193 protein-coding genes, 2 tRNA genes, 2 pseudogenes, 1 riboswitch and 1 other annotated feature (2 of these 199 running past the window's edge) are annotated in these 230,686 nt (G+C 55.3%); of the genes and pseudogenes, 79 read left to right on the top strand and 118 right to left on the bottom strand.

Translation table 11 applies throughout. The annotated features are described in order from the left end of the window. Nucleotides 1-422, top strand: partial view of an ATP-binding protein gene (locus FOV68_RS03810; protein WP_143990347.1) — the end only. Its footprint begins 2,197 nt before the window's first position; the window shows 422 of its 2,619 coding nt (coding positions 2,198-2,619); its start codon lies beyond the left edge, outside the window; its stop codon occupies nucleotides 420-422. Here FOV68_RS03810 and phnE (FOV68_RS03815) read toward each other — a convergent pair. The 15 genes from phnE (FOV68_RS03815) to fos form a co-directional block, all read right to left on the bottom strand. Then, nucleotides 376-1,260 carry a phosphonate ABC transporter, permease protein PhnE gene (gene phnE, locus FOV68_RS03815; protein WP_143789089.1) on the bottom strand — a complete coding sequence of 295 codons (885 nt, stop codon included), beginning with the start codon at nucleotides 1,258-1,260 and terminating at the stop codon, nucleotides 376-378. The genes FOV68_RS03810 and phnE (FOV68_RS03815) overlap by 47 nt on opposite strands. After that, nucleotides 1,257-2,117, bottom strand: coding sequence for a phosphonate ABC transporter, permease protein PhnE (gene phnE / locus FOV68_RS03820; protein WP_064703644.1), 861 nt, complete (start codon nucleotides 2,115-2,117; stop codon nucleotides 1,257-1,259). The genes phnE (FOV68_RS03815) and phnE (FOV68_RS03820) overlap by 4 nt, the downstream gene beginning before the upstream one ends. Before the next feature lie 93 nt (nucleotides 2,118-2,210). Beyond that, nucleotides 2,211-3,137, bottom strand: coding sequence for a phosphonate ABC transporter substrate-binding protein (gene phnD, locus FOV68_RS03825; protein WP_143789090.1), 927 nt, complete (start codon nucleotides 3,135-3,137; stop codon nucleotides 2,211-2,213). Nucleotides 3,138-3,163: 26 nt separating this feature from the next. Beyond that, complete coding sequence (phnC, locus tag FOV68_RS03830) at nucleotides 3,164-3,994, bottom strand: phosphonate ABC transporter ATP-binding protein (protein ID WP_143990348.1); 831 nt, start codon at nucleotides 3,992-3,994, stop codon at nucleotides 3,164-3,166. Between the two features lie 79 nt (nucleotides 3,995-4,073). Next, complete coding sequence (phnP, locus tag FOV68_RS03835; RefSeq protein WP_031591073.1) at nucleotides 4,074-4,844, bottom strand: phosphonate metabolism protein PhnP; 771 nt, start codon at nucleotides 4,842-4,844, stop codon at nucleotides 4,074-4,076. A gap of 65 nt (nucleotides 4,845-4,909) precedes the next feature. Next, the gene (phnN, locus tag FOV68_RS03840; protein ID WP_031591074.1) at nucleotides 4,910-5,446 is read right to left on the bottom strand and encodes a ribose 1,5-bisphosphokinase; all 537 of its coding nucleotides are present in this window, start codon (nucleotides 5,444-5,446) and stop codon (nucleotides 4,910-4,912) included. Continuing rightward, nucleotides 5,446-6,582, bottom strand: a complete 1,137-nt coding sequence (gene phnM, locus FOV68_RS03845; protein WP_010670886.1) for an alpha-D-ribose 1-methylphosphonate 5-triphosphate diphosphatase — start codon at nucleotides 6,580-6,582, stop codon at nucleotides 5,446-5,448. The genes phnN and phnM overlap by 1 nt, the downstream gene beginning before the upstream one ends. Beyond that, complete coding sequence (phnL, locus tag FOV68_RS03850; protein ID WP_022624938.1) at nucleotides 6,579-7,292, bottom strand: phosphonate C-P lyase system protein PhnL; 714 nt, start codon at nucleotides 7,290-7,292, stop codon at nucleotides 6,579-6,581. The genes phnM and phnL overlap by 4 nt, the downstream gene beginning before the upstream one ends. After that, nucleotides 7,293-8,054 (bottom strand): phosphonate C-P lyase system protein PhnK, encoded by a 762-nt coding sequence (gene phnK, locus FOV68_RS03855; RefSeq protein WP_013358336.1) that lies wholly within the window; start codon nucleotides 8,052-8,054, stop codon nucleotides 7,293-7,295. It lies immediately after the preceding gene. Beyond that, nucleotides 8,044-8,892: an alpha-D-ribose 1-methylphosphonate 5-phosphate C-P-lyase PhnJ gene (locus FOV68_RS03860; protein ID WP_031591075.1), complete on the bottom strand. Its 849-nt coding sequence runs from the start codon at nucleotides 8,890-8,892 to the stop codon at nucleotides 8,044-8,046. The genes phnK and FOV68_RS03860 overlap by 11 nt, the downstream gene beginning before the upstream one ends. Then, on the bottom strand, nucleotides 8,885-9,961 hold the full coding sequence (locus FOV68_RS03865) for a carbon-phosphorus lyase complex subunit PhnI (RefSeq protein WP_039388839.1): 1,077 nt from the start codon (nucleotides 9,959-9,961) through the stop codon (nucleotides 8,885-8,887). The genes FOV68_RS03860 and FOV68_RS03865 overlap by 8 nt, the downstream gene beginning before the upstream one ends. Continuing rightward, complete coding sequence (gene phnH / locus FOV68_RS03870; protein WP_010247799.1) at nucleotides 9,961-10,536, bottom strand: phosphonate C-P lyase system protein PhnH; 576 nt, start codon at nucleotides 10,534-10,536, stop codon at nucleotides 9,961-9,963. Before phnH ends, FOV68_RS03865 begins: the two co-directional genes overlap by 1 nt. Then, nucleotides 10,536-10,982, bottom strand: coding sequence for a phosphonate C-P lyase system protein PhnG (gene phnG / locus FOV68_RS03875; protein WP_143990349.1), 447 nt, complete (start codon nucleotides 10,980-10,982; stop codon nucleotides 10,536-10,538). The genes phnH and phnG overlap by 1 nt, the downstream gene beginning before the upstream one ends. After that, on the bottom strand, nucleotides 10,982-11,695 hold the full coding sequence (gene phnF / locus FOV68_RS03880) for a phosphonate metabolism transcriptional regulator PhnF (protein ID WP_010247805.1): 714 nt from the start codon (nucleotides 11,693-11,695) through the stop codon (nucleotides 10,982-10,984). The genes phnG and phnF overlap by 1 nt, the downstream gene beginning before the upstream one ends. Before the next feature lie 238 nt (nucleotides 11,696-11,933). Next, nucleotides 11,934-12,332 (bottom strand): fosfomycin resistance glutathione transferase, encoded by a 399-nt coding sequence (fos, locus tag FOV68_RS03885; RefSeq protein ID WP_143789093.1) that lies wholly within the window; start codon nucleotides 12,330-12,332, stop codon nucleotides 11,934-11,936. A gap of 255 nt (nucleotides 12,333-12,587) precedes the next feature. Between fos and FOV68_RS03890 the strand changes: the two genes are divergently transcribed. From FOV68_RS03890 to FOV68_RS03900, 3 genes are all read left to right on the top strand, one after another. Further along, nucleotides 12,588-13,217, top strand: coding sequence for a Vat family streptogramin A O-acetyltransferase (locus tag FOV68_RS03890; RefSeq protein WP_143990350.1), 630 nt, complete (start codon nucleotides 12,588-12,590; stop codon nucleotides 13,215-13,217). Nucleotides 13,218-13,357: 140 nt separating this feature from the next. Beyond that, nucleotides 13,358-13,855: an AAA family ATPase gene (locus tag FOV68_RS03895; protein WP_115764748.1), complete on the top strand. Its 498-nt coding sequence runs from the start codon at nucleotides 13,358-13,360 to the stop codon at nucleotides 13,853-13,855. Nucleotides 13,856-14,432: 577 nt separating this feature from the next. After that, complete coding sequence (locus FOV68_RS03900; protein WP_143990351.1) at nucleotides 14,433-16,073, top strand: methyl-accepting chemotaxis protein; 1,641 nt, start codon at nucleotides 14,433-14,435, stop codon at nucleotides 16,071-16,073. A gap of 379 nt (nucleotides 16,074-16,452) precedes the next feature. Here the strand turns inward: FOV68_RS03900 and FOV68_RS03905 are convergent, their stop codons facing one another. Together FOV68_RS03905 and FOV68_RS03910 are read right to left on the bottom strand one after the other, a co-directional pair. Further along, the gene (locus FOV68_RS03905; protein ID WP_239101922.1) at nucleotides 16,453-16,704 is read right to left on the bottom strand and encodes a universal stress protein; all 252 of its coding nucleotides are present in this window, start codon (nucleotides 16,702-16,704) and stop codon (nucleotides 16,453-16,455) included. 216 nt (nucleotides 16,705-16,920) lie between these two features. After that, nucleotides 16,921-18,399: a SulP family inorganic anion transporter gene (locus FOV68_RS03910; protein WP_143990466.1), complete on the bottom strand. Its 1,479-nt coding sequence runs from the start codon at nucleotides 18,397-18,399 to the stop codon at nucleotides 16,921-16,923. Between the two features lie 708 nt (nucleotides 18,400-19,107). On the opposite strand from FOV68_RS03910, the gene FOV68_RS03915 reads away from it, so the two are divergent. Then, nucleotides 19,108-20,382, top strand: a complete 1,275-nt coding sequence (locus tag FOV68_RS03915; RefSeq protein WP_064703653.1) for a DUF2254 domain-containing protein — start codon at nucleotides 19,108-19,110, stop codon at nucleotides 20,380-20,382. A 78-nt stretch (nucleotides 20,383-20,460) separates the two neighbouring features. After that, the gene (locus FOV68_RS03920) at nucleotides 20,461-22,455 is read left to right on the top strand and encodes a choline BCCT transporter BetT (RefSeq protein ID WP_039388859.1); all 1,995 of its coding nucleotides are present in this window, start codon (nucleotides 20,461-20,463) and stop codon (nucleotides 22,453-22,455) included. Nucleotides 22,456-22,818: 363 nt separating this feature from the next. On the opposite strand, the gene FOV68_RS03925 is transcribed toward FOV68_RS03920, so the two are convergent. Next, entirely contained in the window at nucleotides 22,819-23,910 is a 1,092-nt protein-coding gene (locus FOV68_RS03925; protein ID WP_039388861.1) for a mechanosensitive ion channel family protein, read from the bottom strand. A 416-nt stretch (nucleotides 23,911-24,326) separates the two neighbouring features. Between FOV68_RS03925 and FOV68_RS03930 the strand changes: the two genes are divergently transcribed. Next, a complete protein-coding gene (locus FOV68_RS03930; protein WP_143990352.1) occupies nucleotides 24,327-26,513 on the top strand; it encodes a bifunctional diguanylate cyclase/phosphodiesterase in 2,187 nt (728 codons plus the stop codon). A 108-nt stretch (nucleotides 26,514-26,621) separates the two neighbouring features. On the opposite strand, the gene FOV68_RS03935 is transcribed toward FOV68_RS03930, so the two are convergent. The 3 genes from FOV68_RS03935 to FOV68_RS03945 are packed head-to-tail and all read right to left on the bottom strand — an operon-like array spanning nucleotide 26,622 to nucleotide 30,038. Continuing rightward, nucleotides 26,622-27,308, bottom strand: a complete 687-nt coding sequence (locus FOV68_RS03935; RefSeq protein WP_099257505.1) for a cysteine hydrolase family protein — start codon at nucleotides 27,306-27,308, stop codon at nucleotides 26,622-26,624. Beyond that, nucleotides 27,295-28,605, bottom strand: coding sequence for a cytosine permease (locus tag FOV68_RS03940; RefSeq protein ID WP_031591085.1), 1,311 nt, complete (start codon nucleotides 28,603-28,605; stop codon nucleotides 27,295-27,297). The genes FOV68_RS03935 and FOV68_RS03940 overlap by 14 nt, the downstream gene beginning before the upstream one ends. Continuing rightward, a complete protein-coding gene (locus FOV68_RS03945) occupies nucleotides 28,602-30,038 on the bottom strand; it encodes an amidase (RefSeq protein ID WP_143789102.1) in 1,437 nt (478 codons plus the stop codon). The genes FOV68_RS03940 and FOV68_RS03945 overlap by 4 nt, the downstream gene beginning before the upstream one ends. A 367-nt stretch (nucleotides 30,039-30,405) precedes the next feature. Between FOV68_RS03945 and FOV68_RS03950 the strand changes: the two genes are divergently transcribed. Both FOV68_RS03950 and FOV68_RS03955 read left to right on the top strand, forming a co-directional pair. After that, nucleotides 30,406-30,975: a hypothetical protein gene (locus tag FOV68_RS03950; RefSeq protein WP_031591087.1), complete on the top strand. Its 570-nt coding sequence runs from the start codon at nucleotides 30,406-30,408 to the stop codon at nucleotides 30,973-30,975. Next, a complete protein-coding gene (locus FOV68_RS03955) occupies nucleotides 30,959-31,186 on the top strand; it encodes a hypothetical protein (protein ID WP_031591088.1) in 228 nt (75 codons plus the stop codon). The genes FOV68_RS03950 and FOV68_RS03955 overlap by 17 nt, the downstream gene beginning before the upstream one ends. An 89-nt stretch (nucleotides 31,187-31,275) precedes the next feature. Here the strand turns inward: FOV68_RS03955 and FOV68_RS03960 are convergent, their stop codons facing one another. From FOV68_RS03960 to FOV68_RS04045, 18 genes are all read right to left on the bottom strand, one after another. Then, nucleotides 31,276-32,118: an oxidoreductase gene (locus tag FOV68_RS03960; RefSeq protein WP_143990353.1), complete on the bottom strand. Its 843-nt coding sequence runs from the start codon at nucleotides 32,116-32,118 to the stop codon at nucleotides 31,276-31,278. Nucleotides 32,119-32,213: 95 nt separating this feature from the next. Beyond that, on the bottom strand, nucleotides 32,214-33,995 hold the full coding sequence (locus tag FOV68_RS03965; RefSeq protein WP_143990354.1) for a thiamine pyrophosphate-requiring protein: 1,782 nt from the start codon (nucleotides 33,993-33,995) through the stop codon (nucleotides 32,214-32,216). Between the two features lie 62 nt (nucleotides 33,996-34,057). Continuing rightward, nucleotides 34,058-36,016: a hydantoinase B/oxoprolinase family protein gene (locus FOV68_RS03970; protein WP_122458193.1), complete on the bottom strand. Its 1,959-nt coding sequence runs from the start codon at nucleotides 36,014-36,016 to the stop codon at nucleotides 34,058-34,060. Between the two features lies 1 nt (nucleotide 36,017). Next, nucleotides 36,018-38,063, bottom strand: coding sequence for a hydantoinase/oxoprolinase family protein (locus FOV68_RS03975; RefSeq protein ID WP_031591092.1), 2,046 nt, complete (start codon nucleotides 38,061-38,063; stop codon nucleotides 36,018-36,020). An 18-nt stretch (nucleotides 38,064-38,081) separates the two neighbouring features. After that, complete coding sequence (locus tag FOV68_RS03980; protein ID WP_010247848.1) at nucleotides 38,082-38,528, bottom strand: GNAT family N-acetyltransferase; 447 nt, start codon at nucleotides 38,526-38,528, stop codon at nucleotides 38,082-38,084. A 271-nt stretch (nucleotides 38,529-38,799) separates the two neighbouring features. Continuing rightward, entirely contained in the window at nucleotides 38,800-39,312 is a 513-nt protein-coding gene (locus FOV68_RS03985) for an Lrp/AsnC family transcriptional regulator (protein WP_010247853.1), read from the bottom strand. Nucleotides 39,313-39,602: 290 nt separating this feature from the next. Beyond that, the gene (gene gabT / locus FOV68_RS03990; RefSeq protein WP_010670905.1) at nucleotides 39,603-40,919 is read right to left on the bottom strand and encodes a 4-aminobutyrate--2-oxoglutarate transaminase; all 1,317 of its coding nucleotides are present in this window, start codon (nucleotides 40,917-40,919) and stop codon (nucleotides 39,603-39,605) included. 113 nt (nucleotides 40,920-41,032) lie between these two features. After that, entirely contained in the window at nucleotides 41,033-42,166 is a 1,134-nt protein-coding gene (locus FOV68_RS03995) for a M20 aminoacylase family protein (protein ID WP_031591093.1), read from the bottom strand. Nucleotide 42,167: 1 nt separating this feature from the next. Next, on the bottom strand, nucleotides 42,168-43,094 hold the full coding sequence (locus tag FOV68_RS04000) for a glyoxylate/hydroxypyruvate reductase A (RefSeq protein ID WP_143990355.1): 927 nt from the start codon (nucleotides 43,092-43,094) through the stop codon (nucleotides 42,168-42,170). Beyond that, nucleotides 43,094-43,936 (bottom strand): GNAT family N-acetyltransferase, encoded by an 843-nt coding sequence (locus FOV68_RS04005; RefSeq protein WP_143990356.1) that lies wholly within the window; start codon nucleotides 43,934-43,936, stop codon nucleotides 43,094-43,096. The genes FOV68_RS04000 and FOV68_RS04005 overlap by 1 nt, the downstream gene beginning before the upstream one ends. Before the next feature lie 11 nt (nucleotides 43,937-43,947). Then, the gene (locus FOV68_RS04010; RefSeq protein WP_010247869.1) at nucleotides 43,948-45,279 is read right to left on the bottom strand and encodes an FAD-binding oxidoreductase; all 1,332 of its coding nucleotides are present in this window, start codon (nucleotides 45,277-45,279) and stop codon (nucleotides 43,948-43,950) included. 134 nt (nucleotides 45,280-45,413) lie between these two features. Further along, the gene (locus FOV68_RS04015) at nucleotides 45,414-47,078 is read right to left on the bottom strand and encodes an ABC transporter ATP-binding protein (RefSeq protein ID WP_010670910.1); all 1,665 of its coding nucleotides are present in this window, start codon (nucleotides 47,076-47,078) and stop codon (nucleotides 45,414-45,416) included. Next, nucleotides 47,075-47,926, bottom strand: coding sequence for an ABC transporter permease (locus tag FOV68_RS04020; RefSeq protein ID WP_031591097.1), 852 nt, complete (start codon nucleotides 47,924-47,926; stop codon nucleotides 47,075-47,077). The genes FOV68_RS04015 and FOV68_RS04020 overlap by 4 nt, the downstream gene beginning before the upstream one ends. After that, a complete protein-coding gene (locus tag FOV68_RS04025; protein ID WP_010247875.1) occupies nucleotides 47,923-48,879 on the bottom strand; it encodes an ABC transporter permease in 957 nt (318 codons plus the stop codon). The genes FOV68_RS04020 and FOV68_RS04025 overlap by 4 nt, the downstream gene beginning before the upstream one ends. A 27-nt stretch (nucleotides 48,880-48,906) precedes the next feature. After that, nucleotides 48,907-50,514, bottom strand: coding sequence for an ABC transporter substrate-binding protein (locus FOV68_RS04030; protein WP_033778880.1), 1,608 nt, complete (start codon nucleotides 50,512-50,514; stop codon nucleotides 48,907-48,909). An 82-nt stretch (nucleotides 50,515-50,596) separates the two neighbouring features. Beyond that, complete coding sequence (locus tag FOV68_RS04035) at nucleotides 50,597-51,874, bottom strand: FAD-binding oxidoreductase (RefSeq protein ID WP_143990357.1); 1,278 nt, start codon at nucleotides 51,872-51,874, stop codon at nucleotides 50,597-50,599. Nucleotides 51,875-51,884: 10 nt separating this feature from the next. After that, nucleotides 51,885-52,553 (bottom strand): haloacid dehalogenase type II, encoded by a 669-nt coding sequence (locus FOV68_RS04040; RefSeq protein WP_031591248.1) that lies wholly within the window; start codon nucleotides 52,551-52,553, stop codon nucleotides 51,885-51,887. A gap of 28 nt (nucleotides 52,554-52,581) precedes the next feature. Continuing rightward, on the bottom strand, nucleotides 52,582-54,051 hold the full coding sequence (locus FOV68_RS04045) for an aldehyde dehydrogenase (protein WP_031591249.1): 1,470 nt from the start codon (nucleotides 54,049-54,051) through the stop codon (nucleotides 52,582-52,584). A 198-nt stretch (nucleotides 54,052-54,249) separates the two neighbouring features. Here FOV68_RS04045 and FOV68_RS04050 point away from each other — a divergent pair, with 198 nt between their 5' ends. Continuing rightward, nucleotides 54,250-54,516 carry a hypothetical protein gene (locus FOV68_RS04050; RefSeq protein WP_039389571.1) on the top strand — a complete coding sequence of 89 codons (267 nt, stop codon included), beginning with the start codon at nucleotides 54,250-54,252 and terminating at the stop codon, nucleotides 54,514-54,516. On the opposite strand, the gene FOV68_RS04055 is transcribed toward FOV68_RS04050, so the two are convergent. The 6 genes from FOV68_RS04055 to FOV68_RS04080 all read right to left on the bottom strand — a co-directional run bounded on the left by FOV68_RS04055 (nucleotide 54,498) and on the right by FOV68_RS04080 (nucleotide 63,147). Next, nucleotides 54,498-55,955 (bottom strand): NAD-dependent succinate-semialdehyde dehydrogenase, encoded by a 1,458-nt coding sequence (locus FOV68_RS04055; protein ID WP_137227949.1) that lies wholly within the window; start codon nucleotides 55,953-55,955, stop codon nucleotides 54,498-54,500. The genes FOV68_RS04050 and FOV68_RS04055 overlap by 19 nt on opposite strands. A gap of 160 nt (nucleotides 55,956-56,115) precedes the next feature. Further along, nucleotides 56,116-57,075, bottom strand: coding sequence for an HTH-type transcriptional regulator Cbl (cbl, locus tag FOV68_RS04060; protein WP_143990358.1), 960 nt, complete (start codon nucleotides 57,073-57,075; stop codon nucleotides 56,116-56,118). Nucleotides 57,076-58,285: 1,210 nt separating this feature from the next. Next, complete coding sequence (gene nac / locus FOV68_RS04065; protein WP_010247899.1) at nucleotides 58,286-59,203, bottom strand: nitrogen assimilation transcriptional regulator NAC; 918 nt, start codon at nucleotides 59,201-59,203, stop codon at nucleotides 58,286-58,288. 454 nt (nucleotides 59,204-59,657) lie between these two features. Beyond that, entirely contained in the window at nucleotides 59,658-60,683 is a 1,026-nt protein-coding gene (locus tag FOV68_RS04070) for an ABC transporter permease (protein ID WP_181016808.1), read from the bottom strand. 23 nt (nucleotides 60,684-60,706) lie between these two features. Next, the gene (locus FOV68_RS04075) at nucleotides 60,707-62,191 is read right to left on the bottom strand and encodes a sugar ABC transporter ATP-binding protein (RefSeq protein ID WP_143990359.1); all 1,485 of its coding nucleotides are present in this window, start codon (nucleotides 62,189-62,191) and stop codon (nucleotides 60,707-60,709) included. 32 nt (nucleotides 62,192-62,223) lie between these two features. Beyond that, nucleotides 62,224-63,147: a sugar ABC transporter substrate-binding protein gene (locus FOV68_RS04080; protein ID WP_031591254.1), complete on the bottom strand. Its 924-nt coding sequence runs from the start codon at nucleotides 63,145-63,147 to the stop codon at nucleotides 62,224-62,226. Between the two features lie 505 nt (nucleotides 63,148-63,652). Between FOV68_RS04080 and FOV68_RS04085 the strand changes: the two genes are divergently transcribed. Beyond that, nucleotides 63,653-63,728, top strand: a tRNA-Asn gene (locus tag FOV68_RS04085). 126 nt (nucleotides 63,729-63,854) lie between these two features. Here the strand turns inward: FOV68_RS04085 and FOV68_RS04090 are convergent. Beyond that, a complete protein-coding gene (locus FOV68_RS04090; protein ID WP_255473606.1) occupies nucleotides 63,855-64,736 on the bottom strand; it encodes an SMP-30/gluconolactonase/LRE family protein in 882 nt (293 codons plus the stop codon). Then, a complete protein-coding gene (locus FOV68_RS04095) occupies nucleotides 64,700-65,566 on the bottom strand; it encodes an SDR family NAD(P)-dependent oxidoreductase (protein ID WP_143990360.1) in 867 nt (288 codons plus the stop codon). Before FOV68_RS04095 ends, FOV68_RS04090 begins: the two co-directional genes overlap by 37 nt. A gap of 142 nt (nucleotides 65,567-65,708) precedes the next feature. Here FOV68_RS04095 and FOV68_RS04100 point away from each other — a divergent pair, with 142 nt between their 5' ends. Then, a complete protein-coding gene (locus FOV68_RS04100; RefSeq protein ID WP_143990361.1) occupies nucleotides 65,709-66,608 on the top strand; it encodes a LysR family transcriptional regulator in 900 nt (299 codons plus the stop codon). A gap of 204 nt (nucleotides 66,609-66,812) precedes the next feature. On the opposite strand, the gene FOV68_RS04105 is transcribed toward FOV68_RS04100, so the two are convergent. The 3 genes and pseudogenes from FOV68_RS04105 to FOV68_RS04115 all read right to left on the bottom strand — a co-directional run bounded on the left by FOV68_RS04105 (nucleotide 66,813) and on the right by FOV68_RS04115 (nucleotide 68,859). Further along, on the bottom strand, nucleotides 66,813-67,115 hold the full coding sequence (locus FOV68_RS04105; protein ID WP_010247918.1) for a helix-turn-helix domain-containing protein: 303 nt from the start codon (nucleotides 67,113-67,115) through the stop codon (nucleotides 66,813-66,815). A 4-nt stretch (nucleotides 67,116-67,119) separates the two neighbouring features. After that, nucleotides 67,120-67,472, bottom strand: a pseudogene (locus FOV68_RS04110) (type II toxin-antitoxin system RelE/ParE family toxin). A gap of 298 nt (nucleotides 67,473-67,770) precedes the next feature. Next, nucleotides 67,771-68,859 (bottom strand): YncE family protein, encoded by a 1,089-nt coding sequence (locus tag FOV68_RS04115; protein ID WP_039389486.1) that lies wholly within the window; start codon nucleotides 68,857-68,859, stop codon nucleotides 67,771-67,773. A gap of 394 nt (nucleotides 68,860-69,253) precedes the next feature. Here FOV68_RS04115 and fhuE point away from each other — a divergent pair, with 394 nt between their 5' ends. Further along, nucleotides 69,254-71,416, top strand: a complete 2,163-nt coding sequence (gene fhuE, locus FOV68_RS04120) for a ferric-rhodotorulic acid/ferric-coprogen receptor FhuE (protein ID WP_143990362.1) — start codon at nucleotides 69,254-69,256, stop codon at nucleotides 71,414-71,416. Between the two features lie 127 nt (nucleotides 71,417-71,543). Here the strand turns inward: fhuE and FOV68_RS04125 are convergent, their stop codons facing one another. After that, nucleotides 71,544-71,816, bottom strand: a complete 273-nt coding sequence (locus tag FOV68_RS04125; RefSeq protein WP_109650723.1) for a hypothetical protein — start codon at nucleotides 71,814-71,816, stop codon at nucleotides 71,544-71,546. Between the two features lie 655 nt (nucleotides 71,817-72,471). Between FOV68_RS04125 and FOV68_RS04130 the strand changes: the two genes are divergently transcribed. Next, nucleotides 72,472-74,394 carry a methyl-accepting chemotaxis protein gene (locus tag FOV68_RS04130; protein WP_143990363.1) on the top strand — a complete coding sequence of 641 codons (1,923 nt, stop codon included), beginning with the start codon at nucleotides 72,472-72,474 and terminating at the stop codon, nucleotides 74,392-74,394. A 429-nt stretch (nucleotides 74,395-74,823) separates the two neighbouring features. On the opposite strand, the gene FOV68_RS04135 is transcribed toward FOV68_RS04130, so the two are convergent. Beyond that, on the bottom strand, nucleotides 74,824-75,084 hold the full coding sequence (locus tag FOV68_RS04135) for a hypothetical protein (RefSeq protein WP_083068975.1): 261 nt from the start codon (nucleotides 75,082-75,084) through the stop codon (nucleotides 74,824-74,826). Nucleotides 75,085-75,284: 200 nt separating this feature from the next. Between FOV68_RS04135 and FOV68_RS24275 the strand changes: the two genes are divergently transcribed. Together FOV68_RS24275 and FOV68_RS04140 are read left to right on the top strand one after the other, a co-directional pair. Continuing rightward, a complete protein-coding gene (locus tag FOV68_RS24275; protein ID WP_255473608.1) occupies nucleotides 75,285-75,419 on the top strand; it encodes a hypothetical protein in 135 nt (44 codons plus the stop codon). Between the two features lie 72 nt (nucleotides 75,420-75,491). Continuing rightward, nucleotides 75,492-76,205, top strand: coding sequence for an RluA family pseudouridine synthase (locus FOV68_RS04140; RefSeq protein WP_143990364.1), 714 nt, complete (start codon nucleotides 75,492-75,494; stop codon nucleotides 76,203-76,205). Between the two features lie 16 nt (nucleotides 76,206-76,221). On the opposite strand, the gene FOV68_RS04145 is transcribed toward FOV68_RS04140, so the two are convergent. Continuing rightward, a complete protein-coding gene (locus FOV68_RS04145) occupies nucleotides 76,222-76,761 on the bottom strand; it encodes a DUF2058 domain-containing protein (RefSeq protein WP_031591296.1) in 540 nt (179 codons plus the stop codon). Nucleotides 76,762-76,912: 151 nt separating this feature from the next. Here FOV68_RS04145 and FOV68_RS04150 point away from each other — a divergent pair, with 151 nt between their 5' ends. From FOV68_RS04150 to FOV68_RS04160, 3 genes are all read left to right on the top strand, one after another. Next, nucleotides 76,913-77,545, top strand: a complete 633-nt coding sequence (locus tag FOV68_RS04150; protein ID WP_010247970.1) for a TetR family transcriptional regulator — start codon at nucleotides 76,913-76,915, stop codon at nucleotides 77,543-77,545. An 83-nt stretch (nucleotides 77,546-77,628) separates the two neighbouring features. After that, nucleotides 77,629-79,011, top strand: coding sequence for a D-arabinono-1,4-lactone oxidase (locus FOV68_RS04155; RefSeq protein ID WP_031591298.1), 1,383 nt, complete (start codon nucleotides 77,629-77,631; stop codon nucleotides 79,009-79,011). 12 nt (nucleotides 79,012-79,023) lie between these two features. Beyond that, nucleotides 79,024-79,854, top strand: coding sequence for a glycosyltransferase family 8 protein (locus tag FOV68_RS04160; RefSeq protein ID WP_143990365.1), 831 nt, complete (start codon nucleotides 79,024-79,026; stop codon nucleotides 79,852-79,854). A gap of 88 nt (nucleotides 79,855-79,942) precedes the next feature. On the opposite strand, the gene FOV68_RS04165 is transcribed toward FOV68_RS04160, so the two are convergent. Beyond that, on the bottom strand, nucleotides 79,943-81,064 hold the full coding sequence (locus FOV68_RS04165; protein ID WP_031591300.1) for a Gfo/Idh/MocA family protein: 1,122 nt from the start codon (nucleotides 81,062-81,064) through the stop codon (nucleotides 79,943-79,945). A gap of 333 nt (nucleotides 81,065-81,397) precedes the next feature. Between FOV68_RS04165 and FOV68_RS04170 the strand changes: the two genes are divergently transcribed. The 4 genes from FOV68_RS04170 (at nucleotide 81,398) to FOV68_RS04185 (ending at nucleotide 83,490) form a co-directional block, all read left to right on the top strand. Continuing rightward, nucleotides 81,398-81,473 (top strand) — tRNA-Asn (locus FOV68_RS04170). A gap of 366 nt (nucleotides 81,474-81,839) precedes the next feature. Then, nucleotides 81,840-82,175, top strand: a complete 336-nt coding sequence (locus FOV68_RS04175; RefSeq protein WP_143990366.1) for an XRE family transcriptional regulator — start codon at nucleotides 81,840-81,842, stop codon at nucleotides 82,173-82,175. Further along, a complete protein-coding gene (locus FOV68_RS04180) occupies nucleotides 82,160-82,471 on the top strand; it encodes a HipA N-terminal domain-containing protein (protein WP_033758331.1) in 312 nt (103 codons plus the stop codon). The genes FOV68_RS04175 and FOV68_RS04180 overlap by 16 nt, the downstream gene beginning before the upstream one ends. Beyond that, the gene (locus FOV68_RS04185; protein WP_143990367.1) at nucleotides 82,468-83,490 is read left to right on the top strand and encodes a type II toxin-antitoxin system HipA family toxin; all 1,023 of its coding nucleotides are present in this window, start codon (nucleotides 82,468-82,470) and stop codon (nucleotides 83,488-83,490) included. Before FOV68_RS04180 ends, FOV68_RS04185 begins: the two co-directional genes overlap by 4 nt. Nucleotides 83,491-83,614: 124 nt before the next feature. Here the strand turns inward: FOV68_RS04185 and katG are convergent, their stop codons facing one another. From katG to FOV68_RS04200, 3 genes and pseudogenes are all read right to left on the bottom strand, one after another. Beyond that, complete coding sequence (katG, locus tag FOV68_RS04190; protein ID WP_255473611.1) at nucleotides 83,615-85,834, bottom strand: catalase/peroxidase HPI; 2,220 nt, start codon at nucleotides 85,832-85,834, stop codon at nucleotides 83,615-83,617. A gap of 187 nt (nucleotides 85,835-86,021) precedes the next feature. Further along, nucleotides 86,022-86,204, bottom strand: a pseudogene (locus FOV68_RS24280) (hypothetical protein); the annotation flags it as partial. Between the two features lie 115 nt (nucleotides 86,205-86,319). Further along, nucleotides 86,320-87,342: an LLM class flavin-dependent oxidoreductase gene (locus tag FOV68_RS04200; RefSeq protein WP_010247994.1), complete on the bottom strand. Its 1,023-nt coding sequence runs from the start codon at nucleotides 87,340-87,342 to the stop codon at nucleotides 86,320-86,322. Nucleotides 87,343-87,550: 208 nt separating this feature from the next. Here FOV68_RS04200 and FOV68_RS04205 point away from each other — a divergent pair, with 208 nt between their 5' ends. From FOV68_RS04205 to FOV68_RS04220, 4 genes are all read left to right on the top strand, one after another. Beyond that, nucleotides 87,551-88,513: a fatty acid desaturase gene (locus FOV68_RS04205; RefSeq protein ID WP_143990368.1), complete on the top strand. Its 963-nt coding sequence runs from the start codon at nucleotides 87,551-87,553 to the stop codon at nucleotides 88,511-88,513. Next, entirely contained in the window at nucleotides 88,506-89,279 is a 774-nt protein-coding gene (locus tag FOV68_RS04210) for a phosphate/phosphite/phosphonate ABC transporter substrate-binding protein (RefSeq protein ID WP_143990369.1), read from the top strand. Before FOV68_RS04205 ends, FOV68_RS04210 begins: the two co-directional genes overlap by 8 nt. A 185-nt stretch (nucleotides 89,280-89,464) precedes the next feature. Further along, nucleotides 89,465-90,379, top strand: a complete 915-nt coding sequence (locus tag FOV68_RS04215) for a ketopantoate reductase family protein (protein WP_143990370.1) — start codon at nucleotides 89,465-89,467, stop codon at nucleotides 90,377-90,379. A 129-nt stretch (nucleotides 90,380-90,508) separates the two neighbouring features. Then, nucleotides 90,509-91,570: a LacI family DNA-binding transcriptional regulator gene (locus FOV68_RS04220; protein ID WP_143990371.1), complete on the top strand. Its 1,062-nt coding sequence runs from the start codon at nucleotides 90,509-90,511 to the stop codon at nucleotides 91,568-91,570. A 93-nt stretch (nucleotides 91,571-91,663) separates the two neighbouring features. Here FOV68_RS04220 and tmaR read toward each other — a convergent pair whose 3' ends face one another. The 4 genes from tmaR to FOV68_RS04240 form a co-directional block, all read right to left on the bottom strand. Continuing rightward, nucleotides 91,664-91,990 carry a PTS system regulator TmaR gene (gene tmaR / locus FOV68_RS04225; RefSeq protein ID WP_004571340.1) on the bottom strand — a complete coding sequence of 109 codons (327 nt, stop codon included), beginning with the start codon at nucleotides 91,988-91,990 and terminating at the stop codon, nucleotides 91,664-91,666. A 160-nt stretch (nucleotides 91,991-92,150) separates the two neighbouring features. Further along, nucleotides 92,151-93,209, bottom strand: coding sequence for an FUSC family protein (locus tag FOV68_RS04230; protein ID WP_186289714.1), 1,059 nt, complete (start codon nucleotides 93,207-93,209; stop codon nucleotides 92,151-92,153). 267 nt (nucleotides 93,210-93,476) lie between these two features. Beyond that, entirely contained in the window at nucleotides 93,477-94,640 is a 1,164-nt protein-coding gene (gene dacD, locus FOV68_RS04235) for a serine-type D-Ala-D-Ala carboxypeptidase DacD (protein ID WP_031591310.1), read from the bottom strand. A gap of 167 nt (nucleotides 94,641-94,807) precedes the next feature. Then, a complete protein-coding gene (locus FOV68_RS04240; protein ID WP_143990373.1) occupies nucleotides 94,808-94,996 on the bottom strand; it encodes a hypothetical protein in 189 nt (62 codons plus the stop codon). Nucleotides 94,997-95,594: 598 nt separating this feature from the next. On the opposite strand from FOV68_RS04240, the gene sbcB reads away from it, so the two are divergent. Continuing rightward, on the top strand, nucleotides 95,595-97,022 hold the full coding sequence (gene sbcB, locus FOV68_RS04245; RefSeq protein ID WP_143990374.1) for an exodeoxyribonuclease I: 1,428 nt from the start codon (nucleotides 95,595-95,597) through the stop codon (nucleotides 97,020-97,022). A 58-nt stretch (nucleotides 97,023-97,080) separates the two neighbouring features. On the opposite strand, the gene FOV68_RS04250 is transcribed toward sbcB, so the two are convergent. From FOV68_RS04250 to ltnD, 5 genes are all read right to left on the bottom strand, one after another. Continuing rightward, the gene (locus FOV68_RS04250; protein WP_143990375.1) at nucleotides 97,081-98,439 is read right to left on the bottom strand and encodes a GntP family transporter; all 1,359 of its coding nucleotides are present in this window, start codon (nucleotides 98,437-98,439) and stop codon (nucleotides 97,081-97,083) included. A gap of 126 nt (nucleotides 98,440-98,565) precedes the next feature. Further along, a complete protein-coding gene (locus tag FOV68_RS04255; protein WP_143990376.1) occupies nucleotides 98,566-99,351 on the bottom strand; it encodes an HPr family phosphocarrier protein in 786 nt (261 codons plus the stop codon). Further along, a complete protein-coding gene (locus FOV68_RS04260) occupies nucleotides 99,351-99,995 on the bottom strand; it encodes an aldolase (protein ID WP_022625000.1) in 645 nt (214 codons plus the stop codon). Before FOV68_RS04260 ends, FOV68_RS04255 begins: the two co-directional genes overlap by 1 nt. Then, complete coding sequence (otnK, locus tag FOV68_RS04265; protein ID WP_143990377.1) at nucleotides 99,988-101,250, bottom strand: 3-oxo-tetronate kinase; 1,263 nt, start codon at nucleotides 101,248-101,250, stop codon at nucleotides 99,988-99,990. Before otnK ends, FOV68_RS04260 begins: the two co-directional genes overlap by 8 nt. Then, nucleotides 101,250-102,155 carry an L-threonate dehydrogenase gene (ltnD, locus tag FOV68_RS04270; protein WP_143990378.1) on the bottom strand — a complete coding sequence of 302 codons (906 nt, stop codon included), beginning with the start codon at nucleotides 102,153-102,155 and terminating at the stop codon, nucleotides 101,250-101,252. Before ltnD ends, otnK begins: the two co-directional genes overlap by 1 nt. Nucleotides 102,156-102,422: 267 nt before the next feature. Here ltnD and ygbI point away from each other — a divergent pair, with 267 nt between their 5' ends. Then, entirely contained in the window at nucleotides 102,423-103,184 is a 762-nt protein-coding gene (gene ygbI / locus FOV68_RS04275) for a DNA-binding transcriptional repressor YgbI (RefSeq protein WP_064703694.1), read from the top strand. A gap of 48 nt (nucleotides 103,185-103,232) precedes the next feature. On the opposite strand, the gene FOV68_RS04280 is transcribed toward ygbI, so the two are convergent. Continuing rightward, a complete protein-coding gene (locus tag FOV68_RS04280) occupies nucleotides 103,233-104,591 on the bottom strand; it encodes an APC family permease (protein WP_031591323.1) in 1,359 nt (452 codons plus the stop codon). Between the two features lie 403 nt (nucleotides 104,592-104,994). Then, entirely contained in the window at nucleotides 104,995-106,413 is a 1,419-nt protein-coding gene (locus tag FOV68_RS04285; protein WP_182686735.1) for a glutamine synthetase family protein, read from the bottom strand. A 201-nt stretch (nucleotides 106,414-106,614) separates the two neighbouring features. On the opposite strand from FOV68_RS04285, the gene puuD reads away from it, so the two are divergent. The 7 genes from puuD (at nucleotide 106,615) to FOV68_RS04320 (ending at nucleotide 113,778) form a co-directional block, all read left to right on the top strand. Further along, nucleotides 106,615-107,382: a gamma-glutamyl-gamma-aminobutyrate hydrolase gene (gene puuD / locus FOV68_RS04290; protein WP_143990379.1), complete on the top strand. Its 768-nt coding sequence runs from the start codon at nucleotides 106,615-106,617 to the stop codon at nucleotides 107,380-107,382. Then, nucleotides 107,375-107,932 carry an HTH-type transcriptional regulator PuuR gene (gene puuR / locus FOV68_RS04295; RefSeq protein ID WP_010670955.1) on the top strand — a complete coding sequence of 186 codons (558 nt, stop codon included), beginning with the start codon at nucleotides 107,375-107,377 and terminating at the stop codon, nucleotides 107,930-107,932. The genes puuD and puuR overlap by 8 nt, the downstream gene beginning before the upstream one ends. Before the next feature lie 18 nt (nucleotides 107,933-107,950). Beyond that, on the top strand, nucleotides 107,951-109,228 hold the full coding sequence (locus tag FOV68_RS04300; RefSeq protein WP_010670956.1) for an FAD-binding oxidoreductase: 1,278 nt from the start codon (nucleotides 107,951-107,953) through the stop codon (nucleotides 109,226-109,228). A gap of 421 nt (nucleotides 109,229-109,649) precedes the next feature. Further along, nucleotides 109,650-110,009, top strand: a complete 360-nt coding sequence (locus FOV68_RS04305) for a GtrA family protein (RefSeq protein ID WP_143990380.1) — start codon at nucleotides 109,650-109,652, stop codon at nucleotides 110,007-110,009. Further along, nucleotides 110,006-110,929 carry a glycosyltransferase family 2 protein gene (locus tag FOV68_RS04310; protein ID WP_143990381.1) on the top strand — a complete coding sequence of 308 codons (924 nt, stop codon included), beginning with the start codon at nucleotides 110,006-110,008 and terminating at the stop codon, nucleotides 110,927-110,929. Before FOV68_RS04305 ends, FOV68_RS04310 begins: the two co-directional genes overlap by 4 nt. Nucleotides 110,930-110,971: 42 nt before the next feature. After that, a complete protein-coding gene (locus FOV68_RS04315) occupies nucleotides 110,972-112,222 on the top strand; it encodes a glucosyl transferase (protein ID WP_143990382.1) in 1,251 nt (416 codons plus the stop codon). A gap of 62 nt (nucleotides 112,223-112,284) precedes the next feature. Next, nucleotides 112,285-113,778 (top strand): glucosyltransferase domain-containing protein, encoded by a 1,494-nt coding sequence (locus FOV68_RS04320; protein ID WP_143990383.1) that lies wholly within the window; start codon nucleotides 112,285-112,287, stop codon nucleotides 113,776-113,778. 355 nt (nucleotides 113,779-114,133) lie between these two features. On the opposite strand, the gene FOV68_RS04325 is transcribed toward FOV68_RS04320, so the two are convergent. Then, a complete protein-coding gene (locus tag FOV68_RS04325) occupies nucleotides 114,134-114,961 on the bottom strand; it encodes an SDR family oxidoreductase (protein WP_031591327.1) in 828 nt (275 codons plus the stop codon). A gap of 179 nt (nucleotides 114,962-115,140) precedes the next feature. Here FOV68_RS04325 and hisL point away from each other — a divergent pair, with 179 nt between their 5' ends. The 12 genes from hisL to FOV68_RS04385 all read left to right on the top strand — a co-directional run bounded on the left by hisL (nucleotide 115,141) and on the right by FOV68_RS04385 (nucleotide 125,218). Beyond that, nucleotides 115,141-115,188 (top strand): his operon leader peptide, encoded by a 48-nt coding sequence (gene hisL / locus FOV68_RS04330; RefSeq protein WP_100396937.1) that lies wholly within the window; start codon nucleotides 115,141-115,143, stop codon nucleotides 115,186-115,188. After that, nucleotides 115,164-115,284: a sequence feature (His leader region), on the top strand. It overlaps the preceding gene by 25 nt. Before the next feature lie 48 nt (nucleotides 115,285-115,332). Then, nucleotides 115,333-116,232, top strand: a complete 900-nt coding sequence (hisG, locus tag FOV68_RS04335) for an ATP phosphoribosyltransferase (RefSeq protein ID WP_004571317.1) — start codon at nucleotides 115,333-115,335, stop codon at nucleotides 116,230-116,232. A 3-nt stretch (nucleotides 116,233-116,235) separates the two neighbouring features. Then, the gene (hisD, locus tag FOV68_RS04340; protein WP_143990384.1) at nucleotides 116,236-117,540 is read left to right on the top strand and encodes a histidinol dehydrogenase; all 1,305 of its coding nucleotides are present in this window, start codon (nucleotides 116,236-116,238) and stop codon (nucleotides 117,538-117,540) included. Beyond that, nucleotides 117,537-118,613: a histidinol-phosphate transaminase gene (gene hisC / locus FOV68_RS04345; protein WP_143990385.1), complete on the top strand. Its 1,077-nt coding sequence runs from the start codon at nucleotides 117,537-117,539 to the stop codon at nucleotides 118,611-118,613. Before hisD ends, hisC begins: the two co-directional genes overlap by 4 nt. Continuing rightward, nucleotides 118,610-119,677, top strand: coding sequence for a bifunctional histidinol-phosphatase/imidazoleglycerol-phosphate dehydratase HisB (gene hisB, locus FOV68_RS04350; protein ID WP_010670960.1), 1,068 nt, complete (start codon nucleotides 118,610-118,612; stop codon nucleotides 119,675-119,677). The genes hisC and hisB overlap by 4 nt, the downstream gene beginning before the upstream one ends. Beyond that, nucleotides 119,677-120,267 carry an imidazole glycerol phosphate synthase subunit HisH gene (hisH, locus tag FOV68_RS04355; protein WP_008926061.1) on the top strand — a complete coding sequence of 197 codons (591 nt, stop codon included), beginning with the start codon at nucleotides 119,677-119,679 and terminating at the stop codon, nucleotides 120,265-120,267. Before hisB ends, hisH begins: the two co-directional genes overlap by 1 nt. Beyond that, nucleotides 120,267-121,004 carry a 1-(5-phosphoribosyl)-5-[(5-phosphoribosylamino)methylideneamino]imidazole-4-carboxamide isomerase gene (gene hisA / locus FOV68_RS04360; protein WP_143990386.1) on the top strand — a complete coding sequence of 246 codons (738 nt, stop codon included), beginning with the start codon at nucleotides 120,267-120,269 and terminating at the stop codon, nucleotides 121,002-121,004. Before hisH ends, hisA begins: the two co-directional genes overlap by 1 nt. Continuing rightward, nucleotides 120,986-121,762 carry an imidazole glycerol phosphate synthase subunit HisF gene (gene hisF, locus FOV68_RS04365; protein WP_010248068.1) on the top strand — a complete coding sequence of 259 codons (777 nt, stop codon included), beginning with the start codon at nucleotides 120,986-120,988 and terminating at the stop codon, nucleotides 121,760-121,762. Before hisA ends, hisF begins: the two co-directional genes overlap by 19 nt. Beyond that, the gene (gene hisIE, locus FOV68_RS04370) at nucleotides 121,756-122,367 is read left to right on the top strand and encodes a bifunctional phosphoribosyl-AMP cyclohydrolase/phosphoribosyl-ATP diphosphatase HisIE (RefSeq protein ID WP_031591333.1); all 612 of its coding nucleotides are present in this window, start codon (nucleotides 121,756-121,758) and stop codon (nucleotides 122,365-122,367) included. Before hisF ends, hisIE begins: the two co-directional genes overlap by 7 nt. A gap of 111 nt (nucleotides 122,368-122,478) precedes the next feature. Then, the gene (locus tag FOV68_RS04375; protein ID WP_143990387.1) at nucleotides 122,479-122,955 is read left to right on the top strand and encodes a YbaK/prolyl-tRNA synthetase associated domain-containing protein; all 477 of its coding nucleotides are present in this window, start codon (nucleotides 122,479-122,481) and stop codon (nucleotides 122,953-122,955) included. 66 nt (nucleotides 122,956-123,021) lie between these two features. After that, nucleotides 123,022-123,813, top strand: a complete 792-nt coding sequence (locus FOV68_RS04380; protein WP_115758976.1) for an ABC transporter substrate-binding protein — start codon at nucleotides 123,022-123,024, stop codon at nucleotides 123,811-123,813. 106 nt (nucleotides 123,814-123,919) lie between these two features. Continuing rightward, a complete protein-coding gene (locus tag FOV68_RS04385; protein WP_143990388.1) occupies nucleotides 123,920-125,218 on the top strand; it encodes a succinylglutamate desuccinylase/aspartoacylase family protein in 1,299 nt (432 codons plus the stop codon). A 35-nt stretch (nucleotides 125,219-125,253) separates the two neighbouring features. On the opposite strand, the gene gndA is transcribed toward FOV68_RS04385, so the two are convergent. The 25 genes from gndA to wbaP form a co-directional block, all read right to left on the bottom strand. Then, a complete protein-coding gene (gene gndA / locus FOV68_RS04390; RefSeq protein WP_010248093.1) occupies nucleotides 125,254-126,663 on the bottom strand; it encodes an NADP-dependent phosphogluconate dehydrogenase in 1,410 nt (469 codons plus the stop codon). Nucleotides 126,664-126,855: 192 nt separating this feature from the next. Beyond that, entirely contained in the window at nucleotides 126,856-127,671 is an 816-nt protein-coding gene (locus FOV68_RS04395; RefSeq protein ID WP_143990389.1) for a glycosyltransferase, read from the bottom strand. Between the two features lie 13 nt (nucleotides 127,672-127,684). Further along, nucleotides 127,685-128,578 carry a glycosyltransferase family 2 protein gene (locus FOV68_RS04400; protein WP_255473614.1) on the bottom strand — a complete coding sequence of 298 codons (894 nt, stop codon included), beginning with the start codon at nucleotides 128,576-128,578 and terminating at the stop codon, nucleotides 127,685-127,687. A gap of 32 nt (nucleotides 128,579-128,610) precedes the next feature. Further along, on the bottom strand, nucleotides 128,611-130,446 hold the full coding sequence (locus FOV68_RS04405) for a haloacid dehalogenase (RefSeq protein ID WP_143990391.1): 1,836 nt from the start codon (nucleotides 130,444-130,446) through the stop codon (nucleotides 128,611-128,613). Next, nucleotides 130,443-134,369 (bottom strand): glycosyltransferase, encoded by a 3,927-nt coding sequence (locus tag FOV68_RS04410; RefSeq protein ID WP_222104187.1) that lies wholly within the window; start codon nucleotides 134,367-134,369, stop codon nucleotides 130,443-130,445. The genes FOV68_RS04405 and FOV68_RS04410 overlap by 4 nt, the downstream gene beginning before the upstream one ends. Then, nucleotides 134,362-135,753: an ABC transporter ATP-binding protein gene (locus tag FOV68_RS04415; protein ID WP_061901278.1), complete on the bottom strand. Its 1,392-nt coding sequence runs from the start codon at nucleotides 135,751-135,753 to the stop codon at nucleotides 134,362-134,364. The genes FOV68_RS04410 and FOV68_RS04415 overlap by 8 nt, the downstream gene beginning before the upstream one ends. Further along, the gene (locus FOV68_RS04420; protein ID WP_061901277.1) at nucleotides 135,743-136,579 is read right to left on the bottom strand and encodes an ABC transporter permease; all 837 of its coding nucleotides are present in this window, start codon (nucleotides 136,577-136,579) and stop codon (nucleotides 135,743-135,745) included. The genes FOV68_RS04415 and FOV68_RS04420 overlap by 11 nt, the downstream gene beginning before the upstream one ends. A gap of 291 nt (nucleotides 136,580-136,870) precedes the next feature. Next, nucleotides 136,871-137,404: a dTDP-4-dehydrorhamnose 3,5-epimerase gene (gene rfbC / locus FOV68_RS04425; protein WP_143990392.1), complete on the bottom strand. Its 534-nt coding sequence runs from the start codon at nucleotides 137,402-137,404 to the stop codon at nucleotides 136,871-136,873. Further along, nucleotides 137,404-138,285 (bottom strand): glucose-1-phosphate thymidylyltransferase RfbA, encoded by an 882-nt coding sequence (rfbA, locus tag FOV68_RS04430; protein WP_010670973.1) that lies wholly within the window; start codon nucleotides 138,283-138,285, stop codon nucleotides 137,404-137,406. The genes rfbC and rfbA overlap by 1 nt, the downstream gene beginning before the upstream one ends. Before the next feature lie 44 nt (nucleotides 138,286-138,329). Then, on the bottom strand, nucleotides 138,330-139,217 hold the full coding sequence (gene rfbD / locus FOV68_RS04435; protein WP_143990393.1) for a dTDP-4-dehydrorhamnose reductase: 888 nt from the start codon (nucleotides 139,215-139,217) through the stop codon (nucleotides 138,330-138,332). After that, nucleotides 139,217-140,296, bottom strand: coding sequence for a dTDP-glucose 4,6-dehydratase (rfbB, locus tag FOV68_RS04440; RefSeq protein ID WP_033772201.1), 1,080 nt, complete (start codon nucleotides 140,294-140,296; stop codon nucleotides 139,217-139,219). Before rfbB ends, rfbD begins: the two co-directional genes overlap by 1 nt. Before the next feature lie 433 nt (nucleotides 140,297-140,729). Next, nucleotides 140,730-141,743 (bottom strand): UDP-glucose 4-epimerase GalE, encoded by a 1,014-nt coding sequence (gene galE / locus FOV68_RS04445; protein ID WP_143990394.1) that lies wholly within the window; start codon nucleotides 141,741-141,743, stop codon nucleotides 140,730-140,732. A 42-nt stretch (nucleotides 141,744-141,785) separates the two neighbouring features. Further along, complete coding sequence (gene galF, locus FOV68_RS04450) at nucleotides 141,786-142,688, bottom strand: UTP--glucose-1-phosphate uridylyltransferase GalF (protein WP_031591353.1); 903 nt, start codon at nucleotides 142,686-142,688, stop codon at nucleotides 141,786-141,788. Nucleotides 142,689-142,966: 278 nt separating this feature from the next. Next, entirely contained in the window at nucleotides 142,967-144,307 is a 1,341-nt protein-coding gene (locus FOV68_RS04455; RefSeq protein ID WP_031591354.1) for a lipopolysaccharide biosynthesis protein, read from the bottom strand. Beyond that, nucleotides 144,304-145,527 (bottom strand): glycosyltransferase, encoded by a 1,224-nt coding sequence (locus tag FOV68_RS04460; protein WP_031591356.1) that lies wholly within the window; start codon nucleotides 145,525-145,527, stop codon nucleotides 144,304-144,306. The genes FOV68_RS04455 and FOV68_RS04460 overlap by 4 nt, the downstream gene beginning before the upstream one ends. A gap of 4 nt (nucleotides 145,528-145,531) precedes the next feature. Beyond that, entirely contained in the window at nucleotides 145,532-146,794 is a 1,263-nt protein-coding gene (gene wcaK / locus FOV68_RS04465; protein ID WP_031591357.1) for a colanic acid biosynthesis pyruvyl transferase WcaK, read from the bottom strand. A gap of 159 nt (nucleotides 146,795-146,953) precedes the next feature. Then, complete coding sequence (locus tag FOV68_RS04470; RefSeq protein ID WP_083069054.1) at nucleotides 146,954-149,170, bottom strand: phage tailspike protein; 2,217 nt, start codon at nucleotides 149,168-149,170, stop codon at nucleotides 146,954-146,956. An 82-nt stretch (nucleotides 149,171-149,252) separates the two neighbouring features. Beyond that, nucleotides 149,253-150,287, bottom strand: coding sequence for a glycosyltransferase (locus FOV68_RS04475; RefSeq protein WP_010670977.1), 1,035 nt, complete (start codon nucleotides 150,285-150,287; stop codon nucleotides 149,253-149,255). 46 nt (nucleotides 150,288-150,333) lie between these two features. After that, the gene (locus tag FOV68_RS04480; protein ID WP_010670978.1) at nucleotides 150,334-151,086 is read right to left on the bottom strand and encodes a glycosyltransferase family 2 protein; all 753 of its coding nucleotides are present in this window, start codon (nucleotides 151,084-151,086) and stop codon (nucleotides 150,334-150,336) included. A 69-nt stretch (nucleotides 151,087-151,155) separates the two neighbouring features. Further along, nucleotides 151,156-152,073, bottom strand: a complete 918-nt coding sequence (locus tag FOV68_RS04485) for a glycosyltransferase family 2 protein (RefSeq protein ID WP_143990395.1) — start codon at nucleotides 152,071-152,073, stop codon at nucleotides 151,156-151,158. Between the two features lie 128 nt (nucleotides 152,074-152,201). Continuing rightward, a complete protein-coding gene (locus FOV68_RS04490) occupies nucleotides 152,202-153,338 on the bottom strand; it encodes an EpsG family protein (protein ID WP_010248137.1) in 1,137 nt (378 codons plus the stop codon). Between the two features lie 277 nt (nucleotides 153,339-153,615). Beyond that, nucleotides 153,616-155,793, bottom strand: coding sequence for a tyrosine-protein kinase Wzc (wzc, locus tag FOV68_RS04495; RefSeq protein ID WP_010248139.1), 2,178 nt, complete (start codon nucleotides 155,791-155,793; stop codon nucleotides 153,616-153,618). Between the two features lie 12 nt (nucleotides 155,794-155,805). Further along, nucleotides 155,806-156,240, bottom strand: a complete 435-nt coding sequence (locus FOV68_RS04500; protein ID WP_010248142.1) for a protein-tyrosine-phosphatase — start codon at nucleotides 156,238-156,240, stop codon at nucleotides 155,806-155,808. Between the two features lie 9 nt (nucleotides 156,241-156,249). Then, on the bottom strand, nucleotides 156,250-157,389 hold the full coding sequence (locus tag FOV68_RS04505) for a polysaccharide export protein (protein ID WP_010248145.1): 1,140 nt from the start codon (nucleotides 157,387-157,389) through the stop codon (nucleotides 156,250-156,252). Between the two features lie 287 nt (nucleotides 157,390-157,676). After that, nucleotides 157,677-159,110 (bottom strand): undecaprenyl-phosphate galactose phosphotransferase WbaP, encoded by a 1,434-nt coding sequence (gene wbaP / locus FOV68_RS04510; protein WP_031591364.1) that lies wholly within the window; start codon nucleotides 159,108-159,110, stop codon nucleotides 157,677-157,679. Nucleotides 159,111-159,905: 795 nt separating this feature from the next. Here wbaP and FOV68_RS04515 point away from each other — a divergent pair. Further along, a complete protein-coding gene (locus tag FOV68_RS04515) occupies nucleotides 159,906-161,477 on the top strand; it encodes a TerC family protein (RefSeq protein WP_143990396.1) in 1,572 nt (523 codons plus the stop codon). A gap of 30 nt (nucleotides 161,478-161,507) precedes the next feature. Here FOV68_RS04515 and asmA read toward each other — a convergent pair whose 3' ends face one another. The 3 genes from asmA to udk all read right to left on the bottom strand — a co-directional run bounded on the left by asmA (nucleotide 161,508) and on the right by udk (nucleotide 164,648). Next, nucleotides 161,508-163,331 carry an outer membrane assembly protein AsmA gene (gene asmA, locus FOV68_RS04520; RefSeq protein ID WP_143990397.1) on the bottom strand — a complete coding sequence of 608 codons (1,824 nt, stop codon included), beginning with the start codon at nucleotides 163,329-163,331 and terminating at the stop codon, nucleotides 161,508-161,510. Nucleotides 163,332-163,343: 12 nt separating this feature from the next. Then, the gene (gene dcd, locus FOV68_RS04525) at nucleotides 163,344-163,925 is read right to left on the bottom strand and encodes a dCTP deaminase (protein ID WP_004571280.1); all 582 of its coding nucleotides are present in this window, start codon (nucleotides 163,923-163,925) and stop codon (nucleotides 163,344-163,346) included. 81 nt (nucleotides 163,926-164,006) lie between these two features. Further along, nucleotides 164,007-164,648 carry a uridine kinase gene (gene udk, locus FOV68_RS04530; protein ID WP_013358471.1) on the bottom strand — a complete coding sequence of 214 codons (642 nt, stop codon included), beginning with the start codon at nucleotides 164,646-164,648 and terminating at the stop codon, nucleotides 164,007-164,009. Nucleotides 164,649-164,931: 283 nt separating this feature from the next. Between udk and FOV68_RS04535 the strand changes: the two genes are divergently transcribed. From FOV68_RS04535 to yegD, 3 genes are all read left to right on the top strand, one after another. Beyond that, nucleotides 164,932-165,546 carry a phosphatase PAP2 family protein gene (locus tag FOV68_RS04535; protein WP_143990398.1) on the top strand — a complete coding sequence of 205 codons (615 nt, stop codon included), beginning with the start codon at nucleotides 164,932-164,934 and terminating at the stop codon, nucleotides 165,544-165,546. A gap of 163 nt (nucleotides 165,547-165,709) precedes the next feature. Then, nucleotides 165,710-169,045, top strand: coding sequence for a diguanylate cyclase (locus tag FOV68_RS04540; protein ID WP_143990399.1), 3,336 nt, complete (start codon nucleotides 165,710-165,712; stop codon nucleotides 169,043-169,045). A 75-nt stretch (nucleotides 169,046-169,120) separates the two neighbouring features. Further along, nucleotides 169,121-170,473: a molecular chaperone gene (gene yegD / locus FOV68_RS04545; protein ID WP_031591370.1), complete on the top strand. Its 1,353-nt coding sequence runs from the start codon at nucleotides 169,121-169,123 to the stop codon at nucleotides 170,471-170,473. Between the two features lie 364 nt (nucleotides 170,474-170,837). Here yegD and FOV68_RS04550 read toward each other — a convergent pair whose 3' ends face one another. Beyond that, nucleotides 170,838-172,181 carry a carbohydrate porin gene (locus tag FOV68_RS04550; RefSeq protein ID WP_186289715.1) on the bottom strand — a complete coding sequence of 448 codons (1,344 nt, stop codon included), beginning with the start codon at nucleotides 172,179-172,181 and terminating at the stop codon, nucleotides 170,838-170,840. 209 nt (nucleotides 172,182-172,390) lie between these two features. After that, nucleotides 172,391-173,350, bottom strand: a complete 960-nt coding sequence (locus FOV68_RS04555) for an aldo/keto reductase (protein ID WP_010670985.1) — start codon at nucleotides 173,348-173,350, stop codon at nucleotides 172,391-172,393. Between the two features lie 240 nt (nucleotides 173,351-173,590). Between FOV68_RS04555 and FOV68_RS04560 the strand changes: the two genes are divergently transcribed. The 13 genes from FOV68_RS04560 (at nucleotide 173,591) to FOV68_RS04625 (ending at nucleotide 193,338) form a co-directional block, all read left to right on the top strand. Then, on the top strand, nucleotides 173,591-174,829 hold the full coding sequence (locus tag FOV68_RS04560; protein WP_143990400.1) for an MdtA/MuxA family multidrug efflux RND transporter periplasmic adaptor subunit: 1,239 nt from the start codon (nucleotides 173,591-173,593) through the stop codon (nucleotides 174,827-174,829). Further along, the gene (locus FOV68_RS04565) at nucleotides 174,829-177,951 is read left to right on the top strand and encodes an MdtB/MuxB family multidrug efflux RND transporter permease subunit (protein ID WP_143990401.1); all 3,123 of its coding nucleotides are present in this window, start codon (nucleotides 174,829-174,831) and stop codon (nucleotides 177,949-177,951) included. The genes FOV68_RS04560 and FOV68_RS04565 overlap by 1 nt, the downstream gene beginning before the upstream one ends. After that, on the top strand, nucleotides 177,948-181,022 hold the full coding sequence (gene mdtC, locus FOV68_RS04570) for a multidrug efflux RND transporter permease subunit MdtC (protein ID WP_143990402.1): 3,075 nt from the start codon (nucleotides 177,948-177,950) through the stop codon (nucleotides 181,020-181,022). Before FOV68_RS04565 ends, mdtC begins: the two co-directional genes overlap by 4 nt. A gap of 51 nt (nucleotides 181,023-181,073) precedes the next feature. Continuing rightward, nucleotides 181,074-182,480: an MFS transporter gene (locus tag FOV68_RS04575; protein WP_031592103.1), complete on the top strand. Its 1,407-nt coding sequence runs from the start codon at nucleotides 181,074-181,076 to the stop codon at nucleotides 182,478-182,480. Next, nucleotides 182,477-183,865: a two-component system sensor histidine kinase BaeS gene (gene baeS / locus FOV68_RS04580; RefSeq protein ID WP_143990403.1), complete on the top strand. Its 1,389-nt coding sequence runs from the start codon at nucleotides 182,477-182,479 to the stop codon at nucleotides 183,863-183,865. The genes FOV68_RS04575 and baeS overlap by 4 nt, the downstream gene beginning before the upstream one ends. Nucleotides 183,866-183,871: 6 nt before the next feature. Beyond that, on the top strand, nucleotides 183,872-184,579 hold the full coding sequence (gene baeR / locus FOV68_RS04585; protein WP_031592098.1) for a two-component system response regulator BaeR: 708 nt from the start codon (nucleotides 183,872-183,874) through the stop codon (nucleotides 184,577-184,579). Nucleotides 184,580-184,699: 120 nt separating this feature from the next. After that, nucleotides 184,700-186,082 (top strand): tRNA 5-hydroxyuridine modification protein YegQ, encoded by a 1,383-nt coding sequence (yegQ, locus tag FOV68_RS04590; RefSeq protein WP_143990404.1) that lies wholly within the window; start codon nucleotides 184,700-184,702, stop codon nucleotides 186,080-186,082. Nucleotides 186,083-186,302: 220 nt separating this feature from the next. Beyond that, nucleotides 186,303-187,202: a lipid kinase YegS gene (gene yegS / locus FOV68_RS04600; protein WP_045140650.1), complete on the top strand. Its 900-nt coding sequence runs from the start codon at nucleotides 186,303-186,305 to the stop codon at nucleotides 187,200-187,202. 219 nt (nucleotides 187,203-187,421) lie between these two features. Next, nucleotides 187,422-188,636: a D-mannonate dehydratase ManD gene (manD, locus tag FOV68_RS04605; protein WP_010670990.1), complete on the top strand. Its 1,215-nt coding sequence runs from the start codon at nucleotides 187,422-187,424 to the stop codon at nucleotides 188,634-188,636. Nucleotides 188,637-188,646: 10 nt separating this feature from the next. Beyond that, on the top strand, nucleotides 188,647-189,657 hold the full coding sequence (locus tag FOV68_RS04610; protein ID WP_083069074.1) for a Zn-dependent oxidoreductase: 1,011 nt from the start codon (nucleotides 188,647-188,649) through the stop codon (nucleotides 189,655-189,657). Nucleotides 189,658-189,739: 82 nt separating this feature from the next. Continuing rightward, on the top strand, nucleotides 189,740-191,023 hold the full coding sequence (locus tag FOV68_RS04615; RefSeq protein WP_010248200.1) for an MFS transporter: 1,284 nt from the start codon (nucleotides 189,740-189,742) through the stop codon (nucleotides 191,021-191,023). A gap of 67 nt (nucleotides 191,024-191,090) precedes the next feature. Next, entirely contained in the window at nucleotides 191,091-192,551 is a 1,461-nt protein-coding gene (locus FOV68_RS04620; RefSeq protein ID WP_115764147.1) for a mannitol dehydrogenase family protein, read from the top strand. A 100-nt stretch (nucleotides 192,552-192,651) separates the two neighbouring features. Continuing rightward, nucleotides 192,652-193,338 (top strand): GntR family transcriptional regulator, encoded by a 687-nt coding sequence (locus FOV68_RS04625; protein WP_143990405.1) that lies wholly within the window; start codon nucleotides 192,652-192,654, stop codon nucleotides 193,336-193,338. 52 nt (nucleotides 193,339-193,390) lie between these two features. On the opposite strand, the gene thiD is transcribed toward FOV68_RS04625, so the two are convergent. Together thiD and thiM are read right to left on the bottom strand one after the other, a co-directional pair. Further along, nucleotides 193,391-194,191 carry a bifunctional hydroxymethylpyrimidine kinase/phosphomethylpyrimidine kinase gene (gene thiD, locus FOV68_RS04630; protein WP_069025191.1) on the bottom strand — a complete coding sequence of 267 codons (801 nt, stop codon included), beginning with the start codon at nucleotides 194,189-194,191 and terminating at the stop codon, nucleotides 193,391-193,393. Beyond that, nucleotides 194,178-194,975, bottom strand: coding sequence for a hydroxyethylthiazole kinase (gene thiM / locus FOV68_RS04635; RefSeq protein WP_143990406.1), 798 nt, complete (start codon nucleotides 194,973-194,975; stop codon nucleotides 194,178-194,180). Before thiM ends, thiD begins: the two co-directional genes overlap by 14 nt. A gap of 34 nt (nucleotides 194,976-195,009) precedes the next feature. Beyond that, nucleotides 195,010-195,110, bottom strand: a riboswitch (TPP riboswitch). 307 nt (nucleotides 195,111-195,417) lie between these two features. Here thiM and FOV68_RS04640 point away from each other — a divergent pair. Both FOV68_RS04640 and FOV68_RS04645 read left to right on the top strand, forming a co-directional pair. Next, on the top strand, nucleotides 195,418-195,615 hold the full coding sequence (locus FOV68_RS04640; protein WP_069025193.1) for a hypothetical protein: 198 nt from the start codon (nucleotides 195,418-195,420) through the stop codon (nucleotides 195,613-195,615). Nucleotides 195,616-195,712: 97 nt separating this feature from the next. Beyond that, nucleotides 195,713-196,672: an AEC family transporter gene (locus tag FOV68_RS04645; protein ID WP_022625034.1), complete on the top strand. Its 960-nt coding sequence runs from the start codon at nucleotides 195,713-195,715 to the stop codon at nucleotides 196,670-196,672. Nucleotides 196,673-196,725: 53 nt separating this feature from the next. Here the strand turns inward: FOV68_RS04645 and ahpF are convergent, their stop codons facing one another. Continuing rightward, nucleotides 196,726-198,294: an alkyl hydroperoxide reductase subunit F gene (gene ahpF, locus FOV68_RS04650; protein ID WP_010248223.1), complete on the bottom strand. Its 1,569-nt coding sequence runs from the start codon at nucleotides 198,292-198,294 to the stop codon at nucleotides 196,726-196,728. A gap of 71 nt (nucleotides 198,295-198,365) precedes the next feature. Beyond that, nucleotides 198,366-198,929 carry an alkyl hydroperoxide reductase subunit C gene (ahpC, locus tag FOV68_RS04655; RefSeq protein WP_010248225.1) on the bottom strand — a complete coding sequence of 188 codons (564 nt, stop codon included), beginning with the start codon at nucleotides 198,927-198,929 and terminating at the stop codon, nucleotides 198,366-198,368. A gap of 235 nt (nucleotides 198,930-199,164) precedes the next feature. Here ahpC and FOV68_RS04660 point away from each other — a divergent pair, with 235 nt between their 5' ends. After that, entirely contained in the window at nucleotides 199,165-199,620 is a 456-nt protein-coding gene (locus FOV68_RS04660) for a GNAT family N-acetyltransferase (RefSeq protein ID WP_143990407.1), read from the top strand. On the opposite strand, the gene apbC is transcribed toward FOV68_RS04660, so the two are convergent. Further along, nucleotides 199,617-200,729 (bottom strand): iron-sulfur cluster carrier protein ApbC, encoded by a 1,113-nt coding sequence (apbC, locus tag FOV68_RS04665; protein ID WP_064703737.1) that lies wholly within the window; start codon nucleotides 200,727-200,729, stop codon nucleotides 199,617-199,619. The genes FOV68_RS04660 and apbC overlap by 4 nt on opposite strands. A 176-nt stretch (nucleotides 200,730-200,905) precedes the next feature. On the opposite strand from apbC, the gene metG reads away from it, so the two are divergent. The 6 genes from metG (at nucleotide 200,906) to sanA (ending at nucleotide 208,083) form a co-directional block, all read left to right on the top strand. Next, a complete protein-coding gene (metG, locus tag FOV68_RS04670; protein ID WP_010248234.1) occupies nucleotides 200,906-202,939 on the top strand; it encodes a methionine--tRNA ligase in 2,034 nt (677 codons plus the stop codon). A 233-nt stretch (nucleotides 202,940-203,172) separates the two neighbouring features. Continuing rightward, nucleotides 203,173-203,565, top strand: a complete 393-nt coding sequence (locus FOV68_RS04675) for a CidA/LrgA family protein (RefSeq protein ID WP_010248237.1) — start codon at nucleotides 203,173-203,175, stop codon at nucleotides 203,563-203,565. Beyond that, a complete protein-coding gene (locus FOV68_RS04680; protein WP_010248240.1) occupies nucleotides 203,558-204,250 on the top strand; it encodes a CidB/LrgB family autolysis modulator in 693 nt (230 codons plus the stop codon). The genes FOV68_RS04675 and FOV68_RS04680 overlap by 8 nt, the downstream gene beginning before the upstream one ends. 120 nt (nucleotides 204,251-204,370) lie before the next feature. Continuing rightward, the gene (cdd, locus tag FOV68_RS04685; RefSeq protein WP_143990408.1) at nucleotides 204,371-205,261 is read left to right on the top strand and encodes a cytidine deaminase; all 891 of its coding nucleotides are present in this window, start codon (nucleotides 204,371-204,373) and stop codon (nucleotides 205,259-205,261) included. Between the two features lie 269 nt (nucleotides 205,262-205,530). Further along, complete coding sequence (locus FOV68_RS04690; protein WP_031592077.1) at nucleotides 205,531-207,228, top strand: NAD-dependent malic enzyme; 1,698 nt, start codon at nucleotides 205,531-205,533, stop codon at nucleotides 207,226-207,228. A gap of 135 nt (nucleotides 207,229-207,363) precedes the next feature. After that, nucleotides 207,364-208,083 (top strand): outer membrane permeability protein SanA, encoded by a 720-nt coding sequence (gene sanA / locus FOV68_RS04695; protein ID WP_010248246.1) that lies wholly within the window; start codon nucleotides 207,364-207,366, stop codon nucleotides 208,081-208,083. Nucleotides 208,084-208,794: 711 nt separating this feature from the next. On the opposite strand, the gene mglC is transcribed toward sanA, so the two are convergent. From mglC to FOV68_RS04730, 7 genes are all read right to left on the bottom strand, one after another. Further along, nucleotides 208,795-209,805 (bottom strand): galactose/methyl galactoside ABC transporter permease MglC, encoded by a 1,011-nt coding sequence (gene mglC, locus FOV68_RS04700; protein WP_010248248.1) that lies wholly within the window; start codon nucleotides 209,803-209,805, stop codon nucleotides 208,795-208,797. 19 nt (nucleotides 209,806-209,824) lie between these two features. After that, nucleotides 209,825-211,345 (bottom strand): galactose/methyl galactoside ABC transporter ATP-binding protein MglA, encoded by a 1,521-nt coding sequence (mglA, locus tag FOV68_RS04705; RefSeq protein ID WP_010248250.1) that lies wholly within the window; start codon nucleotides 211,343-211,345, stop codon nucleotides 209,825-209,827. 68 nt (nucleotides 211,346-211,413) lie between these two features. Next, the gene (gene mglB / locus FOV68_RS04710) at nucleotides 211,414-212,409 is read right to left on the bottom strand and encodes a galactose/glucose ABC transporter substrate-binding protein MglB (protein ID WP_010248252.1); all 996 of its coding nucleotides are present in this window, start codon (nucleotides 212,407-212,409) and stop codon (nucleotides 211,414-211,416) included. 311 nt (nucleotides 212,410-212,720) lie between these two features. After that, nucleotides 212,721-213,761 carry an HTH-type transcriptional regulator GalS gene (gene galS / locus FOV68_RS04715; protein ID WP_022625039.1) on the bottom strand — a complete coding sequence of 347 codons (1,041 nt, stop codon included), beginning with the start codon at nucleotides 213,759-213,761 and terminating at the stop codon, nucleotides 212,721-212,723. Nucleotides 213,762-213,908: 147 nt separating this feature from the next. Beyond that, the gene (yeiB, locus tag FOV68_RS04720; protein ID WP_010248256.1) at nucleotides 213,909-215,069 is read right to left on the bottom strand and encodes a DUF418 domain-containing protein YeiB; all 1,161 of its coding nucleotides are present in this window, start codon (nucleotides 215,067-215,069) and stop codon (nucleotides 213,909-213,911) included. A gap of 49 nt (nucleotides 215,070-215,118) precedes the next feature. After that, the gene (gene folE, locus FOV68_RS04725; protein ID WP_010248259.1) at nucleotides 215,119-215,784 is read right to left on the bottom strand and encodes a GTP cyclohydrolase I FolE; all 666 of its coding nucleotides are present in this window, start codon (nucleotides 215,782-215,784) and stop codon (nucleotides 215,119-215,121) included. Nucleotides 215,785-215,909: 125 nt separating this feature from the next. Further along, a complete protein-coding gene (locus FOV68_RS04730; RefSeq protein WP_039389265.1) occupies nucleotides 215,910-217,037 on the bottom strand; it encodes a YbfB/YjiJ family MFS transporter in 1,128 nt (375 codons plus the stop codon). Nucleotides 217,038-217,154: 117 nt separating this feature from the next. Between FOV68_RS04730 and FOV68_RS04735 the strand changes: the two genes are divergently transcribed. The 3 genes from FOV68_RS04735 (at nucleotide 217,155) to fghA (ending at nucleotide 220,146) form a co-directional block, all read left to right on the top strand. Continuing rightward, nucleotides 217,155-218,066 carry a LysR family transcriptional regulator gene (locus tag FOV68_RS04735; RefSeq protein ID WP_010248266.1) on the top strand — a complete coding sequence of 304 codons (912 nt, stop codon included), beginning with the start codon at nucleotides 217,155-217,157 and terminating at the stop codon, nucleotides 218,064-218,066. 100 nt (nucleotides 218,067-218,166) lie between these two features. Beyond that, complete coding sequence (locus tag FOV68_RS04740; RefSeq protein ID WP_143990409.1) at nucleotides 218,167-219,291, top strand: S-(hydroxymethyl)glutathione dehydrogenase/class III alcohol dehydrogenase; 1,125 nt, start codon at nucleotides 218,167-218,169, stop codon at nucleotides 219,289-219,291. Nucleotides 219,292-219,303: 12 nt separating this feature from the next. Further along, nucleotides 219,304-220,146, top strand: a complete 843-nt coding sequence (fghA, locus tag FOV68_RS04745; RefSeq protein ID WP_039389270.1) for an S-formylglutathione hydrolase — start codon at nucleotides 219,304-219,306, stop codon at nucleotides 220,144-220,146. A 150-nt stretch (nucleotides 220,147-220,296) separates the two neighbouring features. On the opposite strand, the gene FOV68_RS04750 is transcribed toward fghA, so the two are convergent. The 5 genes from FOV68_RS04750 to FOV68_RS04770 all read right to left on the bottom strand — a co-directional run bounded on the left by FOV68_RS04750 (nucleotide 220,297) and on the right by FOV68_RS04770 (nucleotide 225,203). Further along, the gene (locus FOV68_RS04750; RefSeq protein WP_039389364.1) at nucleotides 220,297-221,085 is read right to left on the bottom strand and encodes an ABC transporter ATP-binding protein; all 789 of its coding nucleotides are present in this window, start codon (nucleotides 221,083-221,085) and stop codon (nucleotides 220,297-220,299) included. After that, nucleotides 221,085-222,161: an iron ABC transporter permease gene (locus FOV68_RS04755; RefSeq protein WP_143990410.1), complete on the bottom strand. Its 1,077-nt coding sequence runs from the start codon at nucleotides 222,159-222,161 to the stop codon at nucleotides 221,085-221,087. The genes FOV68_RS04750 and FOV68_RS04755 overlap by 1 nt, the downstream gene beginning before the upstream one ends. Nucleotides 222,162-222,368: 207 nt before the next feature. Next, on the bottom strand, nucleotides 222,369-223,835 hold the full coding sequence (locus FOV68_RS04760) for an amino acid permease (protein WP_010671005.1): 1,467 nt from the start codon (nucleotides 223,833-223,835) through the stop codon (nucleotides 222,369-222,371). 117 nt (nucleotides 223,836-223,952) lie between these two features. Continuing rightward, nucleotides 223,953-224,819, bottom strand: coding sequence for a DNA-binding transcriptional regulator YeiE (gene yieE / locus FOV68_RS04765; protein ID WP_010248285.1), 867 nt, complete (start codon nucleotides 224,817-224,819; stop codon nucleotides 223,953-223,955). A gap of 9 nt (nucleotides 224,820-224,828) precedes the next feature. Further along, nucleotides 224,829-225,203 (bottom strand): YkvA family protein, encoded by a 375-nt coding sequence (locus FOV68_RS04770; RefSeq protein WP_143990411.1) that lies wholly within the window; start codon nucleotides 225,201-225,203, stop codon nucleotides 224,829-224,831. 106 nt (nucleotides 225,204-225,309) lie between these two features. Between FOV68_RS04770 and FOV68_RS04775 the strand changes: the two genes are divergently transcribed. Together FOV68_RS04775 and nfo are read left to right on the top strand one after the other, a co-directional pair. Then, nucleotides 225,310-226,365: a YeiH family protein gene (locus FOV68_RS04775; protein WP_039389366.1), complete on the top strand. Its 1,056-nt coding sequence runs from the start codon at nucleotides 225,310-225,312 to the stop codon at nucleotides 226,363-226,365. A gap of 51 nt (nucleotides 226,366-226,416) precedes the next feature. Then, complete coding sequence (gene nfo / locus FOV68_RS04780) at nucleotides 226,417-227,262, top strand: deoxyribonuclease IV (RefSeq protein WP_010671008.1); 846 nt, start codon at nucleotides 226,417-226,419, stop codon at nucleotides 227,260-227,262. Nucleotides 227,263-228,159: 897 nt separating this feature from the next. Here the strand turns inward: nfo and fruA are convergent. Both fruA and fruK read right to left on the bottom strand, forming a co-directional pair. Then, entirely contained in the window at nucleotides 228,160-229,857 is a 1,698-nt protein-coding gene (gene fruA, locus FOV68_RS04790) for a PTS fructose transporter subunit IIBC (protein WP_031593342.1), read from the bottom strand. 16 nt (nucleotides 229,858-229,873) lie between these two features. Beyond that, nucleotides 229,874-230,686, bottom strand: partial view of a 1-phosphofructokinase gene (gene fruK / locus FOV68_RS04795; protein WP_010248301.1) — the 3' portion only. 126 nt of this gene lie beyond the right edge of the window; only the last 813 of its 939 coding nucleotides appear in the window; the start codon falls outside the window, past its right edge; it ends in the stop codon at nucleotides 229,874-229,876.

A 230,686-nucleotide genomic window follows, 5' to 3' on the forward strand; every position in this document is an offset into this window, starting at 1 on the left:
AGGCGGCCAGTAACCGGCTGGTGCTGGTGCTGGATGATGAACCGGCGGTGCGCCAGACACTCTGTGAGCATCTGCATCAGCTGGGTTATCTGACGCTGGAATGCGGAGACGGTGAAGAGGCGCTGGCGCTGCTGCGCCAGACCCCCGATATCGACCTGCTGATCAGCGACCTGATGCTGCCCGGCGAGATTAACGGCGCGGAGGTGATCCGCCAGGCGCAGCAGAACTGGCCGCAGCTGGCGACGCTGCTCATCAGCGGTCAGGACCTGCGCCACCAGCCGGTGACGCTGCCGCTGTGCGAACGGCTGGCGAAGCCCTGGCAGCAGGCACAGCTGGTGCAGGCGTTACAGCGGGCCTGGCAGCGCAGCGAAAGGCTTAATCGCGCGCAGCAGGCTGCCACAACGGCACCGGCTTCCCACTGATGTAGCGCTTGCGCAGGCGGCTGGAGATCACATCCATCACCATCACTACCACCACCAGAATCAGCGTCAGGAACATCACCACATCCCAGTTCCACAGGCGCATATTCTCAGCGTAAACCAGACCGACGCCCCCGGCGCCGACAAAGCCCAGCACCGCCGCTGAGCGGGTATTGGACTCTATCTGGTAAAGGCTCAGCGCCAGAAACTGCGGGAATGACTGGGTGAAGATGCCGAAGCGGTGTTTCTGCAGGCTGTTGGCGCCAACTGCGCCCAGTCCGCGACCCGGTGAACGCTCCACTGCTTCGTGCCCTTCGGCGTAGAGTTTGCCGAGCAGACCGACATCCTGCAGGATAATCGCCAGCACCCCGGCCAGCGGCCCCATGCCGACCGCCCGGACGAAGATCAGCCCCCAGATCGCCATGTCGATGCCGCGCAACACGTCAAACAGACGGCGCATCAGAAACGCCATCGGTTTCGCGGTTCGGCTGTGCATCACGTTGCGCGCCGCCAGAAACGACAGCGGCAGCGCCAGCAGCGAGGCAGTCAGCGTGCCGGCAAAGACAATCCCTAAGGTGATACCGACCTGCGACAGATAGTAGCCAAACGGCCAGTTCACGAAATCGTGCCAGACAAACATCCGCAGGAAATAACGCCCCAGCTGCTGACAGCCCATCAGCAAACGCGACCACTCCAGACCAAATACCGAAAAGAAAAAGAGGTAATAGAGCAGCACCGCCAGTGTCATCAGCGCCAGGCGACGCAGATAGCGCGGCTGTGCGGCGAAGAGTTCACGATGCTGCTGCTTCATTAACGCGATATCGGGAACGGTGCTTATCATGTCCTGTCTCCTGTCACACGGCGACGAAGCTGGCCGGAGAGCGTATCCAGCAGCGACACCACAATCAGGATCAGCAGCAGCGTAATACTGACCTGATCGTAGCGGTCCAGTTTGATGTTGGTCATCAGCTCCTGGCCGATGCCGCCTGCGCCGACCAGCCCAAGGATGGTTGAGGAGCGGAAGTTAATTTCCAGTCGCATAAAGCTGTAGGAGAGAAAGACCGGCTTAACCTGTGGCCAGAAAGCGAAGCGCATCCGCTGCAGCTTGCTGGCTCCGCAGGCGGCCAGGCCGCGCACCGGCTTATCTGACGCCGACTCAATCGCCTCGTAAAACAGCTTGGTCAGGCTGCCCACGGTGTGCAGCGCCAGCGCCAGAAAACCGGGGATCGCCCCGATGCCAAACGCCATCACAAACATCACCGCCCACGCCAGCTCCGGCATGGTGCGCAGGAAGGCGACAAAGGCGCGAATCGTCATCCGCACGCTGACCGGCGTCTGAGTGTTGTCGGCGGCGAAAAAGGCCAGCATCGCGGCCAGTGCCACCGCCACCAGCGTCGAAGCCAGCGCCAGTTGCAGTGTTTCCCAGATCAGCGGCAGCTGGATCGGCAGACGGTAGCCCCAGTATGCCAGCGAGCCTTCGGTCTTGCCGTCGGCAAACAGCAGCGGCAGATGCAGCACTGGCAGGATTTCGTGCAGGTAGTCAAAGAAGTGCGGCAGCGACTGCCAGACGGTGAGCAGATTAAATTCTGCCACCCTGCCCGCCGCCAGGTAGAGTGCCACCAGCAGCAGTGACCAGAGCAGCGTGTCTCGTTTCTGCTGGCGACGGATGCGTTGGTAGTAGTGTTCGAATTCGGTCAAAGGGGATCTCCGGCGCTAAAGCAGCGGGACGCAGGCAAGTTTGCCGCGCCCCGCTTTCCCCGCCTGAGCGGAGAAGATAAGGAGTAGCTGGATTTAGCCGCGGCTGCCTTTCATCAGGTCGCGCTTCATATCGATGATGTTCTGATAATCGGCAACCGTCGCCTGACCGATATGCTGCTCGCCGCCCACCGCTTTCACGAAGCAGGCGTGATCTTCCTTATCCAGCTTTTTAATTGCCGACACCACTTTCGCTTTAAAGTCAGCGGGCAGCTTGTTGCTGACCAGCACCGGACCGTTGGGGATCAGCGGTGACTGCCAGATAATGCGGATCTGCTTCATCAGATCAGGATGGTCCATGCGGATCAGACGGCCAAACGCGCCAGAGGTATAGCCGCTGTTGTAGTCACCGACCAGTGAGGTCCAGGTCACTGCGCCATCAAACTGGTTGTTCAGCACGCCCAGAATGTCCTGCTCATGGCCGCCGGAGAAGGTGACGCTGGAGAAGGTGTTGTTATATTTGTTATCCACTGAGCCGCCGAACATCTTCTTAAACGCCTGGTTCGGCATCAGGAAGCCGGACGTTGAGTCGGGATCGGCCATACCGAAAGATTTCCCTTTCAGGTCTTCCAGCTTTTTGTACGGGCTGTCCGCTTTGACGATCACCACCGAGTGGTAGCCGCGTGACTGATCTTTGTCATCCACCACAATGCCAACCACATCCACCGCTTTCGGGTCCTGAATGTAGACCGACGCAAACGAGGCTGGCGACATGCTCAGCACCATATCGATCTTGCCACCCAGCAGACCCTGAATCACGCCAGAGTAGTCGGAGGCGTTGCGCATCTGGGTATCCACACCCAGCTCTTTATCAAAGAAGGTCTTCACACACTGATTATCGCCAATCTGCTGGGTGGCGTTCTGACCGCCCAGAATCCCCAGATTAAGCTGTTTCGGCGCATCCGCTGCGCTGACACCAAACGCCATTACACTGGTCAGGAGTGCTAAAGAAGTCAGTTTCATTCGGGGTTGTTCTCTTGCTGTGGAAGTTAATGGATTTGGTTAAGTTCATCGCCGTACAACTGGTGCAGCAGGCTGTCGGTCAGTCCTGAAGGATGGCCGTCAAACAGCACCACGCCGCGCTGAATGCCAATCACCCGGGTGCAGTAGCTTTTCACCAGCTCAATCGAGTGCAGGTTGACCATCACGCTGATGCCCTGCTCGCTGACCTGACGCAGCACATCCATGATGCGTTTGGTATTTTTGGGATCGAGCGACGCCACCGGCTCATCGGCCAGCAGGATTTTGGGGTTCTGCATCAGGGCGCGGCAGATCGCCACACGCTGCATCTGCCCGCCAGAGAGGTTTTCCGCCCGCTGCAGCGCCTGCGGCAGCATGTTCATCCACTGCAGCAGTTCGATGGCGTGCGCCCGGTCGTTGTCGGAGAAGATTTTAAAGAAGGATTTCAGCGTGCCGGTCTGGCTCAGGCGGCCCAGCAGCACGTTGGTCAGCACGTCGAGGCGTGGCACCAGACAGAAATCCTGAAAGATCATGCCGCACTGGCTGCGCCATTCGCGCAGCTGGCGGCTGTTGAGCGTAACCACGTTACGATCCGCTTCGCCATGATGCAGACTGATAATCGCGCCGGAAGTCGCCTCGATCGTGCCGTTGAGCATGTGCAGCAGGGTCGATTTACCCGCCCCAGAGCGGCCAATCACCGCCATCAGCTCACCGGCGTGCAGGTCGAAACTGACCTGATCCAGCACCTGAGTGTCGCCGTAGGCTTTGCTCAGTTTCTGCACCGACAACACTTTTTGTCCGCTAAGGCTGGCCGGTGGCAGGTCGTTGTCGACCACCGTTTTCAGAAGTGCCTGTGCCATGGTGTTCTCCGTCATCGCTGATTGCGTTCTGCGGGTTATTAAGGCGTGACGCGATGAACACGAGATGACAGTCAGATGATCAAACCGTGACAGGCCAGTGCGCGCCGCACAGCAATGTCTGGCCGTCACGGGCAGCCAGCACGCCGTCCGGTAACGGGTTCTCAGCTAACCAGTTATCCATCTCATGACTGAGATGGGTGAGCCAGGTCTGACGCGGCTGGAGCATCTCTGCTATCGCCAGCGCCTGGGTCACATCATTATGGTTACGCGGTTCTGCTTGCGGCGGATCGTTGCAGTCAATCACCAGTTGATCCAGTGGCTGGCCGCGCAGGAAGTCGGCGGTGTCAGGCGGCAGACCGCAGGTGTCACACAGCCAGGCGAGCCGGGTGCCGTGCCAGTCGAACAGATAGCCATGCGTCAGCTTCGAGTGTTGCAACGGCAGCGGTGTGACCTGCAGTTCTCCAAAGGCGTGCGCCACAAACGGCGTTAAGGCGGGACGGAAATCGAGCAGGCCAGGGTGTTTGTAGAGATCGTCACAGCCTCGCGGATCGGGTGGCCCCCAGACCGGAATAGGCGCGCCCATTCCCCAGCGCAGCGCAAACAGCCCCTGCACATGATCCATGTGGTAGTGGGTCAGCAGAATGCGCGTCAGCGTGCCGGGCGGGAAGCGCGACGCCAGCAGCGGCAGGCCGGCATCCAGCAGGATGCGCTCGCGGCCAAACTCAATCAACGCGCTGCAGGGCGCACGCGCGTAGCCGCTGTTAAGCTGCGCCCGCTGACAGGCGCGACAGGCGCAGCCCGGCAGCGGTGCGGCAGTGACCCCGCCAGTACCCAGAAAAGTGAGTTTCATTGATGCGCCTTCGGTGGCGGATGTCGATGCCGGACTGTCTCCGCCGGTGCCAGGATAAGAGAGTTTCATTGATGCGCCTCCAGTATCTGACGCAGCAGGCACACGGTATCCGCCAGCGCGCCGTCGTTGTTGAGGATAAGGCAGCCATCGGGCTGCGGCTGTGCGGCGCGCGCCAGCCGCCGGGCGATCTCCGCCTCATCTTCCCGTCCGCGCTGGCGCAGCCGCGTGGCCAGCACGGCGGGCGTGACCTGCAGACAGACCGGCAGCAGCTGCGAGCCGAAACGGGCCTGCGCCTGCGCCAGATGCAGCCGCGAACCATTCACCACCACATTTTGCCCGCGCAGCAGCCACTGTTCCGTCTCACAGCCAATGCCATAGCTGAAACCGTGCGCCTGCCAGCTCACCGCGAACAGTCCCAGCGCGGCGCGACGGGCAAACTCCGCCTCGGTGAGCGCCACATGGTTTTCACCGCCCGCATCGGCGGCGCGGGTAATGTAGCGATGGGCGATCAGCAGCCGTGGCGGGGGTGCTGCCCGCAGCGCGTCCAGCAGGCTGTCTTTACCCGAACCCGAAGGACCGGTGAGCCAGATCAGCCGCGCCATCAGTACACCTGCCGGCCTTTGCTCCAGACGTGCCGCACGTGCGGGTAGCCGTGTGCGGTGTGCGCCAGCACCAGATCGGCGCGGCAGCCTTCGGCGATCACCCCGCGATCTTCGAGCCCTAAGGCGCGCGCCGGGTTACAGGTGACCAGTGCAATCGCCTGCGCCATGCCGAGGCTGTTGCGCTCATCATCTGCCAGCCGGAACGCCGCATCCAGCAGGCTCGCCGGGTAGTAATCGGAAGAGAGAATATTCAGCAGGCCGTGTGACGCCAGCTCCCAGGCGGCGACGTTGCCGGAGTGCGAGCCGCCGCGCACGATGTTAGGCGCGCCCATCAGCACCTGCATATTGCGATAACGCGAGGCGCGTGCCGCCTCCAGCGTGGTCGGAAACTCCGCAATGCGGCTGCCCGCGGCGTGAGACTCTTCAACGTGCGCTGCGGTGGCATCATCGTGACTGGCAATGGCGATGCCATGTTCCCGGCAGAGTCCGGCAATCGCCTGACGATTGGGCTGTGACCACGCTGCTGCCAGGGTGAGCTGGTCATGCTCGAACTGATCCATTTCCGCGTCGTTGAGCTGATATTTGCCCTGATAATATTCGCGATACTTCGTCAGCGACGCATACTGACGCTGGCCCGGTGAATGGTCCATCAGTGACACCAGCGCCAGCTCCGGCGTGCCCATCAGCGCTTCAAACAGCGGCGCAGTGGTGGGATGCGGCAGTTCACAGCGCAGATGCAGCAGATGCTCGGCCCGGTTCAGTCCTTTGCGGTTGCTGTCGCGGATGGCGTCGATCATCTTGCTGAGGTTATCCAGCCGGTGCCCGCCGTCGCGCACATCCCCGACGCCAATCGCATCCAGCACTGTGGTAATGCCGCTGGAAACCATCAGCGCATCGTGGCTGCTCATCGCCGAGTGGGCCGGCCAGTCCACTTTCGGACGCGGCGTGAAAAACTTATCGAGATTATCGGTGTGCAGCTCCACCAGGCCCGGCATCAGCCAGGCGCCCTCGCCATCCAGCGCGCCCGGCTGCTGGCTGGTGGTTTCGCTGAAGCTGCTGATGCGCTCGTCGCGAAACTCCAGCGATCCGGTCACCACTTCGTTTTCCAGCACCAGTCTGACGTTATTGATGATCATGCCTGCGCTCCTGTCTCGATCGGGTGCATCAGGTGCAGCCGGTCAGCTACCCGCTCACGTACAGCCCGATCGTGAAAAATACCGACGATGGCGGCACCACGGGCGCGCGCCTGTTCAATTAAGCTCACTACCGCCTCGCTGTTGACACTGTCGAGCGAGGCGGTGGGTTCATCCAGCAGCAGCACAGGATAGTCGGCGATAAAGCCGCGGGCGATATTCACGCGCTGCTGCTCTCCACCAGAGAAAGTGGACGGGGCCAGCGACCAGAGACGCTGCGGCACGTTGAGCCGGGTAAGCAGTTCGGCGGCACGCGCCTCACAGAAGGCGCGCTCGACGCCGCGCTCCAGCAGCGGCTGCATCACAATCTCCAGCGTCGGCACGCGCGGGATCACCCGCAGAAACTGGCTGACCCAGCCCAGCGTGTCGCGGCGCAGGGCGATAATCTGGCGCGCCGACGCCTGCGCCATGTCGATCCACTCGCCCTGATGCGCGACCCGGATATGGCCGCTGTCGGGCTGATAGTTGCCGTAAAGCGCGCGCAGCAGTGTGGATTTACCGCTGCCGGAGTGACCGTGCAGCACGACGCATTCGCCCTCGCCTGCCGTCAGGCTGGCGTTGTGCAGCACCGGCAGCGCCGCGCCGTTCTGGTTATGCAGCACAAAGGTTTTACACAAATTCTCTACCCGCAGACGCGGAGTGATAGTTGTCATTTAATTGAGCACCGAAGAGACCAGCAGTTGAGTGTAAGGATGATGAGGATCGTCCAGCACGCGGTCAGTCAGACCGCTCTCCACCACCCGCCCCTGCTTCATCACCAGCAGGCGATGCGCCAGCAGTCGCGCCACGCCGAGATCGTGGGTGACAATCACCACCGCCAGATTCAGTTCGCGCACCAGCGTCCGCAGCAGATCCAGCAGTCGCGCCTGCACCGACACATCCAGCCCGCCGGTCGGCTCATCCATAAACATCAACTGCGGCTGCGTCACCAGGTTCCGGGCGATCTGCAGCCGCTGCTGCATACCGCCGGAAAAGGTGGTGGGCAGATCGTCGATGCGACCGGCGTCAATCTCCACCGCCTGCAGCCAGCGGCTCGCCTCGGCGCGGATGTCGCCATAGTGGCGCTGTCCGGTCGCCATCAGCCGTTCGCCGATATTGCCGCCTGCGCTGACCTGCGAACGCAGACCGTCCATGGGATGCTGATGCACCACGCCCCATTCGGTGCGCAGCAGGCGACGGCGATCGCTTTCACTCATCTGATAGAGGTCGCGATTCTGATAGAGGATGCTGCCCTGCTGCGGCGTCAGACGCGCCGACAGGCTCTGCAGCAGCGTGGTTTTACCGGAGCCGGACTCGCCGACAATGCCCAGCACTTCGCCGGGCCAGAGATCAAAACTGACCTGCTCAAACCCTTTGCCCGGCGCATAAAGGTGGGTGAGCTGGTTCACCGCAAGCAGCGGCTGTTCACTGTGCATATTGCTGTTCCTGCTGCTGATGGCAAAAGTCGGTGTCGGAGCAGACAAACATCCGCGTTCCCTGATCGTCCATCACCACCTCATCAAGATAGCTGTGGCGCGAGCCGCACAGCGCGCAGGGTTCATCCCACTGCTGCACGGTGAACGGGTGATCGTCGAAGTCCAGGCTTTCCACGCGGGTGTAAGGCGGCAAGGCGTAGATGCGCTTTTCACGCCCGGCACCAAACAGCTGCAGCGCGGGCATCATGTGCATCTTCGGGTTGTCGAATTTGGGAATGGGCGATGGATCCATCACATAGCGATCGTTGACCCGGACCGGATAGGCGTAAGTCGTCGCGATGTGGCCGTAGCGGGCGATATCTTCATACAGCTTCACCTGCATGATGCCGTACTCCTCCAGCGCATGCATGGTGCGGGTTTCGGTTTCGCGCGGCTCGATAAAGCGCAGCGGCTCCGGAATCGGCACCTGGAAAATCAGGATCTGATCCTCTTCCAGCGGCGTTTCCGGGATGCGGTGCCGGGTCTGGATCAGGGTGGCATCGGCGGTGCGCTCGGTGGTGGCAGCATTGCTGACCCGCTTAAAGAACTGGCGGATCGACACCGCATTGGTGGTGTCATCTGCGCCCTGATCGATCACCTTCAGCACATCCTGATCGCCAATCACGCTGGCGGTGATCTGGATGCCGCCGGTGCCCCAGCCGTAGGGCATCGGCATCTCACGTCCGGCGAACGGCACCTGATAGCCGGGGATCGCCACCGCTTTCAGGATGGCGCGGCGGATGGTGCGTTTGGTCTGCTCATCGAGATAGCCGTTGTTATAGCCGGTGAGTTCAGCCATGGTTGCGCTCCTGATAATCGTGCTGCAGCTGTTTCAGCAGTTCCAGTTCCGCCTGGAAATCGACGTAATGCGGCAGCTTGAGATGCGAGACAAAGCCTGCGGCTTCCACGTTGTCGGCGTGCGACAGCACAAACTCCTCATCCTGCGCCGGGCTGGTAACACGCTCATGCTGTTCGCGGCTTTGCAGCGCCCTGTCCACCAGCGCCATCGCCATCGCTTTACGTTCGGCGCGGCCAAACACCAGCCCATAACCCCGGGTAAAGTGCGGCGCCGTGTCGTCGCTGTGGGCAACGCCGTTGACCATTTCACACTCCGTCAGTAGCAGTTCACCGATCTCCAGCTCAAAACCCAGCTCTTCGGGACAGATACTGACGCTGAGAGTGCCGGTGCGGATCTCGCCGGCAAACGGATGGGTGCGGCCATAGCCGCGCTGGGTTGAGTAGCCGAGCGCCAGCAGAAAGCCTTCGTCGCCACGCACCAGCTGTTGCAGGCGCGCGGCGCGTGAGGCGGGAAAGCTCATTGGCTCGCGGGTGATATCGACAGGCTCACTGCCGTCATCCATCTCAGCGGCGGCCAGACCTTCATCGCTCATCATACTGAACATATGCGGGCACTGGTCAGGCACCGAACGATCGTCACGCGGCGCGGCGGGCGTTTCGCCATTGGCCAGCAGGGTGAAGTCGAGCAGACGGTGGCTGTAGTCGTAAGTTGGCCCCAATACCTGGCCGCCCGGCAGATCTTTATAGACCGCCGAGATGCGGCGTTCGATGCGCATCGCACCGGTCGCCAGCGGCGTGCTCTCCGCCAGGCGTGGCAGCGTGGTGCGATAGGCGCGCAGCAGAAAGATCGCCTCGACCAGATCGCCGCTGGCCTGCTTAATCGCCAGCGCCGCCAGTTCAGGATCGTAAATCCCGCCTTCGGTCATCACCCGATCCACCGCCAGTCCCAGCTGCTGCGCCACCTGATCGCAGCCGAGCTCGGCTACCGCCCGATCGCCGCGCCGCAGATCGGCCTGCAACTGATGGGCGTTCGCAATGGCTTTTTCGCCCCCTTTTACCGCGACATACATCAGCACACCTCCACAACGGTGGTGCGCGGCACGGCCATGATCGCTTCGCCACAGGTGAAGATCAGATCCACGCCCTGTGGAAACGGATGCGGACGGGTGCGCAGATATTCCAGCACGCTTTCGGGCAGCTGTGGCGCGATGGCCCGGGTTTCGCGCAGGCCAGGGCCGGAGAGGCGCAGAGTCAGGCCGCCATTCAGTGACGGCACTTCGATAATCAGCGTGGTGCTTTTTTCCGGTGACATGTTGTCACCGGCCGCGAACTGCGTCGGGTCGGGCTGCGCCGCCGCATGGCTCAGGGCAAAAGGCGCATCCTGCTGCGTGGTGATCGGCGCACCGGTATGGAAGCGCAGATTGTTGCGCAGCTGTTCGTTGTCAATTTCCGCATCCAGCCAGACCGGGCTTTCCTGATCGACCAGCGTCAGCAGCAGCGCCGTGGCCGCCGGTGACAGTGCGCCCCAGCCCTGTTGCAGCGGCAGCGAGACCATCACGCCCGGTTCGCTCATCGCTTTCAGAATGCGGCGAAACGCGCGCTGCGCATCCGCCACCGGATGGTTAAAACTTGCCAGTAAAGTCATCAGTTATCTCCGCGAACCAGCGTAAAGAAATCCACTTTGCTGCTGGCGATCTCGCGGGCGCGCAGCTGTCGCTGCTCATCGCGCCACGCCGCCAGCGGGGTAATAATCTTCTCTTCCAGCAGTTGCCGGGTTTCCGGCTGCTGTAACAGCGCATCCAGCAGGGCGCAGCGCTCGGCATGGGCTTTGTCACGCCCTAACAGGTAGCTGTAACCCAGAGTGCCGTCGCTGAGCTGCACCACCGCGCGCGTCACCGTGGCATCGCCCATCACAAAGCGTTTGCCGGTGGCCCCCATCCGCGCCTGCAACCGCGTCAGCCCGATCTCTGCCGGACGGATCAGGGTAAAGGCGGGCTGGAGGTTAAGCGCCTGCCAGTGCATCTCAAGCAAGGCGGCGCTGCTGTGCGCCAGCACCGACAGCCAGCGCTGGCGATCCGTTTGCTGTTCCATTAGTGCTCCAGAGTCAGTTCAATCATGTCGCCGCGCGTCAGGCTGACGGAGTATTCCGCCACCGCGCCATCACTGGTTTTGTTCAGGGTCCGCACACAGAGCAGCGGCGAATGCAGCGCGATGTCGAGCTGCCGACACTCTTTGGCCTGCGCCCGGCGGGTGCTGATGCGGGTCTGGGTACGCACCAGCTGCTTGCCGGTGTGCTCCACTAAGAAGTCGTGCAGCGATCCGCTGTTAAATTGCTGAAGCTGTGGCCACCAGCTGAGGTCGGCGAGGAAATGGTTAATCAGGCAGAGCGGCACGCCGTTGGCGCGACGCAGGGTACGCAGATGAATGACGTTGTCGCCCTCTTTCACGCCCAGCGCATTGGCAACGTCGTTGCTGGCCGGACGCAGCACCGCCAGCAGCCGTTCGCTGGTGGGATGACTGCCCTGCTCCAGCAGGTTCTGGCTGAATCGCGCCTGGGCATGCAGCGGGTAGTCATAAGGGCGCATCAAAACCAGGATGCCGACGCCGTGACGGCGCTGCAGCAGCCCTTTGTGCACCAGCTCATCCACCGCCCGACGCAGCGTGTGGCGATTCACCTCATAGTGATCGGCCAGCTGTTGCTCGGAAGGAAGATAGTCGCCGCAGCGGTAGCGCTCTTTCAGCGCCTGCTCCAGTTGTGCGGCAACAGCCTGATAGACAGTGGTCGGATGTCTGGATAACTCCATCACGATGAAATCCTCACGGGTTACAGAGTGGGAACGCAGTGAAAAGACGCTGCGGGATGGTGTTAGCTTGAGGGGATCAGATGACAGAACCGTGACGGGGGAGTGAAGGAGAGGTGAATGTGGTGGCTGGAAAATGAGGAGTGCTTGTCAGGGTGCGTGACTGGCAGGAAACCGCCGGGCATGGGGTGATAGCCCCGCTTAAGCGATCATTTCCTCTGCCGGGCCGGGAGTCAATCAATCAGAAGAACGTCATTCCCTGATAAGGCTGAGCAAGGCAGGCTCTGATACGGCTCTCAAGATCGCCATCGTGGATTTCAAGCCTGTGGCCATCTGGGTCCAGAAAGTAGAAGGAGTTCCCCTCGCTTTTATTGCGCTTCCACTCTGTCACACCCGCCGCTCTCAATCGCTCAACGAACGCATCAAATTCTTCACCAGCAATAGTGAATGCATAGTGTGTGTAATCATTTCCAGCAGAGACGGTATCCACAGAGAGACAGAGCCAGAGTTCACCCAGCGAAAGATAAGCGCCGTGATCCCATGCCGCTTTGGGGATGAATCCAAGGGTCTGCGTATAAAAATCCAGGCTACTGGCCAGGTTGCTAACTGCGAGGGTGAGGTGATTGAGTCCGGTCAGCATGTAAAATTCTTTATCAGAATGCAGAAGAATTTAATTTACAGGAATCAGATTTCTTTGCACACAAAGAGAATTAACAGCCGTTTGTATATCAGCTGAATCTCTGCCGGGCCCACCCCGGAAAGAGGAAACTGGAGCGGGCAATACTGCCGGGACCGGCGCGCGATGAGCAGATAATGAAGACCGGGCTTGCACGAAAGGAACGACGGGCTTGATGGTGTACACTGAAACGAACTAACGTTGCGCTTAGGAGAGAATATGTACGGACCGGATCCCGCCAATCCCCATCCAATGGAAGGTTTCCCACAGGTTTGTTTTATCAAAAATACGGTGAAAAACCCCAACATCATAATCGGGGATTTTACTTATTATGATGATCCTGAAGACTCAGAAAACTTTGAGCGCAATGTCCTTTATCACTTCCCCTTTATTGGTGACAAACTGATCATTGGTAAATTCTGCGCGATAGCCAGAGGCGTTCAGTTCATCATGAACGGGGCAAACCATAACATGGCGGGTTTCTCCACTTTTCCGTTTTATATCTTCGGAAACGGATGGGAAACAGGTCAGCCTCAGTCCGGCGATCTGCCCTATAAAGGCGATACGGTGATTGGTAATGATGTATGGATGGGTTATCAGGCGCTGATTATGCCAGGCGTTAAAATCGGTAACGGCGCCATAATCTCGTCTCGTTCTGTTGTGACGTCGGATGTCCCGGCCTATTCGATTGTGGGTGGCAACCCGGCCAGAGTGATCAGGCAGCGTTTTACCGATGAAGTCATATCAACGCTGGAAAAGCTGGCCTGGTGGGACTGGCCGGTAGAAAAGATTACTCAAAACCTACCGGCCATTATCTCCGCAGACCTTGAAGCACTGCCAGATGAATAGCCAGGCAGAAGTAGAATAAACACTGTCCGCTGCTGACATAGGGCGGCGATCGTCCGACACGGGTTCGCATAATTTCGCGCAGACTGATGTATCAATGTGTCTGCTTTGCCACCGGAGCGCAGGTTAAAACAGGAGTCGTTATGTTCTACATCTTTAGTGGCCTTCCGGGTTGCGGCAAAAGCACTATCGCTAAAATGTTATCTGAAAAATTGAAAGCGGTATATTTACGCGTCGACACGGTTGAACAGGCTCTGCGTAATAGTTCAGCAGCTTTCAGGGATATTGGTCCTGAAGGCTACTTCATCCTTTATGAGCTTGCGCGGGACAATCTCAGACTGGGGTCAACTGTTATCACTGACTCGGTGAATGACCTTAACCTGGTGCGCGATAGTTTTCGTGATATCGCACTGTCATCAGGTGTTCCCTTTCTGGAGATAGAAATCCTCTGTTCGGATCCAGAACAGCATCGTGCCCGTGTAGAGAACAGAATCTCAGATATTCCTGGTTTAAAAGTGCCTGACTGGCAGGCCGTTGTGGATCGTGTTTATGAACCGTGGAGCAGAGAGCATCTGCAATTAGATACCGCGGAATTATCGCCTGCTGAGTGTGTTGATATCATCCTCCAGACGAGCATTTAGCCCTGACCGCGTTTAGCCCGCACCCTTAACGGCAAAATGTTTTAACCTGAGACTGCATGTTGCCCTACCCTCCGGGATTAAAACCGGTAAAACAGCTGTAGCCACGCTATTCCCTCAGCTGAAGCGGCAATATCAGCAGGTTCTGGAGAGGATTAATGATGCAACCAGGGTCAGGTATTTAATGAAAGAAAACGGACGTAATTCCTGAACAGTTGATCATGCCCCAAAGGCTTTTTCAAAAACTGAAATAGAGTGGAGGTCGCAGAGAATTGAATCAAAAAGCATCCCGGCTGGCAAAATTCTGATACCCTTTTGATGGTATTCCATCATTCCCTCTCAAATTAACATTGTAATTTTCCACTATATTTTAAGTTATTCTGCATGTTCAAATCCTTAAAAAATAAATAAACCATCTGATTCAATATCATAATTTTAAAATGCCATTTTATTTTTACTGAAGTCTGCCTTCTTAAATTTGTGCACGATTTTTACACTGCCTTTGGTTAATAACGGTGAGTAATCTCTGGCTGCTCCAGGCCGATAATCGTAATACATCTTACCTGGAGGCTTTACAGCCATGCTGAAAAATACACGTCTCACCACAATCCTGACGTTATCCGGACTGTTTCTGTTTTTTGTCTTTCTTGCTTCTTCATTGCTGAGTGTGATTTATCTGAATCGCAGCGCGGAGTCTCTCAAAAATCTCAACCATGAAGTCTCTGCCACCCTTGGCGTCGCTGACACGACTAACTGGATACGTGCCGCTCGCACCACACTGCTGGCCGCTGTCCCTTATGCTGACGGTAGCAATCCAGAAGCGTTTAATGCCGCGCTGGCCCAGGCCAGATTTTACTATGATGGCGGCTTGCGCTTTATGCAGGCCTATCAGGCTGCACCAAAAATGGCCGGCGAAGCGGAACTGTCACGGGAGCTGGCCGCACGCTACAACGATTACACTGAGCAAGGCGTTGGTGCCCTTTTCACCGCGCTGCAGAAAAGGGATGTACCCGCTTTTCTGATGCTTGCCGGCACAAAAATCGTGGCACTTGATGAGGCTTACCGCGTTCCGCTGGACAAGGTTATTGCCATACATAAGCAGTCAGCCGTAAACATCACCCAACAGGCCGATACCGATACGCACATTGCTTATGTTGCTGCTGGTGTGTCGGTCATACTCTTTATCCTGGCTTCAGTCATTGTGGCGGTGGTACTGAAAAATGTGCTGATCAAGCCCCTGCGTCGTGCTGGCGAAGTAACGGCAGCCATTGGTGCCGGCGATCTGACATCGGAGTTCCACAATCTCCGCAACGATGAAATGGGCAGGCTTCTGCAGGGGCTTGAAAATATGCAGCTTGGCCTGAAAACGATGGTCAGTGAAATCGTCAATGGCGTAAGCGAAGTGGCCCGCGTTACCACGCAGATAAGCGACGGCAACCACAGTCTTTCCAGCCGCACGGAGCAACAGGCGGCAGCGCTCGAAGAGACCGCGGCGAGCATGGAGGAGCTCTCGTCTACTGTTTCACTCAATGCCGGAAATGCCTCAGTCGCCAGCGACGCGGCATCTGCGGCTTCCGGAACCGCTTCGGAATGCGGCGCGGCGATGCGGGAAGTAGTGCGCACGATGGCAGACATCAAAACCAGCGCAATGGCCATCAGTGAAATTACTTCCGTGATTAACAGCATTGCCTTTCAGACAAACATTCTGGCACTTAACGCAGCGGTGGAAGCAGCTCGTGCAGGCGACCAGGGTCGCGGTTTTGCGGTGGTTGCTAACGAAGTTCGTACACTTGCACAACGCAGCACACAATCTGCGCGGGAAATTGAAAAGTTAATTGCTGAATCCAATCTGAACGTTGGTCTGGGTGAGCAGAAAGTAGCTCAGGTTTCGCTGACGACAGAAAAAATTATCAGCGATGTGACCGGCGTGACCTCGCTGCTGGGAGAGATTGCAGCGGCGTCTTCTGAACAGAGTAAGGGAATAAATCAGATCGGCACGGCTGTAACCGAAATGGACAGTGTGACTCAACAGAACGCCACGCTGGTTCAGGCTTCTGCTGCTGCTACGGGTGTACTGGAGGAACAGGTTAAATCGTTAAGTGCGATTACCAGCCGGTTCAGGTTGCAGACTGGTGCGGTCGTGACAGACATACGCTCCCCGGCCATACCGTCTGTTCAGGTGAAAGAAAAAGTTTCAAGCGATCCGTGGGTGAGCTTTTAACTGAATCAGATTGATGTCTGCAGACCCTTCTGCAGACGTCGGACTTATTGGATAAAGCAAAGAAATTATTATCTTCTCTTGTGGCACAGATCGGACTAACTCGTACGCCAATGTCCGCTTTCAGCGAGGAGCGGACAGTTGCACGGGAACGTCCGCTAAAAGCGAGAAGTGAACGTCTGCCACATCTCAAGCCCTTAAAGCGCTATAAAACAGATCTGTCCAATGCGTGACATCAGTATTGACCCAAAACGAGATAATGGCCGTGCTGATACATCAACGCTCAGCCAGGGTGCCGCACAAATAAGCCGGCTCCGGGGCCTGCCCGCAGGCTCCGGAGCCAGCTTATAAAAAAGGACCTGCGAGCGCTGGCCCGTAAGGCTTACCGCAGCATCAGCAGCGGCTGACGGCTTTCAGCCAGCATCTCCGGGGTATGGCTGCCGATAAAGAACCGGCGTAGCCGGGAGTGCCCGTAAGCCCCCATCACCGTCAGGCCAATATCGTTCTCATCCGCATACCTGCGCAGCGCGCCGGTGACAGAGGCGCTCTTCAGCAGCCGGGCCTCCGTGACGATACTGGCCTTATGCAGAATAACCTGTGCCTCCTGCAGCGCCGCCGCCTCGCTGTTAACCATAATCAGATGGCCGTTCAGTCAGTTCAGCAACGGGCTGACTGTCACACGATTCAGATTTTCCCGGCTCGCCTCGCTGCCGTCATAGGCAAACATGACCCGTGATGGTGGTGAAAAGGTTTTCGGCACGTCCAGTTTACCGGCCGCCCAGACCGCATACTCACAGACCGGGCGCGTGGACGACGATAACAGTGTTATTCATGATAAGTCTCCTGTGAATTAATGGCCGCCCATCAGCTTTTCAACTTCTTCGGGTTTGTCATGCACCCCAAAGCGGTCAACGATTGTGCGGGTCGCGTCGTTCATCCCCCTGATTTCAACTTCGGTCCCTTCGCGGCGGAACTTAATCACGATACGATCCAGCGCGCTGACTGACGTAATGTCCCAGAAATGGGCGTGCGTCACGTCGATCTCCACGCGCTCCAGCGCCTCGCGGAAGTCAAAGTGGCTGGTAAACCGGTCAGCCGAGGCAAAGAAGACCTGGCCGGTTACGGTATAGGTGCGTGTATCGCCCTTCAGCTCAGAGGAGACCGCCATAAAGCGGGCCACCTTCGTGGCAAAGTTCAGTGACGCAATCAGCACCCCGGTCAATACGCCAAATGCCAGGTTGTGGGTTGCCACCACTATGGCGACAGTCGCCAGCATCACGACGCTGGTTGAAACCGGATGGGTGCGCAGGTTAGCAATCGAGCGCCATGAGAAGGTGCCGATGGAAACCATAATCATCACCGCCACCAGCGCCGCCATGGGTATCTGCGACACCCAGTCGCGAAGGAATACCACCATTAACAACAGCACCACGCCCGCCGTAAGTGTGGAAAGCCGCCCCCGCCCGCCGGACTTCACGTTAATTACCGACTGGCCAATCATTGCACAGCCCGCCATCCCGCCAATGAACGAAGTGCAGATATTAGCAATGCCCTGTGCCTTACACTCGCGATTCTTGTCGCTCGACGTATCGGTCATGTCGTCCACGATAGTGGCGGTCATCATTGACTCCAGCAACCCTACTACGGCAAGCCCCGCCGAGTACGGCAAAATGGTCAGCAGAGTTTCAAAGTTAAGCGGGATGTCCGGAATCAGGAACACTGGCAGGCTGTCCGGCAGCTTGCCCATGTCACCCACGGTGCGCACGTCCAGATGCAGCCACATCGAAATGGCGGTCAGCACGATAATGCAGACCAGGGGAGAGGGAATGGTTTTATTCAGGTACGGGAAGAGATAAATGATCCCGAGACCGGCAGCGGTGAGCGCATAGACATGCCAGGTGACGTTTGTAAGCTCCGGCAGCTGAGCCATAAAAATCAGGATCGCCAGCGCATTCACGAAGCCGGTAACCACCGACCGGGACACGTAGCGCATCAGGCTGCCAAGCTTCAGGTATCCGGCGAGCAGCTGTAACACGCCGGTCAGCACGGAGGCGGCGAGCAGGTACTGCAGGCCGTGATCCTTAACCAGCGTGACCATCAGCAGCGCCATCGCGCCGGTTGAGGAGGAGATCATCGCCGGGCGGCCGCCAAAGAAGGCCATGACGATGGGGATACAAAATGCGGAATAGAGTCCGACCTGCGGATCTACGCCAGCGATAATGGAAAAGGCGATCGCTTCAGGAATCAGTGCGAGCGCGACAACAATACCGGCAAGGACGTCACCACGGACGTTACCCAGCCAGTCCTTACGCGTCGAGGACAGCAGCATAGTCATTTCTCAGATTTTGAATACAGTCAGCCCGTGAGGGCAAAAAATTTCAAGGTCGAAAAAGCACATCCGCAGACGGGATGTTTAAGGATTCGCGACTGAAGTCACTCAGTGCGACAGAGGAGGGTGACGACTCAGGGTGGCGTAAGACGCATGATTTTTTGATTTCTCCTTTACGGCAACAGGATGCCTTCAGGACTGAAATTAACCAACGGATTGCGATGATAAACGCTGGCAGCGAAGTCTGATCTCAGCGGAAAACTGACCAGAACAGGCAGATAACTATAAACGAAAGAGGAATGAGGTCAATCTTTGCCCGGACGGGTCAGCGCGTTGAAGGGCAAAAGAAAGCCCTATGAGGCAGCACTGGATACGTGAGAGGAGCGTTGAATCTGTCCAGTCCGGCAGGATTTTTGTAAGGGCGTGCAGATGTAAATGCTGAATCATGGGGCTATTCTTATTCTGGAGCCAAATAGACCAGGTCAGTCTGAAAACGTGATCGGCCGCTACCCCGCGCCAGGTCGATGACTGGAAGCAATCCGTATGACGATGTTCTGCCGTTATGTGCTGCTATTCTTCACATCACTGATAACATTTTTTCAGCGCATTAAGCTCTGTATGGACGACGTGCTGGCGCTCTGCTTTGCGCCAGGTGATGCAGGACAATGTTGAGCGGCAAATGAAAAGCTCATAACAACAGGTGACATGATGTCTAAAACGCAATGGCTTATTCACCGACTGACCCGACAACTCTGGTTTCGCAGTTCACTATTCGCTGTACTGGCAATTATTACTGCACTGGTAGCTATTGCGATTAAACCCTTCATACCGGTCTCTGTATCAGGCATCGTGGGCAGTGACGCGGTGGATAAAATACTGGCCATCCTCGCCTCAAGTATGCTGGCTGTTACCACCTTTTCGCTCAATATTATGGTCTCTGCTTATAACTCTGCCAGCAGCAGCGTTACGCCTCGCGCTACTGTGTTGTTACTTGAGGATGGGACGACGCAGAATGTTCTGGCAACCTTTATCGGCTCTTTTCTATACAGTCTGGTGGGCATTATCGCACTCGGCATGGGCGCTTATGGCTCACAGGGCCGCGTTGTTCTGTTTTTTGTAACCCTTGCGGTCATTGCGATGATTGTTATTACTCTGCTGCGCTGGATACAGCATCTGGCGCAGTTTGGTCGTATGTCTGACACATCGCGTCGCGTTGAGGAAGCCACGACGGTTGCGCTTCATAATCGCCTCCAGCAACCCTGTATGGGCTGCGCTTACTGGAACGGTATCCTGCCAGAAACGGCCTTCAGCCAAAGCGTCTACCCGCTGAAGACGGGCTATCTGCAGCATCTGGACCTGCAACATCTCTACGACTTCGCAAAAGAGAGTGGCTGTAATCTTTATCTTGCTGCCCAACCGGGCAGTTTTGTTCACTGTGGTGCCCCGCTGCTCTGGTGTAGCCAGCCGCTTTCCGCTGACGAGCAACAGATACTGCGTAACGCCTTTACGCTGGGTGAGCAGCGTTCATTTGAGCAGGATCCCCGCTTTGGGCTGTGTGTCCTGTCTGAAATTGCTTCTCGTGCTTTATCTCCGGCCGTTAACGATCCCGGCACTGCAATCGACATTATCGGGCGGGCAGTCAGGTTGTTCAGCCTTCCCGCTCCAGCTGACTCTGCCACAGCGCATTATTCTCAGCTCTTTATGCGACCCACTCAGATTAGCGATATGTTCGACGATATGTTCACCGGGATTGCGCGCGATGGTGCCGCTCTGGTTGAAGTGCAACTTCGCCTGCAGAAAGCGCTGCATGCGTTAGCGATGATTGCTCCTCATCGTTATGCCACTGATGCAAAGCGCCATGCGCAGCTTGCTCTGACGCGCGCAAATGTTGCGATGACTTGTGAAGCAGACAAAGATGCTGTTGAACGTGTCTCCCGCTGGCAGATTGACGCAGGTAATGCAGACGGCCTGCTTAATAGTTAGCCACCTGATGCCGCATCGCTTTTACTCTTCCACACTGATTGTTACATTTGGTCTTCATTCACATTGAGCAGGATACTTATGTCTTCATCAGAAACTGAAACGCCACACAAAAGAAGCCAGATTAATCCGCCGGTATTTTTCACCTCTGCCGCCCTTATTTTTATTCTGGTGGCCTTTGCTGCACTTTTTCCTGAACAGGCTGATGTGCAGTTCGGAGCCCTGCAAAGCTCGCTGTTTGCGAACGCCAGCTGGTTTTATATTCTCGCAGTGGCATTAATCCTGCTGACGGTAGCCTATTTAGGCTTCTCTCGTTATGGCGATATCAAACTCGGCCCCGACCACGCAGAACCCGATTTCAGCTATCACTCCTGGTTTGCCATGTTATTTTCGGCTGGCATGGGTATTGGTCTGATGTTCTTCGGCGTCGCAGAACCCGTGATGCACTACATGGCCCCTCCTACAGGCCAGCCGGAGACCGTGGAGGCCGCACGGGAAGCGCTACGTATCACCTTCTTCCACTGGGGCCTGCATGCCTGGGCAATTTATGCCATTGTGGCGCTGATTCTGGCGTTCTTCAGCTACCGTCACGGATTACCCCTGACGCTGAGATCGGCGCTGTATCCTATTATCGGTAACCGCATCTACGGCTGGATGGGGCATGCCGTAGATATTTTTGCCGTGATCGGTACGGTACTGGGCGTGGCGACCTCGCTGGGTTATGGCGTATTGCAGGTTAATGCCGGACTGAATCACCTGTTTGGCCTGCCGGTCAATCAGACCATGCAGGTGATTCTGATTGTCGTCATCACCGCGCTGGCTACACTCTCAGTGGTCTCCGGACTGGATAAAGGCATCCGTATTCTTTCGGAAATTAACCTGGGTCTGGCAGTACTGCTGCTGATTATGGTGGGCGCACTCGGTCCAACTGTACTGCTGCTGAAATCCTTTGTGGAAAATACCGGCGGCTATCTCTCCGAACTGGTCACCAAAACCTTCAACCTCTACGCTTATGAACCTAAATCAAGTAAGTGGCTCGGCGGCTGGACACTGTTCTATTGGGGCTGGTGGCTGGCCTGGTCGCCATTTGTGGGTATGTTTATCGCCCGCGTCTCGCGCGGGCGTACCATCCGTGAGTTCGTCACTGGCGTACTGTTTGTGCCCGCAGGTTTTACGCTGCTCTGGATGACCTTTTTCGGTAATAGCGCAATATGGCTGATTATGCAGAAGGGTGCCACTGACCTGGCGCAGACAGTTATGAGCGATCAGACGCTGGCACTGTTCAACTTTCTTGAGCACTTCCCGTTCAGCTCGGTGCTCTCCTTTATTGCCATGGCAATGGTCGTGGTGTTCTTTGTCACCTCAGCGGACTCAGGCGCTATGGTGGTCGATACGCTGGCATCGGGTGGCACCGACAAGACCCCGGTCTGGCAGCGCATATTCTGGGCTGCCATGATGGGGGTGGTGGCCGTCACGCTGCTGCTGGCGGGCGGTATGAAGGCGCTGCAAACCGTAACTATTGCCAGCGCGCTGCCCTTCGCGGTTATTCTGTTAATGTCGATATATGGCCTGCTCAAGGCGTTACGCGTTGACGCCTGGAAGCGCGACAGTAAGCAGATTGCGACCATTGCACCCACGGCTGCACGTAACCCGATTCCGTGGCAGCGACGGTTGCGTAACATTGCCTACTTCCCGAAACGCTCACAGGTTAAACGCTTCATGACGGAGGTCATCTACCCGGCGATGGAGATGGTGGAGCAGGAACTGGCGAAACAGAATACCGTGTCTCATACCCGGGATGATGTTGAAGACCGCGTTCGCTTTGAGGTGGACTTGGGTAATGAACTCAACTTTGTTTATGAAGTTCGTGCTCGCGCCTATCTGCAGCCCACCTTTGCACTGGCAGGGATGTCTGACGGCGAGAAAGCAGAAGAGCAGAAATATTACCGTGCTGTTGTCTACCTCAAGGAAGGTGGTCAGGATTATGATGTGATGGGCTGGAATCAGGAGCAGATTATCAACGATATTCTCGACCAGTATGAGAAGCATCTGCACTTCCTGCATATCGTGCGTTAATACACTTATGCATTACCAAAGAGGAGCCTGGCTCCTCTTTTTTTGTCCTGGTATCGCTCCTTTACAGCTGTCTGTAACGGTAAACAGCTCAGCTGAGGCGGGGACGGCTGACAGTGTTTTGACGGCAGTTTAAGGAATAGCCAGCAGAAAGCATCCGCAAGCGGCGCCAGTTACGATGAATCGAGTGAGCCAGACAGGAGGTAAGTGCGCAGCGTGTCGCTGCATTCTGCCTGAGCGACATGAAAGCGCCAGAGCAGGTTGCATTTATCTTTGGCGCCCCTTTCCTCTGAATGAAGAACGGAGCAATAATTTTGCAGGGGCTTTAACCCCCGCTCAAACTACCGCTCCCTCCCCCAACACCCTCTATTCAGCCATTGCCCTTCCTGACTTCTCACCCCCGCTATCCGTCAGTGACGCTCTCACCTGTGGCAGGCTTTCCGGGTAATTCTGCTGAATAAACTCAATCATCTTCTCGCGCACATAGCAGCGTAAATCAAAGGCGATCGGAGAGTTCTGTGCGGTCATCAGCATCCTGATGGTCATGGTTTTCTCGGTGGTGTCGGTCACCTGAAGCACAGAGGTTTCCTGATCCCAGAGTTTGGTTTCGCTCAGCACCTTTTCAAAATGCTTGCGCAGCGGCTCCAGCGGCATGGAGTAATCCACGTAAAGAAACACCGAGCCTAAGATCTGGGCGTTATTGCGCGTCCAGTTCTGAAACGGATTTTCGGTAAAGTAGGTAATCGGCAACACCAGCCGACGCAAATCCCAGATGCGCACCACCACATAGGTCAGGTTGATCTCCTCAATCCAGCCCCACTCTTTTTCTACCACTACCGCATCATCAATTTTAATAGGCTGGGTAAAGGCGATCTGAATACCGGCAAACAGATTAACCAGCGACTTCTGCAGCGCAAAACCAATAATGATACCGGCGACACCCGCACCCGCCAGAATGGTGGTGCCGAATTTCCGGACGCCAGGGAAGCTGAGCAGAATCAGCGAAACACAGAACAGAACCAGGATAACAATAACTACTTTTTTGACATAGATAATCTGCGTGCGAATTTTGCGCGCACGAAGGTTATTGGAAATATTAATGTCATAGCGGATATAAAGCATATCCTGCGCCACGTTGGTCAGCCGGATTAAGACCGAGCAAAATGACATAATAATAAAGACATTGATGATATTGGTGATTAAAGAGAGAGATTCCGGATGGAAGTCGATGTAATTAACGCCGACATTAATCATTAATAACGGAATAAAAAAGAACATCGAGCCGCTAAGATGCTTCTCAAGGGATTTGAAGAGCTTTCTGTCACGAATCTGCCAGTAGCGGATGAACCGGAGCAGGATAAGGCGGGCCAGAAATCCCAGCACAAAAGAGAGCGAGACGAGTAATACAACAGGCACCCATGACGGGAAACCAGATAACTCACCGAATAACAATGGCATTATTTTCCCTTATAGTAAGCTGACAACCTCAGGCTGTCAGATAAGTGACAAACTCAGTAACCGTTGTCTTCACGGTTATCCGTTCGTAACACAATCAGCGCACATGAGTATGAACCATAGCGGCGAAGTTAACAGGAAATGCGCGGTGATGCGGCCAGAGAGGCTTTCGCGCGCCAGCCTTACGGCTACTGATACGGAAGCAGAATGCGGCCTTTATGTCACTGTCCGGCCTGCCCAACATCATTAAAATATCTGATACAACACAGCCACTTTTCCGCTCTCCATTTTTTAGCCTGCCCTGGCCATCTGGCAGCAAAAACATGGCTACAACCTCCAGGCGCAACGCTTTGCGTGGACGTTTTTTTGCAATCTGCTAATTTTTAAGCTGTTCCCCTGCTGCTGAGAAAAACAACAATATGATTAACACCCTTAAACTTTCCTCTGATTTTCGTCGCAGTTTCCTGCGTGAAGTCCTGGTGCCGCTGGTGGCTATCTTACTGCTGACGTTTGTGGGTGCAGGGGCTGCGCTGTTTATCGGCACCTCACTCACCAATACTGAGGCCCGGCATCAGCAGCAACGGATGATTGAAGCCTCATTTTCACAGAGTCTGAATGAGCATCTGCGCCAGCTGCATAGCCTGTCGCGCTGGGGACCCTTTGAGCAGCATCTGGCGGAGGGCAACAGCAGCAGGTGGCTGGATGAGAACATTGGGCTGTGGCTGTATGAGATGTTCGGCCATCAGCTGATTCTGGTGCTGGACCAGCAAAATCAGATCGTCAGAGTCTGGCGCGAAGGCCAGCCGGTCTCCGCGCCTGCAGATGACCCGCTGATTGGTGAGGTGCTGCAAAGCCCGCTGGTCAACGATCCGGCGCGCCAGGATAACGCCGATTATGCCCGTATAACAAACCGTGCCGCCGCGCTGGCTGTAGGTAACATCCAGCGGGATGATACTGCCCTGCCGCGTTTCCGGCTGGTGAGCCTGAAATTTCTGGATGACGGCTATCTGGCGGGCCTGGCAGAACGCAATCAGCTGCAGGGGCTGCACTTCTCCGATGGCACGCCACAGCCGGGAACCGGCGCGCGCTATCTGCTGATCGCGCAGGCAGGCGAGGCGGTTGGCTATCTGAACTGGATCCCCTCCCGTCCCGGTGCGCAGATGCTGCGCACCATCGGGCCATCTACCGGGCTGGCGGTACTGGCGATCTCCCTGCTCTGCCTTTATATGGTGCGGCGACTCTGGAACTCGTCGGTGAACCTCTCGCAGTCCATGCTCAGGCTCGGCGCGTCAGAGGCTCAGGCCCAGCATCTGGCGTTTCATGATGTGCTGACCGGCCTGCCGAACCGCGCACTGGTCGAAGACCGCTTAACCCAGGCGCTGGCGCTGGCGACGCGCCACGATCAGCGGGTGGCGCTGCTGCTCATCGACCTCGACCGCTTTAAAACCATCAACGATACCCACGGCCATCACGCCGGAGATGAACTGATCATCGCGGTCGCACAGCGACTGAGCAATATCGTGCGGGCCAGCGATACGGTAGGACGCATCGGCGGCGATGAATTTATTGTGGTAATGCCGGACGTCGATAATATCGGCCAGGTGCAGAGCCTGGCGCAGCGCATTATCGATGAACTGAGTGAGCCTTTTACACTGTTTGGCAGCGATGTCTGGAGTGGCGCCAGCATCGGACTGGCGCTGGCACCCAAAGATGGGGTCGATCGGCTGGAGTTGATGCGCAAAGCGGATATTGCGCTGTATGAAGCCAAAAGCGGCGGACGCGGCACGTATCGTCAGTTTGAACGGGCGATGGATGAGTCGGTGCGGACCCGACAGACCATCGCTGCCGACCTGCGTACGGCGCTGCATACCCATCAGGGGCTGGAGGTGTGGTATCAGCCGCTGATGGATATTGGCGGTCAGCAGATGGTGGGCATCGAAGCGCTGCTGCGCTGGCACCATCCGACGCGCGGCCTGATCGCGCCCGCTGAATTTATCGCGATTGCCGAAGAGACCGGCCTGATTATTCCGCTGGGCGAATGGGTGCTGGCTGAAGCCTGCGTCACTCAGCAGCGTTTTCCCGAGCTGCTGGTGGCGGTCAACGTCTCGCCGGTTCAGTTCCGCTCTACCGGCTTTGTTGAGCGGGTGATGGCGATTGTCAGCCAGAGCGGCGGCGATCCGAAGCGCCTGGAACTGGAGATCACCGAAGGGGTGTTAATCGAAGATGAACGTGAAGCACGCGCCATTATTGTGGCGCTGCGTGAAGCGGGCTTCCGGATTGCGCTGGATGACTTTGGCACCGGTTATTCAAGCCTTAACTATCTCAGCAACTTTCCGGTGGATAAAATCAAAATCGATCGCTCATTCACCCAGTCGCTGGGCGTGGCGGAAAATTCAGTGGCAATTGTTGAATCGGTGGTGAAACTGGGTCATGCCATGGGTCTGATGGTGACAGCAGAAGGCGTCGAGACGCCAGGGCAGATGTCTGCGCTGGCAGATGCGGGCTGTAATCAGTTGCAGGGCTATCTGTTCAGTCAGGCGGTGCCCGCCGATCAGCTCGCAGCACTGATGACCTTATCCGCGCCAGACGAAGTACAACAGGGGTAATCCCCTGAGTGGATGGCCGGAGCGCGGCTTTGTGCACTCAGGCTGTCTGACAGCGCGATGCGCCAGACAGCCTGAGTCGGCCATCGCCTTTTTTCCCGGCCAGAGACGTTAAACCCCCAGGCTATCCAGCAGCGCGGCAGAATGGGCGACCGCACCAAAGATGCCGCCCTGCATATGGATCATGCTCAGCGCCGCTTCATGATGGCGCTGCTCGGTCGCAGCACAGCAATCGGACAGCACCAGGCACTCAAAGCCGCGATCGTTAGCTTCGCGCAGCGTGGTGTGGACGCAGACGTCCGTGGTAATGCCGGTGAGGATCAGATTACGGATGCCGCGACTGCGCAATATCAGCTCCAGATCGGTGGCATAAAACGATCCCTTACCCGGCTTATCGATCACCACTTCACCCGGCAGCGGTGCCAGCTCCGGGATTATCTCCCAGCCCGGTTCACCGCGCACCAGAATACGGCCGCACGGTCCCTCATCCCCGATCCCGGCGTTCATCCGTCGCGAGCGCCAGCGTTTGTTGGCGGGCAAATCACTGAGATCGGGCCGGTGCCCTTCGCGGGTATGAATAACCGGAAACTGCCGGGCGCGCATCGCTGCCAGCACCTGCTGCAACGGCACGATGGGCGCCCGGGTCAGACTCACGTCATAGCCCATGCTGTCGACATAGCCGCCCACGCCACAGAAGTCGGTCTGCATATCAATCACGATCAGCGCGGTATCAGCCGGCGTAAAAGTGCCGTCAAACGGCCAGGCGTAGGGGGTTGAATTAACGCTATAGTCGGACATTGCTGTTCTCCATTACCGGGCGCGGCATGCGCATTCTGCTGATCAGGCTGTAGCTGATGGCGGCGGTTACCAGACCAATAACCGCTTCACCGAACTCGGGGAAAGCGACGTGGGCGATCACCGCACACAGGCTGCCAATCGCCCAGGCGGCAAACGCAGTACCACGAAAACGCTGTGCCGGACGCTGCTCGCTGATACGCGCCATAAAAATTAAATCCACGATCATCACGGCACCAAACGGCGGCACCACAATGCCGAGCAGGCTGAGCCACTCCAGGAAGTAAGACCAGACGCCCGCCAGCGCCAGCACGCCGCCAATGGCACCCAGGATCAGCGTCCAGAGCCGCATTTTGCTGCTGAACAGATGACTGAAGCCCACCGCTCCGTTGTAGAGGCAGTGCGTGCAGACCGATCCGAGATTGATAAAGACAAACAGGCAGGCCACTACCGACAAAAAGGCGCTGTGCCCCATCAGCATCGGCAGGAAGTTACCGCCATTGGTCAGCGGATCAACCGCTGCGCCTACGGCCACAATCACCACACCGAACAGGTAGGAGATGACGTTAGCGACCGGGAAGGCAGAGAACGCGGCGATCACCGCCGAACGGCCATTCTTCGACCAGCGGGTAAAGTCAGCGGTCATGGTGCCGGAGTCAGCAAAACCGGCTACCACCATGGTGACGGCGGTGCCCATACTCATTGCACCGGCTGCGCTGGCGCTGCCCTTCCACTGCGTCACCACGGAGAAGTCGTGCTGTTTGCTAATCAGCCACAGCGCCACCATTCCCAGCACCACAAACAGCGGCGCGGCGATCATCCCCAGCACCGACAACGCCCGCACGCCCAGGAACGTAATCCCGGTATAGAGGATCATGGCAAAGGCCGTCACCGCCAGCGCATTCCAGCCAAAGGTCTGATTAATGACCGTGCCGGTAAGGCCGGTCTGGAAGGCATACCAGCCGATCACCACCGTCGAGAGAAAACCCGAGACCAGGATGTAGCCTTTGCTGCCAAAGGTGCGTCTGGCCTGCAGGGCGAAATTCATTCCGCTGTTACCGGCGTACCAGCTCAGCGCGCCGACATAGGCGAACAGCACCAGGTTTCCCAGCAGAATGGCGATCAGCGCAGGCCAGAATCCCAGATGCCAGGTAATGATGCCGCCAAATAGCGCATTGGTGAGGATCATCGGAAAGCCAAACCAGACGGCCGAGACGGAGCGGGTAGAATGACGGTGCGACAGCGGTACCGGCTCATGTTCAAACTCCTGCTCCAGCGCAGGCGTAGTAGACGTTTTCATTGGGCGATTCCGGGTTGAAGGTGATTCCACGGCTGAATGCGCTCGAAAGCGGCACTGGCAGCCAGCACTAAGGCATCATCAAGATGACGTCCGACAATCTGCAGACCGACGGGCAAGCCGCTAGCGGTAAAGCCAGCGGGTACGGACGCGGCAGGCTGACCGGTGAAGTTGAAGGGGTAGCAGAACGAGAGCCAGTGATCGCTGCGGACCATGCGGCCATCAATGATCTCCGGTCCCTGCATCCCCAGTGGAAACGGCGGCACCGCCAGCGTCGGGGTAATCAGCAGGTCAAAGCGCTGCATAAAGCGCCACAGGCTGTTGCTGACCGCTTTGCGGGTGGTGATAGCATCGGTAAAGTTTTCCGCCCGCCAGTCGCGCTGCAGCATGGCGACCAGATGCGGCGACATCTCGCTGCCCTGCTCCGCCATCATCTGGCGCATGCCGGTAAGATCGCTCTCCATCGCCACCAGCGCGCCAAAAGCCGCCGATGGATCAGGGAAGCCCGGATCGGCCAGTTCCAGTTCAGCACCGATTTCAGCGGCAAAACGCTGCACCGCCGCGCTGACCACTGCCCGCACTTCCGGATCAACGGCCACATAGCCAAAATCCACGCTGAAGGCGATGCGCAGTTTGCCTGGCAGATGATGTGGCGCGCCCAGCCAGTCCACATCGCTGCAGGGAATTGAGTGGCGATCGCGCATATCCGGTCCGGCCATCAGCGACATCATCAGCGCGGCATCGCGCACGCTGCGCGTCATCGGACCGATGTGCTCCAGGGACTCCCAGCTCGACACGCCGGGGTAACGTTCATCACGACAGCCGGGCCAGAGCGGCACCCGGCCCATCGACGCCTTGAAGCCGAAAATACCGCAGTGCGCCGCCGGAATGCGTACCGACCCGCCGCCGTCGCTGCCCAGTGCAATCGGGCAGAGCCGCGCCGCCACCGCCGCACCCGAACCAGCGCTGGACCCTCCTGGCGTCATGCTCAAATCCCAGGGATTCCGTGGCGACGGAAACAGCGGATTGTGCCCGACCCCGCTGTAACCAAACTCCGGTGCGGTGGTTTTGCCAAGCAGAATGGCCTCGGCGGCCAGCAACCGTTCCACCGTGATGTCGTCATCTTCCGGCACGAAATCCTTGTACGCCGCCGAACCGGAGGTGGTTCTGACGTTTGCGGTGCAGATTAAATCCTTCACCGCCAGCGGTACCCCCGCCAGCGCGCCCAGTGTTTCTCCGCGTGCCCGTCGGGCATCCACGGCTCTGGCCTGTGCCATCGCCAGTTCAGGCGTCGGGGTACAAAAAGCCTGTATCGCCGGTTCCCGCTGTTCCATCCGCGCCAGCGCCGCCACGGTCAGCTCGCACGCCGACACGTCCCCGCTGCGAATCAGAGCGGCCATCGTGGTGGCATCTTCGTCTAATAAGGAGTCAAACATGGGTTACCTCGCCAAAAGTGTACCTGTCAGCTAGTGCATGAAGCGTGCCAGTTAGCGGTGAATCATCCGGTCTGACATGGGGATGCCAGATGGAATACGGGCTGGGATACAAGATCGAATTCTTATGATGCCAGGTGGAGGCGACTGTTTATTTTTCCAGCACGATGATGGCGCAGGGCTGCGCGATAAGGGGGCGTAATAGCTGAATAGTTTGCGGGCTGATTTACAAAACGATGTCGGTTATCAGCAACAGCGGCCGATATGCTGGAATGAATAACCATATTTTTACCAGGGACTTTTGACCGGTCTGAGCAGGCACTGAAAAATCACGGCTTAAAGATTCACATGCAGCCTGCAGGGATGATAAGTGCGCATTGAAGAAGATATTTATCTTGAAAACTACGAAATCAGGCGAAAAAAATTCATTTACGATCGTCAGGTTTATCACAGCTACGTGTTTGTTGTCGGTAATGAGACTTACACCGTCATCGTTGGCGACCGGATAGATGAACAAACCTTTAACCGCATCGGATACCGGATGCCACCCGGTATCGCCTTTCCGGTTAACGGGCTGGCTGAAGTCTGTTTTGACGTGTTCGATGGTCTGGAGTGCCTGGGCGATTTCCGCCATATCAGCTTTGCAGGATTAGGCAGTGCTGTCGTTTTCAAAAGCGTACTCCTGGCGTTAATGGCACACCATGAAAGCTTCTTTATAGGCGGTTTTGTTTTCCAGGCTGCATCAGGAGAGATCGTTGACCGCAATCGCCCGACACCCCTTGAGGAGATCTACGATGCTTTGCTTGGGTTAAAAAATGAACTACGCTACAATCGCCGGACAGGGTTGCCAAAGAAAGCGCCGCAACCTTTAATCCCGGACTGTTTCCGGGCTTATAAAGTAGTGACTACAGGGAGAGCTTGCTATGTCGTTATACAATAAACACGATGAAACAACCCCTTTGGCTCCGGTCGAAACCAGGTATAAAGAGTTAAGGGCACTATTGATTGCTGAATGGCTGGCCAGACCCGATCTGCCCGCCATTAAAGCCCAGTTAGCTCAGAGGAAAAAACGCTCGTCGTCTGCCCTGTTACGCCGCAAGTTGAAAGAGCTGAATGCGCGCGAAATGCAGAAAGCTAAGATCAGCGCTTAACGCTTAAAGGCCCGATAAACGGGCCTTTCGCGTTTTTATCGACCTCAGTCTCACTCGCAGACGGCTTTCCACCACCCGCAACTCACCTGTTACTCCGGAAAATCTGTCTCCACTGACGTCTGTTTCCACGCTTCGATCTCAGCCAGCCGCTCTTTAAGCTTACTGGTCACGGCCTCATGGCCCCAGGCACCCATCACCAGATGGCGTGGCGGGTTGTCATGCTCAGTGATGGCAATCATTGCCGTGGCGGCTCGCGCCGGATCGCCCTTCTGAGTGCCGCTGTATTCGGCGGTGGCTTTCATCCGTGCGGCTGCAGTCTCTGCATAGTCCGGCAGCGTGCTCGGCGTCTGATGCAGGGAGCGTCCTGCCCAGTCGGTGCGGAACGGACCTGGCTCGACACAGGTAACGCGAATGCCCAGCGGTCCCGCTTCCAGCGCCAGCGAATCTGACCAGCCTTCCACCGCATGTTTGCTGGCAGAGTAGTAGCCTGAGCTGGCAAAACCAATTAAGCCTGCCACCGAGGTAATGTTGATGACGTGGCCGCTACGCGCCTTTCTCATCGCGGGCAGCACGGCGCGGGTCAGGGCAAACAGGCCAAAAACGTTGGCATCAAACTGCGCGCGGATTTCGCTTTCCACACCCTCTTCCACCGAGCTCTGATAGCCGTAACCGGCGTTGTTTACCAGCACATCAATGGTGCCGAACGTGTCGAGTGCCGCTTCGACGGCCTGGTCGATGCTCGCCTGGTGGGTGACATCCAGCGCTACTGCCAGCGCGTTGTCGTGCCCCTCAACCAGATCGGCAATGGAAGAGGTATCACGTGCCGTCACGACGACCTTAAAACCACGCGCGATGGTCTGCTGCGCCAGTTCACGACCAAATCCGGTCGAACATCCCGATATTAACCAGACAGGGCTGGAGTGAGCAGTCATGGTAAGACTCCCGTTGATGATGAAGTGACTGGAGACCCGGACGCGAGTGCATCCGGGATTTAAGGTTAGCGAGGCGCGGCTGACCCACTTAGCCCTTAATGCTTTTTATTGAACAGCTGGCTGGCGGTGTCGCTGATGATCTGTGCCGCGCCGCGATCGCCTTTCACCATCGACGCCATAAGGGCTTTCGCCTGTTTAAAGGTGATGTGAGGCGGTAACGGGGCAACTTCCGGATCGGTTTTCACCTCCAGCAATACCGGGCGATCGGCGCTGAGCGCACGCTGCCAGGCCGCCGCCAGATCGTCAGGATTATCGACAAAAATACCGACCATCCCCAGCGACTGCGCAAACTCAGCATACTTCACATCCGGCAGTTGCTGCGAGGCGTCAAAGCGGGGATTCCCTTCCATGACCCGCTGCTCCCATGTGACCTGATTGAGATCCTGGTTGTTGAACACGCAGACGATCAGGCGTGGATCGGCCCACTGCTGCCAGTATTTCTGGATGGTGATCAGCTCTGCCATATTGTTCATCTGCATCGCACCGTCACCCACCAGCGCCACCACCGGTTTGTCGGGATGGGCAAATTTTGCGGCAATCGCATAAGGCACCGCCGCGCCCATACAGGCCAGACCGCCGGAGAGCGAGGCGCGCTGACCCTGTTTTACCCGATAGTCGCGGGCGAACCAGTTAGCACAGGAACCGGAGTCCGAGGTGACAATGGCGTTATCCGGCAGTTGTGGCGACATCTCCCACACCACCCGCTGCGGGTTGACCGGATTAGCGGGTGCCATGGCGCGCTCTTCCATCAGCGTCCACCAGTCGCGCACCTGAAGCGCGATATCTTCCTGCCAGCTGCGATCCTCTTTGTGCTCCAGCAGCGGCAGCAAAGCGCGCAGGGTTTCAGCCGCATCGCCATGCAGATTCACTTCGCTGGGATAGCGCAGGCCGAGCATGGCGGGATCGATGTCGATCTGCACCGCACGCGCCTTGCCCTCTTCCGGCAGGAATTCCGTCCACGGGAAGCCGCTGCCGATCATCAACAGGGTGTCGCAGTTCTGCATTAAATCGGATGAGGGCTTCGTGCCCAGCAGGCCAATCGAACCGGTCACAAACGGCGCATCGTCCGGCAGCACATCTTTGCCCAGCAGCGCTTTTGCCACGCCCGCACCCAGCACGTTCGCGACCTGTACCACCTCGACGGCGGCGTTACGTGCGCCTGCGCCAATCAGAATCGCCACTTTTTTACCGGCGTTAAGCACCTCAGCGGCGCGTTGCAGATCCGCTTCATAAGGGATCACTTTAGGACGCTGATAGCCGCTGCCGGAATGGGTAAAACCGTGCAGATGCTGCGGCGGCTGCCACTCTTCATCCTGAATATCTTTGGGGATGATGATCACCGCCACGCCGTTTTGCGCTTTGGCGATGCGCACGCCCCGGTCGAGCAGATGGCGAACCTGGGTTGAACTCGAAGCTTCCTGAACGAAGTTGGCAACGTCCGAGAAGATGCGATCCAGGTTCATCTCCTGCTGATAACTGGAGCCGCGCGCGGTCGCTTCCGCCTGTCCGGCAATCGCCAGCACCGGAGCATGATCCATTTTGGCATCATAGAGTCCGGTCAGCAGATGGGTCGCGCCGGGCCCGCCGGTAGAGAGGCAGACGCCCAGCTCACCGGTGAATTTGGCGTGTCCTGCCGCCATAAAGGCCGCCATCTCTTCGTGGCGGACCTGAATAAATTCGATGCCGTCGCCTTTGGCGTTAGCACGCTGAATGGCGCCCAGCACCCCATTGATGCCATCTCCCGGATAGCCATAGATGCGTGTGACGCCCCACTCTTTCAGGCGCTGGACAAAAAAATCACTGGTTTTCATGCTCATCGTCGCGTTTCCCCTTGTAGTCCATGCAGACTTAAAGCGTAGTAGACGATGAGCAATCGCCGTTAATTGTTCGCCATTGCCGGGTATCGCTGACGCAAATCACTGAATATTTGTGCCATATCCGCCGTTTCGCCTATCTCTGCCACCGCCCGGAATACCTGGGTTTTCAGGAAGTGACGCCAGCTCACCGGCGCGCTTGCCAGAAAGGCGGTAAGTAACTGATAACGCTGTGGCGTCCAGAGCATTTCGAAGCGACTCCGTGCTTCGCCGTGCTCAAAATGGTGCGCAGCCTGCTGCGGCATCGTGGCGCGCAGGTGCTCCGTTGCTGCCCGATCCACGTGGTGATCAACCACTACCACGCCATACTGCGTCCTGGCTGCCGCGACGCTGAGATAACCGCAGCGCACATCCTGCATCACCGCATCGGCATCGCGCTGTGTCGGCAGGCCATAACCGCCCGCGCCGGGTCCGCGCACTTCGACCACGTCACCCGGCAGGCAGTGGATCACATCAGTGTTACCGTGATTGATGACCTCACCGTCGCGCCGGGTACGGAAGTAAGAGAGCGCCCCACTCTGGCCGCCGACGACACCCGCCGAGGCAAACACCGATCGGTTACGGTTGCGCGCGGTAATGGTGGTATTGGGCGAGAAAATCTCAAATGCCATTTCGGTGGCTAAACCGCCGCGATAGCGACCGGCTCCGGCGCTGTCCTGGGCCAGTCCGTAGCGATGAAAGCGGATTGGCACTTCCGCTTCGTTGATCTCAATCGGGGTGTTTTTCAGAAAGGCTGAAAGACCGCCGGAGCCGTCAGGCCCATCGTGACGCGGCGTGCCGCCCGCGCCGCCGCCCACCGGACCCAGCGAGGCGACCACACTGCGATTCTGCGTCTGGGTACGGATGTTCATGATTGAGTTGCCGCCCGGTGAATTCGCGGGCAAACGCTCCGGCATCGCCAGCGAGAAGACGCCGATAGTGGCAATCTGCGACAGTGCACAGGTCAGGGAGCGCATCCCCACCGCTGCGGGTGCTTCACAGTTCATGACCGTGCCAGGCGGCAGGATTGCCCGGGTGGGTCGCAGCGTACCGGCGTTAAGCAGCAGTGAACGGTCCAGCGTAGAGAGCACATAGGTAACACCCACCAGCGCCAGCGGATGTCGCTCACGTCCGCCAGTCGGCATGTTCAGCGACGAGGCCAGTTGCGGGTCGCTGCCGGTGTAGTCCAGCTCCAGCTGATCGCCCTGCACCCGCAGAGTAATGGCGATCCGGCAGGGATAACCGCCCTCGCCATCTTCATCGGCGTAGTCGGCATAGAAGTATTCCCCGTCGGGAATGGTTTTGATAATGCTGCGCGCCTGCGCTTCGGCGTAATCAAGTATGCCCTCAATGCCCTGCAAAAAATCGGCAATGCCAAAGCGGGCAATAATGTCGTGGATTTTACGCTCGCCGACGTTCACCGACGCCAGCTGGGCTTTGAAATCGCCCCAGTTCTGATCCGGCACCCGCACATTGAGCCGCATGATGCTGGCGACCTCTTCGTTGAGCTGACCCTGCCGCATGATCTTCAGCGGCGGGATGCGAATCCCCTCCTGCACGATATCGGTCAGCGAGCGCGACAGCGAGGCAGGCACCGCGCCGCCGACGTCGGTGTTATGAATGTGGCCCACAACGAAGCAGACAATTTCACCCTGGTGGAACACCGGTTTCCAGATGTGGATATCGGGCGAGTGGGTCGCCACGTTGCCGGCGTAGGCGTCGTTGGTAATGCAGATGTCGCCGTCAGCGTACTCTTCAATCAGCGCCAGCACCGGCGCATAGTCGATGCCGCTGTACCACGGCGCGCCGAAGCTGCGCGGCGAGGCAAACGCCAGGCCGCTGCGGCTGACAATCTGACAGGAGAAATCTTCCGTCTCTTTCACAAAGGTGGAGTGCGCCGTGCGCATCAGGGTAAAGGCCATCGCATCGGCAGCGGCGGCGCAGTAGTTCGCCAGGATCTGTAAGTTACGTCCATCAATCGCCATGTTATGCCTCGTTCGCCGTGATCAGCAGATTACCGAATGAATCGACCGTGACACCCATGCCGGGCGGCACGCAGGTGGTGCAGTCATCCTGGGCGATGATGACCGGGCCACTGAGCTGATGGCCGGCGCGCAGCGCCGAACGCAGCACTAAATCAACCTGATGCCAGCCGCCGTCGATCCACGCGCTGGTCTGTTTCAGTACCGGCACCGGTTCCGTGGCCGGAGCCAGGGGGTTAATTACCGGTTTCGGCGTCGGTGAGGCAATCACCAGCCGCAGGTTGATCAACTGCACCGGAGCCTGCGGGTCACAGTGACCAAACAGCTGCTGGTGCTGACGATCAAAGGCGTCATGCAGGGCAGTGAAATCCGCCTGCGCCAGCCAGTTCGCCTCCAGCGGCACATCGATCTCAAACGACTGCCCGCGATAGCGCATATCCGCGCTGAACTGCAGGCTGTAAGGCATGTCGCTGCCGTGCTCCTGTGCCAGCCAGCCACAGGCGCGCTGCTGTAATGCTTCGGCTTCACTGGCCAGGGTGTCGGCCAGGGCGGGCGTCAGATCGCCGTAGAGCGTGCGGATAAAGTCGTTACGAATGTCCGCCACCAGCCCGCCCAGTGCGGACAGCACGCCCGGCGTCGGCGGCACAATCACCCCTTTCATATTCAGTTCGCGGGCCAGAAAACAGCCCATCATCGGCCCGGCACCGCCAAAGGCCAGGAACCAGAATTCTCGCGGATCGAGACCAAAGCGCGACAGCAGGCCGCTGGTGTCGCTGTACATACTGGAGATCGCCAGCTGGATGGCGGTTTCCGCCGTTTCCTGCACCGTGACGCCAAGCGCATCGGCCAGCGGCTGCCAGGCCGCACAGGCGGCGTCCACATCCACAGTGACGGCGTTATAACCCAGCGCGCCATGGCCCATCATGCCGCAGGCGGCAAACGCATCGGTGGCGGTGGGCTGCGTGCCGCCGCGCCGGAAGCAGACCGGGCCAGGCAGCGATCCCGCACTGTCCGGGCCCATCTGCAGCACGCCCTGACCATCGATCCACGCCAGCGAGCCGCCGCCCTGACCCACCGAGGTGACGGCGACAGAAGGAATAAAGATCGGGAAATCCCCGATGATTTCACCATTGCCCTGCGCCACTTTGCCGTCGATGATCACCGCCACGTCGGCGCTGGTGCCACCGATATCCAGGCTGAGGATTTTGTCAAAACCGCAGGCGCTGGCGAGATAGCTGGCGCCAATCACTCCGGATGCGGTGCCGGACAGCACCATCTGCACGCATTCGCGTTTCGCCTGATCGACGCCCATTACCCCGCCGTTGGATTTGGTGATGCGCGGCGGCGGCTTGACGCCCAGCCGGTGCAGCGCCTGCTCAAAGGATTCCAGGTAGTGGATCACCATCGGCTGCACGTAGGCATTAATGGTGGCGGTAATGGTGCGTTCATATTCACGGATGATCGGCCAGATGTCAGCGGAACAGGAGGTCAGCAGCTCGGGTGCCACCTCGTCGATAATCGCCTTCACCGCCGCTTCATTGTGCCGGTTGCGATAGCTGTGCAGCAGCGACACCACAATGCCCTGACAGCCTGCGGCGCGTGCCTGAGCGATTGCGTCGAGCACACTCTGACGATCAGGCGGTTGCAGCACGTTGCCGTGCGCGTCGCTGCGTTCACGGATGGCAAACACCCGATCGCGGGTGATCAGCGGAGCAGGACGCCGGGAGAAAAGATCGTGGATATGCGGAATTTTAAGCCGGGCCAGCTCCAAAACATCGCAGAAGCCCTCCGTGGCGAACAGCGCCAGCCGCACGCCGCGTCGCTGGATCACCGCGTTAATACCTACCGTGGTGCCGTGGGTGAAGTAGCCAATCTCAGCGGGGTCAATACCCTGATGCTGCTGAAACTGCGCCAGCCCGGTAACGATTTCGCTGCCTGGCTGATCCGGTCGTGACAGGACTTTCAGGGTGTGAATCTGGTTCGTTTGCTGATCGAGCACGGCGAAATCGGTAAAGGATCCGCCAATATCCACGCCAACGCGGTATCGCATATCGGGGTAACTCCAGTGTCAGGAAGGGGGAAATTCCATCAGTGCCTCGGGATGCTGCACCACACGCCAGCCGAGCCGCTGATAGACCTGATGGGCATCCTGGGTTGAGAGCATCCAGCGATGCACCGTTTGCAGCTCCGGGTGTTCACGGACGCAGGTTGCCAGCCAACTGCCCAGCCCGTGACCGCGCCAGTTTTCATCAATCATTACGTCACACAGCCAGCCAAACCGGGTGTAGTCGGTGATGAGGCGGGCAAAACCAATCTGTCTCTGCTGGTGATAGAGGCCAAACGGCAGCGAACCGGCAATCGCCCGCACGGTTTTGGCCAGCGGCTGGCCTTTGGCCCAGTAGGACTTCTCCGCCAGCTGGATGTGGATCCACGCCAGGTCGAGCTGCTGGCGGCTGGTGGAGACAGTGAACGCCTCGCGCTGCCACTGCTGGTCAGCAATCTGTAATGAGTCCATGACAACTCCTTGTATCGGTTGAAAACAGTGTAAAAGGGTTTGCCCAACGGTTGAGGCTGTAGCGCGCTACAGAACCGGCTGTTGCGACTGAATTTTGCGTCATGAAGAAATTTTATGCTGAGGGGGCATCTTGCAGATTAACGGGAGAAGTGAAGCGGATGGGCGAACATAAGTGCGGCTGGTGTGAATCGCGAAAGAGCAGACAGATACAAGGCAGGTGACGGCCCTCTCTCCACCGGTAAACATGGCGAGGGCGACGCCTGACCGCCCGCTACACGCCGAACTCCACCGAATTGTGCTTGCCGATCAGCGATCGCAACGGCACGCTGCTTTTCATGATCGGGGATTTGATCACGATATAGCTGAAGTACTTATCGATGCCGATCTGAGCGTCGAGCATCTTCTCAATCACTTCCTGGTAATGTTCAATGCTGCGGGTAATAAAGCGCAGCAAATAGTCATAGCCGCCGGTAATCAGATGGCACTCCATCAGCTCATCGACGTCGCGCATCGCACTTTCAAATTTCATAAAGTCTTCGCGGCGATGGCCTGACAGGGTGACTTCGGTAAAGACGGTCACCGAATCGGTAATGCGGGTGAGATTAATGTGCGCTTCATAACCGGTGATAAAACCGGCCTGTTCCAGACGTTTGACCCGTTGCAGACAGGGACTGGGCGAAAGGCCTACGGCGTCGGCGAGGTTAACGTTGCTGATACGGCCATCTTTCTGGAGTTGCACCAGGATGTTGATGTCGATGCGGTCGAGTTTCATTAAGCCGTTCATAGCCCCCCCCTCATTGTCAGAGCCTGTCCCGCCAGGCGTCATTGTTGCAGGCAGTCTGGAGACGGACAGCGCGCAACAACCGGCGCGTACATGGCGTACGTGAGGATTGTAAGCACTGACCAGGTTCAGACTGACAAATGAAATAGCCTGATGGGATAGACGCTTAATTAAATGTGCAGAACCTCCCGAAGGTATATCACGCTTTACCGTAAACGCACCAGCGCTTCGCAGTGGTTATACCAGCGGGAGATTTTCAAATTACTTTAACAATATCAATGAGGAATCGCACTTTATCCCAACCGGCCTGTGGCGCGGGCCAGCGCAATATCGAAGATATGCAGCGCCTCTTCCAGCTGTGAGTCGGTAGTGACCAGCGGCGCCAGGAAACGGATAGTGTTGCGATGCAGGCCGCATTTAATCAGCAGCAATCCTTCCTGGCAGGCGCTGTCGAGGATCTTCTGGGTTAAGGCCGCATCCGGGCGACCGGTTTCGAAATCGAGGATCTCCACCGCCTGCATAAAACCCACGCCACGAACGTCACCGATGCAGGCATATTTATCCGCCAGCTGCCGCAGTCGTGCATTGAGTTGCTCGCCAAGCTGGCAGGAGCGCTGCAACAGGTTTTCCTGCTCAAACAGATCCAGCACCGCCAGCGCCGCAGCACAGGCCAGTGCGTTGCCGCCATAAGTACCGCCTAACCCGCCGGGTGTGGGTGCATCCATGATCTCTGCACGCCCCACCACGCCGGAAATCGGCAGACCGCCGCCAAGGCTTTTCGCCAGCGTGACTAAATCGGGTTTAATACCCAGTTGCTGGAAGGCGAACATCGTGCCGGTACGCCCGAAGCCGGACTGGATTTCATCGCAAATCAGCAGAATACCGTGCTGGCTGGTGATGCGACGCAGCGCCTGCATAAATGCCGGGCCAGCGGGCAGGAAGCCGCCGTCGCCCTGAACCGGCTCAATGATAATTGCCGCGACCCGCTCTGGCAGGATCTGCACCGCAAACAGCTGATCCAGCGCTTTCAGGCAGTCTGCTTCAGTAATACCGTGCAGCGGATTCGGGAAGGGAAGACGGTAAATATCGCCGGGGAACGGGCCAAAATTCTGTTTGTAAGGCGCGGACATGCCGGTCAGGGTGATACCCAGCAGGGTGCGGCCATGAAACGCACCATCAAAAGCGATGATGCCAGAGCGCTGGGTGTGTGAGCGGGCAATCTTCACCGCATTTTCCACCGCTTCCGCGCCGCTGGTAAAGAAGACGCTTTTGTACGCCTCATCGCCGCCCACCAGTTTGTTCAGCCGCTGCGCCAGCTCGATGTAGCCCGGATAGGCCACCACCTGAAAACAGGCGTGAGACACCAGACCGAGCTGGCGGGTCACCGCATTGACCACTGCCGGGTGATTGTGGCCGACATTCAGCACCCCGATGCCGCCGACAAAGTCGAGATAGCGATTGCCCTCCACGTCCCACACTTCACTGCCTCTGGCGCGTTCGATCACCAGCGGATGGGCGGTAACTACGCCGCGCGGCACATTCTGCTCGCGTGCATCCAGTAACAGGCTGTTATCGGAGTATGCTTGCTGCTCTGCCATGACATTCTGCATTTTAAACCCTCATCCACGTAACGTTCGGTTGGCTCAAGTATCGCAACCCGCTGGTTTGTCACGCTGCCGTAATTCCTCAGACAGCGGCATTTCCTGTCAAAATCCTGCGGCATTCAGCAGGGAAATTTCTCTGCCAGCGCCTGACGAATAAGCGTGACAAAAACGTTAACGCCATGCGGGATCAGCGCATCGTTGAAGTCGTAAGCGGCATGATGCAGCGGCTTGCAGGGTGCCGATCCCAGCCACAGATAGGCACCGGGCCGCGCCTGCAGCATAAAAGCGAAATCTTCTGAGGTAAGTGCGGGCTGGGGCGCGGCCTCAGCCGTAATGCCCGCCTGCGTCAGCGCCTGCAGGCAAAACTGCGCTTCAGCAGCGCTGTTCAGGGTCGCCGGGTAGTAGCGCAGATAGCTGACCTCTGCGTGCAGGCCGTGGGCGGCGGTGATGTGCTCCGCCATCTGACGCAGCCGCGCTTCAATCGTCGCCTGCGCTGCCGGGCTGAAAGTGCGCACCGTGCCGGTGATGTTCGCCTCCGCCGGGATCATGTTGTGCGAAAAGCCGCCCTGCATCCGGGTGACGGTGAGCAGCGCCGTTTCGCACGGATCCAGCGCGCGTGACACCAGGGTATTCAGCTGCACCACCAGTTCGCTGGTCGCCAGCAGAGTATCGCGCGTCAGATGTGGCTGTGCGGCATGACCACCTCCGCCCAGTACCCGGATATCAAAGCGGTCAGCCGCCGCCATGATCGCGCCAGGACGGGTCTGTACCTGGCCGAGCGGCAGTTCCGGCCAGTTGTGAATGGCGTAGACCGCCTCGCAGGGAAAGCGGCTGAACAGGCCATCGTCAATCATCGCCTTTGCACCCGCCAGCCCCTCTTCGGCGGGCTGGAAGATAAAGCAGACGCTGCCATCAAAGCTGACGTCGCGCGCCAGTTTTTCTGCGGCTCCCAGCAGCATCACGGTGTGACCGTCGTGGCCGCAGGCGTGGCTCACCTGCTCCGCGCGGCTTTGCCAGTCGGTGCCGCTCTGATCCTGCATCGGCAGCGCATCCATATCAGCCCGCAGGCCAATCATACGTTCACTGCTACCCTTTTTCAGTATCCCGACCACGCCGGTTTTACCGATGCCGCGATGCACCTCTATGCCAAGCTGTTGCAGAAAGTTCGCCACGATGTCGCTGGTGCGCTGCTCCTGAAAGCCCAGTTCCGGATGCGCATGCAGGTCGCGGCGCAGTGCCACCAGATGTTCCATTTTAATATCCTCGCGAACGGTCAATCTCACCGTGCAGCGGCTCGCCACGCTGATAGCGCCGCAGGTTTTCCAGCAGTGCCGCAATGGCACTCTCGTTCTGCGTCTGGCTGGCAATGTGGGGTGTGAGCCAGATGGCGGGATGGTGCCAGAAGGGATGGCCCGACGGTAACGGCTCCGGGTCGGTCACATCGATCACGGCGGCACGGAGCTGCCCGCTCTCCAGCGCCTGCAGCAGATCGTCCTGATTCAGCTGGGGGCCGCGCCCGGCCTGCACCAGCGCCGCGCCCTGTGGTAATTGATTAAACAGGGTGCGGTTAAGCAGACCCTGTGTGGTGTCAGTCAGCGGCAGCAGGCAGACCAGAATATCGCTGTGCGCCAGAAACGCCCCGAGCTGATCGTCACCGTGCCAGCAGCGGACGCCGGGAATCTGGCGCGGTGTGCGGCTCCAGCCGGCGCAGTCAAAGCCCAGCGCCACCAGCTGTTGCAGTGCGGCCTGGCCCAGTTCGCCCAGCCCCATTACGCCCACCCGACGCTGCGCGGCAGGTAATGCCGCGTGTGCCAGCCACTGCTGCTGGCGTTGCTGATGAAAATAGCGCGGCATGTCGCGATGCAGGCCGAGCACCGCGAAGGTGACATACTCCACCATGCCCTGGGTCAGGCCTGGTTCGATCATTCTTATCACCGGCAGCTCGGGCGGTAGCGCGCCAAGGTCAAACTGATCGGCCCCCGCACCAACGGAGAACAGCAGTTTCAGCCGGGGGAAAAGCGCAGTGATGTCAGCCGGTGGCTGCCAGGCAACCAGCGCCTCAGCCTGCTCTGGATCGCCGGTCTCAGGCCAGATATGCAGCTGAATGTCAGGCGCATGCGCTGCCAGCCAGCGCTGCCAGATGCGGCCACGTTCCGGCTCCGATTTATAGACGATATGCATCAGGCCATCGCCTGAGTCATCAGTCCAAACGCCTGCATACCCTGCGGCGTCCAGGGCGTGCCGCGCACCATAGTCGCAGGCGCATCGACCTGAGGGATGCCGAGGCTCTGTAGCCAGCCGGCCATCGGCAGCGCGGCATCGGTGTCGATGCGCAGAAATTCCCCCTGCAGCGACTGCATCAGCGAGGCGACCAGCGCCTTCGCTACCGCGAAGTCTCCGGCGATGATCGGGCCAATCGCCCAGCCGTGACCAAAGCGGCGCAGGCTGGCGAAGCCCTGAATTTGCTGTTGGTCATCCTGCAACAGCACCGTCTGGCAGTCGCGCAGCAGGTGGTCGAACAGTGCCGGACGATGCATACCGTGCGCCTGCTGATCCAGCGTCACCAGTGTGGCGTGGTCGGCCAGTGTTGCCGGACGCAGCTGCAGCCCAGCCGGGATCACGGGTTCTGGCAGCGTGGTCACGGCGCGGGTCTGGTGCTGTCGAATCTCACCGCAACTGACAAACCCGAGCTTCTCATACAAACCTTTGCCCATTTCGGTGGCGTGCAGACGCACGTTACAATCAGGCAATTTTTCCAGTTGCGCCAGCATCAGCTGTTTGCCCAGGCCGCGCCCCTGCTGCTGGTTATCGACAATGATCAGTCCCAGCGTGGCGGCACTGTCGCCCCAGCGCCAGAGCACGGCGCTGCCAATCAGCTTGCCCTGCTCTTCAATCACTGTGCCCTCGCCCAGCTGCAGCGCCAGCGCCCAGTCTTCGCGTCGGTGGGGCCATTTCAGTGCCTGAGTTAAGGTGAAACAGTGGTCGAGATCGTCCGGCGTCATTGCGCGTATTTTCAGGCTCATTGCAGGTCTCCTTACATCATGCCTGGCGTTTCAAGTCCGCTGCCGTCAACCAGACGGCTGTAGCGATAAGGGGTGGGATCAACAACTGGCGTGGCTTCGGTCGCCAGATCGGCAGCCAGTCGTCCGGCACCCGGTCCGATACCAAAGCCGTGGGCGCTGTAGCCCGCCGAGAGCACCAGCCCCGGCAGTTTCGCCACGGTGGAGATCACCGGAATCGCGTCCGGGGTGCTGTCAATCATGCCGCCCCACGACTGCGCCAGCCGCAGGTTCGCCAGCGCCGGATATTCACGCCGCATCGCCGCCAGTCCCTCTTCTACGATCGTTGCATCGGCTGCCGGATCGAGAATGCGCATGCGCTCAAACGGCGACTCGCGGTCAAATGCCCAGCCACCCATCGCTTCCGGGCCATTGAAGAACGGCGACAGGCCAAGATTCAGGGTGAGATTCTTGCGGCGACTTTTAAAGGTCGGATAGAACTGGCGGGCATAGCGCAGCCCCTGCGCCCCCGGCTCCAGCCGACCGCGACCCGAGACGGATACGGTGTAGCTGCCGTCCATCTGTGGCCGACAGGCAAAGCCTGGCGTGTAAAGCGGCATGGCGATCGCCTGCTCAATGGGCTGCGTGCGGAAGGCGGTGCCAATCACGTTGCCCAGCGGCAGATCAATACCGTGACGACGGCAGAACATGGAGGTCCAGGCCCCGGCGGCACAGATTACCCGGCTGGTTTTGATCAGGCCACGCTCGGTCCAGACGCCGCTGACCCGTCCGGCGGCGATATCCAGCCCGCGCACCGCGCACTGCTGAAACAGCAGCGCCCCTTTTTTCAGCGCGCCCGCCACCAGCCCGGGCGCAGCCAGACGAGGTTCGGCGTGACCGTCGGTAGGTGCTGAGAGACCGCCCCGCCAGCTTGTGGTGCTGCCGGGCGTCATCGCTTTGGCCTGCTCCGCTGTGAGAATCGAACTGCGCACGCCATAGCCTTTTGCCATCTGGATCCACTTATCCCAGGCCGCGATGTCCGACTCTTCCTGCGTGGCGTAGACCAGGCCGCTGCGGCGGAAACCCAGCTCTTCGCCGGTTTCATCGTTAAGCTCACCCCAGCGTTGCAGCGCATAAATAATCAGCGGCAATTCACGTTCATCGCGGTTCTGCTGGCGACACCAGCCCCAGTTACGGCTCGACTGCTCCGCTCCTACCAGGCCTTTTTCGATTAGCACGACCTTCAGTCCCTGCTTCGCCAGCTCCCAGGTGGCGGCGGCTCCGGCGATACCGGCGCCAATCACCACTACATCGGCGGAATCGGGAAAATTCGCACTGTCCTGTACATAACGAATCGGTGCAGGCATAACAAGACTACCTCTGTTGTCAGTATCTGATCAGCGCAGAGCGATATCACCGCTGTGTGCTGACCCGTGCCGCCCGCGCATTACATTAGTGCTGTGCAGGCGGGTTAATCAGGGTGCCAGTTGCTTCAGACAACTCACTCTGCTTTTAAAATCTCTTCATGCTCATCCAGCCAGCCCTGACGCAGCTCCGGCACCGCGCGTTTCAGCCGCTCGAAATACAACTCACTGGTCGGCTTGTCGTAGTCGCTGCGCGCCAGCTGGGTGACGATACGACCGCTCTTCATCACCACGATTTCATCACACACCGCGCGTACCGCATGCATGTCATGGCTGATGAAGATCACCGAGAGTCCCAGTTCGCGGCGCAGTTCGCTGATTAAGTCGAGGACTGCGGCGGCAACCACCGTATCCAGCGCCGAGGTCACTTCATCACACAGAATCAGATCCGGCTCAGCCGCCAGCGCGCGCGCCAGATTGACGCGTTGCTTCTGCCCGCCGGAGAGCGCCCAGGGACGCCGCCACAGCACGCTGCGCGGAAGCTGCACCAGATCCAGCAGCTGATAAAGCCGCTGCTGTCGGGCCGCACCGCTCAGACCGTGAAACAGCGTCAGCGGACGCGACAGTATGCGTTCAACGCTGTGGGCCGGGTTCAGCGCGGTGTCTGCCATCTGGAACACATACTGAATGCGGCGCAGCTCATTGTCAGGCCGTTTTTGCATATCGCCCGAGATGTAGTGGCCGTTAAACAGAATATGGCCGTGGCTTGGAGCGTTGAGTCCGGCAATGGCGTGCGCCAGAGTGGTTTTACCTGAGCCTGACTCACCGATAATGCCAATCGCCTGCCCTTTCCACAGCCTGAGATTGATATCCTCCAGAATGCGTATTTTCGGATAGCCGTCGCTGCCGCGCGGGCCATAACCTGCGCTGAGGTCGCGCACCTCTAGCAGCGGCTGAATATCGGCGGCAACCGGGCACCAGTTGCTGGGCCGCTCTTTCTGCCGCGCCGCCTCCATCAGTAAACGGGTGTACTCCGCCTGCGGTGCGCCGATCAGATGCGCGGTGCTGCCATACTCCGCCATCCTGCCGCGCAGCAGCACCAGTATCCGGTCTGCCATCTGCGCCACCACGGCTAAATCGTGACTGACATAGATGGCGGTGACGCCGCGCTGCACCACCACGCGGCGAAATGCCTTCAGCACTTCCACCTGCGTGGTCACATCCAGCGCGGTAGTTGGTTCATCAAGGATGACCACGTCAGGATCGCCAATCAGCGCCATCGCCGTCATCAGACGCTGCAACTGACCGCCCGACACCTGGTGCGGGAAGCGGTCGCCAATGGTCTCGGGGTTGGGCAGCGCCAGTTCGCGGAACAGCTCAATCGCTTTGGCTTTTGCCGCTTTGCGGGTCAGGGTGCCGTGGATAACCACCGGCTCAATCACCTGGTCGAGGATCTTCATGCCCGGATTAAACGACGCTGCCGCGCTCTGGGCGATATAGGCGACTTTGTTGCCGCGAAAGGCGCGCAGCTGCCCCGGCGTCAGGCTGTTAACGTCGGTGCCGGCAACGTGAATGTTGCCGTCGGCGATGCGGCAGCCGCTGCGGGCGTAACCCATCAGCGCCATCGCGATAGTGGTTTTACCTGAGCCGGATTCGCCAATCAGCGCCAGCACCTCGCCCTTCTGCACGGTAAAGTGAATGTCGGAAACCAGGTCGATCTCTTCGCCGCGATCGGTCTGCGCAGTGACGCGCAGTTTATCCACCGAAATCACCGGCATGGCGGTATGTGGTGTCACGTTCATGCTCCCTCCTTCGCCAGCGTCATCGGACGCATCGCCTGCAGGCTGTCAATAAACAGGTTGGCGCCAATTGTCAGGCTGGCAATCGCCAGCGCGGGCATCAGCACCGCAGGCGAGCCGTCAAACAGCCCCTGCATATTTTCACGCACCAGCGTGCCCCAGTCGGCGTAGGGCGGCTGAACACCCAGACCGAGGAAGCTCAGGCCGCTCAGCAGCAGAACGATGTAGACAAAGCGCAGACCAAAGTCAGTCAGCATCGGGTGCACCATGTTGGGCAGGATATCGTGAATGGCGATATACCAGCGGCTTTCGCCCCGCAGCCGTGACGCCCGGACGTAGTCCATGCTGCGCAGCGAGCTGGCCATGGCAAACGCGATACGGAATGCGCCCGGCCAGTAGGTGAAGACCGCCGTGAGGATCAGCATTGGCAGTGAGGAGCCAAATACCGCGACTATCATCAGGGACAGCACTTTACCCGGCAGTACCAGCAGCGCGTCGTTGACGCGGCCCAGTAACTCCTCCAGCCAGCGCCCCGCCACCGCTGCCAGCAGCGCCAGCAGCGTGCCGATCAGGCTGGCCAGCAGCGCCGCACTCAGCGCCAGACCGATAGAGAACTTCGCGCCGTAGAGAATGCGGCTCAGCATGTCGCGCCCAAGGTAGTCGGTGCCCAGCAGGTTATCAGACGTCAGGCCGCCCATCAGCGGACCGCCGCCGATGTCATCAATGCTGTGCGGGGCCAGCGGGGTGCCGAATACCGCCATCAGCAGCCAGAACAGCGACATTATCAGACCCAGCCGTCCTGACCAGGAGAGCGACTGTAAGAAACGCCAGGGCAACGAGAGAATATTCATGCGCTTCTCCATTTCGGGTTAAAGGCGATAGTCAGAATGTCTGCCGCCAGCAGCAGGACCAGGTAGCAGGCGGCGAACAGCATCACGCAGAGCTGCACCACCGGCAGGTCGCGGTTACTGACCGCATCCACCAGCTGGCTGGCCAGACCGGGATAGCTGAAGATAGTTTCGATGATGATCACCCCGCCAAACAGATAGGAGAGGCTGAGTGAAATGGCATTGGCGATGGGGCCGACCGCGTTAGGCAGTGCGTGACGCAGTACCGCTCTCAGCGGTGAAACCCCTTTCAGCAGCGCCATCTCCAGATAAGGGCTGTCGAGCTGGTTGATAATGGCTGCCCGCGTCATACGCGCCATCTGCGCCACCAGCACGCAGCAGAGGGTCAGCACCGGCAGCGCGTAGGCTTTGAGGTAACTCAGCAGGTCGCTATCCGGGCTGCCGAACGACATCGCTGACACCCAGTGCAGCTTGACGGCAAAAATCAGCACCGCCACCGTCGCCACCAGAAACTCCGGCACGGCAACCGTCGCCATGGTGCCGATGACCAGCGCCCGATCGAGTCGGGAACCGCGATTCATCGCCGCAATAATGCCGATAATCAGCGCCAGCGGCACGCAGATCAGCGTGGTGATACCCGCCAGTTCAAAGGTGGCGGGAATGCGCTGCGCCACCAGCTGCGAGACCGGCAAATGGCTGGCAAACGAGGTGCCAAAGTCGCCCTGCACCATGCCTGTCAGCCAGTGGAAGTAGCGCATCAGCAAAGGCTGATCGAGACCCAGTTGCTGCCGTAACGCCGCCACCGTTTCCGGCGTGGCGTTCTGGCCGAGGATCATCTGCGCTGCGTCGCCCGGCAGCAGGCTGGTGATGAAAAACACCACCGCCGAGACGATAAGCAAAGTCAGGATGCCGGCGCCAATTCGCCGGGCAATCAGGAACAGCATGTATCGGTTCATCGGCGCACTCCTTCCTCAAATAACGTATCAGGCACTCAGCCACGCAAACTCATGGAAGCGATAGCCCATCATCATGCCTGACGGCCAGGCCTCCACCCCTTTGACCTTTTTGTTGTAGCCATCTGTGGAGCTGATAAAGGTCGGGATAAGGGTGCCGCAGTGGTCATAAATCAACTTCTGCATGTCACCATACATCTGCTTGCGTTTCGCCTGATCGCGCTCACCGCGTGCCGCGACCACCAGCTGATCAAACTGAGGATTTTTCCAGCCCGATTCGTTATTCGGTGCGGTAGAGAGATAAAACTGTGAGAAGAGCATGTCGAGCGTCGGACGCGGGTTTATCGAGCCATATCCCACCGGATCTTTCATCCAGTGCGAAGACCAGTAACCGTCATACGGCACACGTCGCACTTTGATGTTCAGCCCTGCCCCGCGCGCCATCTGCTGAATCATCTGACCGCCTTCATTTGCCCCTTCGATATTCGGCGTGGTGATAATCTCCACCGTGGAGCCGGCCATGCCCGCTTTTTTGATGTGGAACTTCGCTTTTTCAATGTCCAGCGCACGCGGTTTGAGATCGGCGTTATAGAGCGGATGCCACGGCGGCACCGGGGTGTCATTACTGACGTCGCCGTAACCCTGCAGCACCGTTTTCACCAGCATTTCACGTGGCTGCAGATATTTCATCGCCAGCACGAAATCTTCGTTGTTACCCGGCTTCACATCGGTGCGGATAATCAGGTTGGTGTACATGCCCGATTTACTCTCAAGCACGCCAAATTCGCTGCTGGCTTTGATGCGCTTGCAGTCGGCAGCGGTCAGCGTGGAGACCATCTGCAGATCGCCCGACATCAGGGCATTAACGCGCGCTGCGCCGTCGGTGACGCCAATCAGCTCTACCTCATCCAGATGCGGCAGACCAGGCTTGTAGTAGTTGGGATTTTTGGTGCCGATGGTGCGCACACCCGGCATAAAGGCTTTGCAGACAAACGGACCGGTGCCGATGCCTTTGCTGAAATCTTTGGTGCCGTCCGGCACGATCAGAAACGGCGGTGTCGCCAGCATATAAGGGACGTCGAAGTTAGCGCTGCTCAGCTCCAGCTGCACCTCATTATCATTGACCGCGCTGAAGGTTTTGAACTGATCGGCCAGCTTAAAGGCGATAGAGGCGATGGCCGGATCTTTGTGACGGCTGAGCGAGTAGATGACATCTTTGGCAGTCAGCGGTTTGCCATCATGGAAAGTGACCCCCTTACGCAGTTTGATATGCCAGGTAATGCCGTCGCTGGATTCCAGCGATTCGGCCAGCGCTGGCTGCGCCATCAGGTTTTTATCCAGCTCGGTCAGGCCGCTGTAGAACATAAACTGGCGGGTGTAATCCGCACTGTTGTTACTTTTGGCCGGATCAAGTGTATCGGTGGCCGAGGCATTCGACATCGCCGCCCGCAGTTTACCGCCCCTGACCGGCTTGTCGTCCGCCAGTGCCGCCCCTGAAAAAGTGATCAGGCCGCTGCTCATCACCGCACCGGCTGAGAGCATTTTCATCAGGCTGCGACGTGAAAGTGAGCCTTCGGTGATCATGCGCGTCAGTGCCGGATTTACCGCATCAGCGTCGTTATTATCAAATTTACTCATCTCTGTACCCTCAATAGTCAGGCGAACCGGGGATCATGTTCTGGCGGTGCTGATAACCTGGCGGTCAGCACCCGACGGGACGTTATGAAAGGCGATCCTTTGCTTTGTAATAGAGTCCTGCGAGCGGTAAAAACCATGGCTTGCCGTGATAACCGGGCAGCGCAGGCCATGTGTCGCGCTGCCAGGGATTTTCAGTGCGCTTTTCCGCCAGCAGACTGGCCATGACGCGTCCCATCCACACAGACATCTGGGTGCCGTGACCGCTGTAGCCCAGCGAATAGAAGAGGCCATCCTGTTCACCCGCGTGCGGCAGACGGTCGGCGGTCATGTCGACCATACCGCCCCAGCAGTAATCCACCTGCGACTGGCCAAGCTGTGGCAGCATCTGCGTCATCGCCCGGCGCAGGATTTCGCCGCTACGCGAATCCGACGTCGGGTTGCTGACGGCAAACCGCGCCCGCCCGCCAAACACCAAACGGCGATCGGCCGTAGTACGGAAGTAGTTGCCGATATTCAGTGAGGTGACATAGGTGCGATCGTTTGGCAGCACCTGGCGCAGCAGCGCCGGGTCGAGCGCCTCAGTCACCACGATAAAGCTGCCGACCGGCACAATGCGGCGCTGAAACCAGGGAAAAGGGCCGACGTTGGAGCAGCCGGTCGCCATCAGCACTTTGTCCGCCAGAATAGTGCCCTGCGCGGTCTCTACCCGATGCTGATAACCCTTCAGGCGTTCTAACTTCGTCACGGCGTGGTGCGGGAAAATCTTCGCGCCGCTGCGGGCGGCGGCCTCAGCCAGCCCGACGCCGAACTTGCCCATGTGCATCTGACCGCCTCGCTTCTGCAGCAGGCCGCCGTGGAAGTCATCGCTGGCGATCTCGTTGCGTACCGCCGTTTTGTCGAGCAGTTCGATCTCCGGGTCAACGGTGCGGCGCATCAGTTCATACGCTTCCTGCAGCCCGGCCACATGCGACGCTTTGCTGGCGAGCTTGAGTTTGCCGCACAGCCGGAAATCGCAGTCGATCGCTTCATCCTGGATCAGTTGCTGGACATAGCTCACCGCCTCATCAAATGCCCGGTAGAAGCGGCTGGCCTGCTCCAGACCCTGGCTCGCCACCAGCGAGGCGAAGTTCTGCGCCACACCGGTGTTGCAGTGACCGCCGTTGCGCGCCGAGGCCTGGCTCATCACATCGCCACTCTCCAGCAGCACCACGCTGATGCCGCTGCGCGCCAGGTTCAGGGCCGCCGAGATGCCGGTGAAGCCACCGCCAATCACCACCACGTCCGCCTGTGCCGGCAGCGGTTCACATGCGGCACCGGTAAAGGCCGGAGCGGTAGCCTGCCAGAACGATTCCAGTTTCATGGGGTGTTCCTCAGAGTCCGACGACGCCAGGCAGGCCGCCAATATCGTTGATTTCGGTGTACTGGTAGTACGGATTTGCCGGTTCATGACCGCGATTGACCCAGACTTTGTTTTTGATGCCGAGATCGTGGGCAGTCATCAGGTCATAGCGGAAGCTGGAGGAGACGTGCAGGATCTCCTCCGGGCCGCAGCCGAGCTTATCCAGCATGTACTCGAAGCCCTTCATCTGTGGTTTGTAGGCTCCCGTCTCTTCTGCCGTGATAGCCATATAGATTGGTGCGCCCAGACGCGGTTCGTGATGCGGGATCAGGTCTTTCATCGAGTTGGTCAGCAGCACCAGCGGAAACTCCTTAGCAACCTTTGCCAGCCCGGCGGGCACGTCGGGATGCGGACCCCAGCTGGCGCAGTCGGTGTAGATAAAGTCGCTGTCGGCTTTGTCCCAGCGGACGCCCCACTTTTTGCAGGTGCGCTGCAGGGCATTACTCACCACGTCGTAATAGGGTTTCCACGCGCCGAGCACCTCATCCAGCCGGTAGCTGGAAAAGTCGGTGGTAAAGGCGAGCATTGCGTCAGGGTCGACGCGGTCGCTGAAACAGCGCTGCGCGGCACCCGCCATATCGAAGCGAATCAGCGTGCCGTAACAGTCAAACGTGATGAATTTCGGTTTAAACAGTGCCATGTAACACCCTCGTCATTGTCAGTTGCGCTTAGAAATCGATAAGTACACTCTTCTGGCGCTGGCAGGCCTGAAACGCCTGGCGGCCTAAATCTTTACCAATGCCGGAGCCAAGAAAGCCGCCGGTCGGAATGATGAAGTCGCCGGAGCGGCCATAGCGGTTGATCCAGACGGTGCCCGCGTCAATGGCGCGCATTGCCCTCAGCGCGCGCGGCAGACTCAGTGTGTGAACACCGGCGCAGAGGCCATAGGTGTCATGGGCGGCCATCGCCAGTCCCTGCTCTTCATCATCAAACGTCTGCACCGTCAGCACCGGACCAAAAATCTCCTGCTGGACCGCCGGGTTATCCTGCGCCACGTGACTCAGCAGCGTGGGCTGCCAGAACCAGCCGTCGTCGGTGTCGGCAAAACGCTCACCGCCCACCAGCACTTCTGCGCCCTGCGCTTTTGCCGCTTCAATAACCGAGCAGACTTTGTTGCCCTGTCGTTCGTCGATCAGCGGTGCGTAGCGGCTGTCCTCCTGCCAGGTGACGCCCGGTTTAACCTCCCGGCAGAGTTGAGCCAGCCGCTCAACCAGCGGATCGGCAATGTTGCGCTGCACAATAAGACGGGTGCCCGCCACGCAGGCCTGACCGCCGTTGGCGGTGAAGCCGCGCAGAATACGCTGGGCCAGCACCTCAAGGTCACCCGCGTCATCAAACACCAGTTGTGGACTTTTGCCGCCCAGTTCCAGCGTCACCGGTTTCATGCCGTGCTGGGCGGCATCGCTCATGATGCGTTGACCGGTCAGCGTCGAGCCGGTAAACGAGACTTTGCGCACCAGCGGATGTTTTACCAGCGCGCTGCCGGTCACCGCGCCACTGCCCTGGACAATGTTCAGCACGCCGGCCGGTAAGCCTGCCTGAATGGCCAGTTCGGCCATGCGCACGGTTGAAAACGGGGTCAGTTCAGAGGGTTTAAGCACCACCGCATTACCCGCCGCCAGCGCCGGTCCGCATTTCCACGACGCCATCGACAATGGGAAATTCCACGGGGTAATCGCGGCGATAACGCCATAAGGTTCGGCAATCAGCATACCGAGGCTGCTGTCGCGGGTAGGAAAGAGATCCCCGCTGTATTTATCAGCGCATTCGGCATAGAAGCGAATCGCTTCGGCGGTAAAAGGAATTTCGTGCAACACCACGTCATTGATCGGCCGGGTCGAGCCCAGCGCTTCCAGCTGTGCCAGCAGCGCGTCCTGCTCAATCAGATCGGCCCAGCGGCGCAGTACCCGTCCGCGTTCGCGCGGCGGACAACCGGACCAGCCGCTGCTTTTCAGCGCCTGATGCGCCACGGTCACGGCACGATCGACATCCTGCGGCGTGGCGTCCTGCAGCGTGGCATAGACCCTGCCATCCGAGGGACGTTTAACCTCAAAGGATGCGCCCTGGCTCTGGCAGTGCTGGCCGCCAATATAATGGCCAGCTGGAAGAGAAACTTTTTCCGGGTCGAAACTTAACATGGAAGAATTCCTTATTTGTTACACCCATCAGTTGCTGGTTTATTAGCATTTAAAACTGCCGGTTTCTGCGCTGTTAATAAGCTAATGCAGAAAGTATGCCAGCCGGGCAAAAAATAAAAATGCGTTTAAAACAGCGCAAAAAAATTTTCTGCCGTATTGCCGGGGGATTTTTTGCGGAATTGCCGAACAATTAAACAGATGATTTACTTCACAAAATTTATGCGCCCTGCTGGTGCAACCTGCACGGAAATTGCACCAAAGCGGATATTGCTGATAAGGCTGCTCATTCCGGTACGCATGACCCGCCGATTTAACGACCCGCTTCACATCCCTGATAAATTTTTTAATTTTTCAGAACAATTATTTGACGCCGGTAAGTTTTTACTGAGCCTCAGGCAAAAAAAAGGCCAGCCGGATTACCCGGCTGGCCTTTTTTCAATTTTTAGTTACAGACTGCCAATGTGAAATGTTTTTTGTTCCAGATATTCATCAATTCCGTAGCGGGATCCTTCCCGGCCAATACCGGAGAGTTTCACGCCGCCAAACGGCGCGACCTCCAGGGAAATGGCGCCGGTGTTAAAGCCGACCATGCCAAACTCCAGTGCCTCCGCTACCCGCCATGCGCGCCGGATGTTCTCGGTAAAGAAATAGGCACCCAGGCCGTAAGGCGTGTCATTCGCCATCGCGATCGCCTCCTCTTCATCATCAAAGATAAACAGCGGCGCGACCGGACCAAACGTCTCTTCATGGGCGATGCGCATGGCGGCGGTGACCTCACCGAGCACCGTCGGCTGCACAAAAGTGCCGTTGCCCTGGCTGATGCCGCCGGTCAGCAGCGTTGCACCCTGACTGAGCGCATCATCGATATGACCGTTCACTTTCTCCACCGCGCGGCTGTTGATCAAAGGGCCAATAGTGCTGTCGGGCGCAAAACCATCCCCCACTTTCAGGGTGGCGACCGCCTCCAGCAACCGGGCGGTGAAACGCGGATAGATACTTCGCTGCACCAGGATGCGGTTAGCGCAGACGCAGGTCTGCCCGGCGTTGCGGAACTTGCTGAGCATGACCCCCGCGACGGCAATCTCAATATCCGCATCATCAAACACGATCAGCGGCGCGTTGCCACCCAACTCCAGACTCAGGCGCTTGATGCTGTCGGCGCTCTGTTGCATCAGCAACTGTCCGATGCGGGTTGAACCGGTAAAGGAGATTTTACGTACCGTGCGGCTTTCGGTCAGCGCCGCGCCAATCTCCGTGGGCAGGCCGGTCAGCACCTGCAACACGCCGGACGGGAAGCCGGCGCGCTCTGCCAGCACCGCCAGTGCCAGCGCCGACAGCGGCGTCAACTCAGAAGGTTTAACAATAATCGGGCATCCGGCGGCCAGAGCGGGCGCCACCTTGCGGGTGATCATCGCAATCGGGAAGTTCCACGGCGTGATTGCGGCGGCAACGCCTACCGGCTGTTTCAGCACCAGGATGCGCCGGTCCTCGCTGGGCGCGGGAATGGTGTCGCCATAGATGCGGCGTGCCTCTTCCGCGAACCATTTCACAAAGCTGGCTCCATAGAGTACTTCGCCTCTGGCTTCCGCCAGCGGTTTGCCCTGCTCGGCGGTCATGATAATCGCCAGGTCGTCTGCGTGTTCAATAATCAGTTGATGCCACTTTTCCAGCAGCGCGGCGCGGCTGGCATTGGTGGTTTTGCCCCAGCTGATGCGCACCGTTTCCGCATAAGCTATCGCCTGCTCGGTTTCTGCCCGACCCAGTGCCGGAATGGTCGCCAGGGTTTCGCCCGTGGCGGGATCGGTAACCGGCAGCGTGGCGCCCTGATGCGCATCCTGCCAGCGTCCATTAAACAGCGCCTGCTGGCGCAGCAGATCGCTATCGTTAAGTTGTAGTCGCGACATATCATCCCCTTGTGGTCAGCTGATTCCACTTTATCGCGCCGGGTCAGCGCAGGATGTTGTTGTGCGGGGTGAGAAAGGTCGATGAGAGAAATTTTCGCGGTGATTTGAAATTTTATGCCGTGCGTAAACAGGCGCGCATCCGGGTGGATGCGCCGTGTACTTAAATCTGGTAGTCGATAACCGGTTCGTCGTCATTGCTGTAAGAGAGCGCCTGACGCTTGATCTCTTCCAGCGACAGGTTGGCGTTGCAAAGTTCCAGGAACTGCCAGACGTAGTTGCGTTGCAGCTGGCCGCGCTTGAGGCCGAGCCATACGGTGCTGGCCTCGAACAGATGCGTGGCATCGAGGCGCACCAGCTCTTCACTCTCTTCAGTTTCACACGCCTGATCGGCCAGTATCCCCACGCCTAAACCGAGTTTGACGTAGGTTTTCACCACATCGGAGTCCTGAGCACTGAGTACGATATCTGGTTTTAAACCGGCCGTCTGGAACGCACGGTCAACCCGCGAACGTCCGGTGATACCCTGCCGGTAGGTGATCAGCGGATAGCGGCTGAGCGTGCTCAGTGAAACCGGCTGGTTCTGCACCAATTCATGCCCTTTCGGCACCAGTAAGGCGTGATGCCAGCTGAACCAGGGGAACGCCGCCAGACTGCTGTTGTTGACCAGTAATTCACTGGCGATGCCAATGTCCGCCTCACCCGCCAGCAGCATGGTGACAATTTCCTGCGGCGACCCCTGATTGAGTTCAAGCCGGACGTTGGGATAGAGCTGACGAAACGCTTTGATGACTTTCGGCAGGCTGTAGCGCGCCTGAGTATGGGTAGTGGCTATGGTCAGGATGCCGCTGGTTTCATTGGTAAAGACATCGGCCAGACGTCGCACTTTGCCCGCTTCATCCAGGATACGCTCAGCGATGGTCAGCAGCGCTTTGCCCGGCTCGGTCATCCCCAGCAGGCGCTTGCCGCGACGGATAAAGATCTCAACCCCGAGTTCATCTTCCAGGTCACGGATGTGCCGACTTACTCCCGACTGGGACGTAAATAGCGTATTAGCGACTTCCGTTAAGTTAAACTCACAGCGGGCCGCCTCGCGGATGATTTTAAGCTGCTGGAAATTCACGGTATTTACCTCCCTTTACATAATCTGATTATCTGATGGTAAGAACTATTATTGATAACCGGAAATACTAAAAAATTCAGATTTATGACTTTAGGGAATAACGGGGTGGGTTTTGGGGGGGCGGGCTGGCGCTGAGGAGGTTTTGTTCGGTGCGCGAACTGGCGCTGAGGAGGTTTTGTTCGCCTGATTAGTCGGGCAGTTTCAGATTCGCCGCTGCAGGCGACCGACAAGGGGGCGCCAGTCGCCGCGCCCCCTTGACCCCGGGCTCCGGCCTGCTTCACCGCCGCTTCGCGGTTCCTTCGCTACTTCAGGATTTCTCACGGACCAGCGGGACGCGCCATCCCTGGCGCGAACCCGCCTCTTCGCGACATCCCTGTCGCTCGTCCTGAAATCCCTCATCCGCTCAGCGGTTCTGACGGCCTCCCCACCCCCTCGCTGTTATCTTTTCTTTTTATGTTGGGCTCGCTGTCGCTATGAGTTTGGGAATTGCCTCTGACTTTCGGCTCAGCAGACAGAATGTTATTCAACCCACTCGCTGTTATCTCTGCTTTTTATGTCGGGTACTTTATCGCTGTAGTTTTTTGGGATTGCCTTTGACTTTCGGCTCAGCACACAGAATGGCATTCAACTCTACCCGCTGTTATCTCGTTTTCAGGTCACTAAGATTGTTGCGGTGAACTTCAGGAATAGAGACTGGCTTTCAGACCATCAGACAACTCAGCACCAAAGAAAACATAAAGAAATCACAGCCGGGGGGTTCCCAGAGGCGTCCGGAGCGCTGAGGAACAACCGCAGGCAAGGATGAGCCGACAGGACGTCGGCGAAAGGACGGCACGAGCCAGGGATGGCGAGTCCGGACGGTCCGTCGGCCGCAGGGCGTGACGAAGGCACCCCGCACAGCGGGGCGCGCAGGCAGCCGGACGCCGGGATTGTTAAGGGGCGGGCGTCCGCCCCTTGACGCGTCCGCCTGCACAGGCAACCTGAAACTCCCCATCGCCTGGCGGGCGAAACTTCCTCAGTGCATACCCGCTGCTAAAGGCTCACAGCCTCCACCGCATGGCGGGCGTAAACCGCTCAGTACTAACGCGCGGCTAAGTGACCTGAAACTCCCATCGCCTGGCGGGCGAAACCCGCGCAGTGCAGCCCGCTGCAAAGCGAAACTCACTGCAAAGCGAAACCGGCTGGTTGCCAGCCCGCTACAAGCCCCCTCTTAACTCACTAACATCAACTCCCGCTCCTCACTCAGCGGCTTATTCAGCAGCGACAGCAGAATGTTCTTCACTGCCTGCGCTGAAGGCGACAGCGGCAACCGGGCGGAGACGTTCAGTGACAGCGGCAGACTCAATGACGGACTGTTGATGCGTGACATCCAGGCATCGGTGGAACCCACCAGCGAACGGGCGGCGGACTCAGGTAATACGGTCACGCCCATGCCGCTGGAAATGGCTGCGGTCAGGGTTGAAATCGATTCGATCTCACCGATGATGCGTGCACTCAGCCGACGCAGCGAAAAGGCCTCATCGACCCGCTTGCGCACTGCGCTGTAATCGCGCGGTAAGAACAGACTCATCTGCGCCACATCGGCCAGATCGACGCTGGCACCCGGGTAATCGGTGGCGCCTACCAGAAAGAGATCCTCTTTCATCAGCGGCATGCTGGTGATCCCGGCAGTGGGGGCGCGATCGTACAGCACCGCCATATCCAGCTGACCGTTCATCACTTTCTCATTCAGCACGCTGCCGCTATTTTCGTGCAGGTAAACCAGCACTTCCGGAAATTGATCGCGAACGGTCTGCAACAGCGGCATGGTCAGCGATGAAGCCGCGGTGCCTGGGGCAAGCCCAATCGATACCTGCCCACTCAGCACCTGACCGGCATTGATCACCGCAGTCTGGGCCTGCTCACACTGGCGCAGAATAGTACGCGCATGACCATAGAGAATCTTACCAGCCTCAGTTGGCGTAACGCCGCGCTTGGTGCGAATCAGCAACTGCTGATCCAGTTCATTTTCCAGCGTCGCGACCTGCTGACTGAGTGCAGGCTGGGCGATGTGCAACACTTCTGCTGCCTGCGTCAGACTGCCGATATCGACGATTTTCACAAAGTACTTCAGTCGTCTTAAATTCATCTTGCCTCCGTCACTCACCCCGAATAGCGAAATGGGTCTGATCCCATCGCCCTGATAACAGAGATTTTGCAAGATGCAGGCCAGGTTTAAAAAATTCAGGCCAACAAGCAGCCAGATTTTTCCTAACGGCCCGGAAAATAAGCGTTTCTGATTACCTCTTATGGGTTAATAAGGATCAGGAATAGCTGAGAAGAGAGAGTAAAGCAGTCAGGCGCACTGTGACAGTGCAGACGCTGCGAGTCAGACGTGCAGAAAAGTGATGACAGGCTGTACAGTTTGAGTGCAGTGGAAACGCATTGCACCTGATGAAGGCTTGCAGCGCCTGAACAGAGGCGTGAAAAACAGGGAGTTAATGTAACCGCTATCAGCGGGATTTCTTATCACTGGCGGATGCCGGATGATAAAAAGCAACCGTTGCCCTCTCCCGCATCCGGAAGAAAGCAACGGCTACCAGTTAGCGTTTTTTGCGGTTACGGTGCATGTCGATAGAGACCGCAGCCACAATAATCATCCCTTTGATGATGTCCTGAATGTACGCATCGACACCAACGAAGGTGAATCCGCTTTTAATCAGGCCAAGGATCACTGCGCCAATTAAGGTGCCGGTGATACGGCCTACACCCCCCATCAGGCTGCTGCCACCGATAACGGCTGCGGCAATCGCATCCAGCTCGTACGACATCCCCATGCTCGACTGACCACTGCTGACGCGTGCCGCCAGTACCACGCCCGCCAGACCAGAGAGTCCGCCGGCGATGGAATAAACAATGATCAGGTACTTATTAACGTTGATACCGGAGACTTTCGCCGAGGTCATGTTACCGCCGATGGCATAAACATATTTACCGTAGCGGGTATGTTTCAGGGCGATGTGGAACAGAAATGCCACCACCAGGAAAATGACCACCGGCATGGCACCCTGCCCGATTGAGGTAAAGCCGTCGGACAGGAAGCTGATTGGATTGCCCTGCGTGTAATACTGCGCCAGACCGCGTGCCGACACCATCATGCCCAGCGTGGCAATGAAGGGTGGAATACCGGTGCGGGTAATCAGTACACCATTGACCACGCCGGCCAGCAAACCGACGCCGATACCGGCCGCGATAGGGATTGCCGCAGGCATATTGACCAGCGACGGATACATTGGCGACAGACTGTCAGAGGTCTGCGCCAGGCTCGCGGCCACCACCGCCGCCAGGGCGATAACGGACCCGGAGGAGAGATCGATACCGGTGGTGATGATGACCTGGGTCACGCCGACGGCGATAATCCCGATAATCGCCACCTGCAATACAATCAGGATCAGACGGTTGGTGTTAAGCAGGAAAGACTGGTCACGCACATACCAGCCAAACATTTCAAAAATCAACGCAATCCCCACCATCACCACGAAAATGCCGGTATCTTTCGGCAATTTATGACGCAGGCTGGCAAAAAAAGAGGGTTGCTGCGGGGCTGCCGGGGTGGCAGTAGCTTTCATATTGCTCATAGTGGTCTCGCGCCTCACTCGGATGCCAACGACAGAATGGTTTCCTGATCGGCTTCTTCTTTATCGAGGATGCCGGTTATACGCCCGCCGTGCATAACCATCACCCGGTCGCTCATGCCAAGAATTTCCGGCAGTTCAGAGGAGACCATGATGATAGCCACGCCACGGTTGGCAAGTTCACTGATTAAGCGGTAAATCTCCGCTTTTGCGCCGACGTCAATGCCGCGCGTCGGTTCGTCCAGAATCAGAATCTTCGGTTGCGCCAGCAGCCAGCGGGCAATCAGGACTTTCTGCTGATTACCGCCGCTGAGGTTATTGATGATTTGATCCATGGTCGGCGTTTTAATGTTGAGACGACGGATTTGATCCATGCAGTCCTGCGCCATCTTCACATGGCTGACAAATCCGCTTTTACCGCTGTACTCCGGCATGTTAACGATGCTCATGTTCTCCATCACCGATAGCACCAGAAACAGGCCGGACTTTTTACGGTCTTCGGTGAGGAACGCCATGCCCTTTTCAATCGCGGTTGAGGGTGAGTCGATCGTCACCGGCACGCCATCAATTAAGATCTCGCCGCTGTCGAAGCTCTCCATGCCGAACAGGCTCTCCATCACCTCGCTCCGGCCCGCACCCACCAGTCCGGCGACGCCGAGGATTTCACCCCGCCGCACACTGAAACTGACGTCGGTAAAACGATCTTTGCAGGTGAGATTGCGCACCGTCAGCACCTCTTCCCCGATGGCGCTGTTAAATTTCGGGAAAAGCTGGGTCAGTTCGCGTCCCACCATCTGAGTAATCAGCGACTGGCGGGTATATTTCGACGTCTGATCGCTGGCGATCCAGGTGCCGTCGCGGAAAATACTGATTTCATCGGTAATGTTGAAGATTTCATCCATCTTGTGGCTGATGTAGATGATCGCTTTACCCTGCTCCCGCAGGTCACGAATGATGGTAAACAGATGCGCCACTTCGGTTTCTGTCAGCGCGGAGGTGGGCTCATCCATAATCACGATGTCTGAATCCCATGACACTGCTTTGGCAATCTCAACCATCTGCTGTGACGCGATGCTCAGCTCACCCACCATCCGATCGGCTTTCAGGCGGATATTCAGGCGGTTCAGCAATTCCTGTGTCTTCTGATTAAGTCGGGCGTGCTCGACAAAGCCAAATCTCATCGGTTCGCGACCCAGCCAGATATTCTCGGCAACGGTCATGTAAGGCACCAGGTTGAGTTCCTGGTGGATCATGGAAATACCGGAACGCAATGCGTCCATGGTGTCCTGAAACTGCACCGGCTCCCCTTTAATTTTGATGGTGCCCTGATCGGGACGATACATCCCGATCAGGCACTTCATTAAAGTGGATTTGCCCGCGCCATTTTCGCCCATCAAGGCATGTACCGTTCCCGGACGCACCCGCAACGAAACGTTGTCGAGGGCTTTTACGCCGGGGAAGAACTTGCTGATGCCTTCGGCTTCAAGCGCAAACGCGTTCATACATCACCTCCGTACTGCTGGGTCGGGAACGACTATTTCAGGTTACGCTTGGTAAACTGTTCCATGTTGTCTTTGGTAATCAGCTGGTAAGGGATGTTGATGACTTTCTGGACTTTTTCGCCATTTACCAGTTTGACCGCGGTCTGCACCGCACCTTCACCCTGGCCCTGCGCATCCTGGAATACGGTCGCGACCATCTTGCCCTGCTTCAGCATCTGCAGCGCATCGGGTGTGCCATCGACGCCAGCGATCAGGATTTTGTCCGGGTTTTTACCCAGCGCCTGCAGCGCACCGATTGCCATTTCATCGTTGTTTGAAGCGATGGCATTGATCTCATCACCGGCGGTCATCCAGTTACTGACTACGTCTACCGCATCGTTACGGGTAAATTTGGCGGTCTGTTTCTGAACAATTTTGATGCCAGGGAATTTAGCCGCAACCTCTTCCACACCTTTGGTACGGTCACGGGTCGCTTCATTCGCCAGGTCACCCATCAGGATGGCAACGTTGCCTTTGCCGTTCATCGCTTTAGCCAGCGCTTCCATCTGTAAGCGTCCGGCCAGTTCCGAATCGGACCCGACGTAGGCCATTTTGCCGGTCAGTTCAGCCTGTGGACGGCGGTTGACAAAGATCAGCGGGATACCCGCTTTGCTCGCCTGGTCCATAATCGGTTTCACCGCATTGGTATCGACCGGGTTGACGATCAGCGCATCAACACCCTGACCGATAAAGTTCTGAACCTGCTGCAGCTGCTGTGAAACGTCGCCTTTTGCATCCTCAACCTGCCCTTTAACGCCATCTTTCTGCATCTCTTTCTGCATTGAAGTACGCAGAATGGTGAGGAAGTTGTCATCAAACAGCGCCATGGAGACGCCAACCGAGATATCTTTTGCCATAACCGCGGCAGGTAACATGCAGGCTAACAGTGAGGCGACAATCGTTTTTTTAATGTTCATAGGGACCCTTCTTATTTGTTAACTTGCTCAGCGGCTGTGACCGCGAATGAAAAATATCTTTTACATTCACCCAGCCTGTCTGGCGTCTGTTTCGGGAAATTTGAGGTAAGACTTCAGGTTCTGACTATTTTTGTGATCGACCACTCCTTTTCACAATCACTTGATCTGCAAACAGTTAACTTCAAAATGGCGTTTCACTTTCAGACGATAATGACGACCGTGATGATAAGCAGTTTATTTATTCCATATAATCACGTTTTGAAATTTTTATCATAAAAGCACTGAAACGGTTGTTTTAACATCGGCAAACAACAAAACTTTGACATGCCTCTAACATCTGCGGAGAAATGCCCGCAAAGTGAGATCCTGTTGGCAGTTTGAAAATCCAGCAGAATCGGGTAAAAATCGCCAATCCGCTGCTTTTACGAGCATCTGAACGCAATTCAGTAAACAGGGCTTTGACAAGCGGGATCTGCGCCGCTAATATTCGCCCCGTTCAAGCGATTCCTCTGTAGTTCAGTCGGTAGAACGGCGGACTGTTAATCCGTATGTCACTGGTTCGAGTCCAGTCAGAGGAGCCAGAATTAGAAAAGCCCGCTCAGGGAAACCTGAGCGGGCTTTTTGCTTTTGATATGAGTTCAGGGACAGAACACTAATGCCAGGGACAAGATGATTAGCTCATTGCATGCTATTTTCCGAACAGGCGCTCATTGCTTAAGTGCGCGCTTATAGTCGATCATCAGCAGAGCCCCTGAAAATGACATCTTCTTTAAATGCTTTTCCGATAGCCCAAGTCGCGCTGACGTGACATACAGATAACAATTATCACCGGCAAAGGCACAACTTGTAGGGCGCTGGACGGGGAGATTAATGTATCGCTCAATGACGCCTTCTGGCGATATCCGCGCGATGGCAGCTCCATCAAAGAGTACACTCAGTAGAAATCCATCCTGATCAACGATCAGTCCGTCGGGCTTACCCTTTTTGGGATCAATCGTGACAACCTCCCTTCGATTACTGACTTCACCTGAGCGGGGATCGTTGTCATAGCCGTAAATAATTCCACGCCGGGAATCAGTGACGTAGAGTATTTTCCAGTCTGGACTCCAGCACATTCCATTGATAAGCGTGAAACCCGAATCGACAGTGTGCCATTTGCAGTCTGGATCGAGACGATAAAGATAGCCTGACCCCTTTTTCAGCTCTTCATCTATCAGGCCTACCCACAGGCGGCCGGATGAGTCCAGGCGCGCATCATTAAGACGAAAGCCCTCTTGTGCGTGTGGCGCAGTGGCGATCCTTTGTCTCTTACCTGCTCTGTCAATTAATTCGATATGGCAGCCAATGCCAACGAGTAACTCACCCGTATTTTTCTCCACAACAAAGCCCAGCGGGCCAGGCATAGAATATTCAACATTCCGCCCCGTTGCGGGATCAAAAAAATTAAGAGAAGCACCAGAGGTATCAACCCATAAAAGTCTGGCTCTTGACCGGCTCCAGAGGGGAGACTCTCCCAGTAGAGCCTTGCCTGAAAATACCACCGATATGCCATTCACTTTCGTGGTTCCACATTCGGAATAGCGATCCACGGCCAGTTCTCCGCAACCTCCTGAGCAGTTGATGCCCGGACAGCGTGAAGATTTCGCGGATAGTCCACATTTGTAGCCTCAATCATTTTGGTCGCATGGAACTGCCCGTTCGCGGCACGAAGTATCCATCCCCCTTCTGTGCATGCTGCAGAGGCAAGATAGGCTAAACCCGGAGCCACCTCTGAGGGGTGCAGCTCGGCAGGTTCTCCCTCGATACCCCACATACGTGTCTGAGCGACGGGGGATATCGCATTGACGATAATGCCATCGTTTTTGCCTTCAGAAGCCAGGACATTCGTGAGCCCTATTACCGCCATCTTAGCTGCGGCATAAGAGGCAAGACCCTTTTGAACATATTGCGGATAGAGCGCCCGGCAAGAGGTCGTCATTATGATGCGGCCATAACCCGCAGCTTTCATCGCAGGCCAGGCGGCCTGCGCGAGCCAAAGAGGTGCTTTGGCAGCAATGGCCATCATATGGTCAAAAGCACTTTCCTCAATCGACTCGATATTCTGGTAAGAGACCCAACCCGCATTGTGGATTAGGGCATCCAGTCGACCAGCGACTTTAAGGGCGTCAGTGCAAAGTTTGTGGCAGCCCTCGCGTGAGGCCAGTTCTCCCGGGATCGCATGTACATTCAGCCCTTCCAGACGAAGTCTCTCTGCCGCCCGTTCTGCAATCTGAAGATCGACACCATCGCCCTCAGCGTTGGCACCACTATCGTGAATCAAAACCATTGCGCCGAGCTGACCAATACACCGGGCATACGCGAAGCCCAGTCCGCGTCCCGCACCGGTAATAAGTATTACCTGACCTTTAAAATCCACCATTTCGCCCTCGTCGTTTCCAGTAACTTATTGAGAAAACAACGTAGATCGATGCCTTTGATATATAAAATACTATTTATAGTGTCTGATAATACTTTAATTGTATCGTAAGCAGATTGACCCATTAACAAGCGGGAAGGCGTATATGACGACAGATAGTCGGGCACGGATCACTTTACGAAGAATGGAGCAATTCATTGCTGTCGCAGAGGAATTGCATTTCCATCGGGCCGCAGAACGACTGAACATGTCGCAGCCTCCACTGACCAGTGCCATACAAAAGCTGGAGGAGGATCTTGGCGTTACGCTTATCGAGCGGGGTAATCGTGTACTTGGCCTGACTCTCGCGGGAGAAACATTTGTTAGTGAGGCACGTGAAACCCTTCGGCAGGCTGAAAAAGCCATCATTTCTACCGTTGATGTGGCTGAAGGACGAACCGGTGTTTTACGCCTGGGTTATGTGGGAAGCGCACTTTATGGTCGGTTGCCTGACGTTATTCGTAAATTCCGGGCAAGCCATCCGAAGGTACGACTTGAACTGCGAGAAGCAACAACCACGGCACAGATTACTGCTCTGCGTGATGGGATGTTAGATATAGGCATTCTGATCCCCCCTCTTGAGCAGGCTGAGGATGTCGAACAGGCACTTTTCGACAGAGATCGTTTGTGTATGGCGATCCCCAAAGATCATCCTTTGAGTAAGCGGTCAGAACTGACACTTGCCGATCTAGCCAATGAACCCTTTATTTTGTGGCCAATGGTTGAGGGGCGCAGCTTTCATCTGCAAGTTATACGCCTGTGTGCTAAAGCAGGCTTTGTGCCTACGATTACTCAGGAAGCACATGGGATGCATGCAGTGCTGTCATTGGTTTCTGTTGGGGGAGGCGTATCTGTCATTCCTCAAAGTATGAGTGGCTTTCGTGGAGACCAGATTAGCTATCATCCTTTATCAGGCCCTGAAACTGAATTCGATCTCGTCATGGGCTATCGACAGTTATCTCCATCTGCACGTGCCTTCGTTCTCTCTACCGTAAAAAAGGGATAATACTTTTCGCATTCATAATGAATTTTTTCATACCATCACAACATTAAGAGATTGGGGGAAATATGAATGCAGGAATGTTCGCTTCGGAAAAAGAGCAGCGTGTCAGAGGAGCCAGAATCAGAAAAGCCCGCTCAGGGAAACCTGAGCGGGCTTTTTGCTTTTATGTTTTCGGTCACGGCGGCATGACATCCCCGCCTGAATGGCTTACACCTCAAACCCGTAGTGCGAGCCGTCCGGCAGTTCCACCACCAGCCGCAGCTTACCCCCTGCCGCATCGATATAGCGCTTGAGGGTGGAGAGCTTCAGGTCGCGGCCCGGCTTCTCCATGCCTGCCACGGTAGGCTGTGTAATGCCCAGCGCCTTTGCCATTTCGACCTGTGTTTTCTGCACTTTCTCACGCAGCTCGGCAAGGTGAATGTTGAGCAGGATATCCGTCGCCATCGCCTGTGCGTCGGCAACGACTTCCGGTTTTTCATCCGCAATAAGCTGTTCAAGCGTTCTGCCCATCTGGTTACTCCTCATCTTTAAAACTATTCAGCCAGTGTGTAAATTCCCGATCGGCAACCGGAAGCATCTCCTGATAAAACGCTTTTCATTGCCCACCTTATTGCCGGCACAAAGCACAATCGCCGTTCGGTTTGGTTCAAAAGAAAAGAAAGCCCTTATCGGATCGCCGCGACTCTAAATACGCAGCTCTTTCATGTTGATATAAACAGAGCCTTTTAGCGTATCCGCGTATGGCCTGGACAACCCCGGCCCTTTTTCGCGCAACACCATTAATGCTGCCAGTACGCAGGCGCGATCGCTCTCATTAAGCAAGGTAAACCAGCGATCAAACCTCTCCGTCGTTTTAATCATCCACACGGGATCTCCTTATTAATATAGGTCGAATGCTATATAGGTGTAAAGCGATAATCGAATGTGATGCAGGGGGATTTCAGATGCCTGTGACTTTAGTGCAAAGTGAGAGAGGCGTTCAGTCGGGTCAGTGATGAATCCACACAACCTTCATCGTTTTGCGAGCTGTACCGGATTGGTTATGGGGTGAGATAATGTGAGGCGTTGTTATCAATAAGAAAGCCCGCTCAGGCTTCCCGGAGCGGGCTTTAATTTTGTTCGCATCGCTTCCCTGCCAATGCAGAGTGACGCTATTAGCGCGTGATTACGGCAGCGCGATACGGGCAATCTCGTCAGTGCCTTTGGTGGAGGAGTCTTTGTTAAATTCCGCCTTCAGGGTGACATAGAGCGTGTTGTTGTCCGGGCCAATCAACAGGCTGTTTGGATTCTTGTCAAACGACCAGCTGTTTTTCACCGCATAGGTGGTGGCATCCAGTTGCAGCACTTTCTTCGATTCGCGCTGGCTGATGTAAAGCTCATTGCGTTTAGCGTTGAACTTGATGCCCATCGCATCGCCTTCGATGCGCTTGATCACTTTGCCGGTGCGCTCATCAAAGATCAGCGTCGCTTTGCCTTTGGAGTCGTCAGTAACAAACAGGCGACCGGTAGCAGGATCTTCCGCCATGTTCAGGAACAGATACTCTTTGCCATCGCCTGCGGTCCAGCGCTTCTCAATTTTATGGCTGCGTGGATTGATCACCAGAATTTCACCCGAGCCATTGGCCGCATAAATGCGCTCAGTCAGCGGGGAATAGATGATACCGGTGACCCATTTCCCGGCGTTTTTAATCTCGGTTTTCAGCTTAAAGGTTCGGGTATCCACGACGGAGATATAGCCCGGTTCGGCTACGCGACCGACATAAAGCTCGTTGCCGTGCCACAGGACTTCACGTGCACCAGCCGGATAGCCCTCTTTACTGATCTTGCCCGGGAACACCAGACGCTGCAGCACTTTGCCACTCTGGGCGTCCACTTTGGAGATCGCGCCATCCAGTGAGTTGGTGGTGTAGAACACCTGACCGTTTTCATCGATAGCGGTACCGAAGTTTTTCATGTCGGTATGCGTTTCGCCTTTAGTCGTCAGCGTGGCCGGATCGAGACGATAGATCATGCCGCCGTTCACATCCTTAAACGCCTGCGCGCTGGCGACAAACAACGCTTTTGACGCAGAGGAGTAAGCCATTTCGTACAGACCATCACCCAGAGCGCGTTGTGTCACTGCGGTATTAACCGGTTTTGGGGCTTCAGCGGCAGGCGCATCGGCTTTTTTAGCTGGTGCCTGGCACGCTGTCAGGCTAAAGGCAGCGGCAACTGCCATGGCAACAGCGGCTTTGCGCGGGCTTAACGATTTCATGCTGAACTCCGTCAGGGAATAAAGAATGAGAATCATACGCATTAACAGCCACTAATCAAATGACGACGCTGCTATCCATGCCTGTCCGGTCATTTAACCCGCGTTAAACCGCTTAACTGCCCCGTTTTTTACCGCCTGAACGCCCTTTTTCTGCTTTCAAATCACGTAAACATCAGCAACTAAAAGGCTTTATATCTGCCTATCACACTGAATTATAAATAATTAACATAAGGTTACACTTTCGATTGAATCCTTTGCGGAATATATAAAGCAAATGATTATCATTGGCGTTCTCATAACTGGCTGAGCGTCTTTATCCAGAAGATGGGTAGATAAAAAAAACAACCAGAGACACAACGGTTTAACTTAATACCAATTTTTAATGGAAAATTTTATGGCTCGTAGTGGCAGGGAATCAGGTTTCAGAAACAGTTTTAGCGTCTCATTACTGACACTGGCGATACACGCCCTCTTCCACCCCGCCATGGCGGCAGAGGAGACATCGCAGGATATGGTGGTCAGCGCCACGACTGACGAAACCAGTGACAGCGGTGAGCAGAATTACGCGGTGCAGACCACCCGCGCGGGCACCAAATTAATGCTGACACCGCGAGATGTGCCTCAGTCACTCAGCGTGGTGACGCAGCAGCGAATGCAGGATCAGGATCTGCAATCGGTTAATGATGTGCTGACCAACGCCACCGGTATCTCCACCAATCTTATCGACAGTGAACGCTCCGAGTACTATTCACGCGGCTTCAAAGTCAGCAACTTCACTTTCGATGGCATCCCGACCTCGGTTAACGATAGTTGGAATTACGGCGATGCGGCGTCAGACACGGCAATCTATGACCGTATTGAAATCGTGCGCGGTGCGACCGGCCTGATGACCGGAGCGGGCAGCCCTTCGGCCTCGATCAATATGGTACGTAAACATGCTGACAGCAAAACCGCGACCGGCACGCTGAGTGCCAGTTATGGCAGCTGGAACAAGCAGCGCTACGTGGCGGATCTTTCTGCCCCGCTTAACAGCGATGGCAGCCTGCGCGGCCGCGTGGTGACCGGTTATACCGATCAGGAGAGCTGGCTGGATCGCTATCAAAAAACCAAAAAATTCATCTACGGCGTGATTGATGCGGACCTTACCGACAAGACGACGCTGTCACTGGGCTACGACTATGAAGATGACAACACCGGCAATCCAACCTGGGGTGGCCTGCCGATGTTTTACAGTAATAACGCCACGACACATTACGACCGCAGCCTGAATTCGTCAGCTAACTGGGCGCGTTACAACACTAATTCGCGCAAAGTCTTTGCGGATATCGACCATAACTTCGATAACGGCTGGAATATTCATATTAACGGCACGCATGCCGAGAATACCTTCAGCGATAAGCTGCTCTATGTGATGGGCAATCCCGATCAGGAGAGCGGTGAAGGCACTACCGGTTACGGCAGTATGGATCGCGGCAAGCGTAAAATGGATTCAATCGATGGCTTTGCCAGCGGCCCGTTTGAACTACTGGGTCGTCAGCACCTGTTGATGGCCGGAGCAAGCTACAGCCGCCAGCATAATGCCGCCTATAGTCAGGATGGATTCAGCGATGCGGAGGCGGGTGAAATCACTGCCGCCGATATGGGAATTTTCAATAATAGCTGGACCGGTAACGTTGCGGAGCCTGAATGGCAGGGCTGGTATCTCAACGATGATGACACTGTTCGTCAGAAATCGGTCTATAGCGCTGCACGCTTGTCGCTGGCCGATCCGCTGTCGCTGATTATTGGCGCTCGCTATACCCAGTGGAGCACCCATGGCAGCAGCGGAGAGATGACTAAAAATAACACCACACCTTATGCAGGGCTGGTGTATGACATTAATGACACCTGGTCCGCCTATGGCAGCTACACCGCCATTTTCCTGCCGCAGACTTATCGCGACACCCACGGCAGTTACCTCTCACCAGTGACCGGTAAAAGTTACGAGACCGGTCTGAAATCCGCCTGGAACGATGGCCTGCTGACCGCCAGCGTGGCGATTTTCCGCATCGAGCAGGATAACGTCGGACAGGCAATTGATGGTGTTTATCTGAGCGGCAATGAGCAGGCCTATGACGCCGCCAAAGGTGCAGTCAGTAAAGGTGCCGAGTTCGAGCTGAATGGCGCGCTGACCGATAATCTGCAGCTGACCTTTGGTGCAACCCGCTATGTGGCACGCGATAAAAGTGGCCGGTTCAACAGCTATCAGCCGCAAACCTCATTCAAACTTTTCACCCGTTATCAGTTAGCCGCGATCCCCGAGCTCACCGTTGGTGGCGGAGTTAACTGGCAGAACCGGGTGTTTAAAGACGTGACCAATGCCAGCGGCGACAGCGTACGGGTATATCAGGGCAGCTACCCGCTGGCCTCGTTGTTTGCCCGCTATCAGGTGAATAAGCAGGTTGCCGTACAGGCCAACGTCGATAACCTCTTCGACCGTGAATATTACAGCTACATGAACAGCTACGTTTACGGTGAGCCGCGTAACCTGAATGTCAGCGTGTCTTACCAGTTCTGATAATGGTGAGCTGAGAGGCTAAACAGCTCGCGATTGCGGGCTGTCTGGTGGGCTGATTTAACGGGCAGGATGCGTGTCAGGGCTGTCCTTCCATATTCCAGCGCGCTGATCCCATCACGAAGCAAAACTATTTTTTACGCCAGAAGAGAAACGCAGCCATCGCTGTTAGCACGCCGATCAGCGGCATCACGCTTGCACCTGCCAGAAAGTTATGTCGATCAATATCATTGTTCTTTCTGATATCAGCAAAGCGCGCAGTCGCCTGTTTTTCATTAATGGCATGGACTTCCTCGACCTCTTTCTTATATCCCTGCACCATCAGGTCAATGGCGCGGTTCACCTCTGATCTTTCCAGAACAACGATTTGCTTGCCGTGGGTGTAGAAACAGTAATCGGGCATTGACTGTACTCACAATTAAGAGGCGGATTACTACTCTAGCGGATGCTGGCGAAGATCGTAAGTATTGATAAGTGACGCCTGCTTTCTGGTCACGCCAGGCTTTTCTGACACGACCCGGATCACACTGGACAGGATACCAGGTTGCAAGCGCACGCTGGCCGGTGTATGCCCCTGTGACTTTCATTAATCTGAATATCATTTCAATGAAATTTTTGACACTCAAAACACAACTTAAGCGAGCCTTCAACATCAAATTTCACGCTCAGCGTTCGTTGCAGGCAATTAATAAGTTTCTCAGTTTTACTCTTACTTTAAACAGGAATTACACCGATAAACATCACGTTAAAAATAGTGACTCACATCCACTCACGCTCTCATCATAACAATTTTGATCGATATCAAAAAAGGGCGGTTAATTTTACAAAAAATTACTTATTGATAAAATATCATTATAAATCATTAAATTATAAATGGATAGCACGAAGATTAGCAGCCAGATAATTTCACGATAAAATAATATACATCTAATTAATTAGTCTCTCAGCTACTCATAAATAACATTAAAGATTCACTTCGTGCTGACGATAAGAAGATCATCTTTGAAATATTTAACAGCCTCTTCTCTGCTTCTGATATCTCACTAAAGGTGAACCTTATGGGCCTTGCTCAACGCATCTCCGATATTAAAATTGGGAAAAAACTGGGCGTCGGTTTTATCGTCGTCATTGCTGCCTCCCTCGCCATTACTTTTATCGCTTTCGATTGTTTTCGCAGTATTAAAGACAACTCCGCCCGGCGCACGATTACCGTGGAGATGGTAAACACGTTAAGCAAGGCACGCCTTAACCGCACCCTCTACCAGTACACCAAAGATCCCAAATTTGCCACGCAGAACGTTCAGGCCCTGAAGGAGTTAGATGCCCTTTATAAACGGCTGGATGGATTTAAATGGGATGAGATGGGCCAGCAGAAAGTCGCGCTGATGGGGCAGTTACTTAACGAATATCAGAATCAGCGCCAGACATTCGTGACTGCTGCACAGGCGACAAGCGACGCCTTTGATGCCATTAAACCGGGTGCCCTGATTGCGCTTGCGCATCAGTTTGAATCACTCGATATGGCTCTGACACCCGACGCGGCGCTGCCGGTCATGCACCTGGCCGCAGCGCTTTTTGATGCGGCCAATGTTGAAAAAGCGTTTCTCGATAAACCGTCCGAGGCCAGCAGAGAGGCGATTCTTGAAGAATACACCGCTATCAACACCCTGAGCGAGCAACTGGATATTTTCGCCCAGCCGAATATTAATGACGTAACGCGAAATGTGCTCAGCACTCTGACGCAGCAACGCCAGGCCTTGACGCGCTATGTCGATGCGACAGAGAAAGAAAAAAGCGAATCAGCGGGCCTGACCACCACCGCAGAGCGGCTCAATGCGGCGGTCTCCGATACCTTTGCCTATCAGTCCCAGCTCTCCTCTGAATTTATCAAACAGGCGGAGTGGCGCATTGCTTTTGCCGCGCTGATCTGTGTTGTTCTGAGTCTGCTGATTGCCTGGCGGATCACCCGCAACATTACGCTGCCATTGAAAGAGACGCTGAGCGCAGCGCAACGTATTGCCGCGGGTGATTTAACAACCTCACTGAAAACCACACGTGGTGATGAGTTAGGTCAGCTGATGCAGGCGGTAGATGCAATGAACATCAGTCTTCAGAACATCATCACCAACGTGCGTGATGGCGTCAGCAGCGTGGCGCGTGCCTCGGCGGAAATCGCGGCAGGTAATACCGATCTTTCATCCCGCACAGAACAGCAGTCTGCCGCAGTGGTTCAGACCGCGGCCAGCATGGAAGAGCTCTCTTCAACGGTGAAACAGAATGCGGAGAACGCTCACCATGCGAGTCAGCTGGCGACAGACGCGTCGGTTAATGCCGGACGCGGTGGCGAGATTATCCGTGACGTTATCGAAACCATGAACAACATCAGCCAGAGTTCGGGCAAAATCGGCGAGATCATTCACGTCATCAACAGCATCTCCTTCCAGACCAATATTCTGGCCCTTAACGCCGCAGTCGAAGCGGCACGAGCCGGAGAACAGGGTCGCGGATTTGCGGTGGTTGCCGGTGAAGTCAGAAATCTGGCCCAGCGCAGTTCACTGGCCGCCAAAGAGATTGAAACATTGATACGTGAGTCACTTGATCGGGTTCATGATGGTTCTGAATTTGTGGAACGCGCCGGTACCACAATGGATGACATCGTCCGCTCTGTCAGTCAGGTTAAAGATATTATGGGTGAAATTGCTGCCGCCTCTGACGAGCAAAACCGCGGCATTTCTCAGATCGCCACGGCAATGGCCGAGATGGATACCACGACGCAACAGAACGCCGCGCTGGTTGAAGAGTCCTCCGCCGCAGCCAGCTCACTGGAATCTCAGGCAGACGAACTGGAAAAAACAGTGGCCGTATTCCGTCTCTCTCCCGGGCAAAACAGCGTCAGCCGGGGCGCGCCTGCCCTGTCACCGCGTTTAGTACCCGCGGCGCCCGTTAATGCATCCGCAGACTCAAGCTGGGAAAGCTTTTAACGGTTAGCGAAACGTTAATTGTGTCTGAACGTGAACAGAGCCAGCCTTAATTGATTGAGGCTGGCTGAAATAAACGTCATCTTCAGACAAATAACTGATCTGATTAACCAGAAGATATAAAGCCGCAATGGTTAACGCGGGAATGACATTTTCAGGCGGGCATCCGTAAACTGAAGGAAGATAATATTATCGGCCATGACAGCTGAAACGAGCTGGCTCGCGCCTGATTATCCTGCTTTATATTTCGACTGGTTTTGAAATGAGAGAGAAAAGAATCGCGATCGGTCTGTACAGAACGCGATGGGGAGAGTTGTCGTCCCTGACAGCTTCTCCGGCCGGTATACGCTTTCGCGCAACCGATGAGGTCGTCCGCTTCGTCGTTTTCCGGCCGGAGCCGGGCTACGTCCACTGGCGTCAGTTCCGTTACTGCTAGTTCAGCTCTTCGTTCAGGCTTGTAAGCGTCTGCAGGTACGGCACCTGCTGTTGAGCAATCGCCGGTGACTTAAAACTACTCAGCCAGCTTCTGGCTTCAGCGATTTTCGCCAGCCGATCCGCGTTGCTTTCAGATTTCGCCATATAACCCAGTTGAGTAAAGAGTGTTGCGATACTGATTTCTTTTTCCCCCAGGGCAAGGCTTAGTGCCGCTTCGCCAATAATGACGTGGCCTTTCTCGTCGTTTTGAAATAACACAGAAAATCCTCCATTAGATACGAATTGATGACAACCTCACCAGAGACTGTAGTCGTAAAAGAGAGAACTGCCCGAATTTATCACTAAAAATCGCGCAACTTGCTAATAGAAAATACTAAATGTTTTTTTCCGGATTGTTCTGTTTGTCTCTGCCGCCCTTCCTGTCAGACTTGCTTTTAAATTTACGATGGGATGTCACCATGAAACTTTCCATTCTCCTTACGCTGCTGGCTGCGACGGTCTGCTCCGTTTTTGCTGCCCATGGCAAATTTAAAACGCAGCAGGCTGGCCAGTCACTCTTCACGCAAAGCGGGGAAACGATCAGCGAAGAATAATGGCTACGCGCGGCATCGTCAGTGACCGACCAATCGGTTATGATCCGTTGCCACTTACCTGCCGGTTGCCCGATGTCTGCCATTATCGATACGTTTATCGCCCCGCCCTGCTTTGATGAGATAATCCTCCTCTTTCAGGACGAACATCTGCTGGTGATCAATAAACCCAGCGGCTTGCTGAGCCTGTCAGGTAAAAATCCGCAAAACCTCGATTCAGTGCACCATCGGCTGGTGAAACTTTTTCCTGGCTGCACGCTGGTTCATCGGCTCGATTTTGGCACCTCCGGGCTGATGGTCGTCGCACGCAGCAAAACGATTAACGCGGCCCTCTGCCAGCAATTCAGCCAGCGCAGCGTGCGTAAAACTTATCAGGCACTACTGTGCGGGCACCTTGCTGATGACGAAGGCGTCATTGATGCCGCGATAGCGAAAGATCCGGCGCAGTTTCCCCGGATGGTGATTTGCCCGGACCAGGGAAAACCCGCGCGCTCACGCTACCGGGTCATGGCACGCGGCTATTATCAGGAATGTTATTATCAGGAAAAAAAGGGAAAGGGATTGCCGGTCACGCGGGTTGAACTGATGCCGGAAACCGGGCGCACCCATCAGCTGCGCATTCACTGTCAGCAGCTTGGGCACCCGATTCTGGGCTGTGATCTCTACGGCGGGCTTTTGCTGCCTGGCGCGGAGCAGGCAGAGAGACTGATGCTGCACGCCAGCGGACTGACATTTATTCATCCTGTCAGCGGCAGCACGCTGCAACTCTCTGCCGACAGCCCGTTCTGAATGCGTCAGCGCGCTGTTACCACATCAAATCATCAGGCACTTTGAAATCAGCATAAGGATCATCTTCGTCCTGTGCTTCTTCGCTTAATGCACTGTTTAATACGATGGCACTGGCATCACGCTGCGCAATTTTATCCGCTACGCTGGCCGGGATGATGGCGTACTGGCTCTCGCCATTATTGTCAGCCGCCAGGCGGGCAATGGCGAGACGCCCATTGATCAGCTGAGTCTGCGTCAGCTTATCCACCATAATCTTTTTGATCAGGTTATTGTCGGTGAAGTTGAAGCTGATGTTGCCTCTTACCACATCAATTTTGTTCATTTCGATCAGCTGTTTGACCTGCGCTTTGTACTCTTTAGACAGCACAGCCAGCTTCTGCTGCTCGTTCAGCTGCTTATCGCGTTCAAGCTGCGCTTTTTTGTTATCTTCCACCGCCGCTCTGGCTTCGCGTGCCTGAACCCTGGATTTCTTCGCTGTACGCTGAACCTTGTCCATTTTTTTGCTGGATACTAATCCCGCTTTCAGCATCTGCTCTTGCAAGGTGAGTTTTGTCATTGTCGTCTCTGAACCTGTGAAATAATGTCCGGGATTATACCTGTAATCATCCGGGCTGTACCAGGTTGCCGCACCTGCCGCGCCCGCGATTGCGGGCAGCCTCTCAACACTGTGCTAACATTCCCCGGTCAAAATCACCTTATTGAGCACCATGTCAGAGCTAACAAAACGTAAAAATGACCCTGAAGGGCTGAAAAAACGCATCATCGCAGGCGCACTGAAAACCTTCGCGGAGTTTGGTATGCAGGGTGCCAGGCTGGAGCAGATTGCTGAACATGCGCAAACCACCAAACGCATGGTGGTCTATCACTTTGGCAGTAAAGAGCAGCTTTATATCCACGTGCTGGAGCAGGTTTATCAGCAGATACGTCAGCATGAAACCGGCCTGAACCTGGCGGCGATGGAGCCGGAACTGGCCATGACCCGCCTGGTGGAAGCCAGTTTTGATTACCATGTTGAACATCCCGATTTTATCCGGCTGGTCTGCAGTGAGAACCTGTTGCGCGGGCGCTACATCACCCAGTCGCCGCAGATTAAAGCCCTTAACCGCAGCGCGCTGGATCTGCTGGATGACATCCTGGCACGCGGTCAGCAACAGGGCGTATTCACTGCCGATGTGCAGACCATCGATGTCCATCGCCTGATCAGCAGTATCTGCGTTCATCACGTCTCAAACCGCTACACCTTCAACGCCCTGTTCAGCCCGGACAACAGCGAAGCAGAGAGTATTCGCCGCAATCGCCAGCTGGCTGTAACCGCAACGTTACGCTATATCCGCAAATAAATGCCCGCAGGCCCGGCTGCGCTTAGCCATAGTCTACGCTTACTAATACTTGTCACTAAAATGCAATAATAAGGAATGCTGTTGTGAGCAGAGATGCACGCCTCTATCCGCTTCGTCAGACCCATGTTGAACCCGATGATGATGCGCTGTGGAACTGGGCGCAGAACGCGCAAATCGGCAGCCGTCACCAGGTTCAGCGTCCCGCCAGTGAAGCGGAATTACAGAGACTTATCCGGGAGTCACACGGCCAGATTCGGGTGATCGGCAGCAAGCTGTCGCCTGGTCGTATGTTGCATGTCAGTGATGACGATGTGCTGCTCGATCTCAGCGCACTGAGCGGCCAGCTTGCCAGTGATGAACAGAGCGTGACCTTTGGTGGCGCGACCCCGCTTGAGCAGGTCTATCGCAGCCTGACCGAAATGAACCGCATGCTGGCTTCATCGCCAGGCGTGATTGCGATTCAGACACTGGCGGGCGCGATGGCGACCGGAACGCACGGCCAGGGATTGCAGCAGAGTTCGATTGCCGACGAAGCGCTGGCCATCCGGATGGTGCTGGCCGATGGCAGCGTGCGCGAATTTGTTCGTGGCGACGCTGACTTCCCGGCAGCGCAGGTTTCACTGGGCGCATTAGGGATTGTTACCGCGGTAACCCTGCGTACCCAGCCGTTTAGCATCTTCACCTGCCACAAAAATGCTGTCTCTGCCGATACCCTTGAAGAGGATCTGCTGCGCTGGAACAACGACTATCCGCTGAGCAAAGCCTGGTGGTTTGTCGATGACAATCTGGTGCACGTCTGGAACGCCCATGAGGCGAGTGACGAAGAGCGTCAGCGCTACGAAGCGCAGGGTCGTCAGGTGGTGGAACATGAGGGCGAAGTTGACGAAAGCCTCAACGACACCATCGACCAGACGCTGGCACATATGCACCGCGATACGCAGATTGAGGGCAAAGGGGGAAAACAGTTTCGCACCGTCACCCGTTTTCGTGATTTCACCGATGTTACCGGTGACATTTACCAGCTCTTCTGTCGCGGCATTGCGGTGCCGCAGATCAATGTGGAAATCGGCGTGCCGCTGGCAAAAACCCCGGCCATCATTCGCCGCATCAAGCAGTGGTATGCCGGGAACCGTCCGCATATGCACTACCCGATTATCCTGCGCTGCACCGGGGCATCATCGGCCTGGCTCAGTCCGGCCGCTGACCAGCCAACCTGCTTTTTCGGCTTCGTGGTCTATTACGCCGACGATGGCTCGCTGTCACAGGAAGGACTGCACTTCCTGACTGAAGTGGAAAAACTGCTGGCCGAAGAGGGCGGACGCCCGCACTGGGGCAAATATTACGATGAAGAACGCTACAACTGGCGTGAGATCTATCCGCAGTGGGACGCCTTCCGCGCCCTGCGCAGCCAGCTCGACCCAAATGGCCGACTGGGTAACGACTACATCACGCCACTTTTTGACTGATTGAGGAAAGCTATGTTTGCCTGGGTAACGCTGTTAACACAACCCGATTATCTGGTGGGCGTGAAAGCGCTGCACCGTTCGCTGCAACAGAGCCAGAGCCAGTGGCCGCTGGTGGTGATGACCACACCGGCGATTTCAGCGTCTGACTGTCAGATTTTGCAGGATGAGGGCTGTGTGATTAAACCGGTCGAGCCCCTCTATCCGCGCGACGATCTGGATCAGCACTACGCTTCGGCGCAGTTCGGCGAAGTCTGGACCAAACTGCGCGCCTGGCAGCTCACCGATTATGAGCGCGTCGTGTTTCTGGATGCCGATATGCTGGTCCTTCAAAACATGGATGAGCTTTTTACCCTGGATCTGGGCGATAACCCGCTGGCCGCCTGCCACGCCTGCCGCTGTAATCCCAACCAGATTGCCTCTTATCCGGCAGAGTGGCAGCCTGAGAAGTGTCACTATACCTGGCAGGCGCGCGATGAAAAGGCGCCAGAGAGTGTGGATCTTTACCTGAATGGCGGTTTTCTGGTGCTGAAGCCCGATAATGCGATGTTCGACGTACTGGAAAAGCGTATTGCCGCCATTGATGATCTCAGTAACTATCCCTTCTCCGAGCAGGATCTGCTGAACGAAGTGTTTGCCAATCGCTGGAAGCCGCTCTCTTACATCTACAATGCCTTGAAAACGCTGCCGTTTCAGCACAGCGGTCTCTGGCACGATGAAGAGGTGAAGAACCTGCACTATATTCTGGCAAAACCGTGGAAACGCGATCTCAGCCAGCCCGAGAGCCAGAGCGATCGCTTTTATGCGCTGGATAAATTGTGGTGGGAAAAAAGCGGTCTGATCTGATTGGGTGTGGGCGGGAAGCCAACGTTTTCCGCCCTGTCCGCCTGGGTTAATCAACACATCGGCAATACCCTCTCCCTTTGATTCTGCCCTACACCTCAATCCAGCGGCGTTGCTCTGCTGAGTGAGCAATCGCTTCCAGCACCTTCTGAACCTGCAATCCCTCTGCAAAATCGGGCCACATGCGATCGCCCGCCGCGATGCCATTGATCAGGTCGCGAATCTCCACCGTTTTCTGGTCGTTAAAGCCGATGCCGTGTCCGGCAGAAACACAGAAGTTCGCGTAATCAGGGTGTGCTGGTCCGGTCAGGATAGTTTTAAATCCCTGACGCCCGGCCGGTTCGTCATGCAGATAAAGCTCCAGCTCCGCCATGCGCTCCTGGGTGTAGCGCAGTGTGCCTTTAGTGCCGGTGACAACGTAAGTCAGGCCCATTTTTGCGCCACAGGCGATGCGTGAGGTTTCAATCACGCCGTGCGCGCCGTTATGGAAGCGCAGCAGCGCGCTGGCCTGATCTTCGTTTTCGACCGGTAACTGCCGCGCAGGCTCTTTCGGGTCGGGCCGGGAGGCGATCACCGTCATCATGTCGCCGCTGACCTCAGCAATGTCACCAACCAGGTAGTGCGCCATATTAACGATATGCGCCGCCAGATCGCCCAGCGCACCGAGACCTGCCAGCGCTTTCTGACAGTGCCAGTCGAGCGGCGTTTCCGGCCTGGCGAGATAATCCTCGTTATGGGTGCCGTAGAAATGCACCACGTCGCCTATCTCACCATTGGCAATGATCTCTTTCGCCAGCTGGCTGGTGGGGTTTTTCATATAGTTGAAGCCCACCAGCGTTTTAACCCCTGCCGCATCGGCTGCTGTCACCATCTCCTGTGCATCCGCCACGCTTAACGACAGCGGCTTTTCTGAATAGACGTGTTTGCCGTGGCGTATCGCCTCCAGCGCCATCTCTTTATGCAGGAAGTTGGGGGCGCAGATATCCACGACATCAATCGCCGGGTCGCTGACCAGCGCGCGCCAGTCATCCGTCGAGCGCGCGAAACCAAAGGTCGCCGCCTGACGGGCGGCGAGCTCCGGGTTCACTTCAGCCAGCATCTCCCGCACGATTTCGCCTTTCAGCGAAAATACGGTGGGCGCCTGCGCATAAGCAATCGCGTGGCAGCGTCCGATATAGCCGCTGCCAATCATGCCGATTCTGACTTTGTTCATTTCAACTCCAGAGATTCTGTTCAGGGTTGAAATGGAATCTACGTTTCGTTTTTATTGCTGACAAAGCCAGAATGGAGACTTTGTGACGCCCGTAAAAAACTATCCGGTTAAATCACGCGCCCGGCCGCCTGACAAGGACAATACAGCGCCAGAACACCTCATAAACACCTCAGTTTTACACGTGGCGTTTTGCCGGATGAGTCAGCCGCACAGGCCGCTCTTTCAGTGCTTAAAACGCCATAGTGGCGACTATTTCAGCAGTCGCGCTAATTTATGAAAAAGAGCTTTGACATGGCCCGGCGTGGCCGTTACTATGCGCCCCGTTCAAACGATTCCTCTGTAGTTCAGTCGGTAGAACGGCGGACTGTTAATCCGTATGTCACTGGTTCGAGTCCAGTCAGAGGAGCCAAATTAGAAAAGCCTGCTTAGGAAACTAAGCGGGCTTTTTGCATTTTATACTTCTGAAAAATTTCTGCGTCTTACTCAGTTTGTTTCCTCTTCAAATCCCCGGTTCTTTTCGTTATTGCCTGATACTTACACATTCGGTTCCGCCCTCACTTAAAGGTTCATTTCTGACCCTACATCTCCTGCTTCCTTTAACAAATGTATTAACAGTGACTTAAAGTGTCATAAATGACCTTTTATCAGCATATTTCGCATTCTGGCTGTAAGATGAGAAGATGATGCCGTTAATAGGTTCAAAAATGACCCTTTTCGCACTATAGTCAGACCATATCGTTTCAAAAACGTATTGAAATTGCATAAAAGGTCAAAAATGAACCTTGATGAGATTAAATCTTCGCTGATAAATCTTTCTGAGTCAGATCGGCGAAAGGTATTGGCGGGGTTCGCTTTGAGTAGAGAAGCCATAACAGAAGCGGACGAACCGGACACCCGATCGGTGCTGAGTGCTCTGACGTTTCCGACACTGCCACAACTACTGGCCAATGAACTCAAACGACAAAACATCACCTATGAAGAGATGGCGATTCAGATTGGTGTATCACTCTCAACATTTAAACGACTGATCGCTAAACCATCTTCTGCAAAGGCAATAAATCTTCACGCCTTGCTTAAAGAACTGGGTATAAAAGTATGGCTCGAAAAATAGAGGTGTGGCTTTACAACACGCTGGCAGGAACGCTGAGTGAAGGGCAAAGCGGTTATACTTTCTGCTACCTGCCCACTTATGTCGGCTGTGCGATATCTCTCAGCATGCCGGTAAGACCTGAGCCCTATTTAAGTGAAGAGCTACATCCCTTCTTTAAAGGTTTAGCGCCGGAAGGCTGGTTGCGAAAACGCTATTCTGAAATTCAAAAAATTGATGATAAAGATCTGTTCGGCTTACTGATGGAAAATGGCAACGATTTGCTTGGGGCAGTCGTCTTTAAAGAGATAACATCATGAATTCAGAACGCTGCCTGATCACATTAAAACGGCTTAAAGAATCTGAGCTAAAAACCGGCTACTCAACAAAAGGTATCCGGCATCTGCTGGGTAGTCTGAATGTGGCTCTTAGCCTGCCGTTTACGCGCAGTCAGTTTATTCAGGAACTCCCTGAACGTCAGAAAGGCATGAGCATTTCAGGCTATCAACCCAAACTGTCGCTTCGCCTGGCAAAGGGAGAACTGGAGGTCGTCAGCAATGATGGCACCTATATCCTGAAACCCTCTCCGGAAGAATACCCACACCTGGCAGAAAACGAGCATGCCACTATGTGCGTTATGCAGCGTCTGAAATTTGACGTTCCCCCGTTCGGGCTGATGCCATTCATACACGATGAAAATCGGCCAGATGAACTGGCGTTTGTCATTAAAAGGTATGACCGGACAGCGTCAGATAACGCGAGATTACATCAGGAACAGCTGGATGGCGCGATGGGTCTTGGCGATAAATATGGCAGGATTGATAATCATAAAGCCATCAGTTACGAGAAAGCCGCTAAATTCCTGAATACCAGAGTGAACAGCAGTTTAAAGAGTAAACGAGACCTCTTTTTGCGCATCGTGTATGCCTATGTGCTGGGAAACAATGATTTTCATCTGCGCAATATCGGGATTATCCTGCCTCCGCAGGGTTCACCCTGGCTGGCCCCGGTTTATGACTTTATCAGCGTTGTGCCCTACCCTGCAGCGTTTGGAGAGTATTTAGCTTTGCCCCTGCTGGAACGTGAAGAAAATGATGCAGGAAACACACCGGGGATGAATTCAGAGTACGGAGAATATCTGGGTGCAGACTTTATCCTGCTTGCCCAGGGTATGGATATTAATCCGACACTGGCACGAAAATGGCTTTCCGAGGTGGTGAGTCATCATCAGCTTATTATCGATACTTATAATGAAAGTCATATGCCTGAATCGCAGCGGGAAGCCGTACTTGGCTACGTGGCCCGAAGAATCACGTTACTGGCAGTGACCGAAATTTAAATGATGCCATTAACCTGTTGTGCCTGGGTTGTAAAAGGATAGTTAAGCGGTCGAATAACTCACCTGCCCCCATAAAAAACCCGCTAATATCAGCGGGTTTCAGGTTTTACAACGTCAATAGCAATCAGAGTTCAAACCGATCCAGATTCATCACCTTGGTCCATGCGGCAACAAAGTCTTTGACGAATTTTTCACGGGCGTCGCTGCTGGCGTAGACTTCCGCCGAGGCGCGTAACACCGCATTGGAGCCAAACACCAGATCGGCACGCGTGGCGGTGAAACGGGTTTCGCCAGTGACGCGATCCCGTCCAATGAATTTCTCATTGGTCGAATCAGCGGCTTTCCACTCTGTGCGCATATCCAGCAGATTCACGAAGAAGTCTGTGTTCAGCGTCCCTGTGTGGTGCGTGAAGATGCCGTGCTGGCTGCCATCAAAGTTAGCATCCAGTGCACGCATCCCACCAACCAGCACCGTTAACTCCGGCACGGTCAGGGTCAGCTGCTGCGCTTTATCGATCAGCAGATTTTCGGTGGTGGTTTTGCCGAAGCCAGTACCGTAGTTACGGAAACCATCTGCACGCGGTTTCAGCAGATCGAATGACTCGATATCAGTCTGATCCTGACGCGCATCAACACGGCCCGGAGTAAATGGCACGTCAATTTCAACGCCAGCTGCTTTCGCCGCCTGCTCAACGCCGACCACACCCGCCAGCACAATCACATCTGCCAGTGAAGCCTTGTGCGCTTCACGCTGCACCGCTTCCAGCGTCGGCAGCACGCGTGCTGCGACGGCATTGACGTCCCACTCACGCTGCGGCAGCAACGCCAGGCGGGCACCGTTGGCACCACCACGTTTGTCGCCGCCACGGAAGGTTGATGCCGAGGCCCAGGCAACCGAAACCAGCTCGCTGACGCTGAGGCCGGTTGCAGCAATCTTCTCTTTCAGCTGCGCGATATCCGCCACGGTTGGATGATAAACCGGTGCAGGCAGCGGATCCTGCCAGATCAGATCTTCCTGCGGGACTTCAGGTCCGATATAACGTGCTTTTGGCCCCATATCACGGTGAGTCAGCTTAAACCAGGCACGGGCAAAGGCTTCATTGAACGCCTGCGGATCGTTGTGGAAACGACGCGAAATCTTTTCAAATTCCGGGTCAAAACGCAGCGTCAGGTCGGTAACCAGCATGGTCGGTTTGTGTTTCTTCGCAGCGTCAAACGCATCCGGGATAATGTCCGGGGCATCAGCTGCCACGAACTGGATGGCACCCGCCGGGCTGCGCGTCTGAACCCACTCATATTTGAACAGGTTCTCGAAGAAGTAGTTACTCCACTGGGTTGGCGTCTGAGACCAGGTCACTTCCAGACCAGAGGTAATCGCATCTGCGCCAACGCCCGTGCCGTGGTTGTTGACCCAGCCCAGGCCCTGCGCCTCAATCGGTGCGGTTTCCGGATCAACTCCGACGTGGCTGGCCGGTGCGGCACCGTGGGTTTTACCCAGCGTATGTCCACCAGCAATCAATGCCACGATCTCTTCGTCGTTCATGCCCATGTTGCCGAAAGTGGCGCGAATAGCCGGGGCCGCAGAGGCAGGATCGCCGCTGTGTTCCGGACCTTCCGGGTTCACGTAGATCAGACCCATTTCGGTAGCGCCCAGTGGTGACTGCGCCAGGGATTCCGGGTGACGGTGTTCCAGCCAGGCGGCTTCTTCACCCCAGTTCACATCCATATCCGGTTCCCAGACATCTTCACGTCCGGCACCAAAGCCAAAGGTACGGAATCCGGAGTTTTCCAGCGCGACGTTGCCCGCCAGAATGTAGAGGTCGGCCCAGGAGATCTTCTGACCATATTTCTGTTTAACCGGCCACAGTAAGCGGCGCGCCTTATCCAGACTGACGTTGTCTGGCCAGGAGTTTAGGGGGGCGAAGCGTTGCTGACCACGACCTGAACCACCGCGTCCGTCCACGGAGCGATAGGTTCCGGCGCTGTGCCAGGCCATACGAATAAACAGGCCGATGTAGCTGCCCCAGTCAGCGGGCCACCAGGCTTGTGACTCGGTGAGCAACCCTTTGATGTCAGCTTTCAGCGCTGAGTAATCTAATTTGGCAAATTCTTTACGGTAATCGAAGGATTCATCAAGCGGGTTCGAACGCGATGAGTGCTGGTTCAGCAGGTCAACCCGGAGTTGATTAGGCCACCAGTCGCGGTTGGTTGTTCCGCCGCCTGGCGCCTGATTAGCCTGAGGTGGCTTACCAGCATGAAAAGGACATTTGCCCTCAGGCGCCTCGCGATCGGCTTCGACAATAGGCTTTGCATCTTTTGCATCTTCATCAATGGAATTGCTCATGGTCACACCTCTTTTTTGTATTTTCATCGCTACTCTATAGAGGATTTTCAGGAACGCACACCTGTCTCATCCTATCTGTTTGATAGCTTTTACCTTTTCATACACCTTCTTCAAAAGCTTAAAACAATGAATTGACGGTAGCCGACAGGCTGTAAAGAGCAGCGAAGCGGCAACCATCACCCTGAGACTATTCCGACAGCGCCGGTTTCACAACAGCCGTTTTGCTGCCCGGCAGGCGGATGCGGAACCAGATGGCGTACATTGCGGGCAGGAAAACCAGCGTGCTACCAATCAGGGTACAGCCCAGCGTTCCTCAGAACGCCGAGTGGGTCAGTGGAATAAACGCCAGAGAGAAGTTCAGGGAGGATAAACCAGAAAAAGCGGGGAGTGATGAAGCGCGTTTATAGCAGGATCACGGCAGGTGCTTTGTCATCTGCGCCTGCCGTGGATCTCACAGCGCCCTGCTCTTCAGGGCGCTCTGTCACTTAACGCCAGCCGAGTTCCGGGGCGACATACTTCAGGATCGCCTCAATCACATGGGCGTTGTAGGCGACACCAAGCTGGTTAGGCACGGTAAGCAGCAGGGTGTCGGCTTCGGCAATCGCCTCATCCTGCGCAAGCTGCTTAATTAACGCCTCTGGCTCTGCGGCATAGCTGCGGCCAAAGATAGCGCGGGTTTTCTCATCGAGAAAGCCGACGGAATCCTGGTCGTTACCGCTGCGGCCAAAGTACGCGCGGTCCATATCATTCACCAGCGCAAAGATGCTGCGACTGACCGAGACGCGTGGCGCATGCTGATGCCCCGCCGCTTTCCAGGCCTCACGATAGGCGCGGATCTGTTTTGCCTGCTGAATGTGGAACGGCTCGCCGGTTTCATCATCTTTCAGGGTTGAACTTTGCAGGTTCATGCCCATTTTTGCCGCCCATTCTGCGGTGGCGTTGGAGCCGGATCCCCACCAGATGCGGTCGCGCAGGCCTTCTGAAAGCGGCTCGGGACGCAGCAGGCCAGGCGGATTCGGGAACATGGGCTGTGGATTTGGCTTAGCGAAACCTTCGCCGCGCAGCACCTCCAGAAACTCTTCAGTGTGACGACGGCCCATATCCGCATCGCTTTCACCCGCTTTCGGTTCAAAGCCAAAGTAGCGCCAGCCATCGATTACCTGCTCAGGTGAACCGCGGCTCAGACCCAGTTGCAGACGACCATTGGAAATCAGGTCTGCCGCGCTGGCGTCTTCCACCATGTAGAGCGGGTTTTCGTAGCGCATGTCGATGACACCGGTGCCGATCTCAATCGTTTTGGTGCGCGCTGCAACGGCAGCCAGCAGCGGAAACGGCGAGCTGAGCTGGCGGGCAAAATGGTGGACGCGGAAGTAAGCGCCATCTGCGCCCAGCTCTTCGGCGGCGACCGCTAAGTCGATCGATTGCAGTAACACATCCTGCGCGGTACGGGTGGCGGACTGCGACGAAGGCGTCCAGTGACCAAAGGATAAGAAGCCAATATTTTTCATCTGTATTTCTCCTGACAGGCGGTAAACGCCCGTGGATGCAAGGCGATTTCTGATAGAGAAAGGTTACGCCCCCGGAGCCGCCACTGATAGTCAATATCTTTCAGCGCCATATTCAGGAATTTCGACATAGCTAAGCAGATTATCCACTTTGCCTTTGCCCGCCCTTTCTTTCACTGTTCAGATTCCCGCTTCCGCTGTCAGGTGAATCATGCACACCGGTTATCTCTCTCTACAGCAGCGCGCCTGGCTTAAAGCGCGCGCACGCAGCTGGCTCTGGCGCAGCGAACTGCCAACCTGGCTGCTAATCGGTGTGATCTATGGCGGCTGGTTTGCGGTGATGCTGAACGCGCAGACGCTGGGACGGCTGCCCGCCACCCTGCTGCTGATCGTCTTCACTGGCTGGTATATGTCGCTGCAGCATGAGCTGATCCACGGGCATCCCACGCGCTGGCCGCGGGTGAACCAGCTATTTGGCACCCTGCCGCTGGCAGTCTGGTATCCCTACGGACTCTATCGCGATTCTCACCTGGCCCATCATCGCAATCACACCCTGACCGAGCCGGATGAGGATCCGGAAACCTACTACCTCTCCCCTGCTCGCTGGGCGAAGTTACGGCGCTGGCAGCAGCAGCTGATTCATCTGCGTAACACTTTTTTGGGACGATTGCTGCTCGGCCCGCTGCTGGATGTGGGGGCGACCTTCGGCGGGATGTGGCAGGCACTGCGCCGTGGCGATCGGCCCGCGATAGCGATGTGGCTGCTGCACGGGACGCTGCTGGCAATAATGTTTTTCTGGATGGCGCGGCAGGGATTTTCGCCGCTGTGGTATCTGCTGGCGGTGAGTTATCCGGCGCTGGCGCTGACCAAAGTGCGCTCCTTCTATGAGCATCGTGCGGCGGACGATCCGCTGGCACGGTCAGTGAATAATGAAGCGGCGTGGCCATGGCGCATGCTATTCCTGAATCTGAACTACCATTCAGTGCATCACGACCTCCCCGGCGTCCCCTGGTATGGCCTGCGTCGCCTCTATCTGCGCGACCGCGATCATTACTACCAGCGCAATCATGGCTTTCGCGTGGCGGGCTATCGGGTCTGGCTGCGTCAGTTCTGGGCCAGACCGGTCGGGGTCAATGTCCATCCGGGACGATCAGCGGAGAAAACGCATGAATAACCTGCTCGCCTTGCCGATGTATGCGATCCACCCGCCCGCCACCCGGGCACTGATGCAGGCTCTGGTTACCCTGCTAACGCAGCAGGACATTGCCACGCAGTCGGTCTGGCCTGAGGATCTGCTGACACACTGGCAGGATAACCGGTTGCTGCTGAGCCAGACCTGCGGCTATCCGCTGGTCAGCCAGCTTCCTGCGGTTCAGCTGGTCGGCACCTTTCACTATCAGGCCCCAGGCTGCACCGGCCGTGACTATCGCAGCTGGCTGGTAGCGAGGGATAAACAGGCGACGCTGGCCGATTTTAACGGCCAGCGGGCCGTGGCTAACAGCCTGGACTCTCACTCCGGCTATAACGCGCTGCGGTTTGTGGCAGCGCTTCAGGGCGTGAGGTTTTCGCAACTGTTACTGAGCGGCGGCCATCATCAGTCGCTGGCGGCGCTGCGTGATTCACAGGCGGATATCGCGGCTATCGACTGCGTCAGCTGGGCACTGCTGGCGCGCTATGAGCCGGATGCGCTGCGCGGCCTGCATATCATCGGTGAAACGCCAGCCGCACCCGGATTGCCGTTGATTACCGCAGCCCCGACGTCAGTAGACCGGCTGGAGAGACTCCGCTCGGCGCTGCATCAGCTGGTGAACGATCCCGCCTGGCGCACCGTCTGCGACGATAACCTGATCGGCGGATTCAGCCCGGTGCAGCGAGACGATTATCAGGGCGTGCTGGCGTGGGAACAGCAGGCCGCCGCGCTGGGCGTTACCCGGCTGTAATACACTCCTCTGTTTCGCCCTGCTGACCGGGCAGGGAAAATCTGATTTCTCTGCATCGCCCCCTCCCTGCCCGCGCTTTCCCGGCCGCTCATTTCATGCTCCCCGACGCGCTCTGACCGAGGCTAAGACTGGTAAGCCCGGTCACGGCGTTCTAAGGTAGAGGTTTTCAGCAGAGGGAAAGTGGGATGCGCATTCTGATGGCAGGCGCCGGCGCGACCGGTGGATATTTTGGTGCACGGCTGGCTCAGGCGGGCCAGGACGTAACTTTTCTGGTCCGTGAACGGCGTTATCAGCAGCTTCAGGCCAGCGGTCTGGTGTTGCAGACGCCACATGGCACTGAAACGCTACAGCCGCAACTGGCCCAGGCGAGCAGCCTGACGGGCCACTATGATCTGATTATCGTGACGGTGAAGAGCTTTGCCCTTGATCAGGTGATGGAGGATATTGCACCTGCAGTGGGCCCGGAAACATTGATCATGCCGATTCTGAACGGATTGCGGCATATCGCAACGCTGCAACAGCGTTTCGGCGAAGATAAGGTGATTGGCGGCCTGTGCAAAATCAACGCGACGCTGGGTGACAATGGCGAAGTAATCCAGATGACGCCGCTGCATCAGCTCTATTATGGCGCGCTGGACGGTAACAACGATGCGCGACTGCAGCGGGTTGATGCGGCGCTGCGTGACTGTCAGGTCGATACCCGATTCAGCGATAACATCATGGATGAGCTGTGGGAGAAGTGGCTGCTGCTGAGCACGCTCGGCGCGGTCTGCTGCCTGGCGCGCGGAAATACCCAACAGATACTCACCTCGCGCGGCGGCGAAGCGCTGTTACAGGGTGTTTTCTCGGAGATTCTGTCAGTCATTACTGCCGAAGGCTATCAGACGCGTCCGGCGGCCACTGCCCGCATTCTTGAGCTGTTAAGCGATCCGGCCACCCCGATGACCTCCTCAATGTACCGCGATTTAACCCAGGGCTTTGATATCGAAGCCGATCAGGTGATAGGTGACCTGCTGCTGCGGGCGAAACGCCATAGTCTTGCCACGCCACTGCTTAACGCGGTGGATGTGAACCTTCAGGTCTATCTGCAGCAGCGTTAATGACTCTGCCGGATACTGTGACCGGGTGCCGCAACGGACCCGGTTTTTGTGGTCGTGAAAGTGTGGTGTGCAGCAGCAGTGCAGCAGGAAAATTTGCTACACTCGTCGCTTCATTTTTTGGAGAGTTCAATGACTTCCCGCTCCGTGACCCTCGATGATGTCGCTCAACTGGCCGGCGTCTCATATCAAACCGTTTCACGTGTTTTAAACCGTTCTGAACAGGTGTCAGCCCGCACGCGGGAAAGGGTTGAGGCGGCGATGCTGCAGCTCAATTATGTGCCGAATCGTGTGGCGCAGCAGCTGGCCGGTAAGGCGACGCGCACGCTGGGTCTGGCCACCAGCGACCTGGCCCTGATGGCTCCTGCGCAGATCGCCTCGGCGATCCAGCAGCGCGCCGCCGGGGCGGGTTATCATCTGGTGATCGCCATGGACAGTGGTAACGATGCGGCAGCAACGGTGAATGAACTGCTGGCACAGCGGGTCGATGGACTGCTGATCAACCTGCCGCTGGAGGCAGATGAGGCGCAACAGATCCAGTTGCTCTGCGGCAGCAAACCGGTGCTGTTTCTGGATGTCGAACCCCAGGCGGCGGTAGCGCAGTGTCAGTACCCGAATGAGTCTGGCGCCCGTGTCGCCGTTGAACATCTGGTGGCGCTGGGTCATCGTCAGATTGGTTTGTTGAACGGGCCGCTGCGCTCGGTCTCGGCCCGTCAGCGTGAAAATGCATGGCGTCAGGCGCTGGCCGATCATCAGCTGACACCGCACTGTTCTCTGCGCGGCGACTGGAGCGCGCAGTCGGGTTACCAGGCGCTGCTGGCGCAGCTTCCCGACGATCTGCCGCAGGCGCTGCTGGTGGCGAACGATCAGATGGCGTTGGGTGCGATGCGGGCGCTGCATCAGCATGGCGTAGCCATTCCTGGCGAGATATCGGTAATTGGATATGATGATACCGCCGAGAGCGCGTGGTATCAGCCACCGCTGACCACGGTGCGGCAGGATTTGCACTCTCTTGGCGCGCAGAGCGTCGAGCGTATGCTGGCCCGGCTTCAGGGAGCAGAGGCGTCAGACAACGCGCTGGAAACCACGCTGGTGATCCGGGAGACCACCGCCCCGCCTGCTGATGAGCGGGTCAACTTAGTGGCGCTGTCACAGCAGTTACAGGCGATCGCCCGCAGGCTGGCGGGAAAATAACGCTGCGCTGATGCAGGCAATAAAAAACCCGCCCCACCGGAGTGGATGCGGGTTGGCATAGGACGTCTGGCGCTTGCGCGCTGCTATCTGCCCTTACGCTTTCGGGTGTTCGCCCACACCCATCGCTTTGATCTTTTTCGACAGCTCGCGACGCTCTTTCGACAGGTCGGCGTTTTTGATGATGTACTCATCCACGCGATCTTCATAATCCACACGCATGCTGGCGATGATTTCCTGAATAGCCTCAACGCTCATGCCGGGTTTGATATATTCGCTCAGGTTGTCGAGCAGCAGTACGCGCTTCTGGTTGTCGCGAATTTTCTTCTCGTTGTCGACAATTTCACGCTGCAGTTTATTTTTGCGGCGGAACATACGCACGAACTCCAGTACGTCCTGAAATGATTGCTTGGCATTTTCCATGATGGCACCTTTCTTTGAGCCTGCTGACGCAGGGAGAGAGTCAAAACGATCAGCTTAGCGGCTAGCCCGCCAGGTAAGCAATTTTCACAGCTAAATTCAGACTGGCTCTTATCTTAGCGCAAAGAAACCCTGTTTCACATTAAGTCATTGTCTGAGGTGATTATTTGCGCAGCGCCATTCGCATCAGGTCGGTCATCCGTTCCAGCTGCTTTGCCAGTTCCAGCGTCAGCCAGACGTAGCCGTAGATCGGCGTCTCCTCCAGACCTTCGCTGCCCACTTCCGCGATCAGTCGCCGCAGTTCGCCACTGATTTCAGTCAGCTCGTGACTGTTAGCCACCACCTCTTCCGTTTCCCCTTCAATCGCCATGACCGACAGCGCCCGCAGCGTGTTCTCAGTCATCTGCTGAGTGCGACGTAATGCGGGCGCGTTGAGCATAATCAGATGGCTCTCGCGCGATGCCCACCAGGCATTAATCTGCATCTCAATGGTGTAAACCATATTACGATTGATGGTCTGAATCGCTTCAAGCACCGATTTTGGGATGCGCGTCTCTTTGCTTGACGGCTCCAACAGTGCCCGCATTTTGATCACGCTGCTCAGCAATTTACCCAGCGGCTTGTTCAGGCGCGGCTTTTCAACCAGGTTAGGCGAGAAACCGGCGTGATAGATTTTTGCCATTTCCGCCAGCGCGTCGGAGAGCTGAATGCGCCAGTGTGTATAGGCACGCTGTGCCCAGATAGCGGTAAACAGCAGCGCCATCAGCGATCCCAGGATCACATCACCGCCGCGCCACAGTGCCATCGTGAAATCGCCGGTTGGTGCGCCCACGACCACGCTCAGCGTAATCCCGATCAACAGCGCCATGTAGGGATGTTTACCCAGCGTCAGGTAGCCACTGATCATCATGATGATGCCGCACCAGGCCAGCATCATCGGCATCGAGGTCAGCTCCAGCTTCAGGGCGATCAGACCGGATATTGACCCAGCGACCGTGCCGCTGATGCGCTGCAGCGCGCGCGGAAAAACATTTCCCCAGGTGGAGATGGGACCCATCACCACCACCAGCGTAATCAGCGGCCAGGTGCCTTCAGGGATATCGGTCGCCCGCACAAAGATAAAGCAGAGCAAAAAGGCGATGGCAATACGCACGCCGTGGACGGAGCGATAATGGCGATAAAACCAGAACTCCAGTTTTGATATGGGCTTATCGGGACGCAAAATGACTTTCCGGTTGCGGGAACATGGTGTGGCTATCTTAACGCTGAACGCGGCTCAGGCTTAGCGCGGGCCGGATATTTCAAAACAGTTTTGACGTTCGCTTACAATTATCAACATCCGCCTCACATACCTGCCCGGAAATTAAAAACAACTTAATGCGATTTTTTAACCTTTATCGGCTCTCAGTAACACGCTCAGAGTACGCCTGCGCGCAAGTAAAAACGGGCAGCCCACAGGCTACCCGTTTTAGTACTGACAATCGGCTAATCAGAACTTCTGCTTGAGATAATCCGTCAGGCGGGTAATGACGCCTGCGGGTTCAACCGCACTCAGCGCCACCAGCGGATAATGGGCAATCTGTTGATCTTTATCCATCACCTGAATCTCACCGATGACCTCATTGGCTTTCAGCGGGGCTTCCAGATCTTTGCGATCGATGACGTACTTCGCTTTCACGTTCTGTACTTCACTGCGCGGCAGTGACAGATAAACATCTTCTGCGGTACCCACATCCACCTCATGAGGATTGCCGTACCAGACGTTTTCGCTGCCAATTTTCTTACCGGCATGGAACAGCTGAACGGTATCAAAGGTGTTCTGGCCCCAGACCAGCAGTTTACGCGCCTGCTCTTCGCGGCCTTTCGGGCTTTTACCGCCCATGACGACGGCGATCAGGCGATGCTTGCCCACCACATTCGAGGCGATGATGTTAAAGCCCGCGGTCTCAGTGTGACCGGTTTTCAGCCCATCAACGTGGAGATTATTATCCCACAGCAGACCATTACGGTTGTTCTGGGTAATGCCGTTCCAGGTCAGGGTCTTCTCACTGTACATGGCATAAAAGTCAGGCTCACCATCAATAATGGCGCGTGACAGTTTCGCCATATCCAGCGCGCTGGAGAACTGACCCGGCGCATCCAGACCATGAACCGTTTCAAAATGGGTATTCTGCAGGCCGAGCTTCTCAACGTAGTGATTCATCATGCCGACGAAGTTCGCTTCGCTGCCCGCAACATAATCAGCAAGGGCAACGCAGGCGTCGTTACCGGAGTCGATGATGACGCCACGGCTTAAATCCCGGACGCTCAGCTTATCGCCTGGCTTCAGGAACATCAGCGAGGAGCCTTTGAACACCGGATTACCCGCCGCCCAGGCATCTTTTCCGACCGTAACCATGTCGTCACGGCTGATTTTCTTCTGGTCAATGGCGCGATCGACCACGTAACCGGTCATCAGTTTGGTCAGGCTGGCGGGATTACGGCGTTCATCGGGATTGCCAGCGGTCAGAACCTGTCCTGTAGTGGCATCCATCAGCACCCAGGAAGCCGCATCAATCGCCGGAGGCGTCACAGGAAAGGGAATCGCATCAGCCTGCGCCAGCGAGGCCCAAAAAACAGTAGCGGTAACGGTGAACAGCAGACGCCTTTTCAACACTTCATCCTTAATTGCACGGGAGAGAAAATTTCTAAAACGAAACGGAAACAGCCGCACGTTTTACGGCAAAAGCGTTGTGAAGGTTTGAATAAATTGAAAAAAAGTATGAACTGGCGTTGTCGTTTCAGATTCTGAAATGAGCCGATGTCGGGATTCCTGAGTTTTCAATCAAATCCGTTCATGCTGACATTAAAAAAAAACCCGGCCTGAGCCGGGCTGGTGTTGGCATTATTCTGAACAACTAAGGAAAATATAAAAATAAGATAACCTTCGCCAGACTCAGGCATATTAAAAAGCCAGGCGAGTGCGCAGCTGGCCATTATGACAGTCCAGCTTATTGTCCTTTGCATCATTCGTTAGCTCCCTCTAACTCTCACTAAAATATACTCAGATATAAACTGGCCCTAACTGGTTGTACCGATCAATTGCGCAAGATTGATCGGCAGTACAGATTAATTAAAATAAGATATTGTTATAATTGACTTTATGTCTGATGTGCAATCGTTAAGCATCATTCATCGCAGTGCCAGCGACTCGCTTTATAGCAACCCGCGCCAGCCTTTGCGCTTACCTGCTCGGTTTACCCGTACAATGTCCGCCCTGAAAGCTATATCCCTGCTCTGCTCTTCCGGTTTTTCTGGGTGGCTTGATAGCTCGAATGTCAGTGCCTGCTTCTGTTGCTATTGCACTCTGGTTGTATAGCGCACTCCTCCACCTGCCCAAACCCTGAACTTCAGACGTACCGGAATATGGTTTACCATACAGGGATGGCGTCAGCCGTTGCCCGGAGCCGCTATAATGGCTCTGCACGGCTGAACCCGCAGTCAGCGCGCATCAGACATAACGATCAGAGCTAAATTCTGCCTGCGCACAGGGATACAGAGCGAACAGAAAGCCGTTTTACCGCTTTCTGTTCATTAAGTCAGTGAACGCAATGAACGGATATGAAATTTGAATAACGACCGCGTACAGCCCACTTTCCTCTTCCACGATTACGAGACCTTCGGCACCAGCCCGTCTCGTGACCGGCCAGCCCAGTTTGCCGGCCTGCGCACCGACAGTGAGTTTAATCCGGTCGGCGAACCCGAAGTGTTCTACTGCCGTCCGCCGGATGACTATCTGCCACAGCCCGAAGCGGTGATGATCACCGGCATCACCCCGCAGATAGCGATGAGTCGCGGCGTGAGTGAAGCAGAGTTCGCTGAACGCATCCATGCGCTGTTCACCACGGAGCAAACCTGTGTGGTGGGCTACAACAACGTGCGTTTCGATGATGAAGTGACGCGCAATATCTTCTATCGCAACTTTTACGATCCCTATGGCTGGGCCTGGCAAAACGGTAACTCACGCTGGGACCTGCTCGACGTGATGCGAGCCTGCTACGCGTTACGGCCCGAAGGGATCACCTGGCCGGAGAATGAAGAAGGTTTTCCCAGCTTCCGGCTGGAGCATCTGACCAAAGCAAACGGCGTGTCCCATGAAAATGCGCACGATGCCATGTCGGATGTTTACGCTACGCTGGCGATGGCGAAACTGGTGAAAGAGAAGCAGCCAAAACTGTTTGAGTTTTTGTTTACCCATCGTAACAAAAACAAGCTGATGAACCTGATTGATATCCCGCAGATGAAACCGCTGGTTCATGTCTCCGGCATGTTCGGTGCGGCGCGCGGTAACACCAGCTGGATCGTACCGCTGGCCTGGCATCCCGATAACCGTAATGCGCTGATTGTGGTGGATCTGGCGGGCGACATGTCACCGCTAATGCAACTGGATGCCGACACACTCCGTGAGCGTCTTTACACGCCGAAAAACGATCTCGGCGATCTGCCTGCGGTGCCGGTCAAACTGGTGCATATTAATAAGTGTCCGGTGCTGGCACCTGCCAGTACGCTGCGGCCGGAAGATGCAGCCCGGCTGAATATTGATCGTCAGCACTGCCTGGCGAATCTGGCGCTGCTGCGTCAGCAGCCCGACGTGCGGGAAAAACTGGTCACGCTATTTGCCGAAGCGGAGCCGTTTACACCGTCAGATGATGTGGACACGCAACTCTACGATGGCTTCTTCAGTGATGCCGACCGGGCGGGGATGAATATTATTCGCCAGACCGCGCCCGCGAATCTGCCTGCGCTGGACCTGAGCTTTGAGAGTGCGCGGGTAGCGAAACTGCTGTTCCGCTACCGGGCGCGTAACTTTCCCGGCACGCTGGATGATGCCGAGCAGCAACGCTGGTTGCAGCATCGTCGCGACGTGCTGAATGCCGATCGGGTGCAGGCATTTATGCAGGAACTGGAAGGTCTGGCGAATCTGCACGAAGCAGATGCAGAAAAGCTTGCGCAGCTTAAAGCGCTTTATCTGTATGCCCAGGAGCTGGTCTCTTAGTCGGCTGCCTGCTAAGGCCGGGTACCGCAACTGAACGCGGTCCCGGCACGTTACCGCGTTACATCATCACCCATACCAGCCAGGTCAGCGCAAAACCAAACAGTCCCATCAACGTGGTCAGTATTGTCCAGCTGCGTAACCCATCAGCGACTGACAAACCAAGATAACGGGTTACGACCCAGAAGCCGGAATCATTAACGTGTGACAAGCCCAGCGCACCAAAACAGGCTGACAGGGCGACCAGAACCAGTTGCATCTCACCAAGCCCAGTCACGGCACTACTCAGCAATCCACAGGTTGTGACAATTGCCACCGTTGCCGACCCCTGTGAAGCACGCAGCGCCAGTGAAAGAATAAACGCAGCGGGGATCAACGGCAGATGAATCGTCTGCAATGAACTGGCCAGCGCTTTGCCTACCCCCGATTCCACCAGCACTTTACCGAATGCTCCCCCGGCTCCTGAGACTAAAATCACCCCGGCAGCAGTGGATATCGCATTGTTTGACAGCGTTTCCAGCTTCTCTGTGGTCCAGCCACGACGCAGCCCCAGCAGCCACCCCGCAAGCGCCAGGGTAATCAGTAACGCCACCGCCGGTGATGCAACCAGCGTCAGGATTTTCAGCGGCAGGCTGCCAGGCGTAAGATGCGGCGGCAGCAACGTGCCCAGCATGATGAGCAGAATGGGCAACACGATTAAGCCTGAAATCAGCAATGCGCCCGGTGCATCGTGGTTACGGGTGGATTGCCCCTTAGCGTTCGGCTCCGTCAGCTGTAGCTGCTCCAGTACCTGAACAGAAAGATGATATTTTCGAAGATTAAGCGCTTTGGCGACGAAATAACCGGCGATTCCGGTCGGTATTGACAGGGCAATGCCGGTCATCATTAACCAGCCAGGATCGACATTCAGCAGACCGGCGGCGGCGGCGGGTCCCGGATGAGTGGGCACCGTAACATGCACCATCAGCATCATGCCCGCCATGGGCAGACCAAACTTCAGCGGCGATACGCGCATCACTTTGGTAAAGCCATAGATCAGCGGCACCACGATAATAAACCCGACGTCAAAAAACACCGGCAATCCCAGAATAAAGGCCACGGTGGTTAACGCCGCGACCATGCGCTGCGGTCCGCATAGCTGCGCGAAGCGGTTTGCCAGTCGATCGGCCCCGCCGGATGTTTCAATAATCGCGCCAAGTATCGCACCCAGCACAATGATGGCGGCAATACTGCCGAGCAGGCTGCCCATCCCGCCAAGGATCACTTTCATGATGTTTTCGGCCGGGATACCGGTGGTGATGGCGACAAACAGGCTGGCAACCAGCAGCGCAATAAACGGATGGACTTTGGCTTTGATTACCAGCAGCAACAGCAGAATCACGCTGACCAGCGCGATGGATAACAGCAGCGTAGTGGACATCGGCAGACCTCTGATTAATTATAATTTTCAGTAAGTTATATTTTATTTTTTGAACACTGGTGTGATTAAGCTGCAGCAGAACTCACACCGTTTGTCTGACAATCGGTGTGAGTGGCGTACAGGTGATTAGCGGCGCGTACGCCAGGGAGCAAACCAGCCAAGGCCTTCGGTAGTGTTGCCGCGCGGGATATATTCGCAGCCGACCCAGCCGGAATAGCCGACTTCATCCAGCAGTGAGTAGAGATACGGGTAGTTGATTTCACCCTCATCCGGTTCATGACGATCCGGTGCCGACGCAATCTGCACGTGGCGATAGCGTCCGGCATAGTGACGAATCAGATGGCTGAGGTTGCCATCCACCCGTTGCGCATGGAACAGGTCGAGCTGAGTAAAGACATTGGGTCGATCAATCAGTTCGACCATCTCCAGCGTCTGGTACTGGCTGGCGTAGAGATAGTTGGGTTTGGTGGTGGGATTAAGCGCCTCAATCAGCAGGATGATGCCATGCGGCGCAAAGCGCTCTGATGCATAACGCATATTGCTGATAAAGGTCTCAACATAGTGCTGACGGTCAGCGTCGGGCGGCACCGTCGCCGCCATGATGTGAACCTGAGGGCACTCCAGCGCCAGCGCATAGCTCAGGGCGCGATCGATATCCGCCTTTGCTTCCGCTTCCCGTCCGGGGATGGCCGAAACGCCCCACTCACCCGCTGCGACGTTGCCGGGTGCGGTATTGAACAGCACCAGTTGCAGCTGGTTATCATCGAGCCACTGCTTGATCTGCGTGGCGGGATAGTCATAAGGAAACAGAAATTCGACGGCGGTGAAACCGGCTTCCGCCGCTGCAGCGAAGCGTTCAGCAAACGGCAATTCAGTAAATTGCGTCGAAAGGTTAGCAGCAAACTTCGGCATTATCGGCTCCTTAATTCTGCCACTTCGGCATCATTGAGATAACGGATCGGGCGGTCGCCTAAGGTAAAGATCAGCCGGGCGGTCTCCTCCAGCTCTTCAGTGTTGTCTGCCGCTTCCTGCAACGATTTCCCCACCACCACCGGGCCATGATTCGCCAGCAGAAAGGCACGGTAACGTGGAGCCAGCGCCGCCAGATCCTCGGCCAGTCGCCCATCACCCGGCTTGTAGTAAGGCACGACCGGCACATCACCGACACGCATCACCACATAGGGAGTAAACGGACGAATGCAGTTGTCCGTGTCCAGCCCCTGTAAGCAGGAGAGCGCCGTCAGGTAGTGGCTATGCAGATGCACCACCGCCCTGCAGTCGGGATTATTCAGATAGAGCGCGCGGTGAAACGCAATCTCTTTGGAGGGTTTATCACCGGAGAGCCATTCGCCGTCAGGCGTGACTTTTGCCAGCCGGTCACCCTGTAATTCACCCAGGCATGAACCGGTGGGTGTCGCCAGCAGATTGCCATCCTCCAGCAACATTGAGAGGTTGCCCGCCGAGCCGGTGGCATAGCCGCGCTGAAAAAACGATGCGCCAAGACGCACCATCTCGTCACGCGCCTGCTGTTCCGTTAAAGAGAAAGATTCAGACATCAGTAAACTCCGTTTGCGCGCGGCGGAAGAAATCTTCATCGCCAAAATTGCCCGATTTCAGTGCCAGAGAGAGCGGCTGATGAATGTCGCGCACCCAGGGCACGCCGGGCGAAATCGTCGGACCGATGTGAAAGGCCGTCACACCCAGGCTCTGCGCGACCACGCCGGAGGTTTCGCCACCCGCCACGATAAAGCGCTGCCATCCGCGCCGTTTCAGCTCGCGGGTGACGGCAGCAAACAGTTGCTCAACGGCTTCGCTGCTGCGCTGAGCGCCATAATGCTGTTGAATCGCCTGCAAGTGTTGCGCGTCAGCGGTGGCAAAAAGCAGGGGTGCCAGTGCCTGATCGCTGTTCGCTTCCACCCAGTCGCATAACTGCCGGGCATAAGCCCCGGCATCTTCCAGACAGCGTTCAGTCTCAACTTCGCAGGCCGGTGCCAGCTGGCGGTACGCGGCGACCTGACGATTGGTCATCTGTGAACAGGAACCGGAAAGCACCACGGCGCGATCGCCCTGCGGACGGCCTGACTGCTCCGCTTTTGCATCACTTTCAGCCGTCGCCCACTGCCGTGCCAGACCGATGGCCAGCCCGGAACCACCGGTGACCAGCCGCAGATCGCTCAGTGCTTCGCCCAGCGTCAACAGATGTTCCTGATGCAGGACGTCCGTTACGACGTAGTTGATCCCCTGCGCCGCCAGCTGACCCAGCGCCTGCCGTACTGACTCAGCGCCCTGATCGACCTGTGCCGCAGCGATCAGACCGGCTTTGCCCCTCGCCTGTGATGTCATCAGCCGCAGCAGGTTACTGTCGTGCATCGGGGTGACCGGATGATGCCGCATACCAGACTCTGACAGCAGCTGATCGCCGACAAACAGGTAGCCCTGATAAACAGTGCGGCCATTCACCGGCAGCGCCGGACAGATCACCGTCTGCGTTTCACCCAGCGCCTGCAGCAGGGCGTCGGTTACCGGACCGATATTGCCCTGCGCGGTGCTGTCGAAGGTGGAACAATATTTGAAGTAGAAGCGCTCACAGCCCTGCTTCTGCAGCCATGCCAGCGCAGCCAGCGACTGAGCAACCGCCTGGTCTGCCGGACAGGAGCGGCTCTTCAGGCTGACCACAATCGCCTGCGCCTCTGTGATTTCCTCGCTGTCAGGAATGCCGTTGAACTGAATGGTGGTCAGCCCGTTCTGCACCAGAAAACTGGCGATGTCAGTCGCACCGGTAAAATCGTCCGCTATCACGCCAAGCCGCATCAGATTTTCTCCTCAGCCTGCGGCAGCGTGATGCCGCTGAAGATTTTAATCACTGCACTGTCATCTTCCCGGCCGTAACCGGCGTTGCTGGCTTCGGTGAACATATTGAGGGCGGTTGAGGCCAGCGGCAGCGGGAAGTGCAGGGATTTCGCGGTATCGGCCACCAGGTTGAGATCTTTCACAAAGATATCAACCGCCGATTTCGGGCTGTAGTCGCCATCCACCACATGCCGCATGCGGTTTTCGAACATCCATGAATTGCCTGCGGCATTGGTGACCACTTCATACATGGTTTCCAGCGGGATGCCGGCACGTGCCGCCAGCGCCATCGCTTCTGCCCCGACCGCGATATGAACACCTGCCAGCAGCTGATGGATAATTTTGACGGTTGACCCGAGGCCGATCTCACTGCCCACGCGATATACTTTGGCTGCGACGGCATCCAGTACAGATTGCAGTTGTGCAAAGGCCGCGTCGCTGCCGGACGCCATCACCGTCATCTCACCGCTGGCCGCCTTAGCGGCACCGCCGGAGACCGGTGCATCCAGCATCAGCAGCTGATATTGCGCCAGCTGTTGTTCAATCTGCTGCGCATCCCGGGCGGACAATGTGGATGAGACCATGACCACGGTGCCAGGACGCAGTTTTGCGGCCAGGCCCTCTTCACCGAACAGAATGGCGTTAACCTGCTGCGCATTTACCACCAGCAGCAAAACGGCATTAAGCTGCTCTGCAAAGGCGGATGCTGAAGGCTGCGCATCACGCGCGCCGGCCTGACGTAAGTTCTCAAGTGCGGCGGGATTCAAATCGACACCCCAGGTATTGAGACCGGCACGCAGACAGGATTTCGCAGCACCCATGCCCATGGAACCTAACCCGATAACGCAGATATTTTCAGCTGGCACGATACGCCTCCACTGTTAATTTAAGTGATTATTTGTTTGTTACTGTTAATCCTGCCAGCTTCCTGCCGGCAAAAATGTGTTGCCGATCACAAAAAAATGTTCCCGATGTGAAGCCGAACAATTTTTAACATTGCCACATTCACAGCGCTGGCCCTGCTGCAGTGCGGTTACCGCCGCTGATGCCAAAATTACCGCTGTTATTATCTGTTCTGGTTAACCGTCAGATACTTTATAATGTGAAAAAATGATAATTATCAGGGAGCCGATATGATTCCGGTTGAACGTCATCAACAGATCCTTGCGCTGGTGGCCGATCGTGGCGTGGTGAGCATTGCAGAACTCACTGAACGGCTGGGTGTGTCACACATGACCATACGCCGTGATGTGCAGAAACTGGAGGAGCAAGGGGCCGTGCTGTCAGTCTCCGGCGGCGTGCGCTCAGCCGACCGGCTGGCGGCTGAGCCGTCACATCTGACGAAAAGCACCCTCTACAACGAGGAGAAGCGCGCCATTGGCCGCACCGCCGCCCGACAGATCCCCCGTAACAGCTGCATCTACCTGGATGCCGGAACCACGACGTTAGCGCTGGCAAGAGAAGTGGTGGATCGTGATGATTTACTGGTGGTAACCAATGATTTTATGGTGGCGAATCTGCTGATGGAGGCCAGTCAGTGCCGGGTTATTCACACGGGCGGCACCGTATGCCGCGAGAACCGCTCCTGTGTCGGCGAGTCGGCGGCACGCAGCCTGCGTCATCTGGCCATTGATATTGCCTTTATTTCCGCCTCCTGCTGGGGGCCGCGTGGCTTGTTTACGCCGGATGAAGATAAAGTGATGGTGAAGCAGGCGGTGAGTGAGGTGAGCAGTAAGCGGGTATTGCTGAGTGACAGTTCGAAGTACAACAGGATTGCGACGTTTCTGGCTTTACCGCTGGAGAGCTTTGATCGGGTGGTGACAGATACGCATCTGAGTGAGTCAGCGCGGGAGTTGTTAAGTGCGGGGAGCTGTGAACTGGTGCTGGCTGGTTAAGCTGTCGCCGCCTTCCCTGAGGCGGGGAAGGCGGCAACGTGAGCGTGATTAAACTTCTTCGCTGAACTGCGGCACCGGATTACGGAAGCTGCGGGTTACGAACGCCAGGTAGATAATCCCGATGGCGGCCCAGATCAGGCCCAGCTCCATAGAACTCTCTTCCAGGTTCACCCACAGCGCACCCACCGTCAGCGCGCCAAGCAGCGGCAGCAGCAGATACTGAACGTGATCTTTCAGCGTGCGGTTACGCTTCTCACGGATCCAGAACTGCGCAATCACCGACAGGTTAACGAAGGTAAACGCCACCAGCGCACCAAAGTTAATCAGCGCGGTTGCGGTCACCAGGTCGAAGTTAATCGCCATCAGCGCAATCGCACCCACCAGCAGCACGTTGAGCGACGGGGTACGCCATTTCGGATGGATGTAACCGAAGAAACGCTCCGGGAACACGCCATCACGGCCCATCACATACATCAGACGCGATACGCCAGCGTGCGCCGCCATACCGGATGCCAGCACCGTGACCACCGAGAAGATCAGGATGCCGACCTGCAACGCTTTACCGGCCACGAACAGCATGATTTCAGGCTGCGATGAGTCCGGGTGCTGGAAGCGTGTGATGTCCGGGAAGTAGAGCTGCAGGAAGTAAGATGCCGCGATAAAGATCACCCCACCAATCAGCGCGGTCAGGAAAATAGCGCGCGGAATGGTGCGTTCTGCATCTTTGGTCTCTTCCGACAGCGAACTGATGCCATCAAAGCCGAGGAACGAGAAGCAGAGTATCGTCGCACCGGTAATCATCGGCACCACATGCGCATTCTCAGACCAGAATGGACGGCTGCTCACCAGCGTGCCGGAACCCACGCCGCTTGCCACACCGTAGATTACCATCGCGGTAATCCCGACCATGACAACCACCTGCAGCACCACAATCACACTGTTGAAGTTGGCGACGGTTTTGATGCCCTTGAGGTTAGAGAGCGTCATAAATCCGACCAGCAACACCACAAAAATCCACGACGGAATGCCCGGCACCAGCGATTCGAAATAGTTTTTAGCGAGCAGGATGTTGATCATCGGCATGAACAGGTAGTCCAGCAGTGATGACCAGCCGACCATAAAGCCGACGTGCGGACTGATCGCCTTCTGAGCGTAGGTATAAGCGGAGCCCGCAGAGGGGAAGCGGCGTACCAGCTTACCGTAACTCACGGCAGTGAACAGAATCGCAATCAGCGCGAAAGCATAAGCGGTGGCGACGTGACCTTCGGTCAGCCCGGAAACGATGCCAAAGGTATCGAACAGGGTCATAGGCTGCATGTAGGCTAAGCCCATCATGACGACCGGAAGTAACGTAAGTGTTTTTTTGAGTTGCGCACGCTGCGGTGCGGCGGAGGTATTAAGCGACATGCTTCAGTCCCCCATGTGCGACAACCTGGCTGGGCTGGGTCACAGGGCAACTGCGCATTAAGCGACAGGGAGTAAGGTTAGCGGTTAACGCGGCGCCGTAGTCATCACGAAAACGCGTACCAGCGTTGGCTGGCAGAGTGTAAAACATCCCCATCTTTTAATCCTCAATCTCACGCTTATGCGTGTTTTCAGTGTTTATCTATCCGGGTGCGTGCCCGGCCTCGGTTAAGTCAGCAAAAACGCTCTAGTAAAACTGGATGCAAAAAAATAACCGGCGCGGTAAGCGTCGGTTATCATCTGATTTTGCAGGCCGCGTATTCTGCCCTAACCCATGGCAGGAATACAAGCCATCGGGGCATCTTATGCAAAAAAAAGCCCGTCAGATAACAGGTAAAAAAACCTGTCAGGCATTTTTCAACATCCAGTCGATCTCGGTAGACGTAATCAGCCGTTCAAACTGCATCAGTTCATGATGCTTACAGCTGTGCCAGACAGTGGCAAAGCGTTCGCCCAGTAACTTCTGCAGCGGATAGCTGTTGTCAAACTCATACAGCGCATCGCTCTGGCGGATCGGCAGTGCCAGACCCTCGGCATGGTGACCGTTGCCGGTAACCGGATGCGGCAACGGCAACTGGGTATCCAGCCCATGCAGCATCCCGGCAAGGATCGCCGACACCACCAGGTAGGGATTAGCATCCGCACCCGCAACCCGGTACTCAATACGGTGATTGTCGATATCCCCGCACGGCACCCGCAGCGCAACGGTCCGGTTGTTATGGCCCCACGATGCCTGCAACGGCACATAGGCGTCCGGAACAAAACGGCGATAGGCATTCACATTGGGTGCCAGCAGCGCCATTGAGGCGGGCATCAGATCGATCATCCCCGCCAGCGCCCGTTTCATCAGCGGCGAATCACTGCCGTCATCGCAGGCGAAGGCGTTGTGATCGGCGGCATCCAGCATGCTGATATGCACATGCATGCCGCTGCCCGCGTACTCCTCATAGGGCTTCGCCATAAACGTGGCGGTCATACCGTGATTTTCTGCCACCTGACGAATCAGGCGTTTCAGCTGCACCGCATGGTCGCAGGCCCGCAGCACGTCGCGGGTATGATGCAGGTTAATTTCAAACTGTCCGGGCGAGGCTTCCGCCAGCGCGCCATCGGCCGGGATGCCCTGCTGACGCGCAAGATCGTCGATGTCACGCAGCACATCGGCGAAGTGATCGAGGTTATCTACCGAGTAGACCTGGCTCTGCATATTGCGTTCATCACTGCCGGGCGAACACGGCGGCTGGATAAAGCCTTCCGCATCGCGCTTTTTGTCCACCAGATAGAACTCCAGCTCTACCGCTACCACCGGAAACAGACCTCGGTTACGCAGCTGTTGCCACAGCCGGTTAAGGACATTTCGGGGTTCAACGTCAAAGGGAGTGCCATCTTGGTTGCACATGGTTAACAGCAGTTGCGCAATGTGCTGAGGGTCAGACGCGGAGGGAACTAAAGTACCGGTGACGGGCAGACAGAGATTATCGGGTTCGCCCAGTGACTGGCCGAGCCCCGCTTCTTCTACTGTGTTGCCGAGGATATCCATGGCAAACACCGAGGCGGGGAAATAACACCCTTTTTCCAGCTTAGGCAGCGCAGAGACCGGAATACGCTTGCCGCGGAACACACCATTTAAATCATTTAACAGGATGTCGACATACTGCGTGTCAGGATGGCGCTCCAGCCAGGTTTTCACCTCAAGCTGGAACGCGCTGGTTCGTTTCTCTTCACTGTGAAGCGTGAAGTCTTCCACTTCTACCAGGTTAGTCATGATCTCACCCGCCCCTATTAGGTTTGCGTAATGCTCAAAATAACAGCCACACCACTAACATAGCGCCAACATAAAAAGTGTGCAAATGTAACAAATCTGTTTGAAGAACAAACAGCAGATTGCTAGATTGAAAAAATATTGCACACTTAACCGCCAGACGTGCCCTTTCGGTAGATATTTCGAACAGCGATGCGAGGACGTGAAATGGGCATTATTTTTGACAAGCCGTTGATTGGCGTAGTGATGTGTCAGAAGGATCTGGGCGGCCATCCGAGCCAGACGGTTCACAATAAGTATACCGATGCGGTTGTCCTCGCGGATGGCGTACCGCTGGCCCTGCCCCACAGTCTGATGAATGCGCCTCATCTATTAGAAAACGCTATGGCTGTTCTGGATGGCCTGCTGCTGACCGGCAGCCCCAGCAATATCGAACCCTGGCATTATGGCGAGGCGGGCGAAGAGTTGCATGCCGATCCGGGCCGTGATCATCTCGCCTTTCAACTGATCACCTGGGCCACCAGCCATAAGATGCCGATGTTCGGGATTTGCCGTGGGCTGCAGGAGCTGGTGGTGGCGAATGGTGGCGCACTGTGGCAGGAGCTCAGCGGGCAACCGCCGTTTCAGCGTCACCATGAAGATGACACGCTGCCGCTGGAGCAGCAGTATGCGCCGACGCATCCGATCTCAATCGACCCCGACGGCCTGCTGGCGACGCTGCTGGACAGCAACAGCCCGCTGGCGGTCAATTCACTGCATCATCAGGGGGTACGCGAACCGGGCCCGCAGCTGCGCGTTGAAGCGCGCGCGCCGGATGGCCTGATTGAGGCGGTGAGTCTGCGCCATCATCCCTTCGCCCTGGCGGTGCAGTGGCATCCCGAGTGGCAGCCGGAACACACGGCGGGATCGCAGGCGCTCTTCAGTGGCTTTATTCAGGCCGCCATTCGTTATCACAAGGAAAAAGAAAATGAGTGATGCCACGCTGGCGCCGGGACGACGGCTGGCGCAGATCCGGCAGACACTGGGGCTGTCGCAACGCCGTGTCGCCGAACTGGCCGGACTGACCCACAGCGCCATCAGCACCATTGAGCAGGATAAGGTCAGCCCGGCGGTCAGCACCCTGCAGAAGCTGCTGAAAGTCTATGGGCTCTCGCTGTCAGAGTTCTTCTCGGAACCTAAACCGGACGCGGAACCGAAGGTCATTGTCCGCGCCAGCGACCTGCTGGAGATTGGCAGTCAGGGGGTTTCGCTGAAGCTTATCGACAATGGCCGTGCACAGCGCACGCTGGGCATGCTGCTGGAAACTTATCAACCTGGCGCCAGCACCGGCGAGAAGCTGCGTCATCCCGGCGAAGAGACCGGCACGCTGCTGGAAGGAGAAATTACGCTGGTCATCAACGGAGAGCACTATCATCTCTCCGCCGGAGAGAGCTACGTCATTGATACTGGCTTACCACACAGTTTCACCAACCGTGCTGAAATCCCCTGCCGCATTGTCAGTGCCCATACGCCAGCCAACTTTTAGGCGCTTCAGGAGGTTGTTATGAATTACGTGGAGAGTTATTACGCAGCGACCGCCAATCCGCATGCGCCCTGGCCGACATTACAGGAGAGCATTCAGTGTGACGTCTGCATTATTGGCGGCGGTTTCACCGGTCTTTCGGCGGCGCTGCATCTGACCGAGGTAGGCTATGACGTGGTCGTGCTGGAAGCGGCGCGGGTCGGCTTTGGTGCCAGCGGACGTAACGGTGGTCAGGTGGTGAACTCCTACAGCCGCGACGTGGATGTGATTGAGCAGCGCTACGGTAAAGAGAGCGCCCGCATGCTGGGCAGCATGATGTTTGAAGGCGCTGAGATTATCCGCGATCGCATTAAGCGGTACGCGATCGACTGCGATTACCGGCCTGGCGGCGTTTTTGCGGCCCTGAACGCACGCCAGATGGCGCATCTGCGAAAACAGAAAGCATTATGGCAGCAGTATGGGAATCATGATCTGGAACTGCTGGATGAGCGAGCCATCCGACGTGAAGTCGCCACCGAACGCTACGTTGGCGGGCTGCTGGATCGGCGCGGCGGCCATCTGCATCCGCTGAACCTGGCGCTGGGTGAAGCGGAGGCGATCCGTCGACATGGCGGACGCATCTATGAACAGTCCGCGGCGACCAGTGTGGTTTATGGCACACCAAATCGGGTGAAAACCGCCCAGGGCGAGGTCAGCGCGACCTTTGTGATCTTCGCCGGGAATGCCTATCTGGCCCCGCAGCTGGAACCGCGACTGAGCAGGAAAAGCATGCCGTGCGGATCGCAGATTGTAGCAACCGAGCCGCTGTCACCCGACCAGGCGTTGTCGCTGATGCCGAACAACTACTGTGTGGAAGATTGTAACTATCTGCTGGATTACTTCCGTCTGACTGCGGACAACCGGCTGCTCTATGGCGGCGGCGTGGTTTATGGCGCACGGGAACCGGCCGATATTGAAGCGTTGATCCGGCCCAAGCTGCGCCGCACGTTCCCCCAGTTGCAGAACGTTAAACTGGACTTCAGCTGGAGCGGCAATTTCCTGCTGACGCTGTCGCGCATGCCGCAGTTTGGCCGGCTGGAGAAGAATGTCTATTTTATGCAGGGTGACAGCGGTCATGGCGTAACCAGTACGCATCTTTCCGGCAAGCTGATCAGCGAAGTGTTACGCGGCGATGCCGAGCGTTTTGATGCCTTCGCCCGTCTGCCTCACCTGCCGTTTCCCGGTGGGCGGCGGTTTAAGGTGCCGCTGACGGCGATGGGCGCAGTGTGGTATGCGTTGAGGGATCGGTTAGGGGTATGACCATATTTGTTGATATCGCTTTACACACGGCTTAAACATGTTGCCTTGTTACTGATACCCTGCGATCACCTAAATACTTGAATAATAAGGATATTAGTGAAGAATGTTAGATTGCTACAATGAATTATATACGCTTTGCGCCAAGTTTCAGATCCCACTAAGCCTGCCTGAGTGGCTTCGCGGTAATTTTTTTCTCCCCAATGCTCAAGAGTAATTATACGCGATAACAGACGTTTTTCTTTTGCGTTGTAAGCCGATGATGTATTGCTTTACTGAAAAGTTTGGTTTTCATACGAACAAATCCTGTCGCAGTTCCACATAGCTGTTATCTGAATGAACTGACATAACAGCTCTAACAATTTCTTGATCCTATCGCTGGCAAGTGTCAGGATCTGCACCTCACTTTTTACAGAACTTTGCCATGCTGAAACTTTTCGCAAGATACATGTCAATTGGTGTGATCAACACGCTAATCCATTGGGTTACGTTCGCGATCTGTGTAGAACAGGGGTTGCAGCAGTCACTATCTAACTTTATCGCATTCTGTGTTGCCGTCACCTTCTCTTTCTTTGCAAATGCAAAGTGGACTTTCGGTTCTGAAGCCACAACCATCCGATACATTATGTACGTGTTTTTTATGGGCATGGTGGCCGTCATGATTGGCTCGTATGCTGACCGAATGAAGATAAACCCAGTAATCACTCTCATCGCCTTCTCAGCGATAAGCCTTGTGTGCGGTTTTGTCTACTCGAAATATATTATTTTCAGAGATAAGAAATGAAGATATCACTTGTTGTTCCCGTTCTGAATGAGCAGGAAGCACTTCCTGTCTTCTATCAGACCGTAAGAAGTTACCAGCCATTTGCACAAGATGAAATTGAGATTGTTTTCATTAATGATGGCAGCAGTGACAACACAGAATCTCTGATTCTGGAGATCATGAAAAATGATTCACTAATAAAATATATTTGCTTTACGCGAAATTTTGGTAAAGAGCCCGCTCTTTTCGCAGGCCTGGAGGCGTCAACCGGGGACGTTATTATTCCTATAGATGTTGATCTTCAGGATCCCATCGAAGTTATACCGATCCTTATCTCGAAGTGGAAAGAAGGGGCAGATGTTGTGCTGGCTAAGCGTGTTGACCGTTCATCAGATAGCCACCTGAAGCGAAAAAGCGCTGGATTGTTCTACAAGCTTCACAATATGATCAGCAAACCTAAGATTGAAGAAAATGTTGGTGATTTCAGACTAATGTCTCGACATATAGTTGAAAGCATTAAGCTCCTCCCAGAGCGAAATCTCTTTATGAAAGGTATTCTTTCGTGGGTGGGCGGAAGAACTGCAGTCGTGGAATACACTCGCGCTGAACGAGTCGCTGGTTCGACAAAATTTAATGGATGGAAACTCTGGAACCTGGCTCTGGAAGGTATTACCTCGTTCTCTACGTTTCCATTGCGTATGTGGACTTACATAGGATTCTTTGTTGCCGGACTATCTTTCTTTTACGGGGTATGGATGATTGCAGATAAGCTGATTTGGGGAAATCCCGTGGCTGGCTATCCGTCAATATTGGTTTCGATTCTCTTCCTGGGCGGCATTCAGCTAATTGGAATTGGAGTACTGGGTGAGTACATCGGTAGAATTTATATCGAGACCAAACAAAGACCCAGGTATATCATCAAAAATGATAAAGAATTTTAATAAAATAATTTTATAGGCTTTTTAAATACTCAGGTGGAGTTCATGGAATTAGAAACCATAAAAAAGAAGAAGTATACCTTTGGCACTATACTGTTCTTAATTATTGTTTTCCTTATAATAATGAGAAGGCCAGATATTATCACAAACGCGCAACCTTGGGCTGAAGATGGCAGATTTTGGTTACAGGATGCATATAATAACGGTATATTTAGCACAATCTTCATGCCTGAGAATGGTTATTTCCAGACTATATCTCGCTTAACATATAGTATCGCCTTAGTTTTTGGACTGAACAAGGCCGCTCTTGTCGCAAACTTAATTGGCATTTTGATCAGAGCTAGCTTTATTTGTTACATTATATCTGGTCGCATGTCTTTCGCTCCATTCGCGTGCCGAGTTACAGTGGCAGCTTACGTTCTTTTGATGCCAAATATCGCAGAAGGTTATCCGAACATAACTAACATGCACTGGTATCTTTCAATGTATCTCCTGTGTGTAATTATGTCTGACAAGCCTGACTCGACAGCAGAAAAGGCCCATGATTTTATTATACTAATAATTAGCGGACTTAGTGGTCCGTTTATAATTTTTCTTGCTCCATGTCTGTTAATGAAGAGAGTCATTGAGCATGGCGGGATCATTGGTGCCATTAGAAAGATAAACTCATTTGACATCATTTTTACTGTGTGTTTTTGCATTCAGTTATATACCATATTGACTTCATCTGGTGCTACCAGGTCAGCTGCACCACTAGGTGCAAGTATTCAGCTATTTTCAGACATTACTTTTTATAGGATAATTCGCGGTGCGTTGGTAGACAATACGTGGAAACCTGGCATTAATGGAAACCAAGCATCTATTGTTCTTAATGCTATAATCATAGTATCCATATTGTATTATGCTTTGAAGTCTGGATGGCGTTATAAGTCGATACTTCTCTTCCCATCTTTAATGCTCGGATTTGCGCTTGCTAAGCCGATGATGAGTATGACAGATCCGCAGTGGCCGCTATTTCTTTCACCCCTTGGTGGTGAGCGATATTTCTTTGTTACGAATATAGCATTCTTCTGCTTTATCACATTTATTGCGAGTAAAACTAAGCGTCCTTTCGTCGCACTTATTTGCCTGAATATATTTATGGTACCTATGTACATCAGACATTTTCACATCTACCCTTACTTTGAGGTTGGATATAAAAAACAAATAGAAGCGTTCGATAAGGCTGCATCAGGAACGGAGGCGGACATAAGTATTAACCCGCCCGGATGGAAAATGCACCTCATTAAGAAGTAATAAAACATGCCCTTCCAGGGCATTTTTATAATAAATTTTAGAATCATTTGGAGAATTTCCGCATGGAAATCAGAAAAAACTTAAGCAGTACATTTTTGATTTCATTTATAACATCACTATTAGTCTTATTGATTGTTTACGGTTTTGAGCTCACACATTTCAGTCTATCTATTGATGAAGAGTTTACTAATAACATTGCACACACCATCAGCATGGGGCGGTGGGGTCATGCATTACTCAAATTGACAATTTTCCCTGAGCCATTCATTCCATTTTATACTGAGGTGCTGTCTCTGGTTATACTTGCTTTATCATGCTCTTTTATATCACACACTTTGGGCCTAGACCCGCAGAAATGTATATTCTTCTCGATTCTTTACTCTTCTCTGCCTCAATTTGCATATCAGCTAGAATTCTCTAACCAATCTGATACCTTAGCCACAGCGGTGCTCTTATCATCTTATTCAACTTATCTCATGTTGAAAGAAAAAGGAGTGCTGTTAAATTTTATAACGCCTATTGTTGCATTAACATTTTCAATTTCAATATATCAATCCATAATTTTCCTTCCTGTATCAATAATCACTTCATACATATGCTATGCCGTTGTCATTAAAAAAATAAAATTAAACTTCAAAGGTGTAATATTTAAACCAGTCTTAATAATGGCAATTTCGACGGCAGCATACTCCTTATTAACAAAAATTATTCAGTGGTATATTGGTAAAAGCTCAGAATCATATTTTCTCAATATGATAGGTTGGATTCATCAACCCGCAAACGAAACTATAAAGTCTGTATTAACATTTACAGCTGAATATTTTTCTTTTAACGCCCCCTATGGACTGAGTATCTATGCGATATCTTTACTGATACTGCTTGTTGCTTTTTCCAGCCAAATTAAAAGTCGCCTGCTGTTCCTGATTTCAGCAACGGCTATGGTACTATCGCCATTTCTGATGAATGCGGTAATCGGCGGATTCCTGCCTCCCAGAGCTATGAATTGCTTAGCTATATCTTTCGCAGCATCAGGCGTTATCGTATTCTCCCTCTACCCTGAAAAAAAGATTTTATGGGCTGTTCCTGTAATCGTTTTAATTTATGGAACGGCTTCATCCAGCAAACTCTTTTACACCGATTATCTGTCTTACAACCAGGATTATAATATCTCTTCATTTATTGCTAACGATATATACAGATATGTAGATACGCCTCCAGACAGACCTGTTAGGGTTTATTTTTATGGCGCACTGAACATTGACTCAGTCGACAAACCCTTAAATCATGACATGTTCGGGAGTTCCTTCCTTAACTGGGATGCTGGCAACTCCGCACGAATTTCAGCTTTTATGAATGCTACTGCGATAGCAAAAATAATTCCTGCTTCGTTTGATGAAGTGAAGTCAGAAATAAAAAAAATTGATTCAGCGCCTCTATGGCCGAATAAAGAATCTGTATTTAAAGTTAACAACGTTGTTGTAGTTAAATTGGGGCAATCACCAGGTAACTGTATTAATGGCGTGTCTAAAAGCACTGACCCCACCAGATGCCTATAAAATATAAAGCCCCTAACGGGGCTTTCCATAAACAGGTTTATACCGTTTCTAACTCTGTCACCAATACACAAAACGATGTATCTATAATAGCTCTTACTGGTAAAAAATCCCTTTCAGATGGAAAAACCACCTTACTGCCATCGGTGTCCGCGTCAATTATTAGTGAACTGCCATTTCCAGGCACTGCAAGTGCAGACAGGATATTTATCAAATATTAGATTTATTGTTGAGATGTCTGGTTATAAAATGTCATGACATGTTGTGGCGGGATTTTTTATCATCCCGACCAATACAATAATGAAGGTAATACCCATGTGCTTAAGGTAATCACCTCAACACCTTCATGAGGCGCCCTTTACTCCAGCGGCATCTTAACCGGATCATCATAGCGGTACTCAAAACCGAGCTCGCTGCAGATGCGGGAACCATCAATCAGCTTGCCGCTATTCTTTTCCGCCTCGGGAGCGAACTGCGGCGGCTGCAGCCCAAGCTGGTGCGTGACCGCAGGATAGAAGGTGTCACGCGTCGGATGTTTCGAGGCACACAGATTATAGACCCGGCCCCCTTTAGGCGACTGCAGTAGCAGCGTAATTGCCTCAACCACATCATCCAGATGCACCAGATTGACGCCCTGCGAGCCATTGGCCACATCCTGCTTACCGGCGAGGAAGCGTCCCGGATGGCGCTTTGGCCCGACCAGACCGGCCAGCCGCACAATATCCACGCTGGTGCCCGGCAGATCGTGCAGCCAGTTCTCCAGTTTAACCAGCGTCTTTCCGGCCACCGTTTCTGCGTCCAGCGGGCTGTTTTCCCGCTTAGCGCCGGCGCTGCTGCCATAAACTGACGTTGAGCTGGTAAAGATAATGCGCGGTACCTTATAAACCAGCGCGGTATCGACCACATTCTGCACCGCCTGCAGATAGGCTTCTCCCCCTTCTGCTGTGCGGCTGGCAGGCAGTGTCACGATCAGCGCATCTACATTGAATAACGGCTCAATATCGGCGGCCTCACAGAGCAGTTCCGGCGTCAGTTCCAGCTGGAACGCCTCAATGCCGCAGCGGCGCGCCGCTTCAACGCCGTCTGGCGTGGTTTTGCTGCCGGTGACCTGCCAGCCTCGCGCCGTTAACGCCGTGGCCAGCGGCATGCCTAACCAGCCCAGTCCCACAATCGCAACCTTCTTCATTTTGACTCCTGACGTGAAACATCACCCCTGACTTCACCGTAGTTTGCCCCCGGATTGCAAACCAGAACAACCTGTTTCAGCGCTTTCCGAACCGCCCGTTTAAAAAAGTGTTGCCAAGCGCAGCCATCTTCGCTAGGTTAAACCCCACAAATGAATACTCATTCATCGACGAGATTATTATGACACGCGTTCAGTTCAACCATCATCACCACCATCATCCTGACTAGTCTTTCAGGCGATTGGTGCTGGAAGACTTTCAAGATCTTCCAGTGGTGTGAACGCAAGAGAACCCCCGGAAGATCGTCTTCCGGGGGTTTTTTTATGGGCTGACGTAACCACACATTCAGGACCGAATTAAGAGGACAGGAACCATGTTAGATAACACCCGTTTACGCATAGCTATGCAGAAATCTGGCCGTTTAAGTGATGATTCACGCGAACTGCTGGCGCGCTGCGGCGTTAAAATCAACCTTCAGCAACAGCGCCTGATTGCGTTTGCGGAGAACATGCCGATCGACATCCTGCGCGTGCGCGATGACGATATTCCTGGCCTGGTGATGGATGGTGTGGTCGATTTAGGCATCATCGGCGAGAACGTGCTGGAAGAGGAGCTGCTGTCGCGCCGTGCCCAGGGTGAAGATCCGCGCTACTTTACGCTGCGCCGCCTCGATTTCGGCGGTTGCCGTCTGTCACTGGCGATGGCGACAGATGCCGAGTACACCGGCCCGGAATGCCTGGATAAATCCCGTATCGCCACCTCCTATCCGCACCTGTTAAAACAATACCTCGACAAAAAAGGCGTCAGCTTTAAAACCTGTTTACTGAACGGTTCCGTAGAAGTGGCGACCCGCGCCGGTCTGGCTGACGCCATCTGCGATCTGGTCTCTACCGGTGCTACGCTGGAAGCCAATGGCCTGCGCGAAGTTGAAGTAATCTATCGTTCAAAAGCGGTGCTGATCCAGCGTGACGGCGAGATGCCTGCCGCGAAGCAGGAGCTGATCGACAAGATGATGACCCGTATTCAGGGTGTGATTAAAGCGCGTGAATCGAAGTACATCATGCTGCACGCGCCAAGTGAGCGCCTGGAAGAAGTGATCAGCCTGCTGCCTGGCGCAGAGCGCCCGACCGTGCTGCCGCTGGCAGGCGATGTCAGCCGCGTGGCGATGCACATGGTCAGCAGCGAAACCCTGTTCTGGGAAACCATGGAAAAACTGAAAGCGCTGGGTGCCAGTTCGATTCTGGTGCTGCCTATTGAGAAGATGATGGAGTAAGCCATGGCCTTTTCTACCCCGATTGAGTGGCAGCAGTGCACCCCCGAACAGCAGCAGGCGCTGCTGTTACGTCCTGCTATCGCCGCCTCTGAAAACGTGACGCTGACGGTGCGCGATGTGCTGGAGCAGGTAAAGCTGAATGGTGATGACGCCCTGCGCGAATTCAGCGCCCGCTTCGACAAAGCGCAGGTGGATAACCTGCGTGTTACCGCGCAGCAAATCGAAGAAGCCAGCTTACGTCTGAGTGACGAGCTGAAGCAGGCGATGGCTGTCGCGGTGGGCAATATCGAAACCTTCCACAACGCGCAGATCCTGCCGCCGGTGGATGTGGAAACCCAGCCAGGCGTACGCTGCCAGCAGATTACCCGTCCGGTAAAATCGGTCGGACTCTATATTCCTGGTGGTTCCGCCCCGCTCTTCTCCACCGTGCTGATGCTGGCGACCCCGGCCCGTATCGCTGGCTGTGGCCGCGTGGTGCTCTGTTCGCCGCCGCCGATTGCCGATGAGATCCTGTATGCCGCCCAGCTGTGCGGCGTAGAAGAGGTGTTCCAGGTGGGCGGCGCGCAGGCCATCGCCGCGATGGCCTTCGGCACCGAAACCGTGCCGCGCGTGGATAAGATTTTTGGCCCGGGCAACGCCTGGGTGACAGAAGCGAAACGTCAGGTAAGTCAGCGACTCGATGGCGCGGCGATTGATATGCCAGCGGGTCCTTCTGAAGTGCTGGTGATTGCGGATGAGGGCGCCACGCCCGCGTTTGTCGCGTCTGATTTGCTCTCACAGGCAGAGCATGGTCCTGACTCGCAGGTGATTCTGCTGACGCCTTCATTAAAGCTGGCCGAGGCGGTCGCGGTCGCGGTTGAGCAGCAGCTGGCGCAGTTGCCGCGGGCTGCCACGGCGCGTCAGGCGCTGGAAAGCAGCCGCCTGATTGTGGCGCGTGACCTTGAGCAGTGCGTCGCGATCTCTAATCTCTACGGCCCGGAGCACCTGATTCTGCAAACGCGTCAACCGCGCGATCTGGTGGAGTCGATCACCAGCGCCGGTTCGGTATTTTTAGGTGACTGGTCGCCGGAGTCCGCGGGCGATTACGCCTCTGGCACCAATCACGTGTTACCGACCTACGGTTACACCTCGACCTGTTCCAGCCTGGGCCTGGCCGATTTCCAGAAACGCATGACGGTGCAGGAGCTGACGCCGCAGGGCTTCCTGAACCTGGCCTCCACCATTGAAACCCTGGCCGCCGCCGAGCAGCTGGATGCCCACAAGAATGCCGTCACCCTGCGCGTTGCCGCACTGAAGGAGCAAGCATGAGTCAGGATATTGAGCAACTGGCGCGCGCCAATGTGCGCGCCCTGACGCCCTATATGTCGGCGCGTCGTCTGGGTGGCAACGGAGATGTCTGGCTCAATGCCAACGAATTTCCGCTGCCGGTGCCGTTTGAGCTGTCGCAGCAGACGCTGAACCGCTATCCGGAGTGTCAGCCTAAAGTGGTGATTGAGCGCTACGCTGCTTATGCGGGCTTAACGCCGGAGCAGGTGCTGGTGAGCCGTGGCGCGGATGAAGCCATCGAGCTGATCATGCGCGCCTTCTGTGAGCCGGGTCAGGATGCGATTCTGTTCTGTCCACCTACCTATGGCATGTACAGCGTCAGTGCCGAAACCATCGGCATTGAATACCGTACCGTTCCTGCGCTGAGCGACTGGCAGCTGAACCTGCCTGCCATTGCAGAGCAGCTGGATGGCGTCAAAGTGGTTTACCTCTGCAGCCCGAACAACCCGACCGGCAACCTGATCAATCAGGACGACATCCGTCAGCTGCTGGCGATGACCGCCGGTAAAGCGCTGGTAGTCGCAGATGAAGCCTATATTGAGTTCTGCCCGCAGGCGACCCTGACCGGCTGGCTGAAGGATTATCCGCATCTGGTGATCCTGCGTACGCTTTCTAAAGCTTTTGCGCTGGCTGGCCTGCGTTGCGGCTTTGCGCTGGCGAATAAGCCGGTCATCGACCTGCTGATGAAGGTGATCGCGCCCTACCCGCTGGCGACACCGGTGGCCGATGTCGCCGGGCAGGCGCTGAGCGACCAGGGGATTGCGCTGATGCGTGAGCATGTGGCACAGCTGAATGAGAACCGTAGCTGGCTGCAGGCTGAACTGGCTCAGCTGGCCTGCGTTGAGCAGGTTTTCTCCAGTGAAACCAACTATATGCTGGCGCGCTTTACCGATTCACCAAAAGTCTTCAAAACCTTATGGGATCAGGGCATTATCCTGCGTGATCAGAACAAAAATCCGGGCCTGTCGGGATGCCTGCGCATCTCCATCGGCACGCGTGAAGAGTGCGAACGAGTGATCGCCGCGCTGAAAGCCTTTTCTGTGGAGCAAGCATGAGCCAGAAGACCCTTTTTATTGACCGCGACGGTACGTTAATCTCTGAGCCGCCTGAAGATTATCAGGTGGACCGCATGGATAAGCTGGCGTTTGAGCCAGATGTTATTCCGGCGCTGCTGGCGCTGCAGGCCGCCGGTTATCGCCTGGTCATGATCACCAACCAGGATGGTCTTGGCACCCCGGGTTTCCCGCAGGCCGATTTCGATGGCCCGCACAATCTGATGATGCAGATCCTGACCTCGCAGGGTATTGCGTTTGACGATGTGCTGATCTGCCCGCACATGCCGGACGATCACTGCGACTGTCGCAAGCCAAAAACCCGAATGGTGGAAGCCTGGCTGGCCGAAGGCGCGCTGGATACCGCCAACAGCTACGTGATTGGCGATCGCCTGACCGACGTCCAGCTGGCGGAGAACATGGGCATCCAGCCTATCCGCTACGGTGCTGACGGCCAGAACTGGCAGACCATCCAGCAGCGTCTGACCCAGCGTGACCGCCATGCGCTGGTGCAGCGCAACACCAAAGAGACACAGGTGCGGGTAGAACTGTGGCTGGATCGCGAAGGCGGCAGCAAGATTAATACCGGCGTGGGTTTCTTCGACCACATGCTGGACCAGATCGCCGTGCACGGCGGGTTCCGCATGAACATCGAAGTGAAAGGCGATCTCTATATTGACGATCACCACACGGTGGAAGATACCGGTCTGGCACTGGGCGAAGCGCTGCTGAAGGCACTGGGCGACAAGCGTGGCATTGGCCGTTTTGGCTTTGTGCTGCCGATGGATGAATGTCTGGCGCGCTGCGCGCTGGATATCTCCGGCCGTCCGCACATCGAGTTCAAAGCGGAGTTCAACTATCAGCGCGTGGGCGACCTCAGCACCGAGATGGTCGAGCACTTCTTCAGCTCGCTCTCCTACGCCATGATGAGCACCCTGCACCTTAAAACCAAAGGCAAGAATGACCATCACCGCGTCGAGAGCCTGTTTAAAGCCTTTGGCCGTACGCTGCGTCAGGCGATCCGCGTTGAGGGCAATACGCTCCCAAGCTCGAAGGGAGTGCTGTGATGAACGTGGTGATCATGGATACCGGTTGCGCCAACCTGTCGTCGGTGAAATGGGCGATTGAACGTCTGGGCTACACCCCGGAAGTAAGCCGCGATCCCGATGTGGTGCTGCGTGCCGATAAACTGTTTCTGCCCGGCGTAGGCACCGCGCAGGCGGCAATGAATCAGCTGGAAGAGCGTGACCTGATCGATCTGGTCAAAGCCTGTACCCAGCCGGTGCTGGGGATCTGCCTGGGTATGCAGCTGCTGGGTCGCGGCAGCGATGAAAACGGCGGCGTGCCGACGCTGGGGATTATCGATGAGCCGGTGTCGTTAATGGACACGCACGGCCTGCCGCTGCCGCACATGGGCTGGAATCAGATTACCGCGCAGGCGGGCAATCATCTGTTCCGTGGCATCGACGAAGGCTGCTATTTCTACTTCGTTCACAGCTATGCCATGCCGGTCAACGCCAGCACCATCGCACAGTGTCACTACGGTGAAGCTTTCACCGCCGCGGTGCAGAAAGATAACTTCTTTGGCGTCCAGTTCCACCCGGAACGCTCGGGCAAAGCGGGCGCGCAGCTGCTGAAAAACTTCCTGGAGATGTAATGATTATCCCCGCGTTAGATTTAATTGACGGCAAAGTGGTTCGTCTGCATCAGGGCGATTATGGACAGCAACGTGATTACGGCAGCGATCCGCTGCCGCGTCTGCAGGATTACGTTCGCCAGGGCGCGACCGTGCTGCATCTGGTGGATTTAACCGGCGCGAAAGATCCGGCGAAACGCCAGATCGCGCTGCTGAAAACCCTGCTGGATGGCGTTGATGTGACGGTGCAGGTCGGTGGCGGCATTCGCAGCCGTGACGATGTGCATGCGCTGCTTGAAGCCGGAGCGAGTCGTGTGGTGGTCGGTTCCACCGCCGTGAAACAGCCTGAAGAGGTAAAACGGTGGTTTGCGGAGTTTGGCGCAGAGGCGATTGTGCTTGCGTTAGATGTGCGCATTGATGCCAGTAACCGCAAAGAAGTGGCAATCAGTGGCTGGCAGGAAGCGGCGGGCGTCACGCTGGAAGAGGTGATTACCGACTTTCAGCAGGTGGGTCTGAAGCACGTACTGTGCACCGACATTTCCCGCGACGGCACCCTGAGCGGCTCCAATGTTGCGCTCTATCAGGAAGCGACGGCGCGCTTCCCGACGATTGCTTTTCAGTCTTCGGGTGGCATTGGCGACCTCAATGATATCGCCGCCCTGCGCGGCAGCGGCGTTCAGGGCGTGATTGTCGGACGTGCGCTGCTGGAAGATAAATTCACTGTTTCGGAGGCGATCGCATGCTGGCAAAACGGATAATACCCTGCCTGGACGTACGTGACGGCCAGGTGGTCAAAGGCGTACAGTTTCGTAATCACGAAATCATCGGCGACATCGTGCCGCTGGCGCAGCGCTATGCCGCCGAAGGTGCCGACGAGCTGGTGTTCTATGACATCACCGCCTCATCCGATGGCCGGGTCGTCGACAAAAGCTGGGTGTCGCGGGTTGCGGAAGTGATCGATATCCCGTTCTGCGTCGCGGGCGGCATTAAAACCCCGGAAGACGCAGCGCGCATTCTGGAGTTTGGCGCAGATAAGATTTCGATTAACTCGCCGGCGCTGGCCGACCCCACGCTCATTACCCGCCTCGCAGATCGTTTTGGCGTGCAGTGTATTGTGGTCGGGATCGATACCTGGTTTGATGAAGCCAGCGGTAAATATCAGGTGAATCAGTATACCGGCGACGAAGCGCGCACCCGCGTGACACAGTGGGAAACGCTGGAGTGGGTGCAGGAAGTGCAGAAGCTGGGCGCAGGCGAGATCGTGCTGAATATGATGAATCAGGATGGCGTGCGTAACGGCTATGACCTGGTGCAGCTGAAGAAAATGCGTGAAGTCTGCAAGGTCCCCCTTATCGCCTCTGGCGGTGCAGGCACCATGCAGCACTTCCTGGATGCGTTTACCGAAGCTAACGTGGATGGTGCTTTAGCCGCCTCGGTATTCCATAAGCAGATTATTAATATTGGTGAGCTGAAGAGCTTTCTGATCGACAACGGAGTGGAGATTCGCGCGTGCTAACTGAACAACAACAGGCTCTTCTCGACTGGGATAAAACACAGGGCATGATGCCGGTCATTGTCCAGCACTTCGTCTCAGGCGAAGTACTGATGCATGGCTACATGAACCCGGCCGCGCTGGAAAAAACGCTGGCAGAAGGCAAGGTCACCTTTTTCTCCCGCACCAAAAACCGTTTGTGGACCAAAGGCGAAACCTCCGGCAACTTTTTGCAGGTGGTGAGCATCACGCCTGACTGCGACAATGACACCCTGTTAGTGCTGGCCGATCCTATTGGCCCGACCTGCCATCTGGGCACCACCAGCTGCTTCTCACCGGCGGTCCCTGAGTGGACGTTCCTCTATCAGCTTGAGCAGCTGCTGGCCTCGCGTAAAACCGCCGATCCTGAAAGCTCCTACACTGCACGACTCTACGCCAGCGGCACCAAACGCATCGCGCAGAAAGTGGGTGAAGAAGGCGTTGAAACCGCACTGGCCGCCACGGTCAACGATCGGGATGAACTCACCAACGAAGCTTCTGACCTGGTCTATCACCTGATGGTGCTGTTGCAGGATCAGGATCTCGACTTCCGCGCCGTGATCAACAACCTGCGCGACCGCCATAAGTAACTGTGCAATATGCTGCTCAGAATTTTGTTTTTATGCGGATTCTGAGCAGTCTTCTGCTCATTCCTCACGTCCATCCGACACAATGACGGCAACTCACCTCAGGAGAGAACCGTGACCACCCATGAGAAATTAATCGCCCTGCTCGACCAGCACCAGGCACGCTATCGCCTGATGGAGCATGAGGCGACCGGTAAATGTGAAGCCGTCGCGGCGATACGCGGCACCGAAATCGGCCAAGGTGCTAAAGCGCTGGTCTGTCATGTGAAAGGCAACGGCGTTAAACAGCATGTGCTGGCGGTTTTACCTGCCGATCATCAGGCCGATCTGGGCAGAGTCGCGGCAGCAGTCGGAGGAAGACGCGCCTCACTCGCCAGTCCGACGGAAACCGATCTGCTGACCGGCTGCGTATTCGGGGCGATTCCACCGTTCAGCTTTCATCCCGACCTCAGACTGGTTGTTGACCCCGCGCTGTTTGAACGTTATCCGGAGATCGCCTTTAACGCCGGTCTGCTGGAACGCTCAGTGATCCTGAATACCGAAGATTATCGCGCGTTATGCGCGGCTGACGTGGTGAAGATTACGCAGTAATTGCCATCCCGGCAGCCCGGCGATACTCTGCATAATCACTCATCACGACAGAATAAGAGCAAAATCATGAACATTTTCACTCAACGCCTGCGTCAGACGCTGGCTGTGGCGGTTATGGCAGGCTGCGCTTTTGGCGCGCAGGCAAAAATCGAACAGGTGCGTTTCGCGGTCGATCCGACCTATCCGCCCTTCGAATCGAAAACGCCACAGGGCAAGCTGGTCGGCTTTGATATTGATCTGGGCAATGCGCTCTGTACTCAGATGCAGGCAAAATGTGTCTGGGTCGAAAGCCAGTTTGACGGCATGATCCCGGCCCTTAAAGCGCGTAAATTTGATGCCATTCTCTCCGACATGGGCATTACCGAAGAGCGCCTGAAGCAGATTGATTTCACCGCGCCGCTCTATGACACCCACACTCAGCTGATTGCCCGTAAAGGTGCTGGCATATTGCCCACCGCTGAATCCCTGAAAGGAAAAACGGTCGGCGTAGAACAGGGAACGGTTCAGGAGCGCTATGCGCTGGCGAAATGGCAGCCTCACGGTGTGACCGTGGTGCCTTATGGCGATCAGGCACAGGTTGAAAGCGATCTGGTTTCAGGCCGACTGGATGCGGTATTCACCGATGCGGCACAGGCTGCCATCGGCTTCCTGAAGCATCCGCAGGGCAAAGATTTTGAACTGGCCGGCCCGATTATTCAGGATCCGATCATCGGCCCCGGCACGGCGATTGGCCTGCGTAAAGGTGATACCGAGCTGAAAACCGCACTGGATAACGCCTTCGTCGAAATCAAAAAGAACGGTACGTTTGACCAGATTCAGAAGCGCTATTTTGCTACGGATATCTCTATCCAGCCTTAACCTCGCGGTCGCCCTTTTTCGTCCTCAACGCGATCCGGCACTATACTTTAACTTTTTCAGGACGGCGCGCTGTCGTCCTTTGCCGATTAAAGGACATTAACACGGTATGCATCAACAACATCATCCACTGTTAAGCGCCTCTTTAGGCACCCAGCGTGAAATCATCAGTTTCCATTTCGCGGAAGACAACGAGCGTCAGGTCTATATCCAGGCTGCGCTGCATGGCGACGAACTGCCCGGTATGGCAGTGGCGTGGTTTTTAAAGCAGCGACTACAGGCGCTGGAGTCCGCCGGTCAACTTAAAGCCGCTTTTACCCTGGTGCCGGTTGCTAATCCGCTGGCGCTGGGACAGCACTGGCATGGCACCCATCTGGGCCGATTCCATACGCTCTCCGGCCAGGACTTCAACCGCCGTTTCCCGTCACTGGGCATTACCCTTGCGGCCGGGCTGGCTGACAGTCTGACTCAAAGTGAATCGCAGAACCGGAGCCTGATCCGCGAGGCGATTGATCGTCACTATCGCGATACCGTGCCAAAAACCGAGCTGGATGCGCAACGCCATACACTGATGCGGATGGCCAGTCAGGCCGATCTGATGATTGACCTGCACTGTGACTGGGAAGCCGTGCCGCACCTCTATACCACGCCGCACGCCTGGCCGGACATTGAGCCGCTGGCGCGCTGGTTAGGCAGTGAGGTGCAGCTGCTGGCGCAGATCTCTGGCGGTGAGCCGTTTGATGAAGCCTGTTGCGAACCCTGGCTGACGCTGGCGGAACGGTTTGGCAAAGATTACCCAATGCCACGCGGATTGCTGCCGGTGACGCTGGAGTTGCGCGGTGTACGTGATGTTTCGCCTGAACAGGCGGAGAAAGATGCGGAGGCGATTATTTCGGCGCTACAGGAAGGGGGTTATATCGGCTACAGCGAGCCTGCGATTTCCGTGGAGGTGGCGGCACCCGTAATTGGCGGCGATGAGCTGGTCCCGGCGAGCGCGGGCGGTGACGATATCGTGGCAATCAATGACGGGCCGATTGGTTTAAACGTGCCAGATATCGCTGAAGCACCTGGAGAAGCTGGTGTAATCAAAGAGCGTCACAGCGAAGGATCGGCGGCGGCCTCCCCTGCCCTGAAAAATCCACCCACGCCGTTAGCGGGCTGTGAATACATTCACTCACCGGTCTCCGGTCTGATCCTGCATCGTAAACCGCTGGGCGCAAAGATTCGGCCGGGAGAAGTGCTGGCAGAGATTGTTGATCCGATAACCGACCAGATCACTCCGCTGGTGGCGGAACATGGCGGTATTCTCTATGCGAGACACTGGGCTAAATTTGCGACGGCAGGCATGCTGGTGGTGAGGCTGGCAGGTGAGCGACAGATTCGGAGCGGGGATTTGCTGGTAGGGTAAAAAAAGGGCTTCCCGAAGGAAGCCCTTTTTAGTGATTAATCTAACCACTCGGTGTGGAACACACCGTCTTTATCAATGCGCTTGTAGGTATGCGCGCCGAAGTAGTCACGCTGCGCCTGAATCAGGTTAGCAGGCAGCACTTCTGAACGGTAGCTGTCGTAGTAAGCGATCGCCGCAGAGAAGGTTGGCGTCGGGATACCGTTCTGAATCGCGTAGGAAACCACATCACGCAGCGCCTGCTGATACTGATCGGCGATATCTTTGAAGTACGGTGCCAGCAACAGGTTAGCGATGCCTGCATCTTCTGCGTATGCATCAGTAATCTTCTGCAGGAACTGGGCACGGATAATGCAGCCAGCGCGGAAGATCTTCGCGATTTCACCGTAATGCAGATCCCAGTTGTTCTCTTCTGACGCGGCACGCAGCTGTGAGAAGCCCTGAGCATAAGAAACGATTTTACCCAGATACAGAGCGCGACGAACTTTCTCAATGAACTCCGCTTTGTCACCGGTGAAGGCCTTCGCCTGTGGACCGCTCAGTACTTTAGAGGCTGCCACACGCTGGGTTTTCAGCGAGGAGAGGTAACGAGCGAACACAGACTCAGTGATCAGTGACAGAGGTTCGCCGAGATCCAGTGAACTCTGGCTGGTCCATTTACCGGTGCCTTTGTTCGCTGCTTCATCCAGAATCACATCAACCAGGTATTTACCTTCTTCATCTTTCTTGGTGAAGATATCTTTGGTGATGTCGATCAGGTAGCTGCTCAGCTCGCCGTTGTTCCACTCAGTGAAGGTCTCAGCCAGCTCTTCGTTGTTCAGACCCAGCGCGCCTTTCAGCAGAGCATAGGCTTCTGCGATCAGCTGCATATCGCCATACTCGATGCCGTTGTGAACCATCTTCACGTAGTGGCCCGCGCCGTCCGGACCGATGTAAGCCACACAGGCTTCGCCATCTTCTGCACGTGCAGCAATTTTATCCAGAATCGGTGCAACCAGCTCGTAGGCTTCTTTCTGACCGCCAGGCATGATAGATGGGCCTTTCAGTGCGCCCTCTTCACCACCGGAAACACCGGTACCGATGAAGTTGAAGCCCTGGTCAGAAAGCTCTTTGTTACGACGGATAGTATCTTTGTAGAAGGTGTTACCGCCGTCGATCAGGATATCGCCTTTATCCAGATGTGGAGTCAGGGAGGCGATAGTCTTATCGGTCGCTTCACCCGCCTGAACCATCAGCAGGATGCGACGAGGTTTTTCCAGCGATTCGACAAACTCTTCAACGGTGTAAAAAGGAGCAAGTTTCTTGCCCTGGTTCTCGGCGATGACTTCATCAGTCTTTTCGCGTGAACGGTTAAAGATAGAAACAGTGTAACCGCGGCTCTCAATGTTAAGAGCCAGGTTGCGGCCCATCACTGCCATACCTACAACGCCGATCTGTTGCTTGGACATATTTTACTCCTGATCGATATATACAGAGCCGTTCAGCTCTATCCCACTTATGAATTCAGACAATTTTAACTTAGCGATTACCATACAACATTTTTATAAAGAATGTTATCCGTAACACCAATGGTATGCTTATGGAAAGCACTGCTAAACAATAAAAGAGGCGACAATAAGTAAAACCTAAAAACTATCTTATTACGAATTCTTACAGTTAAACTGAGAAAGGCATTTAGTGTTAAAATTCTCTCTCTCGCGATCTTTAAACCATCCCCATTTGTTGAAATAACGGACAGCGGAAACAATGTGGTAAAAAAGGAATTTAAAATCCTGATATGAGCGTCGTTGCGATTCATGAACAACAGTTGATTCAGGACAATACTGGATGCCCAGTCCGGAAGCTGAGACGCGCCTGGATAAGTCCACATCTTCCATATAGAGGAAAAAGCGTTCGTCAAAGCCAAGTGTGTGATTTAGCGCCTGCTGGCTGATAAGCATGAAGCAGCCAGAAAGTGACGGAGCATAAAATGGACGGCTATAATCAGCATGATGAAGCTCATATTCACCATTAGAAATTTTCATATAGCGTGAGAAAAAGCGTCTCATAAATAGCTGAAAAGGCGTTGGCAATAGCTTACAGCTATGCTGAAGAGTTCCATCAGGGTAAATCACTTTAGGAATGGTCAGTGAAAGGTTATTTTCTTTGGTAAAGCGATAAAGAGCATCAACTTCTCCGCAGCCAAAGCTGATATCAGGATTACAAATTAAAATGTATTCACACTGATTCTTATATTCCTGAAAGGCTTTATTATGACCAGCGCCAAATCCGTTGTTATTCGCTAAAGATAAAACTGAAACTTTCGGATGAGAATAATCATTTAGCCAATTGCAATGACCACCATTGTCAACTATACAAACCTTATCAATACTTTTCTCAGCCAGCAATGAATCCAGCGTGCGTGAAATATCCTCATAAGCATGACGATATAGTACAAGTGATGCGATTATTTTCACAAGATTACCAAAATTAGAACTTGTTAAATAGAGCGTAAGAGAAATTCGTCATCTGACCCAGACGATTTTGATGATAGACACCTGAAGCTTTGAATAATTTTATACGCGCAAGTAATGTGCTGTCCCGGATATGGCGAAAAGCATCAAAAACAACCCGGTTTTCAGGCGTCATTTCCGCTTTTAGCTGAGCCAGAAAGCGGAAATTTACATCATTCCAGTGTCGATTGCGTCCCTGATGAGCATCGATGAAATTATTGACCCGCTGTGTCAGCTTCATTCCGCTGCCAATCGCATTAGCGTTATGCTGTCTGTAAAACACTGATGGCTCAGGATCAAAAAAGACCTTTCCACCACAGGCGCTTACGATCAGATAAAGCGCCCAGTCGTGAGCGATCACAGGCAAGTCGAGAATCTTCAGGAAAAGCTGGCGCGCCGCCGCGTTAAACACCATGGTGTTCCCGCTTGCAATATTCTGCAGTAATGCGTTAGGAAAACCTGGTCTTTTTGTATTTAGAGGCGATAAACCCAGACTCTGATCATGCTCGTCAATTAACCGTGTTCTGGTGCAATAAATTGCCGGGCCCTCTTTGGGCAAGGATTGCAGATACTCAACGGCACGCAAAAGCTTCGCAGAATGCCATATGTCATCCTGGTCAGCAAAAGCATAAAAACCTGCCTCTATTGCCGGATTGCCTATCAGAGACTTAAAATTCTCGCAAAACCCTTTTTGCGGACCGGTAAGTATTGTGCAGCTATTTTCTCCATCCTTAAAAACCCGCTCAGTAATAGATCGGGTATCATCTTTAGAACCATCATCAGAAACCCACAAAGACCAGTTTTTCCAGCCCTGATCTTTTATAGAATGCAGCTGCTTTTCTATGAAAGCGGCACCATTATAGGTACCCATAAGAATAGCAACGTGTCCCTTATTTCTTATCGTTAACATTGGGGATTGTTCTTGAAGTAGTCCTGAAACTTAACAACTTTATTACGTGTGCTACCCCATGAGTCAAAATTTTCAATCTGCATGAAAAGATGATTTCTGCGCCAGTCATCTTTTGTCGTCAAAGAGATGAGCGGTTCAGCTAGCTGCATTGGGGTAAGATTGACCTGTAGTCTTTCTAACATAGCCAGAAAATCATCACAGAATCGATCCACACCCTCAGTAAGTTGTGCATTAATCAGGTTATGATCTTTCGATTTATTCCGGCCAGGATCAGTTACCGGACAAACGCCGTTTTTAGTCGGTTTGTAGCCGACTACGGTATTGTGAGGTGCGGAGAAAAATAATTCTATTGCAACGCGATTCTCGTAAATCTTGTCCACTAAATTCGGGCTGGTCGTATCATTATCAATAAATGCTTTCATTTTTTGATGTGGTGTACGGCGCTTTCTTTCAAAGGTATTGGCAATGCAAAAATAATAGCCAATCACATTTATATTCATGAATTTCTTAACAGTATGGATAAACGCTTCCTGCGTCGTTCCGCTCCAGCCCACATCCACCATAGCGACAGTGTCGCCCTCTTTGATGTCCAGAGAGTGAAGATAGATGAACAATCCCCGACGGTTACGCTGACATACCTTAAGAATCTCAGCGCGGAGCGCGATAAGAAACTTTTCGACTATCTCGTAATTTTCTGGCGCAATGACAAGGTCAGGCGCAATACCCGCAGAGATCATTACGTTATCTGCTGGTGGCTCTACACCAATACGCTCAAGTAATTCCCCTGGGGATAATCCATCTGAACCTGACATCAGGAAAGCAAGGTTCTGGCTGAAGTTCTCTTCATCCATCAGAGACAGATTGAAAGCAATACGGGAACCCATGAAATAGGAGAACGAAGGCAGCTTTTCCGTAAAATAGCGCGACGCCAGTCTTTCCAGCGCATAACCGTCACGGGAAACAAACAATAGTTTATCAACATTGTCTGTAAGACATTCTTTTCGAATCCATTCAAGAAAGCCCCAGGTCGCGGGTGCCTGGTATTCGTATCCCAGCTGCTGAAAAGAACCGGTAGCTACATTATCTGGCCGCAGGGTTCGAATCATTCCGTTGATCAGCGAAGAGGCAAGAGGCTGTTTTTTTCCTTTGTTTACCAGATGAGGCGATTGGTAGTGCCATGCATTGATGCTTTTTTCACGTGGCTTAATGAAATCTGCCATTTCATTATCACCGATATGCAATACCTGATGTGGTTCCACTTCGCATTCTGCAAGCAGATAATCAAATATCTCTCCCGTATCACGCTTTGTCGCATTACGACTTGCAGAAATGTACAACGGGATGTCCGGCATATCATACTTCTTCAACGCCGCGCGGAAAAAATCCTCTTCAAGGTACATATCTGAGGTGATGACGACGGTTTTACCCGATGAAATTAAATCGTTAAAAAAGTCTATAAAGAAGGGATTCGGCTCGACCAGAGCCAGTTCAAGCTTGTATTCCGCTTCCATCAGGCTTGCGGTATCGCCACGGGTACCCTGAAAATTGTTATAAATATTCTTCAGGGTTATTTCTTTCCTGCCCTCTTTGACCATCTGTGCAAACGCATTTTTCTGTGCTTTGCGACGCAACTGTCTGAAGTCAGGAATAGAAAACTTATTCGCTAACAGGTCAAATGCATCTTCAGGATCGTCCAGTGGGCGAATAAAAAGAGTATCAAAAAAATCAAAAGAGATAACTCTGGCGTCTTTAGCTAAATGACGAAGTGAAATCAGATCCATCTCTTCTTTCGTATAAGCAGGGTTAACAGTGTTATCGCAATTAATCATTTCATGATCTCGAAATTATGTCCGTTAAAAGCAAAGTTGATATTGTAGAAAGGATCATACTGATAATACTGCGGATGTTTACTGTTCAGACGACTCAGTTCATTTTGCAAACGTCTTACTTTTTCAGCATCCATGTGATCAAGTCCACGCGAAACAGATTCATGATGTATAAGCGTAACCGCCTGACACATAACGTTATAATAACCGTTTTCGACCAGACGCATACAAATATCAACATCGTTATAAGCGATAGGGAATGATTCATCAAAACCGTTTATCGAATCATATTTTTCACGCGCAACCATCAGACATGCTCCTGTTACAGCGAGCCAATTATATTCAATCTGATTGCGCAAAAAATACCCTGGATGATTTTTATCCTGGCCGATATAGGCATGTACAGGGCCGGTCTGGAGATTAAGAACCCCGGTATGCTGAATAGTCTGCCTGTCAGCATAGACGAGTTTAGCGCCAACAGCACCCACATGTTTCTGCTGAGCGTAGCCTCCCAGTCTGTTCAGCCAGTCTTCTTGTAGGACTTCAGTGTCATCGTTGAGGAAAAGTAACAAGCTGCCTTTAGAATGAGCAACGCCTATGTTATTTAGCTCGGAAAAATTGAAAGGCTGGTCGTGTCTTATGACAGAGACAGAGCGTTCAGGCTTAAGCTGATCAAGATACGCAAGCGTTTCGGGCTTCTGAGATCCGTTATCAACAACGATAATCTCATAATGCTTCCAACTGGTTTTACTGCGGATTGAATCAATGCAGCGCGCGAGCACGTCATGATTATCCCGCGTAGGAATGATGATCGATATTAAGGTCTCCGGACGCAGATCATAATTAACGCGGAAATATCCATGATAGCCAGGCAGCTCTTCAACAACCCCCTCAATACCACGTCGCTTCAGCGCATCTTCACGTACCGCTTTGGAAGCGGCTAAAACATAGGGCTTAGCGGTGATATCAGACGCGACCGAGGCTGGGATGATACGCCAATGATAAAGAATTTTCGGAATGTGCGAAATTTTCTGAGTAATTTCACTTAATCGGAGAATGAAATCCCAATCCTGACAACCATTAAATTCTGTCCGTAACCCTCCCAGCTGGCGGGCAGTGCTCAGGCGAACACAGGCAGCATGGCAGGTATACATGGTACCCATCATAGTGTCTGGCGACCAGTCTGGTTTAAAGTGAGGCTGAGAATAGTTGCCTTCCGGCGTAAATTTATCCTCATCACTATAAATAAAATCAGGATCCTCTTCATTGATGCATTTTACAAATTCGAACAGGCAATCCTGCGTTAACTCATCGTCATGATCCAGGAAAACAATGTAATCACCGCTTGCATTATCTATTGCAACGTTAGTCGCGCCAGCAATCCCCTGGTTTTTTTCCATATGAATAACTTTAATTCGAGGATCTTTCAAAGCATCAAGAGCTGGTGCGGTATATTCATCAGGACTACAGTCATTAGCCAGCACTAATTCCCAATTGTCATACCATTGATCTTCTACCGACTTTACCATCAACGCCAGCAAGTCCAGCGGCGTGTTGTAGATAGGCACAATTATAGAGAAAAGCGGCTTGACCTCGAACTCATTAAGAATATCTTCAAAGTAATTCGGCTTTTTGGCCGGAATGTAAACGTACTCATCCGGGCGATCAGCAAATGAATAGATTCCATTATTACTGTGCGAAAGGAAAACTGGCTGATTACCCTTACTATTATTGATAATAGTCTTTTCATATAAAGCCTGGTTAAAAGCAGGATGATGCCTGAACCATGCAGGCCTCACTTTCATAGCGACCTTTAATGCTATTTCTTTATATCGCTCAGGTAACTGCAGATAGACGTTTCGCGAGACATCTCTCACGCGTTTTTTCAAACCACTGTGATTAGCTGTCGCCTGCGCAATAACCTTACCTGATTTTACTTTTACTCTCTGGCCCAGATAAAACAGCCTGAAAAATATTCTCTTTATCGGTTGTCTTATCTTTAATGGAACCCGGCGGCCTGCAACACGTAATGGGGCGGAAATTTTCCAGCTGGCAGAGTTCAGAATTGTTTCAACATCATGACGATATTTGTTCAGAATATGGCTTTGATGTTCATGAAGTGCATGAATCTGTTTTAACTCATCCTGCAGCTTGATGGCACGATCGCTTTCATTTTTTAGCGATTTCTCAAGATTTGCAATATGCAGTAGGTATTGATCTTTGAGATTTTTTTCTTGACCAATTAATAAATTGAGATCGTTCAGGTCAGCCCAGTACTCAGCACGGATTGAAAGAGAAAAACCTTTAAGCGTGCTATAAATATCTTCAGCATTCTTGTGTTGAATTTTTGCCAGAAACACTGACTCTTGCTTCAGATAATTTAGTGATTCAGTACTTGAGCATGAAAAGCCCATAGCATTCAGCACAGCCGTCGTTAGCTCAGCGATGTTGTCACTATTACAGTTTCTGCTATTACCAGCAGATGTCACTCGTAATAAGGAATGATAGATACCGCGATATGCGACATAACCCAGCGTAATTGTTTCGGTCGCATGCCACTCCTGATCAAAGAAAACAAATTCACCATTGTCTTTTCTGATTACATTAAAGGGCAAGGCATCCAGATAAGAACCAGGTAGGACGGTATCTTTGTCTGTTTCTAACGGCACCTGCGCTTTGAGTTGAAGCTGATCAAGCCACCCTTTTGCCCAGGCTGCTAATTCTTCAATACGCCAATGAGGACGATTTATAATTCGTAAAAGATCGGTCCAGAGAGATTGTCCATAAATGAATCTTTCCATATCCGCCGACTTAGCATTGTCATCCTGACTGGATCCAGAAAATACAGACAAGCCTTCTTCTGTCTGAATGAATTCAACATTCTTTTTCTTGTCCGCATTCCGTTCATCTGAATAGTAAATAGCAGCCACGTTTTCATGAATCACATCCTGCTTAACTGCGCTTGAGACCATCAAAAACGAACTTGAGAGATCAGCAGCAATTTCATTGTTCCAGATGTTTTTAATGCCCTGCTCAATTGAGAAAAGATGCTGTGGTACAATTTGCTTTTCTTTATGCGCACTTTCCATAGCTAATTGACTTAGCGCTTTGGAATGCTTCTGCCAGCCCAGAGGGGTGACCACCGTGCACGGCAACTTATAATCAGGTAAAGGAATATATTCCAGGGTATCCTGGAAACCGGCCTTATTAAGTTCATTTAACAGCTCTTTGCGGCCAAACGTTACAACACTTTTTTCGTCGTAACTATTGTTAATGCCATACATCGGTAAGTTTACATGGTCTTCGCGAGCACCCGAAAAATACTTGATGCCCAGTTTATTTTCAATGGCAACAAATAATTTTCCATCCTTCTTCAAACGCTTTTTACACGCCTGTAAAAGTTCCTGCTCACCATTTTCACCAACGAAAACACGTGCGTATTCAAGGACGCCAATCAGTAAAACCGCATCGAAATCTCCGAAATCCGGGAGCGTATCGGAAGGTGCGCAGATGACAGTTACATTAGGAAGATCACGGCAGCGTGAGCGGGCAATCGTTGCGCGACGGAAACTCCCTTCCACAGAGACAACCTCTGCAGCATTCTCACCCAGAAACCGGCTGATTGCGCCACATCCACAGCCGATTTCTAATATTCTTTTGCCCTTCATCCACTCCTGGAATGGACGTAACAGGTTCGAACGTACGGGACTAAGGTGATAGGTTGAGGGCCAGTCTACGATGAATGGTTCTAATTCTTCTGATTCAACGCTGACGTCTGATACTTCACTGATTGTTTTGTAGATGTAGTTTTCAGTCTCTTCGCCGTCGCTATACGCAAAATCCTTCATATCTGAGGGCGACCACAGCGCCGTCTTTTCATTTTTCTGAAAACCAGCATCTGATAAAATTTGTTCTAAATTAGCCATTTTCAAGTTTTATTCTCGCGTTTAGATCGGCCAAACCAGTAAAAGTACCCACAGGTCCTACAGGCAAATGAATTGAGTCATAGCGACGGTCATGGGGGATTATTTCGCCTTGGGTGTTACTACTTGCGATACCCACAGAAACAAAATAGTCGCCTTCAAAAAGAAGATTTGGCAACGTTACCGATACGATGAAGGATTGATCAGGCTTCGCCTCTTCAACGATCGATACCGCCTGCCACTCACTGTTCGTGTTGTAAATGGTCACACCTTCTTTAGTTTTGATCGCAAAACCGAAAATAGGTCTGAAAATATAGTCATGACAAATGACTTTAAAAAGAAAGTTAATGGGCATTTTGGGTTCAAAGATACCCGGGAACGCCTGTCCATCCTGTTCAAAATGATAGTCCCAAATTTCTGCCGCCTTATCTCCCCATCTGTATTCTGAGGGATTGTAATGGGGCCGCTCATCAAAGACGCTGTTCAGCCTGAGCTGGATTTCAGTTTTACCCTCTTCCGTTTTTTCAAGATCAGTTTCCCGCTCCAGCCGTTCCTCTTCACCTTTAGCCGCCAGCGCAATTTGCTTATCCACATCAGCTCGCGTGCTGTCGTTTTCGCGTTTTTTCCCGAATAAAATATCCAGATAGCGGTTTATGACTTCACGAGGTGCACCACATTCCTGTACTACACCACCATCCAGAAGTAACGCCCGGTCGCAATGCGTCACGATCTGCTCTGTGGCATGGGAAACAAAGAGAATTGAGGTGCCATTTTGTTTGAGCTTTTTCAACCGGGCAAAACATTTAGCCTGAAACTTTGCATCCCCCACAGCAAGGGCTTCGTCAACGATCAACACTTCCGGTTCAATCTGAGCCTGAACAGCAAAAGCCAGTCGGACGAGCATGCCGCTTGAATATGAGCGGACGGGAGAATGGATGAAGTGACCAATGTCAGCAAACGAAAGAATGTCATCAAGTCTTGATTCAGTTTCCTCACGGGTCAATCCCATCAGGGACGCATTGAGGTAAACGTTCTCAAGTCCGCTGAAGTCACTGTTAAATCCTGCGCCCAGTTCCAGCAGTGCGGCTACACGCCCGTTAACGGTGACATTACCAGATGTAGGCGTTAATGTTCCGGCGATAATCTGAAGCAACGTAGATTTTCCCGAACCATTCCTTCCGACTATTCCCATTGTTTCACCCTTTGGTAAAACAAAAGAAACATCCTTTAAAGCCCAAAAATCTTCATGATAAGTCCGGCTTTCACGACCTACCACCCGGTCTACTTTTGGCACAATAAACTGTTTTAATCTTCGTACTGGATTTTCATACACCTGAAAACATTTACTTACGCCATCTATTACAATTGCATTTTCATTAAAGGACATCGGCAAAACCTTTTCGCGTTTTTTGGAACCAGGCGTAACACAGCCACATTATCAATAGTGAGATAAGTGTGTAGATTCCAATACCAGAAAAATCAGGTAACTTGCCCCATATAAGTACAGCTCTGGCCTGCTCAATGATGAACGTTAACGGATTGAGCATTATCAGTGGGCGCAACTTTTCGGGAAGTGAAGATATCGGATAGAATACCGGGGATAAGAACATCATTACGGTCATAATTATGGTAATTGTCTGACCTACATCTCGAAGATAGACACCTAATGATGATAAAAACCAGGTTAGCCCTAAAGTCAACAATGCCAATGGCAAAATAACAATGGGTATAAAAACGAGAGTCCAATGGATGTAACCATTGAATATGAAAAAAGCAATAATTAAAACGAGCATGCTGATAAAGCTATGAAAGAGCACACTCATAAAACTCACAATTGGCAATATCTCTAAAGGAAATACCACTTTTTTTACATAGTTTACGTTGCCAATTATCAGGGAGGGGGCACGACTGAGCGTTTCAGCAAAAAGACCATGTATAATCAGACCGACAAACAGGATTACAGCAAAATCAGTCTTGGATTCATTCATTGCTCCAGCGGTTCCCCACCGGGCTTTAAAAACGACTGAAAAAACGAAGGTGTAGACCATGAGCATAAAAATAGGGTTAATAAAAGACCACAAAATGCCCATTGTTGAACCGCGATAACGACCAACAACCTCTCGTTTAGTCATTTGAAAAATGAGATTTCGATTTGCCCATGTCTGACGAATCAGAGAAAAGAGTGAGGTAGATCTCGAACTATGCGGATTCATTAGTAATCTCTTAAAAGCTTGAGCTGGAGTTTTTCCTGCTATCACGAACTATTTTTGACTCTCAACTGATACAGTTCCGACAATAAGGTTTATCAAACACACGATGCTCGATGTTTTAACGCTGTTGAAAGGCAACCATTCATATTCATCAAAAGTCTGGCGTAAACTGAATTTTCTTATCAATCTTCATTAATATAGTCTGTGTTAAGACTTCAGGAACACCACACCTTAAAACAAGTTAAGGGTGAAATTTTTATTTAACTCACCCTTCACATTAAAGAATAAAAATAATCACTTCAGCTCGGACAGCAGTAATCCGGCTTTATCTTTTTCAGACAGAATAGGGTCTGACACTGGCCAGTCAATACCTAACTCAGGGTCATTCCACGACAGACAACCTTCACTTGAAGGATCATAATAGTTGGTACATTTATATTCGAAATCTGCATAATCTGAAATAACGACGAAGCCATGTGCTAAGCCGGGCGGAACCCAGAATTGCGTCTTATTTTCTTCCGAAAGATAGACGCCAACCCACTGTTTAAATGTCGGTGACTCAGGCCTGATGTCAACCGCGACATCAAATACTTCACCTCTTACAACACGAACCAGCTTGCCCTGAGGATTATTACGCTGGAAATGCAAACCTCTTAACACATTTTTTGCGGAGCGCGAATGATTATCCTGTACAAATTCACCTTCAATGTTGAGTGCGCGCTTATATTTTTCACTCTGGAACGTTTCCAGGAAAAACCCACGTTCATCACCAAAGACCTTAGGCTCAATAATTTTTACATCAACAATTTTAGTATCGATAATCTTCATTATAAACGCCCTTCCACCAGCGCCATCAAATATTTGCCATATTCGTTTTTTAGATACGGCTTAGCAAGTTCCTGTAATTGCGCTTTATCAATAAAGCCCATTCTGAAGGCAATTTCTTCCGGACAAGCTACTTTCAGGCCCTGTCTTGATTCTATAGTCTGAATAAAGTTGTTCGCTTCCATCAGACTCTGATGCGTACCGGTATCAAGCCAGGCATGACCGCGGCCCATAATTGATACAGAAAGTTTGCCTTGCTCCATGTAGATACGGTTAATGTCCGTAATCTCGAGTTCACCACGAGGTGAAGGCTGCAGGTTTTTCGCCATTTCCACAACACTGTTGTCGTAAAAATAGAGCCCAGTAACGGCATAATTACTGCGAGGGTTCTCAGGTTTTTCCACCAGCGAAATAGCTTTACCCTCCTTATCAAATTCTACAACACCATAACGCTCAGGATCGGTAACGTGATAAGCAAAGACGGTAGCGCCATCATCCTTCAATGACGCAGCTTCAAGCTGCTTGTAGAGGTCATGCCCGTAGAAAATATTATCGCCGAGGATAAGTGCGACTGAATCATCACCGATGAACTCTTCACCAATGATGAACGCCTGAGCCAGGCCATCCGGACTCGGTTGCACTTTGTACTGAATTGAGATGCCCCACTGAGAGCCATCACCTAGTAGGCCTTCGAATCGCGGCGTGTCCTGCGGTGTGCTGATAATCAGGATATCGTTAATTCCTGCAAGCATCAGCGTGCTGAGTGGATAATAAATCATCGGCTTATCATAAACCGGAAGCAGTTGCTTACTGACTGCCATTGTTACCGGGTAAAGACGCGTTCCTGAGCCGCCAGCGAGAATAATACCTTTATTCTTTTTCACAATTTCACCTTACATGAACAGGCAGCTTTCGCTACCTGTTTAAATTATTTAAGAGTTTCAAGCAACATACGTTCAACACCCAATTTCCAGTCAGGCAGGGTCAAACCAAACGTATGTTGAAACTTCTCAGTATTGAGCCGGGAATTTGAAGGACGTCTGGCAGGTGTAGGGAATGCACTTGTTGGCACAGGATTAATCACCTGAACATTAAGCTCAACACCCTGCAATTTAGCAAAGTCGATTACGCTTTTAGCATAAGCATGCCAGGTCGTCTCACCTGCTGCAATCAGATGGTAGATGCCAGCAACTGCATTATTATTCAATGCCACTCTGATTGCATGTGCAGTGCTGTCTGCGATTAGTTCAGCGCCAGTTGGCGCACCAAACTGATCATTAATCACTGACAATGAATCCCGATCTTTAGCAAGCTTCAGCATCGTCTTAGCAAAGTTATTGCCCTTTGCAGCATAGACCCAGCTGGTACGGAAAATAAGGTATTTCGTCATGGTGCGGACGATTGCCTGCTCCCCTTCCAGCTTAGTCTGTCCATAGACATTCAATGGAGCTGTTGCATCATCTTCACACCAGGCACGATCGCCTGAGCCGTCAAAAACATAATCGGTAGAGTAATGGACCAACCACGCCCCAATTTCCTCAGCGGCCTCTGCCAGTGACTTCATCGAAGTGGCGTTAACCAGGCGAGCCTTATCCTGCTCTGATTCAGCTTTATCAACAGCGGTGTAAGCTGTCGCGTTCACGATTACAGCTGGTTTTATCCTTCGAACCGTCTCAGCCAGCCCCACTGGGTTTTCAAAATCGCCACAATAGTCAGTAGACTGACGATCGACCACAATCAAATTGCCCAATGGCGCCAGCGCACGCTGTAATTCCCAGCCGACCTGGCCGTTTTTACCAAAAAGGAGAATATACATTAGCTACGTTTCTCGTAATTTTCTTCGATCCAGTTCTGGTACGCACCACTTTTCACATGCTCAACCCACTGTGAATTGTTAAGGTACCACTCAACGGTTTTCTTCAGGCCCGTTTCAAACGTCTCTTCCGGTTTCCAGCCCAAATCCTTTTCAATCTTAGCGGCATCAATCGCGTAGCGACGATCATGTCCCGGGCGGTCCTGAACATAGGTAATTTGATCACTGTACGGAGTCGCTTTTGGACGCAACTGATCCAGCAGTTCGCAAACCTTCATCACAACATCGATATTTTTCTTTTCGTTATGTCCGCCGATGTTATAGGTGGTGCCAGTCTTCGCATTTTTAACTACGGTGTAAAGCGCGCGCGCGTGGTCTTCAACATAAAGCCAGTCACGAATCTGATCGCCTTTACCGTAGATAGGTAGTGGTTTGCCTTCCAGCGCATTACTAATAATCAGTGGGATCAGTTTTTCCGGGAAATGATAAGGGCCATAGTTGTTCGAGCAGTTGGTGACAATCACCGGCAGCTTGTAAGTGCGGCCCCAGGCGCGAACCAGATGATCGCTGGCAGCTTTCGTTGAGGAGTATGGACTGCTCGGGGCATAAGGGGTCTCTTCGGTAAACAGCGGTAAATCGCCGTCCATTTCATCCGGATGAGGTAAGTCACCATAAACTTCATCCGTTGAAATATGGTGAAAACGGAATGCCGCTTTACGTTCTTCAGGTAACGCGCTCCAGTATTGACGGGTTGCTTCTAACAGAGCGTAAGTGCCTACCACGTTAGTCTGAACAAATTCAGCCGGGCCGGTGATCGAGCGGTCTACGTGGCTTTCTGCAGCCAGATGCATGATGGCATCCGGTTGAAACTCATTTAAAGCCTTAGTAATAGCCTGACCGTCGCAGATATCGATCTGTTTAAAGGTATAGCGTGGATTGCTGCTCACCTCTTTAAGAGACTCAAGATTGCCTGCATAGGTTAGTTTATCAACGTTAATGACTTCATCGTTCGTATTGTTGATAACATGACGCACAACCGCTGAACCGATAAAACCTGCACCACCAGTGATAAGAATCTTCATAACGTATTTATTCCTGACAAGCTATCTGAGGCATGGGTGCCCGAATAAAAAGCAGACAATCATAGGCGTTTTAAGAGCACGCTACCGCCCCTGGGTTACAGCTCCCACGATGCTGATTATCTTTGACCGAATGAGTATGCTGACAACATGAATCCGCCAGATGTTCAGCATTCAGTTGATTGATATCACTTTATTAATGAAATTGTTTAAGTGGGTTTATCATTCAACAATCGTAAATTCTATCACTCAGGTATAGCTATTACGAATAAAATGCGTTTATGTCGCAGGTGTTAGTTCAACTAATGAGCACTTTTCTGGCGCAGGAGATGGTTGCTGATGCCTCAGGGTGATGCAATCAGAATTATGAGAAAGGTCTGATAAGATAATTCAAATCAAATATAAAAAAGGCGAACCTGAGTTCGCCTTTTTTCAACTACCGAAACCCATCCGGGTTCTTGCTCTGCCAGTTCCACGTATCGCGCATCATCTCATCGATGCCGCGCGTCACGCGCCAGTCGAGCGTTGTGTTAGCCAGTGACGCATCGGCCCAGAACGCAGGCAGGTCGCCATCGCGACGTGGCTTAATCTCAAACGGGATCGCCTTGCCGGACGCCTTCTCAAACGCTTTGATCATCTCCAGCACCGAGAAGCCTTTGCCGCCGCCCAGGTTAAAGGCGGTGTAGCCCTCAACTTTGCTCAGATAATCCAGCGCTTTCAGGTGCCCTTCCGCCAGGTCAACAACGTGGATGTAGTCACGCAGACAGGTACCGTCTGGCGTATCGTAATCACCGCCAAACACGCCCAGCTTCTCCAGACGGCCAATCGCGACCTGTGCAATGTATGGCAGCAGGTTGTTTGGGATGCCAGCCGGATCTTCACCGATTTCGCCTGACTCATGCGCGCCAACCGGATTGAAGTAACGCAGCGCAATCGCCTTGAACTTCGGCTCCGCTTTGGCGAAGTCGCGCATCACGAATTCGGTCATCAGCTTAGAGGTGCCGTATGGACTGGTGGTACCGCCAATCGGGGTGGTCTCAACGTAAGGAACCGGGGCATCTGCGCCATAAACGGTTGCTGATGAGCTGAAGATAAAGTTCCAGACGCCGGCATCACGCATCTCTTCCAGCAGCACCACGGTGCCCGCGACGTTGTTCTCGTAGTACTCCAGCGGCATACGCGTAGATTCACCGACGGCTTTAAGCGCAGCGAAGTGGATTACGGCTGAAATGGTGTTGGATGCAAACAGGTCACGCAGACAGGCGCGGTCACGGATATCGCCTTCAACGAAGGTCGCTTTTTTACCCGCCAGTTTCTCAACGCGGTTAATCGCTTCGCGTGAGGCATTGCAGAGGTTATCCAGAACCACAACATCATCACCGCGCTGCAACAGCGCCAGTACCGTATGGGAGCCGATATACCCTGCTCCGCCCGTGACTAAAATTGCCATGTGAGCTCCTTTCAATCTGCCGCGCAGGACGCGGCAAATAAATTACTGTTGTTTTGCGAGGATGGTCTGGATAGCTTCGCGGAAATCGCGACCCTGCGCGTTGCTGCGCAGGCCGTAAGAGACAAACGCCTGCATGTAACCGAGCTTACGACCACAGTCGAAACTGTGACCGGTCAGCAGCGAAACATCAACGGTTTTATGTTTGCTCAGGCTGGCAATCGCATCGGTCAGCTGGATACGGCCCCACGCGCCTGGCTCAGTACGCTCCAGTTCCGCCCAGATATCAGCAGAAAGGACATAGCGGCCTACCGCAGCCAGGTCAGAGCTCAGACCGGCGGTATCTTCAGGCTTCTCAACGAAATCGGTAATGGTGCTGATGTCGCCTGGGTGATCAATCGGCTCTTCAGTGGTGATTACTGAGTACTCAGAGAGATCGGACGCTGGCATATGCTGCGCCAGGACCTGGCTGTGGCCGGTCTCTTCAAAACGGGCAACCATCGCCGCAAGGTTATAACGCATGTGGTCAGCGGTGGAGTCATCCAGCAGCACGTCTGGCAGCACGACCACAAACGGATTGTCACCGATCATCGGACGGGCACAGAGAATCGAGTGGCCCAGGCCCAGCGGCTGTGCCTGGCGCACGTTCATGATGGTTACGCCTGGCGGGCAGATAGACTGCACTTCGCTCAGCAGCTGACGCTTCACGCGCGCTTCCAGCAGCGCTTCGAGCTCATAGGTGGTGTCGAAATGGTTTTCTACGGCATTTTTCGATGCATGCGTGACCAGCACAATCTCTTTAATACCCGCGGCAACACACTCGTCAATGATGTACTGGATCATCGGTTTGTCGACGACAGGCAGCATCTCTTTCGGAATGGCTTTAGTCGCAGGGAGCATATGCATACCGAGGCCCGCAACCGGGATTACTGCTTTAAGCTTGGTCATATTTATTCCGTTTAATAAAATGAAGATGTGGGTCGATTATGCAGGATCGGCCGGAAGAGCAAGTATAATCTTTATCTGAAAATCGGACAGTAACTCTCTGTCATAACTTGGAAATTCGGCATTTTGCCCATTGCCAGCAACGGCATAAACTGAATAAAGACAATCAGTAATCGAATATCGCCTCTGTTATTTCCCCCCCGGGTCGCCGCGCGGCTGAGACCAGCCATAAATGAAAACGGGCGACCCTGAGGCCGCCCGTTGATATAACGCAATTGTGATTACAACCAGCCTTCAAACCACTCCGGCATCACAAACAGATTAAAGTGATTGACCAGCAACATTATGCCGACAAATACCACCGACACCGCCACCCATTGCCGGGCATAGGGAATAAACCGAATGCCAATTACCGGCTTGATAAAGAACGGATGAGCCAGTGCCGAGATCAGGATCTGCGAGATGGAGAGCGTCAGCGCCACATAGAGCACGTTCGGCCAGATAAAGGTGGTTGCCAGCACCGCCAGAACCACAATACTCGCCACGATGTTCCAGTAGAACTCAACGTTGGTCCGTCCGTTGGCCTGGGAAATCGCGCCGGTCAGACCGCCCATCGGCCGCAGCATACCAAACAGCAGCATCAGCGGGATCAGGTGATAGACCTGCTCATGCGACGCGCCATAAAGTACACGCACAATGACGGGTGACAGGATACCAATCGCAAGGTACATCGCGCTGCTGAACAGCATGATCCCCAGCGTACCCTTCAGGAAAAGCTTCTTCAGCTGCTCGGCATCGTGCTGCTTCTCTGCAAAGCGTGGCAGTGCCAGTCGGTTAATCACCGGCGTCACCAGCTTCAGCGGTTGCAGCACCAGCTCTTTCGCCAGTGAGTAAACACCCAGCATCTCAGCACCCATCACTTTACCCACTACCAGCGCATCGGCCTGGGTACGCAGCTGGTTAATGGTCTGCGAGCCGAGCTGATAGCTGCCGTAGCGAATCGCGCCGATAAAGGTCGCTTTATCGAACTCCCAGGTTGGACGCCACGACTTCTCACCCAGCGCAATCATGCAGAGGATGCGGGTAAAGGCGTTGATGAACAGACCGAGAATCGCCGCCGCTACGGTGAGCGAGGTGAACTCCAGCATCGCCACCACACAGAGGAAGGCAAACAGCTTGGTGCCCATCTCAATCTTCGCCAGCGAAACCATCCGCTTGGTTTTGATGTAGTGCGCCTGATACTGCGACAGATGCCCCAGCACCAGGAAGTTCAGGCTGGTCAGCATGATCAGACCCACCAGCTCAGGCAGGTGATAGAACCACGAGACCGGGAAGGCGATCAGCAGCATGATCAGGCCAGTACACAAGCTGAGTGAGACGTTCACCCAGTAGATAGTGCTCTGCTCACGACGGGTAATGTTCTGGCGATGCACAAGATAACTGCTCATCCCCATATCCTGCAGCACACCCGCCACCGCCAGGATGGCGTTGATGATGGCTAACAGCCCCAGCTCGTGGGTTTCCAGTTTGCGGGCGAGAAAGCTTAGCTGTGCAACCTGCAGCACCGCAGAAAAGCAGGTGCTGCCGAACAGCCAAATCGCCTGTGACTTAAATCCACTCACACCAGTCGCTCCAGAATCTGTGCCAGTTCGCCGTAGGCGATATGCTGATTAAATTCAGTCTCAACTTTGTGACGGGCGGCCGCGACCACGGGCGCCACATCCACTTCACCCTGAGAGAGCTTCAGCAGCGTTTCCGCCAGCGCCTCAGGATCGTCCTCTTCCACCAGCCAGCCAGATACGTTGTTCTCGATCAGCTCCGGAATGCCGCTGTGGAAGGTTGAGACCACCGGCAGGCCGACCGCCATCGCTTCCATCAGTGCGACCGGGATACCTTCCATATCGCCATCTGCGGCGGTTTTGGAGGGCAGCAGGAAGATGTCAGCCTCACTCAGTGCGCGACGGATCTCCTCCTGCGGTTTAAAGCCCGGCATGCTGACACAATCTTCCATTCCCTCGCGGGCGATGAAATTACGCATCATCTCATCCTGATCGCCGTTACCGATAATGGTGTACTGAAACTGACCGCCACGCTGCTTCAGGATGGCGCTGGCTTTGACCGCCACATCCAGCCCTTTCTTCTCGGTCAGACGTGCCACCGAAACGATACGCAGCGGCGTCTGAAACGCCTGGCGCGGCTGGAAGTTAAACTTCTCCGGCTCAATGCCCATACGCGTAACGTGAATTTTTTCCGGCGGGCAGCCCATCTCAATCAGCTTGTTCTTCCACAGATTGCTGATAGGCAGCATCAGCTCACTCTGGCGGAACAGATTCACATAGTCGAGTTTGTGCTCTTCCAGAATGTGACGACGGGAAATATCGGCACCGTGAAACACGGTCGCCTGTTTACCCTTGAGCACGCCCAGCTCACGCAGTTTGTTCGCCAGGGCACCGGCATAGCCGAAATGCACCAGGAACACATCTGCGGTGAAGGTCTGCTTTGCATTCGCCACAATCGACGGCAGCAGCAGTTTACTGGACTGCGCGCCATAACGGCGCACATTCAGCGAACGCAGCAGCGACGGTTTCGTCACTTTTGGCAGCACCAGCTTAATGCGCTGGTTCAGCTTATCGACAATCGAGACCTTCTCTTCCGGCAGCAGATAATGCGTTTTCGCCGCCAGGCCATACTCATCAAAAGCGGCATGCCGGTTCACTAAATCGCCGGGAAAGACTGAAATAATCTCCACCTCGTAACCGGCATCAATAAAATGGGTTACCTGATTTAATACGAATGTCTCAGAGGCAACCGGGAAACGCATGGTGAAAAAAGTCAGTTTCATCACATTACCCTAATACTTTGAGAATCTCTTCAGTGATCCGGTTGCCAATTTCCCTTTCATTCGCAACGGCCGTGTCGACCTTAAGCTTGATGTTGTCGTAATCGGCAAGCACAGTTTTCACTTTATCGATTAGCGAGCCATCCATCAGGCTTTTCACATCGGTTGCCATCTGCGGCAGACCAAGCTGGTTCATCACACCCATCGACTTGTGCTCGTAGTTGATCGCCACAGCCGGGGTGCCAAAGTTCATGGAGATAATCGCCGAGTGCAGGCGGGTACCAATGGTCAGATGACAATGATTCAGCAGGATGCCCAGCTCCAGGTCATTAAACTCATCCATAATGACATGGTAATGTTCAGGCTGTTCTACGTGGTCACGCAGGGTCAGTGCGACCATGCGGTCATCTTTGGCATAGCTGTCGATGCCGGTACAGGTTGAGAACGCAACAACCTGATAGCCTTCAGCAATCATGGCATTGATTACCCGGCCAAACGCCGCTTCATACTCTTTCTGCGTTACACCCAGACGTTTATCAAACGGTGCCAGTTCACGCACGGTGATCGCGATGGTTTTACGGCCATCGATAATGCCCTGCCAGTAGAGCAGATTATGGCTCGGGTTTTCGACTTCGCGTGCCCGCACCAGGAAAGCGGTATCAACGCCAGACGCAATTTTAGAGCTGGTCACGCCATCGCGCTTCATCAGGTCAAGGCTGACCGATTCACGCAGCACCAGGCTGTCGACCCGATCAAAGACAAAGTTCGCCAGCGCATTGACGCGCGGGTTCTGGAATGGCCCCACCGAGTGACCGATCAGGTAGATCGGCTTTTTCGCCATCAGCGCACAGAGCGCATGGTCAAACTGGGTCACACCATAGAGGTCAACGAAGAACGATCCGCCAACCTGAATAATCGCATCATATTTTGCAAGGCTGTCAGTAAACGCCTTCAGGTGCGGGGGTACAGAGAAAGACTTAAAGATCCCGCCCTTGCCCAGATGCGCCATCATGATATCGGGCATCAGGCGGTTCGCGACTTTACGCTTAAACGAACCGACCAGACCTTTGCCTGATTTGCTGTTGTGCAGATACAGCGCGTCCTGCTGAATATCCTGCTGGAGCAGATAACCGGAGCTGGTTGGATAACGGCTAATAACATCAATCTCTAAATCACTGCGTGCAGACTTCATAGAATCAATCAGTCCACGAAGAATCGCGCCATCCCCGCGATTCCCACACGTGTGGTTACCCACCAATAAAATTTTCATAACAACTCCGAATAAATTTTTTTAATTCTGTAAGCCGCCCAGATCCGCAATGGGCAAAATGAACTCTGTTTAAAGTCATGCTTTACGGGATAACGCACCCAAAGGTAGTGCTCCTGTTAAAACCGGCCGCCTCCGTTGTGACGGCCGTGATGCAAGGTGTTACGACTTGATTGCGAAGTAAGGCAGTGCGACCTGTTTGCCGTTGATCACGACGGAAACAAAGCCTTCCGGCTTGCTGGTATCGACCTGATCGGCAGAGAGCGGACGCGAAGCCATCAGCAGATCGCCCTGCTCGTTGGCACCCACGCCCGCTTTGCCGTTGTGCAGGCTGAAGCGCTGCGGCGCGCGTTTAGTCGCGTCGCCCGCCGGAGGATTGCCCTTCTCCATCTTCGCGTTAACGCGCGCACAGCGACCGGTGACAAAGCGATCTTTACCGGTGGTTTTCACCAGCACGGCCACCGACGGCGTCCAGCCCGCCAGTTTGATGAAGATGCGGACATCGGTGTCATGCTCAGCCACATAGCGCACATCGACAATCGGGCTGCTGCCTTCGGCCGACCAGCTCGCTTCAGAGCGATCCTTTTTGCGCTGTACGTGGATCACCGCGCGGCCACCGGTGGTCTTGTCACCGATCAGGTTCATCAGCGGCTTATCGCCACTGCCGTTGCTGAACTGTGACTGACCAAAAATTTCGATCTCCCACGAATCACCCACGGTCGGGGAGTAGAGGCTGCCGAGATCAAACCAGGTCTCCTGATTCGTGTTGTTCTCTAAACGCCAGCGCGAGGTGATGTAGTTGTACTTCAGGCTGCCATCCAGCGCGACGCCATAGGACTCCACGCGGGTCGATCCCATCTCCCAGATGCTGAGCAGACGGTCGCCCTGCATGGAGTTGTCGATCCAGCTGCCCGACTGGAGGCTGGTCTGGCGCATATTCAGGCGCGTGTTATGCGCGATCAGCGGATTCTTACAATCCTCCAGGCTCAGCGCATCGACAATCCACTGACCGTTGGAGAGATCGCCCGGGTTATCACAGTGCTCAATCCAGCCATTATGGATAATCGACTGGCCGCAGCGCGGCAGGTTGAGGACTTTGCCACCACGACAGTACTGCGCATTAAAGTTCGACAGTTCGATCGCGGTGCTGTGGTCCCATTTGCCCTGCTTCTGCCCTGACCAGCCCGATTTGATCACATCACCACTGCAGCGTGAGGCATACCACTGGTCGATTTTACAATCCAGAGTATCCTGCAGGCTGATGGCGGTGCCGCCGACTGCGTTAAAGCGCAGGCAGGCACCACGGAAATATTGTCCGCCAGGGCAGTTGTTATGGAAAAAGCCCTGCTTGTTGGGGCTCTTATCGCTGTTGCCGTTAAAATTCAGGTTGGAAAGCTCAACCCGACGGGCATTCATCTCAAAGACGAACTCTGACTTACCATCTGAGACAATAGTGGTCGCCGGGAAGTAGCCGAAGTTCACCATCGCACCGGACATGCGGAAGAAGTTGAGATACTTATCGCCAAGGTTACAGGCTGAGACCATAAAGGTCCCGGCCGGGAACTGGACGCAGATCTGCTGGTTAGCCTGCTGTGACCACTGGAACATCGCCATAATGGCGGGCGCAGTATCGGTTTTGCCATCGGCAATCGCACCGAAATCAAACAGGGTCAGGCGGTTGAAATCGTCTACCACGCGACGCCAGGAAAAGCCCTCACCGGCAAAGTTTACGCCGCCATCATTCTGAGCGGGCTGGAAGCTGCCGACAAACTCGCCGCCGCCGACTTCCCGTCCTTCATGCCAGCTTTTCAGCTTAACCTTGGCCCCTTCAAACAGCGGACGGGTTTTGCGCAACTCCGCTACGGACGGGATCTCACCAATCAGCTGATAACCCGCTGGCTGTGCCAGACGCTGGCTGAAATCTGCAGCGCCCGGACGGCTGACATCGGCGATGTTGAACAGCGTCTGACCGTTGCTGTCCTCGACTGCCATCGAATGCGAAGGATTAGCAATCAGCGCAGCATTGTCCTGAATAAACTGGGCAAAGTTGCCTTTGTTCAGCGCGATAGGCTGAGCAATCTCCGACACTTTGCCGCTGGCATCACGCAGGAAGACCGGGATCTGGTTGCCCGGTTTGCTGGCATCTGCACCTGCTTTACCAATCCAGAGTTTGCCTTCAAAGCCCTGCCAGAACTGCGGTGGCATGGCGTAGACATTTTCCGGGGTCAGGATTGGCACGTCGCTTTTAGGCACGTCAGTGGCATCAACCGGCTTCAGGGCGATACCGTTACTTTTTGCAGCGTAGCTGGAAAAGGTGCTCACGGAGAGAGCCCCCACCAGAGCGGAGGCGGCGGTCTGTAAAACTTCTCTTCTTTTCATGCATCATTTCCCGTAGTCAATAAGGCCATTGGCCATGGCGGTGTCCCTGAGGCACGTCGCAAGTGAGCTTTTCCAGCTCCGGTTAAACCAGTGACAGCCAGCTTTGCTTAATCTGATTACCGTCGAATTTCAGCGCGGTCTGTTTTGTTTTTTCGCTCATGGCATAGAACAGCGCGTCATCGCTGGCGAGCTGCTCCATTCGGGCCAGAAACGTGGCTTTGTCGTTCATCGGAACCAGGAAACCATCTTCACCGTGATTGATGATCTCCTGTGGACCGGTCGGGCAGTCATATGCCACTACCGGCAGTGACCAGGATTTTGCTTCCAGCAGCACCAGTGGCAATCCTTCATAGCGCGAGGTCATCAGCGCCATATCGCTGTCGCGATAGTAGTCATTAATATTGCTGACCTTGCCGACAAACTTCACGCTGTCGGTGATGCCCAGCACCGCCGCCTGGTCGTGCAGCTGCTGACGCAGTTCACCGTCACCGGCAATCACCAGCGTCCAGTCAGGATGGCTGCGGGCAAAGTCGCGCCAGATATCCAGCATCAGGTCAAAGCCCTTCTGGTTATCCAGACGGCCTACGGCCAGCGCCTGGCGATGACGGGTCTGACGCTGATAGTCTTTGTAAACCACCGGGTTGGGGATTTGTTTGCTGGGAATGCGCCAGCGGCTGAACACCTGATGATCTTTGTCGGTCAGAACAATCACGCGGTCGTAGTAGCGCAGCAGCAGAAACTTGAGGAACTTAATCGGTTTGCTGAAGGAGTTAATGGCGATGTGTTCGCAGGCGTAGGCTTTGCCCCGCTTTTTCTTCATCGCCAGCAGATTCCAGAAAGCGAACATCACGCTCAGGCGACCCATGCTGATCAGGAAGACGGTATCGAAACCCTCTTCGTGAATCCGGGCAACCGCGCTTTTGATCGGATTGCTCTGCCCTTCAAAGCTGACGATCTGTTTGACGTGCTCAAACGGGTAAAAGGTTTTTCCACTGCCTTCCAGCGAGTAGATGGTGACTTCATGGGTCTCGCCAAGACACTCTGACATGAAGTTACAGATGTTCTCGGTGCCCGCATACGAATAAGCATCTTTGATCACCAGGACAATTTTTTTCATGAAACGCTATCCACCTCAAATTTTAAAGACAATCCTGCCGACAGGCTTAACGATGCTTAAGGGTAAACAGCACACCATTCACCATATACCAGGCGTAATAGTAATAGATTTTTAAAGGATTGTTTTTATAGATAATTCTTAATAATTCAAGGTGCCACTGGGCCGCTTTGTTCTTATTACGGGAAAGGGAATCGCCTAATTCGTAATAGTTGACCAGAATCGTCTGAATTACGCGTGCCTGCTTATAGCGGGTGAATAATTCATACAAAAACAGGAAATCTTCGTGGCCTTTGCGCTGGAAGAAAAGCCCCTGCGGCGGACGGCGGAAACAGACGGAGGAGAAGCAGACGCGATACTGCTTCTTCACAAAGTTTTCCTGCTGCAGGTAAGGTTTGCCGTAGGTAATATCGTGCTCAGCCTTCCGGGTTTTATAGTGGTATTCGGTAATCACAAAATCATCGCCGGCCGCAATGGCAGCAACCTGCTGGGTCAGCTTGTCCGCATGCCACTCATCATCGCTGTCGAGAAAGGCGATAATCTCTTCAGTGGCCGCGCGCAGCCCGACATTTCGGGTCTCTGCTGCGCCCATGTTGACCGCGTTATCCAGAATGGTAATGCGCGGATCCTGACAATGCTCACGCACAAATTCCAGCGAGTCATCGGTCGATTTATCGTTGACCAGATAGAGATGCCAGTCGGTATAGTGCTGATTGATAACCGATTGCACCGCGCGTAACACCGTCTGACGTGCATTATACATAGGCATGACAATGCCAACGGTTCCAACAGAAGTATTCATCTTCAACCCTGAATTAATCGTAAAAAGAGTCGCTCCTGGCATCAGGAGCAGAGCGAGGCGCGGCGCGCGTCAGGAGATCGCTTTCTCACCGCCGAAACGTGCTCTGACCTTGTCTTTAACCCGGTTCATGAAATAAGCACGGTTGTCTTTGTTGGTGAGGAAGAAGTAGCGCGCGAAGCTCAGGCTCGCCATCAGCGACTTACCATCCATCTTGTAGCGCAGTGGCAGCTTAAAAGCTTTGTAGGTGTGGATGTCACGCGGGGTCAGATGCGGCTTCATGCTATCGAGCCAGAACATCGAGTAGTTCACCGATTCGCCTTTATGTTTCGAGCCAAACTTAGTGACCAGGTGGTAGTTCGCCAGCGGAGCAGCGATCATCACAAAGTCATAGCCCATGCGGTCGGCACGAATGCAGAAATCATAATCCTGATGACGGATGTAGCGGGTATCGAACTGAATTTTTGCCGCGTCTTCCCGCTTCAGCACAATGGTGCTGGTCTGGATAAAGCCGTAGCAGCCGAAGAGATACTCCGCGACCGTTTCATTTTTGCCTGGCGGCTGCATCGGCATCACTTTCAGGAACGTGCCATCCTGATAAATATTCACCTGGCTGAAAATGACGAAATTCTTTTTGCCCTGCGCCTCCAGCTGAGCAATTTTTTCGCTCACCTGCTGCAGTTTGTCCGGAGCCCACTCATCATCGGCGTCAAGGAAGCTGACATAGTCACCGGTCGCCAGCTCAATACCTTTGTTACGCGCACCGGCTCCGTTGAGTTTGACCTCGGAGAGCACCAGATTGATATCGAGCTCCCGGTAGCGTTCGCTGCGCACCACATCCGCCAGCGCGGCAGCATCCGCAGATTTATCATCAACGATGATGACTTCGAAATTGCGATACGTTTGTGCTTTAACGCAATCCAGCGTCGTGACAATCGATTCTGACGCGTTATAAGCCGGAATTACGATGGAGAAACGAATGTCCTTCATTGCCAGCACCTCATTAAAGTAGTTCAAAAATAAACAGTTCATTCGACAACGGTCGATGAAAAACCTGTGTTCTGACCGACGACCGCCCCTGGGTGAAACTCGTCACCCAGGGGCGGTCGTCAGATTGATTAGTGGATCAGCCAAAACTCCCGCGCCACTTCATAACCGGTAACGGCCTGTTTGGTTGAAATGGTGTTGTAGTAGAGGTAATAGAGCAGGAAGAACACCAGCATGGCATACAGCGCTGGCTTCCAGGATCGCCTTGCCTGATAAATCAGCGAGGTCAGGATTATCGGCTCGACCTGCTGCAGATAGTTGGACAGGCGCGAACCTGACGGGAAGTTATACAGGAAGATCCTGATCGCTCCGCCGATGGCAAAACTTAAAATCAGCAGATAGTTAAGGCGATACTGGGCGTAATTCTCGCGCTTCAGCTTATCGGTCAGCATGAAATAGAAGAAGACAAACACCAGCATGATGTTTTTCAGGTTCGATACGGCCAGGATGCTGCCACCCATTGCATAGGAGGGGTCATTGTTATAGCCCGATGCCCTCTCTCCCAGCGATCCCAGATGACCGGCAATCAGGGCAATAAAGCCCGAGCCGCCCACAACCGATAGCGGCAGACTGGCAACGATGATAATGACCGGCCACCAGCGCCAGTCCCGGATAAACAGGAACGGCACAAGCGTCACCACCATCACACCGGTGTTATGGCTCGTAAACGACAGAATAAAGAAGGCAAATGCCCACCAGTAGCGCTTGAGATAGATCGACCAGAGAACGCCAAGGAACAGCGCAGAACTCAGGCCAAAGCGAATCTGGTTAATGTCTTTGTTGATAAAGATGTGCGCTGAATAGAGCACCAGCGCCAGCACCGGATACGGAGACATCTTCCTGAAAAACCAGGTATTGATGGAAACGGCAATGGCGCAGAAGACAAACAGGAAGATACTGGCATTGTGCGAAAACAGGCTGGTGAGCCAGGCCATCGCAAAAATCAGCGGTTCGTAACGGAAGAACGCAACGGTATTAAAGAAGCCGTTAATTTCAATACGTCTTACAAAGTCTTCGAAGAAGCTCCGGTACTGAAAGTCATCCATGCCGGTACCAAGACCGCGTATTCCCCCGAAAATAATCAAAGTCACGGCGGCAAAACAGAGTAGCCAGGTCAGAATATAATTTGTGCGTTCGTCTTTTTTTAGCGCTATTTCAAACAGCGAAAGCAGCAGTAAAAAGCCTGATACATACCAATATGGAGCCATGGTGTGATTCCTTAATTCCACAAGTTCTCATGCCAGCAATAATCACGCTTCGCCTCCCCGACTGGCTTTACAGCGAGTCTGATTGCACGGTCACAAATTGCGTGCGGGCGATGCCTGCTGGTGATGAATTCTGTTGAGTGACGCTCGCCATGCGATTTATAGATGTATCGCTTTTGTGGGTTTGGACAGAATAACCTGTGTAAATTGATGCGTGTCGTCATTCAAAGGGACGATAAAAAGGGGCGGTCAGACCGCCCCCTGTTTTATTGCTCAATGATCAGCTTTTGTTCGTCTTGCCGTAGTCATAGGCGTAGTAGTCATAACCATAGCCATACGCATTAGCGGCTTTACGCACCACGGCGTTGAGGATCACACCTTTAATCTCAATACCGTTCTGGGCAAAGCGTTTGAAGCTGACGTCCACTTCTTTGGTGGTGTTGGCTTCGAAACGCGCCACCATCAGTGAGGTACCGGCCAGCTTACCGATGATAGAGGCATCGGTGACGGCCAGGATTGGCGGCGTATCGATTAACACCAGGTCGTAGTTCTTGCTCGCCCACTCCAGCAGCTCACCCATGCGACGATGCATCAGCAGCTCAGACGGGTTCGGCGGAACCTGACCACGTGGCAGGAAGTCGAAACCGTAGACGCCCTGCTGAATCAGCGCCGGGCTGAATTCAGTTTTACCGGACAGCACGTTGGACAGACCTGATTTGTTATCTGCGCCCAGCAGTTCGTGGGTGTAACCACGACGCATGTCGCCATCGATAAACAGAACACGCTGACCCGCTTTCGCGACCAGGGTCGCCAGGTTGGCACAGATAAAGGTTTTACCAATACCCGGGCTGGCACCGGTAATCATCAGGATATTGTTTTTCGCTTCCATCATCGCGAAGTGCAGGCTGGTACGCAGGCTACGAATCGCTTCGATGGAGAGGTCAGTCGGGTTACCCAGCGCCAGCAGCGTTTCGTGCGGATCGGTTTTCACCTTGCTGCCACGACGCGCCAGGGCTTCGGTATCCTTCTTACGCTGCCAGTCTGACAGTGGAACGCTGGCATAGACATTCATGCCCAGCTCTTCCAGCTGATCCGGGTTCTCGATGCCGTGATGCAGCAGCGCTTTCAGCAGAACCAGACCCACTGACACGAACAGACCGAAAATCAGGCTCGCGGCGATGATCAGCAGCTTCTTCGGTGCAACAGGTGAGTTAGCGGTCTGCGCGCCATCGATGATGCGGACATCACCCACGGTGCTCGCTTTACTGATACCCAGCTCCTGCTGACGGTTCAGCAGCTGCATGTAGATCTCCTGACCAGACTGAACGTCACGGGTCAGACGCAGGATTTCCTGCTGAGTCTGTGGCATGCCAGCAATTTTCTTATTCAGCTGAGCCTGCTCACCTTCCAGCGTTTTGCGTTTTTCAAGCAGCGCGCGATACGTCGGGTGATCTTTGGTAAACAGCTGAGAGACTTCGGCTTCACGGAAGGTCAGTTCGTTCAACTGACTCTGCACACTGACAGAGGAGTCCAGAGCGGATTTCGCTTCCAGTGACAGGTCAACAGATTCGTTCTGACGACGGAAGGTGTTCAGCTTATCTTCCGCTTCATCCAGCTTGCTGCGAACGGCAGGCAGCTGAGTGCGTAAGAACTCCAGGCTTTTCTCTGCCTGCGCTGACTTGCGCTCAACGTTCTGTAACAGATAGTTATTCACAATCTGGTTCAGCACTTTGCTGATCTGCTCTGGATCTTCACCCAAATACTCCAGACCCAGCACGCCGGTATCTTTACCTTTGTCTGCCACGGTCAGGTTAGAGAGCACTGAACGGATCGCCTGCAGGTTATTCAGCTTGGTCACGGTGAAGCTGGTGCCTTCATCAGCGTGAATCTCGCTGACCAGCATGCTGATGTCGCCGTGCGACTCCAGCTGGCCGACTTTACCTTTGAACAGCTCATCGCCATCTTTTGAGACGGTGTAGCTATCCGGACCGGTCACTTCCAGTTCAACGTTACGTTTGTCGATAGTGCGTGGGATTTCCAGGCGCGAAATCGCGATACTGGCGGGTTTGTTGCCCATCAGGCGCGACAGACCTTTACCGATAACCGGGAAATAGTTCTGCTCAACGACGGTATCCAGACCCAGATCGTCAACGGTTTTGCCGATGACCATACGGGATTCCAGAATCTCGATTTCCGTATCAGAGGCTGGTGTCGGTGGCAGAATGCTGTCAATTTCGTTCAGAACGGTGCTGGCATTCTTCTGCTCAACCTGAACTAACGCATCTGCGCTATAAATGGGTGTTGCAAACAGTGTGTAGAGTGTTCCCGCCAGCATGAAAAAAGCGGTAACGGCAACAATGATCCAGCGATGATCAATTAGCTGTCCCACAAGATGCGCCAGATCCCATCCATTCGAATCCTCTCCCGGCGCGGTTCTGACCTTATTTTTTATATTCATGGATAATCCCAACTATCGGCTTAATACGTTCACCCACTTCTGGGTAGCGTTTTCCAGTAATCCGTAAATCTCTTCAAAGGCCTCACGGCTTTTTCTGTACGGATCCGCAATTTCTTTCTGATTGAGCCAGTGCCCAAGCAGCATGGTTTTGCCACGCGCGGCCGGGTCGATGCGATTCACCTGTTCAATATGTCGCTTTTCCATCACCAGAATCAGGTCAACGTTGCGGCACATCTCTGCCGTCAACTGTTGCGCCTCATGTCCTTCCAGCGACAGACCCTGCGCAGCAGCGACTTCAGACGCCGTCTTGTCGGCCGGATGGCCGACAAGCGCCCCCAGGCCGGCAGAGCGAACGTCTAAATCAGGCAGCGCACGTTTAAACAGGCGCTCTCCGGTAGGAGAGCGGCAGATATTGCCGACGCAAACGACTAACACGGACTTAATCATGACGGGACCTTAATTACCCCAGGTACGGATACGCGATGCGGCCTGTGTTGCATCGTTGATACCTGCGATGGTCGGTATCAACTGCCCAATCACACGGTTCCAGCGCGTCAGCGGCGTAGAGGTGACATAAACGATGTCGTAAGGCTGGAGCTGGAAATCGGTTCCCATCACCATGGATGCCGCATCTTTGGTGTTCAACTGATAGATGTTGGCAATCTTGTTGCGATCGGTGCCGTGCAGTGGACGGATAACGAATACACCAGTGGCGTCAGAGGTGGTTTGATCCATCCCGGCCGCATTGCCCAGTGCTTCCGCCAGCGTCATGCCGCTACGGTCCATTTTCAGGGTGGTCTGCTGCTTCACTTCACCCATCACGAAGATTTTCAGATCATCGTTACGCGGAACGTAAAGGATATCGCCTGGATAGAGGAGGTGGTTCTGGCTCAGGTCGCCATTCTGCATCAGTGCCTGCAGAGAGATGCGCTGTTCACGACCGTTGTGCGTCAGCACCACGTTGCGCCAGTCAGCATCAGCGGCCAGTCCGCCAGCAGCGTTGATCGCATCCAGCACCGTCAACGGAACGTTGGTGATGGGCTGCTGACCAGAAGTGGTCACTGAACCCGTCACATAGGTTTTCTGTGATTTGAACGAGGCGATGCTGACATCAACCTGTGGGCTTTCAATGTACTGAGCCAGACGACGTGACACTTCGTCACGCACTTCGCCGACGGTACGGCCCGCTACACGCACACGACCGATGTAGGGATAGAAAATGGTGCCGTCAGAATGCACCCAGTTACCGGTGTCGCTGGCGCTACGGTACTGACCCGCTGGGGTGGTCAGTTCCGGGTGATCCCAGACCGTTACGGTCAGAACATCGCCCACACCGATACGGTATTCGTAGTTCTGAATTTCGTTCTGCAGGGCAGGATTCGTCTGAGCCACCAGTGGCTTCGGACGCATCCTTTCAACCAGTGAAGGCGTCAGCGGGAAGACGTTGACATATTTATCGATGTCAAAGTTGCTATCCTGCTGTTCAACAACATCTTTTCCTGATGTAGAAAGGTGAGAACCTGGTTCGATCGTACACCCGCTAAGGAATGTGGCGGATACCAGCAAGGGTATCAATTTCATTTTGATTGTAATCATTTAGATCTTCGCTATCAGTTATTTATTGATAGAGGCGAAACCGCCGCTGTGTAAGCGTCCAACAAAAAGTAAATCCTACCTGACTTAAGCACTGAACCTGTCGTTCATTATCCTTGCTCCACTTGTTATAAGTAGCGGCCATCTACCAGGGTGTACCCTGAACGCCACGCATCATAGCGGACTATGGATGCACAGCGATATCCCTGATGATGGCCACTATCAACGACACGCCTGACAACGGCAAAACACCTCTGAGCGCGCGTTAACGCGCTCATTCCGACTCACGATTAATAGGCACCATCGCGTTTCAATACCACGCCCACTGTTTTAAACAGAATCGCGATGTCGTTCCACAGTGACCAGTTTTTCACGTACCACGAGTCGAAATAGACGCGGGTTTCATAGTCAACATCATTACGACCGCTGACCTGCCACAATCCCGTCATGCCTGGCTTTGCCATCAGGTAATAATCAACATCACCGGCATAACGACAGAGTTCATCTTCAATGACCGGACGCGGTCCGACCAGACTCATATCACCGCGCACCACGTTCCAGAGCTGAGGGAGCTCATCGAGGCTTGTTTTACGGATGAAGTGGCCCACTTTAGTAATACGTGGATCATTTTTGAGTTTGAAATCTTTATCCCATTCCGCACGGGCAATCGGATCGGTGCGCAGCACCTCTTCCAGCACTTCTTTTGAATTAATGACCATTGAGCGGAATTTCAGGCATTTGAATTTACGGCCATTCATTCCCACACGCTCGTGACCATAAATCGGTGGTCCACCGTCACGGCCCACCAGGAAGCCCAGTACCAGCAGCGCTGGCATCAGCATCAGGATAATCGAGAGCGCACCCACGATATCAAATGCCCGCTTCAGGAAGCGCGAAGTGCGTTTGGCCAGGTTGTTCTGAACCCGCAGAATCATCACTTCATGGCTAAAGATATAGGCCATGTCGGTACCGTAGAGCGGTACACCACGCAGGGTTGGGATCACTGATACTGAACGGCAGTTGTGCATCGCCAGCGATTTAAGCCAGACATCACGGTACTGACTCTGCTCATACTCAACGGCGACGATAAACTGCGTTTCGCTGTTGGTGAGGCTCCAGAGCTCCTGCTCGTCGCGCAGCACCGGCACGCCGTTCATGATCTCCTGCGGACAGGTTCCATCAACGTCATAGAAGGCGATAACGTCAAAACCCATGACCTCTTCGCTTTGCAGTGCCTGCCAGGCTTCGTGCGCATTTTTGCTGCTGCCGATAATAATGGTCTGTTTTTTCCACAAGCCATTTTTATTCAGCAGACGTTTAGAAAGCGCGCGGCAGGTCGGAATTAAAATCAGCGCCAGAACCCAGGTCAGTAACCAGACGAAACGCGACATCTGCCACTGCGACAGGGCGGTAATCGACAGGTCGATAACAGAAAATATAAGAATGGTACGAAAAACTTCTTTTAATTCGAACCAGAAAGGTTTGCGGTAAGTGTAGTGACGCAGCCTTACCCAGAACCAGCCAATACAAATTACCGACAGGCAAATGTGCGTGGCAATTTTTAAATTCATTTCTTTTTCAGAAATATCTGCCAGCGGCGAATCTGACTGCAAATTAATTAGCATCATCGCCAAAAATAACGCTGCGTTGAAACAAATTAAGTCTGAACATGCCAGCATTAATTTGGTAATAAGACTTTTAAACGTAAATTCTGTATCGCGCATATTTAACTCTTTATTTTATTTCCTTAAACCCGCAACGGCTATCGCCTGTTTAATCATTAAGCGACGAAACCTCTCCAGAGTGAGCCGTTTCTAAGGGGAGCTCCTGCGGCGTTTACGCCAATGATCTTAACCATGAAACCAATAATATCGTGATGAATACCAACAGATTACTCTGACTTAACCACCGCCAGCGCTGCTCACTTTATCAACAAAAACGCGATTCGGGCACGCTACCGCCCTTGGCTGTCGCTGCCAATATCGCTGTCATCATTCATAATGCTCCCCGTAATGTGTTAGCGTTACCGCAACGCATCATACAGACGTTCACAGGCGAATTACTCATTCGTGACATTGCGATTAATGTCGAATAGGTACGCAGATTACGACTCTGGGGCAGAGTTTGCTAACTTGTTGCTATACTAGTTATTACTGGCTTGTTTACAAGCAGGTCCCGCCATCCCTGGACTATTTTAGGAAAAAGACTACCAGCAATTAGTATTGAGGCCTGACGGGCAGTGCAATCCTTTCTTCACAATTCGGATTAATGCCATACTCCCGATGAGATAAATCGCATAAGCCCGACAGGTGAATATCTCTTTTGCTTCAGCCAATGACTAAGAATTATCTCTACTGCGCCCTGTGAAGTTAATCAAAGCGTCACACTATTATGTTCATATTTTGCACGATATAGCGTGGTTATCTGAGAACATGCCCCCTGCCCTGCCATTTGTACGTGGCTTCGCACTCCACTATCATCAGAGAAAACTCAATTTAAGACATTCAGGTGAACAAGGCATGCTGGAGGTAATTGCAGATCCCTCGCTATGGGCGGGATTAGTCACGCTAATCGTTCTGGAGCTGGTTTTAGGCATCGACAATCTGATCTTCATCGCCATCCTGGTTGAGAAGCTTCCAGGGCCGCTTCGCGACCGCGCGCGCGTGATTGGACTGCTGCTGGCGTTATTGTGCCGATTATTGCTGCTGGCATCGCTTTCCTGGCTGGTTACGCTGAAAGAACCCTGGATTACGCTTGCGGGCCACCCCTTTAGTGCGCGCGATTTACTGCTGCTGACAGGCGGGATTTTCCTGCTATTTAAAGCCACCACAGAGTTGAATGAGCGTCTTGAAGGGGATGATGAGGCGTCCGGTCAACAAAAAGGCGGCGCTAAATTCTGGCCGGTGGTGGCGCAAATCGTGGTGCTGGATGCCATCTTCTCGCTGGATGCGGTGATTACTGCCGTCGGCATGGTTAATGACTTACCGGTCATGATGATTGCGGTTACCATCGCCATTCTGCTGATGCTGCTCGCCAGCAAGCCGTTAACCCACTTCGTGAACAACCATCCTACGATTGTGATCCTCTGCTTAAGCTTTCTGCTGATGATCGGCTTCAGCCTGGTGGCGGAAGGCTTTGGCTTTGTGATTCCCAAAGGCTATCTCTATGCGGCAATCGGCTTCTCGGTGGTCATTGAGGCACTGAACCAGTTAGCGCACTTTAATCGTCGTCGGGTGCTGTCGGCCGGTCGTCCGCTACGCCAGCGCACGGCGGAAGCGGTGTTACGACTGCTGCGCGGCGCGGCAGAACCGGCGGAGCTGGATGCGAAAACCTCGTCACTGATTGCTGACAGTGACGACAGCATGCTGTTTAACCGGCAGGAGCGGGTGATGATTGCCCGCGTACTGGGCATGGGTCAGCGCCACATTAACAGCATCATGACCTCGCGCCACGACGTAGAACATATCGATCTCAGTGATGATCCGGCAGAGATTATGTCGCGCCTCGACCGCAACCAGCACACGCGAATACTGATCACGGATCACTCCAGCGAACCGCTGGGCGTGGTTCACGTTATCGATCTGCTGCATCAGTCACTGCACCAGAACTCCCTCGATTTACGCGCCCTGATTCGACAACCGCTGGTCTTTCCTGAACGGCTGACGGTGCTGCAGGCACTGGAACAGTTTCGTCAGGCCCATACTCACTTCGCCTTTGTGGTCGATGAATTTGGTTCGGTGGAAGGCGTGGTCACGCTGAGCGATGTAATGGAGACCATCGCCGGCAATCTGCCGAATGAGGCGGGTGAAATCGATGCACGCTACGATATTCAGATTCAGGGTGAAGGCCACTGGATTGCTAACGGTCATATGCCACTGGAAGATCTGGCGCTCTATGTGAAATTGCCGCTCGATGAGCAGGGTGACTATCATACGCTGGCGGGATTACTGATGGATAAGATGCAACACATCCCTCAGGAAGGCGAAGTGTTGCAACTGGGTGACTATCTGCTGCGAACGCTGCAGGTCGAAAATCATCGGGTGCAGAAAGTCGAGATCCTGCTGCAGCCCGATATCAATTACGAGGTCTGAGCGATTAGCGGGCTGAAGGGAATGCGCCCGCTACGGGCGCATGATTTTCTTCAGGTTCTCTTTGTTCTCGCCCTCTTTCTGGCGATCGATCCACTGATTCAGCCGTGATTTCGCCTCACTCTGCAGCCGGTTACGCAGAACGTCATCCACCGGCAGGGAGTATTGCAGGCTGTCCCAGCTACCATACATGCGCAGCGGAACCGGCTGACTGGAGAGTGCCTTCACCAGCGCATCATCGCCACGCCAGCCGCTGATTTTCAGCCCCAGGGTCATATCCAGCTGTTGCTGCACCATGTCAACTTTGCCCGCGCCCTGCAGGCCCAGATTCTGGCCGTTGCCATTGATATCGCTGAAGCTGAGTACGCCCTTATTCAGCGCCACCTGTGCGCTAATCGACTCAATCCCCTCATCCACCGCCTGATCGCCGCTGACCTTATCGCTGACCCGCGCCACGGCACGCTGCACCATCTGCTGCAGATTCAGCTCTGCCAGCTTCAGGTTGCTGGCGCTGATGGTCGCCCTGCCCTGCCAGCGACGTTTGGCTGCTTCGACCGTCAGCGTATCGCCCGACAGGTCGCCATCCAGACTCAGGTTCCCCTGCACGCTTTCCGGCAGTTCAAACGCTTTAAGCAGCGGCTGAATCGCAATTAACCGGAGTTGGGGTTTAAGGCTGACCCGCGTCTCTGGCTGACGGATATCGATACTGCCGGGAATGGAGAAGCTGCCATTGCCCAGCTTGCCGCTTAGCGTCTTCAGCGTCATCACTCCCTGCTGATTGCTGGCGTTTACCGAAAGATTGGTCAGAGAGAGTCCGCGCCATACCGCATTGTCAGCCTGTAACTTCAGCGCCAGATCCAGGTCATTCAGCGGAGAGTCGGCGTTGCTGCGTTCCCGCGGCGCAGCAATCACCGGCGAACGGGCCACGGTGGCGTGCTGCACGCCAGGCGCGTCAGAGACGGGCGCACTGGTGAGTAAATTATCGACGTTAAGGTTGCTGGCTTTCAGATCCAGCGCCAGCTGCTGCGGTGGCGCAATATGGCCACTGCCCTGCCCGGTCAGGGTGCTGTCATTGGCGGTGAGCTGCAGATTACTGAAGGAGAGCTGCTGGCGGTCACCATTCCAGTCGCCCTGCAGGCTCAGCGAGCCTTTGATCCCCTGTGCCGGAATGTCGGCACCGGACAAGGTGTAATCAAGCTGCTGCAACTGGCCGCTGAGGCGATGGGGATATTGCGCGGCATCCAGCTGGCCTTTGAGATTCAGTGTGGCGTTGCGCTGGTTGCGCATCAGCGTGGTGCTCAGCGACAGCGTCGCCAGCTTGTTCGCGTCCTGTTCCATATTAATGTTGAGGTCGCGGAAATTATATTCGTCGCCGCCTGGCTGCTGCCAGATCAACAGACTGTCTGCTACCCGCAGTTTAGCGATATCAAATGACCAGCCGCTGGAAGGATAGGCCGGCTCCGCATCACGCGGACCCTGGGGCGCATTTCTGGCACGCTGCGCGCGGCTATCTGGCGTCACCCGCACTATCGCATTTTTCAGCATCACCTGGCTGACGCTGAGCTGATGGGATAACAGTGGCCAGAGATCAACATCCAGCCGCATGTTTTCCGCCGAGACCATCGGCTGGCTGGCACCCGGCGCGGTAAGGCTCATCCGGCCGGCCAGGATGCTGAGCTGAGGCCAGACGTGCCAGCGCAGATCGCTGCTGACCTCAAGGCGATAACCACTGCGTTGTTCGACCTGCTGCACCATATAGGCACGAAAGTCGTTGGGATTGACCAGCAGCACCAGTGCGCTCATTCCCGTTACGACCACCACTAACAGGATGGCCAGCGTGGTTATCACTCTTTTCATTACATCCTCAGATCAGTCTTTGTCGATACGGCTGGCATCAGCGCCCTGCTGACCGCGATATTTCGCATCTTCACGCCGGTTGTAGGGACGCGCAGCCGGGCCTGAAAGCGGTTCAAAACTCAGCGCACCGATCAACATACCGGGACGCAGAGCCAGCGGCAGTTTACCTGAATTGTAGAACTCCAGCACGATACGGCCCTGCCAGCCTGGATCGATGCGGTGAGCCGTAACGTGCACCATCAACCCAAGTCGCGCCAGCGATGAACGGCCATCCAGCCAGCCGACCAGATCGTCAGGCAGCGTTACGGACTCCAGCGTCACCGCCAGTGCCAGCTCTCCCGGATGGAGGAAAAAGGCCTCGCCATCAGGCAATACGATCTCATCGCTCATGACCCGATCCAGTGCCGCGCTCACTTCCTGTTTCGGGCCGCTCAGATCGATAAAGGCCGCGGTATGACCGCTGAAGGTGCGGAACTGATTACCCAGACGCACATCGACGGTGGCCCCGTTAATGCGCTCGACCGGCGGGCGTGGCTCAATGGCCAGTTTGCCATTGTCCAGCCAGGCTTCAATATCGCGATCGCATAATCTCATTGCGGTAACTCCATGGCATAAGTGTAGCAAACCGGCATGCGTGCCTGCCGCCGGTCTGCACCACGTCCGGACGGACGTGCGTTATTCAAAAAACTGGTTGATTTTCGCCTTGAGAATATCGATGGCGATACGGTTTTTTCCGCCGCGCGGCACAATGATATCGGCGTACTGTTTTGATGGCTCGATAAACTGCAGGAACATCGGACGCACGGTCTTCTGATACTGACTCATTACCGAGTCCATTGAGCGGCCACGCTCATTGACGTCACGTTTCATACGGCGCATCAGACAGATGTCGAGCGGCGTGTCCACGAAGATAGAGAAGTTGAGTTCCTGGCGCAGACGGGCATCGGTTAACAGCAGAATGCCTTCAAGGATGATGACCTTTTTTGCCTTCAGATGATGCGTTTGCTGGGTGCGGGTGTGCTCAACGTAGCTGTAGACCGGCAGCTCAATATCCTGACCGGCTTTCACCGCCTGCAGATGCTGCAACAGCAAATCATGATCCATCGCGCTCGGATGGTCATAATTGGTTTTAACCCTCTCTTCCATGGTGAGGTGACTTTGATCTTTGTAATAAGCATCTTCCGGGATAACCCCGATGTGCTCGTCACCTACCTGATCACGGATTTCACGATAGAGCGTGCTGGCAATTAAACTTTTACCGGATGCGGAAGCGCCGGCAATGCCTACAATCACGCACTGATGAGACTTGTCAGTCATACTTTTTTAAGACCTGATAACTGGAGCCTGCCACTGGTCACACATTACGCGGGCAGCGGACGGGCCGAAATGGAGAGGGTGTGTTCGCGCTAAGTATAGGGATTTCGGCCTTTTGATGCCAGAGAAATGGCGTCGGCGACTTTTCAGACTTTCTCCTTTGGACGCGACTCATTTCACCGATAAACTAACGGCACACCATACTATAAAAAAAATGGCCTGCGCGGCGCGCTGTTCAGACAACGCGTGTCGCTAACGTGACGACCGAAGATGCATCAGGAGTAGTATGCACTGGAAGACTTTGACCTATTTTGGCGACAGCATGCTGTTGATTCCAACAGCCGTGATTATTGCGCTGATTTTACCGTGGAAGAGTGATAATCGTCATACGGTCTTTTACTGGATTATGGCATTTGGCCTGGCTGGCCTGACCGTCAGCATCTCTAAAATTCTGTTTCTGGGGTTTGGCATCGGCAGCGCCCGCTTTAATTTTACCGGTTTCAGCGGCCACAGCGCCATGTCCGCCACGCTGTGGCCGGTCATGCTATGGCTGATTTCCGGGCGCTGGTCCGCGATGTGGCGCATTGCGGCGATTGGGGTTGGCTATCTGATTCCCCTGATGGTCGGTTTCTCCCGCCTGGTCATCCACGCACACTCAAAAAGTGAGGTGGTCACCGGGCTGCTGCTGGGCTTCACGCTGAGCACGGCGTTTCTGATCTCTCAGCGTCGCACCTCGCTCAAAGGCTTCAGCTGGCCGCAGGTCGGTGCTGCGCTGTTAGTGCCGTTTGTATTGATGAGTCATGGTCGTGTCGCCACCACGCAGCAGTTCCTGGAGCGTTTCGCCGCCAGCCTTGCAGGCATGGAGAAACCCTATACCCGCGCCGATCTTTTCCGCCAGTAATCAACGTGCTGGCAATCAATCTTACCGTGCCCGTCAATTCGCCGAATAACGGGCAATATTGATTTCACCCCTTTTTTCTTTGCCGGATGTGCTAGCATGCAGTGAGAGAATGACTGGTGCCTGATACGCCATTGTGGAGCGCTGCACCCTGCCGGAAGTCCGCATGACGATAGAGATCCTGTCCCCGCAAAATAGCACGCCAAACCGCTGGCTCTCGGCGTTGCTCCTTGGCTGCGTGGTGTTTGTCCTGACACTCTTCTGTCTGGAACTGATCGTCGTCAGCGGCAAAATCTCCCCGCTCTGGTTTCCGACCACCTTAATGACCGTCGTGGTTTTCCGCTGCCCGTCACGCCAGCTTCCGCTGCTGCTGACAGCCTGCGTGCTTGGCACCGCCGGGGCTAACGCCATCATTATCGGGCCTGCCCTCTCGAATATTAAATTCGCCCTGCTCAATCTTATCCAGGCCGGTGTGGGTGGCATGCTGCTGCGCGCCCTGCTGGATCGGCGCGCGCCGCTGGATTCGCTGCATGACTGGGCACGGATGGTACTGTCGGTGGGCATCGTGACGCCGGTGCTCGGCGGCCTGCTGGCACTCTGGACGCTGCAGGTCAGCGGCCACGCCTCGTTTCCCTTCTTTTATACCTGGGTGATCTCCGAAATCATCGGCATGCTGGTGTTAGGCCCGATGCTGTTACTGCTGCCTTGGCCGCTGCGTCGCACGGTGTTCAGCAATCTGCGCCTGGCCGAAGCTCTGCTGACGCTTCTTCTCACCCTCGGGGCCAGTTATCTGGCGCTGCGCTTTTTGCCGTGGCCCTTTACCTTTATCGTGGTGATCCTGTTCTGGTGCGCGGTTCGCCTGCCCAAGCTGCAGGCGTTCGTGCTGTTCTTCCTGAACGCCAGTTTTATCTCGATACTGCTCGCCTTTGATCTGGTCACCGTGGTGAACAACAACAGCGTGCTGGGCCCGGTCTCCAGCTGGCTGCCGTTCCTGCTGGTGTTAATCCCCAGTCACATTATGTCGCTGGTGATGGATGCGTTCCGGCGCGAAAAGCTCCATATCACTGACAGTGAAACCCGCTTCCGTCACGCCATGGAGTATTCCGCCATCGGTATGGCGCTGGTGGCGCCGAACGGCAGCTGGCAGCAGGTCAACCGCTCGCTGTGCCAGATCCTGGGCTATCCGGCTGAGGAGCTGAAACGGCTGACTTTTCAGCAGATCACCCATCCCGACGATCTCAGCCTGGATTTGCAACAGGTGAGCCGGCTGCTGGCGGGTGAGATTGATACCTACACCCTGGAAAAGCGTTATTTCCGCAAAGATGGTGAGATTGTCTGGACGCAGCTAACGGTATCGCTGGTGCGCGACAGCAGCTACGCCCCGCTCTACTTTATTGCCCAGATTATTGATATCTCTGAGCTGAAGCAGAGTGAGCAGGTGAATCGCCGGCTGATGGAGCGTATTACGCTGGCCAACGAAGCGGGTGGCATCGGCGTATGGGAGTGGAACCTGCTGACCGGCGAGATGTTATGGGATAAGCGCATGTACGCGCTGTTTGGTCTTGCTCCTCATGAATCGCCCAGCTATGACCTCTGGATCCATCTGCTGCATCCCGCCGATCGCGAGTATGCCGCACTGACGGTACAACAGGCGATTGAGCTTCGCAGCGCGTTTCACATGGAGTACCGCGTGGTCGATGACCAGGGGCATCGCTGGGTGCGCACTCAGGCCAACCGGCTGCTGAGTAAAGAGGGACGCATTGAGCGCATGCTGGGCATCTGTCAGGACATCACGCCGCTACGCAATCTTAATGAGGCGCTGTTTCAGGAGAAAGAGCGCATGGCGATCACCCTGGATTCGATCGGCGAAGCGGTCATCAGCACCGATAAAGAGATGCGCGTTGCCTTTATGAACCCGGTGGCGGAGAAAATGAGTGGCTGGTCGCAGGAGCAGGCCGCTGGTCAGCCGCTGAGTGAGCTGCTGCATATCACGCAGGGACGTAACGGCCCTGAGGTAGAGAATTTGCTGTTATGCCAGCTGCCGCCGGAAAAAATCACCCCCGGTCTCGCTGAAGATCTGGTGCTGCATACGCCGGATGGCGGCCATATCGATATTCACTACAGCATCACGCCGCTGCGTTCGGAAGCGGGTCTGGAACAGGGGGCGGTGATGGTCATTCAGGATGTGAGTGAGTCACGCAAACTGATGAAGCGCCTGAGCTACAGCGCGCTGCATGACACCCTGACCCGCCTGCCTAACCGCGCCAGCTTCGAACTTCAGCTTAAGCGTCTGCTGTTTGATGCCGCGGAACATCAGCATCAGCACGTGCTGGTGTTTATCGACCTTGATAAGTTTAAAGCGGTCAATGACAGCGCCGGGCATGCTGCAGGCGATGCGTTACTGCGCGAACTCTCCGATCTGATGCAGCACCCTCTGCGCAGCAGCGATTTCCTTGCGCGACTGGGCGGTGATGAGTTTGCGCTACTGATGCCCGATTGCGATATCGCACAGGCACATGATGTGGTGCAGCGCATTGTCGCCGCGGTAAATGATTACCGGTTCCAGTGGCTGGGACGCCTCTATCAGGTCGGCGCCAGCGCGGGCGTGACGCAGATTTCTGCAGAAAACTGTCAGAGCAGCGACGTGCTTTCGCAGGCGGACATCGCCTGTTACAACGCCAAACGCAGCGGGCGCGGACGGCTGGTGGTCTACGAACAGCATCGCTTACCGCTGTCGGGCAACCATCAGGGCATGGATGCAGCAATGATTGATGCGCTGAAGATCGAACTGCCCGCCTGGGCCATTGCCCCGCCAAAAACGCCGCAGGCAGCCTTTATCTGGCTGCTTGAGGTCCAGCTGTTGACCGCTGACGGGTTGCTGCTGGATGAGACACTACTGCGCAATAACCTGCCTGATGAAACGCTGCGTCGCCGGCTGGATAATAATATTCTTGAGGTTTTCTTCCGCCACGACGTGCAACGGCTCAATAACAAAGGCATCCCGGTGATTCTGCCGCTTAACGCCCAGGTGCTGAGTGATGCCGCCTTTGTGCAGCAACTCTGCCAGCGCTTTGTTGCCGCCGGTCTCTCCAGCAGCGGCTGTGGTTTTGCTTTCCCTGCCGCCAGCGTGCTGAGCCAGGGCGATCAGCTCTATGCCGCGCTGCTGCAACTGCGGCAGTGCGGCTGCCGCATCGTATTGCAGCATTTTGGCCGTAATCTGGATGCCTTCAATCTGCTGAGTGACGAGGTGGTCGATTATCTGGTGCTGGCACCTGAACTGGTTGCCAACGTTCACAATAATCTGATGGATGAGATGCTGCTGACCATCATCCAGGGCCAGGCCACACAGCGCAATATCTCGGTGCTGGCCGGTCCGGTTTCGGTACCGGCCCTGCTCAGCACCCTGGCTAACCTCGATGTTAATGGCGTCTGGGGCAGTGCCGTGGCGGAGCGCCAGCCGTTGCGTTCACTGGCCGAAGATCACATCTTCGCTATTCGTTAATTCCGGCGCTGCCCGCTTGCCACCCTGCTGAAGCTGCGCTAAAGTCGCCCCCTTTTTTCCGGCATGGGGGCGAAAATGTTCATAGGATTCGATTACGGCACGGCTAACTGCTCTATTGCAGTCAGCGAAAATGGCACGCCACGTCTGTTAACGCTGGAAAATGATCAGCGCCTGCTGCCGTCGATGATCTGTGCGCCAACCCGCGAGTCGATCAGCGAATGGCTCTATCGTCATCATCAGGTCGCGACGCCTGACAGCGAAACCACGGCGCTGCTGCAGCGTGCGCTGCGATATAACCGTGAAGAAGATATCGAGGTCCAGCCCAATAGCGTGCAGTTTGGCCTTACCGCGCTGCAGCACTATATGGTCGATCCCGAAGATGTCTGGTTCGTTAAATCCCCCAAATCGTTCCTCGGTGCTACTGGCCTGAAGCCACAGCAGATTGCCCTGTTTGAAGATCTGGTCTGCGCCATGATGCTGCACATCCGCAAGCAGGGTGAAAGCCAGCTTGATCAGGCTATCGATCAGGCGGTGATCGGACGCCCGGTCAACTTCCAGGGTTTAGGCAGTGAAGAGTCTAACCAGCAGGCTGAAGGTATTCTGCTGCGCGCCGCCCACCGCGCCGGTTTCCGCGACGTGGAGTTCCAGTTCGAACCGGTGGCGGCCGGACTCGATTTCGAAGCCACGCTGCAGCAGGAGACGCGGGTACTGGTGGTGGATATTGGCGGTGGTACTACCGACTGCTCAATGTTGCTGATGGGACCGAAGTGGCGTGATAAAGCTGACCGCCGTGAAAGTCTGCTGGGCCACAGCGGTTGCCGCGTCGGCGGTAACGACCTGGATATCATGCTGACGTTTAAGACCCTGATGCCGCTACTCGGTCTGGGCGGTAACACCCAGAAAGGCACCGCCCTGCCTGCCCTGCCGTGGTGGAATGCGATCGCCATCAATGATGTTCCGGCACAAAGCGACTTTTACAGTCCCGCCTGCGGGAAGTGGCTGCGGGATTTAGTGCGGGATGCGGAACAGGGTGACGTGGTGGCTCGCCTGCTGAAAGTATGGCAGCAGAAGCTCAGTTATCGCCTGGTGCGCGCAGCGGAAGAGAGCAAGATTGCGCTGTCAGCCAGCCCGGCGCATACCGCCTCCCTCGACTTTATTGCCGCCGCCTTAGAGACAGAGATTGGCGTGGATCAGCTGCAGGATGCCATCAGTCAGCCGCTGGAGAAAATTCTGGAACAGGTGCAGCTGGCATTGGCCACCAGCCAGATTAAGCCCGATGTGATTTACCTGACCGGCGGCAGTGCGCGTTCGCCGTTGCTGCGCGCAGCGCTGCAGCAGACGCTGCCGGATACACCGATTGCAGGTGGCGATGATTTCGCCTCCGTCACCGCAGGGCTGGCCCGCTGGGCGGAAGTGATGTTCCGCTAGGCTTGCACTGCAATAACAAAAACGGCACCTGAGGGTGTAATGCCAGTCAGTTAAGCGACAGGTGATAACGCAGTCTGGTGCCAGCCTGCTCTGAAACTTCAGTGTGTATTGTCAGAAAGGGCACGAGAGTGGAAGCCTGAGCGCCTCTGCTGCTGAAAGGGCTATCCGCAGCGCTGAGGCGTGACGGTGGGCCAGAAGTCCACGCCGGGAAGCGTGGACAGTTCGGGGCCGGCCAGGGAGGGCCGATTCCCGAACGGTTCGTCGGCACGCCGTCAAAGCCGAAGGTACCGCCTGAGCAGCGCGAGGACGGCCCGGCAGCAGCAGAGGTGCTCTGGCCCGCACTGCGGCTCGCTCGCCCGGAAAATCAGAAGGCAATATTCGCGCTGATACCGCCGATAAACGCATCTTTCACTTCACTGACTGCGCCCGGTGCAACCACATACTGCAGGTTAGGTCGCAGTGACATCCAGTTAGTTACTTTAGCGTTGTAGTAAACCTCATAGTTGTACTCTGAACCTTCCTGAATCGGCAGATAGGTCGGGCTGTCAAAGCGGCTCTCGCCATTAGCCTGATTCTGCTGACGCAGTGAGCGGGTATAGTCGCTGTTCACATGAATACGTGACGCGCCCACGCCGATCTCATCCTGAGGACGGGCATCAAACGGTCCTGTCCAGGTAAACGCAATAGACTGATAGTTGTCGGTCTTTGAGGTCTTGTGATCGTTCATCACCGCCTGCACCCGCACGCCCAGACCGCGATTCACATCGCCATCCTGCGCGGTCAGCTGTTGCTGTAACAGCAGATAGCCGCCATAGGAATGGGCCTGATCCTGATAGCCGCCGTTTCGCCAGCTGCCATAAACATCGCCATCCACCGACGAATAGTAATAGCCGATGCGGTAGTTACCCGGTAATTTCTCCGGCCCGAAGGTCGGTTTCCAGCCCAGTTCGACCGGCACCAGATTTCCTTCTGAATTGCTGGTATCCAGACGGAAACCATCACCGCGATCGTAGTTAGCGCTGTTCTGATTATAGAAACCGACCTGGAAGAAAACGTCCGGCGTGATATTGAATTTCACCCGGCCGCCCCACTGCGACACCGGCCAGTTGAACCAGCGATCGCCGCGCCAGTTACCCGCCTGCCCGCTGCCCAGCGCCAGGTTCTGGAACAGATTGCCATCGAAGTTATCGAAGTCTTCCCCCACCGTCACCCGCCCGGCTTTCACATCGACCACATCGTTAAACAATCCTTTGCGCAACCAGAACTGGGTCAGACGCCAGGTCTGGCCGCGACCGTAAACTTCCTGCACCGAGGAGAGCATACCGGTGCGTTGATCCGCGACCTGTTCAGAAAGATTCTGTCCGTTACGACTGGTCACGGTCATCTGGAACTCGGCATCCTGCCAGTCCAGCAGCTTCTGCAGATCGAAATTAGTGCCGAACGACCACTGATCGCTGTAGCGCATGGTGGTGTTGGTATCTGCCCCGCCGCCTAAATTCGCGGCGCTTTCCATGGTGTAGTTAACGTCAAACTTAATGCCGTCGTCCTGCAGCTGCGTTCGGTACCCGCCCCAGTCACCAAACATCCATTCGGAGTCCGGACTCAGGGCGTCAGCGGCCATTGCCTGCGCGGAAAACATGGCCAGGATCAGGGTGCCGGTTGCCACACGGCGCAGCGGGAAACGCTGCTCTGCTTTTTTGTTTTTCATCTTGCTTATTCTTATGTAAGTTACGGAAAATGACGCGCAGAGGATAGTGCTGGATAACCTCTGTTTTTTGTAAATACGTGCGCATAATTACCCGTAACATCCGTTTATTAACGCATTTGTGATCGGGATCTCTGATTGGTTATTCTCTGGGCGGGGTGCGTCTTTTTTGACAGGAGCAGCGTAAAAAGGGGCGCTATCGCCCCTTGTGTTTACTGGCTTGCCTGATTCAGTTGTTCAATCTGCGCCGGGGTCAGCGTCAGCTGCATCGCGCCAGTCAGATCGTCGAGCTGTTTCAGCGAGGTAGCACTGACAATCGGTGCGGTGATACCGGGACGGGCAATCAGCCAGGCCAGCGCCACCTGCGTCGGCGTCACCTGATGCGCTTCGCTGATAGCATCCAGTGCGTCGAGGATCCGCAAACCGCGCGGATTAAGGTATTTATCTACGACACCCTGACCGCGCGCGCTTTTACCCGCATCCGCCGCCTCGCGGTATTTGCCACTGAGAAAGCCGCTGGCGAGTGAATAGTAGTTAATAACGCCCAGACCCTGCGCCATCACCACCGGCTCCAGCTCCGACTCATAGGGCTGGCGGTCATAAAGGTTATATTCAGGTTGCAGGGTTTCATAGCGCGCCAGCCCCTGCGTTTCACTGACCTGCAACGCCTCCTGCAGCCGTGCCGCGCTGTAATTGGAGGCACCAATCGCCCGTACTTTGCCCTCTCTGATCAGGCTGTCAAAGGCGCTCAGCGTTTCCGCCAGCGGCGTATCCTGATCGTCGCGGTGCGCCTGGTAGAGATCGATATAGTCGGTCTGCAACCGGCGCAGGGAATCTTCGACTGCCTGACGGATATATTGCGGTTTGAGTCCGGTTTTCTCCGGCGACAATTCCATGCCAACCTTGGTTGCCAGCACGATCTGGTCGCGTTTGCCGCTTTTTTTCAGCCATTCACCCATAATGGTTTCCGATTCACCGCCTTTATTGCCCGGTGCCCAGCGGGAATAGACGTCGGCGGTATCGATAAACCACAGGCCTCGATCAACCAGCGCATCCAGCAGAGAAAAGGAGGTGGTTTGATCCACTGTCCAGCCAAACACGTTGCCGCCAAACGTCAGCAACGGCACCGCGATACCACTGTCACCCAACTGCCGGGTTTGATTCTGACTCATTTCCTGCTCCTTATTTGCCTGAAAAAACCGCCTGTCTTTCAGCATAGCAAAGTGATTTCACGGCTTTATGACGATTGTGATGCGATTAATGAAAGAACAGGCATAATTACCCCGCCCTGACAGATATCCTTATTTCCTTCAACTTCTGCCCGTCAGAGGCGGCTACACTCTGTCGTTTGCAGGCTACCCATTTTATGCCTGCGCCTGGGACTACGTCACTGCTGGAGAGCACCAACAATCATGAGCACCCGACATTCTGTTATGAAGAAAACCCTTATCGTGCTGGCCCTGATCGCCGTGGCCGCTGGCGGCTATTATGTCTGGCAGCGCCATGCCCAGCCCCAGAGCAGCAGTCAGAGTGACGCACCTGCGCCACGTGGCGGCAAAGGCGGCGGTGACGGCGCCCGTCGTCCCCTCGCACCGGTTCAGGCCGCTACGGCCACCAGCCAGAGCGTGCCGCACTATCTGAGCGGACTGGGTACGGTGACCGCGGCTAACACGGCCACGGTGCGCAGCCGGGTCAATGGCGATCTGCTGGCAATCCACTTCACCGAAGGCCAGCAGGTGAAAGCGGGCGAGCTACTGGCAGAAGTCGACCCGCGCCCTTATCAGGTGGCGTTAACGCAGGCGCAGGGCCAGCTGGCGAAAGATCAGGCGACGCTGGCCAACGCCCGTCGTGACCTGGCGCGCTTCGAGAAACTGGCAAAAACCTCGCTGGTGTCGCAACAGGAACTGGATACCCAGCGCTCACTGGTCAGTGAAACGCTCGGCACGCTGAAAGCGGATGAGGGAAGCGTCGCCAGTGCGCAGCTCAATCTTACCTACAGCCGGATCACCGCGCCGATTGCCGGCCGCGTCGGGCTGAAACAGGTGGACGTCGGCAACTACGTCACCAGCGGCGACACCACCGGTATCGTGGTGATCACCCAGACGCACCCGATTGATGTGGTTTTTACCCTGGCTGAGAACAGCATCAGTTCCATACTCAAGGCGCAGAAAAGCGGTGAGCCGCTGCTGGTGGAAGCCTGGGATCGCAGTAATCAGAATCTGATCGCCAGCGGCAAACTGCTGAGCCTCGATAACCAGATTGATGTCACCACCGGCACCATCAAAATTAAAGCGCGTTTTGATAATCAGGACGACACGCTGTTTCCCAATCAGTTCGTGAATGTGCGGCTGAAGGTCAATACCCTGCAGGATGCGATTGTTATCCCACCTGCCGCGCTGCAGATGGGCAACGAAGGCAACTTTGTCTGGGTGGTTAACAGTGACAACAAGGTCAGCAAGAAAAGCGTGATTGCCGGCTTGCAGGATAGCGAGAAAGTGGTGGTCAGCGCCGGTCTGGAGGCAGGTGAACGCGTCGTGACCGATGGGCTGGATCGCCTGACGGAAGGCGCAAAAGTCGAGGTGGTCGCGCCTCAGAGCAACGCACCGCGCGCTACCCGCGCCGCCCTGCCGTCAAAAGGAGAGCGTGAGTAATGCAGGTCATGCCTCCCGATCACAGTGGCGGACCGTCACGCCAGTTTATCCTGCGGCCGGTCGCCACCACGCTGTTGATGATTGCGATCCTGCTGGCCGGGGTGCTGGGCTACCGCTTCCTGCCGGTCTCGGCGCTGCCGGAAGTCGACTATCCGACTATTCAGGTCGTCACGCTCTATCCGGGTGCCAGCCCGGATGTGGTCACCTCCTCCATCACCGCGCCGCTTGAGCGCCAGTTTGGTCAGATGTCTGGACTGAAACAGATGGCGTCGCAAAGCTCCGGCGGTGCCTCGGTGGTGACGCTGCAGTTCCAGCTGACGCTGCCGCTGGATGTGGCAGAGCAGGAGGTGCAGGCTGCCATTAACTCCGCCACCAACCTGCTGCCCAACGACCTGCCTAATCCGCCGGTCTACAGCAAAGTGAATCCTGCCGATCCACCGATCATGACGCTTGCCGTCACCACGCGCAGCATGCCGCTGACGCAGGTGCAGGACATGGTGGAAACGCGGGTGGCGCAGAAAATTTCTCAGGTCAGCGGCGTCGGACTGGTGACGCTATCGGGCGGTCAGCGTCCGGCGGTGCGGGTGAAAATGAATGCGCAGGCGCTGGCTGCGCTGGGTCTGACCAGCGAAACGGTGCGGACCGCCATCAGCAATGCCAACGTTAACTCCGCCAAAGGCAGCCTGGATGGTCCGACCCGCTCAGTTACCCTGTCAGCCAATGACCAGATGAAATCAGCGGAAGATTATCGCCAGCTGATTATCAGCTACAAAAACGGCGCACCGGTGCGTCTTGGCGACGTGGCGACCATAGAACAGGGGGCAGAAAACAGCTGGCTTGGCGCCTGGGCCAACCGCGATGCGGCGATTGTGCTCAACGTTCAGCGTCAGCCTGGTGCCAATATCATCGCCACAGCAGATAATATCCGTGCCATGTTGCCCGCCCTGACCGCTGCCCTGCCGAAGTCGGTGGAGGTTAAACTGCTCACCGACCGCACCACCAATATTCGCGCTTCGGTCAACGACACGCAGTATGAGCTGATACTGGCGATGGCGCTGGTGGTGATGATCATCTATCTGTTTCTGCGCAACGTGCCCGCCACGCTGATCCCGGCGGTTGCGGTGCCTCTGTCGCTGATCGGCACCTTCGCGGCGATGTACTTCCTCGGCTTTTCAATTAACAACCTGACGCTGATGGCGCTGACCATCGCCACCGGCTTTGTGGTCGATGATGCCATCGTGGTGATTGAGAACATCTCACGCTATATCGAGAAAGGGGAAAAGCCGCTGACCGCCGCGCTGAAAGGTGCCGGAGAGATCGGCTTTACCATCATCTCCCTCACCTTCTCGCTGATTGCAGTGCTGATCCCGCTGCTGTTTATGGGCGACGTAATCGGCCGTCTGTTCCGCGAATTTGCCGTGACGCTGGCGGTGGCGATTCTGATTTCAGCGGTGGTGTCACTGACCCTGACGCCGATGATGTGCGCCAGGATGCTGAGCGCGGAGTCGCTGCGCAAACAGAACCGCTTTTCGCGGGCCAGCGAAGCGATGTTTGATCGTATCGTGGCCGCCTATGGCCGCGGCCTGAAACGGGTACTCAATCATCCCTGGCTCACGCTGTCGGTGGCGCTTGGCACCCTGGTGCTGACGCTGGTGCTGTGGATGATCATCCCGAAAGGCTTTTTCCCGCAGCAGGACAACAGCATTATTCAGGGCACGCTGCAGGCACCGCAGTCGGTCTCCTATGCCAGCATGGCACAGCGCACCCGCGACGTCGCCTCCATCATCATGAAAGATCCGGCAGTGGAGAGCATGACTTCGTTTGTCGGCGTGGATGGCACCAATGCCTCGCTGAACAGCGCGCGTCTGCAGATCAACCTCAAACCGCTGGATCAACGCGACGACCGCATTCCTGCCATTCAGCAGCGCCTGCAACAGCAGGTCAGTGAGGTACCGGGCGTGCAGCTGTGGCTGCAGGCGGTGCAGGATCTCACCATTGATACCCAGGCGAGCCGCACGCCCTATCAGTTCACGCTGCAATCGGGTTCACTGTCTTCGCTCAGCACCTGGGTTCCGGCGCTGCTGACCCGGCTCAGTACCCTGCCACAGCTGCGTGATGTCAGCAGTGACTGGCAGGATCAGGGTCTGGAAGCCTATGTCAAAGTGGACCGCGACAGCGCCAGCCGCCTTGGCATCAGCATGGCGGATGTCGATAACGCACTGTACAACGCCTTTGGTCAGCGGCTCATCTCCACCATTTATACCCAGGCGAACCAGTATCGGGTGGTGCTGGAGCAGGACAATAGTGCCACTCCAGGCATGGAGAGCCTGAATGCGATTCGCCTTAACAGCAGCGACGGCGGCAGCGTACCGCTGAGCGCCATTGCCCGCATTGAACAGCGCAGCACGCCGCTCAGCATTAACCATCTCGATCAGTTCCCGTCGGCGACCTTCTCCTTCAACGTAGCTGACGGCTATTCGCTGGAAGATGCGGTGAAAGCGGTGTCGCAGGCTGAAGCCGAGCTTGGCATGCCCGCAGAGCTGATGACGCAGTTCCAGGGCAGCACGCTGGCGTTTGAAGCGGCGCTGAGCAGCACCGTCTGGCTGATTGTGGCGGCCATTGTGGCGATGTACATCGTGCTGGGCGTGCTTTATGAGAGCTTTATTCACCCCATCACAATTCTCTCAACGCTGCCCACGGCGGGTGTCGGCGCGCTGCTGGCGCTGATGCTCAGCGGCAATGAGCTGGATATCGTGGCGATAATCGGCATCATCCTGCTGATCGGCATCGTGAAAAAGAACGCCATCATGATGATCGACTTTGCGCTGGCGGCCGAGCGTGAACAGGGTATGAAGCCTGTTGATGCCATCTATCAGGCCTGCCTGCTGCGCTTCCGCCCGATTCTGATGACCACGCTGGCCGCCCTGCTCGGCGCGCTGCCGCTGATGCTCAGCACCGGCGTCGGTGCCGAACTGCGTCATCCGCTGGGGATTGCCATGGTTGGCGGGCTGATTCTGAGCCAGGTGCTGACCCTGTTTACCACACCGGTGATCTACCTGCTGTTTGATCGACTGGCGCACGCCACCCGCCGCCGCTTTGCCCGCACGGAGGCCGCAGAGTGAAGTTCTTTGCCCTGTTCATCAACCGGCCCGTCGCCACCACCCTGCTGACGCTGGCCATCGCACTGGCGGGGATGCTGGGTTTCCGGCTGCTGCCGGTAGCGCCGCTGCCGCAGGTTGATTTTCCGGTGATCGTTATCTCGGCTTCGCTGCCGGGTGCCGCACCGGAGATCATGGCGTCGTCGGTGGCCACGCCGCTGGAGCGCTCGCTGGGACGCATCGCGGGCGTCAGTGAAATGACCTCTACCAGTTCGCTGGGCAGCACCCGCATCATTCTGGTGTTTGATTTTGATCGCGACATCAACGGAGCCGCGCGCGATGTGCAGGCCGCGATTAACGCAGCGCAAAGCCTGCTGCCTACCGGGATGCCGTCGCGCCCGACCTATCGCAAAGTGAACCCTTCAGATGCGCCGATTATGATCATGACGCTGACCTCGGATACCTATAATCCGGGTCAGCTCTACGATTACGCCTCGACCCAGCTGGCGCAGAAACTGTCACAGATTGAGGGCGTGGGCGACGTCACCGTGGGTGGCAGCTCGTTGCCTGCGGTCCGCGTGGCACTGAATCCACAGGCGCTGTTTAATCAGGGCGTCTCGCTGGATGCGGTGCGCACCGCCATTTCCAACGCCAATCAGCGACGGCCGCAGGGCGCACTGGATGATTCGCAGCAGCGCTGGCAGTTGCGTACCAATGACGCGTTGCAGACCGCCAGTGAGTATCAGCCGCTGATAGTGCATTACAACAACGGTGCGGCGGTCAGGCTGTCGGATGTGGCGACAGTCGAAGATTCAGTGCAGGACGTACGCAACGCCGGGATGTCGCGCGGTAAACCGGCGGTGCTGCTGCTGATCCGCAAAACGCCTGAAGCCAACGTCATCGATACGGTGGACCGCATCCGCGCCGAAATGCCGCTGCTGCATGAGGTGATCCCGGCCGCCATCGATCTGCAGATTGCGCAGGATCGCTCACCCACCATTCGCGCCTCGCTGCATGAGGTGGAGCAGTCGCTGGTGATCGCCGTGGCGCTGGTAATTCTGGTGGTGTTTATTTTCCTGCGTTCGGGCCGCGCCACGCTGATCCCGGCCGTCGCGGTGCCGGTTTCACTGATCGGCACCTTTGCCGCGATGTACCTGTGCGGCTTCAGCCTCAACAACCTGTCGCTGATGGCGCTGACCATCGCCACCGGCTTTGTGGTGGATGATGCGATTGTAGTGCTGGAGAACATTGCCCGACACGTAGAAGCGGGCATGAAGCCGCTGGCCGCCGCACTGAAAGGGGTGCGGGAAGTCGGTTTTACCGTGTTGTCGATGAGCCTGTCACTGATTGCCGTGTTCCTGCCGCTGCTGATGATCGGCGGACTGATTGGCCGCTTCTTCTCAGAATTTGCCATTACGCTGTCGGTGGCTATCGTCATCTCGCTGTTTATCTCGGTCACCCTGACGCCGGTGATGTGCGCTTATCTGCTTAAGCCGCACGCGCCGCGCAGCCAGCCGCGTCAGCGCGGCGCGGGTCGGCTGCTGATGGCGATCCAGCAGGGCTATGGCCGCTCGCTTAGCGTGGTACTGAACCATGCGCGCTGGGTGATGGTGCTGTTTTTCGCCACCATCGTCCTGACCGGCTGGCTGTTTGTCCATATTCCGAAAACCTTTATGCCGGAGCAGGATACCGGACGACTTTCCGGGTTTATCTCTGCCGACCAGAGCATTTCGTTTCAGGCGATGCGCAGTAAACTGCAGGATTTTATGGAGATTGTCGGGGCCGATCCGGCGGTAGAGAGCGTGGTGGGCTTCACCGGCGGGATGCGTACCAACAGCGGCTCCATGTTTATCTCGCTGAAGCCGCTGTCGGAGCGGAAAGAGAGCGCAGTGGAGATTATCGCCCGCCTGCGCAATAAGCTGGCGAAAGAACCCGGGGCCAGTCTCTATCTGAATGCGGTGCAGGATCTGCGCGTCGGCGGTCGGGAATCGAATGCCGGTTATCAATATTCCCTGCTGTCGGACGACCTTAACGCCCTGCGTGAGTGGGAGCCAAAAATCCGTCAGGCGTTCTCTGCTCTGCCACAGCTGGCGGATGTGAACTCCGATCAGCAGGATAAAGGCAGCGAGATGGCGCTGACCTATGACCGGGAAAGTATGGCGCGGCTTGGCATCGATGTCTCTCAGGCCAATGCCCTGCTGAATAACGCCTTTGGTCAGCGTCAGATCTCCACCATCTATCAGCCGCTTAACCAGTACAAAGTGGTGATGGAAGTCGATCCGCGCTACACCCAGGATATCAGCGCCCTGTCGCAGATGTTCGTGATAAACAGCGAAGGTAAAGCGATTCCGCTGTCGTGGTTTGCCCACTGGCAGCCCGCGAATGCGCCGCTCTCGGTCAACCATGAAGGGCTGTCTGCCGCCTCGACCATTTCATTTAACCTGCCGGAAGGGGTGTCGCTGTCGCAGGCGTCGGAGGCAATTGAACGCACCATGACCGCGATTGGCGTGCCCTCCAGCGTGCGCGGCAGCTTTGCCGGTACGGCGCAGGTGTTTCAGCAGTCGCAAAGTAATCAGCTCTGGCTGATGCTGGCGGCGATTGCGGCGGTCTATATCGTGCTGGGGATCCTCTATGAGAGCTATGTCCATCCGCTGACGATCCTCTCTACCCTGCCCTCGGCGGGTGTCGGTGCGCTGCTGGCGCTGGAGCTGTTCGATACGCCCTTCAGCCTGATTGCGCTGATCGGTATTCTGCTGCTGATCGGAATCGTGAAAAAGAACGCCATCATGATGGTCGATTTTGCGCTGGAGGCAGAGCGCAACGGCCAGCTCAGCGCGCGGGAGGCGATTTTCCAGGCGTGCCTGTTGCGCTTCCGGCCGATTATGATGACGACGCTGGCGGCGCTGTTTGGCGCGCTGCCGCTGGTGCTGACCAGCGGCGACGGCGCAGAGTTGCGTCAGCCGCTGGGGATTACCATTGCAGGCGGGCTGGTGATGAGCCAGTTGCTGACGCTCTACACCACGCCGGTGGTCTATTTAATGATGGATAAGTTGCGCCGTAAAAAACGCCCGCTGGCCGCCGCGCAGCAGCCGTAACAGGTATGGCGGCAGCAGACATCGGACGTGACGCCTTTATCGGGGGGATCGATGAGTACGCAAAGCACTAACGTCCGCTGGCAACTGTGGATTGTTGCCATCGGCTTTTTTATGCAGACGCTGGATACCACCATCGTGAATACCGCGATCCCGTCGATGGCGCACGATCTGGGTGTCAGCCCGCTGCACATGCACTCGGTCATCGTCTATTACGTGCTGACGGTGGCAGTGATGCTGCCGGTCAGCGGCTGGCTGGCCGACCGTTTTGGCGTGCGCAACATTTTCTTCTGCGCGATTGTGCTGTTCAGCCTGGGATCACTGCTGTGCGCCCTTTCCGGCACTCTGGATCAGTTGGTGCTGTCGCGGGTGGTTCAGGGGATTGGCGGGGCCATGATGGTGCCGGTGGGTCGCCTGACGGTGATGAAAATCGTGCCGCGCGAGCAGTATATGTCCGCCATGACGTTTGTCACTCTGCCCGGCCAGATTGGCCCGCTGCTGGGTCCGGCGCTGGGCGGTGTGCTGGTGGAGTACGCCAGCTGGCACTGGATCTTCCTGATCAATATCCCGGTCGGCATCGCAGGCGCTATCGCCACCCTGATGCTGATGCCCAACTACAGCATGCAGACGCGGCGCTTTGATTTCGGCGGTTTTATCCTGCTGGCCGCCGGAATGGCAACCCTGACGCTGGCGCTGGATGGTCAGCGCAGCAGTGGCGGCTCTCCGCTGCTGCTGGGTGCCATGATCCTCATTGGCATGTTCTCTTTGCTGTTCTACCTGATGCATGCGCGCGGCAATGATAATGCGCTGTTCAGCCTGAAGCTGTTTGATAATCGTATCTACTCCATCGGACTGCTCGGCAGTTTTACCGGCCGCATCGGCAGCGGCATGCTGCCCTTTATGACGCCTATCTTTCTGCAGCTAGGCATGGGTTACAGCCCGTTTCATGCTGGTTTGATGATGATTCCGATGGTGCTGGGAAATATGGGGATGAAGCGCATTGTGGTGCGCATCGTCAATCTCTTTGGCTACCGCAACGTGCTGGTGATGTCGACCGTGGCGCTGGCGCTGGTGGTCCTGCTGTTCCCGCTGGTGGCAATTCTGGGATGGGTCTGGCTGCTGCCACTGGTGCTGTTTCTGCAGGGCATGGTCAACGCCATTCGTTTCTCCTCAATGAATACCCTGACGCTGAAGGAGCTGCCCGATGAGCTGGCGTCCAGCGGCAACAGCCTGCTGTCGATGATTATGCAACTGTCGATGAGTATTGGCGTTACCGTGGCCGGGCTGCTGCTGGGGGCATTTGCTCAGGAGAGCGCAGCGAACAGCACGGCGGAACATCAGATGTTTATTTATACCTACCTTTGCATGTCGCTGATTATCATCCTGCCCGCGCTGGTGTTCTGGCGCGTGCCGCCACAGGTGAGTACCAACGTTGATTTGCGACGCCGGAGAAAAAAATGAGAGTTAACCTGCGCCTGGGCATCGGGGCCAAACTGTTTATGGCGATTTTCGCCACCTGCATGCTGGTGCTGATTACCATGCACTGGGGAGTTCGCCTCAGTTTCGAGCATGGCTTTGTCGACTACATTAAGCGCGGCAACGAGCAGCGGTTAAATCTGCTCAGCGATGCCCTGGCCGATCAGTATGAGCAGCACGGCAACTGGGATTTTTTGCGCCACAACGATCGGCTGGTGTTCACCATGCTGCGCTCGCTGGAGCAGAATCCCGACAGCAACAGTCAGTTGCCGCCGCACGGCTGGCGCACCCAGTTCTGGATCCTCGATCAGCAATATAAAGTGCTGGCCGGGCCAAAATCGCCGGTGCCGCCCGAAGGCACGCGACGCAATATCACCACCAGCAATAATAAAGTGGTCGGCTGGGTCATCGGCTCGCCGCCGGAGCGGCTGACGCGCAGCACCGACATTAACTTTGATCAGCAGCAGCGCCGCACCAGCTGGATTATCGTCGGGCTGTCTACGCTGCTGGCAGCGCTGGCGACCTGGCTGATGGGACGCGGTCTGCTGGCTCCGGTCAAACGACTGGTCGATGGCACCCATCATCTGGCGGCCGGTAATTTTGCTACCCGTGTAGAGGTCAGCAGCCGGGATGAGCTGGGCCAGCTGGCCAGGGACTTTAACCTCCTTGCCAGCTCGCTGGAGAAAAATGAGAGCATGCGCCGCGCCTTTATGGCCGATATCTCCCATGAGTTACGCACACCACTGGCGATCCTGCGCGGTGAACTGGAAGCGATGCAGGATGGAGTCCGCAAACTGACACCGGAAGCGATCGCCTCGCTGCAGAGCGAAGTGGTGGTGCTGACCAAGCTGGTCGAAGATCTGCACCAGCTGTCGCTGTCCGATGAGGGCGCTCTTGCCTATCGCAAGCAGGCAACCGATCTGGTGCAGCTGCTGGAAGTGACGGCAGGCAGCTTTGCCGAACGCTATCGGGCACACGGCCTGACGCTGAAACTCAATCTGCCCGATAACGCCCCCTTCTTTGGCGACCCCGACCGCCTGATGCAGTTGTTCACTAATCTGCTGGAAAACAGCCTGCGCTACACCGACAGCGGGGGCCGGGTTGAAGTGACGCTGAATTATGAGGCGCCCAACTGGCGCATCGAGTTTGATGACAGCGCACCGGGCGTGGATGGGGAACATCAGGCCCAGATTTTTGAGCGCTTCTTCCGCACCGAAGGCTCGCGCAATCGCGCCAGCGGCGGCTCGGGACTGGGCCTGGCCATCTGTAAAAATATCGCTGACGCGCATGGCGGCGATATTCATGCGGCGCACTCTGATTTAGGTGGACTGAAAATCGCGCTACACTTGCGCTATGTTCCCCTTGTGTAGACGCTTATGAGCCTGGAAAACCACGACCCGCTGATTCTGGTGGTCGAAGATGAGCCGAAACTGGCGCAGCTGATGATCGATTATCTGCACGCCTCGAACTACCGTACCCATCACATCGCCGACGGCAACGCGGTGCTGGAGTATGTGCGCCAGACGCCACCCGACCTGATGCTGCTGGATTTGATGCTGCCAGGCACCGACGGTTTAACGCTGTGCCGTGAAATCCGTCGTCATTCCGAGCTGCCGATTATTATGGTAACCGCCCGTACCGAGGAGATCGATCGGCTGCTGGGGCTGGAGCTGGGCGCAGATGACTACATCTGTAAGCCCTTCAGCCCGCGTGAAGTCGTGGCGCGAGTTAAAACGATTCTGCGCCGGGTAAAACGGTCGGCGGAAGAGCCGCAAAGCGCCTCGTTACTTCGCGTCGATGAGAGCCGCTTCTTCGCCAGCTGGCGCGAAAAACCGCTGGATTTAACACCGGCGGAGTTCCGCCTGCTGAAAACGCTGTCGCTGGAGCCGGGCAAGGTCTTTTCACGCGAACAGCTGCTCAACCATCTCTATGATGACTACCGCGTGGTCACGGACCGCACCATCGACAGCCATATCAAGAACCTGCGGCGCAAGCTGGAGAATCTCGACAGCGAGCAACCTTTTATCCGCGCCGTCTACGGCATGGGCTATCGCTGGGAAGCCGATGCCTGTCATTTGATCTAGTTTGATCCTGATCAATTTACTTCCCTTTTCTCACTGCCTACAATTCCGCACCTTTTGCAGGGCTTAACTGCCCTGCACCTGCCGCCTGAGGCGACATGCTGACCTGACATCAGTGAGAAAATCATGAAACCCGAACTGCTTTCCCCCGCTGGCACCCTGAAGAACATGCGTTACGCGTTTGCTTATGGTGCCGATGCCGTCTATGCCGGCCAGCCGCGCTACAGCCTGCGGGTGCGCAACAACGAATTCACCCACGAAAACCTCGCACTGGGCATCAGTGAAGCGCACGCACTGGGTAAAAAATTCTACGTGGTGGTGAACATTGCGCCACACAACGCCAAGCTGAAAACCTTTATTCGTGACTTAGCGCCGGTAGTGGCGATGCAGCCCGACGCGCTGATTATGTCCGATCCCGGCCTGATTATGCTGGTGCGAGACGCTTTCCCGACGATGCCGATTCATCTGTCGGTGCAGGCCAATGCGGTTAACTGGGCCACGGTAAAATTCTGGCAGCAGATGGGGCTGAGCCGGGTGATTCTGTCACGCGAGCTGTCGCTGGAAGAGATCGCCGAGATCCGCCAGCAGGTCCCGGAGATGGAGCTGGAAGTCTTTGTCCATGGCGCGCTCTGCATGGCCTACTCCGGTCGCTGCCTGCTCTCCGGCTATATGAACAAACGCGACCCGAATCAGGGAACCTGCACCAACGCCTGCCGCTGGGAGTATAAAGTGGCGGAGGGTCAGCAGGATGAGGTGGGGAATATCGTTGGTATCCACACGCCTGTCGCCGTACAGGATGTGACGCCAACGCTGGGCGTTGGTCAGCCCACCGACAAGGTGTTTCTGCTGGAAGAGAAGATGAAGCCCGGCGAGGTGATGAGCGCGTTCGAAGATGAGCACGGAACCTACATCATGAACTCGCGGGATCTGCGCGCGGTCGCGCACGTGGAGCGGCTCAGCGAGATGGGCGTTCATTCGCTGAAGATTGAGGGACGCACCAAGTCCTACTACTACTGCGCCCGCACCGCCCAGGTTTATCGCCGGGCGATTGATGATGCCGCTGCCGGTAAGCCGTTTGATCCCTCACTGCTGTTAACCCTGGAAGGCATGGCACATCGTGGCTATACCGAAGGTTTCCTGCGCCGCCACACTCACGACAGCTACCAGAATTATCAGCAGGGCTTTTCGGTGTCCGATCGCCAGCAGTTTGTCGGCGAATTCACCGGCGAACGCCGGGGCGAATGGGCTGAAGTGGCGGTGAAGAATAAGTTTATGCTGCACGACAGTGTGGAGATCATGACGCCTCAGGGGAACCTGAATTGTCAGCTGGACGCGCTGCAGAATGCGCGCGGCGAACCTACTGAAGTTGCCCCGGGCGATGGCCATCGCGTCTGGCTGCGGGTGCCCGAGGAGGTGGATCTGCGTTTTGCACTGCTGCTGCGCAACTTCGACCACGGTGAAGATACCCGTGACCCTCATAATCGTTTACCAACGGAAACATTTTGAGGAAATCAGAACAGGATCACAGACCCCTGCGCGGCGCTGCTTTATAGTCCCGCCTGCTGCTAACGAGTAACAATAAACGGCAGATTTACCAGGAACCACCTCATTTACCCGCCCGGCTCCCCCGTGCGGGTTTTCTTTTTTCTCTCTTTCGCCAATAATTTACTGCTGGCAGCTGTGTTATAAATCCCTTCTTACTCTGTAGATCTTCAAGGAACGCAAAATGGATAATAAACCGCTTACGCTGCTCATCCTGAATGGGAAAGGCGCGGGTAATGATGATCTGCGCGAAGCTATTACGACCCTGCGTGAAGAAGGCTTCGACATTGCGGTGCGTGTCACATTTGAAAAAGGTGACGGCGATCGGTACGTCAAAGAGGCCATTGCGCTGCAGGCCGCGACCGTGGTGGCCGGTGGTGGCGATGGTACCATCAATGAAATTGCGACTGCGCTGGCTTCTTCTGAAGCGGATCATCGCCCGGTGCTGGGCATCCTGCCGCTGGGTACCGCCAACGATTTTGCCACCAGCGTCGGCATCCCGGAAGAGATGGAACCGGCACTGCGACTGGCGATTCAGGGCAAAGCCAGTGCCATCGATCTGGCCAGGGTAAATCAGAGCCACTACTTCATCAATATGGCGACCGGCGGGTTTGGTACCCGTATCACGACTGAAACGCCGGAAAAGCTGAAGTCGGCGCTGGGCGGCGTCTCCTACTTTATTCACGGCCTGATGCGCATGGATACGCTGAAACCGGATACCTGCGAGATCAGCGGCCCCGATTTCGCCTGGCAGGGTGATGCGCTGGTGATCGGTATCGGTAATGGTCGTCAGGCGGGCGGCGGTCAGCGGTTGTGCCCTTCTGCCCTGATCAACGATGGCAGACTGGACGTCAGTATTGTCACCGCACAGGAGCTGCTGCCTACCCTGCTGCACTCGCTGACCGGCGACGATGACAATCCCGGCATCGTCACCACGCAACTGGAGTCACTGACGATCCGTTCTCCGCATGAGATGACCTTTAACCTTGATGGCGAGCCGCTTTCCGGGCGCGAATTCGTGATTGAGGTGATGGCGGGCGCGCTGAGCTGCCGCCTGCCGCCGCAGTGCGCGCTGCTTGCCTGAACCGACATCAGGGGCGAAAGCCCCTTTTTTATTGCTGCCAATAGCGCCTATTTTGTTCGTAACATTCCCCCTGCTGCCTCGCTTTATGACGCCTTAATCGCCGTTTTCAGACAATGTAAACACTCTGTGATTCCGTTCACAACTCTGCCACCCTAACTTGTATGGTAGTATTAAAGAGCGTACTTTTTCATCATTGAACGCTGACTTAAGGCAACCAGGATGAAAATTGTTAAGGCAGAAGTATTTGTAACCTGCGCAGGCAGAAACTTTGTCACCGTAAAAATCACCACCGATCAGGGTCTGACCGGCATTGGCGACGCAACGCTGAATGGCCGTGAATTACCGGTCGCCTCATACCTGAAAGATCACGTCTGCCCGCAGCTGATTGGCCGCGATGCGCATCAGATCGAAGACATCTGGCAATATTTCTACAAGGGCGCTTACTGGCGTCGTGGCCCGGTCACCATGTCCGCTATCTCGGCCGTCGATATGGCACTGTGGGATATCAAAGGCAAAGCCGCCAATATGCCGGTGTATCAGCTGCTGGGTGGCGCATCACGCACCGGCGTGATGGTCTATTGCCACACCACCGGCCACTCCATTGATGAAGTGATGGATGACTACGCGAAGCACAAAGAGCTGGGCTTCAAAGCAATTCGCGCGCAGTGCGGCGTTCCGGGCATGAAAACCACTTACGGCATGGCGAAAGGTAAAGGTCTGGCCTATGAGCCTGCAACCAAAGGTAACTGGCCCGAAGAGCAGCTCTGGTCAACTGAGAAATACCTCGATTTCACCCCGAAACTGTTCGCGGCCATCCGTGACAAGTTTGGTTTCGACGAGCACTTGCTGCATGACATGCACCATCGCCTGACGCCGATTGAAGCGGCGCGTTTTGGCAAGAGCGTGGAAGATTATCGCCTGTTCTGGATGGAAGATCCGACGCCTGCTGAGAATCAGGAGTGCTTCCGCCTGATCCGCCAGCATACCGTTACGCCGATTGCCGTGGGTGAAGTGTTCAACAGCATCTGGGATTGTAAGCAGCTGATTGAAGAACAGCTGATCGACTACATCCGCACCACCATTACGCATGCAGGCGGCATTACCGGTATGCGACGTATCGCTGATTTTGCCTCGCTCTATCAGGTGCGCACCGGCTCGCACGGTCCTTCTGATCTCTCCCCTGTCTGCATGGCGGCTGCACTGCACTTTGACCTCTGGGTGCCGAACTTCGGTGTGCAGGAGTACATGGGCTTCTCCGAACAGATGATGGAGCTGTTTGATGCTAACTGGACCTTTGACCAGGGCTACATGCATCCAGGTGACAAACCAGGTCTCGGCATTGAATTCAACGAGAAACTGGCGTCGAAATATCCCTATGAACCTGCCTATCTCCCGGTCGCCCGTCTTGAAGATGGCACCCTGTGGAACTGGTAAGGAGAAGCTGATGAAAAGCGTTGTTATTGAACAGCCGGGTGAACTGGTGGTGGCTGAACGTCCGCTGCCACAACCTGCGGCGGGCGAAGTCCGGGTCAAAGTGGCTTATGCCAGTATCTGTGGTTCTGATGTGCATATCTGGCACGGTCATAACCCGTTCGCGAAATATCCACGGGTAATTGGTCACGAATTTTTTGGCGTGATTGATGCGGTGGGCGACGGTGTTGATCCGGCCCGGGTGGGCGACCGCGTGGCGGTGGATCCGGTGGTGAGCTGCGGCAGCTGCTATCCCTGCTCGGTAGGCCGTCCCAATGTCTGCACCACACTGCAGGTGATTGGCGTGCACCGTGACGGCGGCTTCAGCGAGTTTGCGCTGGCTCCGGCGAAAAATGCCTTTTCCCTGCCGGAGAGCATCCCCGATCGGCTCGCCAGTCTGGTTGAGCCTTTCACTATCGCCGCCAATATCACCGCGTTTCTCAAGCCGCAGCCAGATGATGTGGCACTGATTTACGGTGCCGGTCCGATGGGGCTCACTGCGATTCAGGTGCTGAAGGGCGTCTATAAGGTTAAAAAGGTGATGGTGGTGGATCGCCTGCCGGAAAGGCTGGCACTTGCAGAGCAGAGCGGTGCCGATCAACTGTTCGATAACAGCGAAATCCCGCTGGCGGCACAGCTTGAGGGCGTGCAGCCTACGCTGATTATCGACGCGGCCTGCCATCCCACCATTCTGGCTGAAGCGGCTGCCCTCGCCTCACCGGCTGCGCGCATCGGCCTGCTGGGCTTCTCCGGCGAGCCATGCAGCATTACTCAGCAGAGCCTGACCAGCAAGGAGCTGTCGTTGTTTACCTCACGTCTTAACAGCAATCGTTTCCCACAGGTGATCGAATGGATGGAAAAAGGGTTAATCCAGCCAGAGAAACTGGTCACGCACTACTTCCCGCTGCAGGAGATTGAGCGTGCGATGACCCTGTTTGAAAAAGATCCGCGCACCTGCTGCAAAGTCATACTTCAGATGGGTTAATTATCCGCTGAACACCAGGTCTACTCAGCCGGTGCGTACCCGCCGGCATGACTATAAAGATAAAACAGATCACGGAGTTTGTATGTTCAAGAATCTGCGCTGGACCCTCGTTTTGCTGCTGTTCCTGGTTTACATGATTAACTACCTCGATCGTGTCGCCCTGTCGCTGACGGTGCCGCTGGTGGAAAAAGATCTGGCGATCAATGCTGAGCAGTTTGGCATGATCTTCGGCAGCTTTTTCTTTGGCTATGCCCTGTTTAACTTTCTTGGCGGCCTTGCCACTGACCGCTATGGACCTAAAATCGTGCTGGCTGTGGCGGTAGGTGCCTGGTCCATTTTCTGCGGCATGACCGCACTGGCCACCGGCTTCTGGTCACTGCTGATCCTGCGTGTGCTGTTCGGCATGGCTGAAGGCCCGATCTGCTCCTCGGCCAACAAAGCGATTAACGGCTGGTTCCCGAAAAAACAGGCCGCGACGGCCATGGGCTTACTGAGTGCCGGATCACCTTTAGGTGGTGCGGTCGCTGGCCCGATCATTGGTTATCTGGCGCTCGCCTATGGCTGGCGTCCGGCGTTCGTGATTGTCTGCTGCATCGGTCTGGTGTGGATGGCGTTCTGGCTCTTCTTCGCCGCTGACAATCCGGCGAAGAGCAAGCGCGTCAGCGAAGAGGAACGTCTGCTGATTGATCGCCTGAAAGCAACGAACCCGAATGATGAAGTTGACCTGTCGGAAACGTCACATCCGTTTGGCTACTACCTGCGCCAGCCGATTATCCTGGTCACCGCTTTTGCCTTCTTCTGCTACAACTACATTCTGTTCTTCTTCCTGAGCTGGTTCCCGGCCTACCTGGTGCAGGCGCACGGCCTGGATATCAAATCAATGAGCATCACCACCATGATCCCTTGGATCGTCGGTTTCGTTGGCTTGGCGCTGGGTGGCTGGATCTCCGATAAGATCTTTAACATCACCGGCAAGCTGTTGTTGTCCCGTAAAATTGTGCTGGTGGTCTCACTGCTGGCCGCCGCAATTTGTGTGGCGCTGGCGGGTACGATAAAAGATGTGGTGCCTGCGGTAATTATGATGTCGGTGTCGATTTTCTTTCTCTATATCACCGGCGCAATCTACTGGGCGATTATTCAGGATGTGGTGCACAAGAGCCGTATCGGCAGCATCAGCGGCTTTATCCATCTGGTGGGTAGCCTCTCCGGCATCATCGGGCCCATCGTCACCGGGTTTATTGTTCATCACACCGGTAAATTCGATAGCGCCTTTATCCTTGCGGGCTGTGTCGCCGCGCTGGGTGCCTTCCTGGTGTTATTTGTGATTCGCAGTCCGAAAACCCAGGATAAACCGGTTTCGGTCTGAGTGTTGTTTCGCTAACAGATGTATGATTTCGGGGCGCTTTGCGCCCCGTTTGCTATAAGGATGGACTATGTTACAGATTGATCGCCTGCCCGCTGAAGTCAAGCGCCCCGCTTACGACCGCAGCCAGTTAAAAACCCGCATGGTACATATCGGTTTTGGTGCATTTCACCGCGCCCATCAGGCGCTCTGCAGCGATAAGCTGGCTGAACAGGGCAGCGACTGGGGATATTGTGAAGTGAACCTCAACAGCGGCGCGTTGATTGAGGCCCTGCGAGAGCAGCATCTGCTTTATACCCTCACCGAGATGGCCGATGATTCATTGCATACCCGGGTGATTGGCGTCATTACTCAGGCACTGCACGGCAAAAGTGACGGTATTGAGGCGGTGATCAATGCCATGAGCCAGCCTGAGGTGGCGATTGTCTCCATGACTGTCACCGAGAAAGGCTATTGTCACCAGCCAGCCAGTGGCAATTTAAATCCCGATCACCCTGACATCGTGCATGACCTGCAGAATCCTGATTCGCCGCGTTCGCTACCCGGTCTGATTCTGGCCGCGATTCGCCGCCGACGGGATCAGGGCTTACCCGCCTTTAGCGTGATGTCCTGTGACAACATGCCGGAAAACGGTCACGTGACCCGCAACGTTGTTGTGCAACTGGCACAGCATCAGGATCCGGCCCTGGCAGACTATATTCAGCAACACATTACCTTCCCCTCCACCATGGTGGATCGTATCGTTCCGGCCATGACCGATGCGGCGTTTGCGGCACTAGGCGCGCGTCTGGGTTCCGATGACCCGGTTGCGGTTGAAGCGGAGCCCTTCTTTCAGTGGGTGATTGAAGATAACTTCGTCAATGGCCGTCCGGCGTGGGAAAAAGCGGGCGCAGAACTGGTCAGTGACGTTCTGCCCTATGAAGAGATGAAACTGCGCATGCTCAATGGCAGCCACTCTTTCCTGGCCTATCTCGGCTTCCTGGCAGGTTATGAATACATAAGCGACTGCGTGGCCGATTCCCATTTTCGCGCTGCCGCCCGTTCACTGATGATCGATGAACAGGCGCCGACGCTGCGTACCCAGGGCGTTGATCTCAACGCCTATGCCGATTCGCTTATCGCCCGTTACGAAAACCGTGCCATTAAACATCGCACATATCAAATCGCCACTGACGGATCGCAAAAATTGCCACAACGCATGCTCGACAGTCTGCGCTGGCACCTGCAGCGCGGCAGCCGCTGCGACCTGCTGCTGCTGGGCGTGGCAGGCTGGATGCGCTATGTCGGCGGCATCGATGAACAGGGTCAACCGATTGAGATCCGCGATCCGCTGAAAGCCACGCTGGCAGAGACGGTTGCCGGTAGCGAAGAAGGCGAAGCGCGTGTCCGTGCGCTATTGGGTCTGCGCGACATCTTTGGCGACGATCTGGCGCAGAACGCCGATCTGGTTGCCCGACTGACAACGTATTACCAGCAGCTGACGACTCAGGGCGCGCGGGCGACGGTGCAACAGTGTATGAGCCAGGCATAACAGCCTGGTGACAAAGCGCTGGCGCAGACGCAGCGCGCTGATTAGACTGACACTTTCCCATCGCGCTGGCCCCTGCCAGCCGTAATATGGATATTGCTGCATGTCGATCGCCTATACCATTACTACCAGCGAACCGGTAAATCAGCAGATTTACCGGTATCTGCGCAAAGATATCGTCACCTGCGCAATTCAGCCGGGCTCGCTGCTCTCGGAAAAAGAGGTGTCCGCGCGCTTCAACGTTTCACGCCAGCCGGTGCGCGAAGCGTTCATCAAGCTGGCCGAAGCCGGACTGGTACAGGTATTGCCGCAGCGTGGCACTTTCGTGCGCAAAATCTCCGCTAAGCGGGTGGCAGATGGCCGCTTTATCCGGGAGGCCGTTGAGGTGTCGGTGGTTCGCCGTGCGGCACTGGAGATTGATGATCCGGCCCTGATGGTGCTGGAGCATAACCTGCAGCTGCAGCGCATGGCCGCTGAACGGCATGACAGCCAGGCTTTTCTCACTCTGGACGATGAGTTTCATCGCCTGATTGCTGAAAGCATTGACTGTAAGCTGGCCTGGGAAACGGTGGAGAACATCAAAGCGGCCATGGACCGGGTGCGGTTTCTGACGCTGAGTGAAGTCTCTCCACCGGACAAGCTGATTGAGCAGCATGAAGAGATTTTTGCGGCGCTGAAGCGTCATGACGCCGATGCAGCCGAAGCGGCAATGCGTCGTCATCTGCAGGAGATGATCTTCTCTATCACCCCGATTGCCGAGCGTAACAGCGCCTGGTTTGAAGCACCCTGAACCTGAAACCGCCCGCACCACCTGATTACCAGGTCGATGCGGGCCTTCGTCGTTACCACCATTGATGAAAATGGTGAACCGGTCCGATACCCTTCCCGACCTCCAGCGAATCTGCCTGCAGCAGCGCCTGCTGTAACCAGTTTTTGGCTTCTCCAATCGTCTCTGCCCAGTCAGCATGACGTGGTCGCAACGCGGCTAAGGCTGCCGACAGCGTACAGCCTGTGCCGTGCGTATGACGGGTATTTACCCGCGGCGTACTGAATCGCTGCTCTGCTGAGTGCGTGATCAGCCAGTCCGGGCTCTCCGCCGCCGCAAGGTGACCGCCCTTCATCAGCACAGCCTGACAGCCCAGTGCCAGCAATGCCCGTCCCTGCTCGCGCATTTCCTTTTCATCTGTCGCAATGGGGCAGTCCAGCAACGCCGCCGCTTCCGGCAGATTAGGCGTGATCAGCGAGACCTGCGGCAATAACAGCTCCCGTACACTGGCTACGGCGTCTGGCGAGAGCAGCGCATCACCACTTTTCGCGACCATGACCGTGTCCAGCACAACAAACGGGATTGCCGCATTGCTCAGCCGGGCCGCCACCTGCTCCACGATAGCCGTTTCTGACAGCATGCCAATTTTTGCGCTGTCGATGCGCACATCACTGAGCACTGAATCAAGCTGGGCGGCAACAAAGTCAGGCGTAATGCGATAAACCGACTGCACGCCGCAGGTATTCTGTGCCACCAGCGCGGTGATGACGCTGGTGCCATAGGCTCCCAGAGCCGAGAAGGTTTTCAGATCGGCCTGAATACCAGCGCCGCCGCTGGGATCGGTACCCGCAATCGTCAGAGCGTTAATACGCTTCATGATTATCCTCCAGCGTCCAGAGTGCATCAATAAACGCTGTGGCAAAGCTGCCGGGTCCGGCAGCCTGCGCCGCTGCCTTTTCACCCGCCAGCGCCATCACCTGACAGGCGGCCGCGACATTCATGAGCCGATCGCCTGGCAGAGAGCTGAATCCCGCCACCACTGCCGAGAGGGCGCAGCCGGTCCCGACTACCCGTGTCATTAAGGGGCTTCCACCGTGTACAGCAAGGAGTCGCTGACCATCGGTGGCGTAGTCCACTTCACCGGTGACGACCACCAGCGTGCTCCAGATTTCCGCGAGCTGCCGGGCCGCATCGAGTGCTGCATCCGCCTGATGCAGCGTGTCGACACCGCGCCCGCCGCTGGCCTGTTGTGCCAGCGCCAGAATCTCTGACGCATTCCCCCGAATCACCGCCGGTTGCTGGCTTAACAATTGTTGGCAGAAGTCACTGCGCAGCGTCAGTGCGCCGACGGCAACCGGATCGAGTGTCCAGGGCGTGCCCGCCTGATTAGCCGCGGTGACGGCAGCCTGCATCGCCTGCTGGCGCCCGCGGGTTAAGGTGCCCACATTAATCAGCAGTGCATCGGCCATGCTACTGAACTGGGCGGCCTCAGCGGCATCGATCACCATCGCCGGTGAGGCATGGAGTGCCAGCAACACGTTGGCGGTGAAGTTCTGGACCACGTCATTGGTCATACAGTGCACCAGCGGTGACTGGCGGCGGAAAGCGTGCAGAATGGGCGCGAAGTGCGCGGCAGAAAGGTGTTGAGATTGATGTGTCATCGTAGCTCCCAACCGGCGAACAAGAAGGCGAATGCGGTCAGGCATCAGACTTCCCTACGCTGGCATTATCCAGTTCAGGTCAGCGGGTTTTTCTCAGCCCTTTCCGTGTGGAAAGCGGCACCCCGAGTCGTGTTACGGCTTGCAGCATAGGCAAGCCGCGCAGCGAAAGCAAGCGACTCCCGCCGGGGAAATAATCGGAGCTGAAACAATTCACATGATCCCGATCAACGCCTGAGGGTGCAAAAAAAGGCTTAATGCTGCGGGTTAACGAGATACCTCTTTATAGGTAGTCCCGCTTATTACCCGGATGGGTAATATTTCCCGCAGTGACTCTGGTTACCCCATAATAATTAACCTGCTTGCAGCATCATCGTAAAAAACACTTTATTTCATGGGGTTAGAAAACTCCTGAAGCGGAACTTCATACTATTCAGGATGTATGATGCGATTTTTAGCGCTTATTCCACACCGCCATCGATGGCAGGATATTAATATTGAACGCAAGGGTGCCGTGGCACCCAATGGCAGACAGTACCTCTCCACCTATATTTCCGCCCGCTGCACAGGCTGTGGCGAAATTATTCACCGGGTCTATTATCGCGACATCAGCGAGCACCAGGCGCGCCGCTGGTTAGGTTAGCGTCCCGGCAACGGTCATTCCGGGCACACTTAAAGTTAACAGTTAGTTAGCAATTTGTTAGTCTGGTAACTAATCATCGTCTGACCAGACTCTCTTTATGCCACTGCTGTTTGAAAGCTTAAGCCATCAAATTTACCTGTCAGCCCCGCTGTTTATCCTGATCCTGCTGGGGTACTGCCTCACGCGCCTCGGGAAATGGCCCGCCAGCATCAGCGAAGGGATGAACCGCTTTGTGTTTAACGTTGCCCTGCCCTGCATGCTGTTTCGGGTGATGAGCACCTTCTCGCAAAGTCCGCCGGTGGATGCGCGCCTGTTGCTGGCCTTTTTCGGCAGTTGCCTGCTGGTGTTTATCGTGGGGCGACTGCTGGCAACAAGGCTGTTTAATCTGGATGGCGTAGCAGCGTCGGTTTTTGCGCTGGGCGGCATCTTTTCCAATAACGTGATGCTGGGGATCCCGGTGGCCACGGTACTGCTGGGGCCAGAAGCCCTGCCCCCGGTGGCGCTGGTGCTGGTGTTTAACAGCCTGATCCTCTGGACCTTACTGACCGTTTCGGTTGAGTGGGCAAAACAGGGCAGCTTCTCGCTGGAAGGACTCTGGCGCACCCTGCTCGGCGTGCTGAAGAATCCGCTGATCATCGGCATTCTCAGCGGTACAGCCTGGAGCTTTCTGCAACGTCCCTTGCCGCTGCTGGCCGCTGAACCGCTAAAGATGCTGGCCTCACTGGCCGCACCTCTGTCGCTGGTGACGCTGGGCATGAGCCTGGCGCACTATCGGGTGCGGGATGGCTTAAAAGAGAGCTATACCATCTGCCTGCTGAAGCTGGTGCTGCAACCGATGACAGTATGGGCTATCGCGTGGCTGACCGATCTGCCGCCGCTGGAGAGTAAAGTGGTGGTGCTGCTGGGATCGATGGCGGTCGGGGTTAACGTCTACCTGATGTCGCAGAAGTTTAATGTTATCACCGGCCCGGCAGCGGCGAGCATGCTCTTTTCTACCGTGTTTGCGGCGGTGACAACGCCAATCTGGATGATGCTGATGACGCTGGCGGGCTATTAACAAAAAAGCCCCTCAGCAGGCGTGCTGAAGGGCTATTGTCTGAATGCCGAAAATTACTCAGCCGATTTGGTACGAATCAGATAGTCAAAAGCGCTCAGTGAGGCTTTAGCACCTTCGCCGCTGGCGATGATGATCTGCTTGTACGGTACGGTGGTGCAGTCGCCCGCGGCGAACACGCCTTTCAGGCTGGTTTCGCATTTACCATCGATGATGATCTCACCCATTTTGTTGCGCTCAACCGCCCCTTCCAGCCATGGGGTGTTCGGCAGCAGACCGATCTGAACGAAGATACCGGAGAGCGGCAGCTCATGAGTGGTCTGCGTCGTACGGTCGATATAGTGCAGGCCGGTGACTTTGGTGCCGTCGCCTTTCACTTCGGTGGTCTGGGCGTTCAGAATCACATCCACGTTCTTCAGGCTGCGCAGCTTATCCTGCAGCACCTGATCGGCGCGCATCTCACCGGCAAACTCCAGCAGAGTAACGTGTTCAACGATACCGGCCAGGTCAATGGCCGCTTCCACGCCGGAGTTACCGCCGCCGATCACCGCCGTGCGTTTGCCTTTAAACAGCGGGCCATCGCAGTGTGGGCAGTAGGTCACGCCTTTGGTGCGATACTCTTCTTCACCCGGCACGCCCATGTTACGCCAGCGTGCGCCGGTCGCCAGGATGATGCTGCGTGATTTCAATACTGCGCCAGAGGCGGTTTCGATGGCGTGCATTCCGCCCTCTTTCGCTGCCGGGATCAGTTTGATGGCGCTCTGGCTTTCAATGACGTCCACGTTGTAATCGTCTACGTGTGCGCGCAGTGAACCGGCCAGTTTTGCCCCTTCGGTTTTCGGTACGGAGATATAGTTTTCGATATCGACCGTATCCAGCACCTGGCCGCCAAAACGCTCACCCAGCAGGCCGGTACGGATACCTTTACGTGCTGAATAGATGGCTGCCGCTGCGCCCGCCGGGCCGCTGCCGATAATCAGGACTTCATAGGCGTCACGCTTGTTCAGCTCTTCCGCCGCACGTTTGTCTGCATTGGTATCCACTTTGCTGACGATTTCCGCCAGGCTCATGCGACCCTGACCAAACTCTTTACCATTGAGGTAAACCGCTGGCACGCCCATCACGTTACGTTCCTGAATCTCGTTCTGGAACAGGCCACCGTCGATAGCGGTGTGGCTGATACGCGGGTTAATCACCGCCATCAGGTTCAGCGCCTGTACGACGTCAGGGCAGTTATGGCATGAGAGCGAATAGTAGGTTTCGAAATGGAAGTCGCTGTCCAGCGCGGCAATCTGATCCAGCAGGCTTTGTGCTTCTTTCGACGGATGCCCACCGGTCTGTAACAGTGCCAGCACCAGTGAGGTAAATTCGTGACCCAGAGGTGAACCGGCAAAACGCGGGCCGCTGTTCGAACCTGGGTTGGTGATCAGAAATGAGGGCTTACGCACCTGACGATCGTTCTCTTCGCGGAAGCTGACTTTGTCAGACAAACCGGCGATATCAACTAACAGTTCACGGATCTCGGTTGATTTTGCACCTTCGTCCAGCGTGGCAATCAACTCAACAGGTTTGGTTAATTTCTCAAGGTAAGCCTTGAGCTGGGTTTTCAGATTTGTGTCGAGCATAGTGATATCCTGGTCAAAAAATCGGGTGCCGCAGCACCCGATTGGAGAATGGTCGAAAGGCCGAAGCGGAATTAGATTTTGCCAACCAGGTCCAGAGACGGAGCCAGTGTTGCATCACCTTCTTTCCATTTAGCCGGGCACACTTCACCTGGGTGAGAAGCCACGTACTGAGCCGCTTTCACTTTGCGCAGCAGGTCAGAGGCGTCACGGCCAATACCTTCAGCAGTGATTTCGATTGCCTGAATAACGCCTTCAGGGTCAACGATAAAGGTACCACGGTCAGCCAGACCTTCGTCTTCGCGCATGATTTCGAAGTTACGGGTCAGCGCGCCAGTCGGGTCACCGATCATCGTGTACTGGATTTTCGCGATGGTGTCAGAAGAACCGTGCCAGGCTTTGTGGGTAAAGTGGGTATCGGTAGAAACGGAGTAGATATCTACGCCCAGTTTCTGGAACTCTTCGTAGTGATCAGCCACGTCGCCCAGCTCGGTCGGGCAGACGAAGGTGAAGTCAGCTGGATAGAAGAAGAACACACTCCATTTACCTTCAACGTCTTTCTCGGTTACGTCGATGAATTCGCCGTTTTTGAATGCTGCGTTTTTGAACGGCTTGATTTTGGTATTGATAATAGACATCTGGTGGCCTCCGTTAAAATATGTGATGCAGGTTACATAATTTTCGGGCCAACATCTAATATGCAGTCGTTATCAATCTGATTAACGAAAGCTATCAAACGCTGAGAGCCTGATGCTCTCTGGCCCGACAGGCAGTGTACAGCGATTTACGTGACATTTAACCCGCTTTATCTTTTACGCCCTCTCCGCGAATCGCTGCTAATTTTGTAAGACCGGATTAAAAGGGAGCTGACTTGTGGAGATTCGTCCGTTTACTGAAGCCGATCGTCCTTTTCTGCGTACGCTGTTTCTGGCGGCGCGTCGGCATAACTGGCGCTGGCTGGACGGCAGCGAGTGGCAGCTGGAAGATTTTGATGGGGTAATCCTGGGTGAAACCGTGCTGGTCGCGGAAGCTGACGGGCAGCGGGTCGGATTTGCCGGCCTGCTGGAGAACGATAACTTCCTGCACAGCCTCTATGTCGAACCTGACTGGCAGGGTCGCGGCGTGGGCAGCGCTTTGCTTAAGGCGGCAGAGGCGCGCTTTACCTCAACCGGTGCGCTGAAGTGCCTGCAGAAAAATAAAGCGGCACAGGCCTTTTACCTGAAACATGGCTGGAAGATGATTTCACAGGGCGAAGGCGAACATGGCGGCTACGTGTTAATGCACTACCCGCTGGCCTCACAATATGCCAGCGGGTCGGGTCGGGCTTAAAGCGCGCGGAAGGCGATGTCGCCGGGGATGACCTCGCCCTGCCAGTAAAGCTGGGCAGCAACGCGTCCGGCCAGCTGGCGATACAGCGCGGTAAACTCGCTATCGGGCCGGCGAATCACCGTCGGCTGACCTTCATCGAGATCTTCGCGCAGGTCAATGTGCAGCGGCAGCTGAGCCAGCAGCTGCGTCTGGTAATCCTCTACCAGTTTCTGTGCGCCGCCGGTGCCGAAAATCGGCTCATGGAAGCCACACTGACTGCAGACATGCAGGCTCATGTTTTCCACCACGCCAAGCACCGGCACATTGACCTTTTCAAACATCACCAGCCCTTTGCGGGCATCAATCAGGGCGATATCCTGCGGCGTGGTCACCACCAGCGCGCCGGTGACCGGTACGTTCTGCGCCAGCGTCAGCTGAATATCGCCGGTACCGGGTGGCATATCCAGCACCAGATAATCCAGCTCAGGCCACAGCGTCTCATTCAGCAACTGCATCAGCGCTTTGCTGGCCATCGGCCCGCGCCACACCATCGCATTATCGTCCGTGACCAGATAACCAATAGAGTTGGTTGCCAGCCCGTGCGCCATGATTGGTGCCATGTGGGTGCCATCCGGCGAGGAAGGCCGTTGATCCTGGGTGCCGAGCATGTTCGGCACTGACGGGCCATAAATGTCGGCGTCAAGAATGCCGACCCGCGCGCCCTCTGCAGCCAGCGCCAGCGCCATGTTCACGGCGGTGCTGGATTTACCCACGCCGCCTTTGCCAGAGCTGACCGCAATAATATTTTTCACGCCGTTGACGCCCGGCTGGTTTTTCACCCGTTTCAGGGTAGCGATGTCATGGCTGAGTCGCCAGTCGATGGCACCTGCACCGGTCTGACGCAGCAGTTCGGCGCTGACCTGCTCTTTCAGGACGTCGAACCCGCTGGCCCAGGCAAACGGCATCAGCAGCTCCACATGCAGCGTACCGTCAAGCTGTGCCACGTGATGTAACGCCTTCAGGGCGGTGAGATTCTGCTTAAGGGTCGGATGCTCAAAGCTTCTCAATACGCCAGCCACGATGGCGCGCAGGCCTTCTGGCGTCTGCGGTTCCCGGGATTGTGCTGTCATCCCCTACTCCTTATTTCTGCTGTGCTTACGCTGTGTTTCAGCGATGTATTGTCAATGATATCAGATGCTCGTGGATCTGCGGTGACCTGAGGGGTGAATCCCTTGTGTTTACGCAGGAGAAGCCTTCAGTTACCATCTAAGCCCGTTTTTTCAATCAACAGAAAGCTACGCAAACTATGACTCAAGTCGCTAAAAAAATTCTGGTAACGTGCGCACTGCCTTACGCGAACGGATCAATCCATCTCGGCCACATGCTCGAGCATATCCAGGCCGACATTTGGGTGCGTTATCAGCGAATGCGTGGCAATCAGGTTTATTTCATCTGCGCCGATGATGCGCACGGCACGCCTATCATGCTGAAAGCTCAGCAGTTAGGGATTGCACCGGAGCAGATGATTGCAGAAATGAAAAGCGAGCATGAAGCCGACTTTGCCGGTTTCAACGTCAGCTATGACAACTATCACTCGACCCACGGCGACGAAAACCGTGAGCTTTCTGCGCTGATTTATGGCCGTCTGAAAGAGAACGGGTTCATTAAGAACCGCACCATCTCCCAGCTTTACGATCCGGAAAAAGGGATGTTCCTGCCGGACCGTTTTGTAAAAGGCACCTGCCCGAAATGTAAATCTGCCGATCAGTATGGCGATAACTGCGAAGTGTGTGGCGCGACCTACAGCCCGACCGAGCTGATCGAGCCAAAATCGGTGGTCTCTGGCGCGACGCCGGTTCTGCGCGACTCTGAACACTTCTTCTTTGATCTGCCCTCGTTCAGCGCCATGCTGCAGGCCTGGACCCGCTCGGGTGCGCTGCAGGATCAGGTGGCGAACAAAATGCAGGAGTGGTTCGAATCGGGCCTGCAGCAGTGGGATATCTCCCGCGACGCGCCCTACTTCGGCTTTGAAATTCCGGACGCGCCAGGAAAATATTTTTATGTATGGCTGGATGCGCCTATCGGCTACATGGGCTCGTTCAAGAACCTGTGCGACAAGCGCGGCGACATCGACTTCGACGAATTCTGGCGTAAAGACTCTACTACCGAGCTCTATCACTTCATCGGTAAAGATATCGTCTACTTCCACAGCCTGTTCTGGCCAGCGATGCTGGAAGGCAGTAACTTCCGCAAGCCGAACAACCTGTTTGTGCACGGCTATGTCACCGTCAACGGTGCCAAGATGTCGAAGTCGCGCGGCACCTTTATTAAAGCCAGCACCTGGCTGCAGCATCTGGATGCGGACAGCCTGCGTTACTACTACGCGGCAAAACTCTCTTCACGTATCGACGATATCGATCTGAATCTGGAAGATTTCGTCCAGCGCGTAAATGCCGACATCGTCAACAAAGTGGTTAACCTGGCGTCACGTAACGCGGGCTTTATCACCAAACGCTTTGACGGCAAACTGGCGGCTGAGCTGGCCGATCCGGCGCTCTATCAGACCTTTGTGGACGCGTCAGAGAAGATTGGTGACGCCTGGGCCGGTCGTGAATACAGCCGTGCTATCCGTGAGATCATGGCGCTGGCTGACCTGGCGAACCGTTATGTCGATGAGCAGGCTCCGTGGGTGGTGGCGAAGCAGGAAGGCCGTGATGCCGATCTGCAGGCGATCTGCTCAATGGGCATTAACCTGTTCCGCATTCTGATGACCTGGCTGAAGCCGGTGCTGCCGTCACTGAGCGCCCGTGCAGAAGGCTTCCTGAACTGCGAACTGAGCTGGGATGCTATCGCGCAACCGCTGCTGGACCACCAGGTTGCGCCATTCAAAGCGCTCTACAGCCGCATTGAGATGGCAAAGGTTGAAGGACTGATTGAAGCCTCGAAAGAGGATGCCGCTGCCGCCAGTGCACCGGCCGCAAGCGGCCCGCTGGCAGATTCGCCGGTAGGTGACACCATCACCATCGACGATTTCGCTAAAGTTGATATGCGCGTGGCGCTGATTGAGCAGGCGGAACTGGTTGAGGGTTCGGACAAGCTGCTGCGCCTGCAGCTCGACCTGGGCGGTGAAAAGCGTCAGATCTTCTCGGGTATCCGCGCCGCCTATCCCGATCCTTCCGTACTGGTCGGTAAAATGACCATTATCGTGGCCAACCTCGCGCCGCGTAAAATGCGCTTTGGTATCTCTGAAGGCATGGTGCTGTCAGCGGGTCCTGGCGGCAAAGATCTGTTTGTGCTGTCCGTCGACAGCGGTGCCGTACCGGGAATGCCCGTTAAGTAACACTCTGCATTCTGCGGCTTTAACCGCTTAGCGCAGTGCCGTTCTCACACCCTTCGTGCCTCATCACGGGCGCGAAGGGTTATCACTCCTCGCTCTGAATGTCCACCGCTTCCATTCCACTCCCGCCTCTGAAAATCTGTATCTGCTACGGCCACACCGCTGCATAAATGTGATCGCTAGCACGCTAAGGGGTTAATGCGTATGATGAAGCTCAGTGAAAACAGGAGCCTGCCATGCTCACCGTGCTGTCTGTCTGCGGGCGCTATCTGCGCGCCTTTATCATCATTTATCTCTGCTTATACGCCGGAATCGGCATCGCCTCGCTGCTGCCCATCAAACTGCCTGGCAGCATCCTTGGGATGTTAATTCTGTTTGCCCTGCTCGCCTCGCAGATCCTGCCTGTCAGTTGGGTTAAACCGGGCTGCCATCTGCTGATTCGCTATATGGCGCTGCTGTTTGTGCCGATCAGCGTCGGGGTGATGAGCTACACCGATATTCTGACGGCTCAGTTTGGCCCTATCGTGATCTCCTGCGTCGTCAGCACCTTCCTGGTTCTCTCTATTGTTGGCGTAAGCGCTCACCAGCTTCATAGTCGCCGCCCGGCCGGGGAGTCAGGCGATGAGTGAAATATGGTGGTCACTGCCACTGACGCTGGCGGCATTTTTTCTGGCGCGCAAACTGGCGATACGGCTGAAAATCTCGCTGCTTAATCCGCTGCTGGTGGCGATGGCTATTATTATCCCGATTCTGCTGCTGTTGCAGCTGCCCTATTCGCGCTATTTCGCGGGCAGTCAGATTCTTAATCAGCTGCTGCAACCGGCTGTTGTCGCGCTGGCACTGCCGCTGTATGAGCAGATGCATCAGATCCGTGCCCGCTGGAAATCGATTATTGGCGTCTGCTTTATCGGCAGTGTGACCGCCATGACCTCTGGCACCGCTATTGCTCTGTGGATGGGTGCCACGCCTGAAATCGCCGCTACCATCGTTCCTAAATCCGTTACCACGCCCATTGCGATGGCCGTCTCCGGTTCGCTGCACGGTATTCCCGCCATCAGCGCCATCTGCGTGCTGATTGCCGGGGTACTGGGTGCGGTGTTCGGACATACTGTGCTGAATCTGCTTGGCGTGAAATCTAAGGCGGCGCGCGGACTGGCGATAGGTAACGCGTCGCACGCACTCGGCACAGCGCGCGCCGCTGAACTCGACTATCAGGAAGGGGCATTCAGCTCACTGGCGCTGGTGATCTGCGGCATCATCACCTCACTGCTGGCGCCGTTTATTTTTCCGCTGCTGCTGCACTGGTTTGGCTGAAAGTTTGCGAGAGATCTCGCAAAGTTGAAACATGCAACACAGGTTACATTGTCAGAGCGATGTGGATCACATATAAACCGGTGACTGGCACATCGCCCTGCTGAATCTAATGAGGCTCACATGCAATCCCGTTTCCTCTCTGCCTTTGAGGCATTGCCGTCAACGCTGCAAACCGCACTCGCTCCCCTGCTGGACGATCCTGGCTTTCAGGCGGTGCTGAGCGCCGACCAGGTCGCCTCACTGCAGCAACAGACACAGATGGATGCCGATGCTCTGGCGCTGGCGCTGTTGCCCCTGGCGGCGGCCTGTGCCGTTGCTACCGTGTCGCATTTTAACGTCGGGGCTATCGCCCGTGGCATCAGCGGCAACTGGTACTTCGGGGCCAACATGGAATTTACCGGTACGCCGTTGCAGCAGACGGTTCACGCCGAGCAGAGCGCCATTACTCATGCGTGGCTGCGTGGCGAAAGTCAGCTTGAGACGATCACCGTTAACTACACACCGTGCGGTCACTGCCGTCAGTTTATGAACGAGCTGAACAGCGGCACGAACATTCGCATCAGCCTGCCACAACGCGCGATCAGCACCCTGGCCGATTATCTGCCGGATGCCTTTGGACCGCGCGATCTGGACATCACGACCTTCCTGATGGACCGCGTGGATCACGGCTATGTAGCCGAAGGCGATGAACTGGTGCAGGCCGCGGTTGCCGCTGCCAATGCCAGCCACGCGCCTTACAGCCAGTCACACGCCGGTGTTGCGCTGCTGACCGCAACCGGCGCGATTGTCACCGGGCGCTATGCGGAAAATGCCGCCTTTAACCCGAGTTTCCCGCCCCTTCAGGCAGCGCTGGTCCTGCTCAACATGCAGGGTGGCGATGTTCGTCAGATAAAAAAAGCGGTATTAGCCGAAGTGGAAAATGCCACGCTAAGCCAGTTCGCCGCCACACAGGCGACGCTTGAGACATTTGGTTGCGGTGAGCTGCTACAGGTGACGCTGTACAAAGCATAACCCGCTGTCAGAGAGGCCACAGTTTTGTGAGCTTTTATTAACAAACACTGTACTTCTGCGGGAAATTTCATAGGATCTGGCGCCAGAATTCACGTGATTACAAATTACTCTGAATAATTCAGGTTGCAGGATAGCAGCACGGTCGTGAATGTTTCTGCAGCGGTTACCCTGCCGCTGCCAGGCCTGCAGTCTGAGCTATAACGGGTAAGAAAACTGGCGCTACCTTTCCGGCGTGACGCCAGACAACACTGCAACCGGAGCATTACCGCATGGAACTCGACTACGAAAGTAAACGCCCGCTGTATATCCCTTATGCTGGCCCGATTTTGCTGGAATTTCCCCTGCTGAACAAAGGCAGCGCCTTTAGTATCGAAGAACGTAACGAATTCAACCTCAACGGTCTGCTGCCAGAAGCAGTGGAATCGATTGAAGAGCAGGCGCAGCGAGCCTGGCGTCAGTTCCAGGACTTCAAAAACAATAACGATAAGCATGTCTACCTGCGTAACATCCAGGACACCAACGAAACGCTGTTCTACCGCCTGCTGGATAACCATCTCGAAGAGATGATGCCCATCATCTACACCCCGACCGTCGGCGCAGCCTGCGAACACTTCTCTGAAATCTACCGTCGTGCGCGTGGCGTCTTCATCTCCTACCCTAATCGCGACCACATCGAAGATATGCTGCAAAACGCCACCAAGCAGAATGTGAAGGTGATCGTGGTGACCGATGGCGAGCGTATTCTGGGCCTCGGCGATCAGGGCATCGGCGGTATGGGTATCCCGATTGGAAAGCTTTCACTCTACACCGCCTGTGGCGGCATCAGTCCGGCTTACACCCTGCCGGTGGTGCTGGATGTTGGTACCAACAACCAGCAGTTGCTGAACGATCCGCTCTATATGGGCTGGCGTCATCCGCGCATCACCGGTGAAGAGTATGATGCGTTCGTGAACGATTTTATTCAGGCCGTTAAACGCCGCTGGCCGAAAGTGCTGTTGCAGTTTGAAGATTTCGCCCAGAAGAATGCCATGCCGTTGCTGAACCGCTATCGCGATGAAGTCTGCTGCTTTAACGATGATATTCAGGGCACAGCCGCCGTGACCGTGGGCACCCTGATTGCCGCCAGCCGCGCCGCCGGCAGCCGCCTGTGCGAGCAGAAAGTGGTGTTCCTGGGCGCCGGTTCCGCAGGTTGTGGTATCGCTGAACAGATCATCGCACAGATGAAATCCGAAGGTCTGAGTGACGAGGAAGCGCGTGGCCGGGTAATGATGGTGGATCGCTTTGGTCTGCTCACTGACAAGCTGCCTAACCTGCTCGATTTCCAGAGCAAGCTGGTGCAGAAGAGCGAAAACCTGCAGCAGTGGGATGTCACCAATGATTCCATCTCGCTGCTGGACGTGGTGCGCAATGCCAGGCCCGATATTCTGATTGGAGTCTCTGGCCAGCCGGGCCTGTTCACCGAAGAGATCATCCGCGAGATGCACAAGCACTGTAAGCGCCCTATCGTGATGCCACTGTCGAACCCGACATCACGCGTGGAAGCGACGCCAGCCGATATCATCGCCTGGACTGACGGTGCCGCGCTGGTCGCAACCGGCAGTCCGTTCTCGCCGGTGAGCTGGAACGGTAAAACCTATCCGATTGCGCAGTGTAACAACTCCTACATCTTCCCGGGCATTGGTCTGGGTGTGATTGCTTCGGGTGCCAGCCGCGTTACCGATACCATGCTGATGACCGCCAGCCGCGCGCTTGCTGACTGCTCTCCGCTGGTGAATGAAGGTGAAGGCCCGGTGCTGCCAGAGATTAAAGATATCCAGGGTGTATCGAAAATCATTGCGATGGAAGTGGGTAAAGCTGCTCAGCTGGCGGGTGTCGCCGTGGTGACCTCTGAAGATGTGTTGTCACAGGCTATCGCCAACAACTTCTGGCTGCCGCAGTACCGTCATTATCGTCGTACCTCGATTTAATCTTCAGACTGCCGGATTGCATCCGATCCGGCAGTGTTCAAAAAGAGCACAGCCAGCCGGCAGTAACTTGCTTCACAGTGACAGCTCAAGTAGCCTTGTCCCATCTCACTATTCTGACATCGAGTCTCCAGGCGCATGCTGAAACGCGTTTTCATTGGTCTGCTTTTCATCATCTTACTGATGATGGCAACGGCGCTCGGCCTTGATCGCTGGATCAGCTGGAAAACTGCGCCCTTTATCTACGAAAATGTCGCCTCTTTGCCACATCGTCAGGTCGGTGTGGTACTGGGTACGGCGAAATATTATCGCACCGGCGTCATCAATCAGTATTACCTCTATCGTATGCAGGGCGCGCTGAATGCCTACAACAGCGGCAAGGTCAATTATCTGCTGTTAAGCGGTGATAACGCGCTGCAAAGCTATAACGAGCCGATGACGATGCGCCGCGATCTCATCAAAGCCGGTGTCGATCCGGCTGATATCGTGCTGGACTATGCCGGTTTCCGCACGCTGGATTCGATTGTACGCACCCGCAAAGTGTTTGATACCAACGACTTCATTATTATCACACAGCGTTTCCATTGTGAGCGTGCGCTGTTTATCGCCTTACAGCTGGGTATTCAGGCGCAGTGTTATGCGGTGCCCTCACCAAAAAACATGCTTAGCGTGCGCTTCCGTGAGGTAGGTGCCCGGCTGGGCGCGCTGGTGGATCTCTTCCTGCTTAAGCGCGAACCGCGCTTCCTGGGCCCACTGGTGCCGATCCCCGCCGTACGCGATGTCCCTGAAGATGCACAGAGTTACCCGGCAGTGACGCCGGAGCAGCTGCTGGAGCTGGAACAGAAGCTGCGGAAATAACTCACGCGCTGCGGCTTATTTATGCTGGTTACTGCTGTGCCGAAGTCTGGCAGTGACGTGCAGGGCTCATGGAGCATACGCCTTCCGTAAAGACGCAAGACCTCTATACCTGGCGGGCTCAGCGTGGGCGATTACGCACCTCATCCCTGAGGTGCGTCCGTAAACGGGCCAACGCGCTGCGTTGTTCAAAAACGCTCCCGGCGTTTTTAGTATGCACACCATCCCTGAGGTGCGCCCGTAAACGAGCCAGCGCTTTGCTACAGGCATATGCTCCCATCGTTTTAGCTTTTGTCGCCGTCTGATGATGAAGACCGGTCTGCTGAGAAGTTGAAGCAGGCTACATATGACAGCAATAAATCAGCTCAACGCGCAGGGAACACGGTCAGAAGAGGAAAGCGTCCCGCGCCAGGGATGGCGTGGGCCGAGCATGTCATGGATGACGGCTTTTGCGTCTTTCCGATCTGACCGTGTTCCCTTCGCAGACTCGATCTCACAGCAACGACCCCAGCACTCTCCCCTATAAAAAGCGTTCTGCGGAGGAATAACACGTGCCGAGCATTTACTGGACTGGCCTTAGCGTCTTTCCGATCTGACCGTGTTCCCTTCGCAGACTCGATCTCACAGCAACAATGCCTGCACTCCAGCGACAATCCCTTCTTTTACATAATAAAAAAGCGACCCGAAGGTCGCTTTGTGAGCACTGAAGAAGACTTACTTCTTACGGGAATATTTCAGGGAATCCAGCGCCACGGCGAAGATAATGATGCCGCCTTTAATAATGTACTGCCAGTAAGGGTTGACGCCGATATAGGTCAGACCGTAGTTAATGACGGTAAAGATCAACACACCGGTCACTACGCCCGCCACGCTACCCACACCACCGGCGAAGGAGACACCGCCGACCACACAGGCCGCAATCGCATCCAGCTCATACATAAAGCCAAGGTTGTTGGTGGCCGAACCGATACGCCCCGCTTCCAGCATCCCGCCGAAGGCGTAGAACACACCTGACAGGGCATAAATCATGATCAGGTTCAGGTTGACGTTAACGCCTGAGACTTTCGCCGCTTCCGGGTTACCGCCGATAGCAAAAATGTTTTTGCCAAAGCGGGTTTTGTTCCACAACACCCAGACGAAAATAATGGCAATCACGGCGTAGAAGGTGATGAACGAAAGCTTGAAATCACCAAAGCGTAAGAAGCCCTGGGTAAATTTCGAGAATCCAGTATCAAAACCGGCAATCGGTGATGCGCCAACAAAGTCGTAATAGAGTGAGTTGATACCGTAAACGATGATCATGGTGCCCAGCGTGGTGATAAATGGCGTTACCTTGAGGTAAGCAATAATCACACCGTTGACCAGACCAATCACGCCGCCGATGATGCACACGGTCAGAATAACCAGTGGAATCGGCACCGTATCCAGCGTCGGGAAGACCTTGTTCGCGTTATCCATCGCCTGCAGCAGCGTCGCGGCGACCACCGCCGCCAGACCGACCTGACGTCCGGCTGACAGGTCAGTACCCTGGGTCACAATCAAACCCGCCACACCCAGTGCAATAATAATGCGCACCGAAGATTGGGTCAGAATATTACTCAGGTTCATTAAACTTAAAAATGAGGGGTCCTGGAAAATAATAATAGCCAGCAATACCAGCAGCACGACATAAATGCCGCCCTCTTTTAACCAGGTTAGCGCATTCTTTTTTGTAGTCGCTTTCATGTTAACAGCCCTTGCTTCATTAAAGGTGTAATGACGCTAAACGCAATATTTCGTTCTGCGTGGTCGTTTTGGTATCAACTATGCCTGCTACCAGACCATTACTCATTACCAGAATACGATCGGTAATGCCTAACAGCTCCGGCATTTCGGAGGAGATAATAATGATGCCCTTCTCTCTTTTCGCCAGCTCAGCAATTAACTGGTAAATTTCGAATTTTGCACCAACATCAATACCGCGAGTGGGTTCATCAAGCATCAGGATTTCAGGCTGGGTCAATAACCAGCGGCCAATAATCACTTTTTGCTGGTTACCGCCCGAAAGCGAACCAATCTGGGTATGGTGGCCTGGCGTTTTTACACGCATAGAATCGATAACCCACTGGGTATCACTCTTCATGCGTTTATTATCCAGCAGTCCCATACTGTTTTTATATTTTTTGATATTGGAAATAAGCGAGTTAAAACCAATGTCAAGGAAAGCATAAATACCGGTTGAGCGACGCTCTTCAGTCACCAACGCAAAACCGTGGTTAATGGCTTCATTGGCGCTGTGATTATTAATCGGTTTGCCATGCAGTTTAATGGTGCCGCCCGATTTTTCGCGAATGCCAAACAGCGTTTCGACGATATCGGTACGTTTGGCGCCCACCAGCCCGGCAATGCCGAGTATCTCCCCTTTACGCAAATCAAATGAGATGTCGCGAATCGATGGCTGACGCAGTGACGTCAGATGACGCACCTCAAGAATCGTCTCGCCTGGCACGTTGGTACGGTCAGGGAAACGCTGGTTCAGTGAACGGCCGACCATCATGGAGATGATCTTATCCATATCCAGCCCTTCCAGCGGCTGAGAGGTGATCCACTGACCATCACGCAGGATAGTGATCTCATCACACAGCTGGAAAATCTCTTCCATTTTGTGCGAAATATAAACAATGCCACAGCCGCGATCTTTCAGCTTACGAATAATCGTGAACAGGTGATTAACCTCTTTCTCGGTTAACGAGGAGGTCGGCTCATCCATAATCACAATTTTCGCGTCATAGGAAAACGCTTTGGCAATTTCAATCATCTGCATCTGCGATACAGAAAGATTGGCAACTTTGTCGCGCGGATCGATATCAATATCCAGCTCGTCAAAAATCGCTTTGGTATCCCGGTACATTTTATCCTGATCGACAAAGAAGCCTTTGCGTGGATAACGCCCAAGCCACATGTTGTCCATCACGGTACGCTGCAGAACCAGGTTTAATTCCTGATGCACCATCGACACGCCATTTTCCAGCGCCTCTTTGGAGCTTTTATAGTCGATCTCTTTACCCTGAAACAGGATACTGCCGGTATCTTTTTTATAAATACCAAACAGGCATTTTAATAAGGTGGATTTCCCGGCACCGTTCTCGCCCATTAATGCATGAACAGAGTGAGGCCGCACTTTTAAATTCACATTATCTAACGCTTTAACGCCGGGAAATGATTTTGAGACATCCGTCATTTCCAGCAGATATTCTCGCTGCGCGGTCGTATTATCACTGGCCATATTTTACCTGGCTAAAAAACGGTGGTGACATAAAAAAGGCGCGACAGCGGTCGCGCCCGTAATCGATCTTATTTCACGAACTGAGACAGATTTTCTTTATCAACCGGCACGTAAGGTACGCGGACGATCTTATCAACCATCTTGAAGTTTGTTCCGTCGGTGGCGGCTTTGCCGTTAGCCAGATTGTTGGCAATATCCAGCGTTGCTTTCGCCTGGTTTTCCGCATCGTTCAGCACGGTACCGGCCAGCGCACCGGATTTCACCAGCGCCAGCGCTTCTGGCAGTGCATCGACGCCAAAGACCGGGATTGAGGTCATGTTGTGCGCTTTCAGCGCTTCAACCGCACCCATCGCCATCGCATCGTTGTTGGCAATCACCACTTCGATTTTTTTGGCATTCGGGCCTGACAGCCACGCATCCATCTTATCTTTGGCCTGCGCGGTATCCCACATTGCAGTATCCATCGCTAACTGCTGGGTTTTCAGACCATCTTTGTTCAGGGTATCGATCACATATTTGGTACGGGCTTCTGCATCAGGATGACCCGGCTCGCCTTTCAGCAGCACGAACTGAATCTGACCATCTTTGTTCAGATCCCACGCTGGTGTGGCTTTCCAGTGCTTCTCAATCAGCTGACCCTGAATGATGCCTGACTCTTTAGAGTCGGTACCGACATAGTAAGCTTTGTCATAACCGGCCAGCACTTTGGCGTTAGGTTCTTTGTTGAAGAAGACCACCGGCACGTCGTTGGCACGCGCTTTGTCTACCACCACCGCAGCCGCAGCCGGGTCAACCAGGTTAATCGCCAGCGCTTTCACGCCTTTTGCCATCAGCACGTCAATCTGATCGTTCTGTTTGGACTGGTCATTCTGTGAATCATTCATCAGCAACTGCACGCCACCGATCGCTTTCGCTTCTTTCTCGATGTCTTTGCGTACCATTGACATGAAGTTGTCATCATATTTGTAAATAGTCACGCCGATACGGGTGTCAGCTGCGTGAGCGGTTGCACCAAACATCATGCTGGCAACCAGTGCTGTAAGCGTGAAAACCTTCTTATTCATGGTATCTCCGGTTTTATTATGCAGGGTCTTTTTAGCGCTACCGCGCCATACAGGCGGGAGAGCAATCGGTAAAACAGATCGGCGCGTCGGTTAACGTAATGAGGATGTTAAGCCATTGAACACCGTCTAAAACCTGACTTCCCTGTGACTGAATGCTTCCATGAAGAGGGTATGAACCCTTTAACCGGCTACTGAGACCACAACTGATGCCGTTACACTGGCGTTACATAATGTTTCAGTCCGGTAAGACGCTGCCATCATAGTGAGAGCAATGTTAATTAACTGTGAATGTAATCACAGATTGAAAACGGTTACATGGCTGAATCGCCTGAATTAGTGACGGACTCCACATTTTGCCGCTGCGCCACCGAATGACGCCGCACCAGCGTTGGCATAAAGATGTGCGTTGCCGTGTCATCCAGCAGTCCGGCTGCACCCTGCAGCGCCAGTTCAGTGGCAATTTTTGCCATAGATACAATGGGATAGCGCACAGTGGTTAACTGCGGATCGGTGTAACGGGAAATCGGGATATCATCAAAGCCAATGACAGAAAAATGCTGTGGCACCTGGATGCCGTTGTCTTTCAGCGCAGTGAGTGCGCCAGCCGCCATGCCGTCGTTATACGCAAACACCGCACTGAGGTTGAGATTGCGTCCCAGCAGCTCCACCATCGCCGCTTCGCCGCCCTGCATATCGGGCTCTGCGCTGGCTATCCAGCTCTCCTGCGGCCGGATGCCCTGCTCTGCCATCGCCTGAATCCACCCTTCACGGCGCTGCGCCACATCTTCGATAGGATGACTGGAACAAAGGTAGCCAATGCGGCTATGCCCCTGCTGTAGCAGGGTTCGTGAGGCCATCAACGCACCCGTGACGTTATCCAGACTGACACTGCGGTGTTCAAATCCGGGCACGATGCGGTTAATGACCACCATACCCGGAACGTGGCGCATAAAATCCGCCAGTTCAGCGTCAGGCAGTGTTTTCGCGTGTACCACCAGGGCGCTGCAACGCTGACGAATCAGCACTTCAATGGCATGACGCTCTTTCTCTTCCTGATGCCAGGAGTTGCTGATTAACACATGTTTGTGCACGCGCTGCGCCACGGTATCCACTGCTTTAACCAGTGCACCGAAGAAGGGATCCGAAACATCCATCACCACCACGCCAATGGTGTCACTGACCTGCGTCGCCAGCGCCTGCGCATTGGCGTTGGGCCGATAGCCCAGCGCTTCCACCGCCTGTAACACAGCGTCGCGGGTGTCAGAGGTGACGGCGCTGCTCTGATTGAGGACGCGCGACACGGTCGCCACCGACACGCCAGCCTGACGGGCAACATCACGAATTGTTATCATGCAGCAGTTCCACAGAGGAAAAATAAGGCATCACGCCGGGTTGAACACCGGCGCTATTTTGTCAGGGGCAGGAGGCGTACAGCGTGAATTGCGTCACATCAATGAAAACGGTTACATACAATTCTGTAACCTTTGTGATGGCGGTCATTATCTGGCGTTGTCAGTGATGCGCGATTTACCGGCTGAGATCAGCGTGAGCCGCCGCCACAGCCACTCCAGCGGACCCTGTGCGAAGAAATGTAACCAGATGAGTGAAAACAGAATATTGATAAGCCAGACCGCAGGCACCATCAGCACCAGCTCCAGCCGGGTAAAGTGCATATAGAAGCCGAAGCGATAGAACAGCGTGGTGCAGATCAGCGACTGCAGCAGATAGTTGGTCAGCGCCATGCGGCCCACGCACTGAATGGCATAGCTGATGCGCCAGCGCGCTATCTGCGGCCAGTAAGCCAGACAGAGCGCGGCGTAGCCCAGGCTAATCAGCGGGCTGGCGAGATCACGCGGGGCTTGCAGATAAAAAGCGGTCCAGCGGAATTCCCAATGTAACAGCCATTGCGCTGCCACACCGGCCACCGCAATCAACAACCCCATCGTTAACAGCAGCGCCGCAGCCTGACGGTAATGTTGCGCTGAAAACTCGCCGATCAGCCAGCCACTACGCAGCAGTGCGCCACCGATCATCATCAGGCCCGCCAGCTGCCAGCCATACTGCGCCGCCAGCGCCATCAGTCCTGACGAGAGATGATCCAGCCGGTTCTGTATCGCTTCCCAGCCGCCAGTCAGTTTCCAGTATTGTTCATATTGCAGATCGGCAGCACCTGGCAGCCAGGATCGGGTCGGTTCAGGATCGGAGATCGACCCAAACACCAGCAGAACGCCACAGCCCACCAGGTAGAGCAGAATGCCGGTATTCATCAGGCTGCGGGTGGAAGGGACATCGCGCACTACCCGCCAGACCACCAGCCCGATAATGCCGTAGTCCAGCAGGATATCGCCCTCCCAGAGAAAGACGCCGTGCAGAAAACCGATCAGCACCAGCAGCGAGAGCCGGGCAGTCAGCCAGCGACTGCCGCGTGGCAGCTGCATTTGCAGGCCTGCGCCAAACAGCAGCGCAAACAGGGTGAGGAATTTGAGCTGGGCAAAGGCGTCAGAGATCGCCCATGTCCAGACGTCGGACAGGCTGACACTGCCCTGCCAGGCCGGATTAAGGTAGGCGGCAGAAGGCAGGCCAAAGCCGACAATATTGAGCAGCAGAATGCCGAGAATGGCACATCCACGAATGAAATCCAGCGCGTGATAGCGTTGCATGCGGCACCTGCACCATTGAGGCGGGCAACGTTATGCGCCCGCCGTAGACTCAACTATGGCGCACCGCGCGCAAAAATTCCTGGCGGGTATTCTGGCTGGACTTGAACAGGCCACCCAGAGAGGTCGTCGTGGTGGCGCTGGTGGCATCTTTTACGCCACGCGCTTTTACGCAGTAATGCACCGCATCAATAGAAACAGCCACATTGTTGGTGCCCAGCAGCGTCTGCAGTGCGACCAGAACCTGCTGTGTCAGACGCTCCTGCACCTGCGGGCGCTGGGCGAAGAACTGCACGATACGGTTGATTTTTGACAGGCCAATCACCTTTTCTTTGGGAATGTAGGCGACGGTCGCTTTGCCATCGATGATCACAAAGTGATGTTCACAGGTGCTGGTCAGCGTGATATCACGCACGGTCACCATCTCATCAACCTTCATTTTATTCTCAATGACGGTGATTTTCGGGAAGTTGGCGTAGTCGAGACCGGAAAAGACTTCATCCACATACATTTTGGCGATGCGATGCGGCGTTTCCATCAGGCTGTCATCTTCAAGATCCAGATTCAGCAGCTGCATAATCTCGGTCATGTGCCCGGCAATCAGACTTTTACGTGTGTTGTCATCTATATCGCGCGTCGGTGCACGTAACGGCGTTTCCAGTCCACGCGCCAGCAGCGCTTCGTGAACCAGGGCAGCTTCCTGACTTAGGGTGCTCATCTTACTCTTCTCCGGCTGGTGTTGCGCCCGCGAGCTTTTGCCAGCGGGCCCTGTAATCAGGCGCGTATTGTGAAACTTTCTTTGCGGGGAATCCAGCAATCAATCAGATTGGTGATGAAAGCTTTTCACCCGGTTCGCCGCCACACCAGCAGGCCGGCCCAGACCAGGCTAACCCCGGCAACCCACAGGGCAGGCTCCAGCCGATGTAACAGAGCGGTAGAGAGAAAAGAGAGCAGCGGGCCGACCAGTTGTCCGACCGCATAGCCGGTGGTCAGCAGGCCAGCCATGTAGCGCAGATGATTGGGTGCCAGCTCACGGGCGCAGAGCAGCGACAGCTGCACCACGCTGAGGAAACCGCCCCCTACCAGCAGCGCACCGGCCAGCAGGCCGCTAAAGCCTGGCAGCAGCGCCGCGGCAAATACGCCCAGCGCCTGCGCCCACAGCACCAGAGCCAGGCGGACGTGGCTGTGCCCCCAGCGCCGCGTCAGGATCCCCAGCAGAATGCCGATCATCGCCGCGCCGCCAAAAATCGGCCAGACAAACTGCGCGAAGATGCCGTCAGGAAACCGCGTGGCGGCCATCTGCGACAAAAAGGTGGCGGGCAGAATGTAGCCAAAGCCCGCCAGACTGTAACTCAGTACCAGCCGTTTAAGGTTGCGGTCCAGCACCAGCGGCTCGGGTGCCTGATCCGGGCGGTGCAGTTCACCCCGACGCGGCAGATTACGGGTAATCAGCGCAATCAGCAGCAGCGCCAGCGCACCGTAAGCGGCCCAGGCCAGACCGGCTGATACCTGCAATGTGTGCAACGCTACCCCCAGCAGACCGCTGACAAAAATGCCGCAGCCCGGCCCGGCAAAAACGGCTGCCGACAGGCCTGCCCGACCATGACGATGCAGCTGTTCATTGCTCCAGGCCGCCACCAGCACCATCGCCCAGCCGCTGGCCCAGCCAATCAGAAAGCGGATTGCGCCGTGCAGCCACGGTCCGCTGGCCAATGCTGAGAGCAGGGTCAGGATCACCGCGCCCCATACGCCCGCCTGCAATCGCAGCTCAACCCGCCGGTGTGCGCGCATGGCATCAAATGAGCCACACAGATAGCCAAGATAGTTAAGTGCCGCGACCAGGCTGGCACTGGTGAGTGTCAGCTGGTGTGCCTGAATCATCAGCGGCACCTGGGGCGTAAAGGCAAACCGGCCAATGCCCATCGCGACAAATAAGGTTAAAAACGCGCTGAGCGCGACGCGTAACGCCATTGCTGAACTCCTGTTGTTCTGCCCTGAGATCTCTTCTGACTTGCTAACAGCATGCAGGATGATTAAACTCACGGAAAGTGAATAATTTTAACCAACTTGCTTACAGGAAGAGAAGATATGGATTTAGTTCAGCTGCGTATGTTCTGTTCCGTCGCCGAAACGGGTTCGCTGGCGCGCGCAGCAGAACAGCTGCATCGCGTCCCCTCTAATCTCACCACGCGGTTGCGCCAGCTGGAAGAAGAATTAGGTGTGGATCTCTTTATTCGTGAGAAACAGCGCATTCGCCTGTCACCAATGGGCCATAATTTTCTGAATTATGCGCAGCGTATCCTGGCATTAAGTGAAGAAGCGATGAGCATGACCCGCACTGGTGAACCGGCGGGCAACTTTGCGCTGGGCTCAATGGAGAGCACCGCGGCGACGCGTCTGCCCGGCCTGCTCGCCGCCTATCACCAGCGCTTTCCCAAAGTGGCGCTGTCGCTGATTACCGGCACCTCGGGCGAAATCATCGATCGGGTGCGTGAAGGCACCCTGGCGGCCGCGCTGGTCGATGGCCCGGTCTCCCATGACGATCTCAATGGCTGCATCGCCTTTCGCGAAGAGATGATACTGATCACCGGCCTCGATCATGCGCCAATCGCCACCGCGCGCGACGTGCAGGACGATACCCTGTTTGCCTTTCGCAACAGCTGCTCTTACCGGGTGAAGCTGGAAAGCTGGTATCGCGACAGCCAGACCGCGCCCAACAGTGTGATGGAGATTCAGTCCTATCACGCCATGCTGGCCTGCGTGGCAGGCGGTGCGGGCGTAGCGATGATCCCGGCCTCGGTGCTGAAGCAGATGGCGGATCGGTCACGGGTGCAGGCGCATACGTTACCTCCCGCTTATCGCGACACCGCCACCTGGCTGATGTGGCGACGCGACGCCTTTACGCCGAATGTTGAAGCACTGAAATACCTGATTATTGAACAATTTGACGATCGTCCGCTCAACGATGAGCTGATTTACCCATTACAGGCGGCGGAATAAGCGTTCCACGCTATGTTTAAGAGCCTGACCCACCAGGTTCTGAATCATCACGACCACCCGGCGCCACTGCGCGTCACAATCTGACTGGAAGAGGGATTGCATGAATATGATCAAAACCCGTGCCGCTGTTGCCTGGGCTGCTGGCGAACCGCTGAAAATCGAAGAAGTTGATTTAATGCCACCGCAGAAAGGTGAAGTGCTGGTGCGTATCGTCGCGACCGGCGTCTGTCATACCGACGCCTACACCCTGTCCGGCACCGACCCGGAAGGCGTTTTCCCGGCGATTCTTGGCCATGAAGGCGGCGGCATCGTCGAAGCCGTGGGCGAAGGCGTGACCAGCGTTGAAGTGGGTGACCACGTCATTCCGCTCTACACGCCGGAGTGTGGCAAATGTAAATATTGTCTTTCAGGCAAAACCAACCTCTGCCAGGCGATCCGTACCACTCAGGGCAAAGGCCTGATGCCGGATGGCACCACCCGCTTCTTTAAAGATGGCAAACCCATTTTCCACTATATGGGCACCTCAACCTTCTCTGAGTACACGGTAATCCCGGAGATCTCGCTGGCGAAAATCAGTAAAGAAGCACCGCTGGAAGAGGTTTGTCTGCTGGGCTGTGGCGTGACCACTGGCATGGGCGCGGTGATGAACACCGCCAAAGTGAAAGAAGGCGACACCGTGGCGATTTTCGGTCTCGGCGGCATTGGCCTCTCTGCGGTCATCGGCGCGAAGATGGCGAAAGCGGGCCGCATCATTGCCATCGACCTTAACACCAGCAAATTCGAGCTGGCACGCAAACTGGGTGCCACCGATCTGATCAACCCGAAAGATTACGACAAGCCGATTCAGGATGTGATTGTCGAGCTGACCGACGGCGGCGTGGATTTCTCATTTGAATGTATTGGTAACGTCAACGTGATGCGTTCCGCGCTGGAGTGCTGTCACAAAGGCTGGGGCGAGTCCGTGATTATCGGCGTCGCCGGTGCCGGTGAAGAGATCTCCACTCGTCCGTTCCAGCTGGTCACCGGTCGCGTATGGCGCGGTTCCGCGTTTGGCGGCGTCAAAGGCCGTTCGCAGCTGCCTGGCATTGTGCAGGATTACCTCGACGGTAAATTTGCGCTGAACGACTTCATCACCCACACCATGCCGCTGGAAGAGATCAACGACGCCTTTGATTTGATGCACGAAGGAAAATCGATTCGCTCAGTCGTGCACTTTAACAAGTAATCAGGAGGCGTTATGGCATCCACTCTGGAGCTACTGGAAGAACACCGTATTTTTGGCGGCTGGCAACAGCGCTGGCGTCATCAGTCTTTGCTGCTGAACTGCCCGATGACCTTCAGCATCTATCTGCCCACCCCGCACGGTGATGCGCCGCCGCCGGTGGTCTGGTTTCTGGCCGGACTGACCTGCAACGATGAGAACTTCACCAGCAAAGCCGGTGCACAACGGGTTGCAGCGGAACTGGGTCTGGTGCTGATTATGCCGGATACCAGCCCGCGCGGCGAAGGGGTTGCGAATGATGAAGGATACGATCTGGGTCAGGGCGCGGGATTTTATCTCAATGCCACCCAACAGCCCTGGGCCAGCCATTTCCGCATGTTCGATTATCTGAGCAGCGAGTTACCCGCCCTGATTGCGGATAACTTCAAGGTCAGTGAACGTCAGTCGATTATGGGTCACTCCATGGGCGGACACGGCGCGCTGATGCTGGCGCTGCGTCTGGGTAACCGCTTTGCCTCGGCTTCCGCTTTTGCACCGATTGTGAATCCGATGCAGGTACCCTGGGGCCAGAAAGCGTTTCAGGCCTATCTGGGTGACGATCGTGCGGCGTGGCGGGAATATGACAGCTGCCAGCTGATGGCGGAGGTGTCGCATCGGCTGCCGATGCTGATTGATCAGGGCGACAGCGATCAGTTCCTGGCCGATCAGCTGCAACCGGAGCGGTTAGAAGACGTCGCGAATGAGGTGGGTTTCCCGCTGACGCTGCGCATTCAGCCGGGTTATGACCATAGCTACTTCTTTATAGCCAGCTTTGTGGAAGATCATCTGCGCTTCCATGCGCAGCATCTGCTGGCGTAAACAATCAGGGCCGCATTCGCGGCCCTGAACTTTTATGCCTGCTCTGCTGGCTAACGCTCTGTCACAGAGCCAGCGTCCTGCCAGCCTGCCCTGTAAAATTCCTTTCTCAGAACAGTGATGCTCAGCGCCCTACCGGACGCCTCCTTAATATCAGACCAGTGCCGGGCCTGTCAGCCCGTCGATCATCACCTGCGGAATACCACGCGAGCAGTGTTCGATACGACCATCGACGCCATACACCTTTGCCAGAGTGGCAGGCGTGATCACCTTATCCGGCTGCCCTTCCGCCACCAGCGCGCCCTGCTTCAGCATCAGCGCATGTTGCGCATGACGCAGTGCAATATTGATGTCATGCACCACTACCACCGTCACGATGTTACGCTGGGCGGTTTCGCGCCGCACCAGATCCATCACGTGAAACTGATAGTTGAGATCCAGCGCGCTCAGCGGTTCATCCAGCAGCAGCAGCGCCGGGCGACGGATCAGTGACTGCGCCAGCCCGACCAGCTGTTTCTGACCGCCGGAGAGCTGATCGAGATATCGCATCGCCAGATGGGCAATGCCCAGCTGCTCCAGCAGATGCATGATTTCCGCTTCGCTGCTGGCGCTGTGCAGACCCCCGGAGGCACGCTGCGCCACGATGATTGACTCCAGCACATGCAGATGTACGCCCGCAGGCAGCGACTGCGGCAGATAAACCACGTTCTTCGCCCGCCGGGCAAACGGCTGGGTCATGAGATCCTCACCGTTGAGCCACATCTCGCCCTGGCCTTTATTCAGACCAGCCAGTGCCCGCAGCAGCGTCGATTTACCACAGCCATTCGGCCCCAGCAGCACGGTGATCTCGCCGCGCGGCAGCGGCGCGATATTAAGATTATCAATGACTTTATTTTTTGGGTACCCGGCACTGAAGCCGCGTAACGTCAGACCCTGTTCCATCATACCGTCCCCCGATGACGCAGAATAATACTCAGGAAGAACGGCACGCCAATCAGTGAGGTGACAATGCCAACCGGGATGATCACACCGGGGAGCAGGTTTTTCGAGGCGACCGACGCCAGCGACAGCACCAGCGCGCCGACCAGCGCGCTGGCGGGCAGATAGAAACGGTGATCTTCACCAAACATCATGCGGGCGATATGGGGTGCGACCAGGCCAATGAAACCGATCGGGCCGACAAACGCGACCGCCAGGGCAGAGAGGATACTGATGCGCAGTAAGGTCGTCAGGCGCAGACGACGCACATCAATGCCAAAGCTTACCGCGCGGTCTTCGCCCAGACGCAGCGCCGTCAGCTTCCAGCTGCTCATCATGGAAAACGGCACCAGAATGGCCAGCGCCACGCTCAGCACGCCCAGCTTCTCCCATGAGGCACGCGCCAGGCTGCCCATGGTCCAGAACACCAGGCCCTGCAGGGTATCTTCGCTGGCGATGAACTGCATCATGGATACCAGGGCGTTAAAGGTGAAGACCAGCGCGATACCGAACAGCACCACGCCCGCCGAAGAGACCTGAGTCCAGCGGGTCACGGCATCCAGCATCAGCGCGGCAAACAGAGCAAAGACAAAGGCGTTGGCAGAAATTAACCACTGATCGGGAATGCCGGGAATACCTACGCCGAGGATGATGGCCAGCGCGGCACCAAACGCCGCCGCCGATGAGACACCGAGGGTAAACGGACTGGCCAGCGGATTATTCAGGATGGTCTGCATTTCCGCGCCCGCCAGACCCAGCGACAGACCCACTACCAGCGCCATCAGCGCATAGGGCAGACGAATGTCCCAGACAATGACGCGCGTACCGGCATCCACGCTCTCGGGGCTGAGCAGCGTATTCCAAAGCGTTTCAAGTGAGAGTCCCGCCGGACCCAGCGTGAAGTCGAGGATCAGCGAGGCGAGTATCGCCAGCAGCAGCACGCCAATCCAGATTAAGCGGCGGCGCAGCACCTGATGATAGTTCTGCATGGTTTGGTGAAGCGTCTCTTCCCCCGCCAGCAGCGAAGTTTCGGTAGTCATGTTTGAACCCTGTGTGGCTATCACGTCAGAAAACGCAGCCACAATAGTGCAGGTGATAATAATTATCAATTCGTGAACATAAGCGAGACGTGAAAAAACAGTAAGAAACGGTGTTGCAGGCGGGAGAATGGCTCAGGAGCCTGCGCCTTTCGCAAAGACGCAAAACCCGCCATCACTGGCGGGCTCAGAGCGGGCGATTACGCAGGGCTAATCTTTGTGAACCGGAAACTCCATCTCGCTGTACTTCACAAAACGGCTGCCGCGCGTCAGCTTGTAGCCGAACCAGATAATCAGGAACAGCGGAATGCCGATGTAGGTTGCCGCCACGCCATACCAGTCGATGCTGTCGTTGAGGAATGCCTGGTAGTTCTGACCCAGCGTGATGATCAGGCAGAGCACAAAGGCGAAAATCGGACCCAGCGGGAAGAAGCCGGAACGGTAAGGCAGATCGTTCAGGTCACGTCCCTGGGCCACATAGCCCCGACGGAAGCGATAGTGACTGATGGCAATACCCAGCCAGGCGATAAACCCGGTCATGCCTGAGGTATTCAGCAGCCACAGATAGACTTCCTGATTACCAAATTTTGAGGTCAGGAAGCACAGCCCAGCCACCACGGTGGTGGCCCAAAGGGCATTACGTGGAACGCCGCCTTTAGAGAGCTTCGCGAAAATCCGTGGCGCTTTACCTTCGCTGGCCAGGTTATAAAGCATACGCGTTGACGCATACATCCCGGAGTTACCCGCTGACAGCACAGCCGTCAGGATCACCGCATTCATGACGGCAGCGGCAGAGAGCAGACCGGCGTTCTGGAACACCAGGGTGAACGGACTGACGCTGATATCGTCGATATCATTGTGCAGCAACTGCGGATCGGTATATGGCAGGATCAGGCTGATAATCAGGATAGCGAACACATAGAACAGCAGGATACGCCAGAAAATCTGCCGCACAGCGCGCGGAATATTTTTCGCCGGATCTTCAGATTCGCCCGCCGCGATACCGATTAGCTCGGTGCCCTGGAAGGAGAATCCCACAATCATCGCCACCCCAATCATGGCCGCAAAGCCGCCCGCAAACGGCGCGTCGCCCACCTGCCAGTTCTGCCAGCCCGCATGCTCAGCACCGCGCATAATGCCGGTGATCATCAGCACGCCAATGATGATAAAGATAATCACGGTGGCCACTTTAATCAGCGAGAACCAGTATTCCGCCTCGCCAAAGCCTTTGACCGAAATGTAGTTGAGCAGGAACATCAGCCCCAGGAACAGCGCGCTCCAGATCCAGCCAGGCGTGTCGGGGAACCAGTAGTTCATCACCAGCTGGGACGCTACCAGGTCAACCGCGATGGTCACCGCCCAGTTGTACCAGTAGTTCCAGCCGAGTGCGAAACCAAAGCCCTCTTCGACATATTTTGCGCCGTAGGTGGCGAAAGAACCCGATACCGGCATGAACGCAGCCAGTTCGCCGAGGCTGGTCATCAGGAAGTAGACCATCAGGCCGATGAGGATATAGGAGAGCAGTGCTCCGCCGGGGCCAGCCTGAGCGATGGTGGCACCAGAGGCGACAAACAGGCCGGTACCAATGGAGCCGCCGATGGCGATCATCGTCAGGTGACGGGCTTTTAACGCACGTCGTAATGCAGGTTGTTGTGTTGTATTTGAGTCATTATGCATGTGTTAACGCTACGCTGGGTAAAAATGAGGCGCGATTGTAGCAGCCAGATCGCCTCTGTATAGTGAATGCCAACCTGTTATTAGTTAACTTCATGATCGCGCCGGAATTATTAGTAATTACTCGCGACAATAGGAAAAAAACCGCGTCAGTGCTTTGGAAATATGCTTCTGCCGGTGGTGGATGCGATAGAGCGTGCGGATAAGACGCGGCAGCGGAATCGTCAGTTCAACCAGCGTGCCCGCCTCCAGCAGATCGGCAATCACCCGGCGCGAAAGACAGCTGATGCCCATGCCGTGCCGCACCGCATGTTTAATCGCTTCGGAATTGCCCAGCTCCATGCCCAGCTGAAAACTCGGCAGATGCGACAGCAGCAGATAATCGACAATTTCACGGGTGCCGGAGCCGCGTTCGCGCAGGATCCACGGGGCATCAGCCAGGGTTTGCAGCGTTACCGGCTGTTGCAGAATCGCCGCGTCTGGCGCGGCAAACACCACCAGCTCATCTTCGAGCCAGGGTTCGCTGACCAGCTCGGTCATATGGCACGGCCCTTCAATTAATCCGACATCGACGCGGAAATCGGAAACCGCCTGAATCACATCCTGACTGTTGCCGACACTCAGCTCCAGCGGCAGGCGGGGAAAATCGCGACGATAAGCGGCCATCATGCCTGGCAGCAGATAGTTACCGATGGTGCTGCTGGCAAAGATGCGGATCGCACCGTTATCCTCTTTAAACAGCTGCTCGATTTCGCCCGCCTGTTCCAGCAGCCCTACTGCACGGGGATAGAGCAGCCGTCCATGCTCATTCAGCACCAGCCGTTTGCCAACCCGGTCAAACAGTTGCACGCCGAGCTGACTCTCCAGATCGGCCAGCGCTGCACTCACTGCGGACTGCGACAGCGCCAGCAGTTGCGAAGCCTGAGTGGTGGAACCGCTCTTAAGCACTTCGGTAAAAACTTCAATTTGTCGCAGCGTAATGTGCATCGTTGCCTCTTAACTCAGTGACTGCCTGACCAGGTAAATGATTAATGCCAGCCAGATCAACCCTAGTGCCACCAGCCAGCCTGCAATTTTTTTGCCGCGCGAACGTTGAGACTGTGCCCGCTCGCTGCTGCTGATGCGCACCTCTCGCGGCAGTAAACGCAGCAGGACCATGACGCCCGTCGGAATAATCACCGCGTCATCCAGCAGACCGACAAAGGGGATGACATCAGGAATGAGATCGATCGGGCTGATGCCATAGGCGACCAGCCCCAGCATCCCCAGCTTGTTCCACCAGGGTGTGCGGGGATCGCGGAAGGCAAACCCCAGCACAAACACATCTCTTTTGATCAGCGTCGCCCAGCGGCGCAGACGCGAAACTATCATGATTACTGCCTTATCGTTTATTCTGGTTAATTATAAATATATTATCAATTTCACTTTTAAGCCAGTTGCCATCATGATCGGGTCTCAACCAGGAGGAGTGACCATCATGACTGAACTGAGCATCGCTAAACCGCATCATCCCGTTCCGCTCTGGATCCCGGGTCTGCTGCTGACCGCCGTGATTGCCGGGGCAGCCAGCTGGCTGGCGCAGCAACCGATGATTGCCGCCCTGGGGCTGGGTTCACTGACTCTGGCGATTATGCTGGGCATCCTGGTCGGTAACAGCATCTATTCGCCGCTGGCGTCACGCTGCGACAACGGCGTGCTGCTGGCTAAGCAGAAACTGCTGCGGCTGGGGATCATCCTGTTTGGCTTTCGCATCACTTTACAACAAATTGCTGACGTCGGTTTCAGCGGCATCCTGATTGATGCGCTGACCCTGACCAGCACCTTCCTGATAACCTGCCTGCTGGGCATGCGGCTGCTGAAGCTGGATCGCGATACCGTCTGGCTGATTGGCGCGGGCAGCAGTATCTGCGGTGCTGCGGCGGTACTGGCGACCGAGCCGGTGGTGAAAGCCGCGCCGTCGAAGGTTGCGGTGGCTATCGCGACCGTTGTGCTGTTCGGCACGCTGGCGATCTTTATCTATCCACTACTGTGGCCGCTGGCGCATGAACTGTTCCCGGATCTCAGTGCATCGCAGTTCGGGGTTTTTACCGGCTCAACCATCCATGAAGTGGCGCAGGTGGTGGCCGCCGGACACAGCATCAGCCCGGAAGCTGAGAACAGCGCGGTCATTGCCAAAATGCTGCGGGTAATGATGCTGGCTCCCTTTCTGCTCTGCCTGAGCGCCGTGATACGCGGCAAACGTCAAGGGAGCAACGCACGCCAGGCTGTGACATTTCCCTGGTTCGCCCTGCTGTTTATTGCCGTCGCACTGTTTAACTCGCTGCAGCTGCTGCCTGCCGCGGTGGTGACCACGCTGAATCAGCTGGCGGGTCTGCTGCTGGCGATGGCGATGGCGGCGCTGGGATTGACCACCCGTTTCGGGGCATTGCGTGAGGCAGGCGTTAAACCGCTGCTGCTGGGTGCGCTGGTATTTGGCTGGTTAATTGCGGGCGGCGGTGCAATCAATCTGCTGGTGCAACATTTCATGGGCTAGCGGCATCGGGTATCATGCCGTTTCATCCGTGCACAGCCCCAGGAGAAAGGCATGAAATATATTGGCGCACACGTGAGTGCGGCAGGTGGCGTGGATCAGGCAGTGATCCGCGCCCATGAAATAGAAGCCACCGCCTTCGCGCTCTTTACTAAAAATCAACGTCAGTGGAAGGCTGCCCCGCTCTCGACTGAGGTGATTGATGCTTTTCGCGCCGCCTGCGAGACGTACAAATTCGGTCCGCAGCAAATCCTGCCGCACGACAGTTTCCTGATTAACCTGGGTCATCCGGTTGAAGAGGCGCTGGAGAAATCCCGCGCGGCTTTTATTGATGAGCTGCGACGTGCCGACCAGCTCGGCCTGACTTTGCTGAACTTCCATCCGGGCAGCCATCTGCATCAGATTGATGAGGAGGCCTGTCTGAAGCGGATTGCGGAGTCGATCAACATCGCCCTCGACCAGAGTCAGAACGTCACCGCCGTTATTGAGAATACCGCCGGTCAGGGCAGTAATCTGGGTTTCCGCTTCGAGCATCTCGCCACCATTATTGAGCATGTTGAAGATAAGTCGCGTGTCGGCGTCTGTATTGATACCTGCCATGCGTTTGCCGGTGGCTATGATCTGCGTACCGAAGCGGATTGCGAAGCGACCTTCGCCGAGTTTGAGCGCATTGTCGGCTTTAACTATCTGCGCGGCATGCACCTTAACGATGCCAAAAGCGCCTTCGACAGTCGCGTTGACCGCCATCACAGCCTGGGTGAAGGCAATATCGGCAAAACAGCGTTTAGCTGGCTGATGAAAGATCCGCGATTTGATGGCATCCCGTTGATTCTGGAAACCATTAATCCCGATATCTGGAAAGATGAGATTGCCTGGCTGAAAGCCGAACAGCAGGGATAGTAAAAGGGAGCCGGTTGGCTTAATGCTGCTCAGTTAAGATTAGATTTGTAAAGGCTGTCACGGTCAGACGTGGCAGCTTTTTTGTCAGTGCGAGCGAGCCGCAGTGCGGGCCAGCGCACCTCTGCTGCTGCCGGGCCGTCCTCGCGCCGCTCACGCGGTACCTTCGGCTTTGACGTCGTGCCGACGAACCGTTCGGGGATCGGCCCTCCCTGGCCGGCCCCGAACTGTCCACGCTTCCCGGCGTGGACTTCTGGCCCACCGTCACGCCTCAGCGCTGCGGATAGCCCTTTCAGCAGCAGAGGCGCTCAGGCCTTCACTCTCGTGCCCTTTCTGACAACATGCACTCAAGCTTCAGAGCAGGCAGGGGCCGGGCAGGGGCAGGCAATCCGCAGCGCTGAACAGAATGAGTCTGCCAGGAGAGCCCGCAGGACGCGGGCGAAAGGCGGGGCGGCACAGGATGTGCCATCCCCGGCGGTCCGTCAGGCAGGCGAATGAAGTGAAGGAACCGCGTAGCGGCGCGAGGACCGCCAGCCCCTGCCCGGCACCAGACTGCGTTATCACCTGTCGCTTAACTGACTGGCATTAAGCCAGTTGGCTCCCTTTTCGTTTAGAGAGAACGCTGGCTCAGGGAGCATACGCCTTCCGCAAAGACGCAAAAGCGCTCCGTGGCGGCTCAGCGCGGGCGATTACGCACCTCATCCCTGAGGTGCGCCCGTAGCCGGGCGAACGCTTTGCGTTGTTCAAAAACGCTCCCGGCGTTTTTATCCGGGCGGCGCGATGCTTTACTCCAGTCGTATGCTCCCATCGCTTTGACTTCGGGAACCGTCTGTAAAAGCAAACAGGGAGCCATCCGGCTCCCTGTTATTTTTACTTCAGCAGATTATGCACTTCTGCACATCAGGCTTTCGCCAGCTGCTCTTCCGGACGTTTCAGTACCGCATAGCTCAGACCTGCAATCGCGGTGCCGATGATGATCGCCATCAGATAGCCGACAACGGGGGTAATTGCGCCAGGGATCAGCAGCACAAACAGTCCACCGTGTGGTGCCATCAGTTTTGCGCCAACCGCCATGGAGATCGCGCCGGTGGTTGCACCGCCAACGATACAGCAAGGCAGGACGCGCATCGGGTCACGGGCGGCAAACGGAATCGCGCCTTCAGAGATAAAGCAGAGACCCAGAACCAGTGCCGCTTTACCGCCTTCCTGCTGACCTTTATTGAATTTACGACGGGCAACCAGCGTCGCCAGACCCATCGCCAGCGGTGGCACCATACCGGCTGCCATGATAGCTGCCATTGGCGCATAGGTCTGCGAACTCAGTAAGCCGACGCCAAACGCGTAAGCCACTTTGTTTACCGGACCGCCCATATCGGTACACATCATGCCGCCCAGAATGGCGCCCAGCAGGACCGCATTCGCCGTACCCATGTTGGCCAGCCAGTGCGTCAGGCCGTTCATGATGCCAGCAACCGGTTTACCCACTACGTAGATCATCAGCAGACCGGTGATCAGACTGGCGAACAGGGGAATAATCAGTATCGGTTTCAGCGCTTCCATACTCTGCGGCAGTTTAACTTTGCCGCTGATCAGCTTCGCCGCATAACCGGCAATAAAGCCCGCGATAATACCGCCTAAGAAACCTGCGTTGATGCTGGTGGCGATCATACCGCCAATCAGCCCCGGCGTCAGACCCGGACGGTCAGCGATGGAGAAAGCGATAAAGCCCGCCAGCACCGGCACCATCAGGGCAAAGGCGCTGCCACCACCAATTTGCATCAGCGCCGCAGCCAGCGTGCCCTGCTCTTTAAACGCCGTTATACCAAAGGCAAACGACAGCGCGATGCTCAGACCACCTGCGACCACCATCGGCAGCATATATGAAACACCGGTCAGCAGGTGACGATAAGCCCCTGCTCCGCCTTTCTTCTCTTCTTCACTGGAATTGCTCTGTCCGCCAGCCGCCGCTTTGTACGGCTTCGCTTCTGCTACCGCTTTATCCAGCTCCTGCGCGGTTTTCTTCAGCGCCAGACCGGTTGAGGTACGGTACATCGGCTTACCAGCAAATTTCGCCAGATCGACTTCGATATCAGCTGCGACGATCACCAGATCGGCGGCAGCGACTTCTTCCGGAGTGATCGCGTTACCGGCACCCACTGAACCACGGGTTTCAACTTTTACCCACCAGCCGCGACGGGTCGCTTCAGCCTGAATGGCCTCGGCAGCCATAAAGGTATGCGCCACGCCGGTCGGACAGGCGGTCACCGCGACAACGCGTTTCTGCGCGCCAGCCTGAGCCGGTGCAGCAGGTGTTGCTACCGCAGCCGGAGCCTGCCAGGTTTTCGCTTCTGCTTTCGCGCGGTTCAGGAAGGTTTCTGGCTCGCGTACTGCCAGCTGGATATCGCCCAGCCAGACCGCTTTGCCGTTCAGCGCCGCATCGTCCGGCACGTTTTTACCCAGCACAATCGCCAGTTCAGCGTCGGCAGGATTATCAGTCAGGGTCAGGCCCGCCGCAGCGGCAGCAGCCGCCAGACGTTGTTGCGCCATATATGCGGAAGCCAGTCCCAGTGTAGGGTCTTTAATCAGCAGCGTTTTCATTATCGCTCTCCTGCTGTCAGTTAACGGGTTGTAAGTCGACGCGCGCCATCATTGCGGCCAACTGAGTACGATCGGAAACGCCAACATTGCTCTGGCTGACGGCCATCGCCGCCACGGCAGTTGCAAGACGCAGCGTGTGTTCGCTGGATTCACGCATCAGCAGGCCATAAATCAGGCCGCCAACCATTGAGTCGCCTGCACCCACGGTGCTGACCACTTCGCACACCGGCGGTTTAGCGATCCATTCGCCAGAAGCGTTGACCCACAGAGCGCCTTCTGCGCCCAGCGAAATCACCACATGGGCGATGCCCTGCTCGCGCAGTTCGTGCGCAGCGCCAATCACATCCTGCAGGGTTGGCAGTTTGCGACCGGCCCAGATTTCCAGCTCACGGCGGTTAGGTTTAACCAGCCACGGTGCAGCCTTCAGTCCTGCCACCAGCGCCTCGCGGCTGCTGTCAAAGATAATGCATGGGCAGTGGGTGCGAAGTTCGGTCATCCAGCGGGTAAAGGCATCGTGGTCGACGCCCTCTGGCAGGCTACCGCTGACGCAGACCATATCGAACTGGCCCAGCCAGGTCAGGGAATCGGTAGTAAAACGATCCCAGTCCTGCGCTGTCACCTGAAAACCGGAGAAATTCAGATCGGTGACGTCACCGGTCTGTTCAGTAAGTTTGACGTTGATACGGGTACGGCCTGGCACGACATGGAAACGGTTGGCTATGCCCAGCTCGCTGAACAACTGCTGGAAACCGTCCTGATTCTCTTTCCCCATGAAGCCACCGACGGTGACATCGATACCCAGATCTTTAAGTACTTTGGCTACGTTGAT

It is taken from the genome of Pantoea sp. paga, from assembly GCF_007558755.1.
Lineage (GTDB): Bacteria > Pseudomonadota > Gammaproteobacteria > Enterobacterales > Enterobacteriaceae > Pantoea > Pantoea agglomerans.

Coding starts and splice junctions, on each gene's coding strand:
- phnE (WP_143789089.1), bottom strand. CDS start 1,260: ATGATAAGCACCGTTCCCGATATCGCGTTAATGAAGCAGCAGCATCGT.
- phnD (WP_143789090.1), bottom strand. CDS start 3,137: ATGAAACTGACTTCTTTAGCACTCCTGACCAGTGTAATGGCGTTTGGT.
- phnC (WP_143990348.1), bottom strand. CDS start 3,994: ATGGCACAGGCACTTCTGAAAACGGTGGTCGACAACGACCTGCCACCG.
- phnP (WP_031591073.1), bottom strand. CDS start 4,844: ATGAAACTCACTTTTCTGGGTACTGGCGGGGTCACTGCCGCACCGCTG.
- phnN (WP_031591074.1), bottom strand. CDS start 5,446: ATGGCGCGGCTGATCTGGCTCACCGGTCCTTCGGGTTCGGGTAAAGAC.
- phnM (WP_010670886.1), bottom strand. CDS start 6,582: ATGATCATCAATAACGTCAGACTGGTGCTGGAAAACGAAGTGGTGACC.
- phnL (WP_022624938.1), bottom strand. CDS start 7,292: ATGACAACTATCACTCCGCGTCTGCGGGTAGAGAATTTGTGTAAAACC.
- phnK (WP_013358336.1), bottom strand. CDS start 8,054: ATGCACAGTGAACAGCCGCTGCTTGCGGTGAACCAGCTCACCCACCTT.
- FOV68_RS03860 (WP_031591075.1), bottom strand. CDS start 8,892: ATGGCTGAACTCACCGGCTATAACAACGGCTATCTCGATGAGCAGACC.
- FOV68_RS03865 (WP_039388839.1), bottom strand. CDS start 9,961: ATGTATGTCGCGGTAAAAGGGGGCGAAAAAGCCATTGCGAACGCCCAT.
- phnH (WP_010247799.1), bottom strand. CDS start 10,536: ATGACTTTACTGGCAAGTTTTAACCATCCGGTGGCGGATGCGCAGCGC.
- phnG (WP_143990349.1), bottom strand. CDS start 10,982: ATGGAACAGCAAACGGATCGCCAGCGCTGGCTGTCGGTGCTGGCGCAC.
- phnF (WP_010247805.1), bottom strand. CDS start 11,695: ATGGAGTTATCCAGACATCCGACCACTGTCTATCAGGCTGTTGCCGCA.
- fos (WP_143789093.1), bottom strand. CDS start 12,332: ATGCTGACCGGACTCAATCACCTCACCCTCGCAGTTAGCAACCTGGCC.
- FOV68_RS03890 (WP_143990350.1), top strand. CDS start 12,588: ATGTACGGACCGGATCCCGCCAATCCCCATCCAATGGAAGGTTTCCCA.
- FOV68_RS03895 (WP_115764748.1), top strand. CDS start 13,358: ATGTTCTACATCTTTAGTGGCCTTCCGGGTTGCGGCAAAAGCACTATC.
- FOV68_RS03900 (WP_143990351.1), top strand. CDS start 14,433: ATGCTGAAAAATACACGTCTCACCACAATCCTGACGTTATCCGGACTG.
- FOV68_RS03905 (WP_239101922.1), bottom strand. CDS start 16,704: ATGGTTAACAGCGAGGCGGCGGCGCTGCAGGAGGCACAGGTTATTCTG.
- FOV68_RS03910 (WP_143990466.1), bottom strand. CDS start 18,399: ATGCTGCTGTCCTCGACGCGTAAGGACTGGCTGGGTAACGTCCGTGGT.
- FOV68_RS03915 (WP_064703653.1), top strand. CDS start 19,108: ATGTCTAAAACGCAATGGCTTATTCACCGACTGACCCGACAACTCTGG.
- FOV68_RS03920 (WP_039388859.1), top strand. CDS start 20,461: ATGTCTTCATCAGAAACTGAAACGCCACACAAAAGAAGCCAGATTAAT.
- FOV68_RS03925 (WP_039388861.1), bottom strand. CDS start 23,910: ATGCCATTGTTATTCGGTGAGTTATCTGGTTTCCCGTCATGGGTGCCT.
- FOV68_RS03930 (WP_143990352.1), top strand. CDS start 24,327: ATGATTAACACCCTTAAACTTTCCTCTGATTTTCGTCGCAGTTTCCTG.
- FOV68_RS03935 (WP_099257505.1), bottom strand. CDS start 27,308: ATGTCCGACTATAGCGTTAATTCAACCCCCTACGCCTGGCCGTTTGAC.
- FOV68_RS03940 (WP_031591085.1), bottom strand. CDS start 28,605: ATGAAAACGTCTACTACGCCTGCGCTGGAGCAGGAGTTTGAACATGAG.
- FOV68_RS03945 (WP_143789102.1), bottom strand. CDS start 30,038: ATGTTTGACTCCTTATTAGACGAAGATGCCACCACGATGGCCGCTCTG.
- FOV68_RS03955 (WP_031591088.1), top strand. CDS start 30,959: ATGTCGTTATACAATAAACACGATGAAACAACCCCTTTGGCTCCGGTC.
- FOV68_RS03960 (WP_143990353.1), bottom strand. CDS start 32,118: ATGACTGCTCACTCCAGCCCTGTCTGGTTAATATCGGGATGTTCGACC.
- FOV68_RS03965 (WP_143990354.1), bottom strand. CDS start 33,995: ATGAGCATGAAAACCAGTGATTTTTTTGTCCAGCGCCTGAAAGAGTGG.
- FOV68_RS03970 (WP_122458193.1), bottom strand. CDS start 36,016: ATGGCGATTGATGGACGTAACTTACAGATCCTGGCGAACTACTGCGCC.
- FOV68_RS03975 (WP_031591092.1), bottom strand. CDS start 38,063: ATGCGATACCGCGTTGGCGTGGATATTGGCGGATCCTTTACCGATTTC.
- FOV68_RS03980 (WP_010247848.1), bottom strand. CDS start 38,528: ATGGACTCATTACAGATTGCTGACCAGCAGTGGCAGCGCGAGGCGTTC.
- FOV68_RS03985 (WP_010247853.1), bottom strand. CDS start 39,312: ATGAACGGCTTAATGAAACTCGACCGCATCGACATCAACATCCTGGTG.
- gabT (WP_010670905.1), bottom strand. CDS start 40,919: ATGCAGAATGTCATGGCAGAGCAGCAAGCATACTCCGATAACAGCCTG.
- FOV68_RS03995 (WP_031591093.1), bottom strand. CDS start 42,166: ATGGAACATCTGGTGGCACTGCGCCGCGACCTGCATGCGCATCCGGAA.
- FOV68_RS04000 (WP_143990355.1), bottom strand. CDS start 43,094: ATGCATATCGTCTATAAATCGGAGCCGGAACGTGGCCGCATCTGGCAG.
- FOV68_RS04005 (WP_143990356.1), bottom strand. CDS start 43,936: ATGAGCCTGAAAATACGCGCAATGACGCCGGACGATCTCGACCACTGT.
- FOV68_RS04010 (WP_010247869.1), bottom strand. CDS start 45,279: ATGCCTGCACCGATTCGTTATGTACAGGACAGTGCGAATTTTCCCGAT.
- FOV68_RS04015 (WP_010670910.1), bottom strand. CDS start 47,078: ATGAACGTGACACCACATACCGCCATGCCGGTGATTTCGGTGGATAAA.
- FOV68_RS04020 (WP_031591097.1), bottom strand. CDS start 47,926: ATGAATATTCTCTCGTTGCCCTGGCGTTTCTTACAGTCGCTCTCCTGG.
- FOV68_RS04025 (WP_010247875.1), bottom strand. CDS start 48,879: ATGAACCGATACATGCTGTTCCTGATTGCCCGGCGAATTGGCGCCGGC.
- FOV68_RS04030 (WP_033778880.1), bottom strand. CDS start 50,514: ATGAGTAAATTTGATAATAACGACGCTGATGCGGTAAATCCGGCACTG.
- FOV68_RS04035 (WP_143990357.1), bottom strand. CDS start 51,874: ATGAAACTGGAATCGTTCTGGCAGGCTACCGCTCCGGCCTTTACCGGT.
- FOV68_RS04040 (WP_031591248.1), bottom strand. CDS start 52,553: ATGGCACTGTTTAAACCGAAATTCATCACGTTTGACTGTTACGGCACG.
- FOV68_RS04045 (WP_031591249.1), bottom strand. CDS start 54,051: ATGTTAAGTTTCGACCCGGAAAAAGTTTCTCTTCCAGCTGGCCATTAT.
- FOV68_RS04050 (WP_039389571.1), top strand. CDS start 54,250: ATGATTTACTTCACAAAATTTATGCGCCCTGCTGGTGCAACCTGCACG.
- FOV68_RS04055 (WP_137227949.1), bottom strand. CDS start 55,955: ATGTCGCGACTACAACTTAACGATAGCGATCTGCTGCGCCAGCAGGCG.
- nac (WP_010247899.1), bottom strand. CDS start 59,203: ATGAATTTAAGACGACTGAAGTACTTTGTGAAAATCGTCGATATCGGC.
- FOV68_RS04070 (WP_181016808.1), bottom strand. CDS start 60,683: ATGAAAGCTACTGCCACCCCGGCAGCCCCGCAGCAACCCTCTTTTTTT.
- FOV68_RS04075 (WP_143990359.1), bottom strand. CDS start 62,191: ATGAACGCGTTTGCGCTTGAAGCCGAAGGCATCAGCAAGTTCTTCCCC.
- FOV68_RS04080 (WP_031591254.1), bottom strand. CDS start 63,147: ATGAACATTAAAAAAACGATTGTCGCCTCACTGTTAGCCTGCATGTTA.
- FOV68_RS04095 (WP_143990360.1), bottom strand. CDS start 65,566: ATGGTGGATTTTAAAGGTCAGGTAATACTTATTACCGGTGCGGGACGC.
- FOV68_RS04100 (WP_143990361.1), top strand. CDS start 65,709: ATGACGACAGATAGTCGGGCACGGATCACTTTACGAAGAATGGAGCAA.
- FOV68_RS04105 (WP_010247918.1), bottom strand. CDS start 67,115: ATGGGCAGAACGCTTGAACAGCTTATTGCGGATGAAAAACCGGAAGTC.
- FOV68_RS04115 (WP_039389486.1), bottom strand. CDS start 68,859: ATGAAATCGTTAAGCCCGCGCAAAGCCGCTGTTGCCATGGCAGTTGCC.
- fhuE (WP_143990362.1), top strand. CDS start 69,254: ATGGCTCGTAGTGGCAGGGAATCAGGTTTCAGAAACAGTTTTAGCGTC.
- FOV68_RS04125 (WP_109650723.1), bottom strand. CDS start 71,816: ATGCCCGATTACTGTTTCTACACCCACGGCAAGCAAATCGTTGTTCTG.
- FOV68_RS04130 (WP_143990363.1), top strand. CDS start 72,472: ATGGGCCTTGCTCAACGCATCTCCGATATTAAAATTGGGAAAAAACTG.
- FOV68_RS24275 (WP_255473608.1), top strand. CDS start 75,285: ATGAAACTTTCCATTCTCCTTACGCTGCTGGCTGCGACGGTCTGCTCC.
- FOV68_RS04140 (WP_143990364.1), top strand. CDS start 75,492: ATGTCTGCCATTATCGATACGTTTATCGCCCCGCCCTGCTTTGATGAG.
- FOV68_RS04145 (WP_031591296.1), bottom strand. CDS start 76,761: ATGACAAAACTCACCTTGCAAGAGCAGATGCTGAAAGCGGGATTAGTA.
- FOV68_RS04150 (WP_010247970.1), top strand. CDS start 76,913: ATGTCAGAGCTAACAAAACGTAAAAATGACCCTGAAGGGCTGAAAAAA.
- FOV68_RS04160 (WP_143990365.1), top strand. CDS start 79,024: ATGTTTGCCTGGGTAACGCTGTTAACACAACCCGATTATCTGGTGGGC.
- FOV68_RS04165 (WP_031591300.1), bottom strand. CDS start 81,064: ATGAACAAAGTCAGAATCGGCATGATTGGCAGCGGCTATATCGGACGC.
- FOV68_RS04175 (WP_143990366.1), top strand. CDS start 81,840: ATGAACCTTGATGAGATTAAATCTTCGCTGATAAATCTTTCTGAGTCA.
- FOV68_RS04180 (WP_033758331.1), top strand. CDS start 82,160: ATGGCTCGAAAAATAGAGGTGTGGCTTTACAACACGCTGGCAGGAACG.
- FOV68_RS04185 (WP_143990367.1), top strand. CDS start 82,468: ATGAATTCAGAACGCTGCCTGATCACATTAAAACGGCTTAAAGAATCT.
- katG (WP_255473611.1), bottom strand. CDS start 85,834: ATGAGCAATTCCATTGATGAAGATGCAAAAGATGCAAAGCCTATTGTC.
- FOV68_RS04200 (WP_010247994.1), bottom strand. CDS start 87,342: ATGAAAAATATTGGCTTCTTATCCTTTGGTCACTGGACGCCTTCGTCG.
- FOV68_RS04205 (WP_143990368.1), top strand. CDS start 87,551: ATGCACACCGGTTATCTCTCTCTACAGCAGCGCGCCTGGCTTAAAGCG.
- FOV68_RS04210 (WP_143990369.1), top strand. CDS start 88,506: ATGAATAACCTGCTCGCCTTGCCGATGTATGCGATCCACCCGCCCGCC.
- FOV68_RS04215 (WP_143990370.1), top strand. CDS start 89,465: ATGCGCATTCTGATGGCAGGCGCCGGCGCGACCGGTGGATATTTTGGT.
- FOV68_RS04220 (WP_143990371.1), top strand. CDS start 90,509: ATGACTTCCCGCTCCGTGACCCTCGATGATGTCGCTCAACTGGCCGGC.
- tmaR (WP_004571340.1), bottom strand. CDS start 91,990: ATGGAAAATGCCAAGCAATCATTTCAGGACGTACTGGAGTTCGTGCGT.
- FOV68_RS04240 (WP_143990373.1), bottom strand. CDS start 94,996: ATGATGCAAAGGACAATAAGCTGGACTGTCATAATGGCCAGCTGCGCA.
- FOV68_RS04250 (WP_143990375.1), bottom strand. CDS start 98,439: ATGTCCACTACGCTGCTGTTATCCATCGCGCTGGTCAGCGTGATTCTG.
- FOV68_RS04255 (WP_143990376.1), bottom strand. CDS start 99,351: ATGCCGAAGTTTGCTGCTAACCTTTCGACGCAATTTACTGAATTGCCG.
- FOV68_RS04260 (WP_022625000.1), bottom strand. CDS start 99,995: ATGTCTGAATCTTTCTCTTTAACGGAACAGCAGGCGCGTGACGAGATG.
- otnK (WP_143990377.1), bottom strand. CDS start 101,250: ATGCGGCTTGGCGTGATAGCGGACGATTTTACCGGTGCGACTGACATC.
- ygbI (WP_064703694.1), top strand. CDS start 102,423: ATGATTCCGGTTGAACGTCATCAACAGATCCTTGCGCTGGTGGCCGAT.
- FOV68_RS04280 (WP_031591323.1), bottom strand. CDS start 104,591: ATGTCGCTTAATACCTCCGCCGCACCGCAGCGTGCGCAACTCAAAAAA.
- puuD (WP_143990379.1), top strand. CDS start 106,615: ATGGGCATTATTTTTGACAAGCCGTTGATTGGCGTAGTGATGTGTCAG.
- puuR (WP_010670955.1), top strand. CDS start 107,375: ATGAGTGATGCCACGCTGGCGCCGGGACGACGGCTGGCGCAGATCCGG.
- FOV68_RS04300 (WP_010670956.1), top strand. CDS start 107,951: ATGAATTACGTGGAGAGTTATTACGCAGCGACCGCCAATCCGCATGCG.
- FOV68_RS04305 (WP_143990380.1), top strand. CDS start 109,650: ATGCTGAAACTTTTCGCAAGATACATGTCAATTGGTGTGATCAACACG.
- FOV68_RS04310 (WP_143990381.1), top strand. CDS start 110,006: ATGAAGATATCACTTGTTGTTCCCGTTCTGAATGAGCAGGAAGCACTT.
- FOV68_RS04315 (WP_143990382.1), top strand. CDS start 110,972: ATGGAATTAGAAACCATAAAAAAGAAGAAGTATACCTTTGGCACTATA.
- FOV68_RS04320 (WP_143990383.1), top strand. CDS start 112,285: ATGGAAATCAGAAAAAACTTAAGCAGTACATTTTTGATTTCATTTATA.
- FOV68_RS04325 (WP_031591327.1), bottom strand. CDS start 114,961: ATGAAGAAGGTTGCGATTGTGGGACTGGGCTGGTTAGGCATGCCGCTG.
- hisG (WP_004571317.1), top strand. CDS start 115,333: ATGTTAGATAACACCCGTTTACGCATAGCTATGCAGAAATCTGGCCGT.
- hisD (WP_143990384.1), top strand. CDS start 116,236: ATGGCCTTTTCTACCCCGATTGAGTGGCAGCAGTGCACCCCCGAACAG.
- hisC (WP_143990385.1), top strand. CDS start 117,537: ATGAGTCAGGATATTGAGCAACTGGCGCGCGCCAATGTGCGCGCCCTG.
- hisB (WP_010670960.1), top strand. CDS start 118,610: ATGAGCCAGAAGACCCTTTTTATTGACCGCGACGGTACGTTAATCTCT.
- hisH (WP_008926061.1), top strand. CDS start 119,677: ATGAACGTGGTGATCATGGATACCGGTTGCGCCAACCTGTCGTCGGTG.
- hisA (WP_143990386.1), top strand. CDS start 120,267: ATGATTATCCCCGCGTTAGATTTAATTGACGGCAAAGTGGTTCGTCTG.
- hisF (WP_010248068.1), top strand. CDS start 120,986: ATGCTGGCAAAACGGATAATACCCTGCCTGGACGTACGTGACGGCCAG.
- FOV68_RS04380 (WP_115758976.1), top strand. CDS start 123,022: ATGAACATTTTCACTCAACGCCTGCGTCAGACGCTGGCTGTGGCGGTT.
- FOV68_RS04385 (WP_143990388.1), top strand. CDS start 123,920: ATGCATCAACAACATCATCCACTGTTAAGCGCCTCTTTAGGCACCCAG.
- gndA (WP_010248093.1), bottom strand. CDS start 126,663: ATGTCCAAGCAACAGATCGGCGTTGTAGGTATGGCAGTGATGGGCCGC.
- FOV68_RS04400 (WP_255473614.1), bottom strand. CDS start 128,578: ATGGGTACCTATAATGGTGCCGCTTTCATAGAAAAGCAGCTGCATTCT.
- FOV68_RS04405 (WP_143990391.1), bottom strand. CDS start 130,446: ATGATTAATTGCGATAACACTGTTAACCCTGCTTATACGAAAGAAGAG.
- FOV68_RS04410 (WP_222104187.1), bottom strand. CDS start 134,369: ATGGCTAATTTAGAACAAATTTTATCAGATGCTGGTTTTCAGAAAAAT.
- FOV68_RS04415 (WP_061901278.1), bottom strand. CDS start 135,753: ATGTCCTTTAATGAAAATGCAATTGTAATAGATGGCGTAAGTAAATGT.
- FOV68_RS04420 (WP_061901277.1), bottom strand. CDS start 136,579: ATGAATCCGCATAGTTCGAGATCTACCTCACTCTTTTCTCTGATTCGT.
- rfbC (WP_143990392.1), bottom strand. CDS start 137,404: ATGAAGATTATCGATACTAAAATTGTTGATGTAAAAATTATTGAGCCT.
- rfbD (WP_143990393.1), bottom strand. CDS start 139,217: ATGTATATTCTCCTTTTTGGTAAAAACGGCCAGGTCGGCTGGGAATTA.
- rfbB (WP_033772201.1), bottom strand. CDS start 140,296: ATGAAGATTCTTATCACTGGTGGTGCAGGTTTTATCGGTTCAGCGGTT.
- galE (WP_143990394.1), bottom strand. CDS start 141,743: ATGGCAATTTTAGTCACGGGCGGAGCAGGGTATATCGGCTCCCATACG.
- galF (WP_031591353.1), bottom strand. CDS start 142,688: ATGACCAAGCTTAAAGCAGTAATCCCGGTTGCGGGCCTCGGTATGCAT.
- FOV68_RS04460 (WP_031591356.1), bottom strand. CDS start 145,527: ATGAAACTGACTTTTTTCACCATGCGTTTCCCGGTTGCCTCTGAGACA.
- wcaK (WP_031591357.1), bottom strand. CDS start 146,794: ATGAAAATTTTATTGGTGGGTAACCACACGTGTGGGAATCGCGGGGAT.
- FOV68_RS04470 (WP_083069054.1), bottom strand. CDS start 149,170: ATGAAAAGAAGAGAAGTTTTACAGACCGCCGCCTCCGCTCTGGTGGGG.
- FOV68_RS04475 (WP_010670977.1), bottom strand. CDS start 150,287: ATGAAAAAAATTGTCCTGGTGATCAAAGATGCTTATTCGTATGCGGGC.
- FOV68_RS04480 (WP_010670978.1), bottom strand. CDS start 151,086: ATGAATACTTCTGTTGGAACCGTTGGCATTGTCATGCCTATGTATAAT.
- FOV68_RS04485 (WP_143990395.1), bottom strand. CDS start 152,073: ATGAAGGACATTCGTTTCTCCATCGTAATTCCGGCTTATAACGCGTCA.
- FOV68_RS04490 (WP_010248137.1), bottom strand. CDS start 153,338: ATGGCTCCATATTGGTATGTATCAGGCTTTTTACTGCTGCTTTCGCTG.
- wzc (WP_010248139.1), bottom strand. CDS start 155,793: ATGAATATAAAAAATAAGGTCAGAACCGCGCCGGGAGAGGATTCGAAT.
- FOV68_RS04500 (WP_010248142.1), bottom strand. CDS start 156,240: ATGATTAAGTCCGTGTTAGTCGTTTGCGTCGGCAATATCTGCCGCTCT.
- FOV68_RS04505 (WP_010248145.1), bottom strand. CDS start 157,389: ATGATTACAATCAAAATGAAATTGATACCCTTGCTGGTATCCGCCACA.
- wbaP (WP_031591364.1), bottom strand. CDS start 159,110: ATGCGCGATACAGAATTTACGTTTAAAAGTCTTATTACCAAATTAATG.
- FOV68_RS04515 (WP_143990396.1), top strand. CDS start 159,906: ATGCTGGAGGTAATTGCAGATCCCTCGCTATGGGCGGGATTAGTCACG.
- asmA (WP_143990397.1), bottom strand. CDS start 163,331: ATGAAAAGAGTGATAACCACGCTGGCCATCCTGTTAGTGGTGGTCGTA.
- dcd (WP_004571280.1), bottom strand. CDS start 163,925: ATGAGATTATGCGATCGCGATATTGAAGCCTGGCTGGACAATGGCAAA.
- udk (WP_013358471.1), bottom strand. CDS start 164,648: ATGACTGACAAGTCTCATCAGTGCGTGATTGTAGGCATTGCCGGCGCT.
- FOV68_RS04535 (WP_143990398.1), top strand. CDS start 164,932: ATGCACTGGAAGACTTTGACCTATTTTGGCGACAGCATGCTGTTGATT.
- FOV68_RS04540 (WP_143990399.1), top strand. CDS start 165,710: ATGACGATAGAGATCCTGTCCCCGCAAAATAGCACGCCAAACCGCTGG.
- yegD (WP_031591370.1), top strand. CDS start 169,121: ATGTTCATAGGATTCGATTACGGCACGGCTAACTGCTCTATTGCAGTC.
- FOV68_RS04550 (WP_186289715.1), bottom strand. CDS start 172,181: ATGAAAAACAAAAAAGCAGAGCAGCGTTTCCCGCTGCGCCGTGTGGCA.
- FOV68_RS04555 (WP_010670985.1), bottom strand. CDS start 173,350: ATGAGTCAGAATCAAACCCGGCAGTTGGGTGACAGTGGTATCGCGGTG.
- FOV68_RS04560 (WP_143990400.1), top strand. CDS start 173,591: ATGAGCACCCGACATTCTGTTATGAAGAAAACCCTTATCGTGCTGGCC.
- FOV68_RS04565 (WP_143990401.1), top strand. CDS start 174,829: ATGCAGGTCATGCCTCCCGATCACAGTGGCGGACCGTCACGCCAGTTT.
- FOV68_RS04575 (WP_031592103.1), top strand. CDS start 181,074: ATGAGTACGCAAAGCACTAACGTCCGCTGGCAACTGTGGATTGTTGCC.
- baeS (WP_143990403.1), top strand. CDS start 182,477: ATGAGAGTTAACCTGCGCCTGGGCATCGGGGCCAAACTGTTTATGGCG.
- baeR (WP_031592098.1), top strand. CDS start 183,872: ATGAGCCTGGAAAACCACGACCCGCTGATTCTGGTGGTCGAAGATGAG.
- yegS (WP_045140650.1), top strand. CDS start 186,303: ATGGATAATAAACCGCTTACGCTGCTCATCCTGAATGGGAAAGGCGCG.
- manD (WP_010670990.1), top strand. CDS start 187,422: ATGAAAATTGTTAAGGCAGAAGTATTTGTAACCTGCGCAGGCAGAAAC.
- FOV68_RS04610 (WP_083069074.1), top strand. CDS start 188,647: ATGAAAAGCGTTGTTATTGAACAGCCGGGTGAACTGGTGGTGGCTGAA.
- FOV68_RS04615 (WP_010248200.1), top strand. CDS start 189,740: ATGTTCAAGAATCTGCGCTGGACCCTCGTTTTGCTGCTGTTCCTGGTT.
- FOV68_RS04620 (WP_115764147.1), top strand. CDS start 191,091: ATGTTACAGATTGATCGCCTGCCCGCTGAAGTCAAGCGCCCCGCTTAC.
- FOV68_RS04625 (WP_143990405.1), top strand. CDS start 192,652: ATGTCGATCGCCTATACCATTACTACCAGCGAACCGGTAAATCAGCAG.
- thiD (WP_069025191.1), bottom strand. CDS start 194,191: ATGAAGCGTATTAACGCTCTGACGATTGCGGGTACCGATCCCAGCGGC.
- thiM (WP_143990406.1), bottom strand. CDS start 194,975: ATGACACATCAATCTCAACACCTTTCTGCCGCGCACTTCGCGCCCATT.
- FOV68_RS04640 (WP_069025193.1), top strand. CDS start 195,418: ATGCGATTTTTAGCGCTTATTCCACACCGCCATCGATGGCAGGATATT.
- FOV68_RS04645 (WP_022625034.1), top strand. CDS start 195,713: ATGCCACTGCTGTTTGAAAGCTTAAGCCATCAAATTTACCTGTCAGCC.
- ahpF (WP_010248223.1), bottom strand. CDS start 198,294: ATGCTCGACACAAATCTGAAAACCCAGCTCAAGGCTTACCTTGAGAAA.
- ahpC (WP_010248225.1), bottom strand. CDS start 198,929: ATGTCTATTATCAATACCAAAATCAAGCCGTTCAAAAACGCAGCATTC.
- apbC (WP_064703737.1), bottom strand. CDS start 200,729: ATGACAGCACAATCCCGGGAACCGCAGACGCCAGAAGGCCTGCGCGCC.
- metG (WP_010248234.1), top strand. CDS start 200,906: ATGACTCAAGTCGCTAAAAAAATTCTGGTAACGTGCGCACTGCCTTAC.
- FOV68_RS04675 (WP_010248237.1), top strand. CDS start 203,173: ATGCTCACCGTGCTGTCTGTCTGCGGGCGCTATCTGCGCGCCTTTATC.
- FOV68_RS04680 (WP_010248240.1), top strand. CDS start 203,558: ATGAGTGAAATATGGTGGTCACTGCCACTGACGCTGGCGGCATTTTTT.
- cdd (WP_143990408.1), top strand. CDS start 204,371: ATGCAATCCCGTTTCCTCTCTGCCTTTGAGGCATTGCCGTCAACGCTG.
- FOV68_RS04690 (WP_031592077.1), top strand. CDS start 205,531: ATGGAACTCGACTACGAAAGTAAACGCCCGCTGTATATCCCTTATGCT.
- sanA (WP_010248246.1), top strand. CDS start 207,364: ATGCTGAAACGCGTTTTCATTGGTCTGCTTTTCATCATCTTACTGATG.
- mglC (WP_010248248.1), bottom strand. CDS start 209,805: ATGAAAGCGACTACAAAAAAGAATGCGCTAACCTGGTTAAAAGAGGGC.
- mglA (WP_010248250.1), bottom strand. CDS start 211,345: ATGGCCAGTGATAATACGACCGCGCAGCGAGAATATCTGCTGGAAATG.
- mglB (WP_010248252.1), bottom strand. CDS start 212,409: ATGAATAAGAAGGTTTTCACGCTTACAGCACTGGTTGCCAGCATGATG.
- galS (WP_022625039.1), bottom strand. CDS start 213,761: ATGATAACAATTCGTGATGTTGCCCGTCAGGCTGGCGTGTCGGTGGCG.
- yeiB (WP_010248256.1), bottom strand. CDS start 215,069: ATGCAACGCTATCACGCGCTGGATTTCATTCGTGGATGTGCCATTCTC.
- folE (WP_010248259.1), bottom strand. CDS start 215,784: ATGAGCACCCTAAGTCAGGAAGCTGCCCTGGTTCACGAAGCGCTGCTG.
- FOV68_RS04730 (WP_039389265.1), bottom strand. CDS start 217,037: ATGGCGTTACGCGTCGCGCTCAGCGCGTTTTTAACCTTATTTGTCGCG.
- FOV68_RS04735 (WP_010248266.1), top strand. CDS start 217,155: ATGGATTTAGTTCAGCTGCGTATGTTCTGTTCCGTCGCCGAAACGGGT.
- FOV68_RS04740 (WP_143990409.1), top strand. CDS start 218,167: ATGAATATGATCAAAACCCGTGCCGCTGTTGCCTGGGCTGCTGGCGAA.
- fghA (WP_039389270.1), top strand. CDS start 219,304: ATGGCATCCACTCTGGAGCTACTGGAAGAACACCGTATTTTTGGCGGC.
- FOV68_RS04750 (WP_039389364.1), bottom strand. CDS start 221,085: ATGGAACAGGGTCTGACGTTACGCGGCTTCAGTGCCGGGTACCCAAAA.
- FOV68_RS04755 (WP_143990410.1), bottom strand. CDS start 222,161: ATGACTACCGAAACTTCGCTGCTGGCGGGGGAAGAGACGCTTCACCAA.
- FOV68_RS04760 (WP_010671005.1), bottom strand. CDS start 223,835: ATGCATAATGACTCAAATACAACACAACAACCTGCATTACGACGTGCG.
- yieE (WP_010248285.1), bottom strand. CDS start 224,819: ATGCACATTACGCTGCGACAAATTGAAGTTTTTACCGAAGTGCTTAAG.
- FOV68_RS04770 (WP_143990411.1), bottom strand. CDS start 225,203: ATGATAGTTTCGCGTCTGCGCCGCTGGGCGACGCTGATCAAAAGAGAT.
- FOV68_RS04775 (WP_039389366.1), top strand. CDS start 225,310: ATGACTGAACTGAGCATCGCTAAACCGCATCATCCCGTTCCGCTCTGG.
- nfo (WP_010671008.1), top strand. CDS start 226,417: ATGAAATATATTGGCGCACACGTGAGTGCGGCAGGTGGCGTGGATCAG.
- fruA (WP_031593342.1), bottom strand. CDS start 229,857: ATGAAAACGCTGCTGATTAAAGACCCTACACTGGGACTGGCTTCCGCA.